Genomic DNA, 226590 nt, shown 5'->3' on the forward strand with positions numbered 1-226590 from the left:
GGCCTACACTCCATCGGTAAGCCTGTGAATCACAACCTCTCGCTCAGTTCAATAAATTAATAGGTCCTGAGCCTAGCCAAAACTGGTCCTGGCGATTCCTGGTCGCTTCAAGCCCTCCAATACGCCGAAGACTGCGAATGAACGGCTCAGTGAATGAGCGTGGCTGTGTCGCCAGCTCGTCCGCGTGGTCCTGCAAGAACTGCCGGAGGTCTGCCAGTGACCTCTTGTTGTCTCTTACGCCGGTAATGAGTTCAAGAGCCTGGCGTCTGATGCTCATAAATACCCCGTCCAATGATGCGGCCATCCCCAACGCGCGCGCCTGGGCCGTGGATTTATCGCTGGTGCGGAGCGAGCGAACAAGATGTTCACCCAAGATGGGGCGGATGTCGGACGGGATACGGATTTTCAGATACCAACCGGAGCCCCGGCGGGTCATGTAAGGCGTTGCCACGCAGTGTCGTCCCATGTGCCACGGTTATGTGCCACGCGCCAGAAAACCTGCAAAAAAAATTGTCTGAAAAATCAATGACTTAGAGTCATGGTGTCCCATAGGGGATTCGAACCCCTGTTGCCGCCGTGAGAGGGCAGTGTCCTAGGCCTCTAGACGAATGGGACGAGGCGAAGGGCTTAATAGGGTGCCCTTCGGATCTTTGCAAGCGTTATTTAGGAGGTTTTTTGTGTCAGCAGAGGGCCGAGGCTTTTCCCGCCGAACAGATGAACATGGAAATGGGGGACTTCCTGTCCGGAATTAGGCCCGGAATTGCTGATGAGGCGGAAGCCTTCTTGGGTCAGGCCTTCGTCTTCGGCAATTTTTGAAACTGCGCGCCAGAAGCCTGTGATTTCTTCTGGAGAGGCTGTTGCGCCGAAATCTGCGATGGAGACGTAAGGACCTTTGGGGATGACCAGAACATGGATCGGCGCCTGAGGGACGATATCGTGAAACGCGAGCACGAAATCATCTTCATAGACCGTGCGTGAGGGGATTTCCTTACGCAGGATGCGGGCGAAGATGTTGTTGGGATCGTATGCCATGGGCAGGCTCCTGTTTAGCCGATCTTTTCCTTGGGGCGGGCAGCTTTTTCTGCGATGCCGCTGGTGCCTTCGCGGCGCTTGAGTTCCGTCCAGACGTCTTCAGGGGAGACGCCTGCGTCCACCCACATAACGATCAAGTGGTACAGAACATCCGCGCTTTCGCCGATCAGCTCCTTGCGGTTGCCGTTGACGGCTTCAATCAGGCACTCGACCGCTTCCTCACCGAATTTCTGGGCGATTTTGTTGCGGCCGCGGGACATCAGGCGTGCGGAATGGCTGAGAGACGGGTCGGTACCGCGACGGGATTGGACCGTGTCATACAGGCGCTGGAGAATCTGTTCCTGCAGGAGGTCGGATTTCTTGTCATCCTGCTGTTTTGAGGGCTTCGGAGCCGGTTTGGTGGCGGGTTTACCCATGATCTTACTCTCCAAGCCTGACCGGCAGACCGGCCTTGTTCAGCGCGTTCTTGACTTCATCGATGCGGAACTGGCCGAAGTGGAACACACTTGCCGCCAGAAGGCCACTTGCGCCAACTTCCGCTCCCTCCACGAAATGCTGTAATTCGCCCACGCCACCCGAGGCAACGACCGGAACAGTTACTGCGTTGCAGACCGCGCGCAGCAGATCGAGGTCAAAGCCTGCACGGGTGCCGTCGCGGTCCATGCTGGTCAGCAGGATTTCGCCCGCACCCAGATCCTGCATTTTCCGCGCCCATTCCACGACATCCAGACCTGTGGGTTCGCGGCCGCCCTTGGCATAGACTTCCCAGCCACCCTGGCCATTGGAGCGCGCATCGATGGCAACGACGATGCACTGACTGCCGAAACGTTCAGAGGCCTCACGGATCAGGTCCGGGTTTTTGATGGCAGCCGAGTTGACGGCGCATTTGTCGGCACCGGCGAGCAGGAGACGGCGCATGTCTTCGCAGGTGCGGACACCACCGCCCACGGTCAGGGGCAGACAGATGGCTTCGGCCGTGCGGCGAACGACGTCGAGAATGGTGTCCCGGTTTTCAACGCTGGCAGTGATGTCCAGAAAGGTAAGTTCGTCGGCACCGGCAGCGTCGTAAAGTTTGGCCTGTTCGACCGGATCGCCTGCATCGCGCAGGGAAACGAAGTTTACCCCTTTGACGACGCGCCCGTCCTTGACGTCCAGGCAAGGGATGACGCGGAGTTTCAGCATGACCCGAGGACGTCCAGTGCGTCTTTGAGCGCGATACGGCCGTCGTAAAGCGCGCGGCCGACGATCGCGCCGGAAATGCCCGGAACGTCGCGGGCGACGTCGCGCAGGGCTTTGAGATGCTCCAGAGTCCCGACACCGCCGCTGGCGATGACTGGAATGGACAGGCGGCGTGCCATGTCTGCGGTCTGTTCGAGGTCGAGCCCGGCCAGCATGCCGTCGCGGGTGATTTCGGTGAAGATCACGGCGGCGACACCGGCATCTTCCATGCGCAGGGCCAGATCGTTGGCCTCCAGTTCCGATACCTCGGCCCAGCCTTCGGTGGCGACGCGGCCCTGCCGCGCGTCGATGCCAGCAACGATCCGGCCCGGGAAGGCACGGGCGGCCTGACGCACAAGTTCAGGGTCTTTGACGGCCACGGAACCTAGAATCACGCGTGAGACACCGGCTTCGAGCCAGCGTTCAATCGCGGCCATATCTCGGATTCCGCCGCCGAGTTGTACGGGAAGGCTGGTGGCCTTCACGATGGATTCAATCGCCGGAATATTGGTCGAACGGCCTGCAAAAGCACCGTTCAGGTCCACGACATGGATGTGACGGCATCCGGCTTCGGCGAACATGCGGGCCTGGGCACCGGGATCGTCAGAGTAATGGGTTGCATCTTCCATTTCGCCGCGCCGCAGGCGGACGCAGGCACCGTCCTTGAGGTCAATGGCAGGATAGAGCGTTAGGCCGTGTGTTGCAGTCCGGGTTTCGGGCTCGGGTGCCGCACCGGAGGCGGAACTGCCGGCGTCAGGCATGGCGATGCTGGACTGCCAGCGGGCGGCCTCGTTCTCGTTTGCCAGAAGTTTTGAGAGAAAAAGTCCGCGCACCGTCTGCCCTCCGATCCGTGCATAATAAGGATGCGTGCCCCAGTGTTCGAACTCGAATGACCGGAACAGCCCGATAGCGGCGACATGCGTTTCGCGGATGTCGCAGTTTACAACCTTGCACCCAATGGCCTTTGCGCCCTTGAGCATGGCTTCCAGAAGTGCGCGTCCCAGACCGTGCCCGCGGGCATAGGGCGCCACGAAAAAGCCGGTCAGGTTGGCGGTTGCTGCGTGGGCTTCATAGCTTGCAGGCGGGCGGACAAGCTGGCCCGCCCCGCAGATCACACCATTTTCGCGCACGATGTAGAAGCTGCGCTCCGGGACGAGCAGCAGCCCTTCGAAATAGCGCGCCAGAGCCTGCGGGCCGGGAGGCTGAAGCCAGCCGAAGCCGCCGCCGTCCAGAATACCCGCCGATGTGGCCTCGATCAGGGCGTCCAGATCTTCGGGCGACAGCGACGAGACGACCCGTTCGCAGGTGATCGTCATGAAGTCCACCGCAGGAAGTTGCCGAGGATGGTCAGGCCGACATCCTGGCTTTTTTCGACGTGGAACTGCGTGCCGCAGCGGTTTCCGCGGGCCACGATGGCCGGAACCTGCGTGCCGTATTGCGCGGTTGCGACCAGATCGCTGTCCGCGCCATCATGCAGGGCATAGGAATGAACAAAATAGCCGTGATTGCCGGGTGTGAGGCCGTCCGTCAGCAGATGTGCGCCGGGTGTGAAATCCAGCGTGTTCCAGCCCATATGGGGCAGACGCAGACCGGCACTGGCGGCTTCATCCATGCGCCGGATATTGCCAGAGATCCAGCCCAACCCCTCGGTCCGGCCATGTTCAAGGCCGTATTCGCTCATGAGCTGCATGCCGACGCAGATGCCGAGAAACGGAGTGCCATTGGAAGTTGCGGTTTCAAGCATGGCGCGCAGTTCGGGGCCAAGGCCCTGCGCGCAGTCCGCGAATGCGCCCTGACCGGGGAGGATCAGGCGGTCTGCGGTGAGGATGTCGTCTGCGTCGCGGGAAATGACGACGTCGGCTTCGATCCCCTTGCGTGTCGCGGCCTTGCGGGCTGCCTGTGCGGCCGAGGCGAGATTTCCGCCATTGTAGTCAATTACGACGACGCGCATGGAAACTCCGGAGATGTGCCGTAGGAAGGGGCGTATTGCTGCTGGTCCATCCAGCGCAGGAGCGCGATGTCCCGGCTGGGTGCGGCGATGGGCGTACCGGGAACGCGGCCATTCAGGCGCTGTTCCCACAGCCGGATCTCAGCCGTGAAGCTGGCGAGGACGGCGTGAATGGCTACGACCAGATCAAGCCGGGGCCAGAACCCTTTTAGGACATGCAGAACGATCATGGTGACGGCAGCAGCCAGAAGGGCGGAAATCCAAGCGCCATAGGTCAGCAGGCCAAACCAGCCGAAAAACAGGACGCGCCATGAAAAACCGTCCTGCACCATCACGGGGATCTGCGGGCCGGGAGCATCAAGCTTCGTGCAGGGAATATAGAGCTTCACAGCACGCCTTTGGTGGAAGGAATAGCACCGGCCGAGCGCGGATCATGTGAAACGGCAACTTTCAACGCGCGGGCAACGGCCTTGAAGCCGCTTTCGGCGATATGGTGGGCATTGGTTCCGGCCTTGCAGGTCAGATGCAGGGCGATATGGGCGGACATGGCGAAGGCGCGGAAAAACTCTTCGAACAGTTCCGTGTCCATCGTCCCGATCTTCTCCCGCGGAAAGACGACATTCCAGGCGAGATAGGGGCGGCCGGAAATATCCACCACGGCTTCGCACAAGGCTTCGTCCAACGGCACAAGCGCATGACCAAAACGTTCGATCCCACGCTTGCCTCCGATGGCCTGACGAAAGGCCTGTCCGAAAACGATGCCAACATCCTCGACAGTATGATGCCCGTCGATATGCAGGTCTCCCTTGGCTTTCAGGTCAAGGTTGAAACCGCCATGTTTGGCCAGCGCCGTCAGCATGTGATCGAAAAAGCCAATGCCGCTGTCCACGTCGGAACGGCCTTCGCCGTCGAGTGTGAGGGCAAGGGTGATGTCGGTTTCGCTGGTGGCGCGATGCAGGCTGGCGTGGCGGATGTCGTTCATGACCTCCCTGCTACACCAGCATGGCGCGGATTTCCACGCTATCTGGCTAAGATGCGTGCAAAATCCGTCCGTTTGCAGAAAGAAAAAGCCGGAGCAGGTAAAGCGCGTTCCCGGAGGAAACCGTGCGAAAGTACGTCACGTTTCCTTGAAGTGGGCCGTGTCAGGAAATTGCCCTTGGCGAGGAAGAAAGATCGGACCATATTTCCTGATTATGGCACATCATCATTCTCCCCTCGACGTCCTTCTCTCCCGCGCCTCGACGGACCATCTCGTCGAGCCTCCGCCGAAGGGGGATGATCTCCGCACCATTCTCTCTGCTGGCCTGCGGGCGCCAGATCACGGGAAAATGCGGCCCTGGCGCTATACGGTGATCAAGGGCAAGCATCGCGAGGCCTTCGCCGATCTCGTGGTGGAAGCGATGGGGCGGCAGGAGCCCGATGCGCCTGAAGCCAAGAAGACCAAGCGTCATCATCGCTTCTCCAACATGCCAATGATCATCGCACTTGGGATGCATCTTAAGCCTGAAGGAAAAATCCCGGTCATCGAACAGGAAATGGCTGTGGCCGCAGGAGCGATGAATGTTCTGAACGCGCTTCACGCATCCGGTTTCGGCGGTATGTGGGTAACGGGTCCGTTCTGTGAAGACCGTATTCTGTTAACAGCTCTGGGGCTGCCTGAGCCGCATCGTCTCGCGGGTTTCCTGTTCGTCGGAACGCCCGCGAAGCATTCCGATGAGCGCAAGCGTCCCGAAATCGACGATTACATGGCGGTCTGGAAGGGCGATGCCATCAAGTTCGCCGCAGATGCCGGCTGAACAGATGCGTTACGACGTTATCATCGCGGGTGGTGGTCCGGTCGGGTTGGCTGCTGCCATTTCGTTTGCGCGGGACGGACGTAAGGTCTGTCTTGTCGAGCGGTCATCTGCGGATGTGCTGGCTGATCCGCCTTTTGACGGGCGAGAAATCGCGCTGACACATCATGCCTCGGAATGGCTGAAAGCCGTTGGGGCATGGGATGAAATCCCGGCTGGTAGCATCTGCCCGATGTATACAGCCCGGATTGAGACCGGGAAGACTGGAAATCCGCCACTTCTGTTCGATGCGCCCGCCGATGGCCCCGATGCGCTGGGGCATATGGTGGCGAATCATCTGATCCGCCGGGCGCTTTATCGCGTGGTTTCGAGAACGCAGGGTATAGACCTCAAAGCCGGGGAAGGCATTGCCAGTTCGTGGCACGATACGCGGTCGGCAGGCGTCATTCTGGCCAATGGCGAACGTCTTGAGGCCGATCTGCTCGTGGCGGCGGATGGGCGTTTTTCACGCCTGCGGACCGAAGCCGGGATCGGGGCGATCGTTCACGATTTCCAGCGGAACATCATGGTCTGCCGGATGCGGCATCCCGAGCCGCATGCCAATACGGCGCTTCAATGGTTCGATGAAGGGCAGACGATTGCTCTGCTGCCGGTCGCAGCGGATGATCGTCCGGGGTCCTGTTCGTCGCTGGTTCTGACGCTGGAGCCAGACGAGATCGCGCGTCTCAAGGCGCTGGATGGCAAGGCTTTCAGCGAAGATATCACCGCCCGCACGCAGGGGCGTATGGGGCCAATGACGCTGGAGAGCGCGCGTTGCGTCTATCCCCTCAAGGCCGTTTACGCCCATCGCTTTCAGGCGCCGCGTTTGGCCCTGATCGGGGATGCCGCGGTGGGAATGCATCCGATTACGGCGCACGGGTTCAATCTTGGCCTCAAGGGACAGGAAGTTCTGGCCAAGGCGATTGCAGATGGTCCGGGTGATGCGGGTGATCCGTCCGTTCTGTCGCGTTTCGAACGGACGCACCGTCTGGCGACGGCGCCGCTCTTTGCGGCCACCAATGCCATTGCGACCGTCTATACCCGTGACGAAGCTCCGTTCCTGATGGCGCGTCGGGCCGGGCTGGCGGTAGCCAACCGGCTTCTGCCCTTCAAGGCAGCCGTGACAAATATGCTGATGGATCGTCAGGGCTGAGGCCTCGACGATCCATCAGTTGAAATGTGCTCGCAGCAGCGGTGTTGACGAAATGCAGAGCATAATCAGCCCGAACAGCGCCATAACCTTGATAATAAAAAAGCAGGCATGGTGGCGGGCATCCGCCCCGGTTGCCAGCATCATGAACGGGTCTGGATCAGGAAAGCCGGTTTTGCTGTTGATCTGCACGAGTTCCAGGGCCCGCTGACGGCTGGGCGCCGCCTGCGCCCGGCGGCGCGCCATTTCCGTCCCGGATATATCGGCTTTTTCGTGCAGGGCCGTAAGGTAGAGTTCCAGATCTTCGCGGCGATACGCGATTTTGCCATCCGGACCCTGCGTGTGCGCCGGCCCCGTGCCGAGAAGGGACAGCAGCTTCATTCTGCGTTCTGGTAGCGCGAGATGGGCTGCTGCTTCCGCTCTGGAAAGCGTTTTGGAGCGTACAGGCAGATGAAAGACCTGTCCGCCTGACTTTTCACCGGGAATATGTGTCGGAGACGGCATTGGTCTGAATCCTGATTTCTCTGGACGGACTGACATTATGGTCAGTCCGTTCGGAAATCGAGCATTTCCCGGAGTCCCACTCCTTATTTTTGATCAGGCTGTCGTGATGGCGATGCCTTCGGAGCGGAACCGGCGGAAGACGTCAAAGAGAATGGCGTCCTGCACGCTGCTGGCGTCGCGCGCGGAGGTGAGGGCGACACTCAGGGTCACAGTCAGGCTGTCTGCGGTAATGGCACTGACCCGGACTTTGGGGGCGGGTGTTGCGAGGACATCGTCGCGATGTGCGGCAACTTCCAGCAGCATGGATTTTGCTTTTTCCGGATGGGTCGCCACCGGAACCTGAAATGTTAGGGTCAGGGTGCCCGTCGCACCGCTCAGCGTGGCGTTTTTGACGCTTGTGGTGATGAACTGTGAGTTCGGAACGATCATGGTCGAACCATCGCTCAGCCCGATATCGGTCGCGCGGATGCTGATGCGCTTGATATCGCCCCGTGTACCAGCGATTTCGACCATGTCTCCAACGCGCACTGGCCGTTCGGCCATAAGAATAACGCCAGAGACGAAGTTCTGCACGATGGATTGCAGGCCGAAACCGATACCGACCGAGAGAGCACTGACCACCCAGGTCAGGTTCTGCACAGACACCCCGGCGATGGAGAGAATACCGAGGCCGACGAGGATCCACGAGCAATAGGTGAAAATGCTGAGGATCGACGTCCGGCTGCCGATGTCGAGGCGCGTGGTCGGGAAAAACCGGTCCCTGATCCAGCCTCGGGTCTGGCGGATGGCGTAATAGGCGACCACAGCCAGCACGATGACCAGGACGACCGTATCGAGAGAAATCTTCACGCCGTGAATGGTGTTGCCGACGAACAGCAGCCAGAGGCGGGTCGTGATATCCGTAACACTGAAGCTGCCATCTGTCTGCGCAATGGAAAACAGCAGCAGAAGCAGCAGGATATTTCCAAGCCCGGAGAGGATCACTCCGATCTGCGAGAGGCGGGGCTGGGGGAGGCCAAGCTGCATCAGGCGGAGGCTGAAGAAACTGCCTTCCGAAAACAGTCGCTCCAGAACATCGCGCCAGCACAGACCCAGAAGTGCCACGATGGCCACGCCCGTGCCCAGCGAGAGCAGCCAGCCATTGAGCGTGAAGGCGAAGGCCACATAGCCCAGCAGGATGGAAATGACCGTGACCGTCAGAAGCAGGCTGGACACACCCAGCGCAGACGGCGCAAAGCCGCGCGTATCGTTCTGGTTGCCCAGTCGGCGAAACGTATCCACAGCACACAGGCCAATGGCGATGGAGAACGCGATTTCCAGCAGGATCTGAAGCGTCTGCCCAAAAGCATCCTGAGCCTGAAACGCACGCAGCAGATCCAGAAGAAGAATGCTGATCGCTAGAATCCAGTCCACACCCCGAAGCGCCTTGCGCTCTCCGGGATTGCCCTGCGCCAGAACGCCGCTCCGTCCGAACACTGGCAGACCGGCGCCAATAATGAAGCCGCAGACAGGAACGGTCTCGCCGATGATCGCACCAATCGGGCCGCCGCCATCAGGCAGGGCTGCCGCAGCCCAGATGAACCATGTCAGGGTAGCGATCAAGGCTTCCAGCGCACCGTTCAGCGTAATGGCAATGACGCTGGCGGAGAGCGCCTCTTTCACACTGTCTTCAGTGGCGGGCCGGAAATGGGCGCCACAGCGCTTGAGCAGACGCAGGATCAAAGGAGAGCTGAGGCCGATGATTGCGAAAGTGATCGCGCAGCCGATCAGAAGGTGGAGCCAGTTCGCCAGAACGCCGCCTTCATGAAACGAAGAGTGGTTTTCGGCGCGCTCGGTCAGGAGCGTGTTCCAGAAGCGCGGAGCCAGCGGTGAAACCGTATGTTCGGACAGGGCCGCGTGCTGAAGCTGTGTGCGACGCGCGTTGATGGCCGTGTTGAGCTGCTGGGCCTGAAGATTATAGAGTCTGGCGCGGATCAGGGCCGATTTCACGGACTGCGCATTCTGTTGCATCCGCTGCCGCTGTGCCGTGACGGACGGGTCTTCATTTTCCGCCGCGCTGGTGCCGAGGATCTTCAGAAAAGATTCGGTGATGTTGTCGTAGGACTGGATCTGCGTGACGGCATCCTGCGTGTTCTGCTGGACCTTCTGGATCCGGGACGACAGGCTGTCGAGTTCGCTGTTGCCCGTATTTTCATCCTTGCGGTTCAGAACGGCGAAGACCTGCCGCAGAGTGGTGGCGCTGTCGTCGAGCTGGTGAGCGATGGTGCTGGAAACCGCAGCCCAGCCAAGGCCGGATGTGGTGGGATCGGACTGCGCGTCGTTTCCAATGCCTTTAGGCATGGCTTTGGAAGGGGCCGTGTTCGTTTGGGCTGTGGCCTGAGGCGCAGCACGTGCAGCGGGAGGAACCAGTCCTGCAAAAACCAGCGTGAAAGCGACGGACAGAACACTCAGAACACGTCCGCAAACGGCTCCAGACCGCTGTTGTTTAAGAGATGAAGAGGCGCGCGCGGCAGGCCATGTGGTCATGCGTCGGGTGTTCCGTTCAGTGTCTTGATGGGTTTTCAACGGTTTGCAGGGACAGGGGTTCGATTGCGGCGGAGAACACGGATATGAAAAAGGCATCTTTTCCCAGAGAGAAAAGATGCCCGGGAGGCGTAAAGTGCTGCGGAGGATCAGTCCTTCCAGTCCACTCCATGCGCGTCCGCAATCGACTCGAAGCCGTCGCGACGCATGGCGTCCAGAAGTTCCTGTTTCATGCGGCTCAGGATGCCGGGCCCCTGAAGCACGAAAGAGGAATAGATCTGCACCATGTCCGCGCCCATGCGGATGCGGGCAAGAATGTCCTCGCCTGTTTCAATGCCGCCGCAGGAAATCAGCGCCAGTCGGCCCTTGTTCAGTCCGGAGACGATCCGCAGCACGTCCCGCGAACGGGCCGCCAGAGGGCGCCCGGACAGGCCGCCGGTTTCGCGGGCTGCCGGATCGCGCAGGCTGCCGGGACGGGCGATGGTCGTGTTGGTCAGGATCAGGCCCTGCGCACCACCTTCGATAGCGGCCTCAAGGATCGGCTCGTAGGAGCTGTCATCCAGATCCGGCGCGAGCTTGACCAGAAGTGGCGGCCGTTCGGGGTTGCGCGTGTTGATCGCTGCCAGAAGCTCTTTCAGCATCGCCGCCGACTGAAGATCCCGCAGGCCCGGCGTATTGGGTGACGACAGATTCATCGTGATGTAGTCGGCATACGGACGCACGCGGGCTACGAGTTCCGGATAATCCCGAAGCGGGTCGGAGCCGGTCTTGTTGATGCCGATATTCACGCCCAGCGGAACGATCGGGCCGCGCGTCCGGCCATTGGGCATCGGACGGTGTAGACGGGCGAGACGTCGGCAGAAGCGGTTCACGCCACAGCCGTTGAAGCCCATCCGGTTGATGATCGCGCCATCCTCGACCAGCCGGAACAGGCGTGGGCCCGGATTGCCGGGCTGGGGGCGGGGCGTCACGGTCCCGGCCTCGATATGCCCGAAGCCCAGCTTTGCGAGCGGGCGAATGGCGCGGGCGTCCTTGTCGAACCCGGCGGCTAGGCCGATCGGATTGGGAAAGCGCAGGCCGAGCACACGGGTCGAGAGGGCCGGGACGTCTTTCGGCGCCTGACCACCGAGGCCAAGAGCGAGAGAGTGAATGGCGAGTTCATGCGCCGTTTCGGTGTCGAAGCGGTGCAGGAGAGGGGTGACGAGCGTTCCGAGATCGATCATGAATCGTTTCCATACCCTAATCCGTGCTGTGAAGCATCCACCTCACAGCTTTGGGTGATGTCTGGTGGCGTTTTATCTTGGCGGTAACGCAGGGACACGATAGACGCGAATGCATGTCCGATGCCCCTGCTTCTGAATCCTATGACGAGCCTTACCTTGAGACGTGTTGCCGCTCGACGCTGCACCGGCTTCTGCTCTGTGGCGCGACGGGCCGCCCGACCGGATTGAAAGACCAGCCCTGTCTGGAGCGGCTGCAAAGACTGGGGTTGTCCGAACTGCGCGGTGACGAGCGTTTCGTGATTACGCAGGACGGTTTGAAGCGGCATAGTGAAGAAATCGGCCCAACAGGCTGAGGTCAGGTTTTCAGAAACTCCAGAACCGCACGGTTGAACTTTTCAGTTTCGTCCAGGAAAACCATGTGAGCACTGTCTTCGAAGTCTATGCTGGTACAGTTGGGCATGTGCTGTGCGACCCAGGCGGGACCTTCGGGGTTCAGTATCGTATCTTTTCGGGCCACCATCATCAGGGCCGGAAGCGTGAGATGCGGCAAGACATCGCGCCAGTCCTGCGTGGTGTGATCGGCCATCATGGCGCTGCGGGCATGCGCGGGGCTTTGCGCCATCTCCCGAAGCAGGAAGGCCTTTTCTTCGTCTGGAAGGGGATGGCAAATGCAGTTTTCCAGATTGGCCCGGTCGAAGTCTTCCGGGGTGAGGGTTAGCTGCTGCTGTACGGCCGTCAGGCCCGCCTGATCGTAACAGTCGGCATGGCCGAGCTTCCAATCAGCAGAATAATACTGTTTCGGGGTCTGCTGGACGAATATGGCATTGCGGATGCGCTCTGATCCGAACAGTTCCAGATACGACCAGATGACCGGACAGCCGATCGACCAGCCCAGAACCGTGGCGTCCCGCAGGTCCAGCGCCACCAGCAGATCCCGCAGATCGGCGGCCAGACGGGCGATCCTGTAACCGTGTGACGGTTTTTCCGAACGTCCATGGCCGCGCAGGTCCATAGCGATGACGCGGGCCTGTTCGGAGATCGGGCCGACATTGCGATGAAAGAAGCGTCCCGAGAACGTCCAGCCGTGAATCATGACGATGGGCCGTCCGTGCCCCTGTTCCTCGTAATGGATGCGGATTCCGTCACTGGTCGTGATATGCGGCATGGTCTTCTCCGTAAAAACACTGGCCGGAAGGGGCGTGGACATTGTCGCAGGCCATAGCGCGCGGACCGTAAGGCGGGTTGCGTTCAAAGGAGCGTTTGCGCTTGCGGGGGCAGGGCGGTAAATTGGAAGGGCCATGACTGTTTCCTCATCTTCCATCACGCCTGATGCGTCTGAGAACGCTCCTCCGAACCGTGTTCTGAAACCCATTGATCTGGGGCAGGGCGTGGTGATCGAGGACCCGGTGATCCTCGCCCCGCTCTCAGGGGTGACGGATCTGCCGTTCCGCCAGCTCGCGCGCGATCTGGGAGCAGGGCTTGTCGTATCGGAAATGATCGCTTCCTGGGCGATGATCCGTGAGAACGAAAACACCATGCGTATGGCGCGGATGGCAGAGCGCGGTCCCAATGCGGTCCAGCTTGCCGGGTGTGATCCCGAAGCCATGGCGCAGGCGGCGAAGATTTCGGTCGATGGGGGGGCGAACCTCATCGACATCAATTTTGGCTGTCCGGTGAAGAAAGTGGCGATCGGGCAGATGGCTGGCTCTGCACTGATGCGCGACGAGGTTTTGGCCGGGAAGCTGCTGGAAGCCACGGCGCGGGCCGTGAATGTGCCGGTGACGCTCAAGATGCGCATGGGCTGGGACCATAACTCCCTCAATGCGCCGCGTCTGGCAAAAATCGCGGAAGAGAGCGGCATCCGGCTTGTGACCGTCCATGGTCGTACCCGGCAGATGTTCTATAACGGCACGGCGGACTGGCGTTTCGTCAAAACGGTGAAGGACGCGGTCTCGCTGCCGGTTATCGTTAATGGTGACATCAACACCATCCGCGATGCGCGTGAGGCGCTGCACCAGTCTCAGGCCGATGGTGTCATGATCGGGCGGGGTTGTTATGGCCGTCCGTGGTTCACGGCGCAGGTGGCGCAGTCCCTACGGACGGGCGAGGATGTGCCGGACCCGGATCTGGCCACGGAAAAAGAAATCGCCCTGCGTCATTACCGCATGATGCTCGATCATTTCGGCGAACGTCCGGGACTGCGGCTCGCGCGCAAACATGTCTCCTGGTATTCCGCCGGTCTGCCGGGATCTGCGACGTTCCGCTCCACGATCAATAATGTCGATAACGCCGCTGAAGCCATCGCGCTGCTCGAAGGCTTCTATGAACGTCATATCGAAGCCGGTGTCGTCCGCAACCGCGAAGCCGGACCGGCAGGCAGTCTGAGCCGCGATGGCACGCGTGAGGCGGCCTGAGATCATGCGCCCTTCATGACGGAAGTGTCCGTATCCGGTCTGGTCGAGCAAGGCTGTCATCCGGTTTTCCTTTACGGGGCCTCCCGGCTGGACCGGCAGGACGTGGCCCGCAGGCTCCACGGCCACAGTCCGCGCGCGCAGCATCCTTTCGTGGTTGCGGCCCTGACCGCCACCCCGCGCGCTCTGCGCGAGGCTGCACTGTTTGGAAGCGCCGAGGCGGGCTGGATCCAGCAGGCACAGGGCGGAACCCTTCTGCTGGACGAGATCGACTGTCTGTGTCCCACGATGCAGGACCGGTTCGTGGACTGTCTTGAGCAGACGGATCTGCGCGTCATCGCCGGAAGCCGTCACGATCCGCTCTTGCTTCTGCGGCAGGGTGGGCTGGCGGCAGGGCTGCACCAGTGGTTGTCGGCGCTGCCGTCGGCGCAGCGGATGGGGCCTGAACGCATCGGCGCGGTCTGTCGTCTGGCGGCAGGTACGGGCACGGCGCGTCCTCGCGGACTGGAGCGGGCGCTGGAGCGGCCTTTGTCTGAATATCTTGAAGGTGATCTGGAAAACGGCGCGGGCGATCTGCATGCCTGTGTGGTGGGTGAAGTCGAACGGCCACTAATTACAATGGTTCTGCGCCGGACCTGCGGCAATCAGCTTCGGGCTGCTTCCATTCTGGGAGTGAACCGCAACACCCTGCGCAAACGTATCCGCGAACTGGACATCACGATCCCGAAAGGCATCGACGAGTGAAATTTCGTTCCCTGAGGCGCCTGTTTGCAAGGCTGACGAGTGCCAACGGGGCGGTTCTTCTGACAGTTCTGGCGCTCGTACTGGCCTTTGCGACGTTCGTCGTACTGTCAGGCGGCATGTCTCTGGCGCACCGTCCGCAGGTTCAGGCAATCGTCTTCCTGCTCGATTTCATCACGCTTATGCTGATTGCGGCGGCGGCCGTGGTGCAGATCGGGCGGATGGTGGCCGAACGCAGGCTTGGCCTAGCGGGCGCGCGTCTGCATGTGCGGCTCATTACGCTGTTCGGCATCGTGGCGGTCGCCCCGACCATTGTCGTGGGGGCGGTCGCGACGCTCTTCTTCCACTATGGCGTGGAAATCTGGTTTTCCAACCGTGTGAACGATGCCCTGACGGAGGCACGATCGGTCGCGGTCGGCTATCTGCAGGAGCATAACGATAACGCCCGTACCGAAGCCTTCGCGCTCGCGAACACGTTGATCACGGTCCAGAACGACGAGCTTTTCTCTCGCGGGACCGATCTTTTTCATGACCCGGCGCGCCTTCAGGAATTTCTGGACGATGAAGTCACGGAACGCGGCCTGACGGATGCGGAAGTCTTCGATCCTCTGACTTCCAAAGTTCTGGCCGTCGGTGGCCTTCTGGGCAGCGATGCGGATATGTCCACGGCCCCGCCACTTCCTCCGAAATCGGTTGTGGAACTGGCCCGGCATGGCGAAGCCGTGATTCTTGATCGCCCGGATCAGCGCAAAGTGCGGGCCGTGGTGGCGCTGGGTGGTAATTCGGGGCTTATGCTGGTCATTACCCGTCCAGTCGATCCGGACGTGGTGGAACATATGCGCCGGACGGATACTCTGGTTGCGGATTATCAGCGGCTGATTGCCAATCGTGGCAAGACGCAGGTTCTGTTTGCAGTCATTTTCGCGCTGATGGGCCTGCTGGTTCTGGCGGTGGGAATGCTGACCGGTCTGGCGCTGGCCAACCGGATCGCCAATCCGCTGGGGCTACTCATTCTGGCGGCCCAGCGGATTTCCAAAGGGGATCTGGGCGTTCGGGTTCCGGTTCCGGAAGATGCGGGGCAGGAAAAGGACGATGAGGTGACGGGGTTGTCGCGTGCGTTCAACAGCATGACAGACCAGCTCGAAAGCCAGCGCTCCGAACTGATGCAGGCCTATGACCAGATCAACGAGCGCCGCCGCTTTACCGAAACCGTGCTTGCGGGTGTTTCGGCGGGCGTGATCGGGCTGGACCGGGCGCAGGTGATCGAACTGCCGAACCGCGCAGCCTCCAGTGTGCTCCAGCGAGACCTCCAGCCCGCCATCGGCCGGAAACTGACGGAGCGTGTGCCGGAGTTCTCCGCCTTGCTGGACGCGGCCCGCATGGCGCCAGAGCGCGTCCACACCGCTGAAATTCAGGTGGATACCGAAGGCGCGCAGCGTCCGGGTGGACCGGGCGAGGGCGCAGGTGCGGGCGCGGGGCGCACGCTTCTCGTGCGGGTCGTGGCGGAACTACGCGGTCAGGACGTCGCGGGTTATGTCGTGACCTTCGATGACATCACGGATCTCCAGTCCGCCCAGCGCAAGGCTGCGTGGGCTGATGTGGCCCGGCGCGTGGCGCATGAGATCAAGAATCCGCTGACCCCGATCCAGCTGGCGGCAGAACGCCTGAAGCGGCGTTTCCTCAAGGAAATCCACTCCGATCCCGAGACCTATACGCAGCTTGTCGATACGATCGTGCGGCAGGTCGGCGATATCGGGCGGATGGTTGACGAGTTCTCCGCCTTTGCGCGGATGCCACAGCCCGTCATGCAGCCGGAGGACTTCTCGCGGCTGTGTCGGGAGGCGCTGGTGCTCCAGCGCAATGCCCATCCCGAAATTGTGTTCGAGACCACCGGACTGCCGCCGTCAGGGCCAATTGTGCGGTGTGACCGGCGACTCATCGGTCAGGCACTGACAAACCTTTTACAGAATGCAGCCGATGCCATCAGCATGGCAGGTCGCGGAAAACCGGGAGAAAATGCTTCCGGACAGCCCGCAGGGCAGGCAGTGCAGCCAATAGGACACATTGTGGTGGGCTTGCACATTCGCGGCGGGCATGTCCTGCTAGACATAGAAGATGACGGGATCGGCCTGCCGACGGTGGAACGCCACCGGCTGACCGAACCTTATGTAACCCACAAGGCGAAGGGCACCGGCCTCGGCCTTGCGATCGTCAAGAAGATCATGGAGGACCATTCCGGGATGCTTCAGCTCACTGATCGGGAACCAGACCTTTCCCGTGGCCCGACATCCGGGCAGCGGGGAACGCGCGTCACCCTGTCCCTGCCATTGTGGGAGCAGGAGAGCCATGTCCCCGGGGAAACGGACCTTCAGACTATGAGGACAGCAGATGGAACATGAGATCCTGATCGTCGATGACGAACCGGACATCCGGTTCCTCATCGAGGGTATTCTGAACGATGAGGGCTACAGAACCCGGACAGCCGGCAACTCGGATCAGGCGCTCGAACTCTTTCGCGCGCATCGTCCGTCGCTAGCAATTCTGGACATCTGGCTTCAGGGCTCCCGACTGGATGGAATCGAACTGCTCAAGATTTTCCAGACCGAGGAACCCGGCCTGCCGACGCTCATGATCTCGGGTCACGGCACCATCGAGACGGCAGTGTCGAGCCTTAAGCTGGGTGCCTATGACTTCATCGAAAAACCGTTCCAGTCAGATCGGCTTTTGGTTGTGGTGCGTCGCGCGCTGGAAGCCGCGCGACTGCGGCGGGAAAATGCAGAGTTGCGTCTGAGGGCAGGGCCGGAAACGACTCTCTCGGGAGAGGGTGCCGTCATTTCGGCCATCCGCGCCCAGATCGAGCGTGTCGCGCCCACCAATTCCCGTGTGCTGATCAGTGGTCCGGCCGGGGCGGGCAAGGAAGTGGCAGCGCGAATGATCCATGCGCGCTCTCGCCGTGCGGAAGGCCCGTTTATCGCCCTGAACTGTGCGACGCTTGCCCCCAACCGCTTCGAAGAAGAGCTGTTTGGCCTTGAGGGCGAAGACGGCCAGCCGATGCGTCGCGGTGTGCTGGAGCGTGCCCATCGCGGAACGCTTCTGCTCGACGAAGTCGCGGATATGCCGCCTGAAACGCAGGGCAAGATCGTCCGCGCGCTTCAGGATCAGACCTTCGAGCGTCTGGGCGGTAATACGCGGGTGAAGGTGGATATTCGCGTCATCGCCACCACCAACCGCGATCTTCAGTCCGAGATCGCCGCGCACCGGTTTCGGGAAGACCTGTATTACCGGCTTGCGGTCGTGCCGCTGCGGATTCCCTCCCTGCGGGAACGGCGCGAAGACATTCCGGGTCTGGCGCGGCACTTCCTTGACCGTTGCGCCGAGTCTTCGGGCCTGCCGGTGCGAGAACTGTCGGTGGACGCGCTTGCGGCGCTGCAATCCTATGAATGGCCGGGAAATGTGCGGGAGTTGCGCAACCTGATGGAGCGGTTGCTGATCATGATGCCGGGAACGGGCAATGATCCGATCCGCGCAGACATGCTGCCCTCCACCATCAGTCAGGGTGCGCCGTCCATGACCCGCCTCAATTCGGGTGCGGATGTCATGAGCCTGCCGCTGCGTGAGGCGCGGGACCTGTTCGAGACGCAGTATCTGCAGGTGCAGCTCATGCGCTTTGGTGGCAACATCAGCCGGACGGCCAGCTTCGTCTGCATGGAACGCAGTGCGCTGCATCGCAAACTCAAGCAGCTTGGCGTGACAACCAATGAAGACCGCGCGCCCGCGTCATCCACGCCGGTGAGTGGCTGAAATGACGCGCCGGTTTTCCTTCTCTTTCCTCTGTCGACTGATAACAGCGTGACTTCAGAACATTCCTCTCCTGTCGGCCCTCGTGCCGTTCAGGAGGCCTTTCTCGATCATCTGCGCCGGACGGAAGCCTCCGTGACGGTCTTTCTGGTCAATGGCGTGAAGCTTCAGGGAATCCTGGCCCAGTCGGATGCGCAGACCCTGTTGCTGCGGCGGGATGGCCACGTGCAGCTTGTTTACAAACATGCCGTCAGCACGATCATGCCGGTCACGGCGATGAATTTTGTGGAAGAAGAACTTTGAGCGGTTTCGAGACCAAAAAACCCGCAACACGCGCCGCCGTCATTCTGCCGTGGGAAAAATCGGGGCCGCAGGAAGAAATCCGTGCGGCGGATGCGCGCCTTGAGGAAGCGGTGGGTCTGACGGCGTCGATCGGGCTGGTCGTGGTGCGTCAGGCCGCGATCCTGCTGCGCGCGCGCCGACCCGCAACCCTGCTGGGAAGCGGTCAGGTCGAGCAGCTCGCCGAGGCGGTCAAGCTCGACGACGTGGATGTGGTCGTCATCGATGCGCGCCTGTCACCCGGACAGCAGCGTAATCTTGAAAAGGCGCTGGCCTGCAAGGTTGTGGACCGGACGGGGCTGATCCTTGATATTTTTGGCGCGCGTGCCGCCACCCGTGAAGGTGTGTTGCAGGTCGAGCTGGCTCATCTGGAATATCAGCGTTCGCGCCTTGTGCGGCTCTGGACCCATCTTGAGCGTCAGCGGGGTGGCTTCGGCTTCCTTGGTGGTCCGGGTGAGACGCAGATGGAAGCCGACCGCCGGATGCTGGCCGAGCGGATCGGAAAGATCCGCAAAGAGCTGGAACAGGTGCGCCGGACACGCGGCCTGCATCGTGAATCCCGCAAGCGCGTCCCGTTCCCGGTCGTGGCCCTCGTGGGCTACACCAATGCGGGCAAGTCCACGCTGTTCAATGCCCTGACCGGAGCGTCCGTTCATGCGCAGGACCAGCTTTTCGCTACGCTGGACCCGACCATGCGCGGCATGCGTCTGCCCTCTGGGCGCAATGTGATCCTGTCCGACACTGTGGGATTCATCAGTGAACTCCCAACCGAACTGATCGCTGCCTTCCGGGCAACGCTTGAAGAAGTGGCGCAGGCGGATGTGATTCTGCATGTGCGCGATATTTCGCATCCTGACAGCGTGGCTCAGCGGGCAGACGTCCTGAACGTGCTGGACGGCATGGTGAGAGACGGGGTGCTGGATTCACACTGGTCGGACCGCACGATCGAGGTTCTGAACAAGGCCGATCTGGTGGGCGGTGTCGAGGCTGTTCCGAAGCGTGAGAATGCCGTCGCGATTTCCGCCATCACAGGCGAAGGTCTGCCAGACCTGTTCGAGGTTCTGGATCAGTATCTGACGCGCTCCATGAAATCCGTTGATGTGCGTCTGCCCATTACGGATGGCGCGGCGCTGGCATGGCTCTACCAGCATGGCGAAGTGGTTGGCCGCACAGACCGGGATGACGGGATCGATGTGCAGGTCCGTCTGTTCTCGGCGGATCTGGAGCGTTTCGAACTGCTTCATCCAGACCGGATCGTGCAGCCTGACGTCTGAGTTTTTCTACTGGGACGCCGGTGTCGCCGGAGCCGCGCTGCGCGAAGAGGCGCGGGCGGCTCTGGCGCGCTGACGGACACGGTCCAGCGGTATGGCCAGCGCATAGGTCAGACCGAGGCCGACCACATTCATCACAAGCTGTTCCCACAGATTGATGCCGAAGCTGGCGAACATCAGCCGTCCCAGTAGGTCTAGCACCGTGCTGCAGGCGAAGACTTCCAGCGAGTTCCGTCCAAGCAGGGCGAGGCTCTGGCCAATGCGGTCGGCGGAGATGCGGCGTAGCGCAGCAGAAGACTGCACCAGATAAAAGATCGCCATGATGTCCAGCAGCCGCCAGATGGCTAGCGTGGATTTGCCCGTATTGGGCGGGGCCGGAAAAATCCGCAGAAACGGGACGTGCCAGTATTCGTAGGGAAAGCACAGCACAAACGCGCCTGCGAGATAGGCCAGACACAGAGCTTTGGCCCAAGGGCGATACGGTAGATCGCCGTTGTTTTTCGAGGCCCAGACAGCCCCCAGAATCCCGAGGATATAGAGAAACTGCCAGCCGAACGGATTGAGATACCATCCACTGGGATCGAGCCAGTTGGGAATGGTGAGGTGCGGGTCCAGATTGGCGATGGCCCAGATGCCGACACTGAGCGCGACAAGCAGCCACAGGCTGCGCTTGAGAATCCAGTAAATCAGCGGAAACAGCGCCAGAAGCACCACATAAAGCGGCAGGATATTCAGGTAGCTGGGGAGCGCATCGAAGGTCAGGATACGCCACAGCCAGCTATAGCCGTGCGCGAGTTGGGGCTCGATCGTATATTCGGGCAACGGCTGATAGTGCCGCCACTGCCGAACCGTCCAGACAAACACCAGCGTCATGCCAGTCTGGTACAAGTACAGCTTCAGGCAGCGGGCTAGAATACGGTGAATGCCGGTTTTCCAGCCTTCGCGGTCGATCAGGCGCCCATAAGCCAGATAGGAGGCGTAACCCGCCAGCATGACGAAAATCTCGGCGGCATCGGCAAATCCGAAATTGCGGATGGTGATGCGATTGAGCAGATCATCCGGAACATGGTCCACCAGCATCATCAGCAGCGCGAGACCGCGCAGGGCATCCACGCGATGATCGCGGGGAATCTTTCGCGTTAAAGCTGATGGGGATGCTGGGGACGGCTCCATAATCTCTTCTTATCGTCAGAGCGTGGGCAGGGGTATGGGGGCAGATTACAGCCAGATTAAAGATTGGACGGAATTCAGGCCCAATCTGCCCCGCCCGGATTGTCTTTTACAGCGCGAGCAGGGCTTCGTTCGACTGGCTTGCCAGAATGCCATGCCGTTCGGGATGCAGCCCCATAACTTCGACGGTACGGCCGCGCGCCTGTAGTTTGCCGATAATTTTTTCCAGAACCTGAACGGACGTGATGTCCCACAGGCGGGCCTCGCTCAGATCCAGCACAACATGAGAGGCATCGGTATGGTAGTCGATCGCGTCCGAGAGGCTGTCGGCGGATGCGAAGAAAACCTGACCGGACGCGCTATATGTCAACACATCGCCGGAACGCTTTTCCGTGACCCGCAGGAGGCTTGCGGCGTGCCAGGCGAAGAATACGCCTGAGAGCATGACGCCGACCGCGACACCGGCTGCCAGATCGTGGGTCATCACGACCACAGCCACGGTGACGAGCATGGTCAGGCTGGACAGACGCGGATGGCGAGTAAGGTCGCGCAGGCTCCCCCAGGAGAACGTGCTGGCGGAAACCATGATCATGATGGCGACCAGCGCGGCCATCGGAACCTGCCCGACCCAGCGGTGCAGCAGTACCATGAGGGCCAGCAGGAACGCGCCTGCTGTGAAAGTGGACAGACGCCCGCGTCCGCCATAGCGCAGATTGCCAACGGTCTGGCCGATCATGCCACAGCCCGCGATGCCCCCAAAGGCGCCAACGAGAATGTTGGAAATCCCAAGGCCCGTGCATTCCATGCGCTGGTCGCCATGGGTATCGGTGATGTCATCCACGACGGAGGCCGTCATCATGGATTCCAGCAGGCCCACGGCGGCCATAGCCAGAGCATAAGGCAGCACCACGGACCATGTGGCCCAGTTCAGCGCGATATGCGGAAAAGTCAGACTGGGAAGACCGGTCGGGAGGTCGCCGAGATCGGAGACGGTATGAACCGGCATCGGATAAAACATCGTGATGGCAGTGAGAACCACGATGCAGATCAGCGGAGAGGGAATGGCATCGGACAGACGGGGCAGTAGATAGATAATGGCAAGGCCCAGCGCGATCAGCGCATAGGTGTGCCAGCTCACCCCCAGCATTTGTGGGACCTGCGCAGCAAAAATCATGATGGCCAGAGCGTTGACAAAGCCGGTCCGGACCTCTGCCGGGACAAAGCGCATGACGGCCTGAAGCCGCAGCATACCAAACAGGACCTGAAGCCCACCGGCAACCAGTGTGGCGAGCAGCATGGCCTGAACGCCATGGGCATGAACCAGCGGCGCGGCCACCAGAGCGACAGATCCCGCGGCGCCCGAAATCATTCCCGGACGGCCACCGAAAATGGCGATTGAAACGGAAATGACGAATGAGGCGAACAGCGAGACCGCTGGCGAAATCCCGGCGATATAGGAAAAGGCAATGACCTCGGGAATGAGGGCAAAGGTTCCGACCATTCCGGCCAGCACTTCGCGCAGAGGGTTCTGTGCCCACTGGCGACGATAGAGAGCGGGAGTCATGAAAATCCTTGAGGGCAGGGCGTGAACGGGGTGCGACGTATTCAGGCCCGGCGCGGCAATGATGCATGCAGTGTAACCCGGCTGGCCTCAGGATTGAAGAGATGGAATTGCCGGGAGAACCGACATGAGCGCGGGTGGAAGCGGCCAAAAAAAATCAGGAGTGTGAAAAAAAATGCTTTAAAGGACTGGACGAGTGCCCCAACCTTCCTCTAGAGAGTGCGTCGCTGTGTGGCGGATGTAGCTCAGTCGGTAGAGCGCCGGTTTGTGGTACCGGTTGTCGCGGGTTCGATCCCCGTCATTCGCCCCAGCATTTCTTCTGAAAATCTGAATGAACATTCATCTGGGCTTGGCAGTATCAGCCTGATGGTTGTGTCTGTGCTCCCAGCGTTCTTCCAGCGCCATGCGCTCGAAGCGTAGTTTCTGCCGGATCCAGTTCAGCATGCCCGACAGCGTCACGACGATGATTCCCATGAATGTCCAGTTGTCCAATGGCTGATGAAACAGCAGGTAGCTGAACGCGACAGCCCAGACCATCTGGCTGTATTGCGGCAGCGCGACCCGGTTCGCGGGAGCGACGGCTGTGGCCATCATCATGAATAGTTGCCCCAGAGCGGCCAGAAAACCGTATCCGAACAGAAGCGCCCAGACCCTCATCCCATGTGGCCATGAGGCATGGGTGATCATGAGAAGGCCGTCGCCGATCAGCGGTCCGAACAGGCTTGATCCGAACAGGGAAAGCCGTGCGCTTTTGTCTCCGGCCAGTCGATAAGACACGACGCTGCTGGCATTGGCGAGCGCGGCGACGATGGCGCAGACATGGCCGAGATGGAACGCCCGGGCGCCGGGACGCAGGACAATCAACACGCCCAGAAAACCGATTCCAACGGAAAGCCACGTCCAGAACGAAACCTTTTCCTTCAGGATCGTGACGGAAATGATGGTGACGAAGAACGGCATCAGAAACATCAGCGACAGCGCTTCTGGCATGGGAAGCAGCATGAAAGCCATGACGCTGGCGGCTGTTGAGACGAATGTTGAAACAGCGCGCAGAATCCACATGCCCGGCCGGTTCGTCGCGAAAATATCAGAATAGGGTTCGTCTGGCCGGCGGATGAAGGGCAGCAGCAGAAAGCCAAAAACGCCGCCTGAAAAAGCGACTTCGAAAGGATCGAGGTGCCCCGCAAGTCCTTTTGAGCAGGCATCGCTGATGGCAAAGGCGGCGTATCCGAGAAGTGCCAGCAGGATGCCTGAGGAGAAAATGTTCTGTCTCATGGATCTGTTTCTCCGCAGGCGAGGCTGTTTCCCGTGCGGAGACAAGAAGACCTGCTACTGTCGGTAGTCAATCTCTACCGCTTTCCGGACTCGTTTTTGTGCGTTGTAATCATTAATATTAAATCAATATTGGATTTGGCGAAAGTATCTGTAAAGCAAAATTGGAATAGCTCTCACCTTCATGTATGGTGCCGGTCATTCGGGTAGGCTGTATGGCCCCCATCTCCTGGATGAAAAAGCGTGAGCCCCCTTATGTCTCAGAAGATTGTTCCAGTCATTCTCTCCGGTGGATCAGGCAGCCGCCTCTGGCCAGTGTCGCGCAGCAGCTATCCCAAACAGTTCTGGCCCCTCCTGACGGAACGGACTCTGATTCAGGAAACCGCTCTGCGCGGTGTCCGTGCGGAACTCTCGGCACCGATCGTGATCTGTAATTCCGAGCATCGCTTTATCGTGGCGGAACAGTTGCGGGATGTCGGTGTCGATAATGCCCGGATCATGCTTGAACCCGTCGGCCGCAATTCCGCGCCCGCTATTGCCGCAGCAGCTTTCCTCGTGGCCGAAACCGATCCGGACGCTATTCTGTGGATCATGGCTGCGGATGCCGCGATTACCGACGAAGCTGCGCTTTATGCGTCTCTGGGACAGGCCGTCTCTGCGGCAGCCGAAGGGCGGATCGTGACATTCGGCATGAAGCCGACGCGCGTTGAAACCGGCTATGGCTATATTGAGAGCGGCGCGGCTCTTCCGGGGCTGGATGGTGTTTTCGAAGTGTCGCGCTTTGTCGAGAAGCCTGATGCCGCAACCGCAGAGGCTTTCTTCCGCGATGGCCGGTATCTGTGGAATTCCGGCATGTTCGTGACGCAGGCCAGCGTTTTCCTCTCCGAAATCAAGACGTTCGAGCCGGACATCTATGAGCATGTCGGACAGGCTGTGCAGGCCCGTCACAGCGATCTGGATTTTGACCGGCTGGATGATGCGAGCTTCCGTCAGGCTCCGGATATCTCCGTGGATTACGCCGTCGCCGAGCGTACGAAGCGTGCGGCTGTGGTGCCGGGTACGTTCGGATGGTCGGATATCGGAAGCTGGGATGCGCTCTGGGATCTGTCTCCCAAGGACGATGCGGGCAATGCCACGTTCGGAGACGTTTTCCTTGATGGTGCCAAGAACTGTTACGTTCGGTCGGACGGAATCGTTGCCACGGTCACTGGCGTTGAAGATCTGGTCGTCGTTGTGACGCAGGATGCTGTCATGGTATCGCATCGTGACCGTGCGCAGGACGTCAAGCACATGGTCAACCGTCTGAAGAAGGCTGGCCGTAAGGAAGCGGTGGCGCATAATCGCATGTATCGCCCGTGGGGCTTCTATGAGAGCCTGATTCAGGCGGACCGTTTCCAGGTCAAGCGGATCGTGGTCGAGCCGGGACAGAAACTCTCGCTGCAGAAGCACTTCCATCGTGCCGAGCACTGGGTCGTCGTTGGCGGGACGGCGCTTGTGACGCGCGATACGGACCAGATCATGGTTCGTGAGAACGAGAGCGTCTATCTGCCGCTGGGCTGTGTGCACCGTCTTGAGAATCCGGGCCGCATTCCGCTAACGCTCATCGAAGTCCAGTCCGGCCCCTATCTGGGCGAAGACGACATCGTGCGTATCGAAGACGTTTACGCCCGCAACTGAGGCAGGCCGCAAACCCTGATCTTCAACGGATCAGGGTTTGCGTTTCTCGTTGGAACGGCGTCCGAACAGGTGATGAAGCCCGTTGGCAAGCGGGATGGGCGTCACCCCCAGACGATGTTCCATCGGGCCGATATCGAAGTTTTTGTCTTCCAGAAGTCTGCGGATTTCTTCCGGGGCGATCTGGGGCAGCCTGCGGATATGGCGCGTGACATGAGACAGTGCCATGAGCATCCATCCCGGTAGGGAAATGATGGGGCGTCCGCCAAGCTCAGCAAAATACAGAACCATCCGAACAAAGGTCCGGTATGCCACAGCGGTCGGGCCTGCGATGACGATACTCTCAGGGCCTGAGACATCTCCGCTCTGAATGAGGCGGATGGCTGCAACGACGCACCGTGTTACGTCGCGCTGGTCGATGGGCTGCACAAGGGCGCGCCCTCCGCCCGGCAGCGGAATGACCGGCAGACGTTCCAGCAGCTTGGCCAGCCTTTGCACGTTGTCTTCGCCCTGAGCGCCGTAAATCATGGTCGGATGCAGCAGAATCGAAGGGCGACCATCTGCCTGAAGTGCAGCCTCACCGGTCAGAACGCCGCGTCCGTGATCGTCCGGCCAGTTTGTAAACTTGCGCGTGCTGCCCAGAGCGACGATGGGCGCTGTCGTGGCTGCGAGAATGGCGGGCAGGTGGCGCGCGTGGGCCGTATTCACGACAATTGCGGCATCTTCGAAGGCCAGCGGCAGCGTGGTGGGGTCTGTCAGATCGGCAATCCGAACGGCCTGACAGGCCTGTGCGATGTCCGGCGCCAGATTGCCCTGACTGCGGACGACAGCAATGATCTTCTGCCCTTGCGCCAGAAGAGTACGGCACAGGGCCGCTCCTGAGCGTCCGCTGGCACCGATGATGCAGACCGGGCCACTGATCGGCGATGTGTGATGTGTGATGTCTTCGGGCGTCATTGTGCAAAAGCCTTCAGATCGGGGGAAGCGAGGAACGTCAGCATTGCAGCGGGTGAAGACATGGCTGCATTGAGCGCCGTCAGGGTCATCGGCGTTGCGGAAGCGTAAGTGACCGTCAGAGTACGGCCTGCGGGATGTTCCACATAATCTGGAATCGCTGCGAGAGCCGGGTTGGCAGAAAGGCCCGCCTGCAGGATTTGTGCGGTCTGTTCGCGGATCTGCTCTGCGGTGGTGCCGTTTCCGATCTGTCGTGCTGCAAGAAGGAAACCGGCATCAAGAAGCCGATCGCCCTGCAGGGAGATCGTGACGTTCTGCAGAGCTGTGGACTGAAGCAACTGCTGTTGCGACGGATGTCTTTCTGTGAAGTCTGTCTGGATGGTGCGCGCATCGGCGGTAAGGGTCATAAAACCCGGAACTGCGAGGGTGGCGTTCGTCCGCGACGTGTGATCCGCGAGGTTTGAGACTTGCACATAATGCGCGGTCGAGCCCGCACCGTTGATGTGAAAGGGAAGTTTTTCGTCGCTCTGAAAGTGAAAGCCTTTCAGATCCTGCGTCACGGTCGCGATCTGGTTTTCCAGAGTGCCTGTCCCGTGCAGATCGTCCAGCCGGAACAGGCCAGAAGTCATGTTCAGTCTGAAATTATGGGCCGCAAAGCTCTGAGGAGGCGCCATTTGCGACGGGAGCGGGAGATGATCCCAGAGCGCTGCGACCTGTGCCGCGAGATCGACCTGTTTCAGATCGAGCCGTTCCAGACTGGCCTGACCGCTGACAAGCTGCGGATCATGACCGGGAGCCTGAAGCGTGCGTTCGTAAGCCACTGTTGCAGCATCGGTCCGCAGGGTTGTGAGCAGGGCCGGTCCGTAATTGTCCACTATCAGGCGTCGGGTGAAGAGACTGTGAACGTTCACGGGGGCGGGGGGCGAGGACTGCGCGAGATTCTGGATTGAAAGCTGTTCAATCTGCCCGTGGGCAAGGGTGACATGCGCCAGATCGATGCGGGAATGGCCCTCTGCTGCCTCCCGTGCTTTCGGCAGGATCAGTTTTCGCAGGCTGAGCGTGCTACCGTGAATGATCTGGGTCGGTGTCTGAAGAAAGGGTTCGCGGACTTCTACGCCGCGGATGGAAAGCCTGCCATCTGGCATCGGGCGGGGGTGCCCCAGCCGCATCCGGGAGGCGCGCAGGGTGATGGAGCCGTCGCGCAGAGTGATATCCGTCAGGGTGGCGCCGAGAGCGAGGATGGACGGTGTGGCGGTTCCGTAAGTGAATGTGGTTCCGGGCGGAAGGGCCGCCCGGAAGCTCGACAGACCGCGGACCAGCTCCATATGGGCTTCGTGATGAACACCGGCCAGGCCGATCACAGCCGTTACTGAAATCAGGCTCGCCGCGAGCCAGGGTTTTTTCACGTTGATGTTCCTGTCTAAACGGCCCCGCACAGGCGTCGGGCGCGAACGTTCTGTGTGGCCGCAGGATACCATTGTCGTGACATGGAGCAATGCGGACCTCGTTTTTGTTGCGGTAATGGGATACCATATTGCCAAAAATGGCTGAAAACTGCTGCGAATCACATAATTCAATGTGTGAACGGGGCTTGACGCGCGCGCCGCAGACGGCAATAAGGCCCCACCTGATCCGCCTCGTGGGGAAGGAGGGTGTCTTCGGACATCGTTTTGACCACAGGCGCCATCCACGGTGCGGCCTTTGTGGGCGCACCCCAAGCTGGAATGTCACTAATGAAGACCACACGTTCGCTGAAGCCAGCGGAGGTGACGAAGAACTGGGTGCTGATCGACGCCGAAGGGCTCGTTCTCGGCCGTCTCGCCACCATCATCGCCACCCGCCTGCGCGGAAAGCACAAGCCGCAGTTCACCCCGCACGTTGATTGCGGCGACAACATCGTCGTCATCAACGCTGAGAAGGTTGTCCTCACGGGCAACAAGGTCGGGCAGAAGCTGTTCCACTACCACACGGGTCATCCGGGTGGAATCAAGGAGCGCACCATCACGCAGCGTCTCACGGGCAAGCACCCGGGTGAAGTTGTCGAGAAGGCTGTTGAGCGTATGATCACCCGTGGTCCTCTGCAGCGCGCCCAGATGAAGCACCTGTATGTCTATGCCGGTTCCGAGCACCCGCATGACGGCCAGAAGCCCGTCAAGCTGGACGTTGCTGCGATGAACCGCAAAAACACCGTAACCCACGAGTCGTAAGGCCTGTATCATGTCCGAGACCCAAGAGCGCACCGGCACGCTGCAGGACCTTGCGAGCGTTGCTCCTGCCGTTACCTCCAACGCTGCCCCGGTTCACGAAGTCAAGCGTGACGCCCAGGGCCGTTCCTACGCAACCGGCCGTCGTAAGGACGCCGTGGCCCGCGTATGGATCAAGCCTGGCAAGGGTGACATCATCGTCAATGGCCGTCCGGTCACGACGTATTTCGCCCGCCCGGTCCTGCGTATGCTTCTCACGCAGCCGTTCCTGATTTCCGATCGCTACAACCAGTTCGACGTGTATTGCACGGTCGCTGGTGGCGGTCTGTCCGGTCAGGCTGGCGCCGTCCGTCACGGTATCTCCCGTGCGCTGACGTATTACGAGCCGAGCCTGCGCGGCATCCTGAAGGCTGCTGGCTTCCTGACGCGTGACAGCCGTATCGTCGAGCGTAAGAAGTACGGCCGTGCGAAGGCACGTCGTTCCTTCCAGTTCTCGAAGCGCTGATTTTTCAGCCTTCCCGAACGACGAAAAGCCCGATCAGAAATGGTCGGGTTTTTTTGTGCCTGATTTAGGGGGTGGCAGATATTTTAATTTCGTAAAAAAATCCAAAAAAGAAATAATCTTCCGTATCGCCAGCGTGAGCCATGTATGGCAGAGTGCGTCCGCTGTTTTAAAAGACCAGAATCTTCGGAAGTGTTTTCCCATGACGCCTTTCATCATCGAAAAGACCGAAACCCCGACCGATCCCGTGAAGCGGACGGAACTGCTGGCCAATCCGTCCTTTGGACGCGTCTTTACCGACCACATGGCCATCATCCGCTACTCCGTGGACAAGGGCTGGCATGATGCGAAAATCACGCCGCGCCGCCCCTTGAGCATCGATCCGGCCTCGACGGTTCTGCATTACGGGCAGGAGATCTTCGAGGGGATGAAGGCCTATCGGGAAAAGGACGGCCATGTCGCCACGTTCCGCCCCGAAGCCAACGCAGCGCGCTTTGCCGAATCCGCACGTCGTATGGGAATGGCGGAACTGCCGGAAGACCTGTTTGTGCAGGCTGTTGATGAACTGGTGCGCGTGGACCAAGACTGGGTGCCGTCTGGAGAGGGGCAGAGCCTCTATCTGCGGCCGTTCATGATTTCCAACGAGGTCTTCCTCGGCGTGAAGCCGGCGAACGAGTATCTGTTCATCGTCATCGCTTGTCCGGTCGGAGCCTATTTCAGCTCCGGCTGTGTATCCGTCTGGGTGTCCGAAAACTATACGCGCGCTGCGATCGGCGGCACGGGTGAAGCCAAGTGCGGCGGCAACTATGCTGGCAGCCTGATTGCCCAGGCTGAAGCCAAGGAGAAGGGTTGCGATCAGGTCCTGTTCCTTGATGCGCGTGAGCGTCGCTTCGTTGAGGAAATGGGCGGCATGAACGTGATGTTCGTTCGCAAGGACGGCAAGATCGTCACGCCGCCTCTGGGCGGGACCATCCTGCGCGGCATCACCCGCAACAGCCTGATCCAGCTTGCTGCGGATCAGGGGATTGAGGTGATTGAAGAGCCTGTCGAGATCGACGAGCTTTTTGAGGGTGCGGCTTCGGGCAAATATACGGAAGCGTTTGCCTGCGGCACGGCGGCGGTTCTCTCGCCGATCGGCAGGTTCGTCCGTCCGTCGGGCGAGGCCGTGTTTGGGGATGGAACAACGCCAGGCCCGGTCTCCCAGAAGCTCAAGAAAACCCTGACGGATGTGCAGGGCGGTCGGACGAATGACGTCCATGGCTGGATTCACCGTATTTCCTGAGCTCTGCCAGCCGGGTTCATAACGAGCCCGGCTTTTCAGTCCCGATCAATCCATCCCGCCCGGATCGCGGCTTCAAGCTGCTCGGGCGTGTCGATGTCGAAGCCGAGTTCGGGAGCGTGGAGGAAAGCCGGTGTGCTGGCGCCGTTTTTCCAGAGCCGGCGCAGGCCGGTATCGCCGCGCAGATCGGCAAGGCGTAGTTGCGTTGTAGGGCTAAGCAACACCGGAATGCCCCGGCCTTCCTCTCCATAAGCTGTGACGACATCCGTATGGTTGTTGCCCTGTCTCAGAAGGGCACGGAGATGCTCGCATGTCAGACATGGCTGATCCGTTCCAGTAATCAGCAATAGGCCCGGATCTGTCCCGAACGCCCGGTATCCGCATTGGAGCGAAGACGCCATGCCGGTTTTCCAGTCGTCATTCTGCACCAGAACACTGTCGAGACCTGCGAGAGCCTGACCTGTCTCTGTAGCCGGGCCACCTGTCACGACAACAAGACGCTCCGGTCCCGTTTCCAGCAGCAGTTCTGCGATATGGCGCACCAGTGGTACGCCATTGACCGTCAGAAGCTGCTTGGGCCGTCCGAGGCGCGTGCTGCCCCCTGCAGCCAGAAGAAGAGCGGAGTGGCGGTTCATTGAGGCTGTTTCGCGATCATCTGGGCCAGAATGGAGAGTGCGATTTCCATGGGAGCCTGTGCGCCGATTTCCAACCCGGCGGGCAGGTGCAGCCGATCAAGGGCTTCGGGAGGGACGCCCGCTGCGCTGAGAGCTTTCAGACGTCCGGAAATTTTGCGGCGACTGCCGAGAACACTGACGCAGAAAGCGTCCGATTTCAGTGCATGCGCTGTCAGCATCAGATCGGAATGGGCATCATGGGTGAGGCTGTAAACCGCCGTCCATCGGTCCAGTGGCAGCGTAGGGAGGGCAGCCTCCAGATTTCCCCGCAAATAACGGGTCGGGGGCAGTCCCGGAGGAGGCTCGGGCGGTCCGTAGGGCCGAATCAGAATGGTTTCGAGTCCCATGACAGCGGACAGGTTCAGAATTGCCAGTGTGACCGGATCTCCACCTGCCAGAACCAGCCTTAAAGGTGGCAGGTACGGGCGAAAGAAACGGCCTGCTTCCTGTTCGGTAGGGCGCACCCCGTTCCAGAACGTCATACTCCCGCTGTCGAGATCCGTGACAAGGGTGATGGGGCGGCGGTTGTCCCGTGCGGTTTTGCGGACAGCAACATGGGCTGCGAGATCAGGGATCGGGCGCACAAAAATACCGATCCGGCCGCCGCAGGTAAGCTGGATGTCCAGAACCGGACTGCCCGCGCCATAATCCAGTGTTCGAGGCTGTCCATCCTTCAGACATTCCAGCGCCTCGACGCGCACGGCTGCTTCCACGCAGCCGCCCGACACATAGCCCTGAACCTCTCCGTCCTCGCAGATCGCCATATCACTTCCCAGCGGACGCGGTGAAGAGCCTGTAATCCGCACCAGCGTTGCCAGAGCCGCCCTTTTCCCATCCGCGGCCCAGCGCTCAAGCGTGGGAAGCAGGTCGTCCGTCAGGCCATAGTCCGGCCACTGGGGAAGGGGAGAGAGCTGTGCCGCGTCCGTCATGGGGGTCCCTGATGCGCTTTGAAGGCGTCAGGGTAACGCCAAAGACGATTATGACATACCCTTTCACCCACAGACTGTTGATCCGTGGGCCATGAGGTCTATATCGGCAGGGAACGCGGCGTCGGCATTTCAGCCAGCGCAACAGACGCGCCAGCGACCGGAGCGGAAATGAGTGATCTCCTGAGCGTTACACGGGCCATGGAACTGGTGCTGGATTATGCCGGCAGCTTCGGGACCGAGACGGTGGATCTGCCGATGGCGGCCGGTCGCGTGCTTCAGCAGACGATCCATGCCGAGCGCGCCCAGCCGCCTTATGACCGTGTGATGATGGACGGCATTGCCTATCGTCACGGCAGCGGCCAGACGCTGGTCTCGCACGGGATTCAGCGCGCCGGTGCACCGGGGCAGGTCTTGCCGGACGGTCCTGTCTGTCTGGAAGTGATGACAGGTGCGGTCCTGCCGGAAGGGGCGGATACCGTCGTTCCGGTCGAACGTCTTGTTCGCGAAGGACGACTGATCCGCTTTGAAGAAGGCTATGAGCCGAGCAAGGGCCAGTTTATCCATCGCCGGGGTTCCGATTGTGCCGCTGGCACGGAACTTCTGACGCCGGGGCGTCGGCTGGATGGTCCGGCGCTGGCAGTTCTTGCGGGGAATGGGTATGCGCAGGTCAGCGTGTCGCGGATTCCTTCCATCGGGATCGTGGCGACGGGCGACGAACTCGTGGATGTAGGCGCTCCTGTGCGGGATTGGGAAATCCGCCGGTCCAATGAATTCGCCCTAACCGGCGCGCTCCTGTCGCGCGGGTTCAACTGCATTGAACGCTCCGTCGTTCCGGACGATCTCGCGGAGACGATCGTGGCGTTGCGCGAACAGCTCTCGCGGCATGATGTTCTGATCCTGAGCGGGGGCGTTTCGATGGGGGCCTTCGATCACGTCCCCAAGGCACTGTCGAAAATCGGGGTCGAGCGAGTGTTCCACAAGGTGGCGCAGCGTCCGGGCAAGCCGCTATGGTTCGGGGTTGGACCGGAAGGACAGCGCGTTTTCGGGCTGCCGGGCAACCCGGTTTCCGCTACGACCTGCGGAGTGCGTTATGTCATGCCGATGCTTCTGGCCGGGCAGGGGCTGAGCCGCCCCGAACCCTACACGGTCATGCTGGATACCGATGCCGAACGTATCCCGACACTGACGCGCTTTCTGCCCGTAAAACTCCATCACGATGCGACAGGGCAGGCGCGCGCAACGCCGTGTCCAATGCCAACATCTGGGGATTTCAGCTTTCTGGCTTCAACGGACGGGTTTGTGGAACTGTCGCGCGGGGAGGGTGTTTCGCCCCGTGGAACGGCCGTGTTGTTTCATGGCTGGTAACGCCCTGACCGACCGCTTCAGTCGTCCGCTGCATGATCTGCGGATCTCCGTGATGGATCGGTGCAATTTCCGTTGCCCGTACTGCATGCCGGAAGCGACCTATCACGAACATTTCCGCTTTCTGGAACCCAAAGAGCGTCTGAGCTTCGACGAAATCGAACGTGTGGCGCGTGTGGCTGTATCGCTCGGGGTGCGCAAACTGCGCCTGACAGGTGGGGAGCCGCTTCTGCGTCCGAAGCTGCCGGACCTCATAGCACGTCTGGCGTCCATCGAGGGTGTGGAAGATGTTGCACTGACTACGAACGGCGTTCTGCTGGAGCGGCATGTTCGGGAATTGAAAGCGGCGGGGCTGAATCGTGTGACGGTCAGTCTCGACAGTCTGGACCCGGCGGTTTTTGCGCGGATGAGCGGAGGCCGCGCGCAGCTTGAGTCGGTTCTGGAGGCCATCGATAGCGCTGCAAAAGCAGGTTTTTCAGGCGGCGTGAAACTGAACACCGTCATCCAGCGCGGCCTGAACGATACAGGCGTCGAAGCACTGGCCGAACGCTTCCGCCACAGTGGCGTCGTGCTGCGGTTCATCGAATACATGGATGTCGGAACGCGCAATCACTGGGAGCGAGCGGAAGTGGTTCCGTCGCGTGAACTGCTGGAACGGCTTGACGCCCGCTGGCCGCTCGAACCGGTCGACGCGCATTATCGCGGGGAAGTGGCACAACGATACCGCTACTGCGACGGGGGCGGAGAAGTCGGGTTTATTTCTTCCGTCACAGCGCCGTTCTGCGGAGACTGTTCCCGCGCACGCCTCTCGTCGGAGGGGCAGATTTATACCTGCCTGTTCGCGTCGGAAGGGACAGATCTGCGAACACTTTTGCGTAGCGACGAAGACGATACGGCCCTGCATGCGCTTCTGGCCAAGGTGTGGCGCCAGCGGACGGACAGGTATAGTGAGGAGCGGGCTGCGTCTGCGGATGCACCAGCACGTCGTCGCATCGAGATGAACTATATCGGCGGCTAGAAACGGTAGTCGGATCGGGAGATCGAACACGATGAAAACGCTCACCCATGTCAACGAGCACGGCGAAGATCCGCGCATGGTCGATATCAGCGGCAAGGACGTGACCGAGCGCAGCGCCCATGCGCAGGCCCGTCTGGTTTTCCCGTCCGACATGGCGCGGACGCTGTCTGACGCCGGGTTTATGACGGCCAAGGGCGCTGTTCTGACCGTGGCGCAGATTGCAGGCGTGATGGGTGTGAAATCGACCTCGCAGCTCATTCCACTGTGTCATCCGCTGGCCCTCAGTGGCTGTCGGGTAGACATCACGATCGAGGGTGACGAGGCGGTGATCGACTGTCGGGTGTCGTGCAAGGGGCGAACAGGTGTGGAAATGGAAGCCCTCACCGGCGCGTCCGTCGCTGCGCTCACGATCTACGACATGTGCAAGGCCATGTCCCACGACATGATCATTCGCGAGGTCCGGCTGATGGGCAAGGCAGGCGGCAAGCGCGACTTCCAGAGGATCGAATCGTGAAGCCACTTTACGGCCTGATCCTTGCGGGAGGGGCCAGCAAACGCATGGGGACGGACAAGGCCGCGCTCACCTATCACGGCAAGCCGCAGCTTCAAGCGGCTTTCGATGTCCTGTCGCCTCTGGTGGAAAAATGTTTCGTCTCGGTGCGTCCGGACCAGACAGAAAATCCTCTTCGGGCCGATTTCCCCCAGATCGTCGATTCAGTGGAAATCGACGGCCCTGCGGCCGGTCTGCTGTCCGCGCATCAGGCCTGTCCGGATGTCGCCTGGCTGGTTCTGGCCTGCGATCTGCCGATGCTGGATCGGGGTACGCTGGAGAATCTGATCGCAAGGTGGGAGGCCACAGACGTCGCAGTTGCCTATCGCAGCGAACATGACGGTCTGCCGGAACCGCTCTGTGCCATCTGGAAACCCGAAGCGCTCGATCGTCTGGAACAGCAGGTTATGGATGGCCGGACCTGCCCGCGCAAGCTGCTGATCAACAGTCCGACAAAGCTGCTGGAGCCTTATGCCCGTGGCGCGCTCGACAATATCAACACGCCCGAGGAACGCGAGGATGCGACCCGGCGTCTGGAACACCCGACAGGAGGGCCTATGATTCGCCTGACATTGGAATATTTCGCACAGCTCCGGGAGTTAGCCGGAACGCGCGAGCAGACGCTTGAGACTACATGCGCAACCGTCGGGCCGCTTTATGAGGAACTGCGTGAGACATACGCTTTTCCTTTCGAAGCCTCGAAGCTCCGTGTGGCGATCAATGGTGATTTCGCGCCCTGGACGCAGCCCCTCAAGGACGGAGACCACATTGTGTTCATTCCGCCGGTGACGGGAGGATGAGCCGCTTTCGGATGGCGTCTGCGCCCGTGGATCTGACCCTGCTGCGTGAAGATCTGCATCTGGCCGAAGCGGGAGGCTTCTGCACCTTTGAAGGCTGGGTCCGCAACAGGAATGACGGCCGCCCCGTGGACGGTCTGGAATATGAATCCTACGAAGCGCTGGCGCAGCTTGAGGGCGAACGGATCGTCGCAGAAGCGCTGGAGCGATTCGAGATCAGTCAGGCTGTGGCCATGCACCGGACGGGTAGTCTGAAGGTCGGTGAGGTCGCCGTCTGGATCGGTGTTTCGGCACCGCATCGCGATGCGGCGTTCCGGGCCTGCCGCTACATCATCGACGAGATCAAGCACCGTGTTCCGGTCTGGAAGAAGGAACATTATCTGGATGGGGACGCCGAATGGGTGGCGTGCCATCATTGCCAGACGGCGCCCCGTGCCTCCGAAACGGATGCTCATGACCACGATCATGGACAGTGTGGCCATCACCACCACTGAGTGGGCCTGACTGCGGAGCAGAAGCTTTCTGTTCCGCAGTGTCTTTTTGAGTTGTAATTGCAAATCATTCTCAATTAGGATGAGTCCGGTCCTGCTGATTCGGAGTTATCCCCATGACACGGCTGTCGCTTTCCCTGTCCGATCTTTGCTGCTGTGAACGGCTGGCGCTGTGGAGCATTCGCTGCCTCATCAGCCATTACCGTTTGCCAAACTGCCCTGAGACAAAAACAACCGACGGCCTGTTCCCGGTCTGCTTCCGCCCGGCGCTCGATGCTGCGGAAGGGGCCTTCTCGGACGCCGTTCATCTTCTGAATGTTGCGGGACAGCCGGGGCTCGCGGTGAACGCGCCGGGCATGCAGTCCCTGACGGTGCTGGAAGAGCGTTTCCTGCGCGGGATCGTCGCGGCCCAAAATGAAGGCCAGCGGGATGTTTTCGTGCTGCTTGCAGAAGTCTTTCCGGATCGTTTCGTACAGGGCTGTCTTGCCACGGCCCTGACGCTCCTGGCGGATTGTCTCGCCGGAGCAGGGCATTGGCTCCCCAAGACATTGTTGAAAGACGAGACGACGATTTCAGGCGGCGGAGCATTGTCGTCGATCAGCCGCTGGCGCTCCGTCAGCCCGTCGCGGATGCGCGTCCTGTGGCCGCAGGATAGCGGCCCTCTCCAGCGCGAGAGAGCGCCCGAAGCGAACCGGGTGATGCATTAATGATGTCGCTGGGCAGGCGTACTGCCCGGAATGGCGTTGCATCACGCATTCCGGGCTTTGAGGAGCTGGAACATATGACGGTCTGTCTGTTGCTGCTGCTCGCGGGCGTGGTTGGCTTTTGCTGGCTGGCCTGCGTCAATCTTGAAATTTCCGCCGACGACCTCCTGTCCGCACTGGGGTACCAGTCCGGTCTGGAAGAGACGTTCAGGGGATAGATCCTTCTCCGGCCCACGGATGGACCGGAGACAGTGCTTTCAGATGTAGTATTCGGTCAGCGGCGGAAAGCCGTTGAAACCGACGGAGCAGTACGTCGAGACATACGCGCCGGTAGCAAGAATCTCGACGCGATCGCCACATTCGAGCGAATCCGGCATCGGGATGCGGTTCTTCTCGTACATGATATCCACACCATCGCAACTCGGACCGGCCACGACACATGGCGAACGGGTGCTGTCTTCTAAATCGCGGGAGGTGCGGAACGTGTAGCGGATGGCCTCGCCTTCCGTCTCCGCCAGTCCACCAAAACGCCCGATATCGAGATAAACCCAGCGCGGATCGGTGACAGCACCGCCACGTCGGCTGACGAGAATGACCTCGCTCGATACGACCCCCGACTGTCCGACCATATAGCGGCCCGGCTCCAGCAGAATTTCCGGCGCACCATCCGGGAAATGCGTCTTGAGGGACGTATGGATCGTGTCTGCGAAATCCTGAACGGAAGGGACGTTCTCGCGGTAATGCGTCGGGAAGCCGCCACCCAGATTGAGCATCTGAAGGTCCACGCCCTGCGCGCGCAGATCATGATACAGGCCAGCCGCCTTGGCGATGGCGTGATCATAAGCCGCAACGCCGGTTTGCTGGCTGCCAACATGGAAGGACAGGCCATAAGGCTTCAGGCCGAGTTCGCACGCGCGCAGCATGAGCGTGCGGGCATTGTTCAGCGTGGTGCCGAACTTGCGGGACAGGGGCCAGTCGGCACCTTCATTTTCGACCGCCAAGCGGCAGAAAACGCGTGCGCCGGGCGCATGCTTGCCGAGTTTTTCCAGCTCTTCGATGCTGTCGAACACGAACAGGCTGATGCCCAGATCATGCGCTTCACGGATCCATTCCGGCTTCTTCAGCGTATTGCCGTAAGAGATCCGGTCCGCTGTTGCACCGGCATCGAGACACATGCGGATTTCCGCAATGGAGGCGGCGTCGAAGGAAGAGCCCAGCCCGACGAGGCGTTCGAGAATGGCCGGGGCCGGGTTGGCCTTGATGGCGTAATAGATTTTCGCTTCCCCAAGCGCATCGTGCAGGGCACGGTAATGCGCGCCTACGACGTCGAGATCGACGACGAGGCAAGGGGTTGCCGGCTGCTGCTCGGCAAGGAAGCGTGAGATTTTGGGAGTCATGACACTCAATTCCCAGAACCGGACTCGTCAGGGAACGATATCGCCCTGCGAGTGTGTTGCGAAACGGTCGAACGGACCGGCGAATAGCGGGAATCCGTAACGGGTGGATTCCTGAAGGCCAGAACGCTTGACGTCGTTGCGTAACCTCGAGTGGGCCAGTGGCACGTGCGTTGCTGCGTGAGGCGGGCATATGGGACCAAATGCCCCGTCGTGCAACCGCTAATTTTGCATTGTGATGCTTTTGCCAATATTGGTGAACTGAATCAGGGCGAATTCGGAACGCTGAAGGCATCTTCCGCGTAGGTACATGCTCATGTCGTTCGCTCCGGACTGTCATGAGCGCGACCGCTGCCCCAACAGGACACTGCCGAGGAAACCCTGCGTGAGTTTGACATCCGAATCTGCGACCCTTTCCGGCTCCCGGGTCATGCCGGAACAAGCCGTATCTTCGGAGTCGGGACAACCACCTGCTGCTAAGGATGCCGCTGATCCGAATGTCGTATCATCCCAGAACAGACTGCATCATGCCGCCTGGCGGGTCGTCGCCAAGCATCTCTTCGCCGAAGTCGGCTCCAGCCAGACTTCGCTTTCCGCTGCGGGGTGCGCGTTTTACGCCACGCTGTCGCTTTTTCCGGCCATCTCCAGTCTGATTTCCCTTTATGGACTGGCCTTTGATCTCCAGTCGGTCGAACCCCAGCTTGAAGTGCTGAGACATCTCCTGCCGCCATCGGCCTATGCCCTGATCGGTGACCGGATTCACGAACTGATTTCCCAGCCTCACTCGTCGCTGACAATCGGTCTGATCTTCTCGCTGGCGGTTGCCCTGTGGTCCGCTTCGGCCAGTACGAAGTCGATCCTCTCCGCGTTGAATATGGCCTATAATGCGCAGGAAACGCGGAGTTTTCTGAAGTTTCAGGCTGTCGCGCTATCAACCACGCTGACGGCCATCGTGGGCGCTGCGCTCACTCTGGCGCTGATGGTGGCAGCACCCGCACTCGTGGATTACCTGCCGCGCCATGTCAGTTTCCTCAGTGATCCGCCATTCCCGGTGAATTTTCTGCTGTCCTACGGTGCGCCGATGATTGTGCATACGCTTGCGCCGGTTCTAATGCTGCTGTTCGTTTTTATTGCTGTGACGCTGCTGTACCGCTTTGCGCCGTGCCGCGTGCATACAGAATGGCGCTGGATTTTTCCGGGCTCGATCCTTGCGACGATCCTGTGGGTCGCAACGTCTCTGGGCTTTTCATGGTATGTCGCGCATTTCGCCAGCTATGGCGCGACCTATGGGCCTCTCGGCGCTGTCGCAGCCATCATGATGTGGCTTTTCGTGAGCGCGTATGTCGTGCTGTTCGGAGCAGAGCTGAACGCCAGCCTTGAGGCCCGGGCCGGTAAAAGTCAGGCCGTGCCCCCGGAAGAAACAAGTCTGGCCTGAAGATCAGGCCAGACGTTCAGCGTCAGTGGTGATGGTGCGGGATACGCTGTGATGCGCTGCCCCGCGGAGAGGCAGGGGCTGTATTGGTGCCTGAAGCTTCAATCGCCTGTGCGCTGGTATCTGACGGATCGGCTTCCGCCACTTCAGGCTCGGAGCTGGACTGCGGGGAGAGAACCGCTTCCGTCATTTTCGCGATCGTCACATGCGCCGTTCCTGCGCCCAGCATGCCGATTTTCGCGGCCGCAGCGTGGGACAGATCGATGATGCGACTGTTGAAGGGGCCACGGTCATTGACCGTCACCACGACCGACCGTCCCGTATCCTGTGACGTCACGAGCAGCTTCGTCCCGATGGGGAGGGACGGGTGGGCGGCGGTCAGATCATTGGTGTTGAATGTCGCGCCGCTTGCGGTGCGCCGTCCGTGGAAATGCCGTCCGTACCAGCTTGCCATGCCATGCTGGGACCACGCATGTGCGGCCTGATGAGCCCGATTGGAGAGTGCCGCCCGAACGGAGTCTGCCCAGCTTGTTCTCGGCGTTCCATCAACGGCGGACTCGTCACTCGCATGTGCGGTGTGATGACCGGCCAGACCTGCAAGCGCTACGGCAAATGTCATGCTGCGCAGGGGGATGAAGCCTAGGGGATTGCGAAGGGCAGACAGGTTGAAGCGCACTATATCAGGTTCTTCTCCAGTGGACGGGACGGGCTCAGATTGCACCTGATAGCACAAAAATGCTGCCCTGTCGCCTTTTGGACACCCTGAAGACGGCAGCAATAGGGCAATGACGCTTTCATGACAGCTTCGAAAGTGCTATCGCGCGGCCAGATGAAACGCCCTCTGATTACCGTTCTCAACGGTCCGAATCTCAATATGCTGGGTCTTCGCCAGCCCGGAATCTATGGTCACGCCACGCTCGACGATGTCGAGCAGGTGTGCATTCAGGCTGCCGAACGGCTTGATGTTGCCATTGATTTCCGCCAGACGAACGGAGAGGGTGAGCTTGTGTCCTGGGTTCAGGAATGTCGCGGCCGTGCAGACGGAATCGTGATCAATCCCGCAGCTTATGGACACACCTCGATTGCCCTGCTCGATGCGCTTCTGGCGGTCGAGCTGCCGGTGGTTGAGGTTCATATTTCCAATATTCATCGCAGGGAGCCGTTCCGTCATCACACCTACGTCTCGCAGGCCGCCATCGGCGTGATCTGTGGCCTCGGCGTCAGGGGATATGCGCACGCGCTTCAGGCAATAACCGACATGATCGAAGACGAAGGATGAGCCGTATGCTCGTGGACAAGGATGCCATCCGGGCATTGGCCGATATTCTGACACAGACCGGCCTGACCGAAATCGAGATTTCCGAAGCGGACAGCCGTATCCGCGTGGCGCGCAACGTGAACGTGGTTCAGGCTGCTGCTCCGGTGCAGGCCGCTGCGGCACCCGCGGCCTCGGCTGTCGCCGCAGCTGTTGCGGCTCCGGCCGATCCGGCCAAGCACCCTGGCATGGTGCCAAGCCCGATGGTTGGCGTTGCCTATCTGACGCCCGATCCGTCCTCTCCGCCGTTCGCCGTCGAAGGCCAGACGGTGACTGCGGGTCAGACGATCATGCTCATCGAAGCCATGAAGACCTTCAACCAGATCAAGGCCCCTCGCGCCGGCACCCTGACGAAATTCCTTGTCGAATCCGGTCAACCGGTCGAGTTCGGCGAAGCACTGGCGATCATCGAGTAATGATTTCCAAGGTCCTCATTGCCAACCGGGGTGAGATTGCGCTGCGGATCCAGCGCGCCTGCCGCGAGATGGGCATCAAAACCGTTGCCGTGCATTCGACGGCAGACGCCGATGCGATGCATGTGCGCCTTGCGGACGAAGCCGTCTGTATCGGTCCGCCGAGCGCGCGCGACTCCTATCTGAATGTTGCCGCCATCCTTTCGGCTGCGATGATCACGGGAGCAGACGCCATTCATCCCGGTTATGGCTTCCTGTCGGAAAATGCCGAGTTTGCCGAGACCGTGGAAGAACACGGCCTCGCGTTCATCGGTCCGACCGCCGAACATATCCGCACGATGGGCGACAAGATCGCTGCCAAGACGACCATGCGCGCGCTCGGCGTGCCGCTGGTGCCGGGGTCCGATGGCGGTCTGGCCGACTTGCAGGCCGCGCGTGAAGTTGCGGACAAAGTCGGCTATCCGGTCCTCATCAAGGCTGCTGCCGGTGGCGGCGGACGCGGGATGAAGGTCGCGATGACGGCGGACGACATTGAGGAAGCCTGGTCGGTCGCCCGTGCTGAAGCCCGCGCGGCTTTTGGCAATGACGAGGTCTATCTCGAGAAGTATCTCAACCGTCCGCGTCATATCGAGCTTCAGATCCTTGGCGACGCGCATGGCAATGTCGTGCATTTCGGCGAGCGTGACTGTTCGCTCCAGCGCCGTCATCAGAAGCTGCTGGAAGAAGCCGGTTCACCGGCCCTGACAGACGCCGAACGTGAGGAAATTGGTCGTACCGCGACCGAGGCTCTTTCGCGCATGGGCTATCGCAATGCGGGCACGCTGGAGTTCCTGTATCAGGACGGTCAGTTCTGCTTTATCGAGATGAACACGCGTCTTCAGGTCGAACATCCGGTGACGGAGATGGTCTGCAACGTGGATCTCGTGCGTGAGCAAATCCGGATCGCCTCTGGTGAACCGCTTGGGTACACGCAGTCGGACATCAAGATGTCCGGGCATGCGATTGAGTGCCGCATCAATGCGGAAGATCCTGAGACCTTCATGCCGAGCCCCGGCACGATCAAGGTGTTCCATGCTCCGGGTGGGTTGGGTGTGCGGATGGACAGCGCCATTTACGCTGGCTATCGCATCCCGCCTTACTACGACAGCATGATCGCCAAGCTGATCGTGCATGCCCCCACGCGCGCCGAAGCCATTGCCCGCATGCAGCGTGCTCTGGACGAATGTGTAGTGGATGGCGTGAAAACGGTCATTCCGCTCCATCAGAAAATTCTGGCTGATCCTTCTTTCCAGAAAGGGGATTACACCATCCACTGGCTGGAAAATTTCGTCGCTGCCCAGCAGGCAGGAAAGTAAACCGGAGTCACTCATGAGTTACGCGGAAACCATTATCCTCGATATCCGGATCGGGCAGGTGCCTGTGGTGGTTTCTGTGCTCAAGGGGCGTGACGGGCTTGGCGTCTGGGTGAGCGAGATCGGTGTGCTCAACCGGGTTGTTCTGTTTCGGACAGCAGACACCTATGCTGCTCTTCTGGACGAACGGCCTGAGCTTCTGGCTGCGATCCCGCAAGACGCTATTAAGAGCGCCGATGTCACAAGCTGGCGCATCATTTCGCCCCTGCTTCCTGCCGGGGCGCACGGCGGCGTTTATGAATGGCGCTGCTACGAGATGAAGCTGGGGCAGGTTGGGGATGTGGAGGAAGCCTTTGTGGCGTCCCTCCCGCCACGGCTGGAGCTGTCCAAGCTGGTCTGCGGGATGGTTTCTCTCGAAGGGACACCACGGCTGGCTCATATCTGGCCCTACGCAGACATGAATGCGCGTATGGAGACCAGGGCTCAGGCTGTTGCGAGTGGGATCTGGCCGCCTAAGGTCGCAAGCCATCTGAACATTATGGAAAATGCGATTCTGCTTCCGGCCAAAGATTCCGCTTGGCGCTAAGACGGTACGAACAACATAGAAAAAAGCGGTGAGGCTTGAGCCTGCACCGCTTTTTTTATGCCTTAGGCCCTGCTTCGAAAAATTACTTCTTGGCAGAAGCCGGAGCAGCAGGAGCCAGTGTTTCGATCGTGCTTTCGGAAACGAATACAACCGACTCCAAAGCCTGTGTCAGCGCAGCGACAGCCTCCTGAGGGTTATGCCCTTCGGTGAAGACGGTTGCCCGATAAACCGCACCCTGCACCGGTGTAAGCGGGGCCAGCGCCATAATGAAATCTGCATCGGCTCCGACGACCTGCATGGTCTGGGCAGCCTGATCCGTATTGCCAGACTTCAACTGCGCATTTGCGGTGGCGACCGCAGCTTTCTTTTCAGGAGCCAACGTCTCGCTCACGACGAACTCACCGCCGACCGGAAGCCAGTCCGTCTGTCCGACGACAGGCTGATGGCTGGCGATAACGGGATGCTGCGGAGCAGGATGGAGATCGTTTTCGGCAGCCTGAAACTTTTTGTCAGCCTTTTCTGCAGCGGCCAGGCGCTTCTGGGCATCATAAAGTGCCGGAATGGCGGCTTCGGTCTTGCCGGTCGTCTGGAGAATGTCACGAGCCTTCAGAATATCCTGAAAGGCGCGCTGTCCGTCAGCAGAAAGATGATGGAAAGCGCGGTGAGCCTTGAATTTTTCCCAATGGGTATGAAGTGAATCAGCGCTGGCAAAGGGTGTTGCGCAAAGGATGGATGAAATCGCGGCGACGGCGGGAATGAATTTCATGATATTATCTCCGTGAATATTCTGTTCTGACCCTTAGCGGTATTTCATCAGGATAGATCAGACAAATTACCGATCATTTAATGACTGTCGGTCCATTTTGATATTTTTCAGAATCCTCTCCCGTCAGGCAGGGTTTTCTCGCTGCGCGCTGACAGGTCCTGGGGATTGTGACTAACAGATGCAATTCTCTTTATTGCGTACGGAGTTTAATTTTTAGAACTTATCGACGCCATGAAATGATTTATTGAAATAAAAATGAGAATATTGGGGTTTTCATTTGGGGAATGGCTTGCCCTGAAGGAGGGCTTTCCGTATGAACGGGGCCTCAATCACGATACCGTGCCTTGCACCGTAAAGTCGGCCTTTCCGGAGTGCATTGCAGGCATCAGCCGAGTAGCGAGTATTTCCAGATGTCTCTGAATTCCGTCGTCGAGAGTGTGACTGCCCGTATCATCGAGCGTTCGAAAATCTCCCGGCGCCGGTATCTTGCTCTGATGGAGCGCAACCGGGCCAAAGGCGTGCTCCGGCCCAGACTCGCCTGCGGAAATCTGGCTCATGCGATCGCGGCTTCCAGCCCCGACAAGCCGGAGCTGATGCGTCCCACCGGGACCAATATCGGCATCATCACGACCTATAATGACATGCTCTCGGCGCATCAGCCCTATGGGCGCTACCCTGAGCAGATCAAGCTGTTTGCCCGTGAAGTCGGGGCAACCGCTCAGGTCGCGGGTGGTGCGCCGGCCATGTGTGATGGTGTGACGCAGGGGCAGGAGGGGATGGAACTGTCCCTGTTCTCCCGCGACGTGATCGCAATGTCCACGGCGGTCGGTCTGAGTCATGGGATGTTCGAAAGCGTGGCGCTGCTCGGGATCTGCGACAAGATCGTGCCGGGGCTTCTGATGGGCGCCCTGCGTTTTGGTCACCTGCCGACCATGCTGATCCCGGCCGGTCCGATGCCATCCGGCCTTCCGAACAAGGAAAAGCAGCGCATCCGCCAGCTCTACGTTCAGGGCAAGGTCGGACAGGCCGAACTGATGGAAGCGGAAAACGCCTCCTACCACAGCGCCGGAACCTGCACATTTTATGGAACGGCCAATACGAACCAGATGATGGTCGAAATCATGGGCCTGATGATGCCGGATTCGGCGTTCATTAATCCCAACACGAAGTTGCGTCAGGCCATGACCCGTTCGGGCATTCACCGGCTAGCGGAAATCGGACTGAATGGTGAAGACGCGCGTCCTCTGGCGCATTGTGTGGATGAAAAAGCGATCGTGAACGCTGCCGTCGGACTGCTGGCGACGGGTGGGTCGACCAATCACGCTATCCATCTTCCCGCCATCGCCCGCGCTGCCGGTATTCTGATCGATTGGGAAGACATCAGCCGCCTGTCTTCCGCTGTCCCGCTAATCACCCGCGTCTATCCGAGCGGCTCGGAAGACGTGAATGCGTTCAATCGCGTGGGGGGGATGCCAACGGTCATCGCCGAACTGTCGAGCGCCGGAATGCTGCATCAGGACATTCTCACGGTCTCGCGCGGCGGCTTCTCCGACTATGCGCGTCGTGCGTCGCTTGAAGGCGACGACCTTGTTTACAGCCGCGCAAAGCCGTCCACCGACACCGACATCCTGCGTGATGTGACAACGCCGTTCCGTCCGGATGGCGGCATGCGCCTGATGACGGGCAATCTGGGACGCGCGATTTACAAGAGCAGCGCCATTGCGGCGGAACACCTGACGGTCGAAGCGCCTGCGCGGGTGTTTCAGGACCAGCATGATGTCATCACCGCCTATCAGAACGGCGAACTTGAACGTGACGTCGTCGTGGTCGTGCGTTTTCAGGGGCCGGAAGCCAATGGGATGCCGGAACTGCACAAGCTGACCCCGACGTTGGGCGTGTTGCAGGACCGAGGCTTCAAGGTGGCGCTTCTGACGGATGGTCGTATGTCGGGCGCCAGTGGCAAGGTGCCAGCCGCCATTCATGTCGGCCCTGAAGCGCAGGTCGGCGGTCCGATCGCCCGCGTTCGGGACGGCGACATGATCCGCGTCTGCGCCGTGAGCGGCCAGATCGAGGTATTGGTTGACGCCGCCGAATGGGACAGCCGCACGCCAGTCGCTCCGCCGCTCCCGGCATTGGGAACGGGTCGGGAGCTGTTCGCGCTACTGCGTTCGGTGCATGATCCGGCCGAAGCGGGCGGGTCCGCGATGCTGGCCCAGATGGATCGCGTGATCGAAGCCGTCGGCGACGATATTCACTAAGGAAGATTTCTCATGATCGATACTGCCAAACTTGATGCCGTCATGAGCCGCTGTCCGGTCATGCCGGTGCTGGTGGTCAATGACGTGGCGCAGGCCCGTCCGATGGCCGAGGCTCTGGTGGCGGGTGGCCTGTCCACGCTCGAAGTCACGCTGCGGACGCCCTGTGCGCTCGAAGTCATCGAAGAAATGTCCAAGGTGCCGGGTGCCCTCGTTGGTGCGGGGACCGTTCTGAACCCGTCCGATATGGACCGTGCCGTGAAAGCGGGCGCGCGCTTCATCGTCAGCCCGGGCCTGACCGAGGCGCTCGTCAAGGCTTCCGTCGAGCATGACGTCCCGTTCCTGCCGGGTGTCGCCAATGCGGGTGATATCATGCGCGGTCTTGATCTGGGTCTGTCGCGCTTCAAGTTCTTCCCGGCTGTGACGAATGGTGGCATTCCCGCGCTGAAGAGCCTTGCCAGTGTTTTCGGCAGCAATGTCCGTTTCTGCCCGACAGGTGGCATTACGGAAGAAAGCGCCCCGGACTGGCTGGCCCTTCCGACCGTTTCCTGTGTCGGTGGCTCCTGGGTGACGGCGGGCGCGTTCGATGCGGACAAGATCCGTCAGCGCGCAACGGCCGCGGCCCTCCTGAAGGTCTGAACGCGCGCCAATAAACGGTTCACGGGGTCAGTGTTATGCTACGGCTTCCCGTGAACGTTTTATGAACAAATGGTTTGCGGGACGGGCTGAACCAGATCATAAGGGCGCGTGACTGGACGTTCCCATTTATTGATCGGCGGCTTTGCCGTGTTGTGTGCCATGCGCTGGCATGTGCTTTCTCCTGAACCGCTCTCTGTCTGTACGGGCCTGCTGGGTAGTCTTCTGCCTGACATTGATACCGAGCGCTCCATGCTCGGGAGCCGGGTAAAGATCCTTTCCCGCTTTCTGGCGAAAGCCTTTGGCCATCGTGGTCTGACGCATTCGGGCCTGATGCTGCTCGTGGCTGCGGCCGTCCTGAACGGCCTGCTGGGCTCCGAGAGTCTTCGCGGACCATGGGGTGCCCTGCTGCTCGGGGCTGCGACGCATATCGCTGCCGACCTTCCGACGGGAGGGTGCCAGGTCCTTGCGCCCCTAAGCCGTTCGCGACTTTCGCTCTGGCCTTATGTCCGGACTGGCGGCATCGGGGAAATCATGCTTCTTGTGCCCATCCTCTGCCTTCTGGGCTGGGCAGGATTTTCCGGCAATGGCCCTGTTCCGGGCCATGTCCCTCCATCTGCGCATCACTCGCGGTTGCGCGGACATGTTTTGAAGGATATTTCATTCTCATCATGACACAGACCCGACTCCCCGTCCGCCGTGCCCTTCTCTCCGTTTCTGACAAAACGGGACTGATCGAACTGGGGTGTGCGCTCGCCGCCCACGGTGCGGAACTGCTTTCGACCGGGGGGTCCGCCAAGGCTCTTCGTGACGCCGGTCTGACAGTCAAGGATGTCTCGGACCATACCGGTTTTCCGGAAATTCTGGACGGGCGGGTCAAAACCCTCGTGCCTCAGGTCCATGGTGGCATTCTCGGTCGTCGCGATCTGGCCGACCATGTTGCGCAGATGGCAAAGCATGACATTGCTCCGATCGATCTGGTCTGTGTAAATCTCTATCCGTTCGCCGCAACCGTTGCCTCGGGTGCTGGTGACGAAGACTGCATCGAGAATATTGATATCGGTGGCCCCGCCATGATCCGCGCAGCTGCCAAAAACTTCGATCACGTCGCAATCCTAACGGATCCGCAGCAATATGCAGCGGTCATCGCATCGCTGGAGCAGGGCGGTACGGTGCTGGTCGAACGACGCAGCTACGCGGCCTCCGCCTATGCCCATACGGCGGCCTATGACAGTATGATCTCTCGCTGGTTTGCCAAACAGGCTGGCGAAATTCTGCCCCCTGTTCTGACTCTGAGCGGGACACGGGACGATCTGCTGCGTTACGGCGAAAACCCGCATCAGAAGGCGGCCTTTTATCGTGACGGCAGCCAGCGCCCCGGCGTGGCGAGTGCACGGCAGCTTCAGGGCAAGGCGCTGAGCTATAACAACATCAACGACACGGATGCAGCATTCGAAGCTGTCGCCGAGTTTGACGAACCGACTGTGGTCATCGTCAAACATGCCAATCCATGCGGCGTGGCCTCTGCCGCAACGCTGGAGCAGGCCTGGATTGCGGCTCTGCGCTGCGACCCCGTCTCGGCTTTCGGCGGTATCGTCGCCCTCAACCGGACGTTGGACGGCGCAACAGCCCAGAGAATCAGCAAGATCTTCACGGAAGTGATTGTGGCTCCCGATGCCGACGCTGATGCCGTTGAGGTCCTGGCAAAGAAAAAGAACCTGCGTCTGCTGCTCACGCAGGGCGTGCCTGATCCGACGGCCGAGGGGCTGTCGTTCCGTTCCGTCTCTGGTGGTTTTCTGGCCCAGAGCCGTGATGCAGGCCGGGTGACGCAATCCGATCTCAAGGTCGTCACCAAGCGTGCGCCGACGGAGCAGGAAATGAAGGACCTGCTGTTCGCGTTCCGCGTCGCAAAGCATGTGAAATCAAACGCCGTCATTTACGTCCGCAATGGCGCCACGGTCGGCATTGGCGCCGGGCAGATGTCACGTGTAGACAGCGCGCGCATTGCCGCGCGAAAGAGCGAAGATGCGGCAAAGGAAGCCGGAGAGCACGCTCCGCTGACAATCGGATCGGTTGCAGCTTCAGATGCGTTTTTCCCCTTCGCAGATGGTCTTGAGAGCGTCGTTGCGGCGGGTGCCGTGGCTGTCATTCAGCCGGGTGGCTCCATTCGCGATCAGGAGGTGATCGATGCGGCAGACGCAGCCGGGATCGCCATGGTATTCACCGGCATGAGGCATTTCAGACATTGAAAAAGCTCGCTTGCGCCAGCCTGGTTCTGGCTCTGTCCTTTTCTGCAGCGGAAGCTGCCCCCTGTGTCTATGACATGACGCCACTTCCGGTGACCAAGGGGACTGTCGCCAACATCACGCCCACCGGCGTGCAGCTCAGCGACGGTACGGCTGTTATCCTGCCCGCAGAATTTCTGGCGCATATTCATCTGAACCAGAAACTGGCCGTGAGAGGGCTGATCGCAACAGCAACGCATACCGTGCAGGCTCTGGCCCTGGATGGTAATCCCCCCATCTGCCCAAGCACGCCGACGATCCCAAAAGGAGCCTTTCCAGGCTCGCCAGGATACGACACGATCCATCCCTGATCGGCCTACGTTTGGATGTAGTGTCGGGTAATCGTTAAACGCTTTCTTTACGCTTCTTGTGCAATGATTCTCCGGATTGACCGATGCTGGCGGATCCGGAGGCACAAGTTCTTGTCACATGTCACGACATCCGCAGTTATGACGACCACTGGCCTCAGGCGCGTTGACGTTGCTCCTGAGGCGCAACTGGCTTCCAATGAGCGGTTTCACGATTTTCTGGAAAGCTACGTGCATCCGGAAATGCCTAAGCATTCTGAGACCCGACAGAATGCTTCAACTGTTAAACCGCAGCCTGCAAAAATAGAACCTCTTGAATCCCAAGGTCAAACTGCAAAGCAGCCTTCGAAAAGTCTGCCTACACTGGATTCCAAGGTGTCGAGAAAAGTAGTCCCACAATCGGAAGACCATACTCTTCCTACCAAGCAGATGACTGCTCCCAAAAAAGAAGCTCTTCCTGTCGAGGAAAAAGCAGTTTCAGGAAGTGGTAAAGAACAGACACAAGGCAATAAAATTCAAGGCAAAACACTTCAGTCAGTTTCGAGGGATGTTGATAGTAAGTACGCGCCTAATGAAAATCAGAAAATCACGCAAAAAAATTCAGTAAAATCTGAAGAAACTGAGGTTATTGATAATAACCTAATATCCAATCCTGATGCGACCTCTGAGAATTTTAGTGAAGCAGATTTTCCTAAAGAAAATACAAATTTATCAAACAATGATAATTTAGAATTCATTAGTGACAAATCGTCATTTGAAAAAAATGATACAAAAGAAAATATTTCTGTTAAAAACTCGGAAAAAATTACAGAAATAAAAGAAGATTTTATATCTGAAAATATTTCTCCTGTTGATTTAAAGGATGTATCTTCCGAAAAATCAGTCTCTGATGCCTTGGAGGAATTCCCATCCGAAACGGATGCAGAAAACAAAAGTGCTCCTGCCGACGAGGACGAAAAAATTTCTCGGCGAGACAATCAAAATACGCTGCTTTATCAACAAGAAAATGATGGAAAAACAACCACTCATATCGAAATGAACGTTGGTGGAAGTGAAAAAATACACGTAGAAATTGATGGATCTGATGGTAAAGAACATCGAATTCATATCAACACAGATAATTCAGAAGTCTATCAGTCTCTCAAAGACGATCATAGTAAACTGATTGCGGCTTTAACTGATAATTCGATTCCTGTTTCTGGAACGCAGTCCATAGCGAAAGCAGATATCCAGATCAGCCTTTCGGTACCATCCTTTCTTGACATGTCGTCGCGTGACGAGCGTCAAGAGGAGCGTAACCGCTCGTCTGGTAATTTACGGGGTAGTACGCCCGTATCCTCAACATCTGTCACTGAACGGCGTTTTCTCCGAGGCGTTGTCGATCTCACTGTTTGAAAATAGGATTAAAACCATGGTTACTTCAGTTGGAACAACAACTGGAACTACTTCTCTATTAAGTCAGGCAATAAGCGCTGCGAAAAGCAATGCGGCAACAAATGCCGCAACAGCCTCGAATACCACAACAAGCAGCGCAAGTAGTTCTTCGTTGTCTTCTTTGGGTGGAAACTTTAATCAGTTTCTTACGCTGCTTACGACACAATTGCAGCATCAAGACCCTAGTAATCCAACAAGTACGGACTCATTCACAGCTGAATTAGCCCAATTCGCCGGGGTGCAACAGCAGGTCGAAACCAATACAAACCTGACGAGCTTGATTTCCGCCACCCAGGATAATCAGATGGCTTCAGCTGTCAGCCTTATCGGAAAAACAACTACGGCAAGCACGTCCAGCCTGCCATTACAAAGCGGGAGCGCGTCGTTGTCATTCACAGCCCCTCAGGCTGGTGATGTGGCGATTGCGATAACTGATAGTACAGGAACCGTCGTCAAATCAGAGACAGTCGATGCCTCGGTTGGAACGAATACATGGACATGGGACGGTAAAAACAACAGTGGCACGCAGTTAAGCAATGGAGCTTATACTGTGGCTGTAGAGGGAAATTCTACGGACGGAACCACTGTTGCTCTTCCGACAACGATTACAGGAACTGTTACCGGTGTTTCAAAAGGAACTTCGGGAGTAAATATTGATATGGGAAGCGCGACGATCAACATGAGTGATCTGACCGGATTTTCAAGCACCTGATTTCGAGAGGCGGTGAGGCCGCTTGTTAGTCATGTATTAAGGTTTTTGTTCCACAATGGAGTTCATCAAAAGTAAGGTTTTTAGGGATAAGTGAGTATGTGGGCAGGACAGAGAGGTTTTTCTGACGGGAATCGCAACGATCTCGATTCTCTGAAAAACCGGAAAGAGAGCAATCAGTGAAAGCTCTTCTGGCAAACCTCAAACAGCTCGGTCTCCCACGTCTTGCTGCTCTTGGTGGTGTTGGCGTCTCAATGCTTGTCCTGCTGGGCGTTTTAGTCCTGCACGGCGTCAACGCCACGAATGGCCTTTTGTATCGAGATTTAGAACCTCATGAAGCTGGTGAAATTGTAGATCAGCTTTCAAAAGCTCACATTAAATACCGTCTTCAGGATCAGGGTAGTACAATCATGGTACCTGATGATGATGTGGCCCGTGCTAGATTGCTTCTGGCTAAAGGCGGTTTGCCGTCTGGAGGGTCCGTTGGATACGAGATCTTTGATAAGGGTAACAGCTTCACTGCAACTCAATTTGAACAAACTATCAATGAAACTCGGGCGCTAGAAGGAGAATTAGAGAGATCTATTCGCCTGATTCACGGGGTACAGAATGCAAGAGTGCACCTTGTGCTTCGTCATAGAGAGCTTTTTTCAACAGATGAGCAGAGCGCGCAAGCAAGCGTGCTTCTCTCCATGGATGGGGGGCGTAGACTCGATGAGGAAAATATCGCCGCAGTAGTCAATCTTGTCGCGGCAGCGGTTCCGGGGTTGGATGCTCATAATATTTCATTGATAGATAACCGTGGCCATGTCCTTCTTAAACAGGGAGAAGGAAGCGCGAACGGTGGCGAGTCCTTGGAAGAACAACGCCAGATAATTGAGCAACGTATCGCACATGAAGTTGAGGACTTACTGGGAGCGTCCTTGGGTCCAGGACATGTGCGTGTGGAAGCAAATATTACGATGAACAATGATCATGTTCGTGAAACGCAAGAAAATTACGATCCTGATCAGCAGGTTTTACGTTCTCAGCAAACTAAAACAGAAAAAAATATCAATACTCAAGGTTCTAGTAATACAACGGTTTCGAATAATCTTCCGAACGCAAATGCGGGTCAGCAGCAAAATGGAAGTCAAAGCAATCGACAAGAGCAAACAAATAACTATGAAATAAGTAAGACTGTTCGTACTTTAGTGCAGGACCAACCGCGTATTGCACGCATCAGCATGGCAGTGATGGTGGACGGCATTAGTCAGTCGGATGGAAAGGGTCATTCTTCTTGGCAGCCGCGTAATGAAGAAGAATTGAACCGTTTAACAGCTTTAACTAAAAGTGCCGTTGGTTTCGACCAGGCTAGAGGGGATGTGGTAACGGTCATGTCCATGAAATTTAGTAATATAGAAGCTGAAATGCGGCCCGTAAATTCGGATTGGAGTAAATTTTTCAGCCGTTCAAATCAAATGGAAGCTGTAAGATTCTCATTGTTTGCGATATGCCTTGCAATGGTTTTGTTTTTTGTTGTCCGCCCATTATTGAAGCCTGTATCTAATAATAATTCTAATAAGTTATTTAATTCATCAAATTCTGCTGAGTCAATTCAACCAATGTCTTTATCGTCTCAAAATTCAATTTATTTGTCCGATAATCAATCTGAAATACAAAAAATTCCAATGCTTGAAGTTTCTAATAAAGGAACGAATTTAATTGATGAAGATACTGTATTTGTCAATGGTGTACAGGGAAAAATTAGGGCTTCTTCCGTACAAAAAGTTATAGATCTTATAGAAACTCACCCTTCTGAAAGTATTTCTTTGGTAAGAGGATGGTTGATTCCATCTCAGGAAGGAGCATCGAGATAATGGATATGGAAAAAAATATCTCAGGTGTACAAAAAGCAGCCATCTTGATGATGGCCTTAGGTGAAGAAAATTGTTCTAAGTTGTTTGAACAAATGCATGAGGAAGAAATCAGAGAAGTTTCTTCTGCAATGGCTCAATTAGGTATTGTATCATCCAATCTCGTAGAAAAAATATGCCATGAATTTAGTCAAGGATTAGGCTCGGCTGAAGGAGTGGTTGGGGATCTTGAAAGCACAGAAAAGCTTCTTAAAAACGCACTGCCCGCCAGCAGAGCTGCCGCAATCATGGAAGAAATTCGGGGTCCTGCAGGGCGCACGATGTGGGATAAGTTGGGGAATGTATCAGAATCAGTGCTCGCAAATTATTTAAAAAATGAATATCCACAAACAGTAGCTGTTATTCTAAGCCGGATTAAATCTTCGCATGCTGCTAAAGTATTGGCACTTTTCCCTGAAGAATTTTCATTAGATATTATGATAAGAATGTTAAAAACAGAAACTGTACAAAAAAACGTAATTCAAAGTATAGAAAAAACTTTGCGATCAGAATTTATTTCTAATATTCCGAGAGGAATAAATCGTAATAGCCATGAAGTTTTAGCTGATATATTTAATAATTTTGATAGAAGACTCGAAAATAGATTTATGTCGGCTTTGGAAGAGAGAAGTCAAATTGATGCCGAACAAATTAAGAGTCTTATGTTTACCTTCGAAGAGTTGGTGAATCTTTCTGGAGAAGGTTTGATCACCTTGTTGAACCAGCTTCCTCGTGAGAGCCTGCCATTAGCACTTAAAGGAGCAAGTGATAGGTTGCGTCAAGCGTTTCTAGGAGCGATGTCTGAACGTGCAGGACGTATCCTACTGGATGAAATCGAAGATTTGGGGCCTGTGCGGGTAAAGGATGTCGATATAGCTCAAAATGAAATTCTCATTATCGCTAAAGACTTAGTTGATCGCGGAGAAATTGATCTGATAGATCAAGAAAAACCAGAAAATGAGATGATTGTTTGATGACTAGGAAAACATTGGCAGAGCAAAAAAAAATAGGAATTTTGTATTCTGAGGATTTTGAAAAAACTTCTATTGAAAAGATAATAATAAAAATACCTGAAGATTCTTCAAATATAGAAAAAGAAGAGTTATTTTCAAAATCGTGTTTAGATAAATACTATGAAGATGGCTTCCAGAATGGAATAAAAGAAGAAAAAAAGAATAATAACATAGAAAAAGATTTTATAGAATCATTATTAAACGTTTTCCATTCTATAGAAAAAGAAATTTTAGAACAAAAAAAACAAATTTCTAAAGAAATATCATTCGCGATAATATCTTGTATTGCAAATTTATTTCCTAACTTATATGAAAAATATGGAGAAAAAGATTCTGAAATAATTTTCCAAAAAATGTACCCATTTATAAATAAAAATTCTTATGTAAATTTAAGCTGTTCTAAACAATTTTTCTTTAAAATAGAAGAATTGGTACCAGAATCTTTCAAAGAAACAATAAACCTTAACATTGACGAGGCAATGAAAAATGGGGAATTCAGTATTGTTTGGGGTACGGGATCATTATCTCGGAATTCCAGTAAATATATAGAAGAAATAATTTCTGAGATATTATGTTTTAATAAGGAGCGAAAGGAAGAAAATGCTAGAGAAAGATAAAGACGATTTCGATCTCGAGAAAGAAGATTTTTTATCTTCCGATAGTTTTGAGGTTAAATTTCCTAATGATTTAGAAGCCATTTACGACGTTCCGGTTGCTGTTAGTGTAGTCTTGGGTAGAGCTGCAATGCCTATAAATAAGCTACTCAGGTTAGGACGTGGGGCTGTTGTTGAGTTGGATCGCAAAATTGGCGATCCCATAGATATACTGGTTAATAATCGTTTGATAGCAAGAGGAGAGGTTGTCATGGTCGATGAAACGCGCCTGGGAGTTACAATGACTGAAATCGTAAAGTCTGAAAAATAGTATTTATATTATTGTATTGTTGGGAGACTAAGAAGAGAAATGAATGGTATTTATAATAGTTTTTCTTCTGCCATGGAAGGAATGCTGAAGTCATTTAATTTTTCTTCGAATGGTTCATCGATCAAGAGGTTTTCCCCTGGATCTGATGTGGGGCTTGCGCTCTTAGTGGCGGCATTGCTTTCAATACTTGTCTTGCCACTTCCTACATTCATTCTGGATATCGGACTATCTCTCTCCGTTACGTTATCCATATTAATTTTGATGGTAGCCTTGTTTCTGAATAGGCCTTTAGATTTTACATCTTTTCCAACTTTATTATTGCTAACAACACTGCTGCGCCTTTCTTTGGAAGTCGCAACAACGCGTTTAATATTGAGTCACGGTTATCTGGGGGCATATGCTGCAGGTCATGTTGTTGCAGCGTTCGGTGGCTTTCTTATGGGGGGCGATGTAGTTATCGGGGCTATATTATTTTCCATACTTTTAGTTGTTAATTTTATGGTTATTACTAAAGGCTCTGGAAGAATTGCTGAAGTTGCGGCTAGGTTTTCTTTGGATTCAATGCCCGGCAAACAAATGGCTATTGACGCAGAATTATCTTCTGGGACAATTAACGATGTTATTGCTAGAAAAAAACGAAAAGAACTTGAAGAAGAAAGTGGATTTTATGGTGCAATGGATGGAGCAGCAAAGTTCGTACGTGGAGATGCGATCGCTAGCTTAATAATAACAGCAATTAATATCATTGGCGGGTTAACAATAGGTATTGTTCGTCATGGGATGTCGATCTCAGATGCGGCGACATCGTTTACAACACTAACGATAGGTGATGGGCTTGTCTCTCAGATACCAGCCCTTTTAGTCTCTACAGCTTCGGGTATTGTGGTTACAAAAGGAGGAACTGAAGGAGGGGCAGATGTTGCGTTAGTGAGGCAACTGGGAGGAAATCCTAAGCCACTTGCTTTAGCGGCCGGTTGTTCTTTGGTTTTAGGTATGATGCCCGGATTGCCAACTTTCCCGTTTTTTTTTCTAGCTGTTTTATCTGCTGCGGCAGCTTGTTTCAGGCATTATGCACCAATTTCTAATAAAGATGATGAAGGTGATTCAATCGCGGTCCCTGAAAATAATATTCCCACTGATGCGCCAATTTCGGATAGTCTTAAGGTTGACTTGTTGAGACTAGAATTAGGATTTAACTTGTTGGCCGTAGCAAATGGAGATGCTGCTCGTCTGACTGAAAAAATTAAAGTGCTACGCAGAACAATTGCTAGTGATATGGGGTTTGTACTGCCGCCGGTTCGTATTCAAGATAACTTAATTTTGCCGCCTGATTGTTATTCAATTTGTATCAAAGAAATTGAAGTGGGACGAGGGGAAGTTAGGCTTAACAAGCTTCTGGCCATGAATCCTCAGGGGGGGGAGCCTAATATTGAGGGCGAAAAAACTAGAGAACCTGCCTTTGGTCTCCCAGCATTATGGATAGATCAGAATTTGCGTGAAAATGCCATAGTACGTGGATATACCGTTGTAGATCCGGCTAGTGTTATTATTACTCATTTAACTGAGTTAGTTAAAGAAAATATGGCCGAGCTTTTGTCATACGCAGAAACACAGAAATTATTGGATGGTATGCCTAGAGACCAGCAGAAGTTGGTTGTAGATTTGATTCCGTCGCAGGTTTCTGTAGGAATTTTACAAAGAATACTACAGTCCCTTCTTGATGAGAAAGTTTCTATCAGAGATTTAACAGGGATTTTGGAGGCGGTTCAGGAGGGATATAGTTTAGGTTTCAAAACGGTTAACTCATTGGTTGCACATGTTCGCATTAGACTGGCTCGTCAAATTAGTTCTTCGATGATTAATGCTCAGGGGTGTATCCCAATTTTGACTCTTAGTCCCGAATGGGAGCTTTCTGCTTATGAAAGTTTGTCTAATTCGACTGAAGAAAAGCAAATTAATTTTTCTCCTTCTCAAATGCAAAAATTTGTTTCAGCTTTAAAGTATTCTATCGAATCTTCTTCTAGGGAAGGAGTTATTCCAGTTATATTGACTTCTCGTAATCTTCGCCTTCCGCTAAGAAGAATAGTAGAGCGCGTTCAACCTTCTATAAGTGTGTTATCTCAAGAGGAGATTTTTCCAAGAATTAAAATAATCAATATTGGATTGATATCGTAATATTTTTTACTCTATTAAATTCGAGATTTTACTGATTAGAATTGGAAGATAATGGTGGTAGGAAGTGCAATGGTTGCGAAAAAGCCTGTTGAGAGCTTGTTGTAGCTGGACGCAACGCGGCGCCAAGTCCTTGATGTGTCTAAACATGACCTCTATACGGTTGAGCCATTTTTAGTCGCGCTTGTCTTATTCGATGGCTCAGTTATGGGATTTTCGGTCCGGAATGCAGACTTGATCTCCCCCTCCTTTTTCCCTGCAAGGGTCCCTGAACCAGTCGACGTTATAGCCCATAGCCATTGGGCGTGCAGCGAATCATTCAGCCGAACAGTGGCTTCGATATAATCATTAATCTGGCCTGAGGTCATGAAGAAGATCAAAGGACGGCCTTTTGCATCGGTAATGGTGTGAAAGTTGCTGCTGATGCTGCCTTTTGTGTTCCCAGTCAGGCGGCCCCACCCTGCTCTTTACCCACAGGCTTGAAATCGTGCAGTGCGCTTTCAGATTGGTTTCGTCAATCATCATCGGTCTTTGACCGATTGAAAACCTGGGACGGCAGCCAGATGATCTCCCATCATTTGCAGAAGGATATCTGTATCATCTACCGCTTCTAGCGATTGTTAGGCGTCTTGGGTTGAACGTATTTCCAGGGAACATCACACCCGATTGGCCGTTCGGATTAACAAAGATGATCCCGCGTAGCACTCGCTAGTCATCAACGTGTGGTCTGTCGCGATGCTTGAGGGAAAGGGTCGTAGATGGTCCTTCTGGTTCTCCCCTGCCATTACAGGTCGTTTGTTTTCAGTCTTCTCACCGAGTCTCAATCAGTTTTCTAAAATCAATGCGGCCTTATCCTGAGCGTTGAATGTTTTTCTCAAGGAAGTGTGCGGTCATAATATCTCTTCCTCTGCTAGAGGGCGCAAATCTGTTAAACTGCTTATTAATACGAAAGTGTTTTTTTGCGGCATTTGGATTGATATGACGTCAATTATGAAAATTCATTTTGTTGCGTCTCCTAGTGATTCTGCCCAGCTAGCTTTAGAGCGCCTTTCACAGAAGTATGGGAATGCCCCGCTTCAGAACGCAGATTTTGTCGTTTGTCTGGGGGGGGATGGATTTATGCTTGAAGCGCTTCACAAGGTTCTGGACAGCCGGACTGCCATCTACGGTATGAACTACGGCACGGTTGGCTTTTTGATGAATGCCGCTAATGAGGTGGATCTTTTGCGTCGTTTAGAAAATGCCCAGCCCTCGGTTCTTCATCCATTGCATATGACGGCGACGACTTCCACGGGGATCGTCAGGAGCGCATTGGCGTTCAATGACGTTTTTCTTTTCAGGCAAACGAGACAAACATCGCGTATAAAAATTGAAATTGACGGTCGGGTGCGTCTTGAAGAACTGATTTGCGATGGAATTATTGTTTCCACTCCGGCGGGGTCTACAGCGTATAATCTTTCAGCTCATGGACCTATTGTTCCTTTGAGCTCCAATATTCTTCCTTTAACGCCAATATCCGCTTTTCGTCCTCGTCGCTGGAGAGGGGCACTTTTGCCCTCCAGTGCTGTGGTGAAGCTGACGCTTCTGGATACGGAGAAAAGAGCGACAGCAGCCGTAGCGGACTTTACGGAAATTCGTGATGTGGCAGAAGTTGTGGTGCGTGAAGATCGCACCCGAAAGGCCACGATCCTGTTCGACCCGGACCATGGCCTTTCGGAGCGGATCATTGCCGAACAGTTCGTGGCATAAGCTTATACGACGGGAGTGAGGAGTGTTCCGTCGGTGAAATAGGCAATCAGGTTATTCACAACCAGATTGCCCATGGCTGTTCTGGTTTCGATTGTTGCTGATGCCTGATGAGCTTGCAGAACGGTATTCGTGAGCGCGAAAAAAGCTGGGTTTATGTCAGGTTCGTTCTGAAAAACGTCCAGTCCTGCTCCAGCGATGCGCTTCTCCTTCAAGGCATTCAGAAGGGCGCTTTCGTCTACGACTGTACCCCGGGCGATATTGATCAGGAAACCGTCTTTTCCCAGCGCCGTCAGGATATCGTTATCGATCATGTTTGCGGAGCGTGCTCCTCCGGACACTGCGAGTATCAGGACATCGCACCATTCTGCCAAGCTTTTCAGGTCAGGCTCGAAGCGGTAGGGCGTGTCAGGCTTTGCATGAGAGTTGAAGTAGGCAATCTCCATATTAAAAGCTGAGATACGCTTGGCAATGGCCTGCCCTATGTGACCGAACCCTGCAATCCCGACCCGTTTTTTTGTCAGACTGCGGCTTAGGGGGAGGGGGGAATGAGGCCAGCTTCCCGCCCGGACGAAGCGGTCATTATTCACGACATCCCGCATAACGGTCATCATCAGAACGACGGCCATATCGGCCACATCTTCTGTCAGGGTATTCTGGGTTGTCGCAACGCGGATATTCCGGCGTTTTGCTTCCTGCAGGTCAATGCGATCGGTGCCTACGCCATTGACCGAAATGACTTCTAGATTGGGCAGCGCGTTCATGATTTCGGCTGGAACTCCGGAGGCGCCTCCAGTCGTGATGCCGCGGATGCTCGGAGCGAAGCTCTGCAGATCTTCGGGTGTGGTGTAGGGATGGAGTTCAAAAGATTGCTCCAGCCGCTCTCTCATAAATGGAAGAATGGGATCGATCGTCAGAATACCGGGCCTCGATGACATGAAGTTCTCCATTACTGATTTATGGGGGCGTCACTCTTTGGTGCGTCGTCCGAGAGTTGCGTTTGCGAGCGCGGCACAGGCAGCCTCAACGTCTTCCCATGTTCTGACGAAGCCTTCGTCAGGTCCATAATAGGGATCAATAACGTCCTGTCCCATGCGGGTCGGAATATGATCTAGCATGAGCGAAAGGTGCGATTTTGAAGCGCGGGGCTGCATTTTCTTAAGGACTGTCAGATGGGAGCGATCCAGAGCGATGATATGATCAAAGCGGCTGAAATCATCTACCGTGACAAGACGTGAGCGGAGTGTTGAAGCGTCCAGACCTTGTCGGGACGCGATGACGCATGCGCGTGGGTCCGGTGCTTCGCCCAGATTCCACCGTCCGGTGGCGGCAGAATCAATATCCAGTTCCAGCCCTCGTTCGCGCGCTTCCCGGCGCATGGCCAGTTCGGCCAGAGGAGATCGACAGATATTGCCTGTGCAGACAAAAAGGAAACTACTCATGCGCCTGTTAGCCAAATGAAAAATGCCATGGTGAAGATGGAGGATAACGTTCCGAAGAACAGAACGGATGCAATTTCACGTTCCAGAACATGATATCGCATGGCAAGGATAACATTGATGGATGCGCTGGGAATGGCCATCGTCAGGACACTCTCCTGAAGCGCAGGTAAGGGCAGATGCCATGCGCGGGCCAAGGCATAGATGATACCGGGAATGACAACGTTCCGGACACTGACAATGACACCGACAAGAGGACTGAACTTCACCTGGCGGGTAAAAAGAACCACACCTGAGGCAAAGAGCGCCGCACCGCCTGTCGCCCGTCCAAGAAGCTGGAGAGAGCCTTTGAGGAACTGCGGCAGGAACGCACCTGCGCTGACCAGAACAAGCGCCATCATGGGCACCCAGACCACAGGTTCGCGGCAGGAATGGATTAGATGTCCAAACAGTTCGCGGACGTCACTACGCGACTGGTTGTTATTCCCGACGCGGTGATTTGTGCCACGATCATGCCCCATCAGGATCAATGTGATCGGGAGCTGCACCAGATTCATCGCCAAAGATGCGATTGAAATTGGCACAGAACTCGCGGGACCAAAAATCTGACCCAGAACAGGAATACCAATGAAAGGAACGGACGGACCGGTGATGGTCATTGCGATCAGTGCTGCTTCTCCAAGGCGGCGTTTGAGCAGGCCGCGCAGGATGGCAAAGATCAACCCATAGCCACCAATCATGGCCAGCAGGATGAGCGCCGCGACTGGCCCTGCAGCCAGAACCTGACCGCGCGGCGTACTGAGGATGGAAACCAACAACTCCAGAGGGAGCGCATACAGCATGACCAGACGTGTCAGAACACCTGCCTGCTGGGCGTCAAAATCTTTTCGGTATGCCGCGAAATAGCCAAAGCCCAATGTCACGAGAATCGGGAGAATGGACTGAACGATCGTCAGCAGCAGGGCAGGCGAATTCGTCATAAATGACCCATAAAAACAGAAATCCGGTCGGGAAAAGATCACCTTTCGTAACGGTCACCCTCACATTCGTCTATCCCCGCTGCAGATGACAGTTGACCAAAGCCACGGAGAATGGCTTTGTGGAGTGATCTTGTCCTCTTTCTATCGGTGCCAGCTTACGTGATGCAATCCATACTCGATACGTTGTGGGGTCTGATCCTGGGCCTGCTGGGCGTTGTGGTGGCCGGCGTGGCGATCATCGAGGTCATGGCCCGTTCCGTGCTGAGCAGCCTAGGAATACAGGGACAGATCCAGACTGTTCTGCTGTTTCTGCTGCTGGGTGGGCTGATTCTCGGGGCGTTCAGAGTTTTCGGAAAACTGTTTGCCGTTCTGCTGGTCGCTGCGTTTTCCGTCTATTTCGTACATGTCGTCTTCGGCGTTCTGAGCGATGCGCTCATCCCGGTTCAGACATCGAGCGCGACGACCGATATCTGAACGCCGCCAATTGCGGACCAGTCAGTCCGCTGGCGTCTGGATGATGCGGATCAGCGTCTCCACGATTTCGGGATCGGCGAGGGTGGACAGATCGCCAAATCCTTCAGTCTCGCCACAGGCAATCTTGCGGAGCAGACGGCGAACGCTCTTTCCGGAACGGGTTTTGGGCAGATCCGGCACAACATGGATGTGCTCGGGCGCCGCATAGCGACCCACTTTTGACGTAATCGCTTTTGCAGCCCGGACATGAAGATCGTCGGGAGCGTTGTCGCGCGGGACGACGTAAACGACAATTCCCTGTCCTTTGAGATCATGCGGGATCCCGATTGCTGCACTCTCCGCGATGGTCAGTTCAGTCGCCAGTGCATCCTCGATTTCAGCAGAGCCGATCCGGTGTCCCGAGACATTGATGACGTCATCCACCCGCCCGGTAATCCAGTAGTATCCATCTTCATCACGACGCGCGCCGTCACCCGTGAAATAATATCCGGCATAGGGCTGAAGATAGGTGCGCTCGAAAAGAGCATCATCGTTCCAGATGGAGAGCGCGCGGCCGGGCCACGATCCCTTGAGGCAAAGTACGCCTTCTGTGGCTCCTTCGCGAGGCACGCCCTGTTCGTTCAGAAGAACCGGATGTACGCCGGGGAGGGGGAGCGTTGCTGAGGCAGGCTTTTCACGAACGGCCCCCGGAACGGGAGAAATCATGATGCCGCCGCTTTCCGTCTGCCACCAGGTGTCAACGAAAGCGCAGCGCCCGCCCCCGACATGATCGTTGAACCAGGACCAGGCTTCCTGACTGATAGGTTCTCCCACAGTCCCCAGAACACGCAAAGACGACAGGTCATAACGCTGCACGACCTCATCGCCTTCCCGCATGAGCGCACGGATGGCGGTTGGAGACGTGTAGAAGGTCGTCACCTTGTGATCCTGAATCACATTCCACCAGCGGCCCGGTCCGGGATACGACGGCATTCCCTCGAACAGGAGAACCGTCCCGCCGTTCAGGAGAGGGCCATAAACTCCGTAAGTGTGGCCCGTGATCCAGCCGATATCAGCCGTGCACCAGAAGATGTCTCCGTCCTGATGATCAAACACCAGTTCATGGGTGTAGGACGCCCAGACCAGATATCCACCCGTTCCGTGCACGATACCTTTGGGCTTGCCGGTACTGCCCGACGTATAAAGCAGGAAAAGCGGAGCCGAGGAGGGCATGTTCTGAGGCGCACAATCTAAGGCGGCCTTGTCCAGAAGGGGGGCAAGCCATCTGTCGCGCTCAGGCTTCATACCCACCTCGTTGTCCGTCACGCCCACCACCAAAACAGTGTTGACGACAAGGGTGTCCGGCCGGAGGTCGAGCGCCGCGTCCAGTGTGGCCTTGAACGGAATTCTTTTAGGGCCCCGCCGCCCGACATTGGCCGTGATCACCAGAACCGCCCCGCTGTCAGCCAGTCTGTCCGCGATCGCCTCTGGGGAGAAGCCGCCGAAAAGCACCACATGGATCGCGCCGATCCGCGCGCAGGCGAGCATGGCGATCAGGCCTTCGGGAACGGAAGGCAGGTGAATGGCAACCCGATCCCCCGCCTGAATGCCCTGCTGCCGCAGGACGTTCGCCATCCGGCAGATATATTCATGAAGGGTTTTATACGTAAAGGTCAGGACGCGCCCGGCGTCCTCAGCCTGCCAGATCAGGGCTTTCTGATCGCCGCGGGTTTCGAGGTGGCGGTCCAGGCAATTGACGCTTGCATTGAGCGTTCCACCGAGAAACCAGCCCTGCTGTTCGCTCTGGGCGTGCGTCGGCACGGTGTTCCAGGACAGTCTTTCGCTTTCGCGCATCCAGTAAAGCTCAGGCCCGGCAGTCGCCCGTTCCACCAGAGCGTTATAATCCGTCGGTGTCAGGCGGAATGAATGAGAGTGAGGAGAGGAGGGCATAAACCTGAAACCTTACGCACAAAAAGCAGACGCCACAGAGCAGACTGCTGTTATATATTTGGCTTGCAGGTTCTGAAACAGAGAGAATTTCTGTCTTCTTGCAGAAAAGCTCCGCAAGGGATTGGTGGTGTCCGCGAGAGGATTCGAACCTCCGGCCCCAGGATTCTTACCACTTCGGTTTTCACCGCCATGCCGCGAAGCATGTTCGTGGTCTGGACTGTCTCTTCACCACAACTGCGAAAAACACAGTCAAGGTGTTGCCCGTACAGTCTCTACACCTTCGTTCCAGCGCACCGGAACGCTTGGCTCGGGATTGGCACGATCAAGACGATCAGAGCGTTCCCCGAATTTGAGCAAATCCACCACGCGGTTTCCCCTCATGGCGCCCAATTCAAACCTTAGGAATCCTGTGCTCTATCCTGCTGAGCTACGCGGACAAACCATCTCGCTGATATCGCGGTTATGCTGTCTCTGCAACCATGCCTGTATCATATTCTAAGGAGAGAGAAATCACGGATGCTCTGCATCAGGAGAAGCCGGAGAATCCGAACTGCCACATCCGCGATGCGCAGGTAAGGAGAAAATGGCAGGGTTTGTTTAGGCTATTTAAACCTTTTGCGGGTATTCTTGGAGGCGGTGCTTCTGCTACGGCACTTGCAGTGCACTTCTTTCCTGCCAAGGGGGAGGAGGGCTGTTTTTCTGGTAGCACCAAATCCTGAGTAGGATAGAGCGTATTCGCCTCTGGCATCCTACATATATATCTCTTGAGTGAGGGGTTTTGCGGGTTTGACAGAGTTGAGAATGGCCATGATCTGCGTTGCTTGCGACGATATATTGAAGCGGTTTGATGGTTCTGTGCTTTCGGCAATGGGGCGCTGACCGTGGGGATAATGAAGATGATGGACAGTTCAGCCCGTCATGTCCGCGAAGCTGACCCAACCCTCCTGCGTCTGAAACTGATCGGGCAGATGGAGGCGAAAACTCTTACGGGAGGGAGTGTTCTTCCTGTGGGGGGCAAGACGCGGGCGCTCTTGGCCATTCTTGCTCTTGCTGACCGAAAACCTGTCCTGCGATCCCGGCTGGCGGAACTTCTGTGGAGCCAGCGCCCTGAAGACATGGCCCGTGCTTCCCTCAGGCAGGAAATACATCGTCTTCTCGACGCGTTAAGTCCGCTGGGTGTGGAGGTCATCGACGTTCAGAGGCATTCTCTTGCCCTGAAGCCTGCGTTGACGTCTGTGGACGCTGAAAGGCTTCTAACAGCCAGTCTTCGCATGATCGACAGTGTAGCCCTGCCAAGCGAACCTCTGCTCGGCGAACTGGTAGGCGTGGATCCCGCGCTTGATGAGTGGATCGGCCAGCAAAGGGAGCGCCTTACGACTCATCTTCGGCAGCTTTATGAAAGTGCTGTCCGAGAATTGACGGATCTGGATCAGGTTGAAGAAATAGCCGAACGCCTTCTGAGGTTCGATAGCCTCAACGAAGTCGCCTGGCGCGCCAGAGTACAAACGGCTCTTCATCGTGGGGATCAGGCACGGGCAGCAGTACTCGCCGAGCAGATGATCTGTATTTTTGGAAATGTCGAGGGGCATAGTTTCGCCCCAGCAACCCAGACACTGCTCAATGGTATCGGGGCTGAAAACTCCAGCAGTGAACACCTGAAGATATCGTCCCAGCCGACGCTGCTCCCGTCCGGTTCGGATGCGCTTTTTTCTGTTGCCATGCAGCGGTCAGACCCGATGCTGACATTGCCGCCGCATTATGCTTCCTCCCATTTCCCCGAAGCAGAATTACGAAAGATCTCTCTGGTTTTTCTGGCTCCCTCCTGTGCCGATGAAAATCTTGTGCAGCATGGACAGACCTTTCGGGACCAACTGGAACTCATGTTTGTGAGCATGGGAACCTTCGATATTATTTCTCCTCCCGATACTCCTCCTTCTGATTCCATCAATGCCGCGATGGCGTACCAGGCGCTCGGTGCAGACTATATCATCTCAGGCAATCTGCGGGCTGGGGCAGATGGTGCTGACAGCCGCCTCATTCTTCGTGTGCTAGATGTGCGACGGGGTGGTGTCATCATCTGGGGAACGCATTATGACTTTCCGTCATCTGCGCCCGAGCAGGCCCAAAACAGCATCATGGCCCCCGCGCAGGCCATGCAGTGGAGTATTTTCGTTGCGGAAGCTCGGCGTATTGCGGGGCGTCCGGACAACGAACTGTCTCCATTAGGAATGGCCCTAAGAGCTTTCACATTGCTTTTAAGGCACGATTTTTCGCTCTTCGACAGGATCGATTCTCTCCTGGAGCGTGCTGTAGATTGTGAAAAGGATGATGGGACGATCGCTCTTATTGACGCGATGTATTGCTATATCCGTTTTCAGAATGAATGGGGCCTGGAAGCTGATTCCATCTTTGCTCGTGGGCTGCGAAGTGTGCGTGCAGCTATTTTGCTGATGCCTGATTTACATGCGGTCGAAGTCCTGTTGGCCGCATATCTCATATATGATCCTGCCAAGCACGGTATGGCTGTATCGATTGTTCAGGATGCAATCGGGAGCATTGTTCGCAATGACAGCAATCACCAGGATTCTCCGGATGCTCTGATGGCTGGCGTCGTTATGAGTCTTTTGCGGGGAGAAACGAAATCAGCCACCCGTAGCGTGAAGATTCTTTTGGAAAACGGATGCCGTTCTCAGTTCCTTGAACTTTTGCGGCCTGTTTTCATGATGATCCTGTTATTAGGCGAAGAGTATCAGGACGTCATCTCAATGGGACGACTGATGTCTGGTCTGTATCCATCCTATCCGAGCGCTCTGGTGTACTACCTTGTTGCGTTGCTTCAGGTAGGGGGGGCAGCGGAAGAGGTCCATCAGGTCTGTCGTCATCTTCTGCGTCTGGTGCCTGACCTGACGATTTCCAGAGTTGTCAGCCGCTTTGCGTTTGCAAAACCTGCACAGCAGGCGAGACTGGCTGAGGTGCTGAGGCAGACAGGTATGGCCGCAGAATAGCAACATCTTCCTTCAGGCGCTTGGCCTTGCGACGTCGGCGCGATATGAACACTCAAGAAGTTGCCGGCTACAGGCCTCGCCAGTCTGTATCCTTGCTTGTGACCGGCCCTGGCGCGGCCCGCAGGACCACCCATGATGTCTCGCATCCAGTTGACCGTTCTTCGACCCTTCCACCGACCAGCGGCCCGCTTTGCCCTTGGATGTCTGGCTCTTACCGCGCTTTCCGCATGCGGTGGTGGACGTGATCCCAGCACCCTGACTGCTCCACGCAACCATCTTCTGGGCGTGGACCGTGGCGCTGAAGGCGGTGCTGACGAGCTTCGTGGCGGGGTCAATGCCTATCTGTGGCGCGGCGCGATCGATACGCTGTCGTTCATGCCGCTGGCGTCTGCTGATGCCGTGGGTGGCGTCATTCTGACGGACTGGTACCAGCCTTCCGCCACTCAGAATGAGCGTTTTAAAATTGCGGCCTATGTTCTGGACCGCCGCCTGCGTTCGGATGCTCTGCGGGTTTCCGTCTTCCGGCAGGTTCTTCAGGATGGGCAGTGGGAAGATACCCCTGTTTCTGCAACGACTACCTCCGATATCACCACCCGTATCCTGACGCGCGCGCGTCAGCTGCGCGCTGAAAATGGCGAGCGGGACAACTGAGCCAGATATGAACGATACCCCAGCCCCCGCATTCGATTTCCAGAACCGCGAACCCTTCTGGCAGAACGAATGGAAGCGCCGGAACACTTTTGCCGTTCCTGATGTTCCTCCGGCCGACCGCCCGAAATATTATGTGCTGGAGATGTTTCCGTATCCGTCCGGACAGCTTCATGTCGGACATGTGCGGAACTACACGCTCGGGGACGTGGTGGCGCGTTACAAGCGGGCCCGCGGATTTGCGGTCATGCATCCGATGGGCTGGGATGCCTTTGGTCTTCCGGCGGAAAATGCGGCCCGTGAGCGGAATGTTCATCCCGGCAAATGGACGATGGACAACATCGCAGCCATGCGTGGTACGCTTCAGCGCCTTGGTTTCTCGCTGGACTGGGATCGTGAGATCGCAACCTGCCTCCCCGAATATTACGGCAAACAGCAGAAACTGTTCGTCGATATGCTGGCGGCTGGGTTGGTTGAGCGCCGGGACTCTCTGGTCAACTGGGATCCGGTCGATGAGACGGTTCTTGCGAACGAGCAGGTCGTCGACGGACGCGGCTGGCGCTCGGGGGCTCTGATCGAGAAAAAGAAGCTTTCCCAGTGGTTCCTGAAGATTACGAAATTTGCCCAGCCGCTGCTGGATGATCTCAAGACGCTGGATCGCTGGCCCGAGCGCGTCCGCACGATGCAGGAGCGCTGGATCGGACGTTCCGAAGGCGCACGGGTGCGTTTTGCCCTCCATCAGCCTCCTGCAGGCTATGATACAGATCTGGACAGTATCGAAGTCTTCACGACGCGCCCTGATACGCTGTTCGGTCTCAGCTTCGTTGGGATTTCGGCGGAACATCCTCTGGCGCGCAAGGTCGCCGAGAGCAACCCACAGGCTGCTGCCTTTATTGAGGAATGCCGTCGTCTCGGAACGTCGGAAGAAGTCATCGAAGCTGCGGAAAAACGCGGTTTTGATACCGGACTGCGCGTTGCCAATCCGCTCGATCCTGAAAAGACCGCTCCTGTCTGGATCGCCAATTTCGTGCTGATGGATTACGGTACCGGCGCTGTTTTCGGGTGTCCCTGTGGCGATCAGCGCGACCTTGATTTTGCCCGTAAATACGATCTGCCGGTTCCGCAGGTCTTGCTGCCTGCGGGACAGGATGCTGAAACTTTCGTTCTGGGCAAAAAGGCCGTTTCGGGCGATGCAACCCTGTTCAATTCAGGCTTTCTGGATGGACTGGATCCCGCGACTGCCCGCACGAAGGTGATCGAGCGGCTCGAAGGTCTGGGGGCAGGAAAAGGCGTCGTGAACTGGCGCCTGCGCGACTGGGGCATCTCTCGTCAGCGCTACTGGGGCTGCCCGATACCCATCATTCACTGCGAGACCTGTGGTCCGGTTCCTGTTCCCGACGATCAGCTTCCCGTTATCCTTCCGGAAGACGTGACCTTTGACCGTCCAGGGAATCCGCTCGACCATCACCCGACCTGGAAGCATGTAAACTGCCCGCATTGCGGCACGCCCGCTGTCCGGGAAACTGACACCTTCGACACCTTCGTTGACAGTTCCTGGTATTTCGCCCGCTTCACCAGTCCCCATGCTGAGACCCCGACGGTCCCGGCTGCAGCGAATGGCTGGCTTCCCGTTGATCAGTATATCGGCGGTATCGAGCACGCGATTCTGCATCTGCTTTATGCACGGTTCTTCACCCGGGCGATGCACGAGACCGGTCATCTGGATGTGGACGAACCGTTTGCCGGTCTTTTCACGCAGGGCATGGTGACGCATGAAAGCTACCGTGACGAGAGCGGCTGGCTTTATCCCGAAGACGTCGAGCGTCGTGGTGATACGGTTGTGCGTCGGGACACGGGCGCGCCGGTGCAGATCGGCCGTTCCGAGAAAATGTCCAAATCCAAGCGTAATACGGTCTCGCCAGTCGACATCATTGAGCATTATGGTGCCGACACGGCCCGCTGGTTCGTTCTGTCCGATAGTCCGCCCGAAAGGGATATGGAGTGGACGGCCTCCGGCGTGGCAGCTTCTGCCCGCTTCGGCCAGAGGCTGCATCGGTTGGTTGCATCTGTTGCGAGCCGTGATGCTGCCGGGAGCATCCACGGTCCCGTCGGGGAAGACCTGCGTCGTGTGACCCATCGGGCCATCGTCGCTGTGGGTGAGGCGCTCGAAGCCTTTACGCCGAATGTTGCCGTGGCGCGTCTGCATGAACTGACCTCGGCACTGACCGAGGCCGAGCGTCTTGAAGGAGACGGCATCGCGGCGGCCCGCCGTGAAGCAGCGCAGGTCCTGTGTCTGCTGACAGCACCGATGATGCCGCATCTTGCGGAAGACATGATGGCGATTCTGGAGCCGGGAAGTGCACTGGTCGTGGATCGTCCATGGCCGGAAGCCGAAGAACAGTGGCTTGCCGTCCAGAGTGTGACGATTGGCGTGCAGATCCTCGGTAAGCTGCGCGGGACCATTGAGGTTCCGCCGGACGCCCCAAAGGACGATGTGCTTGCCGCCGCTAAAAACGAGCCGAACGTGGCGCGTCTGCTTGAAGGAAAGCGTCTGGTGAAGGAAATTCATGTTCCGAACCGGATCGTCAACTTCGTGGTTGCCGGGTGATGTCTGACCGTCGCGGCACTTTTCTGCTCACGGCTTGTCTTCTGCTGGGGGGGTGTGGTTTCTCACCCCTCTACGGAAAGCTGACGCCGAAAACCGACATGTCGGAAGAGTTGGCCCAGGTTTATGTGGACAACATTCCGGGGCGTTACGGCCAGTTGCTGCGTCTGGCGTTGCAGAAAAATCTGGCGGGCGCCGGGCCGGAAGATCCTCACAAATACATGCTGAAAGTCTATTCCAGCATGAATGAGGAAGCTGTCGATATCCATCAGGATAACACCTCGGGCCGAACGCGCAGTACGGGTTCGGCGCATTGGGTGCTTATAACGGTGGAGCAAAATCCGCGTATGCTGGCACAAGGTGATGCGACGACGCTGGATGGTTTCAATACGAGTTTTGAGCAGTATTTTGCTCAAACCCTGAATGATGAAACCCTTCAGGCGCGTGTTTCCGATACGCTGGCTCAGACCGTGACGCAACAACTCGCGATCTGGTTCCGCAGTCATAACATGCCCGAGAAAGCGGCTCCCGATGAACTGCCGCGCTATCTGAACACAGACCGGATGCCTGACGACAACGGGAATGCAGCGACGGATCGGACGGGCGTTGACGGCTTCCCGGCATCTGCCACCGGCCGTCTGTCCCGTAGCACGACCAGCACATCCGCCCAGTAAGTGGTGAAAATCGACGCACGGAATATCGCGCGAACACTGGATGATGCCGGCTCTTGGCGGGCTATCGTGCTTCATGGAGAGGACACCGGCCTCATTCGGGAACGCGCCGCGCAGGCGGTCAGGCGGGTTGCCGGAACGACGGATGATCCGTTTCAGGTAGCGCAGCTTGACCGGGAAACGCAGGACCGTCTTGAAGAAGAAGCCACTGCGCTCTCCCTGATCGGGGGGCGGCGTGTCGTCTGGGTACGGGACGGACAGGACAGCCTTGCTCCTCTGTTCAAGCGGGTGCTGGAGGCAGACACGGACGCTCTGGTCGTGCTCGAAGCTCCCGGGATTACAGCACGCTCAAAGCTGCGTGCTCTGGCGGAGGCCCACAAACAGGTTGCCTCCATCGCCTGCTACCCCGAAGAGGGGCGCGCTCTTTCCCAGACCGTGACGGAAGCACTGGCTCAGGCGGGTGTTACCATCGACCGCGATGCCCTTATCTGGCTTCTGGGCGTGCTGGGGTCTGACCGCAGCGGGGTGCGGGGGGAAGTTGAAAAACTTCTGCTGTATGCTGGTCCGAATGGTCGTCTTGATCTATCGTCCGTTCAGGATTGCGTTGGCGATGCCGGTGGTAATTCTCTGGAAGATGCAGCGTTTTCAGCTCTGTGCGGAAATCGCATGATGGCCGATCAGGCGCTCGAACGGGCCCTGGCTGATGGGGCAAACCCCGTCGCGGTGGCGCGTACGGTTCTGGGTGTTCTGGTGCGGCTTCAGAAAGTTGCTCAGGCTGTGCAGGACGGGCAGGGACGTGCCGAAGCCATGAAGTCCCTGAAGCCGCCTGTGTTCTTCAAACGCACCGCGGCTTTCGGTCAGGCACTGGATCGCTGGTCTCTCCCGGCGCTGGCACTGGCAGCACGGGAAACGCAGGCTTTCGAACTGGCCTGCAAGCAGAGCGCTTCGCCCGATATGGCGCTATGCAGACGCCATATCGCGTCGCTCTGTACGGTTCGAAAAGCCTGATTTAACAAGCTCGTTTGGGACATGCGCTCCTCTTCGCATGCCCCGATACGGCTTAGAAACGCGCCGAAACGTCCAGATAATAATACCCGCCATTCATGCCGAGCTGCGATGTGCTCATGTAGTACTTGGGTACGCCGAGATAGCGGTTTCCTTCAGGCACCACAGACGGGAACTTGGCGAAGATATTGTTACCCCCAATCGTGGCGCTCCATTTGGGACTGATATTGTAGGTCACGGAAGCATTCGTCGTCCATTTCGGCACATTCTGGAATTCCAGATAGTGGCTCGTGGAGTAGGCGTAGGGCCCCGTGTAATAGGTGAGCTGGGATGTCGTCTCGCCATAACGGATCTCATGGACGGAGACCGCCCATTTGTTGCGCGCGGAATGCCAGGTCCCGCCGAAGATGATCTTGCTGCGCGGATATGCGGTGGTGATGTAGGCGATATACTGCGCCGTCAGAAGCGGCGTGCCATTCGAGCTGCTGGCCTGATGGCGCAGGCGCGTGCGGTTGAGGTTGATCGCAACATCCCAATCCGCATGGCCATAACGTCCGAAATCGGTCGGATAGGTTGCTGTCAGGTCAAGTCCCTGCGTCCGGGTGTTGGCGACATTGGCAAACCAGTGCGTCGCGAGCTGACTGCCGGTCCAAGTAGAAGCTTCCGGCGGGAGTTTGAAATTATCGGCGAGGAGAGCCTTGCGGGCCTGGTCGCCATAGATCGAACCGCCCGGCATGATCCGGTCTCGCAGATCGATCTGGTACACATCTACCGTGACATGCAGCTTTTTGATCGGTTCGACGATGATGCCGCCTTCAGCACTCGTGGAGGACTCCGATTTCAATGCTGATGCGCCGTTGGACAGCGCACCGGGGGAGTTTGCTGCAATGATGCCACTGGCAGCGGTCGGCGAGACGGACAGCGCAGAATAATGCTCCTGCGCCAGCGTCGGGGCATGGAAACCGTTGCTGAACGTACCGCGGATCGCAAAGCGCGGGCTGAAATCGTAACGGGTAGAGATCTTGCCGGTCTTGGTGTTGCCGACATCCGTATAATGTTCGACGCGTCCGGCAAGATCGACCTGCCAGTGCTTCATAAGGTTGGTGGAGATGTCGAGATAGCCTGCCGCAACGTCACGAGACCATTTTCCGGCATTGGCCGGGTTGGTGCCGGGAAAGCCGTCCGAGCTGGAATAGTTATAGCTGGCCGGAGAGCCAGTTCCGATTGCATAGGCTTCATAGCGATAGGACGCACCGCCTGCGACGTTGATGGCATATGGCCAGAACGACGTACGGAACTTGCGGCTGAGGTCGACGCTGTTTGTCCATTGCGTGTTGTTATAGGACTGCGCGGCAAATGATGTCGGCGTCTCGCCCGTGGCTGTGTACAGTCCCACATTCGTGGTGCTGTCGGCGTTTACAGCATCATAATCCCGACCGAAAACCGACGACACGTCCCAGTGCCAGCCCGCCAGCGTGCCTTTCAGGCCAGCCGTCAGTTCGTAATCGTCTTCTTCCAGAGCCTCGATGGGGGAATAGCCATACGGATAGATCGCCGCGTAGCCGGGATATTTGGCGAGCGAAGAGGGCAGGCGGTAGTTCTGATAGGATTCCGCATGACGATGCGCATAGGTCGCACCGGCATAGGCCTGGATATCATCGGTGATGTCATAGCCCGCATTGATGGCGATGCTTTCACGCGTCTGTTCGGGCTGTCCCAGAAGCTGGTTGACGTCGGTGTGGGTGCGGTTGTCGTTCCCCGAGCGGAAAGTGTGGTCCTGATGGACGAAATCGCCGCCGAGATGAACAAAACCGCGATTGTTCAGGTTCAGGCCGCCATCAATGAACACGCCCTGCTGGAAACCATCGCCTTCGCTGGTGATCCCGGTGTTCGAACGCATGGTCAGACCATGGTTCTGCTTCTTGAGAATGATGTTGACCACACCCGCAATGGCGTCGGAGCCATACTGAGCGGACGCACCGTCGCGCAGGACCTCGATATGGTCGATCATGGCCATGGGGATCATGTCGATATCGACAGGCGTGGAGCCCTGCGCCGGTCCGCCATCGGCGTAGATATTGGCTGTGGTGTGGCGCCGCTTGCCATCCACGAGCACAAGCGTCTCATTGGGGTTGAGGCCACGCAGCGAAATACTATCGGTCAGTGCACCCGCATCGAAGCCACCTGTCGGAACGGTCAGGGAAGGCAGCAGCAGCGCCAGGGAGTCACGCAGCGTGGGCTGACCCGTTCCTGTTAACTGGCGGTTCGTTACAATATCGACCGGAGCGATCGAATCCCGCGCCTTTTTGCCAAACTCGCGCGTTCCCGTCACGACGACCGCTTCTGTTCCTCCCGAAACCTCGGTTTCATGCCGTGGCGTCTGGGCGGCTTTCGCCTTTCTGGCCGCAGGCGTTGTCCGCGCCTGTTTATGCGCGCCTGAAACGGAGTGAGCCGGAACTGGCTGCGGTGTTGCAGCACGGCTCTCGGCGGTCACAAGGAGGAATGTGGAGCCGAGAAGAGACGTGCCCAGAAGGGTCAGATGACGAAGGGAAAGCTGGGTCAGCACTTTTACCACGCAATAAGTTAGTATTTTATATGAGCCACAAAATTGGTTCGTATTTGCGGAAGGTCAACATAATTTTCCGGTTCCAGAAAAATTCCGATCACATTTTGCAGGGCCTGTGGCGTTCCTTACACGGATCGGGCGTTATGGAAACGGTTTGTTTTGAAAATGAATTTCGGAGAGTGTGCATGAAACGACGTCATTTCCTGCGGGCCGCTTCGGCCGCCCCAGCGTCTCTGGCGGTCACGGCAGCCCTGCCAACCTCTCAGGCACAGGCCGCCGGAAACGAGGATAACGGAACTGGCCCTTACGGCACCCTTGATGTGGTTGCCGAATTTGACGGTCCCGGTCCCTCCGGGATCGTCGTGCTTCCGAATGACCGGATTTTTGTCGGTTTTCCGCGCCATGCAGTGGATCATAAGGGCGCAACGCTTGGCGAACTGGTGGACGGAAAGGTCGTGCCATACCCCAACGCCGAGATGAGCCTTCCGGGCAATGCTCCGGCAGAGTGCCTTGTCTCCGTTCACGGCATGACCACGGATCGTGAGGGCCGCCTCTGGGTGATTGATGACGGCAAGCGCGCCGGGCATCCTCTTCAGCCCGGAGCCGCAAAGATCGTCTGTATCGACCCGACGACAAATCGTGTCGCTCACAAAATCATTCTCAAAGCGCCCGCCCTGTTGCCGGACAGTCACATGAACGACCTCCGGGTGTCACTGTCGCACGGTGCACAGGGGACGGTTTTTGTGACGGATTCGTCTTTCGGAACCAGCCCTGCTCTCGTGGTTGTCGATGTCGCCACTCAGCAGGCACGGCGGCTCCTGACCAAACATCCCGCCATTCTGCCGGAAGTCGGTTTCATGGCCATCGTGGAGGGAGAGCCACGTCGCTACATTCCCGGACATCCCCAACTGGTCTCTGGTGGCGTGGATGGGATTGCCCTGACGAAAGACGAAAAAACTCTCTATTTCGCGCCGTTAACCAGCCGTCGGCTCTACAGCCTGCCTGTGGACCTTCTGGCAGATCCGACGTCGGACGACACGGTTCTGGCGCCTGCCATCCGCGACGAAGGCGAAAAAGGGGTGGCGGACGGACTGGCGCTGGATGACCATGACCGGCTTTACACGACGAATTATGAGCATGACTGCATCCTGAGGCGCGATCAGGATGGCTCTTTCAAAATGATGCTCCGTGATCCACGTGCTTTGTCACCGGACGGAATTTTCGCAACAGCGGATCATGTTTATTGCACGTTCGGGCAGTGGAACCGTCTGGCGTCGTTCAATGACGGCAAGGATCGGCGTGTCACACCCTATCTGCTGATCCGTTTTCCGATCGAACAGAAGCAGCCTTATGATGCGGTACCAGACGGTCAGAAAATTTGAACCCAAACGCAAAACGCCCCGGTGGACAGTTCCACCGGGGCGTCTGAAAGCCTGTAAGCCGAAACTGAATGTCAGGCCGTCGTGGACGGTGCCTGACCTTCGGGTGTGTGCTGGTCGACAGCAGCCGGGAGAAGCTGTGCCAGCGCAGGCAGGATCGTTCCGGCAGGCAGGCCCGTCTTGGCGACGATCGTCTGGATCTGCTGGTCCGTCAGAAGGCTGCGCAGTTCGTCAGTGGTGATGGGCAGGTTCTCGCCATTGCCGATCCAGGAATGGATCTTGTCGGTCAGACCGGCGCTCTGGGCCTGGCTGATGAGCATGTTGAGGCCATCGCCTTTGAGGAATTCGCCGATGCTGCCGCCGAACTTGTCGCCAAGCTGGCCGCCGATCGCGCCTACAGCCTGGTTCATGAGGTTTCCGAGAAAGCCGCTCATCCGTGTTGTTCCGTTCTTTCAGACGCGGCGTTTCGGGCCGCAATTGGTGTTACGAAGTCCGTTTGCCGCTGAGTTCCTGCGGAACTTCGACGTCGATTTCGAGCATGGAGCAGCCGCTGCCACGATCAACCTTGATCTGGACCTTGTCCTGATCAACGGCGACATGGCGCGCGATGACTTCCATGATTTCCTTGTGAAGCTGGCGGATCAGATCGGACTCACCGCTCTCACCGCCTGCGCTGCGTTCATGGGCGAGCAGGATCTGGAGCCGATCCTTGGCGACGCTGCTGGACTGCTGGCGGCGCGCGAAGATGTTTGCGAGAAAACTCATGAACTCATGCGTCCCTCTTGAAAAGCCAGTCAAGGAAACCGCGCTTTTCGACGGGTACCGAGACTTCGAGCTTCTCGCCGCTCAAGCGACGGGCTGCTTCGAAATAAGCGCGGGCAGGAAGGCTTGTGGGCGCTGCCAGAGTGACAGGCGCGCCGACATTGGAGGACTTCAGCACGTCCTCGCTCTCCGGGACGATGCCGAGCAGCGGAATGGAGAGGATTTCGAGGACGTCCTCGACGCTCAGCATTTCTTTTCGTGCCGCACGAGCCGGGTCATAGCGGGTCAGAAGCAGATGCTTGTCGACCTTCTCGCCCTGTTCGGCCTTCTTGGTCTTGCTGTCGAGCAGGCCAATGATCCGGTCGGAGTCACGCACCGAGCTGACTTCGGGATTGGTCACGATCACGGCCATATCGGCATGATACATGGCAAGCTGCGCGCCACGTTCGATGCCGGCCGGGCTGTCGCAGATCACCCAGTCGAACTTCTCGCGAAGCTCATCCATCACGCGGGCGACGCCCTCGGAGGTCAGGGCGTCCTTGTCCCGGGTCTGGGAGGCCGGAAGGATCGACAGGGTTTCGCAGCGCTTGTCGCGGATCAGAGCTTGCGACAGGCGGGCATCGCCCTGCACGACGTTGATGAGATCGAAAACCACCCGGCGTTCGGCCCCCATGACCAGGTCGAGGTTCCGAAGCCCGACATCGAAATCAACCACCACCACATTCTGTCCGCTCTGAGCGAGAGCGGCGCCGAGCGCGGCGGTCGATGTCGTCTTGCCGACGCCACCCTTGCCGGAAGTGACAACCAGAACCTTGGACATGAATACTCCAGAAAAACGTCTCTTCGCTCTGCGCCTGCCCAAAACAGGCCAGCGCGGGCCGATATCTCATTCTATGAATGTTTTATGCGTCGCGGCAACCTGCGAATAGGGGTGCTTTCATGGCAGCCCGCATCACGTTATTGCCCGGATCACACGGGGAGCGGCAGAACACGGACACGGTCTTCATCCAGAGCAGCCTGTGCGGCCTGCCCCAGAAGGGCAGGGTCGATGTCTTCCGTCACGGCATAATAGCCATCGAGCGCCAGAAGTTCGGCCTGCATGCGGCTGGCGAAAATACGGCTCTGGGACTGCCCGCCCACGCCCGCAATCGCTCGCCCACGCAAGGTTCCGTAAACGTGGATTGAACCCGCAGCCACGATTTCAGCACCAGAAGACACCGATCCGAGGATGATCACGTCGCCCTGCATATGCTGAATGCTCTGACCTGAACGCACGGTCTGATCGATAATGAGCGTCCCCCCGCCCGAAACCGGCCCAGCGGCGCTGGTGGACGGGTCTTCCGGAATCTCGACTTCTCCGGCGGGGCGGCCACCGTCCAGCATTTCCGGCCAGTCCCAGTGCGCGACAGCCGGCCAGTGCCGGCTTCCTCCCTCAAGACCGATAATCCGGACACCCCGGCCCCGGATGTCGTCCAGCAGCGTCGCAAGGCCCGGCGTGTTTTGATCAAGAAGACCCAGATCCAGAATGATCGGTTTTCCGGTGAACAATCCGCCAGATCGAGCGACCTGATAGTCCAGACCGTCCAGCCAGAGGGGGAGGGGCGCCTCGGGCGACAGGACAAGCGCAAGGAAGGAACGGCCACGGGCGCGGATGCGCATCGGGGCGGTTGAAGAGGGTACGGAAACGGGATCGGGCATCGTGAAAATCGTCGGACCTGTGTCGGGCAGTCGGTGAGGCTCTTGTGAGCGGGTATCGGCTGACTTAGAAAGTGGCAATGCGTATCCTGCATCACCTTCCACTTTCTCCGCAATGCCGTCTTGTGAGGCTTGCCCTCACCGAGAAGCGACTCCCGTTCGAACCCGTCATCGAGCGGGTGTGGGAGCAGCGTGAGGAATTCCTGCATCTCAATCCCGCAGGCGAAGTGCCTGTGCTGGTTGAGGAAAATGGTCTGGCCGTGCCTGGCGGACGTGTCATCTGCGAATATCTGGAAGACGCCTATCCCGATACGCCGCTTCTGGGGCGGACTTTTGCCGACCGTGTCGAAACCCGGCGGCTCGTAGACTGGTTCGAGACCCGTTTCGCACAGGAAGTCACCCGGAACCTTCTGGGCGAGAAAGTGGACAAGCGCCAGTTCGGGCGTGGCCATCCCGACGGTAATGCGCTTCGGGCCGGGTACGCAAACATGCGCTTTCATCTCGATTATATCGGCTGGCTGGCGGAAACGCGCTCCTGGCTGGCGGGGCCTGCGCTGTCGCTGGCGGATTTCGCGGCTGCGGCGCATCTGTCGGCGCTCGATTTCATCGGCGACGTGAACTGGTCCAAGGCACCTGCCGCGAAGGACTGGTATGCCCGGGTAAAGTCCCGGCCCTGTTTCCGGGGCCTGCTCTCTGACAAGGTCAGTGGCATCACGCCGCCCGCGCATTACGCCAATCTGGATTTCTGAGAGCCGCTATGATGAATCCCGATGTGATTGTGCTCGGAGCCGGTGCAGCGGGGCTGATGGCGGCGGCTGTGGCCGGACAGAACGGTGCGCGGGTTCTGATTCTGGATCACGGACCGGAACCGGGGCGCAAGATCCTGATTTCGGGCGGCGGACGATGCAATTTCACGCATCTTGAAACCGGCCCCAACTGTTTCATCTCCCAGAACCGCCATTTCGCCCGCTCTGCGCTGGCGCGTTATACACCGCAGGATTTCCTCAAACTCGTGAACCGCTATGGCATTGCCTGGCACGAGAAGGCGCGTGGGCAGCTTTTCTGCGATGGTTCGGCCGGGCAGATCGTGGACATGCTGGTTTCTGAATGCCGGACCGCAGGCTGCGAATTTCGGATGCAGACCCGGATTCTGGATGTGCGCCGGGCAGAACACGGATTTATCGTCGTCACGGATGGCGGCGAGATCCGCACGGGTTCAGTGATCCTTGCGACGGGCGGCCTTTCCATTCCCAAGCTCGGGGCGTCCGACCTGTCGTTGCGGCTGGCGCGGAAATTCGGACTGCGCGTGGTGCCGACGGCCCCGGCGCTCGTGCCGCTGGTTCTGGCGGATGCTGATCCCGAGCTTGCAGGCGTTTCGCTGCCGATCGTGGCGCGGGTGGGTAAGAAGGGGCCGCGATTCGAGGACGGGATGGTCTTCACGCATCGCGGCGTATCAGGTCCGGCGATTTTGCAGATTTCGTCCTATCTGGAAAACGGTGATGCGGCGCAGATTGATCTGCTGCCGGGGCAGAATGCGCTTAACGTGCTGCTGAAGGTTAAAAAAGACCGTCCGAAAGCGCTCCCGCCGAGCCTGCTGGAAGCTCTGCCCCAGAGGCTGGCGCGTGCTCTGGCAGTGGGAATGGGCGATACGATGCTGGCGAACCAGCCGGACCGTGCGATCAAGGCACTGGCCGAGCGGATTTCAAGCTGGCAGCTCCGTCCCGCCGGGACGGAAGGCTATGCCAAGGCGGAAGTCATGCGCGGCGGGATCGACACGCGGGATCTGTCGTCCCAGACGCTGGAAGCCCGGGAAGTTTCCGGTCTTTACGCGATCGGAGAAGCAGTGGACGTCACGGGCTGGCTTGGCGGACACAACTTCCAATGGGCCTGGGCGAGCGGTGTTGCAGCTGGGCAGGCGGCAGCTGCCGGGCATCGCTGAGGGCGCATTGCCACAGGATTGCCATGCTGGCGTTCGATCAGGCGGAAACCGATGACGTGGCGATCCGTTTGCGCTTCTCTAAGGACCGGTTTTCACCCTAGCCGATGTAAGGACACATTTATTATGTCTCGTTCCGTTTTCCGTCATGTTCTGCGTACTGCGGCAGGTCTGTCTTTTCTGGGGCTGGGGGCGTGTGTCGGGACGGCGGCGCCGGGGCCGATTGCGCCGGGAACGCCCATCGCCGGCTATGGCTATACCTGTAAGGCCGGGATCTATACCTGCAAAATGCCGACACAGGTTCCGCTTGGCGCGCCGTGTTCGTGTCCGGGTCTGGGAGCGGCGTCGTACGGAAATATCCATCAACCGTAAGCGCCGCATTGGCCGTATTGCGTTGAACGGCTAGGACTGCGCCATGCAGGAGAATATTTCCGGAATGGCGCAGTTTTTCCCTTGGATTGTTGCGGCGGTCGCGCTGGTGGTTGCTTTGCTGGCGATCCTGCGGAGCGGTAATGGCAGCGGACGGTTCGAGCGACTTCTTGAGCGTGAGGCGCAGGGGCGCTCGCAGGACGTCGAATATCATCGGGCCCATCTGTCGGAAGTCGAACGCGTTCTGTCGAGGCGGCTGGATCAGTTCCGGCTGGAAACCAGCGAGCGGCTGAGTCTGCTGGCGCGTAATCTGGGGCAGGATCAGGCAGAAGGTCGTCTTTTGCTGTCGGATGCGCTGCGTGAAATGGCGCAGAGCCAGAACGAACAGATCGAGCGGATCCGGGCGACCGTGAATGAACAGCTTCACGGTGCTGTGGAAAAGCAGATGCAGACCAGTTTCCAGCGCGTGGTGGAGCAGTTCAGCGCCATGCAGAAGGCGCTGGGCGAGGTCACGAGTGTGACGGCGCAGATCGGCGATCTGAAGCGGCTGTTCTCCAATGTGAAAACGCGGGGCGGTTGGGGGGAGGCGCAGTGCCGGTCCATTCTGGACGATATTCTCCCCGAAGGAAGTTACGACACCAATTTCCGCCTTGGAACGGCCGGTGAGAATGTCGAATTCGCGATCAAAATGCCGGTGCGCGGTACGGAAACGCCGCCACGGCTGGCGATTGACAGCAAATTCCCGACCGAAGCCTATGAAAGGCTGTTGAACGCCTCGGATGCCGGGGATGCGCTGGCGGAACGTCAGGCGCGGCGCGAACTGGAAAACGTGATCCGGTTTGAGGCAAAGAAAATCGCGTCGAAATATATCCTTCCGCCCGTGACGGTGGAATTTGCCGTGTTGTATTTGCCGACCGACGGGCTTTATGCCGAAATTGCCCGCATGCCCGGTGTCATTGATGAAATCGGGCGGCTGCATCGCGTGATGGTGATGGGGCCGTCGCTGCTGCCGGCGATGCTCCGGACGGTGCATCTGGGCTATGTCACACTCACACTTGAAGAACGGACAGAGGCGATTGCCGGGCTTCTGGGGGCGACGCGGCAGGAAATGCTGCGGATGGATCAGGTGTTGGAAAAGCTGCATCGTAATGCCGGGACGATGGGCAATACGATCGAAGAAGCCCGTCGGCGGACACGTGTGCTCGGGAGGCGGCTGCGGGCGCTGGACGGAACGACCGACGAGATGGAAGAGGCTCTGGAAGATCCGTCCTCCCCCTGAGATCCTGCCTTTAAGACCGATTTTAATTGGATGACATCGGGGGCTGCCCCATGTGAAGATCATGACCATGACGTCTGCACATGATTCCGGAGCGCCTGAGCGCCTTTCCGAACCTTCTCCCCGGCTTCTGCTGATCGAAGACGATGACAGCATTGCGGCCGAGGTCGTGGAGGAACTCACGACGCGCGGCTATGATGTCACGCGGGCCGCGACGGGTGTCGAGGGTCTGGATCAGGCTTGTACCGGACAGTTCGATCTGATGATCGTGGACCGGATGCTTCCGGAACTGGACGGGCTGACGGTGATTGAGAGTGTGCGGGCGCAGCGCATTACCATTCCGGTCCTGGTGCTTTCGGCGCTTTCCGCTGTGGACGACCGTGTTAGCGGCCTCAAGGCGGGGGGCGATGACTATCTGACCAAGCCCTTCGCCATGGAAGAACTGGCTGCGCGTCTGGAGGCTCTGCTGAGGCGTCCGACGGATAGTCGTGTGACGGTGCTTCGCGTTGGTCCGCTTGAAATGGATCTGATCGAGCGTCGTGTGTTCCGGAACGGGCAGGAAATTGAACTACTTCCGCGGGAATTCCGCCTTCTGGAATACATGATGCGTCGCCCGGACACGGTGCTGACGCGGACGATGCTGCTGGAAGACGTGTGGAATTACCGCTTTGTTCCGCAGACAAATCTGGTGGACGTCCATATCGGAAAGCTGCGTCGCAAGATTGATCTGCCTGGCGAGCCGCCGCTCATTCACAGTATTCGCGGTGCCGGGTTCAGTCTGCGTGTCACGGGCTGAACTGCGTTTTTCCGAACTGTTCCGGGCTGATCTTTTCCGCACTGCGACGTTCCGCCTGACGCTGGCTTTTGTCGTGGCCATCATCGCTGCAATGGCATTGCAGTTCGGGCTCGTCTACGAACAGATGAATGGATATGAGCAGCAGCGCTCGACGGATCTGCTGCAGCGCGAAGCGGACCAACTCATTCAGGAAAGTCCTGCCCAGCTTGAGTACGAGGTGCGGGAGCGCAGCAAGACGGACCTGCGTGTGATCCTCAACGGGGCTGCGCTCTTTGATATGAACCGCAACCGGATTGCGGGCGACATCAAGAAATGGCCTGTCGGGCTGGAAGTTTCTCCCAGAACCCAGCGTCTTTGGGACGCGCCGCCTGGCGATACGCCCTATGAAATGCGCTATCTGGCCGTTGAGGTAGAGGGGGTGCAGGGAAACCGGGACCGTATTCTTGTTCTGGCGCGCTCTCTGCATATGGCCAACGAACTGCGCTACATCACCAAGCGTGCGGCGTTGATGTCCGTGGTGCCAATCGTTGTGTTCGCCCTAATGGCAGGAATTTTCCTGAGCCATCGGGCGCTGGGTCGCGTCAAGGATATGCATGAGGCGATCGACCGCATCATGGACGGAGACCTGCACGAACGTCTGCCGACCGGGCGCGAACGCGACGACATTGAGCGATTGGCCGTGTCGGTCAACCGGATGCTGGACCGTCTGGAGCATCTGCTCGACGAGATCCGGGACGTGGGCAACGACATTGCCCATGATCTGCGCACGCCGCTGGCGCGGGTGAAGGCCCGGTTGGAGCGGGTGTCGTCGATTACGAATGACCCCGGGGCACTTCAGGGTGCGATCGAGCGTGCCACGCTGGATCTGGAGCAATGCTTCTCCGTGATTACGGCTCTTCTTCGGATCGGCGAGATTGAGAATGGCCGCCGCCGGGCCGGGTTTGCGATGCTTGATCTGCGAGAACTGCTGGCCGGGGTGGTGGATCTGTACGAACCGATCGCCGAGACGGAAGGTATTCTGCTGGAGGTTGTGGACTCGGAGAAAGCGGTCCCGCTGTTCGGGGATATGGACCTGCTGAACGAGGTTCTGGCCAATCTTGTGGACAATGCGATCAAATTCACGCCCGCTCCCGGAACGGTCCGGCTGAGTGCGGGGCAGGGAGCAGACGGATCAAGCTGGCTGCGTGTCAGTGATACGGGAATCGGTATCGCCGAAGATGAGCGCAAGGCCGTCATGGGGCGTTTTTATCGCTCGGATAAAAGTCGCCATGTTCCGGGAAGTGGTTTGGGACTGAGTCTTGTTTCGGCGATCCTGCGGTTGCATGGAGCATCGGTGGAGATCGTGTCTGCGAGGCCCGGTCACACGCTGCCTGGAGCGGTTTTTACCATTCATTTCGCGCCTGCGACGCCTGTCTGAAAAGACACTGAATATTGCGCAACATGTCAATATTTGCCGTGTGTCTTGATATTTAAACAGAATTTTCCTTGTCGTCTGAGTCTCGATGGATATGACTCGGATCAATTTGCAAGGGGACGCCCGTTGAGAATGACCGGACCAGGAAGAGCCCCAAGGGGGTGTCTGATCGCATGAATGCTATTGTCGTTACCGCGCTGAAGCGGCCTTATACTTTCGTTGTCCTGTCGATCATGATCCTGATCTTCGGGGTTCGGGCTATCGTTTCGACGCCGACGGACGTGTTTCCTTCGATCAAGATCCCGATCGTGGCTGTCATCTGGTCCTATACGGGCCTGATGCCCGAGGACATGTCCGGGCGTATCGTCTATTATTACGAACGCTCCTTAACGGCGACCGTCAGCAATATCGAACATATCGAAAGCTCGTCCTATTATGGACGTGGCATCGTGAAGGTCTTCTTCCAGCCGGGAACCAATACGGCGGTTGCGCAGACGCAGATCACGTCGGTATCCCAGACGGTCATCAAACAGTTGCCGAATGGTTCGACCCCACCGCTGATTCTGGCAATGGATGCGTCGTCCGTTCCGGTTCTGACGTTGCAGGTCAACAATCCGACCATGTCCGGGTCGGAAATCTACAACATGGCGTCCAACCTGATCCGACCGGAACTGATTTCGGTTCCGGGAGCGGCGATCCCCAATCCCTATGGCGGTCTTGCCCCGGACATCATGGTGGATATCGACCCGATCAAGCTGCTGGCGCATCGCTTGTCCCCGGAAGACGTGGCGACGGCGCTGAACCTGCAGAATATCGTTCTTCCGGCAGGCGATCAGCGGATTGGCCAGCTTGACTGGATGGTGAAAACGAACTCGACGCCCCTTGATCTGGAGGTCTTCAACAAGATGCCGATCAAGCAGGTCGGCAATTCCGTGATCTATCTGCGCGACGTTGCGTGGGTGCATCGGGGAGGGCCGCCGCAGATCAATGCGGTCCTTGTGAAAGGCCAGCAGGCGGTGCTGATCGTCGTTCTCAAGAGCGGTGACGCCTCCACGCTTTCCGTTGTGAGCGGCATCAAGAAACTTCTGCCACAGGTCGAGGCAACGCTGCCGGCCGGAACGACGGTGAACGTCCTGACCGATGCTTCGAGCTTCGTGAAGGAATCGGTTGTGGACGTGGTGCGTGAAATGATCACGGCCGCAATCCTGACCAGCCTGACGGTTCTGCTGTTTCTCGGCTCGTGGCGCTCAACCATCATCGTGGCGACGTCCATTCCGCTGGCAATGCTGTGTTCGATCATCGGGCTGAGCATAGCGGGGCAGTCCATCAACGTTATGACGCTGGGCGGTCTGGCCCTGGCGGTTGGTATTCTCGTCGATGACGCGACAGTCATGATCGAAAATATCGATGCGCATCTCGAAACCGGGAAAGATCTTGAGGACGCCATTATTGATGCCGCCAACCAGATCGTCATCCCGACTTTCGTATCTACGACCTGTATCTGCATCGTGTGGCTGCCGCTGTTCGAACTGACTGGGATTTCAGGCTGGCTGTTCATGCCGATGGCTGAAGCCATCATTTTTGCCATGATCGCCTCCTTCATCCTGTCTCGGACGCTGGTGCCAACCATGGCGAACTGCATGCTGGCGGCTCAGGTGCGGATGCATCGTGATCCCGAATGGCACAACCGCAAGCCCGGCTTTTTCGGGCGGTTCCAGCGGGGATTTGAGGCGCGGTTCACGAGTTTCCGCGAGCATTACAAGGTCATTCTTGAAAACCTGATTGCGATCCGGGGACGCTTCGTCCTGCTGTTCCTGCTGGCGGCCGTGTCATCCATGGCGCTGATTCTCTTCATCGGTCAGGACTTCTTCCCTGAGATCAAGTCCGGAACGATGCAGATGCATATGCGTGCGCCGGTCGGTACCCGGCTTGAAGAGACAGGCAAGATCGCGGGGCTGGCTGAGCGTCGCATCCGGAGTCTGTTGCCGGGGCAGGTGGTCAATGTCGTCAATAACTGTGGCCTGCCGTTCAGTCAGTTGAATCAGGCCATGATTCCGTCTCCGACCGTGGGATCACAGGACTGCGACATCACCATCCAGCTTCGTAATTCCGAAAGCCCGATCCCCGAATACCGCCGTAAGCTTCGTAAAGGTCTGACGAACGATTTCCCAGGCACGGTGTTCACGTTCCAGCCGGGCGACCTGACGGCCAAGATACTGAATTTCGGTCTGCCATCTCCGATTGACGTGCAGATCGTGGGTCGTGATCTGAGCGGGAACTTCAAGTTCGCGACACAGATTGCCCAGAAACTGCGGCATATTCCTGGAATTGCCGATGTTTCCATTCAGGAACCGATGACGCAGCCGACCATTCTGGTGAACAACCGCCGCAGCTTCGCGCTGGGGACGGGAATTACGGAGCGGGACGTTGCACTGAATGCTCTTGTGACGCTGTCCGGTAGTGGACAGGTTGGCCAGACCTATTATCTGAACGCGCAGGGAACGTCGCAGCTCATCGATGTGCAGACGCCGGCGAATTATCTCCAGACCATGAACGATCTGGAAATCCTCCCGATCGACAAGGGCGACGGCAACCCGACCAACCAGACGCCGCAGCTTCTGGGAGGGCTGAGTGCTCTGGTCCAGACCGGGACGCCTTCAGAAGTCGCGCATTACAACATCATGCCCGTGTTCGACATCTATGCCGCGCCGGAAGACATGGATTTGGGAACGGTTTCAAGAGCCGTGAACCGGGTCGTGAATGAAGAGCGCAAGCTCCTGCCTCATGGCTCGACCATGGTGGTCCGTGGACAGGCCGTGACGATGAACGATGCGTATGTCCAGCTTGTGGGTGGTCTCGCCCTGTCGATCGTGCTGGTTTACCTGATCATTGTCGTGAATTTTCAGTCCTGGCTTGATCCGTTCGTCATCATCTCTGCGCTTCCCGGCGCTCTGGGTGGCATTGCATGGAGCCTCTTCCTGACACACACCCCGATGTCGGTTCCAGCATTGACGGGAGCGATCATGTGCATGGGAACGGCCACGGCCAATGCCATTCTCGTGGTTGCCTTTGCCCGTGAGCGGATGGAGGAGCACGGCGATGCTGTTCTTGCTGCTCTGGAGGCGGGATATGAGCGTATCCGGCCTGTCCTGATGACGGCGATGGCCATGATCATCGGTATGATCCCGATGTCCATCAGCAATTCCGACAATGCCCCGCTGGGCAAGGCAGTGATTGGCGGCCTGCTGGTCGCGACCGTTGCCACCCTGCTTTTTGTTCCCTGTGTTTTTGCCCTTATGCACTACAAGCGGCCTGCTGGGCCTGAAGGAGACCGCGCGTGAGCCATTCTACGGATCAGGGGCACGTGCCTCCGACAAACCATCCGGTCCGCACGGGTTCAGGCGCGCGCGGCAAACTCATCCTGCTGGTGGTGATCCTGCTGGCGATTGCTCTGGCGGCCTGGGGGATCGTGCAGCGGGGAACGCATTATCATGCCCTGCGCGGCGCGACCGAGGAGGCGGCTATTCCGCCCGTTACGCTGATTACGCCGCAGCCGGGACCAAAGACGCGGCAGGTCGATCTGCCAGCCAATCTTGCCGCATGGTACGAGGCGCCGATCTACGCGCAGGTCTCGGGCTATGTGAAGATGTGGTACAAGGACTATGGCGCGCATGTGAAGCGTGGGGACGTTCTGGCGGAAATCAGCACACCCAGCATCGACGCCCAGTTCGAGGCTGCCAAAGCGCATTACAACGTCATTCTGGCGCGCTATAATCTGGCCGTCATCACCACACAGCGCTGGACGGCGTTGAAAGGCACGCAGGCTGTTTCGCGTCAGGAAGTGGACGTGCAGGCCGCCAATGCTGCTGCCCAGAAAGCCGAGCTTGAGGCCGCACGTCATGACGTGGACCGTTTTCAGGCACTTGAGGACTTCAAAAAGATCGTCGCACCCTTTGACGGCATCGTGACGTCCCGTCTGGTGAATGTGGGCGATTATGTGAATGCGGGCGGTGGTAACGTCAATTCCCGCGGTGCGGCATCCGAACTGTTCTCTGTCGCCGACGTGCACCGGATGCGTGTGTTCGTCTCAGTGCCGCAGGATTTTGCGAGTGTGATTTCGCCGAAGATCGAAGCTGAACTGACGGTGCCGCAGTATCCGGGCAGCCGTTTTAAGGCGACGTTCCTCGCAACTGCCAATGCCTTCAATGCCGCGACCCGCACAGTGACGACCGAGCTGACGCTGGATAACGATGATAATTTGCTGTGGCCGAATTCCTATGCGACAGCGCATATCTCGGCTCCCGGAAACCCGAATATCCTGATTCTGCCGGAAGGCTCGATCATCTATCGGGCTGAAGGGACGCAGGTGGCAAAAGTCATCAACAATCACGCACATCTGGTCAACGTCACCGTGGGCATCAATTTCGGGACGACAGTTCAGGTGCTCAGCGGTATTACAAAAGACGACCGCGTGGTTGCCAACCCTACGGCTGATCTGCTGGAAGGGGACGAAGTCAGGATCGTCCCGACCACACCGGGATACAACACGCCAGGCAAGGCGGTGCAGGATGCGGATCAGCAGCCTGTCCGCCAGCATGACGCAAACCCCGAAGAGGCCGGATCGCGCTGATGAAACCGGAAAGTTCCCAGTCATCCCCCACCCAGACGAATGTGACAGGCCGTAATCGTTCGATCTGGCGGATCACGACAGCGCTGGCCGGCGTTCTGTCGATCGGGCTTGCGTCCTGTGATCTGTCCCCCGACTATCATCCCCAGAAATTCCTTTATCCTGAAGGATGGGAAGGGAAGGGGCTGATGGTCAACGCGCAGCCTGCGGATGGTGTCGTCCGGAGTGACTGGTGGACCATGTTCAACGATCCCATTCTCAATGGGCTTGAACAGCGTATGCTCGCCGTCAACCCCGACCTGCAGGCGGAGGCAGAGGCGTTCACGCAGGCCCGCGATGTTGCTCGTGAGACGGAAAGTCGCCTGTACCCGCAGGTGACTGGCTCCGCGCATATGAGTGACAACAAAGGCTCGATCGGGAGGCTGTACAACAATCCGGCTCGCAGCAGCAGCCTCGTCTATGAGTCCAATCAGGCTTATAGCGGCGCTGCCACGTGGGAGCCGGATTTCTGGAACTCCATTCGCAACACGACGCGGATGCAGAAAAACCTCGCTCAGGCTTCAGCCGGACAATATGCGCTGGCACGACTGAGTCTCGAAGCAGAACTGGCATCAGATTACGTCGCCCTGCGCGGCCTCGATGCCCAGAACGCGGTCTATGATGACTCCATCCGATACTTCCGTGCGGCTGTTGAAATCACGGAACTGCGTCAGGCCGGCTCGATCGGCGCGGGGCTGGACGTCTCGCGTGCAGAAACCCAGCTCTATTCGGCACAGGCCGCAAAAAGCAATCTGATTGCCCGACGCAATGTCATGGAACACGCAATCGCCGTTCTGTTGAACACGGCCCCGGCAGGATTTCACATCGCGCCCGTCAAGGACGTGAAGATGCATTTCGGGGCTGTGAAGATCAACGCGGGGCTGCCCGCATCCCTGCTGGAACGTCGCCCTGACATCGCGATTGCCGAACGCCAGATGGCGGCGTCCGCCCGGGCGATCGGTGTCTCGCGTGCTGCCTTTTATCCGCACATTACTTTCAGCGCGGAGGGCGGATTCGAGGATGGTGGCTTCGATCTGGCCAGTATTTCCCGCGCCTTCTGGAAAATTGCCGTGCAGGCGGTCGAACCGGCCTTTACGGGAGGCCTGAGGCGCGCGGCATTGCAGCGGTCCTGGTCGCAGTACCGCGGGATGGTGGACAATTACCGCTCTGTTGTTCTGGCCGCATTTCAGGACGTCGAGGACGGTCTGACGCAGACCCGGCAGTTCAAGACCGCTCAGGACCAGCAGCAGAAAGCCGTGGAAGCTGCGTTGCGGACGCAGAACATGACAATGGCGCTCTATACAGGCGGGCTGTCCAATTATCTCGATGCACTTGTGGCGCAGCAGGATGCGCTTCAGGCGCGTCTGGCGGAAGTCGAGGTGCAGACGGCGCAGGTGCAGTCTTCCGTGCGTCTGGTGCGGGCTCTGGGCGGTGGCTGGAGTGCCAGCGATCTGCCGGGTATCAAACAGATCGATCCGTTCGGTCCGCTTCAGTATAAGGATCTGCGGACTCCGAAGCCGGTCAGCGGCATCGACAACCATGCGTCTCCTCTGGACAATGATCTGCGGGGTGATCAGTCGTCGGTCAGTCTTTCACAAGGCTTGACGGGACAGCCCTAACTGGTCTAGGGGTCCGCCTCACTTCGAACGCGGGAGGAGGCGGCATGGCCGACTCCGTTGAACCGCGGTTCGGGAACGACAAACAGGGGAGTCCCGGATATGGCCAAAAAAATCGTTGGCTACATCAAGCTTCAGATCCCGGCTGGTAAAGCCAATCCTTCTCCGCCGGTTGGTCCGGCTCTGGGTCAGCGCGGCCTGAACATCATGCAGTTCTGCAAGGAGTTCAACGCCAAGACCCAGCAGCTCGAGCCCGGCATGCCGATCCCGGTAGTCATCACCGCCTATGCGGATCGCACGTTCTCCTTCGTGACGAAGACGCCGCCGAACACGTACTTCCTCCTGAAGGCCGCCAAGATTTCCAAGGGCAGCCAGACGGTCGGCAAGTCCGCTGCAGTGGGTTCCGTGACGACAACTCAGCTCCGCGAAATCGCAGCAGAGAAGTTCAAGGACATGAATGCCAACGACATTGATGGCGCCGTGCGTATGCTCGCCGGTTCTGCCAAGTCGATGGGCCTGAACGTGGTGGAGGGCTGATCCCATGGCCAAGAACAAGCGTCTGAACGCCGCGCAGGCAACTGTCGAGCGTAACAAGCCGTACGGTCTGACCGAGGCTGTGGCTCTGGTGAAGAGCAATGCCAAGGCAAAGTTCGACGAGACGATCGAAATCTCGCTGAACCTCGGCATCGACCCGCGTCACGCCGACCAGATGGTCCGTGGTCTGATCTCCCTGCCAAACGGCACGGGCAAGACCCTGCGCGTTGGCGTGTTCGCCCGAGGCCCGAAGGCTGAAGAAGCCCTCGCCGCTGGTGCGGAAGTCGTTGGTGCGGAAGATCTGGCTGAAAAGATCCAGGCTGGCGAAATCAACTTCGACCGCTGCATCGCAACGCCGGACATGATGGCTCTCGTGGGTCGTCTGGGTAAGATCCTTGGACCGCGTGGGCTGATGCCGAACCCGCGTCTCGGCACGGTGACCATGGACGTCAAGGGTGCCATCACGGCAGCCAAGTCCGGTCAGGTTGAATACCGCGCCGAAAAGGCCGGTATCATCCATGCAGGTGTTGGCAAGGCGTCTTTCGACGAAGCCAAGCTGGTTGAGAACATCAACGCTCTGGTCGATGCCGTTCAGAAGGCTCGCCCGACGGGTGCCAAGGGCACATATCTGAAGAAGGCAGCTCTGTCTTCCACGATGGGTCCGGGCGTTCGCGTTGACGTTTCGAGCTTCGAAGCCTGATTGACAGGAGGTCTTCCTTCTGGGAAAGACCTCCACGAAATGACGTCACGCTTTCGGGTGTGATGGCTGAGGGGCGGCCTGTTCGCGGGTCGTTTCCAAACCTGTCCAAGACCGCACGTGGGCCTTCTGGTCCTTAAGGATTTTTCGAAATCGCGGGCGTCAGACGGGGCGACGGTATTTCAGTGGCTCTGCTGCGATGTGCTGGGTTCGCTCACTTCTGTGGACAGGCGAGCGGAGAAGGTTCGAAAGAGCCAACTCCATGGGTAACCTGGTCCGGCGCAAGTCGGACTGACGAGGAGACAGGTTTTGGACCGTACGGAAAAACGGGCCTTTGTTGAGTTCCTCGCCGATGTGTTTGGCAGCACGTCCATGGTTGTCGTCACCCAGAACAAGGGTCTGACGGTTGCCGATGTGACGGAACTGCGTCGACGCATTCGTGCGGCAGGAGCGACATACAAGGTTGCGAAGAACCGGCTGGCCAGCCGCGCTCTGGATGGGACCCAATTCGACGGCATCGCGCCGCTGCTCAAGGGACCGACCGCGCTTGCGTGGTCCGAGGACCCGGCATCGGTGGCGAAGGTGATCGTCGAGTTCGCCAAGACGAATGACAAACTGGTGGTGCTTGGTGGCGCCTTGGGTTCCCAGACGCTTGGCGTCGACGGAGTCAAGGCCCTCGCCGAGCTGCCGTCGCTGGACGAGCTGCGTGCGAAGCTGGTGGGTATGATCAATACCCCCGCAACGCGTATCGCAGGCGTTGTCCAGGCGCCGGCTGGCCAGCTTGCTCGTGTTCTTGGTGCCTATGCCAAGGCCGGCGAAGCAGAAGCCGCCTGAGAATGATGGTCTGCGCTGCGGCGTAGGCCTGAACCTGATCAACAGTACATCTATTTAGGATAAGACCATGGCCGATCTGGCAAAGATTGTTGAAGAGCTGTCCGCTCTGACCGTTCTGGAAGCTGCAGAACTCTCCAAGCTGCTCGAAGAGAAGTGGGGCGTTTCCGCTGCTGCTCCGGTTGCAGTTGCTGCTGCTGCTGGCGGCGCTGCTGCTGCACCTGCTGAAGAGCAGACCGAATTCACGGTTGTCCTGGCTGACGCCGGCGACAAGAAGATCAACGTGATTAAGGAAGTCCGTGGCATCACGGGCCTCGGTCTGAAGGAAGCCAAGGACCTGGTCGAAGGCGCACCGAAGACCGTCAAGGAAGGCGCGTCCAAGGACGAAGCTGCCAAGATCAAGAAGGCTCTTGAAGACGCCGGTGCCAAGGTCGAAGTCAAGTAATCTACTGATTTCGGGTTGCGGCGTTCGCGTCGCAGCCACTGCCTGGCAGACAGATGGGGCGGGGATCGCATGCGGTTCCCGCCCGATTTGCCGTTGGAGCGGAAGAGGCGTATAGTGCGCGGCTCGCCACGTACTGGAAATTTCATAATGGCCGGTCGTTCCGGTCGTCCGCAATGCAGGAGCCAGTTCTCCAGCGCAGTTTACGGGCGACTCGAAGGTCTGGTGCAGAGGGCAGAAGAGATGAACGCGATCACCAAATCGTTCACGGGACGCAAAAGGATCCGCAAAAGTTTCGGGCGTATTCCCGAAATTGCGCCGATGCCCAATTTGATCGACGTGCAGCGCGCCTCCTATGAGGCATTCCTGCAGATGAACGTAAGCCCTGACAGTCGGCAGGATGCCGGCCTTCAGGAAGTCTTCCGTTCGGTGTTTCCGATCAACGATTTCGCGGGTCGCGGCCGTCTGGACTTCATGTCCTACGAATTCGAAGATCCGAAATATGATGTTGAAGAGTGCATTCAGCGTGGTCTGACCTATGCAGCGCCGCTGAAGGTCATTCTCCGTCTGACGACGTGGGACATCGACGAGGACACTGGTTCGCGCTCGATCCACGACATGAAGGAACAGCCGGTTTACATGGGCGACATGCCGCTCATGACCGATAACGGCACCTTCATCATCAATGGCACCGAGCGTGTCATTGTCTCCCAGATGCATCGTAGCCCGGGTGTGTTTTTCGATCACGATAAGGGCAAGACGCATTCTTCGGGTAAGTATCTCTTTGCCGCCCGTGTCATTCCTTATCGTGGTTCCTGGCTCGACTTCGAATTCGATGCCAAGGATCTGATCTATGTCCGTATCGACCGTAAGCGCAAACTGCCGGTCACGACGCTTCTTTATGCGCTTGAAGGTGCAAATTACCTCGCGCAGCGTGAGCAGAAGATCGTCGAAGGCGGTGATGTCGAAGGTCTCGATATCCGTGGAATGGATCAGGATGAAATCCTGTCCTATTTCTACCAGACCGTTCCTTTCACCCGTCTGGGTGGCGAGTGGGCTCGTCCGTTTGATCCCGATGCTTTCCGCGGCCTGAAGCTGCTCAGCCCGCTGGTCGATGCCGATACGGGTGAGGTGGTTGCCGAAGCCGATGCCAAGCTGACCGCGCGCATGGTTCGCAAGATCGCCGAGAAGACCCGCGTTGTGCAGGTTGGTCGTCTCGATATTCTTGGCCGTTTCCTTGCCTATGATCTCGTGAACGAGAATACAGGCGAGATTTACGGTGAAGCAGGCGAAGAGCTGACGGAAGACCGTCTGGCGGCGCTTGAAGAGATGGGCATTACGGAGCTTCCGCTCCTGTCCGTTGATGGTTCGCACGGCCCCTGGATCCGCAACACGCTGTCTGCTGACAAGAACAGCTGCCGTGATGAAGCCCTGATCGATATCTATCGTATCATGCGCCCCGGTGAGCCGCCGACCAAGGAAACGGCTGAAGCCATGTTCCGTGGACTGTTCTTCGATCAGGGCCGCTACGATCTCTCCGCGGTCGGTCGTGTGAAGATGAACATGCGTCTTGATGTCGATGCGCCCGATACCCTGCGTGTCCTGCGCAAGGAAGATATTCTGCGCACCATCAAGATCATGTGCGAGCTGAAGGATGGCCGCGGCCAGATCGACGATATCGACAACCTCGGTAACCGTCGTGTCCGCTCTGTCGGCGAATTGATGGAAAACCAGTATCGCGTCGGTCTGCTCCGCATGGAGCGTGCCATTCGCGAGCGCATGGGGTCTGTCGATATTGATACGGTCATGCCGCATGATCTTATCAACGCGAAGCCCGCTGCTGCTGCCGTGCGTGAGTTCTTCGGCTCTTCTCAGCTCAGCCAGTTCATGGATCAGACGAACCCGCTTTCCGAAGTGACGCACAAGCGTCGTCTTTCGGCGCTTGGCCCGGGCGGTCTGACCCGTGAGCGCGCAGGCTTCGAAGTCCGTGACGTTCACCCGACGCATTACGGCCGTATCTGCCCGATCGAGACGCCGGAAGGCCCGAACATTGGTCTGATCAACTCGCTGTCGACCTATGCCAAGGTGAACAAGTACGGCTTCATCGAGACGCCGTATCGTCTGGTAGAAGAAGGCGTTCTTCAGGATGGCTGGAAATATCTTTCCGCCATGGAAGAAGAGAAGCTCGTTGTCGCCCAGGCCGATGCCAAGCAGGACGATCAGGGTCGTCTGACGGACGAACTGGTTTCTGTTCGCCGCTCGGGTGACTTCCGCGTTGTCCCGCCGGAGCAGGTTACAGCGTGTGACGTTTCGCCGAAGCAGCTTGTGTCTGTTGCTGCAGCGCTCATTCCGTTCCTTGAGAACGATGACGCCAACCGTGCACTGATGGGCGCGAACATGCAGCGTCAGGCTGTGCCGCTGGTGAAGGCTGACGCCCCGCTGGTCGGTACCGGTATGGAAGCTGCAGTTGCCCACGATTCTGGCGCAACCATCGTGGCCAAGCGTCGCGGTGTGATCGACCAGATCGACGGTGCCCGTATCGTTGTTCGTGCCACGGACGAAGCAGGTGCCACGCAGGGTGTCGATATCTATCGTCTGCGCAAGTACATGCGTTCCAACCAGTCCACCTGCATCAACCAGCGCCCGCTGGTGAAGGTTGGTGATACGGTTCATGCTGGCGACATCATTGCTGACGGTCCGTCCACCGAGCTTGGTGAACTGGCGCTGGGTCGTAACGTGCTCGTCGCGTTCATGCCCTGGAATGGTTATAACTTCGAAGATTCCATTCTGATCTCCGAGCGTATTGCCCGTGATGACGTCTTCACTTCGATCCATATCGAAGAATTTGAAGTCATGGCCCGTGATACGAAGCTGGGTCAGGAAGAAATCACGCGCGACATTCCGAATGTTGGCGAGGAAGCTCTGCGCAACCTCGACGAAGCCGGTATTGTGTATGTCGGCGCCGAAGTGAATCCGGGTGATATTCTTGTCGGTAAGGTGACTCCGAAGGGTGAAAGCCCGATGACGCCTGAAGAAAAGCTTCTGCGCGCCATCTTCGGTGAAAAGGCTTCCGATGTTCGTGACACGTCCCTGAAGCTGCCGCCCGGTACGACCGGCACGATCGTTGACGTTCGTGTCTTCTCCCGCCGTGGCGTGGACAAGGACGAGCGCGCCATGGCGATCGAGCGTGCCGAGATCGAGCGTCTCACGAAGGATCGTGATGACGAACGCGGCATTCAGGAGCGCAGCTTCTATAACCGTCTCCGTGAGCGTCTGGTGGGCCAGACGGCTGGTGCCGGCTTCAAGGGCCTCCGTTCGGGCACGCCGATCACGGAAGAGGTTCTGGACGAGCATCATCGCGCGACCTGGGCCAGCATTACGGTTACGTCCGACGACGTCATGGCGGAGCTTGAAAAGCTTCGTGGTGAGTTCAAGGAAGCGACCCGCCGGATCGATGCGCGCTTCGACAGCAAGGTCGAGAAGCTGCAGCGCGGTGACGAGCTGCCGCCTGGTGTGATGAAAATGGTCAAGGTCTTCGTTGCCGTGAAGCGCAAGCTTCAGCCGGGTGACAAGATGGCCGGTCGTCACGGTAACAAGGGTGTCGTTTCCCGCGTTGTTCCCGTCGAGGACATGCCATTCCTTGAGAACGGGCAGGCCGTTGATATCGTTCTGAATCCGCTGGGTGTGCCGTCGCGCATGAACATCGGTCAGATCCTCGAAACCCATTTGGGCTGGGCCTGTGCTAATATCGGTGCAAGCATCGGCGACATGGTGGACGAGTATCAGCGTACTGGTGAGCGCAAGCAGGAGCTGCTGGATCGTCTGCGTGAGGTCTATGGCGATGTGGTCTATAATGACGACATCACGACCCTGCCGAACGAACAGCTGATCGAACTTGCGAACAATCTTCGCAAGGGTCTTCCGATCGCAACGCCGGTGTTTGATGGTGCTTCCATTCCCGACATCGAAGAGATGCTCGAGAAGGCCGGTGTCAACAAATCCGGGCAGTCGCAGCTGATTGACGGTCGTACGGGTGAGCTGTTCGAACGTCAGACGACGGTCGGCTACATCTACATGCTGAAGCTGCATCACCTTGTCGACGACAAGATCCATGCCCGTTCGATCGGTCCTTACTCGCTTGTTACGCAGCAGCCGCTGGGTGGTAAGGCGCAGTTCGGTGGTCAGCGCTTTGGTGAAATGGAAGTGTGGGCCCTTGAAGCATATGGTGCAGCCTACACGCTGCAGGAAATGCTGACGGTGAAGTCGGATGACGTATCCGGCCGTACCAAGGTCTACGAGGCAATCGTTCGCGAACAGGACGATTTCGAAGCCGGTATTCCGGAGAGCTTCAACGTTCTGATCAAGGAACTGAAGTCTCTCGGCCTGAATGTCGAACTCGAGCAGAGCGGGCTTTAATTGCCCGCTCCCTCCTTCTCGCTACGGTTCATTTTTAAAGTGTCCGCGGTACGCCGCGGAACACATTGGGGTTTCGGCGCATGAACGAACTCATGAAGATCCTGGGTCAGACCGGCCAGTCGGTGACCTTCGACCAGATCAAGATCCAGCTCGCATCCAGCGAGCAGGTGCGGTCTTGGTCTTACGGCGAAATCAAGAAGCCGGAGACCATTAACTACCGAACGTTCAAGCCCGAGCGTGACGGCCTGTTCTGTGCGCGTATCTTTGGCCCGATCAAGGATTACGAATGCCTGTGCGGCAAGTACAAGCGGATGAAGTTCCGCGGTATTGTCTGCGAAAAATGCGGCGTTGAAGTCACGCTGGCCAAGGTGCGCCGCGAGCGCATGGGCCATATTGAGCTGGCATCGCCTGTCGCGCATATCTGGTTCCTGAAGTCGCTGCCGAGCCGTATCGCGACCATGCTGGATCTGCCGCTCAAGGACGTCGAGCCGGTTCTGTATTTCGAGAAGTTCCTGATTCTCGACAAGGGCGTCTGTGAATCCGATCAGATCGACTCTTATAAGAACGGCAAGAAGCGCGACCAGTATCTGCTGGACGAAATCCGCTGCGAAGATCTGCTGGATGAATATCCCGACGCCGGTATCGACGTTGGAATCGGTGCGGAAGCCATCAAGCGCGCGCTTTCCAGCTACGACTGGGGTATTCCGAACGATCAGGAACGCGACCTGAGCCTTGCTGCAAAGGAAAAGGGCCTGCCGGATCCGTTCGACTATGACGCTGAAGTCATGGAAGGCGATTCCGAAAAGACCATGATGCGCAAGAAGCTGCGCAAGGCCACGTCGGAAGCCGCCCGCAAGAAGCTCGTCAAGCGCCTGAAGCTGGTCGAAGCTTTCGTGGAAAGCGGTTCGCGTCCGGACTGGATGATCATGGACATCGTACCGGTCATTCCGCCGGAACTGCGTCCGCTGGTGCCGCTCGATGGTGGCCGTTTCGCAACGTCCGATCTGAACGATCTGTACCGTCGCGTCATCAACCGTAACAACCGTCTGAAGCGGCTGATCGAACTGCGTGCGCCGGATATCATTGTCCGCAATGAAAAGCGCATGCTGCAGGAAGCTGTCGACGCCCTGTTCGACAACGGACGTCGTGGCCGCGCCATCACGGGTGCCAACAAGCGTCCGCTGAAGTCGCTCTCCGACATGCTGAAGGGCAAGCAGGGACGTTTCCGTCAGAACCTGCTCGGAAAGCGCGTCGATTATTCCGGTCGTTCGGTCATCGTGGTCGGTCCGGAACTGAAGCTGCATCAGTGTGGTCTTCCTAAGAAGATGGCGCTCGAACTCTTCAAGCCGTTCATTTATTCGAAGCTCGAAAAATATGGCCACGCCACCACCATCAAAGCTGCAAAGCGCATGGTGGAAAAAGAGCGTCCGGAAGTCTGGGATATCCTCGAAGAGGTGATTCGCGAGCATCCGGTCATGCTGAACCGTGCGCCGACGCTTCATCGTCTGGGTATTCAGGCGTTCGAGCCGACGCTGATCGAGGGCAAGGCCATCCAGCTTCATCCGCTGGTCTGCACTGCGTTCAATGCCGACTTCGATGGCGATCAGATGGCCGTTCACGTGCCGCTGTCGCTTGAAGCTCAGCTTGAAGCTCGCGTCCTGATGATGTCCACGAACAACATCCTCAGCCCCGCGAACGGCAAGCCGATCATCGTTCCGTCCCAGGATATCGTTCTGGGCCTGTATTACCTGAGCCTTGAAGTTCCGGAATACCGCGAAACGCCGGACGAGGCTGTCATCAAGGATGGCAAGGTCGTCACGGCTGCTCCGCCGGCCTATTCGGATGTGGCCGAGATCGAAAGCGCCATGCTTTCCGGCTCGCTCAAGCTGCATGACAAGATCCGTCTGCGTCTGGCGACGATTGACGCTGACGGCAAGTCCGTTCGTCAGACGATCGTCACGACGCCGGGTCGCGCCCTGATCGCGCAGATCCTGCCGAAGCATCAGGCCATCCCGTTCAGCCTGATCAACAAGCAGCTGACGAAGAAGAACGTGTCCGACGTGATCGACACGGTTTATCGTCACTGTGGTCAGAAGGAAGCGGTGATTTTCTGCGACCGCCTGATGGGGCTTGGTTTCCGTCACGCTGCTCGCGCCGGTATTTCCTTCGGCAAGGATGACATGATCATTCCGGATGCCAAGGCAACGCTGGTCGGCAAGACGTCGGAAGAAGTCAAGGAGTTCGAACAGCAGTATCAGGACGGTCTGATCACGGCTGGCGAGCGCTACAACAAGGTGGTCGATGCCTGGTCACGCTGCACGGACGAAGTCCAGGCTGCGATGCTCAAGGAGATCTCCAAGCAGGTCATTGGCAAGCCGACGAACTCGGTCTGGATGATGAGCCACTCCGGTGCCCGTGGGTCGCCGGCCCAGATGAAGCAGCTCGCCGGTATGCGCGGCCTGATGGTGAAGCCTTCGGGCGAGATTATCGAGCAGCCGATTATCGCGAACTTCAAAGAAGGTCTCTCGGTTCTCGATTACTTCACGTCCAGCCACGGTGCCCGTAAGGGTCTTGCGGATACGGCGCTGAAGACGGCGAACTCGGGTTACCTGACCCGTCGTCTGGTTGACGTGGCACAGGACTGCATCATCGTCGAGCCGGATTGCGGTACGGAACGCGGTCTGACGGTTCGCGCTGTCATGGATAGCGGCGAGGTTGTTTCCTCACTGTCCGAGCGTATTCTGGGCCGTACCCTGTCCAAGGATGTGCTGCACCCGGTCACGCAGGATGTCATCCTGCCGCGTAACACGCTGATTGAGGAAGCTGAAGCTGAACTCATCGAGAAGGCGGGCGTGGAGAGCGTTGATATCCGCTCTGTTCTGACCTGCGACAGCCGCGTCGGAATCTGTGGCCACTGCTACGGTCGCGATCTGGCGCGCGGTACGCCGGTCAATATCGGTGAAGCTGTCGGCGTTATCGCTGCACAGTCCATCGGTGAGCCGGGCACCCAGCTGACGATGCGTACCTTCCATATTGGTGGTGCAGCAACGCGTGGCGCCGAGCAGTCGATGGTCGAAGCGTCCCGCGATGGTATCGTGACGATCAAGAACCGGAACGTCGTCGAGAACTCGCAGAAGGTTCTGGTTGTGATGTCGCGTAACTGCGAAATCCTGCTGACCGACGAGAACGGTGTGGAGCGTGCCCGCTATCGTGTGCCTTACGGTGCGCGTCTGATGGTCTCTGAAGGTGAAGCGGTGACGCGGACCCAGAAGATGGCCGAGTGGGACCCGTACACCCTGCCGATCATCACCGAGCAGGCTGGTACGGTCGAATATCTCGACCTGATTGACAGTATCACGCTCGTCGAGCGTATGGATGAGGTCACGGGTCTGAGCTCGAAGGTCGTCGTTGACTACAAGCAGGCAGCAAAAGGTGTGGATCTGCGTCCGCGTCTGCAGCTCAAGGATGCTTCCGGAAACGTCGTCAAGCTCGCCAACGGCAACGACGCTCGCTACTTCCTCTCGCCGGACAGTATTCTGTCGGTGGAGAACGGAGCAGAGGTCAATGCCGGTGACGTGCTGGCCCGTATTCCTCGCGAGGGGTCCAAGACGCGTGACATTACAGGTGGTCTGCCGCGTGTGGCCGAACTGTTCGAAGCGCGTCGTCCGAAGGATCATGCGATCATCGCCGAAGGCGAGGGACGTATTGAATTCGGTAAGGACTACAAGTCCAAGCGCTGTGTCATCGTCAAGAACGACGATACAGGTGAGGAGACGCAGTACCTGATCCCGAAGGGTAAGCACGTTTCCGTTCAGGAAGGCGACTTCGTCCAGAAGGGCGATCCGCTGGTCGACGGTCCGCGCGTGCCGCATGACATTCTCAAGGTCATGGGTGTCGAGGCCCTGTCCGACTATCTCGTCAACGAGATCCAGGACGTCTATCGACTGCAGGGCGTGAAGATCAATGACAAGCATATCGAAGTCATTGTTCGCCAGATGCTGCAGAAGGTGGAAATCCTCGAGCCGGGTGATTCGACCTATCTGATCGGCGAGACGGTGGATCGTATCGAGTACGAAGGTGAAAACCAGCGTCTGCTTGAGAACGGGGATACACCTGCGAAGGCCATGCCGGTTCTGCAGGGCATTACAAAGGCCTCGCTGCAGACTCAGTCCTTCATCTCTGCGGCCTCCTTCCAGGAGACGACACGCGTCCTCACGGATGCTGCAACGTCGGGCAAGGTTGATACCCTCAACGGTCTCAAGGAGAACGTGATTGTCGGACGTCTGATCCCGGCAGGAACGGGCAGTGTGATGAACCGTCTGCGGGGTATCGCGGCCACTCAGGACCGTCAGCGCGTTGGTGGAACGTCGCAGGCAGCTGTCGAAGACGCAGCGGAATGAAAACGGGATCCCCGCTTTTAAAGAAGGCGGGGATCATCGCATCCCGATTCTGGAAACTTTCAGTGCAGAATCGGGCCATTTCAGCTGAACCACTTGACTTGGCGTCGAACCCTTCGTAGGTTCCGCGCCCTCGGCACATGCCTTCTCGGAAGGCTGAAAAAGCCGACGAAGTTTAAAGAATCGCATGCGGTGCCGCTAATTTCCCTTTGGGAAAAATGCCAAGGCCGCACGCTGGAGAGAGAAGGGAACAGTTCAGGCTGTTTCCTTTTCACGATGTGGAAATGGCAGGCGGTCCTACCGCATGTCGGTTGGAACAAATGTCACGACAGGAACAGCAATGTTGCTGTCTGAAATAGGACAAGGATTGGGAAGGGCGCATGCCGACCATCAACCAGTTGATCGCGAACGGCCGTGAGCCGGCCGCAAAGCGGAACAAGGTCCCCGCACTGCAGGGCTGCCCGCAGAAGCGCGGCGTTTGCACGCGTGTGTATACCGTAACGCCGAAGAAGCCGAACTCCGCTCTGCGTAAGGTCGCCAAGGTGCGTCTGACCAACGGGTATGAGGTCGTGAGCTACATTCCGGGTGAAGGTCATAACCTTCAGGAACACAGCGTTGTTCTGATCCGTGGTGGCCGCGTGAAGGATCTTCCTGGCGTCCGTTATCACATCCTGCGTGGTGTGCTTGATACACAGGGTCTCGCCAAGCGTCGTCAGCGTCGTTCGCTGTATGGCGCGAAGCGTCCGAAGTAAGAGGTATTTGGAATGAGTCGCCGTCACCGCGCTGTAAAGCGCGAGATCCTTCCCGATCCGAAGTTCGGAGACGTCGTCATTACGCGCTTCATGAATGCGCTGATGTACGATGGTAAGAAATCCACTGCCGAGGGCATCGTTTACGGTGCGCTCGAAGTCATGCGCCGTCGCGGCGGCACGACTGCAGATCCGGTGGCCATGTTCCACTCGGCTCTGGACAACGTGAAGCCTGCGGTTGAAGTCCGTTCGCGTCGCGTCGGTGGCGCAACCTATCAGGTTCCGGTTGAAGTCCGCGCCGAGCGTCGTCAGGCCCTCGCGATCCGCTGGCTGATCGACGCCTCCCGCAAGCGTGGCGAGAACACGATGCAGGAGCGTCTGTCCAACGAACTGATGGATGCGGTCAACAATCGTGGCTCCGCTGTCAAGAAGCGCGAAGACACGCACCGTATGGCTGAAGCCAACAAGGCATTCAGCCACTATCGCTGGTAATCAGAACCGGTTAAAGGGCTTCCGGCAGTGTCACGATCTTGGGATCGTACACTGACCGGTTTGAACTTTCAGTCTTACTCCCGTTCCAGGTGGAGCGGGGTTTTGGAGAAAGACGATGGCAAAGGCTAAATTTGAGCGGACGAAGCCGCACTGCAACATCGGCACCATCGGTCACGTCGATCACGGCAAGACCTCGCTGACTGCTGCAATCACCAAGGTGCTGGCAAAGTCCGGTGGCGCAACGTTCAGCGCCTACGACCAGATCGACAAGGCTCCTGAAGAGCGCGCTCGTGGCATCACCATTTCCACGGCTCACGTTGAGTATGAGACGGCCAACCGTCACTATGCTCACGTCGACTGCCCGGGCCATGCTGACTACGTGAAGAACATGATCACGGGTGCAGCCCAGATGGACGGCGCAATTCTCGTCGTTTCCGCTGCTGACGGTCCGATGCCGCAGACGCGTGAGCACATCCTGCTCGCTCGTCAGGTCGGTGTTCCGGCTCTGGTCGTGTTCCTGAACAAGGTTGACCAGGTTGATGATCCGGAGCTGCTCGAGCTCGTGGAAATGGAAGTTCGTGAACTTCTGTCTTCCTATCAGTTCCCGGGCGACGATATCCCCATCGTCAAGGGCTCCGCTCTTGTGACGCTGGAAGATGGCGACGCAGCAATCGGTGAAGATCGCGTTCTCGAACTGATGACGCAGGTTGACGCTTACATCCCGCAGCCGGAGCGTCCGGTTGACCGTCCGTTCCTGATGCCGATCGAAGACGTGTTCTCGATCTCGGGTCGTGGTACGGTTGTCACGGGTCGTGTTGAGCGCGGCGTTGTCAACGTGGGTGACGAAGTCGAAATCGTCGGCCTGAAGGACACCATCAAGACGACTGTTACGGGCGTTGAGATGTTCCGCAAGCTGCTCGATCGCGGTGAAGCCGGTGACAACATCGGTGCACTGGTTCGTGGCACGAAGCGTGAAGACGTCGAGCGTGGCCAGGTTCTGGCAAAGCCCGGCTCCATCACGCCGCACAAGAACTTCAAGGCTGAGGCTTATATCCTCACGAAGGAAGAGGGCGGTCGTCACACGCCGTTCTTCACGAACTATCGCCCGCAGTTCTATTTCCGTACGACCGACGTCACGGGCGTCGTGACGCTGCCGGAAGGCACGGAAATGGTCATGCCGGGTGATAACGTTGCCATGGACGTGGAGCTGATCGCTCCGATCGCCATGGACGAAGGCCTGCGCTTCGCGATCCGCGAAGGTGGCCGTACCGTGGGTGCCGGTGTGGTTTCTTCCATCACCGCCTAAAGTCCTGCGTTTAGCTGTTGGCTTTGACAGCCCCGGTCAGATTTTTTCTGACCGGGGTTCCCTTTCAGGGGCAATGGCAGTAGGACGACACCCGAATTTTTGAGTTGGACGAACAAGAACATGGACAACCAGAACATCCGCATTCGCCTTAAGGCGTACGATCATCGCGTGCTGGACAACAGCACCAAAGAGATCGTAAACACGGCGAAGCGTACGGGTGCGCGGGTTCGGGGTCCGATCCCGCTGCCGACGCATATCGAACGGTTCACGGTGAACCGCTCGCCACACGTGGATAAGAAAAGCCGCGAACAGTTCGAAATTCGGACTCACCGCCGGCTGCTCGACATTGTCGAGCCGACCCCGCAGACCGTGGACGCCCTCATGAAGCTCGACCTCGCCGCTGGCGTGGACGTCGAGATCAAACTCTAAGGTCCAGACGATGCGAACCGGATTGATTGCAAAGAAGCTGGGAATGACCCGGCTGTTTAAGGAAGATGGCACGCATGTGCCTGTGACGGTCCTTCACCTTGACAATGTCGAGGTTGTGGATGCCCGCACGAACGAGCGCGATGGTTATACCGCCATTCAGCTCGGACTTGGTAATGCCAAGGTGAAGAATGTCACCAAGGCGAACCGTGGCCATTTCGCCCGGACCAAGGTCGAGCCAAAGAAGCATCTGGCAGAGTTCCGCGTCTCTGAAGACGCCCTGCTGGAAGCTGGAACCAAGCTGTCCGCTGCTCACTTCGTTGTGGGACAGAAAGTTGACGTCACGGGCCAGAGCAAGGGCAAGGGTTTTGCGGGTGTTATGAAGCGTCATAACTTCGCAGGTCTCGAAGCATCCCACGGCGTCTCCATCAGCCACCGTTCCCATGGTTCTACAGGCCAGCGCCAGGATCCTGGCAAGGTCTTCAAGGGAAAGAAGATGGCAGGTCACATGGGTGACGAGCGTGTTACCACGCTGAACCTTGAGATCGCTGCCGTGGATGAAGAGCGCAACCTGATCATGGTCAGGGGTGCAATTCCTGGTGCGAAGAACGGCCTTGTGCTGATTCGCGATGCAATCAAGAAGGCTCGCCATGCTGATGCGCCGTACCCGGCAGCAACAGTGGCAGCCGCCGGTTGAGGACGAGGGGCATGGAATACGATATCAAGACCCTCGATAATGGTAGCGCAGGCTCTGTCGCGCTTCCGGAAGAGATTTTCGCGGTCACCCCGCGCTCTGACATCATGGCACGCGTCGTGCACTGGCAGCTGGCAAAGCGCCGCGCCGGTACGCACCGTACCAAGGGCATGGGTGAGATTTCTGGCACGACCAAGAAGCCTTTCCGTCAGAAGGGCACGGGTTCTGCCCGTCAGGGCTCCCTGCGTGCGCCGCAGTTTCGTACGGGTGGCGTTGTTCATGGTCCGGTCGTTCGCGATCACGGCTATGACCTTCCCAAGAAGGTCCGTCGTCTCGGCCTGATCTGCGCCCTGTCGCAGAAGGCTGCCGAGGGCAAGCTGATCGTTCTCGACGCAGCCAACGGTGTCACCAAGACCCGTGAAGCCGCAGCGAAGATCAAGGCTCTGGGCTGGACGTCCGCGCTGATCGTTGATGGCGCTGTTGACGAGCAGTTCGCTCGCGCAATCGCCAATCTGCCGAAGATCGACGTTCTGCCGACCATTGGTGCAAACGTCTATGACATCCTCAACCACGACGTGCTGGTCATCACCCGCGCCGGTCTTGAGGGTCTTAAGGAGCGTCTGGCATGACCACCAATACCGTCATGAACGCACACAAGACTGCACAGAACATGTCTCAGGAAACCCTGTATGACGTGATCCGTGCACCGCTGATCACCGAAAAGGCGACGCTTCTTTCCGAGCGGAACCAAGTGGTGTTCAAGGTCGCTCCCGGTGCGACGAAGCCTCAGATCAAGGTCGCGGTTGAGAAGCTCTTCAACGTGAAGGTGACCGGCGTGAGCACGCTGGTCCAGAAGGGCAAGGTCAAGCGCGTCAAGGGTCGTCCCGGCCGTCGCTCGGACATCAAGAAGGCGTATGTACAGCTTGCTGAAGGTCAGTCCATTGACCTTACAGCCAAGCTGGGCTGACGCGGGGTAGGATACCATGGCACTCAAGCACTTTAATCCCACGACGCCGAGCACACGCGGCACCGTGCTGATTGATCGCAGCGAGCTCTTCAAGGGCAAGCCGATCAAGCAGCTCACGGAAGGCAAAAACAAGTCCGGCGGCCGTAACAACCACGGTCGTACCACAGTTCGTTTCCGTGGCGGCGGGCACAAGCAGTCCTATCGTTATGTCGACTTCAAGCGTCGTAAGTTCGATGTGGCCGCAACGGTCGAGCGTCTCGAATACGATCCGAACCGCACGGCATTCATTGCGCTGATCAAGTATGAAGACGGCGAACTCGCCTACATCCTTGCTCCGCAGCGCGTGAAGGTTGGCGATCGCGTCATCTCCGGCGCCCACACGGACGTCAAGCCTGGCAACGCCATGCCGCTGGGTGCAATGCCGGTCGGAACGATCGTGCATAACATCGAGCTGAAGCAGGGCGCTGGCGGCAAGCTGGCCCGTTCCGCTGGCACCTATGCCCAGCTGGTCGGTAAAGACGCCGGTTACGCGCAGATCAAGCTGCAGTCCGGTGAACTGCGTCTTGTTCGTGGTGAATGCATGGCAACCGTTGGTGCCGTGTCCAACCCGGACAACATGAACCAGCACATGGGCAAGGCTGGTCGTTCCCGCTGGCTCGGACGTCGTCCGCACAACCGTGGCGTTGTCATGAACCCGGTCGACCATCCGCATGGTGGTGGTGAAGGCCGGACCTCTGGTGGCCGTCATCCGGTTACACCGTGGGGTGTTCCGACCAAGGGTTACAAGACGCGTGTTAACAAAAAGACGGATAGCCTGATCATCCGTCGCCGTAAGTCCGGCAAGTAAGAGGGGGCAAACAGAGATGGCACGTTCCGTCTGGAAGGGCCCGTTCGTTGACGGGTATCTGTTCGGCAAGGCCGAAGCGTCGCGCGCTTCGGGTCGTAATGAAGTGATCAAGATCTGGTCGCGTCGTTCGACGATCCTTCCGCAGTTCGTTGGACTTACGTTCGGCGTCTATAATGGTCACAAGTTCCTGCCAGTGCAGGTCACGGAGAACATGGTCGGTCACAAGTTCGGTGAGTTCTCGCCGACACGGACCTACACCGGTCATGGCTCTGACAAGAAGTCGAAGCGGGGCTGAAAATGAGCAAGCCAAAGCATATCCGCACGCTTGCTGACACGGAAGCGCAGGCTATTGCCCGCAACATCCGCGTCAGCCCGCAAAAGCTGAACCTGGTTGCGGCAATGATCCGCAACCAGCCGGCTGACAAGGCTATCGCCGCTCTTGCCTTCTCGCGTCGTCGTATCGCGCAGCAGGTCAAGAAGACTCTTGAGAGCGCCGTGGCCAACGCTGAGAACAACCATCAGCTCGATGTCGATCAGCTGGTGGTCAAGACTGCAGAAGTCGGCAAGTCCATTGTCATGAAGCGTTTCCACGCTCGTGGCCGTGGCCGTTCTTCTCAGATCCAGAAGTTCTTCAGCCACCTGAAGATTGTTGTTGCCGAGCGTGCGGAAGCACCGGAAGAGACGAAGCCGTCTCGCGGAACCAACAAAGAGCAGAAGGCAGCCTGATCCATGGGACATAAGGTCAATCCGATCGGGCTTCGGCTCGGCGTCAACCGTACCTGGGACAGCCGCTGGTACGCTGGTCAAGATTATGCGCGTCTGCTGCATGAAGATCTGAAGCTTCGTGCGTTCCTGCGTCGCAAGCTGTCCGGCGCAGGCGTGTCCCGCGTTGTTATCGAGCGTCCGGCAAAGAAGCCTCGCGTGACGATCTACGCTGCCCGTCCGGGCGTCGTGATCGGCAAGAAGGGCCAGGACATCGACGCGCTCCGCAAGGAACTGAGCCGTATGGCGAAGACCGATGTGGCGCTGAACATCGTCGAGATCCGCAAGCCGGAAATCGATGCCACTCTCGTTGCCGAGAACATTGCTCAGCAGCTGGAGCGTCGTGTTGCATTCCGTCGTGCCATGAAGCGCGCAATCCAATCCGCAATGCGTCTGGGTGCCCAGGGCATCCGGATCACCTGCGGTGGTCGTCTGGGTGGTGCTGAAATCGCTCGTGCCGAAAAGTATCGTGAGGGACGCGTTCCCCTGCATACGCTTCGCGCCGATATCGATTACGGTACGGCAACTGCCAAGACAACGTATGGTACCTGCGGTGTGAAGGTATGGATCTTCAAGGGTGAGATCCTGGCTCATGACCCGCTGGCACAGGATCGTCGTGCTGCGGAGCAGGCTCCCCAGCGCTAAGACTGTGAGCGAAAGCTCACAGTTCCTTTGCTGGTGCTGATTTGAGGATTTAACAACATGCTTTCCCCGAAGCGGACAAAGTTTCGTAAGGCCCATAAGGGCCGCATTCACGGTCTGGCGAAAAGCGGAACCCAGCTGAACTTCGGTGCCTTCGGCCTGAAGGCGCTGGAGCCGGAGCGGATTACCGCTCGCCAGATCGAAGCCTCCCGTCGTGCGATCACGCGCGCCATGAAGCGTGCCGGTCGCGTGTGGATTCGTATCTTTCCGGACACTCCGGTCTCGACAAAGCCTGCAGAAGTGCGTATGGGCTCCGGTAAGGGTAACCCCGAGTACTGGGCCGCACGTGTCAAGCCGGGTCGTATCCTGTTCGAGATCGAAGGCGTTCCGCCTGAGGTTGCCAAGCTGGCCCTGAGTCTGGGGGCTGCAAAGCTTCCGATCAAGACCAAGTTCGTTCAGCGTATCGGAGACGCGTAATGGCCGACACGTACAAGCCTGCCGATCTGCGCGCGAAGAGCGAAGATGAGCTGAATGCTCTTCTGCTCGACCTCAAGCGTGAACAGATCAATCATCGTTTTTCGGCTGCCACGGGGCAGTCGGAGAACACAAGCCGCGTCAAGGTCGTGCGCCGTGCGGTAGCACGTATCAAGACACTGGCTCACACATCGAAGAACCGTGCGGGCGCCAAAACGTCCGCCGCTAAGTCCTGAGAGGAGACGGACGATGCCAAGGCGCGTCCTGACGGGTCGGGTCACGAGCGACAAGATGGACAAGACGGTTACCGTTCTTGTCGATCGTCGCATCATGCACCCGCTCTACAAGAAGTTTATTCGCCGCTCCAAGAAATACGCGGCTCATGACGAAGAGAACGTCTGCCAGACGGGTGATCTGGTTCGCATTGAAGAATGCGCACCGATCTCCAAGCGCAAGACGTGGTCTGTCGTGTCGCGCAACGGCGAGGAGCTGGCTTCAGTATCCTCTTCCGTCAGCGCATAAGGGGGTAGGCACATGATTCATCCCGAGACCAACCTTGACGTCGCCGATAATTCCGGCGCACGTCGGGTGCAGTGCATCAAGGTGCTGGGCGGCTCCAAGCGGAAGACTGCCTCGGTCGGCGACGTCATTGTCGTGTCCGTCAAGGAAGCAATTCCCCGCGGCAAGGTGAAGAAGGGTGACGTCCATCAGGCCGTTATCGTTCGCACCTCCTACCCGGTTCGTCGTGCAGATGGCTCCGCCATCCGTTTCGACAAGAATGCCGCTGTTCTTCTGAACAAGCAGCAGGAGCCGATTGGTACGCGTATCTTTGGCCCGGTGGTTCGTGAGCTGCGTGCGCGCAAGTTCATGAAGATCATCTCGCTGGCTCCGGAGGTGCTGTAATGGCTGCTCGTATCAAAAAGGGTGACCAGGTTCTGGTCCTCTCCGGCAAGTCCCGTGGCGTTCGCGGCGAAGTGCTCGCTGTGATGCCGAAGGCCGAAAAGGCTGTTGTGCGCGGCGTGGCTATTGCCAAGCGTCACACGAAGCCCAACCGCGCAGGCGGAGAAGGTGGAATCATCGAGCGCGAAATGCCGATCCATCTTTCCAACCTGAAGCTGGTTGATCCGAAGAGCGGCAAGCCGACGCGCGTTGGCTTCCGCATTCTGGAAGACGGTCGCAAGGTTCGTGTTGCCAAGGCAACCGGCGAAGTGATCGAAGGCTGAGGAACGCAACAATGAGCGAACAGAAGAACGCTTTGCCGCGTCTGCACCAGCGTTACGAAGACGTGCTGAAGAAGCAGCTTCGTGAGCAGTTTGGCTATGCCAACGAACTCCAGGTTCCTAAGCTCGAGAAGATCGTGCTGAACATGGGCGTTGGTGAAGCCGCTGGTGACCAGAAGAAGCTTGATGCCGCTTTTGCGGAAATGACCGTGATTTCGGGTCAGAAGCCTGTCAAGACCCTTGCTCGCAAGGCTATTGCTGGATTCAAGATCCGCGAAGGTCTGCCCATTGGCTGTAAGGTCACGCTTCGTCGTGCCCGCATGTACGAGTTTCTTGACCGTCTGGTGACGATCGCCATGCCGCGCATCCGCGATTTCCGTGGCCTGCCGGCAAACAAGGGCTTTGATGGACACGGCAACTTTGCCATGGGCATCAAGGAACAGATCGTGTTTCCTGAGATCGAGTATGACAAGATCGATGCCGTTCGCGGTATGGACATCATTTTCGTGACCAGCGCCAAGTCTGATGCTGAAGCAAAGGCCCTGCTGAAGGCCTTTGATCTGCCGTTCAACGGCTGATCCATAATTTTTCAGACCGATCACGGTTAAAATCAGGATTCGGCCTTCCATTGGAAGGCCGCTTTCCTTTATAGACACGCTGATTGGAAAACCGTCGGGATAGGCCTGACAGGTTCCGGGAGAAAATTCGAGATGGCGAAGGTCTCAGCGGTAAACCGTAATAACCATCGCGCTGCCCTGGTGAAGCGCGACAAGGAAAAGCGGACCGCTCTCAAGAACATCATCAAGGATCGTACACTGTCGGTTGAAGACCGCTTTGATGCGACCCTTAAGCTGGCCCAGATGCCGCGCAATGGATCCGCGACCCGTGTCCGTCTGCGTTGCAAGCTTTCTGGTCGCCCCCGTGCCAACTATCGCAAGTTCGAACTGAGCCGTATTGCTCTGCGTGATCTTGCCTCCGCCGGCCAGATTCCTGGCATGGTCAAGTCGAGCTGGTAAAGGGTAGATCGAATGTCTTTGTCTGATCCACTGGGCGATATGCTGACCCGGATCCGCAATGCGCAGCGTGCCCGTCATGCTGTCTGCGTTGCGCCTGCATCCAAGCTGCGCGCAAGCGTTCTGGAAGCCCTGAAGCGTGAAGGCTACATCCGTGGCTTCGCTGCTGAAGAGCTCCGCAAGGGTGTTGCGCAGCTCCGTATCGAGCTGAAGTATGTAGAAGGCCAGCCGGTCATCAAGGAAATCCATCGCGTTTCCAAGCCCGGCCGTCGCGTCTACTCGAAGATCAAGGAACTTCCGCGCGTTTATGCCGGCCTTGGTGTGTCGATCCTGTCCACCCCGCGTGGCGTCCTGTCGGACGTCGAGGCTCGCGCTGCCAACGTTGGCGGCGAGGTCCTCTGCCGCGTCTTCTAAGGAGGGTCGCATGTCTCGCGTAGGTAAATATCCCGTCGAAGTTCCGGCTGGCGTGCAGGTTTCTGTTGCTGATGGCATCTTCAAAGCCAAGGGCAAGCTGGGCGAACTGACCGTTCCGGTTTCCCGTCATGTGGAAGTCAAGATCGAAGGTAGCAATGTTTCTGTTGCTCCGCTTGGTCGTCGTTCGCGTGAAAACTGGACCATGTGGGGAACCACCCGCGCTCTGATCGCCAATACGGTCAAGGGTGTGTCGGACGGCTTCACCAAGGGGCTTGAAATTCAGGGTACGGGTTTCCGTGCTGCTGTTCAGGGCTCGAACCTGGTGATGAACCTCGGCTTCTCGCACGATGTTGTCTATCCGATTCCGGAAGGCATCAAGATCACCACGCCGCGTCCGACCGCGATTGTCGTTGAAGGTAACGACAAGCAGCGTGTTGGTCAGGTTGCGCTCGATATCCGCAGCTTCCGCAAGCCTGAGCCTTACAAGGGCAAGGGTGTTCGGTATGAAACCGAGGTTCTGCGTCGCAAGGAAGGTAAGAAGAAGTAATGGCAACGCAGCAAGGATTGCAGGAACGCCGCCGTCAGCGGCTGCGCTTCCAGCTTCGTCGCAAGAGCGGCGGCCGGCCGCGTCTGTCGGTCTTCCGTTCCAGCAAGCACATTCACGCCCAGATCATCGACGATGCACAGGGCCGTACGCTCGCCAGCGCCTCCACGCTGGAAAAGACGCTTCGCGATGCTGGCAAGACCGGTGCCGACGTGTCTGCGGCCACGGCTATCGGTAAGCTGATTGCCGAACGCGGTGTTGCAGCCGGTGTGAAGACTGTCGTGTTCGATCGCGGCTCTTATCTGTATCATGGCCGGGTCAAAGCCCTGGCAGAGGCTGCCCGTGAGGGCGGACTCTCGTTCTAAGGAGATCACACATGGCACGTGAGCCAAGAGAAGGCGGCCGTGGTGGTCGTGAGCGCGAGCAGGGCGATGATCTGATCGACAAGCTCGTCACCATCAACCGTGTTGCCAAAGTCGTAAAGGGTGGTCGCCGTTTTGCGTTCGCTGCCCTCGTTGTTGTCGGTGACCAGAAGGGTCGCGTTGGTTACGGTGCGGGCAAGGCTCGTGAAGTTCCCGAGGCAATCCGCAAGGCAACCGAGCGTGCAAAACGCACGATGATCCGTGTGCCGATGAAGGAAGGCCGTACCCTCCATCACGACACGTTCGGTCATTACGGTGCTGGCAAGGTTGTTGTTCGTGCGGCTGAAGCTGGTACGGGTATCATCGCTGGTGGTCCGATGCGTGCAGTGTTCGAAAGCCTCGGCGTCAATGACGTTGTGGCCAAGAGCCTGGGAACGCGGAACCCGCACAACATGATCAAGGCAACGTTTGCTGCCCTCGAAAAGGCCAGCAGCCCGCGTCATGTTGCGTCCCGTCGCGGCAAGAAAGCTGCTGAACTGTTTGGCAAGCGCGAGCAGGGCCAGACGGAAGCGGAGGTGACAAATGGCTGAGAATGGCAAGACCGTTCAGGTTACGCAGATCGCTTCGGTCATCGGTCGTAAACCGGGCCAGGCTGAGACCATCATTGGTCTTGGTCTGCGTGGAATTGGTTCCACGCGCACGCTGGAGGACACTCCGGCCGTGCGTGGAATGATCCGCAAGGTTGCCCACCTCATCAAGGTGGAGGGTTGAAATGAACCTCAACGAACTGCGTGACAACGAGGGTTCTCGTTATCGCAAGAAGCGTCTTGGACGTGGTATCGGGTCCGGCAAGGGCAAGACGTCAGGCCGTGGCGTCAAGGGTCAGAAGGCTCGTGAAGGCGTCTCGCTCAATGGCTTCGAGGGTGGTCAGCTTCCGCTGTACCGTCGTATGCCGAAGCGTGGCTTCGTGAACATCTTCCGCAAGGAATATGCTCCGGTGAACCTCGGCGCGATCTCCAAGGCCATTGAAAGCGGAAAGCTGGACAAGGCTGCAACCGTCACTGAGGAGGCCCTGCGTAAGGCTGGTCTTGTCAACGGAAGCAAGCTGGCCGGTGTCCGTCTTCTGGCCCATGGTGACCTCTCGCATGGCGTGACCATCGAAGTTGCTGGCGCCTCTGCTGCTGCTCTGGCAGCAGTCGAGAAGGCTGGTGGTACCGTTAAGGTGCTCGAGACCAAGAAGGACGCCCAGGCTGAGGCCTGAGTTCTCTTCTCCCGGGCTTTGTCCGGGTTAGGGTTGGATAGTGAACAGCGTCCCGTGCTTATGTGCGGCGACGCTGTTTTCATGAAAGGACAGGTGGATGGCTTCCGCAGCAGAGCAGCTCGCCGCCAATCTCAATATGAGTTCGTTTTCCAAGGCGACCGAACTCAAGAAGCGCATCTGGTTTACTCTCGGAGCGCTGATCGTCTATCGACTTGGCACCTATATTCCGGTGCCCGGCGTCGATGCGACCGTGATGGGGCAGCTTCTTGCCCAGCATCAGGGTGGCATTCTGGGGATGTTCGACATGTTCACGGGCGGTGCGCTTGGGCGTATGACCGTGTTCGCATTGAATATCATGCCGTATATCAGCGCCTCGATCATTATTCAGCTTCTTTCCACGGCGCTTCCTTCCATGGAAGCGATGAAGAAGGAAGGTGAGGCGGGTCGTAAAAAGCTCAATCAGTACACGCGCTATCTTACTGTGTTTATCGCTCTTTTCCAGGCTTACGGCATTGCCGTCGGGCTTGAAAACATGACGGCGCATGGTGCGAATGCTGTGGTAGCTCCGGGAGCGTTCTTCATTGCCTCCTGTGTGGTGACGCTTGTCGGCGGGACGATGTTCCTGATGTGGCTGGGCGAGCAGATTACGTCCAGGGGTGTCGGGAATGGCATTTCCCTCATTATCTTTGCGGGTATCGTCGCCAATCTGCCGAATGCTCTGGCCAGTCTTTTCGAACTGGGACGGACAGGAGCGCTTTCGCCAATTTTTGTGGTGATTTTTCTGGTTCTGGCGATTGCTGTCATTGGCTTCATCGTCTTCATGGAGCAGGCACAGCGTCGCGTTGTGATTCAGTATCCCAAACGTCAGGTTGGGAACCGTATTTTCGGCGGTGACTCCACCCACATGCCGCTGAAGGTCAACACTGCTGGCGTTATTCCGCCAATTTTCGCATCATCCGTATTGCTGATTCCTGTGACCATTTCCGGTTTCATGAACGGTCATTCGATGCCGGGATGGCTCTCCATTCTGGGGCAGCAGCTTGGCCAAGGGCAGCCGCTCTACATGCTGTTCTATGCTGCGATGATCCTGTTCTTCTCCTATTTCTATGCGGCGATTACATTCAATCCCGAGGAAACGGCAGAGAACCTGCGGAAGCAGGGGGGATTCATTCCGGGGATTCGACCGGGTGCGAGCACGGCAACGTATTTTGACAAGATCCTGTCCCGTCTGACCGCGATCGGCGCTCTGTACCTGGTTGTGGTGTGTCTGTTGCCGCAGATCCTGATCAGTAAATATAATGTCCCGTTTTATTTTGGGGGCACGAGTCTGATCATTATCGTCTCGGTCACGATTGATACGGTCACGCAGATTCAGTCTCATCTGGTGGCGCATCAGTATTCGGGTCTGATCCGCAAGCAACGCAGTCGCGGAAGCCGTGGCGGAGTGCAGGGAGGCACGAGGCGTCGATGAACATCATTCTTCTTGGGCCGCCCGGAGCCGGTAAGGGAACGCAGGCCAAACGGCTTGAAACCCTCTATGGCTTCAAGCAGATTTCCACGGGCGATATGCTGCGCGCTGAAGTGGCCGCTGGTTCGGCAATTGGCAACGAAGCCAAGGCGATCATGGAGAAGGGACAGTTCGTTCCAGACCCGATTATCGTTGCCATGATTCAGAACCGTATCGCACAACCGGATTGCCAGCGTGGATTCATCCTTGATGGCTTTCCCCGGACAGAAAGTCAGGCCGAGGCGCTCGATGCGATGCTGTCTCTGCGTGATCTGACAATCGGTGCGGTCATTCTGCTGGACGTCAACGAAGACGAACTTGTGGAGCGTATCGCCAGTCGCAGAGGCGAGGACGGAACGCGGCGTCCGGACGACAACCCCGAGGTCGTCCGTGCGCGTCTTGACGTCTATCGCAAGCAAACCGCTCCGATCCTTCCTTATTATGAGAAAGCCGGGCGTCTGCTTCATGTTGACGGTATGAAAGACGTTGAAAGCGTTGGCGAAGCGATTGATGCCATCGTCACAGGCGCGGCAAAAAACTGAGTTTCAGACAGATATCACGAAAAAGTGATCTCTATTATTTGACTCAGGTGGGGTGGGCAGTCTATTGCGCGCCCTCGACATAGGTGTAGCCAAACTGTTCGTGCGTCTGCCGGAATCGGTAGGCAGCAGGTTTGGCTACAAGATCATCGACCTGGCCATGGCTGGGGATATAACAGTCTGAAGCGGCTCCGGGCCGTTTCAATGGGAGTAACAAGCGTGGCACGTATTGCCGGCGTAAACATTCCGACCAACAAGCGGGTCGTCATTGCCCTGCGTTATGTCTATGGCATCGGTCCGGCGACAGCGCAGTCCATCTGCACGAAGCTCGAAATTCCCGATGCCAAGCGCGTCAACGAGCTGTCTGACGACGAAATCGTCAAGATCCGCGAACTGATCGATTCCGAACTGCGCGTCGAAGGCGATCTTCGTCGTGAAACCGCAATGAACATCAAGCGTCTGATGGACCTCGGTTGCTACCGTGGCCTTCGTCACCGTCGTGGCCTCCCGGTCCGCGGTCAGCGTACGCACACCAATGCCCGTACCCGCAAGGGCAAGGCTGTGGCGATTGCAGGCAAGAAGAAGGTTACGCGCTAATCCGCGCCTGATTTTTTTCATCGACGTTTTGCTTAAACTTTTAGGACGACCTCTCTCATGGCGAAGGCCGCTGCTCCGCGTATCCGTAAAAAGGAACGCAAGAATATCATTTCCGGTGTTGCTCACGTGCTCTCCACGTTCAACAACACCATGATCACCATTTCTGACGCACAGGGCAACGCGATTGCTTGGTCGTCGTCGGGTGCGCAGGGCTTTAAAGGCTCCCGTAAGTCCACGCCGTATGCTGCTCAGGTCGCTGCAGAAGATGCCGGTCGCAAGGCACGCGAGCATGGCATGGAAACGCTTGAGATCGAGGTCTCCGGTCCGGGTTCGGGGCGTGAAAGCGCGCTTCGTGCTCTTCAGGCCGTAGGGTTCAACATTACGTCCATCCGCGACATGACGCCCGTGCCGCACAATGGCTGCCGTCCCCGGAAGCGTCGTCGCGTCTGAGTGATGCTGTGCTGCGTATCGCGTGCGATACGCAGCATCTGTAAGTGATTGCATCTTTTACCGCACCGATGGTGCGGGCCCAGGTGCCGCCAATCCCCTTGGCGTGCTTCGTTGTTTGAAAGGCCACGACCTTGGTTCTCCAGAAAAACTGGCAGTCCCTCATCAAGCCGGAGAAGCTTGAAGTCGAGCCCGGACCGGTTGCCTCGCGCATCGCCACTGTCGTGGCCGAGCCTTTGGAACGCGGCTTCGGCATGACGCTCGGTAATGCACTGCGTCGTATCCTCCTGTCGTCGCTGCAGGGTGCTGCCGTGACCGCCATCCAGATCGATGGCGTGCTGCATGAGTTCTCCGCCGTGCCGGGTGTGCGTGAAGACGTCACGGACATCGTCCTGAACGTCAAGCAGCTTGCTCTTCGCATGCATGGTGAAGGCCCCAAACGCATGATCCTGACGGCCACTGGCCCGGGCGAAGTGACGGCTGGCCAGATCCAGGCAGGTCATGACATCGAGATCATGAATCCCGATCTGGTGATCTGCACGCTCGATGACGGCGTGAAGCTCGGCATGGAATTCACCGTCAATATGGGCAAGGGCTATGTTGCAGCAGCAGCAAACCGTCCCGAAGATGCTCCGATTGGCCTGATTCCCATCGATGCGATTTATTCGCCAGTCCGTCGGGTTTCCTATAAGATCGAGCAGACGCGTGTCGGTCAGGTCACTGACTATGACAAGCTGCTGTTGACAGTTGAGACCAACGGTGCGGTGACACCCGAAGACAGTCTGGCTCTTGCAGCCCGGATTCTTCAGGATCAGCTGCAGCTGTTCATCAACTTTGATGAGCCGCGTCCGGTCCAGCATGAAGAGCCGCAGGATGACCTGCCGTTCAACCGCAATCTTCTCCGCAAGGTTGACGAACTCGAGCTGTCGGTGCGTAGCGCCAACTGCCTTAAGAACGACAACATTGTTTACATTGGCGATCTGGTGCAGAAGTCCGAACAGGAAATGCTCCGTACGCCTAATTTCGGGCGCAAGTCGCTCAACGAGATCAAGGAAGTTCTCACCGGTATGGGGCTGTCGCTCGGCATGAGCGTCCCAGCCTGGCCGCCCGAGAACATCGAGGATCTGGCCAAGCGTCTCGACGAGACGTTCTGAGAACTTTCAAGGTAAGGAAAACTAGCAATGCGTCATGGTGTGAGCGGGCGTAAGCTCAATGTCACCTCTTCTCACCGCGCTGCCATGTTCCGCAACATGGCCGTGGCTCTCATCAAGCACGAGCAGATCACGACGACGCTCCCGAAGGCGAAAGAACTTCGCCCGGTCGTCGAAAAGCTGATCACGCTCGGCAAGCGTGGTGATCTGCACGCCCGTCGGCAGGCCTTCGCGCAGCTGCGTGACGATGCCGTCGTGACGAAGCTGTTCTCGGCTGTCGCCGAGCGTTACAAGGGACGTGCCGGTGGCTACTCCCGCGTTCTGAAGGCTGGCGTGCGTTATGGCGACAATGCCGATATGGCCGTGATTGAACTGGTCGATCGCGATGTCGCTGCGAAGGGCCAGGACAGCGGACCGAAGCAGAACGTTGCTGCGGAGCAGGAAGCCGCCTGAGGCTCCTGTTTTTGAAGCATTAAAAAAGGCCGGGGCAGGAATGTCTCGGCCTTTTTTGATTCGTGGTTTCTTGGTCACGTAAGTGTGTGATATGTAGTCAGCACTCTTTGCAGAATCTTTCCTGTCTCTTTCAGAGGCAGTCTGAATTTCCGCTCCTTCACAAGGCGCGGGTTCTCCCTTTTGAAGAATGCTCCGTCGTTCTTTTTCATAGGGGCTGCATCATTCTGAGAAACAGGCCCGAGCACTCTCGTAGGGCCTGCCACGACGCATCGAATATGTATCCCGGCAATGAGGCCCGGATGGGTTCGTGATGCGTCCAGCGTTTGGAGAGCGTTATAATGTCTGAATCTTCCCCTCCAAAACATGGGTTGGCGGAAACCCTTGGAATACCCAGAGCCCTGTTCTGGGCGTTCGTGGGACAGCTCCTGTTCATGGTCGGTGATGGTGTGGAGGCGGGGTATCTCGATACCTACATGCTCCATCATGGCCATACGCAGGGTTTCGTGAATGAAATGTTCACGTTTTATGGCATCACCGTGATGATCGCCGCCTGGTTCTCCGGGCCTCTGTCGGATCTCATGGGACCGAAGAAAGTCATGTGGCTTGGTCTCATTCTGTGGAGCGTGCTTGAAGTCGGGTTCCTGGCTCTGGGACTTGGGCCAAACAGTGGGCCGATGATCCTGCTGTTCTATACGCTGCGAGGGTTTGCATACCCGCTGTTTGCGTATGGCTTCCTCGTCTGGATTGCTGCTGCAACGCCGACAGCCATGCTGGGCTCGGCCGCGGGCTGGTTCTGGTTTTCCTTTTCAGCAGGTCTGCCCACTCTGGGATCGCAATTCGCACGCTTTGCCATTCCGGAAATTGGCGAACTTCGCACCTTCTGGTGTTCCCTGGGGCTTGTGATTCTGGGTGGTCTTGTTGCGCTGCTGTTCACGCATGAACCGACGGGTAAGAAACGCCTTCTGCCGGACCATATTCCGACCAAGGATATTTTCTTTGGCTCCATGAGCATCATGTGGCGTGAGCCGAAGACGCTGATCGCGGGTATCGTTCGCGTGATTGATACATCTTCGGAATATGCGTTTCTCGCAATCATGCCCGCGTTTTTCGTGGATCATCTTGGCTTCTCCCTTGCCCAGTGGCTGAACCTCCTGTCGCTCATTTTCCTGAGCAACATCTTGTTCAACCTTGTCTCGGGCATGGTGGCCGATACGCTTGGACACCGGTTTGTCGTGGCCGTTTTCGGTGGGATCGGTGGTTTCGTAGCCATTCCGCTGTTTTATTATGTGCCGCTCTGGTTTCCGGGAAATTTCTGGGCCGTGGCCGCAGCAGGAATTTTCTATGGCGCGACCGTCGCGGCTTTCGTGCCGCTGTCAGGCTTAATGCCGCAGATCTGCCCACGCGAGAAAGCAGCGGCACTGTCCATCCTTGGTCTGGGCGCCGGTGCGTCCACATGGGTCGGACCGGCTGTTGTTGCTGGTTGTGAAGCGGTTTTCGGACCGGGCATGCAGTATGTGATCTGGACGTTTGCGGTGATCTATCTGCTGTCTGCCGGGATGACGATGGCTCTGACCATCTCTCCTGAAGCGCAGCGCTATAATGAAGAAGCCGCACGTCGGGGCGAAGATGCTCCGGCAGTCGGTCACTGAGTGGACGGTCTCATTCAGATCATCCCTTAAGTGTTCTGACGATGTAAAAGAAAAGGCAGTCCGATAGCGGACTGCCTTTTCTTGTGTTGGGAGGATGTCATGGCGGGAAGAAGATTTACGAACACGGATTCGGAGCGCTTGCAGCCCGGGATGATCGAGAGTTCCTGTAAAAGCGCGCTCGTAACAAAAATTTCTCGGGTAACAAAAGAAACGGAAGCACTTGTCAGTGATCTGATGGTGGATCAGCCACTCTTCTGGCTGTTGGCCGCATCTTTTATCGGGTTTTTCCTGGGAAAGCGTCTTTTAAGAAGAAATTAAACTTCCGCACGTGCGTGACGTTACGACATGACCACGAACTCTTGGGCAAGGAACTGCCGTCATGCTGCACTACGCGATTGTTTTCTTCATCATTTCCATCATCGCCGGCGTTTTCGGTTTCTCAGGCATCTCTGCCGCCACAGCAGGCATTGCCAAACTGTTTTTCATTCTCTTTCTGGTTCTTGCGGTGCTGGCCATTCTCGCAGGTGTGGCAGGACTGCACGCGCTCTGATCACCTGATACGATGCTGATATGAAGAGGGCGGGTGCCGATGGCCCCGCCCTTTTTTATGATCTTTAGTTCCCGTTCTTGTCCCTCTGGATGAAGGAAGGCAGGAACGGATTATCCGTCTGAAGCGAATTTTTGCTTGGAAGCTGTTGCGTCGTCCAGCCTCCGCCCAGATCCGTCATGAGCTTGACCTCGGCGAGAAACTGCTGCTGCCGCACGCTGAGCTGGGTTTCCTGATACTGAAGGGCGTTCTGTTCGGCGGTGATGACCGTTGTGTAGATCTGCGTTCCGGCGAGATACTCGTTCATGGACACCTGAACGGCGCTTTCGGCGGTTTTCACGGCAGCATTCTGTAAGGCAAGCTGCTGATCGAGATAGCGCAGGCCGGACATCTGGTCCTCGGTGTCCTGAAGGGCTGCGAGAACCGTCTGGCGGTAGGTGGCAACGGCATTGTCGTAATCGGCTTCTGCGCTGCGCACCGCAGCAGAACGCGCGCCGCCCTGGAAGATGGTCTCGCTCGCCGCTGCACCGAGGCTCCATGTGCGTGTAGCGGTCTGGATCAGCTGTTCAAGAGGATTGCCGCTATAGCCATAAGACGCGGAGAGCGTGACCTGTGGGAAGAACGCGCCGATCTCGTACCCGATTTCCGCATTATAGGCTTCCATATTGCGCTCTGCCTGTGCCACGTCCGGACGACGCTGAAGCAGCATGGAGGGTACGGCGACGGGTGCGGCGGGGATCGTCTCGGGGAGGGGAGAGGCTGCCAGTGTGAGTTCTGCTGGAGCCCGGCCCGTCAGCATGGCGATGGCGTGCTCGTACTGTGCGCGGGCGATATGGGCGTTTGACAGGCTGGCCTGCGTCGATTGCAGCAGGTAGCGGGCCTGAAGAACGCTGGTCGGATCCGCGACACCGGCATCAAGCTGGTTCTGGAGGATTTCCAGATTGTGGCGATAAAGATCCACGTTACGGGCATAAAGCGCAATCAGACTGTCCTGATAGCGCAGATCGAAATAATCCTGTGCGAGCTGGAGCTGATAGGACAGCCGCATGTTCGCAACGAGGGCGGCGTCAGCCTGGGTGGCGGCCACCTGCTGCTGAACCTGCCGACGGATCATGCCCCAGACGTCCACGGTCCAGCTTGCGGACGGTCCGGTGGTCCATGTGTTGGACGTGTAGGACTGGCTGGACGTGTAGGGAATGCCGTTACTGGCATTCGAGGTGCTGCCGCCCTGTGAGTTGCGGTTGAAGCTGAACTTGCCGCTCAGGGTCGGGAAAAGCTGCGCGCGGATCGAATCAATCGTTGCGGCCGCCTTGCGGTACTGCGCTTCATATTCTTTCAGGCTCTGGTTGGACGTGGCCACGCGTTCTTCAAGGTCGTTGAGAACGGGATCGTTGAAGATCGTCCACCAGTCTCCTTTGGGCATTTTCGCAAGATCGGGGGCAGCCATCTGCCAGCCCGGCGGCGGAGGCGCTTCCTTGAATTTGGCGGAGATGATGGCTTTCGGACGATGATAGTTCGGCCCGACCATGCCGCCGATACAGCCGCTCAGGAAAGGCAGGGTCGCCGCCCCCAGCAGGGCAGTGCGCAGGGTGGATTTACGGAGGGCGGGCATCAGGACTGTGTTCCCCGGGCTGAAAGATGAAAAAAAGAGGCGACGTGGGCACGCAGACGGCCCATGGCGCGCCCGAACCGGTCGAGATACAGGAAAATGACGGGCGTGCTGTAGAGCGTCAGCAACTGGCTGACGACGAGGCCGCCGAGAATGGCGATCCCCAGCGGTCGGCGGAGTTCGCAGCCATATCCGTTGCCGATGATGAGGGGCACGGCACCGAACGCAGCGGCCAGAGACGTCATGAGGATGGGACGAAAGCGCAGATGGCTGGCCTGACGGATGGCCTCTCTGGCCGACAGCCCTTCACGCTGTGCCACGAGGGCGAAGTCGATCAGCATGATGGCGTTTTTCTTGACGATGCCGATGAGCAGGATCACGCCGATCATGGCCATGAGGGAGAATTCCTCGCCGCAGATCTGAAGTGCCAGAATGGCGCCGACGCCTGCGGATGGCAGCGTTGAAAGGATCGTCAGGGGATGGATCAGGCTCTCATACAGGACGCCCAGCACGATATAGACGGCGGCGAGGGCGGCGAGGATCAGCAGAACCTCACTCCCTGCGGATTTCTGGAAAGCCGCCGCGTTGCCCGCAAACCCGCCGTGAATGTCCGAGGGGACATGCAGCTTCACCATGGCGGCCTGGACGGCATCCACGGCCGTGCCAAGCGAGACGCCGGGTGCAAGGTTGAAGGATACGGTCGTGGCGACGGACTGTCCTTCGTGGCTGACGGTCAGGGCCGTGTTGGTATTGCGCTGGCGTGAGAGGACGGACAGGGGGACCATGTTGTCCACGCTGGTGGCGACGGCTGCACCGCTTGATGCCGATTTTCCACCTGCCAGCGCGTTGGCGACCGAGTTCTGATAGGACTGCTCACTCTGCGACAGGGTCGTGACAGTCGTCGTGGCACGGGCGCGGATGTTGTTCGACGCCGTTCCGCCTGCTGCTGTTCCGCCGGATGTGCTGATCCACATCTGTTGCAGCATCGACGGGTCCTGCCAGTAGCGGGGCGCGGCTTCCATGATGACGCGGTACTGGTTGAGATTGCCGTAGATAATGGAGGCGGCGCGCTGGCCGAATGCGTCATAGAGCGTATTGGAAATGAGCTGTGGCGTGACGGAATAGCGCGCTTCCGTGTCGCGGTTGATCGCGATGTTGATCCCCTGACCGCCCTGTTCCACGTCCGATGTCACGTCCATGAGTTCCGGCAGTCTGGAAAGCGCGGTTACGATCTTGGGAGTCCATTCGAACAGGTCTTCGGCGGAGGGCCCCTCAAGCGAATACTGATAGGCGGCGTCTCCGGGCCGCGAGCCCGTCCGAACGCTGCCGGGAGCCATCAGACGGAGCTGCGCGCCGGGAATGTGGGAGAACCTGCGGGTCAGGCGCTGGATGGTGGTTGCAAGATCGTCCGTACGTTCGGATTTGGGCTTAAGTGCGATGAACATGTTGGCCGAGTTGGCCGAACGTCCACCGACACCGCCCATGACGCCCACGACATCCCGGTCGGACGCGACGCTCTTCATGGCCTTGACCACGATTTTCTGAAGCGCCTGAAATGAGATCGACTGATCGGCAACCACACGCCCCATAATCTGCCCGGTGTCTTCGGAGGGGAAGAAACCTTTGGGCATTTTCACATACAGCACACCGGCCAGCACCAGAGTGGCGGGCAGGGACATCGCGATCAGGAACTGATGCCCCAAGGCCCAGTCCAGCGATTTGCCGTAACCCGACGTGGTGGCGCTGATCATGCGTTCGAGGAAACGGCCGGTTTTCTTCCACAGGCCCGGACCGTTATCGTCCGTGTGGGTCAGGAGCTGGGCGCTGATCATGGGTGTCAGCGTCAGGGACAGGAGCAGCGAAATGCAGAGCGTGATGACCATGGTCATCGCGAACTCATGGAACAGCCGCCCCGCGATCCCGCCCATGAGCATGATTGGCGCAAACACCACGATCAGCGAGACCGTGATCGAAACGACCGTGAACGCGACTTCGGTCGTGCCTTTGATGGCGGCGTCCTGCCGGTTGTAACCCATCTCCATGTAGCGCGCGATGTTTTCCAGAACGACGATGGCGTCATCGACCACGAAGCCCGTCGAAATCGTCAGGGCCATCAGCGACATATTGTCGAGCTGGTACCCCATCAGCGCCATGGCCCCGAAGGTCCCGACGATCGAGACCGGCACCACGATGGCCGGAACCATGATGGCAGAGAGGCTGCGCAGGAACAGCAGGACGACCACGACCACGAGTACGACGGCGATGACAAGGGTCTGTTTCGTATCGTCCAGCGAGGCCCGGATTGTTTTGGAGCGGTCGATCAGGATTGAAATATTGGTATTGCCGGGCAGGGCGGACTGAAGGGCTGGCAGGCGGCCGCGGATGCCGTCGATCGTCTTGATGACGTTCGCGCCACCCTGCGAGAAGACCGTACAGATAATGGCGGCATTTCCGTTCAGATACCCCGCCTGCCGGAGATCTTCGACGCTGTTTTTGACGTCCGCCAGATCCGTCAGGCGGACCGGCTGGTTGTTGCGATAGGCGATGACCAGATCACGATATTCCTCCGCATCCGTCGCCTGATCGTTGGTGGAGAGCATCATGCGCTCGCCATTGGCATCCAGAAAACCTTTGGGCGTATGGGCATTGGCGGAGGCGAGGGCAGCGCGCAGATCTTCGAAGCCGATCCCGTAATGGAACAGGCGCAGCGGATTGATTTCAACACGCACGGCGGGAAGGGACGCGCCGCGGATTTCCACATCACCGACGCCCTGAATCTGGCTGAGCTGCGGGATGAGGATGTTGCTTGCGAAATCGTAGAGTTCCTGCGGCGTCCGGGTGCTGGACGATAGCGTCAAAGCGAGGATGGGCGGACCGTTGGAGTTCGCCTTCATATAGGTCGGGTTGCTGCGCAGACTGGTGGGCAGATCCTGTCGTGCGCCTTGCAGGGCCGCTTCCACGTCACGCGCAGCACCGTTGATGTCCCGTGACAGGTCGAACTGAAGGGTGATGCGCGTCTGGTTGACCATGGATTCCGAGGTCATTTCCGTGACGCCGGAAATCGCCCCCAGATGCCGCTCCAGAGGCCCTGCGATCGTGCTCGCGATTTCGGACGGAGAGCCTCCGGGCTGGTTCGCGGTCACCATGATGACCGGAAAGTCCACGTCCGGCAGATCGGCGACGGGCAGGGCGAAATAGCCCATAACGCCGCCGATCACGAGAGCTACCGCCAGCAGCGTCGTGCCAACGGGCCTCAGGACAAAGAGGCGAACCAGATTCACGGAGCGCCTGTATGAGGGCTTGGAGTCTGGGGCTGCGACGGTGGGCTATGGCGGCGGTGGCGCTGTATGAAGGCGCGCGTTTTCGTCCCCAGTTCATCCATGAACAGATAGATGACGGGCGTGGTGAAAAGCGTCAGAAGCTGGGACATCATCAGGCCGAAAACGATGGCCACACCCAGCGGTCGGCGCAGTTCGGAACCGACGCCCGTACCGATCAACAGGGGCAGGGCGCCGAACAGGGCGGCCAGCGTGGTCATCAGGATCGGACGGAAACGGAGCATCGCCGCCTGCTTGATGGATTCAAGCGGCGTATGGCCTTCCAGACGTTCGGCTTCGAGGGCGAAGTCGATCATCATGATGGCGTTTTTCTTCACGATGCCGATCAGCAACACGATGCCGATGATGCCCATGATGTCGAGATCCATCCCGAACAGATAGAGCCCGATCAGCGCACCGATGGCGGCGGAAGGCAGGGTGGAGAGGATCGTGATCGGGTGGATATAGCTCTCATAGAGAATACCCAGCACGATATAGACCGCGATCACGGCTGCCATGACCAGCCAGACCTCGTTGGACAGCGACGAGCGGAAGGCAGCCGCCGTACCCTGGAAGGCGGTCTGGAATTCCGGCGGCAGACCGATCTGCTTTTCCACGCGCTCGATGGCGTTGGTCGCGGCCCCCAGCGAATAGCCGCTGGCGACGTTGAACGACACGGTCGTGGCCGGGAACTGGCCGAAATGGCTGATGAGCAGTGGGGCGAGGACATGCGTCATCGTCGTCACCTGCGACAGCGGCACAAGCCCCGATGTCGGCTGGCGCGTCGGGCCGGACGTGCTGCCACCGGCCTGCGAGGAAATGCCCGGCAGGTAAAGCTGGCTCAGGGATGTCAGGTCAGTCTGGAGTTTCGGATCGGCTTCCAGAATAACGCGGTACTGGTTGGACTGCGTGTAGATCGTCGTGATCTGGCGCTGGCCGTAGCTGTCATACAGCAGATTGTCGACCGTCTGCGGCGTGATGGAGTATCGCGCGCCGGTCGGGCGGTCGAGCGAAAGCTGGGCGACCAGACCCTCGGCCTGAAGATCGGACGTGACATCCCGCAGCGACGGTTCTTTGCGCAGGGCATCCACGAATTTCGGCACCCAGGTCTTGAAGGTGTCGTAATCCGGGTTTTCCAGCATGAACTGGTACTGCGTGGCGGAAATCGAGGAATCCAGAGACAGGTCCTGAATCGGCTGGACGTAAAGCTGCGCCCCGATCACCTGATCTCCGGTGGAGGACAGGCGACGCATGATGGCTTCGAGGCTGGACGTACGCTGGTCCCGCGGTTTGAGGTTGATCAGGAAGCGGCCGACATTCAACGTCATGTTCTGACCGTCGATACCCACGAAAGACGAGATGCTGGCGACGTCGGGGTCTTTCAGGATCACGTCTCCAAGAGCGGCCTGACGGCTCTTCATCCCTTCAAAGGAGATGGCCTGCGACATCACGGAGATGCCCTGAATAACGCCGGTATCCTGTGTCGGGAAAAAGCCCTTGGGGATGGTCCAGGCCAGAATACCGGTCAGAACAATCGTGCCGAGTGTGACCAGAAGGGTCGTGACGCGGAAGCGCAGCACGACATCGAGCCAGCGTCCGTAACCTGCGATCAGGGCGTTGATGCCGCGCTCGGTGCTATTGGACAGGCGGCTCCAGACCGTGTTTTTCGTGGATGGCGCATGCGTGTCGGACAGCAGACGGGCGCACATCATCGGCACCAGCGTCAGAGCGACGACGGCGGAAATGATGATGGTGATGGAGAGCGTCATCGCGAATTCATGGAACAGACGCCCGACGACATCCTTCATGAAGAGCAGGGGGATCAGCACGGCGATCAGCGAGACCGTCAGCGAGATAATGGTGAAACCGATCTCCCCCGCGCCTTTGAGCGCAGCGGTGTAGCGGTCTTCCCCAGCCTCGACGTAACGGGCGATGTTCTCGATCACGACGATGGCGTCATCGACGACGAAGCCGGTCGCGATCGTCAGAGACATCAGCGACAGATTGTCGAGCGAGAAGCCCAGCAGATACATCGCCGCCAGGGTTCCGATCAGCGACAGCGGAACGGAAAGGCTGGGAATGATCGTCGCCGGCACATTGCGCAGGAACACGAAGATCACGCCCACCACGAGAAGCATGGCGAGCGCCAGTTCGTATTCCACGTCACTGACCGAGGCGCGAATGGTCGTGGTGCGGTCCGTCAGAGGCGTAACGTCGATGCCCGGCGGCAGGTCGAGCTTGAGCTGTGGCAGGACGCGTAGCACGTTGTCCACGACGCCAATAACGTTTGCGCCGGGCTGGCGCTGCACGTTCAGGATCAGCGCAGGCGTGCGATTGGCCCAGGCGGCAAGCTGTGCGTTCTCCGCCCCTTCAACCACCGTCGCAATGTCGCGCACGCGGATCGGGCCGTTGTTCTGATACGCGATCACCTGATTCATGAGCTGTTCGACGGACTGGATCTGACCGTCGATGCGCAGGGAGGTGGAGCGCTTGGGACCGTCGAAGGTACCGGTCGGGGAGTTGACGTTGACCGTGCTGATGATGGTGCGCAGCGTGTCGATTGCGATGCCGTAAGAGGTCAGCTTCGGAATGTTGACCTGAATCCGGTACGCCTTGCGATTGCCACCCGACAGGGTGACAAGACCGACGCCGGAAATCTGGCTGATCTTCTGTTCAAGCCGCGTGTTGACGTAATCTTCGACTTCAGGAAGCGGCAGCGTTTTTGACGTGATGCCGAGCGTCAGGACGGGAGTGTCTGCCGGGTTGACCTTCGCATAGATCGGAGGGGCGGGCAGATCGCTCGGCAGCAGGGAAGTTGCGTTGTTGATCGCGGCCTGAACTTCCTGCTCGGCCACGTCCATCGACATGTCCAGCCCGAAGCGTAGCGTGACGACCGAAGCACCACCAGAAGACTGAGACGTCATCTGGTCCAGCCCGGCCATCTGGCCGAGCTGGGTTTCCAGTGGTGCGGTGACGGATGTGCTCATCACGTCCGGCCCGGCACCCGGATAGAATGTCGAGACCGTGATCGTCGGATATTCGACCTGCGGCAGGGCTGAGACGGCCAGAAAATGATAGCCGAGCAGGCCGCTCAGCAGGATGGCGAACATCAGGAGGCTGGTGGCAACCGGGCGCTCGATGAACAGGCGGGACGGATTCACGATCTTGATGTTCCCTGTTTGACTGTTCTGGACGTCGGTCAGTGGTTGCCGGTGTCGGCGGGTGAGGACGGGTCGTTCTTCTGCTGGGGCGCATCCGAACTCTGCTGTCCGTCACGATGATGACGGTGCTGGCTGGCGCTCTTGTGCTCGGCTTCCGTCGTCTGCGCTGCTGCGGACGAGGTGTCGGGGATGGAGACCTTCTGGCCAGGGCGCAGATGGCTGACGCCATCCGTCACGATCCGATCGCCGCTGCTCAGACCCTTTTCGATGACGGCGTTCGTGCCATCGGTCGTGCCGACCGTCACGGGCACGACTTCCACGGTCATGTCAGGCTTGACGCGATAGACAAAGCGTCCGTCCGGGCCTGTCTGAAGAGCATTTGCGGGCACAAGCAGGGCGTCATGCAGCGTCGTGACCAGCAGATGCGGGTTGACGAACTGGTTCGGGAAGAGGTGCTCGTCCTCGTTCGCAAAGATACCACGCATCCGGACCGTACCGGTTGCTGTGTCGATCTGACTGTCGAGCGCCTTGACGGTGCCGGTGGCGATTTTGTGAGTGTTGTCGCTGTCCCATGCTTCGACGGATAGTTCGCCGGTCTTGTCCAGATATTTCATGACCTCCTGCAGCTGGTTCTGCGGAACCGTGAAGATCACGGAGATGGGCTGCATCATCGTCAGGATGGTAAGACCGCCGGACTGGCCAGCCGTCACATAGTTGCCGACGTCGAGCACGCGAATACCGACACGGCCCTCGACAGGCGCAATGATGTGACAGTACATCACGTTCAGTTCGGCATTGCGGACATTGGCCCGGTCGAATTCGACCTGACCTTCAAGCTGCTGCACCGTGAACTCCTGATCGCGCGCCGTCATGGCGGAGGTCGAGTTCTGTTTGATCAAGCGCTGGTAACGGGCGTTGTCCACACGGGCCTTTTCAAGCTGCGCCATATCGGCGGCCAGTGTGCCGCGATACTGGGCGAGCGTGGCCTCATAGGGGCGCGGGTCGATCAGTTCGAGTTCGTCACCCTTATGGACGTGCTGGCCTTCCTTGTAATAGACGGCCGAGATATGGCCGTTGACGCGCGGCGTGATCGTCACGTTTGTCACGGGGACGACTGTGCCGAGCTCCTGAAAGATCACGGGCATGTCGCCAGTATGGACGGTTGCGACGGCAACGGGCTGCACGCTTCCGTCGGCTGCGGCACCACGACCATGTTTGTGCGTTGCCCCATGAGGGCGGAAGATCGCGAACAGGATCAGAAGAGCAATCAGAAGAACAACGCCCCAGAGGATCCAGCGCCGACGGCGGGACCGCGCAGGAGGGGGAGAAGACTGGGCGGTGCTGTTCGTAAGGCGGTCGCTGGAGCTGGCCGTCTGCTGATCCATGGTGGTTCTGTCTTTCCGCATAGCAGAGCACAGGGCTCTCAGGCGACGATGTTATGTGTTTTCATGCTTATACGGCAGGAGGCCAGCGCCTGCCATGACGCGACCTTAAATCCTGTTCAGTTTTGGTAATGAAAATCAAAATGACCAAAAATGATACTTTTCGTTACATTTGTGGATATGAGGTTCGCCGTAGGGCTTGTCTCTTTTCGGTGCAACGATCATATCGGGTTGGAACCGGATGTCTCTGTTATGCGTTTGCATTGAGGACAGGTTAATCCGGACAGAGGAGAACAAAATGGCCGATACAACTGAAACGAAGGTCGAAGGCCTTGTGGATGAAGCCAAGGGCAAGCTCAAGGACGGTTTTGGCGGCTTGACCGGCGATGCGAAGCTTCAGGCCGAAGGCAAGTTCGATCAGCTTTCCGGCATGGCACAGCAGGAATTCGCCGATCTGTACGACGAAGGCGAAACCAAGCTCGAAGCCGCAACGGCTTTTGTGCAGGATCGTCCGCTGATCTCGCTGGTGATCGCCACGGTTGTCGGAATGATCGTTGGCGGTCTGCTGTTCGGCCGTAAAAGCGATTGAGGTCCAACAGGCGTTTCGACCATAGGGACGTCTTTGTGCTAGAAGCCTTCCGGAGTAATCCGGGAGGCTTTTTTCATGGAATGGTTTTACGACAACAACGGGCAGCAGGCCGGTCCAGTCTCCCGTGAGGAAATCCTGCGCCTCATCATGCAGCGGCAGATCAAACCTGAAACGCTCGTCTGGACACAGGAATTCGGCTCAACTTGGCGTCCGGCCAGCGCGGCGGGGCTCGTCTCTCCGCTGACGGGACTTCTGCGGATGTCTGCGGGAAGTTCGGAGCACTGGGCCTGGGCGCTTCTGGTGGGGCCGTGGCTGATCCAGCGCCTGACGTTGCTGATCCTGGACTGGCGCCAGATCCCGGACAGTGGCCGGGTAGGGCCGCTGTCCGTCGTCGGGATGATGTCGCTGCTCCTGTTCTTCATATCGTTCATGCTGGACCGCAATTCCCTTCGCGAAAGCGGAAAGACACCGCCGGGTTTCTGGTGGTGGCTGTTTCTGCCGGGATATTTCTGGAAGCGGCGCCAGATCGTCGGCCGGGGGCTGTCGCTGCTGATCGTCAGCCTGGTGCTTCTTGCGGTCAATGTGACGGAGAAAATCTATCAGTTCCCTCAGATCGAGAAGGAACTTCAGATGCAGCATGGACAGACGGCTCAGCCCGCTCCATCGGCTCCATCAGAGCCCGGTCAGGAAAACCAGCAGGAAGAGCTCTGACACCGTAGGTAAAAGAGTCTTTCCCACCACACTTGACATATTAAACTTAGAACAAACGCATTTTTGGGCTTCCCTTTCGAGTCGCCATGATTCAAAACCGATTCGGTCACCTGATTTCGCGGTGATCTGTCGGGGAGACGCTCACAAATGCCGGATTACGCCCTGGAAGCTGCCCATGGGGGGCTGGTCGTCGGGATCGACGAAGTCGGGCGTGGTCCTCTGGCCGGGCCGGTTGTGGCCTCTGCCGTGGCTTTTACGGCACCGCCGTCTGACACTCTGTTTGCCCTTCTTGATGATTCCAAGAAATTGACGGCCCGGCGCCGGATGCTCGCCTATGAGGCCCTGATGGCCGACGAACAGGCGCTAATCGGCATTGGTGCGGCATCCGTTCTGGAAATCGAGCAGATTAATATCGCCCAGGCCTGCTATCTGGCCATGCGCCGGGCGCTGTCCCGGCTCGGCCGAATGCCGGACCTTGCCCTCGTGGACGGCAAACATGCTCCGAAACTGCCCTGTCCCATCAAGATGGTGATCGGTGGCGACGGGATCAGTCTGTCCATTGCCGCAGCCTCCATTATCGCAAAGGTAACGCGCGACCGCCTGATGGCGCGTCTGGCCATGCGTCATGATGCCTATGGCTGGGAGCGCAATGCGGGATACGGCACGGCCGCGCACATGCAGGGCCTGAAACTCCGTGGGGTGACACCTCATCACAGGCGCGGGTTCGCGCCGATACGAAACATGATTGAAGCAGAGGCACACGCAGCATGAGCGGTGAATTTCCCGTCGACCAGATCCTGCGTGGAGAATGCATCGAAACGATGAAGACGCTGCCCGATGGGAGCGTGGACTGCATTTTCGCCGATCCGCCGTACAACCTCCAGTTGCGCGGTGAACTGCGCCGTCCGGACGAAACCGTTGTGGATGGTGTGGACGACGACTGGGACAAGTTCGCGGATTACGCGACCTATGACAATTTCACGCGCGAATGGCTCAGAGAAGCGCGCCGGATTTTGCACAAGGACGGCACGATCTGGGTCATTGGCTCCTATCATAATGTCTTCCGTCTAGGCGCGATTATGCAGGATCTGGGGTTCTGGATCCTCAACGACATCGTCTGGCGCAAATCCAACCCGATGCCGAATTTCCGCGGGCGGCGTTTTACGAACGCGCATGAGACGCTGATCTGGGCGGCACGTGGTCCGCAGAGCAAATATCGATTCAACTATCAGGCTATGAAGGCCCTGAACGACGATCTTCAGATGCGCTCTGACTGGTATTTGCCGCTCTGCACGGGCAATGAGCGCCTAAAGAACGAACATGGCCTGAAACTGCATCCGACACAGAAGCCGGAAAGTCTGCTGCATCGCGTTCTGGTGGCGTCGACCAATGCCAATGATGTGGTGTTGGACCCGTTCTGCGGAAGCGGTACGACCCCGGCAATGGCCAAGCGTCTGGGGCGTCATTACATCGCCATCGAACGGCACCCGGATTATGTCAAGGCAGCGCGTGAGCGTGTGGCGCGTGAAGAGCGTCTGACCTCCGAACAGCTTGCAACGACGCCCGCCCGGCGAGAAATGCCGCGTATCCCGTTCGGAAGTTTCGTGGAGACGGGCGTTCTACCCGCAGGGACGGTGCTCTACGATCGGCAGAAGCGTCTGAAAGCAACCGTGACCCCGGATGGTACGCTCGTATCGGGCAACCAGCGCGGCTCTATTCACAAGCTCGGCGCAGGTCTGACGGGCGCGCCGTCCTGCAATGGCTGGACGTTCTGGTATTTCGAGCGCGACGGTCAGTTCGTTCAGATCGACGTCCTGCGTCAGGAAAGTCAGGCGCTGCGCAACGTCGGCTGACGGAGAATCAACACTCATAAAAAAAAGCCGGAGAAAATTCTCCGGCTTTTTTTATGTCTGGATCAGGAGCGTTTAGTGCCCTGCAAAGCCGAGGAAGCCGATTGAAGGATCGGCCTTGCCGCCGCTTGCGTCGAAATGCGAGGAAGCTGCGACGGCGGCGCGTTTGGGCGTGACGGATTTCCCGCCGATCGTCAGATGACCGCTGCCGTTCTTCATCTCCACACCCTGATCGGACACGCTGTTTTCGATCTTGCCGTCCGGATTATAGGTCCGCATCGACAGCAGCAGGAACATGATGTCCTTGCGGTTCAGGTCGATGGCCATGTCCAGCGGCGTCTGGTCCAGAACATTGTGCCCACCCATATCGGCGCCGCGGTTGAGCGCTTCTTTCGCCGCGTTGAGGGAGCCACGGTTGATCGCATCGAACAGAGCGACAGTCGGGTTCACGTCGGCCCGGGCATGACCGGCATCGTCGTCGGAGGATTCTGCTCCCGGAAGAGCGGAAGGCGGCGCGGCGCGCTGGGCGGCCTTGCGGGCTTCGGCTTTCTTCTGGTTGGCCTCGGCTTCCTGTTCAGCCTCGGCGTCGTCGGCATCCTGAGCCTGGGCGTGATGCCAGGGTACGAGAATCGTCGGCGTCATTGCCAGAGCGGCAACGAGCAGCAGGCGGGGCAGGGTGGGGAGCAGTCGCATAAAACCAATATACTGTGATCGTTCGTCCTGCGCGAGTCTGCAGATGCCTCTCGGAGGTGCCGGATTGTGACATTTTTTCAATGACCTTCCCGCCACCAGCCGATTGCGAGGAAAATCAGTGCCGCAAGGAGGGCCGCCCATGCCGGAACGAGGTCCGTCGTCCGCGTCTCACCTGCGACAGCCGCCGTGGTGACGGGCAGGCCCATCCAGTCCGAGCCGCTCATGGCCGAGCCGATGGGAACCTGTTTCAGATGGGGCGTATGATCCGCAACCCACGCCACGGTTCCTCCCGATGCCTGAGCACTGGCGCCCATGATGGTCGCGGTGGCGCGCAGGTCCTGCCGCTCGATCGGGTCGTGAGAAACGGGGCTGGCGAAAGCAACCAGACCATCCTGCCGGACACTCCAGATGCCGGGTGTTGTGGCGGCCAGCGTGGCGTGCCAGACGCCATCCGTCTGTTTCAGGGTAACGGGTGTGCGCTTTCCGTCCGGCGCCGTGACGAAAGCCTCAGGCGAGACAGCCTGTCCCGCGGCGTGGCGCTCGATGTCGAGTTGACCGTTTTCGATCCGGGCCGTCAGGCGGTTTTCTTCAAGGTCCGGCTCTTTCATGAGCCAGTGTGACAGCCGCCGCAGAAGTTCGGCCTGCGGACCGCCACCGCCTTCGCCACGAGACCACAGCCAGAGCTGGTCCGACATGAGCATGGCCACGCGCCCCCGCTCAACACGGTCCAGCAGCAGAAGCGGCGCGCCATCCGGACCATGCATCAGGTCTTCGCCATGCGACTGGTCCGGCCGGAGGGCACGATACCAGGGGCCCCAGTCTTCCGTTAGGCCCGCCGTGACGGGATGGGTTTTGCCCAGAGCAGTCAGGGACGGACGGAAAGCCTGTGTGACGACCCCGTCCGTCCCGACATGGGCCGGAAGAATCTGTGCGAGGCTCGTATCCTGAAGGGTTCCCTCCTGCGTGAATTCAGGCCCAGCCGTCACCAGCAGTCCGCCGCCGTTGCGGACATAATCGGCGATATTGGTCAGGTATTCGTCTGGCAGAATGTTGCTATTGCGAAAGCCGTCCAGAATGATGAGATCGAAACTGCGGATCTTTTCCTGAAACAGTTCGCGGATGGGGAACGGAATCAGCGCCAGATCCGACAGCGGGGTGCCATCATCCGTGTTGGGGGAGCGCAGAATGGTGAAGTGGACGAGATCCACGGACGGATCGGCCTTCAGAAGCCGGCGCCAGACGCGCTCGCCCTGATTGGGAACGCCGGAGACCAGCAGCACCCGCAGCCGATCGCGCACGCCCCGGATCCGCACAACGTCGCTATTGTTTTCCGTAGACGCCTCGCCGGCCAGCGGCGAGACGGACAGGCCGACAAGCGTTTCGCCAGGATGCTGGACCGGGACCGTGATATCCTGTGGCGTGCCCGTCCGGATCGGGCGGGTTTGCGGCGGGGCATCGCCCGAGCGGATCGTGAGAACGGCGTCGGCTGCACCCGGAGCGCCCAGATCGTCCACCTGAACGCGGATTGTGGCGTTCTGTCCGACGATGGCATAGGGCGGCGTGCTCAGGATACGCAGGCGACGGTCCTGTTCTTCGCCCCGTGCCGTCAGCAGAAGATGCAGCGGCAGTTTCTGTCCGTCCGGTCCCTGAAAGCGTGCCGGGAGATGGGCCGGAACGTCATGATCCATGCCGTCCGTTACGACGATGGCACCTGCGAACCGGCCCTGCGGCAGATCCGCATGGTCCAGCGCCTCAAACAGGCGGGTGCCGTGGCCTGTGCCGCCGGGAACATCGACGCGATGCAGGGTCAGGCCCGGAAGACGGGCCGCGTCCTGCATGATCTGCCGTGCGGTCTGATCCGCGATGGTCGTGCGGGGCCCGACCTGCATCGAGGCTGAACGATCCACGACCAGCAGCGCATCCTGCGGCACCGGGCGGAGCACCGGATGAAGCGCACGCGGTCCGGACAGCCATCCCAGAAGGGCCAGAACAGCGAGAGCCCGCCAGAGCATCCCGCGCGCGCCACGAAGGGCACCGTAAATCGCGCCTGCAACACTCAGTGCGGCCAGCGTCGCCAGCAGCCAGACGGGCAGCATCGGAGAAAGGTCGAACATCATGGCGCGTCCTCCTCGTCGGCGGTGTCGGAACTGGGTGTGGCGGGTGTCGCATCCGGGCTGCCGAGGCGGCGGAGCATTTCAGGATACTGGGCCTGATCGTTCTTGTAGTTTCCGGTCAGGGCGTAGAGCACCATGTTCACGCCGAAACGATAGGCCTGCGTGCGCTGGTCTTCGCCCCCGGGAATGACGGCGAACGGATGGTTGCCCGACCCGTCCACGGCCCAGGCATGCGCCCAGTCGCCATTACCGATGATGACGGGGCTGACGTCATCATTCGCCTCGTCCCCGTTGCGCGCGACATAAACCGGCTGCCCGGCAACGCGACCGGGAAAGCCGCTGTGCAGCAGATAGAAGGTGTGGGCCAGAACGTGTTTGTCCGTCAGCTTGGCGAGTGGGGGCACGACAAGGCCATCGGTCACGCGCTGCAACGCAGCTCGGGCGGCGGCGCTGGTGCCGGAATCCGTGTCGGTGCCTGCGCCCTGTTCGTCGATCAGCAGGATCCCGCCATGTTCCATGAAGGTATTGAGCGCTTTCGTTCGTTCGGGATCGGGCTGCATATCTGGCGTGATCGGCCAGTATAGGAGCGGATAGAACGCCAGATCGTCCTTGCCCGGAACGACGCCATCGGGATGGCCGAGCGTCGCGGAACTGCGGGCGCTCGTATAGTCGGAGAGACCCTGAAGTCCTTCGCGGGAGACGGCGTCGATATCGTCATGGCCCGTAAGAACATAGGCCAGTCGCGTTTCGAGCGCGGCCTGCGGCACGGTTGCCGGAAGCGGAGGCGTTGTCTGTGCCGGAGTTTGAGCATGGGCCATCGGCAGAAGTAGCAGACCTGCAACCGCCAGGGCGCCGAGCAGACCGCGCCGCCGCAGGGACAGGATCAGATCCAGCAGCAGCAGTAGCAGACCCGCCGCCATCAGCGCGGGGCCGATCGGACGATCCGCATGCGCGCCATCAGGCAGAATCCGGGTGCCGAGCAAAGGCTCCTCTACCATCGGCGAAGCAGCGTCACCGAGATTGAGTGCGCGCGTTCCACGGGCTGGACCATAAAGCCCGGCAGGATGCGTGACGGAAACATCCGTATGCGCCAGATCCGAAGCGCGAATGGAGCGTGCAGCCTGTGGCGGCATGACGAGGCCTCCATCGCTGCCGACAATACGCCACGGTGCCAGTTCCGCCGGACCGCCGCCCGCCACGCCAGCGGAGCGTTCGATCAGACGCTCCAGCATGTCGGGAAACAGCCCCGAAAGCGGCACGTTGGACCAGTCGGGCGAGGGTGTGACATGGAACAGCACGATCTCTCCATTGCCTTCCGCGCGCGCAGTCACGAGCGGGGTGCCATCGCTCAGAGCCGCCCAGACATGATCCGTCAGCCCCGTCTCGGGCTTGGCCAGAACCTGTCGCGAAACGGTGACATCGGGCGGAATCGTCAGGTCCGAAAACGGCGAAGTTTCGGGGAACGGTGCCAGCGTCTGGGGTTTCCCCCACGACATCGGGCCACCCAACTGACGCATTCCACTCATGAGATGGACGGGGAGAAGCGCATCGGAGGTCGCGTCGGACGCGGCGGTCTGATCGGCGGCGAGACCCGGGCCTGCGAAGCGGACGAGCATTCCGCCATGCCGCACCCAGTCCAGAACGCGATGGCGCGTCTGCTCGCCCGAAAGCGCCCCATCCGTAGCAATCAGAACCGACAGGGGCGCGCCCAGCAGGGCCGTGGCATCGCCGCTATGCAGGTCCGCAATCGGTTGCAGGGCGCGATTGAGGAAGAACGCCGATCCGACAAGAGGTGTGGCGTCGCCGGGCGTCTGGAGAATACCGACCGGACGGCGGTGATCGGCCTGTCCCATCAGATGCACAGCGGCAGGGCCGGTCGCGCCTTCAAGTGTCAGACGATCGAGCTGGTTACGCAGCAGGGCGGGGAGGGAGAGCGTCTGGTCCTTGCCGGTCGTGAGGGGATAGGCCGCAAGTGTGCTGCCATTGGCGTTGACGGCATGCAGCGTCACGGTCCGGGCCGGGCAGGGCAGTGTGTCGACTTTTGCATGAAGCGCGCCGTCCTGACCTGTCGCGGCGTCAAGGCGCAGGATGTCACAGCCGTTCCAGCGCATATCCTGAACGGACCGCGCCTTCGCAAGTGCGCCACGCAGCGCGTCGTCTCCCATCGTAGCCAGACCGTCCGAGAGAATCATTACGCGCTGGTCCGACAGATCCCGGCCCCCGAGCAGCGCGGCCAGCGCCTGACGGTCCGTCGGCCAGGGCTGCGGACGTAAATGTGAGAGATGCTCGGACAGCGCATGGGGGTCATGCGTCGTGAAGGCTTCGGGAATCGCGCCGTCCGGCGCGCGCGCGGCATGCAGGAACGTGACGTCCTGACCGTTGCGGATCGCGGTTTCGCCAAGCGCAAGCGCTGCGGAAATGCGGTCGGTCCAGTGCGGAATGGCGGCCCAGCCATCGTCGAGAATGAGGGTCAGCGGTCCATTGCCGGTTTCGGTTTGATGCGGCGTCAGGACAGGGCGCGCCAGCCCGAAAATGATGAGGGCCACCGCCACCATGCGCAGAATCAGAAGCCAGAGTGGGGAACGGGCGGCGTCCTCCCGCCGGGCCGTGAGCCGGTTCAGGATGAGCAAGGACGGAAAGGACTGTTCCTGCGGCGCGGGTGGGGTTGCCCGCACCAGCCACCACAGCGCAGGCAGTGCGAGCAGACCAAGCAACAGGAACGGAGCAAGAAGGATCATCGGCCGCCTCCAAGCGCCATGTGCAACGCTAGAAGGGCCGGAAGCGGGTTCTGCGACGTATCATGCACGATGCAGTCGGCATGGAGCGACGCCGCACTCTGTTTGAGGGCCGCGAGATGCGCGTTCATCGCCTGCTCATAGGCCGGGCCGAGGCTTTCCATGGCGGGAAGAGTCAGAACACCCCCTTCGAGTCCTTCAAACCGGATTCGTCCTGTGCGTTTCAGTTCGCGTTCCGCCGGGTCGAGAATGCAGAGGAGATGGGTTCGTACCGGGCGGCTGGCGCAGGTCTTGAGAAACGTATCGATCCGGTCTTCGTCCCACAGGAAATCGCTGATCACCACCAGATCGGACCGTGGAGGAACCAGAGACATGCGGGGAAATTCTGGCTCATCCGCATCCTGACGCAGAAGGGATGCCGCCAGTCGCGGGAGAACCTGACGTCCGGCAAGGGCGCGTCCAGCCTCGATTCCGGTCAGCAGACCCGCGCGTTCGCCGCCGCGCAGAGACGCGGATGCCAGCGCCAGCGTGCAAAGCTGTGCGCGCTCTGCTTTGGTTGGCAGGGTATCGGAAGACCGCCACCGCATGGAGGGCGACGGGTCACACCACAGCATCAGCGACTGGGCGTTTTCGCGCTCGCGCTCACGGACCCAGAACGTGTCTTCAACTGGCGAGCGGGCAGACTGACGCCAGTCGATGGACGTTGCGGGCTCGCCGGCATGATAGGGCCGGAACTGCCAGAAATCCTCGCCCGGTCCTGAACGTCTGCGGCCATGAACACCGCTTTGCAGGCTGGCGGCGATCTTTTCGGCTTCAAGAACGAGTGCGGGCAGCGGCAGGCTTTCCGCCTGCGCGGTCGGAGCGCCGGAACTGGCGCCCCGGTTGCGGCGGAAGAAACTGCGCAGGGTATCGGACGGACTTTTCACGGCGATCAGAGGAGAGCCTGAGCCTGCTTGCGGATCAGGGCTTCGCTGTCCGTTCCGGCGGCACGGGCGCCAAAGCCCAGCCCGATACGATGGGACAGGACCGGGCTTGCAAGGGCGACAACGTCATCAAGGCTCGGCGCCAGACGGCCGTCCAGCAGCGCACGCGCACGGGTGGCGATCATCAGCGCCTGAGCCGCGCGAGGGCCCGGTCCGAATGACACGGCCTCCCGGACTTCCGGTGAGGCGGACGGATCTTCTGGGCGCAGCGAACGCGTCAGGCTCAGGATCGCATCCACGATCTGATCGCCAACCGGCAGACGCCGGACAAGGTTCTGGGCCGCGAGCAGACTTTCGGCATTCATCAGGGCAGAGACCGTCGGCGTCGTGGCGCCTGTCGTCTGAAGCAGCATCTGCCGTTCCGCGTCCCGGTTCGGAAAGCCGAGGCTGATCTGAAGCATGAACCGGTCGAGCTGGGCTTCGGGCAGGGGATAGGTGCCTTCCTGCTCTATCGGATTTTGGGTCGCGAGAACATGGAAGGGGCGCGGCAGGGCATAGTCCTTGCCCCCCTGTGTGACCCGACGTTCCGCCATGGCCTGCAACAGGGCGGACTGGGTGCGAGGGCTGGCGCGGTTGATTTCGTCGGCAAGCACAAGCTGGCCGAAGATCGGGCCGGGCAGGAAGCGGAAGGCGCGTCGTCCATCAGCATCCTGATCGAGAATTTCGGCGCCTGTGATGTCCGACGGCATCAGGTCGGGCGTGAACTGGATGCGCGTGGCGTCCAGACCCAGAACCTGTGAGGCCGTGTTGACCAGCAGGGTCTTGCCCAGACCGGGCGCGCCCATCAGAAGTGCATGACCACCGGACAGGATCGTGACAAGAACCTGTTCGATGACGCTGTCCTGGCCCAGAACAATGCTGCCGATGGCCTGACGGACATGATGGAGAACCGGAGCCAGACGATCGGCTTCTGCCACGTCCGCCTCGCCCCGCAGGGTGCCGGCGGAGACGCCGGAAGAATATTGCTGCTCGCTCATAATGCCAGTCTGACAGGTGTGGGGGTTTCATCAAGGCTCGATTGCACCCAAGTTGGTGTGAGAAGAGAGTTTTTATGCAGTTGGAGGGAAAATTGAGCGATCATCAGTTCCGGCAGGCGGCCCGGCCTGACGTCTTCGCGGCTCCAGATCCGCTGGTGGCACCGTCCTCCTTTCCCGACTGCTCGTCCACGGCCCCTCGAAAGCTGCCCTTTCTGATCCAGCGCGACGGGACGTGGCTGTATCGTGGCTCTGCGGTAAAGCGCAAAGCCATGCTGTGCATGTTCTCGTCCATGCTGACCCGCGATCCTGAAGGCATCTACTGGCTGAAAACGCCGATGGAACAGGGGATCATTCAGGTCGAGGACGCCCCGTTCGTGGCGGTCGAACTGGATTTTCGCGGAACTTGCGGTCGCCAGCAGAATCTCTGTTTCCGCACCAATATGGACGAACTGATCTGCATCGGCCCCGAACATCCGTTGTCCTGTGACTGGGACCGGCCTTCGGAAGAGTGTGCGGGGGTGCCTTACATCCATGTGCGGGATGGCGAAGGCGCCTTGCCAATCCAGGCACGGGTGACGCGCGCGGTTCATTATGAACTCGCGGCTCTCGCCGTTCCCGGTCATGTAAAAGGAAAGCCCTGTCTCGGTGTCTGGAGTCAGGACTGCTTTTTCCCGCTTTCGCGGCCTGCATGACACAGAGCTCTGGTCTGCTGGAGCGGCTGCCGGATCGGAAAGGTCTGGACCGGATCTGGAGTGTCCTGCCTGAGGCCCGTCTTGTTGGCGGTTCCGTTCGTGATTTGCTCGCAGACGTTCCTGTCCATGATCTGGACCTTGCGACTCCAGAGCCTCCCGAGGACGTTCAGCATCGGCTGAAAGATGTGGGAATCCGGGTGATCGCGACCGGCTTGTCCCATGGAACGGTAACAGCGGTGCTGGATGGTGTTCCGTATGAGATCACGACCCTGCGTCGTGACGAAGAAACGGATGGACGTCACGCAGTTGTGGTCTGGACGCAGGACTGGACGGAAGATGCGGCCCGGCGCGATTTCACGATCAATGCCATGTCGCTGGATCGTCATGATCGTCTCCATGACTATTTCGGAGGACAAGAGGATCTGAAGAATCGTCAGGTCCGTTTCGTGGGGGACGCATCGCGCCGGATTGCAGAAGACGCCTTGAGAGCACTGCGTTTCTTTCGGTTCGACGCGCGTTATGGAAACGGCAATCCTGACCGCGCTGCCTGTAAAGCCGTGTCAGAGCAACTCGGACTGATTGGGACGCTTTCTGCCGAAAGGGTCGCGTCTGAACTTTTGAGAATACTGTCGGGTCCGCGCCTTGCGGAAACAATCGCAGCAATGGCAGCGGTCGGCCTCTTGCCGGTGATCCTGCCGAACCCGGACCCGGTGGATTTGAATCGTTTGCTGAACTGCGGTGCTCCGGAAAATCCTTTGCTCAGGTTATTCGCCCTTTGCCATAAAAGCAGCCGGGAGTTGTCTGGACGACTGAAACTTTCCAACGCAGATGCGGCAAGAATTGAAGTTTGGGCTTCAGACAGACCGGTTTTGTCTCTGAGCATGTCTGACGATGACCTGAGACGGCTACGCGCGGAGCAGGAGCTGGATCCGCTTGTGGAGCGGAGCTGGCTACAACAGGCCCGTCTCGTGGGCGGACCTGACAGCACCTGGGATCGGTTTCGCTCCAGATTGCAGGCGCTGCCACAGCCGCAGTTCCCGTTATCGGGCAAGGATGCTCTTGCTCAGGGGATCCTGCCGGGGCCGGGAATGGGGCAGTGGCTGAAAAAAGGCCGGGACTGGTGGATGGCGCAGGGATGTCTGCCAGATCGGGCGCAGTGTCTGGCCTATCTTGCCGGATATCCGTGAGATCGCGGTTTCGTCCTTTTCGCAAGGTTTGCTACACCCCCGGACATGACGAAAACCACAGCCCTTGATACGGACAGCCGCGTCCTGATGAAACGCATCTGGCGCGAGGAAATGCGCCAGCATGTGGGACGGATCATTTCCGTCGTTGTTCTGACCGTTCTGATGGCCGCGCTGACCGCGCTTTATCCCGCCGTCATCAAGCGGGCCGTGGACATGTTTGCGGCGCATGATTCCCGGATCCTGTATCAGGTCCCGGCTCTTGTCGTGCTTGTGACCGGACTCAAGGCCGCGTCTCAGTATGGGCAGACGATTGCCGTGCAGGGGCTGGTTCTGGCGGTGATCCGGGGATTGCAGTCCCGCATGTTTGCTCATTCGCTCCAGGCAGATGTCTCGACGATTGAAAAGGACGCGCCTGCCAAATGGGCCGCCCGCTTCACGACCGACGCCATTTCGATCCGCGAGGCCATGATCCGCGTGGTCAACGCGCTCGGAGACGCCGTGACGGTGGTGGGGCTGGTGATTTCCATGATTGTGACGGACTGGGAACTGAGCCTGATCGCGCTCGTACTGTATCCGGTGGCGGCTGTCCCCATCCAGAAGTTGGGCAAAAAGGTACGCCGCGCCTCGGGCGGTATGCAGGAGCAGATTGGCGAAACGTCGGCCCTGCTGAACGAAAGTTTCGCTCTGGCCCGGCAGATCCGTATCTACCGCATGGAAGACCGGGAAAGCACGCGGGTCGATCACTCCCTCGATCTGCTGCATTCCGCATTTCTGCGTATTGCCAAAGGCCGTGCCCGTGTCGATCCGGTTCTTGAGGTTTTGGGTGGTGCAGCCGTGGCTGCCGTGCTGGGGTTCGCGGGCTGGCGGGCTGCTCAGGGCGGTGCGACGCTCGGAGATTTTACTGCGTTTATTGCAGCTCTTCTGACTGCGTCTCGGCCTATTCGGGCGCTGGGCTCGCTCAACACCGCTCTTCAGGAAGGTTTGGCAGGACTGTCGCGTGTTTTCGCGGTGATTGATGAACCTCCTGCCGTGATGGAGCGGGCCGGTGCAAAACCTTTGCCAGCTGGTAAGGGACATCTGGTGTTTGAGCAGGCTGGCTACCGTTACGAAGACGGTCGGGTCGCGTTAAGGGGTCTGACGTTTGATGTGCAGCCCGGAAAAACCGTGGCGCTTGTCGGGCCTAGCGGGGCCGGAAAATCCACGGCTCTGTCCCTGATCCCGCGTCTGCATGATGTGAGTGAAGGGAGTATTCAACTGGAAGGCGTGGATCTGCGCGATCTGACGCTCTCATCCCTTCGTGATGCCATCGCCTATGTCAGTCAGGACACAACCCTGTTTGACATGTCCCTGATCGAGAATATCTGGATCGGGCGACCGTCAGCGTCGCGGGATGAGGTTGAAAAGGCATGCGCCATGGCGGCAGTCGATTTTCTCGATAATCTGCCAGCAGGACTGGAAACGCGGGTGGGGCCGGGCGGACGTCGACTGTCGGGCGGCCAGCGTCAGCGTGTGGCACTGGCCCGCGCTCTGCTTCGCAACCCGCGGGTGCTTCTGCTTGATGAGGCGACGAGCGCGCTGGATTCCGAAAGTGAAGCGCGGGTTCAGAAAGCCTTGGCCAATCTGCGTTCGGGCCGCACGACCGTGATCGTGGCGCACCGGCTTTCAACGGTTCAGGCGGCGGATCTCATCGTCGTTATGGATCATGGTGCTGTCGCCGAAGCGGGGACACATGCGGAACTTCTCAGACAGGACGGTCTTTATGCGCGGCTGGTACGAACCCAGTCTTTGGCGGCGGCCTGAAACAGGGCCGCCAGTTCTGGGATTAATGCGACATACAGGTCTTTCTTGAAGCCCAGATCGCGTTCCAGAACGTCGTTCGGCTCAACCCATTCCCAGCAGTCGAATTCTGCTGGCTCATGAAGGTCCAGCCGAATATCGGAATCCTGTCCTTCATATCCCATCACGAACCACTTCTGGGTCTGCCCCCGGAACCGGCCACCCAGAGCCTTGCCGATCAGGGCAGATGGCAGGTCATAGGACAGCCATCCCGCGCGCTCGGCAAGAATGCGGGCGTTGCTTGTACCGATTTCTTCGCCCATCTCTCGTATGGCGGCTGTTTCGGGCGTCTCGCCCTCATCGATCCCACCTTGTGGGCACTGCCAGACGCGTCCCGGGAGATCCGTCCGGCAGGCGATGAACAGCTTGCCCTCCCGATTAAAGAGAGCAATTCCGACATTCGGACGATAGGGCAGGGTCATGCAATCGCTCATAAAGGGGCAACCGGGCTGGAAGACAGCAGATTAGCGGCCTGATCGTTTCCGATACCGCTATCGACGAAACTGGACGGTGGCACCAAAACAAAGCTGCCTAGCGCCGGGCCTTTGAGCCAGTTGGCAAGACGGTCGATCATGACGGGGGTGACAGGACCGACCATAAGCAGAATTTTTGTGGGCTTTCCGTCCTGGGGCAGTAGCGCGGCAAGGCGGCTGTCCAGAGTGGCCGCATCCGTATCGCCATCAATCCAGGCCGTCGCAGTCATGCCGCGTGTACGGCGACCATCCTGTGCAGAGCCAGCCAGATAAAGAAGCCCTTTACTGCTGATGAAACTGGCAATCGGAGCGAAATCCGGCGAGGTCGCATAACCGCCGCCCGGTTGGTCGTCTCCGTTTTCAGAGGCGTCCGTCAGCCCGTCTGCGCCTGTGGCACGGGACAGGCACCATTCCAGTTCTCGCTGGTCATCGGCGGCGGAATTGCCATATCCCAGTGCGTGTGGGCCTTCATCGACGCGTTCGGGGTGTGCGCTCTGCATCGGAAGCGTGACATAGACTTCACGATGGCTGGCATGGGCTCGCGCAATAATGTCGCCGATATTGCTCACATAAGGCGAAATCCCGACCGCAACCGGGGCTGGAATGCGCGAAAGAACGTCGTAGGTCAGCGCGTCGGAATAACCAAAACCCTGAAGCACGATTGCAATGGCGGTTTTGTCCGCTGGAACTGCGGGTGAAGGCGGTCTGACGACGGCTGCTGGACTGGCGGCGCCAGGCGACGGCACCGGCGGAAGGGCCTGCTGCATCACGGCGGTTGAGGGTGCTGCCGGTGTGGGAGGAACGGCTTTGGCGGGAATGACTGTCGGTGCCGCAATCGGCGTTGCAGGTTGCTGCACCTCAGATGGACTGACAGAACGGACTGCCTCTTGCGGCACCGGTGTGGAGACGATTGAGGAGGCGTTCTGTACAGGCGGAGCTTCCGGTCGTGCCGGAGGAGTAATTTTTGCCAAAACGACAGGTTTCTGTTGATGGAACAGAAACGCCGCCGCTCCGGCTCCTCCTGCAAGAAGGATGGCCCAGAACGCGATCAGAAGGCGTCCGATAACGGGAAGTCGTTGCCAGAGCCCTGCGCGGCTGGAGGCGGAACGGTTCTGCACGATCCGGGATGTCCTTAGTTAGTGATGTGCTTCAGGCGGTTTGGGGGCAGCAGGAGCGGCAGCTTTGACCTCGGTTGCCGGTGCTGTCGCAGGAGCAGGATTTGAAATGCCTGCCATCGCGTTGACGACCTTGATGGCTTGCTGAAGCTGGAAATCTGTCGCGGGCTTCGTCGCGTCAAATGCGGGCCAGTTGGCATCCGGCATTTTGGGAATGGATTTCGCAATCGGCGGAATATCTGTGCGTGGCGTTTCGGTTGTCCGGTTGCCGCCGATATTCGTCAGAATATGGGATAGATCCGCTTCACGATATCCGTAAGAATCGTCGTCCTTTGTTTCGGAGACGGGGATATCGGGGGTGATGCCAAGGCCCTGAATGGAACGGCCGGATGGCGTGTAGTAGCGGGCTGTTGTCAGGCGGACTGCACCCTGATCTCCGATCGGGATCAGGGTCTGGACCGAACCCTTACCGAAAGTCTTTTCGCCGAGGATAATGGCGCGGTGATGGTCCTTCAACGCGCCAGCCACGATTTCACTAGCCGAGGCCGAACCGCCATTCGTCAGAACGACGATCGGCAGGCCATTTGTGATGTCCGTGCCTTTCGCATCCCAGCGCTGGTTGTTTTCCGCATGACGACCGCGAATGGAGACGATTTCTCCGTCCTTGATGAAATCGTCCGCGACCGCGATGGCCTGATCGAGCTTGCCGCCCGGATTGGAACGCAGGTCGAGGATAATCCCAGTCAGCTTGCCGCCGGGGGTCTTGGCCGCTTCTGCCTTGAGTTTGTCGAACGCGGCATGCATGGCGCCTTCGAGATCGTCATCGAATTCGGTCAGACGGATATAGCCCGTGCTGCCATAAAGCGCCGACTTTACGATCTGGACATGGACGATTTCACGCGTCATGTCGAAGGTCAGGGTCTTGCCGGTTTTGGGGCGCACGATTGTCAGGCTAATTTTGGTACCTGGATCGCCGCGCATCTTGCGGACGGCCTGATCGAGCGTCAGGTCATCAATGCTTTTGTGGTCGACCATCGTGATGAAATCGCCCGGCTGGATGCCAGCGCGTGCGGCAGGGGTGCCGTCGATCGGGGAGACGACGCGGACATGACCGGATTCGCCCTGAACCTGCAGGCCCAGACCGCCAAACTTGCCCGAAATCTCGGTCTGCATGTCGTGGAACTGGGCTGCGGTCATGTAGGAGGAATGGGGGTCGAGATTGCCGACCATGCCATCCAACGCGTTGTTGATGAGGTCTTTGTCGGACACGGGGTGGACATATTCCGCCTTCACCACGTCCATGACGGTCCCCAGCAGCGTCAGCAGGCGGACGGTTTCCGCGCTGTTGTCATGAGAAATCTCACGGGCGAAGGCTGCGCCCGGAAAGTCGCTGGAGCCAGCAAGACGCAGGGCGCCCGGTCCGACAGCCAGTCCGGCCAGAAAGGCGGTGCCCAGCAACAGGCCACTGCGAAACTTCATGTGATCTCCATCCTCGGGCACGAAGGAACCTGCTGGCCGACGGTGCTCCGCAGGGAGACTAGGCCGGTTCAGGTTGCCAAATTACTAAGATACGATCCTACAAGGTCAGACGCGCTCGGCAAACCGGCTCAAAGGAAAGGCGCCGGGCTGACCACCTGTGCGCCGTGGCGGAGCTGGACGAACAGCATCCCTTCCGCCGCAGGCATCTGGCCGAGTGTGGCAGCTTTCCTGATGCTTTGGCCACTCGAAACAGTGAGTTGGCCCAGTCCTGACAGCACGAAACGATAGTTGCGCCCGCAATCGAGGATCAGCATTTGCCCGAAAGAGCGGAAAGGACCGGCAAATTCGACTCGGCCCGTACAGGGAGCCTGTACGGGGGCGGAAGAGAGGGCGGCATAGGTGATGCCGGTGGCCGGACCGGCTTCTGTTGCCTGCCTCCAGCGGATCGCAACATGACCCGGAACCGGGGCGTGGCCGCCGGTGCTGGAAACGCCCTGTCCGGCGGATGAGATTGACTGGGCCTGCGAGCGCGCATGGCGGGCGCGCTCGAATTCGTGCTGGCGGGCAAGGGCAGCAGCTTCTTTTTCAAGCTCGGCGCGGGCCTGTGCTTCCTGTTGCACCAGGTTGGTGATTTCTGCAGACAGATCCGCTGCGGCCTGCATGGCGTCGGCAACGGCTTTGCGGGCTTTTTGCGCGCCCTGATCTGCGACGGCTTCCTGATGCGCTGCAATCCGGGTCCGGGCGGCGGCGGTGTTGCGTTCATGCGTCTGTTGCGTCAGCAGGTCCGAAAGCTCTTTCTGGTGCTGTTCCAGATCGCTGCTGATGGCATGGAGTTCGTCTTCGCGGGACTGAAGGGTCTGGGCGCGCTGTCGGGTGAGCTGGGAAAAGCCACCGAGAATGGACAGGGCAGTGACGCTTTCAGATGCTGTTTCCGGAGATGCCAGCAAGGCGGCGTCAGGTGCGATGGACAGGCGCGCTGCGATGGGGAGCAGGGGTTGCAGGGCGGCATTCTGTTGCCAGATGTCGGCCTGAATGGCTGTCCGTTTGTTTTTCAGTTCTGAGATGTTGGCCTGGAGAGTCTGGATGCGGCTCTGGGTGCTGTCCATGGCGGACTGGGCCGTATGGGTCTGGGCGGTGTAGGCGAGCGTCCGGGCTGTGTCCTGCCTGGCTTTTGCCTCGGCCTGCGCCGATGCGATCTGTTTGGCGCGCAGGGTTGCGGCTTCTGCGGCCTGTTGTTGTTCCAGCGCGCGACGTGCGGCCTGCGCGCGGGCGAGGGCTTTCTGCCCCGCGCTCGGCGCTGTTGCCGTTGATTTGGCAGGATGGTGGTGTGCCGCATGATGCGCTGTCGCCCAGTGGGGCGACAGGAGCAGGGCAAGCGGCAGGATGTGTCGTGGATCAGGGGCTTTCAAGCAGGGAGACACCCGTCATCGCGTCAGGCTGCCTGATATTCATGAGAGCCAACATGGTCGGGGCGAGATCCGCCAGACGGCCGTCATGAATGGTTTTGCCGTCTGCATGGGCCAGAATGACGGGCACGACATTCAGGGTGTGGGACGTATGGGCACCGCCCGTTACGGGGTCCCGCATGGTTTCGCAGTTGCCGTGATCTGCTGTTACGAGCAGGGCCCCGCCTGCTTTGACAATGGCGTCATTGATACGGCCCAGCCCCTGATCGACCGTTTCGCAGGCCTTGATGGCGGCGGGCAGGGAGCCTGTGTGGCCGACCATATCCGGATTGGCGAAATTCAGGACGATCATGTCGAACTGGCCGCTCTCGATGGCGGCAACGGCTTTGTCCGTCAGTTCGGGTGCCGACATTTCGGGCTGAAGGTCATAGGTCGCGACCTTGGGTGACGGGACCAGAATGCGCTCCTCACCCTCGAACTGGACTTCACGGCCACCGTTGAGGAAATAGGTGACGTGCGGATATTTCTCCGTCTCTGCCATGCGGAGTTGTGTTTTGCCTGCTTTGGCCACCACATCTCCCAGCAGATCGTCGAGCGGCACCTTGGAGAACAGGACGCTCATGTAAGGGGCCAGATGGTCGGAGTAGCGGGACATGCCGCAGACGGACGCGAACTTTATCTTTCGTCCGCTGTCGTAGTCCGCAAAATCCGGAAGAACCAGAACGTCCAGAAGCTGGCGGATGCGGTCCGCACGGAAGTTACAGGAGAGGATGCCGTCTCCGTCCTTCATGCCAGCGTAATCGCCCAGAACGGTGGGAAGTACGAATTCATCACCTTTGTCGTTGTCGTAACTGGCCCGAAGAGCGGAGAGCGCATCCGGAGCGTGAGGCCCCTTCGCATCGCGGATGGCCGCGACGGCCAGGTCAACACGCTCCCAGCGGCGATCGCGGTCCATGGCGTAATAGCGGCCGCTGAGTGTGGCAACTTTTACGGTGTCTGGCAGGTCTGTCAGGAATTTACCGATGAACTCCTCACCAGAACGCGGCGCGGTATCACGGCCATCGCTGAAGATGTGAACAGCGACGGGAACGCCTGCTGCGCTGACGATTTTAGCCAGTGCCACGACATGATCCTGATGGGCATGGACACCACCGAGTGAGATCAGACCCATGATATGGCAGGTTCCGCCCGAGGCTTTCAGCGCCGCGATATGATCCAGAAGGACGGGGTTCTGGGCTAGAGAGCCATCCCGGGCGCTGCGGGAAATGCGGGGCAGTTCCTGCATGACGACACGGCCTGCGCCGATATTCAGATGGCCGACTTCAGAATTACCCATCTGCCCGTCCGGAAGGCCGACATCCTCGCCGGACGTTTTTAGAAACGCATGTGGACTGGTGGCCCAGAGCGTGTCGAATGTCGGGGTATTGGCGAGGCGGACTGCATTGTCGGACTCATCTTCACGCCAGCCGAAGCCGTCGAGAATGACCAGCATGACGGGGCGGGGCGTTGAGGATGCAGACATGACAGTCTCCTGAAGGGAAGGAAGGAGTGAACTTCCGTCCATCATGCCACCATTCCCCGCAAATGCGAACGCCCGCCATGAAGGCGGGCGATGCATTGTGATCGGAGGCGGGGTTCAGAGTTTGTCGATACCGCTTTTGACAGTATCCTTGGCGTCACCGACGCCCTTCTGGACCTTTCCCTTGAGGTTCTGGGCAATGCCCTCAGCCTCAAGCTTCTCATCGTTGGTCACGTGGCCGACTTCTTCCTTGATCTTGCCCGTCACCTGATTGGCAACGCCTTTGATCTTGTCTTCGATGGAACTCATGACCGGATCCTTCCGTCTTGATGTTGTGCAGATATTAACGGGTTTCAGCGTGCCGAGTTGCGTTCTGACAGTTTAAGATGCGTGACAAAATACGGCCGCGCTTTCATACATCCCCAAAGATCCATTCCAAGAAGACGTCCCTTAGAGTTTCCGGAGAACCAGCATGACCCAGAGTTGCGGCCCGACCGGGCAGAACGGCAGTGGTTGCGGCGTCGGCCTGACACCGGAGCAGCGGCGCATCCTGCACGAGCATGGCACGGAACGCCCCGGTTCCAGCCCGCTCAATGATGAAAAGCGCGCGGGAACCTATGCCTGTGCAGCCTGTGGACGCCCGCTGTTCTCCTCGGAGGCTAAATATGACAGCGGCAGCGGCTGGCCGTCATTTTTCCAGCCTCTGGCTGAAGGCGTCGAAACCACGCAGGACAGCCGCTATGGCATGGTCCGCACAGAAGTTCACTGTGCGAACTGCAAGGGTCATCTGGGGCATGTCTTTCCCGATGGGCCGCCGCCCACGGGGCTGCGTTATTGTATGAATGGTCTGGCGCTTGATTTTCGCCCGGCCGAAGGAGAAAAAGCATGAGCAAGGCGCTGCCGCCTATCGTCCTCGACCATCCGCTGGTGCGCCACAAGCTGACCCGTCTGCGTGACCACAACACATCCACGGCCGGTTTTCGTCGGCTGACGCGCGAACTCAGCCTCCTGCTGGCCTACGAAGCCACGCGGAACCTCTCGCTGGCGCCGCGTCATATCGAAGCGCCGAGCGGGCCGATGGAAGGCGAGGAACTGGACGGCAAGAAGCTGTGTTTCGTTTCCATCTTGCGGGCTGGCAATGGTCTTCTGGACGGGATGCTGGATCTGGTTCCATCCGCGCGCGTGGGGCATATCGGTCTGCGCCGGGATCATGAGACACTTGAGGTCAGCGAATACTATTTCAACATGCCGAGCGACGTTCCGGGCAGGACCTGCATCGTGCTCGACCCGATGCTCGCGACTGGGCACTCTGCTGCGGCTGCGCTGACCCGTGTGAAGGCTGCCGGGGCAACGAACCCGATCTTTGCCTGCCTGCTCGCTGTTCCGGAAGGCATTGCCCATATGGCGGAGCTGCACCCTGACGTGCAGATCGTGACCTGTTCGATCGACAGCCATCTGGATGAGCATGGCTATATCGTTCCGGGCCTTGGAGATGCGGGCGACCGTCTGTTCGGGACGCGCTGAAACAGAGGCACACGCTCTTGTGTGCTGAAATGTCAGGCGTTTTGTGGCGGGTATGGAGGCTCATCCTGAGGAGAGCTTTTCATGCCTGCCTATGCCCTGTTCGTTCGTGAAAAACTGGCCGATCCGGCTGAATTCAAGAAATATTCGGAAGTCGTGGCTGAAACCTTCAAAGGGTTTCCGGCCAAAATCCTTGCGGCCTACGGCAAGCAGGAAAAACTCGAAGGCACCGAGCCTGATGGTGTGGTGATTATCGAGTTCCCGGATGCTGCCTCGGCCCGCGCCTGGTACGAAAGCCCGGCCTACCAGAAGGCTGCGGAGCATCGCTGGAAGGCCGGGCCGTATAATGTCGTGATCGTGGACGGGGTCTGAGGATCAATCCCGCCGGACGATGTAATGCCGCGCCAGATCGGTTTCGATCTGGTGGGCATGTTCGGTATCACGGGCTTCCACCATCACCAGCAGTTCCGCCGTCTGAACGGACGGAGAGGCAAACAGGCGGTGATGGGAAACCTCGATGATGTTGCCGCCGTAATTGCCGATACGGGTGGAGATGTCCGCCAGTGTGCCCGGACGATCGGGGATCTGGAAGATCAGCCGCAGGATCCGTCCATCCCGGAGCAGGGAGCGCAGGATCGTGTTGGCGAGAATGCGCGCGTTGATGTTGCCGCCTGAAAGCGGCAGGGCGACGTGGCGTCCTTTGAACAGTTCAGGATAGGCAAGAACGGCGGCAAGGCCCGTCGCGCCTGCGCCTTCGCAGACCTGCTTGGCTTTTTCGGCCAGTGTCGTGACGGCGCTCTCGACCTGAAGCTCGCTGACAACGAGAACTTTGGAAATCCGGTTACGAAACGCGCTCAGGCAGTGATCGCCAAGTCTGGTAACGGCGATGCCTTCCGCAATGGTCGATCCGCCCAGTGTCGGGCCGTCTTCCTTGGGATAGCTGGACAGTGAGGCATAGGCCTCGACCTGTACGCCGATCACCTCAACGTCCGGGCGCAAGGCTGCCATGACGGTGGCAAACCCACCGATCAGTCCACCGCCACCGACCGGTACGACGACCGTGTCGATATCAGGGGCATCCTGCAGAAGCTCGAGCGCGGCCGTGCCTTGACCGGCGATGACGGCCGGATCATTGAACGGGTGAACGAGAACGCGCCCGTCCTGTTTCTGAAGCTCGGCGGCTGTTTCGCTGGCCTGCGCGAAATCGTCACCTGCGAGCACCACATTCGCGCCCCAGGCCTGTGTTGCCGCGACCTTGGTGGCGGGCGTGAAGCGCGGCATGACGATGGTGGCATCAATACCGAGAAGACTGGCCTGACGGGCCACACCCTGAGCGTGATTGCCTGCCGAGACGGTAATCACGCCACGGGACCGCTCTTCCGGCGTCAGGAGGGCCATTTTGTTGGCCGCTCCGCGCTCCTTGAAGGAGCCGATCGCCTGAAGGTTCTCGAGCTTGAGCGTAATCTCCGCGCCTGTCAGTTTGGACAGGGCAGGACAGGAAATCGTCGGCGTGCGGACCACCGTGGATGCGATGCGCTCATGGGCGCTTTCGATATCCGCAATGGTCACAACAGGGGCGGTGGACGTCAGGACGTCAGACATTAGCGATATGCGACCTTGAGGATTTCATAAGTCCGGTCTCCGCCGGGAGCGGGGACCGACACGGTATCACCGACATCCTTGCCGATCAGCGCCTTGGCCAGCGGTGAGGAAATCGAGATCAGGCCCTGTTTGATGTCGGCCTCATGGACGCCGACGATCTGGTACAGGGCTTCCTTATCGGTTTCTTCGTCAACCAGTTCGATGTGTGCGCCAAAGCGGACACGCGTTCCGGTCAGGGTCGAAGGATCGATAACTTCTGCGTTGGAAATGATGCTTTCCAACTCCAGAACACGACCTTCGATGAAGGACTGACGGTCACGGGCGGCGTGGTATTCGGCGTTTTCGGACAGGTCCCCATGTTCGCGGGCTTCTGCGATAGCGCGGATGACGGCCGGGCGGTCGACGCTCTTGAGGGTCCGCAGTTCGTCTTCGAGACGCTGTTGTCCCTTCGCGGTCATGGGGATCTTCTGCACTCTGAAATCCTCGAAAAAGCGTGACTGAAACTTGATAAACAGCCTGACAATATAGGATTTCGGCGAGTTTTTTGCAAGATGGCGTATTTTTATTTATCGAAAAGCGATAAAAATCTTGTTGGATCATGAGTGTATGTGCTTATCGTTTTTCGATAAGGAGAAGTCATGATGAAAACAGTTGATGCCCTTCATCGCGTTCGTCAGGTTCTGCGTTTTCTATTCGCTACTTCAGCGGTTTTGTTTTGGTGCGAACTGCTCCTGTTGGTGGGCTCTCTTGTTCTCATGCCGGTACTGTATGTGTTTTGGAACAGACAGTCCTACTCTCTGGCTCACGATGGCAATGAGATGGCTGGCCTGATCGTGGGAGTTATTATTTTTTATATTTTGAAGAGCATCTTGGGGAATTCAATCTCGATTGTTGACAATGCTCTCTCGGGGAAAATTTTTTCTCGAAATAATTCCGATATTGTTTGGATTATTTTCAGAAAAATCTTTTGTTTTTCTGGAATTGTCTTTTTCGCAGGAGTGTTTTCAAGTTTCCTAGATCCTGCCGCATACGGTTCATTTTCCTGGATTGAGCTTCTTTCGGATATTGCTGATTCCGCACTATGTCTGGGGCTGCTTTATCTCATCGCCTTACTTTTCGAGATGGGTGTTCAGCTTCAGTCCGAAATGGATGAGGTCATCTGATGCCGGTGCAGGTCAGTCTGGATGAGTTGCTGAAGGCGCGGGGGATGTCTTTGACGGAACTGTCGGAGAAAGTGGGGCTGACGCTGGCCAATCTTTCAATTCTCAAAACAGGCAAAGCAAAGGCGATCCGGTTTTCGACCCTTGAGGCTTTATGCCGGGTTCTCGACTGTCAACCGGGCGATCTTCTTCGATATTCAGGCGACTAGAAACGAAAAACCCCGCCAGAGTGCTCCGGCGGGGTTTTTCAGGGTCAGGAAAGGTTCAGAATGCGCCCTTGAAGTAGGACTGGAGCGGGGCCACGCCCAGATCGTCTTCCTTCAGGACTGCAATGGCATAGGTCGCCGCACGGGCACCTGCGATCGTGGTGTAGTGCGGGATCCCCATCGTCAGGGCGCTGCGACGGATCTCGTAGCTGTCCTGCGCGGCCTGACCGCCCTGTGAGGTGTTGATGACCATCTGCACGTCACCCGAGCGGATGGAATCCACGCAGTTCGGACGGCCCTGCATCACCTTGTTCACGCGCTTTACGGGAATGTCCGCGTCTTCCAGACGGGATGCCGTGCCGCTGGTGGCGAGGATGGTGAAGCCCATGGCGACCAGTTTGCGGGCGAGAGGCTGGACATGCGCCTTGTCGCTGTCACGGACGGACAGGAACACAGTGCCTGCAAGCGGCAGCGTCACGCCAGCGGCAAGCTGGGACTTTGCAAAGGCGCGCTCGAAGCTGGAATCCAACCCCATGACCTCACCCGTGGACCGCATTTCCGGGCCGAGGATCGTGTCGGCATTGGCGAAACGGTGGAACGGGAACACCGCTTCCTTGACGGCGACATGCGGCGAGACCGCACCGCCATCGAGCTTGAACTCGGTGAGTTTCGCACCCGCCATGACGCGCGCGCCGATCTTCGCAACCGGAACGCCCGTTGCCTTGGCAACGAAGGGTACGGTCCGCGAGGCGCGCGGGTTTACTTCGAGAACGAAGACTTCCTGATCCTTGATGGCGTACTGGACGTTCATTAGGCCGCGGATGCCTAGTTCGCGGGCCATGGCTTCGGTCTGCGAGCGCAGTTCCGTCACCAGTGCCGGGGAGAGCGTGTAGGGCGGCAGGGAGCAGGCGGAGTCACCGGAATGGATGCCGGCTTCTTCGATATGTTCCATGACGCCTGCGACATAGACGTTCTCGCCGTCGCAGATGCAGTCCACGTCCGCTTCGATGGCGTCGTTGAGATAGTGGTCGAGCAGGACCGGGCCGGTCGAGACTTCCGGACCTGCGGCGCGCAGGACTTCGTTGAGGTAGCGCTTGAGGCCCGGTTTGTCATAGACGATTTCCATCGCGCGACCGCCAAGGACGTAGGACGGGCGGGCGACGACCGGATAGCCGACCTCTTCCGCGATGGCCTCAGCTTCCGCCGGGCTACGGGCGATACCGTTGCGGGGCTGGCGCAGGCCGAGCTTGCGCAGCATGGTCTGGAAGCGTTCGCGGTCTTCGGCGCGGTCGATCGCGTCTGCGGGCGTGCCGAGCAGCGGGATGCCAGCGTCTTCAAGGGCGCGGGACAGCTTGAGCGGCGTCTGGCCGCCATACTGCACGATGCAGCCCAGCACCTTGCCGCCCTTGGCTTCGGTGCGGATCAGGGCGATCACGTCCTCGGCGGTCAGAGGCTCAAAATACAGGCGGTCCGAGGTGTCGTAGTCGGTTGAGACCGTTTCAGGGTTACAGTTGACCATGACCGTCTCGAAACCGGCTTCGCGCAGGGCGTAGGCGGCATGGACGCAGCAATAATCGAACTCGATGCCCTGACCGATACGGTTCGGGCCGCCACCGAGAATGATGATCTTGTCGCGGTTCGTCGGGCGGCTTTCGCATTCCGGCGTACCGAACCCACCTTCATAGGTCGAGTACAGATAGGGTGTGTCGGAGGCGAACTCGGCGGCGCAGGTGTCGATGCGGCGATAGACCGGCGTGACAGCCAGTTTCTCGCGCAGTTCTGCGACATCCGTGACGCTCTGGCCGGAGAGGCGGGCGAGCTGGACGTCGGAGAAGCCCTGGGCCTTGAGACGGCGCAGGTTGTAGGCGTCCGTGGGCAGGCCGTTCTTTTCGATCTCGCGCTCGGAGGTCACGATGTCTTCAAGTTGACGCAGGAACCACGGCTCGAACTTGCAGGCTGCGTTGACCTGTTCGACCGACAGTCCGGCGCGCAGGGCCTGTGCGGCCATCAGGATGCGCTCGGGACGCGGCTCGGCCAGAGCGGCGAGATAGGCGTTGTGCGAACCGTCGCCGGGAGCTTCGACCGGATCGAGGCCGGTGAGGCCCGTTTCCATCGAGCGCAGACCCTTCTGGATGGCTTCGGCGAAGGACCGGCCAACCGACATGGCTTCACCGACCGACTTCATGGACGTCGAGAGGAGCGCCGGGGAGCCGGGGAATTTCTCGAAGGTGAAGCGAGGGATCTTGGCGACGACATAGTCGATCGTCGGCTCGAAGGAGGCCGGGGTTGTTTTGGTGATGTCGTTCTTGAGTTCGTCCAGCGTGTAGCCGACGGCCAGCTTGGCGGCGATCTTGGCGATCGGGAAGCCGGTGGCCTTTGAGGCGAGTGCGGAGGAACGCGACACGCGCGGGTTCATCTCGATGACGACCAGACGGCCATCGGCGGGGTTGACGCCGAACTGCACGTTGGAACCGCCGGTCTCGACGCCGATCTTGCGCAGGCACGCGATCGAGGCGTCCCGCATGCGCTGGTATTCCTTGTCGGTCAGCGTGAGCGCGGGGGCGACGGTGATGGAGTCACCGGTATGGACGCCCATCGGGTCGATGTTTTCGATGGAGCAGATGATGATGCAGTTATCCGCGGTGTCGCGGACCACTTCCATCTCGTATTCTTTCCAGCCGAGGACGGATTCTTCGATCAGGACTTCGGTCGTGGGGGAAGCATCGAGGCCGCCTGCGACGATCTGGTCGAATTCCTCGCGGTTATAGGCGATGCCGCCGCCAGCGCCGCCCATGGTGAAGGACGGGCGGATGATGGCGGGCAGGCCGACATCGGCCAGGGCCGCGCGGGCTTCTTCGAGCGTATGGGCGATGGTGCTGCGGGGGCTTTCGATCCCGATCTCGTCCATGGCTTCACGGAATTTCTGGCGATCTTCCGCGCGGTCAATGACTTCCGCGTCCGCGCCGATCAGCTCCACATTGTGCTTTTTGAGGAAGCCGGACTTGTCGAGCGCCATGGCGGCGTTCAGGGCTGTCTGGCCGCCCATCGTCGGCAGGACGGCGTCGGGCTTTTCCTTGAGGATGATGCGCTCGACGAATTCGGGGGTGATCGGCTCGATATAGGTCGCATCCGCCAGACCGGGGTCGGTCATGATGGTGGCAGGGTTCGAGTTGATCAGGATGACCCGATAGCCTTCCTCACGCAGGGCCTTGCAGGCCTGTGCGCCGGAATAGTCGAATTCGCAGGCCTGTCCGATGACGATCGGGCCAGCGCCGATGATCAGGATGGACGAAATGTCTGTCCGTTTTGGCATGGCTCAGGCTCCTGCTTTAGCGCGACGGTCCATGACCGCGACGAAACGCTCGAAAAGATAGAAACTGTCAGACGGGCCGGGGCTCGCCTCGGGGTGGTACTGGACGGAGAAAGCATCCTTCGTGGTGGAGGCGATGCCTTCGTTGGAGCCATCGAACAGGCTCACATGCGTCACCTTTACGTCGGCGGGCAGGGACTTTTCGTCCACTGCGAAGCCATGATTCTGGCTGGTGATTTCCACACGGCCGGTCTCGACGTCTTTGACCGGCTGGTTGGCGCCGCGATGGCCGCGCTCCAGCTTGTAGGTCTTGCCGCCCAGCGCCTGTGCGAGAAGCTGGTGGCCGAGGCAGATGCCGAAGACGGGGACGTTCGCGTCCAGCACCGTGCGGATGGCGGGGACGGCATAGGTGCCAGTCGCGGCCGGATCGCCGGGGCCGTTGGAGAGGAAGACGCCTTCGGGCTTCAGTTCCAGAATCTCTTCTGCCGTGGCCGTGGCGGGCAGGACGGTGACGTCACATCCGGCGGTTACGAGGCAGCGCAGGATGTTGTCCTTGGCGCCGTAATCCATGGCGACCACGCGGCGGCGGTTTTCGGTCCGGGCCGGGCGGGTGGTTTCCCACACGCCCTGTGTCCAGACGCGCTTGGGCTGGGTCACCTCTTTGGCGAGGTCCATGCCTTCGAGGCCGGGCCACTGGCGGGCGCGGTTCAGCAGGCTGTCCGTGTCGATGCGGCCATTTTCGGGGAAGGCGAGGATGGCGGTCTGTGGGCCTTTGTCGCGCAGGGTGCGGGTGATGGCGCGGGTATCGACGCCGCTGATGCCCGCACGGTTGTGCTGCTTCAGCCATGCGGCGAGGGGCTCGTTGGAGCGCCAGCTTGCGGGGGCCGTGATGTCTTCCTTCACGACGGCACCGAGGGCGGCCATTTTCGGGGCCTCGTTGTCGTCGGCGTTCGTGCCGACATTGCCGATATGCGGGAAGGTGAAGGTCACGATCTGTCCGGCGAAGGACGGGTCTGTCAGGGTCTCCTGATAGCCGGTCATGCCGGTGGAGAAGCACAGTTCACCGACGGCGCCTTCCGTATGGGCGCCGAAGCCGCGACCCCACAGGACTGTCCCGTCTGCAAGGACAAGGGCGGCGTTGGCGCCGGGAGGGCAGGGATTGGACACGTCCGTCTCTCTTTCTTGTTCTTGCGGGGCTTGTTCTTGTGGGGTTTGAGGTGCGGTGAGATCCGCTGTCAGATCCTGAAGGGCGATTCCCGGCACGCGCAGCAGGGCTGGCCAGTGTTTGGTGGGGACCATGCGGGACTGGCGCCATTTGCGCACGGCCTCCAGCCCTACGCCGGCGAGAGCGGCGATTTCGTCCGCGCCTCCGGCTTTTTCAATGATTCTGTCGATGTCCATGGTCGCCCCGTTGCTGGCTGCCGGATGTACTCTGGAGGCTCTGAATACGGGATCGGAAACGGAATGGGAAGTTTTTTCCCACTGTGTGTTGTGCATGCCGGGAGGGGGTGGGAAGTTTTTTCCGAATGGCTCGTTTCGTGCGTTGGGAGGCTGTCGGATTGTTGCAATCCGGCTTTTGTGCGATTTTGCCGCGATTCAAGGAATGAGGGACAGTTCGCCAAGGGAGTTTCCTGCGGGCTGTCCGATGAAGGAGAACGGCGATGTCGCTTCGCAAGCAGATCATGGATGACCTCAAGACGGCGATGAAGGCCGGTCAGTCCGAGACGGTGGCGCAGATCCGCGGGATCACGGCCAAGATCAAGGATCTGGATGTCGCTGCCCGTGCTAAAAGCGCCGAGGTGACGGATACGGACATCATTTCCGCCCTGCGTTCCATGATCAAGTCCCGCACGGAATCTGCCACGATGTATCGCGAGGGTGGCCGTCCGGAACTGGCGGAAAAGGAAGAGGGCGAGATCGCCACGATCAAGTCCTACCTGCCGCCCGAACTTGATGAGTCCGCGCTGAAGGCCGGGATTGCCGAAGCGGTGCAGAAGACCGAAGCGGCTGGCATGAAGGACATGGGCAAGGTCATGGCGGCTCTGAAAGAGCGCTTCGGCGCAGATCTGGACCCGGCAAAGGCCAGTGCGTTGGTGAAGGCGCATCTTTCGGCCTGATCGATCGTTCAAAAGCCTATAATGCAGAAAGCCGCTCCTTCGGGGGCGGCTTTTTTGTTGGGACGGACGTTTGACAGCGGTGCGTCGCGGTCATCAGTCTGATGTCCGGATTTTACGAATGAGGCCAGAATGTCCGCAGGTGGTTCAACGAAGGTCGTTTTCATTGCCCTGGGGGTCAATTTCGGAATTGCCTGCGTGAAGGGGGCCGCTGCGCTGCTGACCGGTTCGGCGGCTATGTTGGCGGAGACGGTTCATTCGTTTGTCGACTGCGGCAACCAGATCCTGCTGCTGGTGGGGATGAAGCGGGCGGCGGCTCCGGCGACGAAAGAGCATCCTCTGGGGCATCACCGGGAGCTTTATTTCTGGACGCTGGTTGTGGCAGGCGCGCTGTTTGTCGGGGGTGGCGTCGCGTCCCTGCATGAAGGCTGGGAAAAGGTCTGGCACCCGACGGCGATGGAGCCTGTTCATGTTCTGGGGCATGTTCTGCCCGGCTGGTGGCTGAATGTGGCCATTCTCGGGATTTCGGGAAGCATGGAGGGCTATGGTTTTCTGGCGGCCATGAAATCCATGCCAGCGGGTAAGGGATCGCTGTGGACCATGATCCGGCGCAGTACCGATCCGGGGCTGTTTGTCGTGTTGTTTGAGGACGGGGCGGCGCTGGTCAGTCTTATGATCGCGCTGGTCTTTACCGTGCTGTCCGTTGTGACGGGGTGGCATGTGCTGGATGGTGTTGCGTCGCTGCTGATCGGGGTGGTTCTGGTGATCGTGGCGGTGCTGCTGACGAACGAGACGCGTTCTCTGTTGGTCGGGGAGAGCAATCCGGAAATTGACGCCGATGTGCGCAAGGAGGCAATGCTGCTGCCGGGCGTGGTCGGGGTGAATGAGGTCGTGACCGAAACGCGGGGGCCGGGGAGCATCATCGTGCTACTGTCGCTGGACTGGGAGGATACGCTGACGGCAGGTCAGGTCGAGCAGGGCGTGTCAGCGCTGGAGCGGATAACACGGACGCGGTATCCGTCGGTCATGCGGATGTATGTCGAGGCACAGGATCACAAGGATGGTGTGCCGGTTCCGATCTGAAACCAAAGCAGGCTGGCCTTTCTTTAACGAAAGGCCGGTGCAGGATGTTTTACTCGGGCTGTGCCGGAGCCGGTGCGGCTGGTGCAGAGTTTGCAGGTGCGCTGCTATGCATCTGGCCGGGACTGGTGGAATGTTCCACGTCATAGGCCGTGGCTTTCTGTTCGTAAGAGCCCTTGGCACCCGGATGTTCCTGATCGTACAGAGCGGCCTTGGCCCGGGCTTCCTTACGGTAACGGTGACGCACATACATGCCGGTCACGCAGCCGCCCATGGCGCCCAGAACACCATGATGATTGGCGACATGGCCGCCGACGGCACCGGCGGCACCATATTTGAGGCATCCGCCCGGTTCGGCCTGCGCTGTTGTGAGTGACGTTGCCAGCAGGCCCGTTGCAGTTGCAAGCATCAGGTACTTTTTCATGAACGCTTCCTGTTTTTCAAAGCTGCTGGAGCACCCGGCAGCAGAGAGATGACCTTAAGCATGCCTTAACCTTGTATCCTGAACAACGGGCGGTGCGATGTGACGGATATGGATTTCGGTGGAAAGTTTCCTTTAAACAGGAGCGCTGGCGCTGTATGCGCTCGGGAAACTTTTCTCCAACGCTCATGAAAGGCTCTTTCTGCCCATGGCAATTGATCCGGCCTTTCTGGATGAATTACGGAACCGGACGCCGCTTCCGTCGCTGATCGGGCGGCGCAACAAGCTGGTGAGGTCCGGGCGGAACTGGAAAACCTGCTGCCCGTTTCACGGCGAAAAAACGCCGTCCTTCTATATTTATGACGATCATTTTCATTGCTTCGGCTGCGGTGTGCATGGAGATGCGATTTCTTATGTGATGCAGAGCGAAGGGCGCAGCTTCCCTGAAGCCGTCGAACAGCTTGCCTCTGAGGCCGGGCTTGAGGTTCCGAAAGCGGACCCGCGGACCGAGGCGCGTGCGCGGGAAGCACAGTCTCTTGGGGATGTGCTGAATCTTGTGCAGGAGAGCTATCGGCGGCGTCTGTATCGTCCGGAAGGGCGGGAGGGGCTGGCCTATCTGCGTGGACGGGGCCTTACCGATCAGACGATTGAGCGGTTTGGTCTGGGGTGGTCGGGAGACGGACGGCAGCTGCTGGATGAACTGCGACCGCATGGTGTGAACGTTGAGATGCTGATCCGTGCGGGTGTGATGCGGGTCGATGAGCAGGGGGCGCCGAAGGGGGAACTGTTCTTCAACCGTGTGACGTTCCCGATCCGGGACCGGCGCGGACGGATGATGTCCTTTGGTGCGCGGACGCTGGGAGACGGGCAGCCCAAATATCTTAACGGTCCAGAGACGGCGCTGTTCTCCAAGCGGCGGACGCTGTTCAATCTCGATCTGGCGCGGGAGGGCGTGCATCGCGGGGCGGATCTCGTAGTGGTCGAGGGGTATATGGACGTGATTGCCCTCGATCAGGGCGGTTTTGGCGGGGCAGTCGCGCCTCTGGGCACGGCGATGGGCGAGGAGCAGCTTGAACTGCTGTGGCGCATGTCACCCTCGCCCATTCTGTGTCTGGATGGCGATGCGGCGGGCGCCCGGGCGGCGCTGCGGGTGTGTGAGGTCTCGCTGCCGCTGCTTTCGCCGGAACGCACGATCCGTTTCTGCCGACTGGATGCGAAGGACGATCCGGATAGCCTGATCCGCAGTCGTGGACCTCGGGCCATGAAGGAGGCGCTGGCAGGCGCGACGTCCATGGCGGAGGAACTGTTCGGGCTTCTGACGGCGGGGCTGGTCGATCCAGGGCCGGACCAGCGGGCGGCACTTCGGGAAAAGCTGGTGACGCTGTCGAAGCTGATCCCGGATCGGGCGCTGTCTTCGGAATATCGCAGTACCCTGCTGGACATGTTCTTCGAGCGTTTCAGGCGGAAGAAAACTTTCCAGCGTAAAGCCGGAGAGAGTCTGAAGCTGTCCACGCAGGCCCCTGGTGCGATGCGCGATGTGGAGTCGGGCAATGTGGAGCGGCTCAACATCATGACGACGATGCTGCTGCTGCATCCCGATATCCTTCCGGAAGTGGAACAGGCTTATGCGGGGCTTTCTCTCCCGTCGGATCTGGATCGTTTGCGTTCTGCGCTTCTGGACTGGTCCTGTCAGGAAGAGGGGCGCGATACCCTGACGGAAGAAAGTTGCATGGCGTGGCTTGAAGAGCATGGGCTGGCGGATCTGGCGGGGGCGCTGAAAAGCGGACCGCTGCCGCGCGGTGTGGGGGACGGGAAGGTCCGGGATGAGATCCTGAAGGTGGATGTCATTGAAAGCTGGTGGCATTTTTACGCCTTGGTCAATTTCCAGACTTTCGAGCGCACTCTTGAAGAAGACGTGACCAAAGCTGTTGTGAATGGTGACATGGAGTCTTTTGTGGATGAGACTGGTCAGAGTGGGTTGCGCTTTCCCAGTGCGCTCATGACCCGGCTGCGGGTGCGCGATGCTCTCAAAAGCGGAGAGAGAGTCGGAGAGTGAGCGCCCTGATGTAGTGTTGGGATCACCCAAAAAGAAACGAATACGAAACGATTTTTATTCCCGAAAGGTTGCATTCTTTGGGGCTGCAATCTTGACTTCGGGCGAAGGATCGACCACCTGCACGCTGCCGGATTGCTAACTCGCGGCGGAGTTGACGGAGAGACGAATGGCGACGAAAACAGCCTCTGGAACGGATCGGAACGCGCAGGAACAGGAGGGGGATGCCACTCTCCTTGATACGCAGTCCGCTGCCGTCAAGCGGCTGATCGCCAAAGGGCGTGAACGCGGACATATCACTTTTGATGAACTGAATGCGGTCCTGCCGCAGGACCAGATGTCTTCCGAGCAGATCGAAGACGTCATGGCGGCCCTGTCGGAAATGGGCATTCAGGTCCTTGAGAACGAGGATCAGGACGAAGCCGAAGGCGCTGCCGAAAAGGAAAGCGAAGCCGAGACCGAGGAGGCCGAAGGCCCTCAGGGCGGTAACGTCGATGCCGAGGCCGCCAGCCGCACGGATGATCCGGTCCGGATGTACCTGCGTGAGATGGGTTCGGTTGAACTGCTGTCGCGTGAAGGCGAAATCGCGATCGCCAAGCGGATCGAGGCGGGTCGCGATGAGATGATCGGCGGCCTGTGCGAGAGCCCGCTGACGATTCGCGCCATCATTTCCTGGCATGAGCGCCTCAAGGACGGCGAGATGCTCCTGCGCGACATCGTCGATCTGGAGGCCAGTCAGGGCGGTGGTCCCGATCCGGATGCGGTCGAGGGCGAAGAAGGCGATGAGGCGTCCGAAGAGGACGACAAGGCCGAGGACGAGAACGAAGAGGGCGACGGCGAGCAGCAGGAAGGCAGTGGCCTGTCCCTGTCCGCGCTGGAAGAGAAGCTGAAGCCGGAAATTCTGGCCCGTTTCGAAGCCATCGAGCCGCTGTATCACAAGCTGCGCAAGATCCAGATCAAGCGTATTGAAGCCCTGACGGGCGGCGAGGATCACTCGGACAAGTCCGAGCAGACCTATGAGAAGCTGCGTCACGAGCTGGTCAGTCTGGTTGAGCAGGTGCATCTGCACAACAACCGGATCGAGGAACTGGTCGCGCAGATCAAAATGCAGGTTCAGAAGCTGAACGGCGTTGAGGGCCGGATGATGCGTCTGGCCGAGAGCTGCAAAATTTCGCGCGATGACTTCCTCATCAAGTATCGCAGCCGCGAACTGGACCCGACCTGGCTGGACAGCATTTCCGCGCTGCCCGGCAAGGGCTGGAAAAACCTGACGACCAAGCACATGGACCAGCTGCGCAACCTGCGTGGCGAGATTGCGGCTCTGTCGCATGAAACGGGCCTGCCGGTTGGTGAATTCCGCCGCGTTTATGCGACTGTTTCCCGTGGCGAGCGTGATTCCACGCGCGCCAAGAAGGAAATGATCGAAGCGAACCTGCGTCTGGTGATCTCGATCGCCAAGAAATACACGAACCGTGGCTTGCAGTTCCTGGATCTGATTCAGGAAGGCAATATCGGTCTGATGAAGGCTGTGGACAAGTTCGAGTACCGTCGCGGCTACAAGTTCTCGACCTATGCGACCTGGTGGATCCGTCAGGCGATCACGCGTTCCATCGCGGATCAGGCCAAGACGATCCGTATTCCGGTCCACATGATCGAGACGATCAACAAGCTGGTCCGCACATCGCGTCAGATGCTGCATGAAATCGGGCGCGAGCCGGCTCCGGAAGAGCTGGCTGAGAAGCTTGGTATGCCGCTGGAGAAGGTCCGCAAGGTCCTGAAGATCGCCAAGGAGCCGATCTCGCTTGAGACGCCGATTGGCGATGAGGAAGACAGCCATCTCGGTGATTTCATCGAGGATAAGACGGCCGTTATTCCGCTGGATGCCGCGATTCAGACGAATCTGCGTGAAGCCACGACCCGCGTTCTGGCGTCTCTGACGCCGCGTGAAGAGCGCGTGTTGCGGATGCGCTTCGGCATTGGCATGAACACGGACCACACCCTTGAGGAAGTGGGCCAGCAGTTCAACGTCACGCGTGAGCGTATCCGTCAGATCGAGGCAAAGGCGCTGCGCAAGCTCAAGCATCCGAGCCGTTCGCGCAAGCTGCGCTCCTTCCTCGACGACAACTGAGCCGTCTGAGCGCGCGCGGCAATGTTGCCGGACTGGCTCAGGCCGAAAGGGGCATCCACCCGTCTTGCGGTGGATGTCACTTTTCTGGAGACGTGTTCTTCCCGACCCTCTCCGATTCTGCCTGAAGGGTTTTCCCTGTTGCGCATGACGGGGGACGAAGCTCTTCCGCTTTACCGTTTCCTGTATTCGACAGTCGGGCAGGAATACTGCTGGTGGATGCGCCGGTCGATGCCGGATGCGGAGCTGGAAGAAATCCTCCACGATCCTGCTGTCCATTTCATGGTTCTGCGTGACAATAGTGGCGAACCCGCTGGTTTCTATGAGCTGGATCTGCGGCAGGGTGGGGATGCCAATCTGGCCTATTTCGGCCTTCTGCCGCAGGCGATGGGGCGTGGGCTGGGTCGTGCGCTTCTGGATCATGCCGTTGCACGGGCGTTCGGGGCAGGGAGCTGGCGGCTGAGGGTCAATACCTGCACGCTGGACCATCCCAATGCGCTTCCGAATTATCGTCGGGCCGGATTTGCGGTCCGGTATGTCGTGTCTGAAACATGGGACGTTCCGGACGAATATGTGCCGGAAAGACTGAGGCGACTCTGAGTTAAGGCTTGCTTTTGGGGGCTGTGCGTGATTAATGCCGCCTTTCCCTGCCGGGCGATGTGGCATCGCGCCGGCTATACCCGCGCCCTGTAACATGGGCCCTGTTTCCGGCATGGGTCGGAGCCAGTTGCGGGTTGACCCAATCCGAAGGGAGTCTTCATGCCATTGTATGAAAGCGTGCTCATTGCGCGTAATGATGTGTCGCAGGCTCAGGTGGAAACCCTGGTCGAGACCATCGAAACCCTGCTCACGGACAACGGCGGTTCCATCCAGAAGCGCGAGTTCTGGGGCCTGCGTTCCCTCGCATACCGCATCAAGAAGAACCGCAAGGGCCATTACGTCCTGCTGGGCCTTGACTGCACCCCCGACACGCTGCGCGAAGTTGAGCGTCAGCTCGGCCTGAACGAAGACGTGCTGCGCGTCCTCACGCTGCGCGTTGACGAGATCGACGAGAACCCCTCTCCGGTTCTGGCTCGCAAGAGCGACGATCGTGGCGATCGCGGTAACTTCCGTGGCGGCTCCAAGCCGGCTGGTCGTTTCGAGAGCGGCCGTGGCGGTCCCCGTCGCAGCAGCGAAGACCGTGAAGAATATCGTGCACGCGGTGAGCATGACGATGCTCGCGAGACGGCTGGAGCGGAGTAAGAATTATGTCTGACACCATCACGCCTGACGCAAACGAAGTGAACCCCGCTGCCCGTCGCACGGCAGTTGGCGCACGTCGTCCGTTTTACCGTCGTCGCAAGTCCTGCCCGTTCTCCGGTGCCAATGCTCCGAAGATCGACTACAAGGACGTGCGTCTGCTGAGCCGCTTCCTTTCCGAGCGCGGCAAGATCGTGCCGAGCCGCATCACGGCCGTTTCGGCCAAGAAGCAGCGTGAGCTGGCACAGGCGATCAAGCGCGCCCGCTTCCTCGCCCTGCTCCCCTACGTTGTGAACTGAGGAGAGCATCATGTCCCAGACCGCACTGATCCTGCTGCAGCGGGTCGAGCATCTCGGCCAGATGGGCGACCTGGTGCACGTGAAGCCGGGTTATGCCCGTAACTTCCTGCTGCCCCAGGCCAAGGCCATGCGCGCCACGGTTGCCAACAAGAAGCGTTTCGAGACCGAGCGCGCTCAGCTTGAGGCTCAGAACCTCAAGAAGCGTGAAGAGGCCGAGCGTCTTGCCGAGCGCATGCACGAGCTGTCCGTTGTTGTCATCCGTCAGGCTGGCGACAGTGGCAGCCTGTATGGTTCCGTCAGCACCCGCGACATCGCAGTTGCTGCTACGGATGCCGGCCTGACGATTTCGCGTCAGCAGGTTGTTCTGGCACACCCGATCAAGCAGCTTGGTCTGACGGAAGCACGCGTTGTGCTGCATCCGGAAGTGTCCATTCCGCTGACGGTCAACGTTGCCCGTTCCGCTGAAGAAGCCGAGCGTCAGGCTCGTGGCGAAGAGATCGGCGTGCAGGAAGAGGATGAGAACATCCTTGGTGACCTGCAGGCTGAGAACGCCGCCGAAGAGGCTGCTGCTGAAGCTGCCGAGGCATCGGAAGAAGCGTAAGGCTTTTACCGCTGATCTTGGTTTTAAAGAACCCGGCCGGGAATATTCCCGAGCCGGGTTTTTTTATGTCTATTTGACTGGCAGGATACAACTAGAGGCCCGCTGAGGCTTTTTCCCGGTATTGGAATCAGGAGATCGGAATGAAGCGAATTCTGGATTTTGTCTTGCGGAAATTCATTCAGACGGGACGCCTGCGGGTCACATTCAGCGATGGTATTGTCCGGACCTATCGCGGATCAAAGCCGGGACTTGAGGCGGGTCTTCATCTTCGGACCAAGCAGGCCGAACGCGCCTTGATCGTCAATTCCGGTCTCGTTTTTGGTGAGGAATACATGGCGGGCAGCATCGTGCCCGACGGATGTACGCTTGAAACGCTGTTGACGGTGCTGATGGAGAACATCAACAGCCATGGTCATGTCTTCGAGGAAATCGAGGACCGTCTGCGGTATGTCACCCGGGCCTGGAAGACGCTGAATTCTCTCAAGACATCCCGAAGCAATGTGGCGCATCACTATGATCTGAACGGCGCGCTGTACGATCTGTTTCTTGATAAGGACCGGCAGTATTCCTGCGCGTATTTCGAGCGTGAGGACATGACGCTGGAGGAGGCGCAGATTGCCAAGAAGCGTCATATCGCGGCCAAGCTCAATCTGGATCGTCCGGGGTTGGAGGTGCTGGATATTGGTTGTGGCTGGGGCGGAATGGCCCTGACGCTGGCGAAGGATTACGGCGCACGGGTTCTGGGGATCACGCTGTCACGAGAACAGCTTGCTGTGGCGCGGCAGCGGGCTAAGGATGAGGGGCTTGACGGGCAGGTCCGGTTTGAACTGATTGATTATCGCAATCTGCACCAGCAGTTTGACCGGATTGTTTCGGTGGGCATGTTCGAGCATGTGGGGCCGCCGCAGTTCGAGGCCTTTTTCCAGAAAGTGAAGGCCTGTCTGAAGCCGGATGGCGTGGCGCTGATCCATTCGATTGGACGGATGGACGGGCCGGGAACGACCAATCCCTGGATTCAGAAATATATTTTTCCGGGCGGGTACTCGCCTGCTCTGAGCGAGACACTGGCAGCGATTGAACGGTCAGGTCTGTGGATGACGGATTGTGAGGTGCTGCGTCTGCATTATGCACGCACGCTGGCGGAATGGCGCAAGCGCTTCGATGCCAACCGTGAGAAGATCCGGGCGCTGTATGACGAGCGTTTTGTCCGGATGTTCGAGTTCTATCTGGTCGGGGCTGAGCTGTCGTTCCGGGTGCAGGGGCACATGAATTTTCAGCTTCAGCTGACCCGATCGATTGATGCAGTGCCGTTCACGCGCGATTACATGTTCGAGCGTGAACGGGAAAGCGCAGGCTAGTAAGGAGTTTTAGCGGCTGGCGAGATTGAGTTCCGCCAGCCGTGCGAATTCAGCGACCGAGAGGGTTTCGGCGCGGCGGGTCGGCTCGATTTCGGCTTTTTCCAGAAGGCGTTCGCCCCCGATGGATTTCAGCGAGGAGCGCAGCATCTTGCGGCGTTGCCCGAAGGCGGCCGCCGTAACCTGCTCCATGGCGCGGAACAAACGTGAGGAGGGTTGCTCGGCGTGTGGGATGATGACGGCCACTGCGGAATGGACCTTGGGTGGCGGTGAGAAGGCTCCGGGCGGGATGCGCAGGGCGACCGAGCATGTGGCGCACCACTGTGCCAGCACTGCGAGGCGTCCGTAAGCTGAACTGCCCGGTTCCGCACAGATCCGCTCGGCGACTTCGAGCTGGAACATCAGGGACAGCCGTTCCCACTGCGACGCCTGTCGCAGCCATCCCACAAGGAGGGGGGTGGCGACGTTATAGGGTAGATTGGCGATGATCTGGCGTGGTGCGGGGGCAAGGGTGGCCGCGTCCAGCTTCAGAGCATCTTCGCGGACGACGTGAAGACGGTTCGGATAGTAGGTCGCCAGTTCGTCAAGCAGGGGCCAGGCGCGTTCGTCGATTTCCACGACATCGACGCGGGTGGCGGGCGTGTCCAGCAAAGCGCGGGTCAGGCCGCCGGGGCCGGGTCCGATTTCGACGACGCTGCGGCCTGTGAGGTCGCCGCCGAGGGCTGCGATCCGGGCGCAGATGCCTGGATCAAGGAGGAAGTGCTGGCCGAGGGATTTCTTGGCATCCAGACCATGGATCTGGATGGTGTCGCGCAGTGAGGGAAGGGACACGTCAGTTGGTGGCCTTGGCAGCAGGACGCATCTCGATGATGGCGCGGCGCTGAAGATCACGCTGGAGCTGGCGCGACGCCTGCTCGACATGCTCGTTCATGAGCTGGTCAGCGATTTCGCTCGGGCTCTGTTGCGCCAGATTTTTCTGCTGCCGGTTGCAGACCATGAGCAGGGCAATACCGTCCATTGAGACCAGCGGACGGCTGACCTTGTTCGGCGGCAGCGATTCGAGAACGGATTTCATCTGCGGCATCAGGCGTTCCAGAATCTGAGAGCCGGGATTGCCGGGGCGCTTTTCGCCCAGAGACTTGTTGAGCGCTTCCATGGCGTCACAGCTATGGATCGTCTGAACGGCGGTCGTGGCTTTTTGCAGGGCTGCACGCTGCTGTTCGGTCGGGTTCTGCGGGTTCAGGGGCGCATCGAACGGGAAAAACGCCTGTCTCAGGTCAAGCTGGGTGCCCATCTGTTTGCCGACCACGCGCTTGGCCTGAACAGTGGCGATGACGAAGCCGCCCGCAACCTGAATGGGGTTGGAGATGGCGCCGATCGGCATCTGGCGCACGATGTTGACGACCTGCGGATCGAGGTTGTCTTCCTGCACCCAGCCCATGGAGCCGCCGTCGAGAGCAGACTGGGCCTGAGAGAACTGCGCGGCCACAATCGGGAACGGCGCGCCCTCGCGGAGCTGGGAGATGATGGTTTTGGTGAAGGCGAGTTCGGCTTCGTCATGGCGCGGGTCGGCGACGGGAACGAAGATTTCGCTCATGAAATACTGCGGGCGTCCCTGTTCCGCCTGAAGCGCCTGTTCGCGCTGGCTGATCTGGGTTGCCGTGATGCGGCCTTCTTCGCCGAGCTTTTCACGCAGAACCTGCATCCAGCCGATCTGGACGCGGATCTGGTCGATCAGGGTCGTGAGCGAGACGCCGTCTGAAGCCAGACGGTTGCGCAGGGCGTTTTTGGGCATCCCGTTGCGCTGTTCGATATTGGCGATGGCGCCTGCGATCTGATCCGGCTCCACGTTGATGTGGCGCTTGAGGATTTCCTGCGTTTTCAGGCGTTCGTCGATCAGTTGATGGATGATCTGGCCACGCATGCGCCCCATGATTTCCGGGCTGATGGGCAGGCCGGTCGAAAGCACGAACAGCTTTGCGCGGTTGTCCACATCACGCTGCGTGAGAACCTGTCCGTTGATGACGGCCAGAATCTGGTCCTCAGGAGGTTTGACCGGGGCCGCGGCCTCTTTGGTGGCAGCAGGTTTCGTGGCCGCCTTGTGGTGCGGAGCGGCCATGGCCGGGAGAGTGGCCGAGAAAGCCAGAAGGACAGCCAGGGCCGTGGATGCGGTGCAATGGGTCTTGGACATGCTCAACCGTTGATTCCGAAGGTGCCGATCGTCTTGAACGTGAAGTTGAAGAGGATGGTCTCGTTACGCTGTTCGCCGCCGATACGGGTGTATTGTTTGATATACATGATATCCAGCCCGAAACAGTCATTGGAATAGCCGATTGTGCCGCCATTGGCGACGAACTGTTTCCGGGACAGGCTGCGACGGAAGAAACCTGACGCATGGTAATTGCGCCAGTGGGTGGAGAAACCGCCTGTCACTTCGCTGGTTTTGACCAGATAAGGGGCGTTGGGGCCGTTTTGGCGGAAATCTGTTGCGTAATAATAATATGGCGTGACGGGAGCATAGACGTAGCCGCCTGTCAGGCGGAACATCGGAACGCCTGTGCTGATCAGGCCTTCGCCGTAATCGAACTGGTGGGTCCAGGGATTATAGCGACCGCGGGCCGTCACATCGACATACTGGTTCGGGCTGACACGCAGGCGGGCCACCGGGTCAGACAGGTGATGGTCGAGGCCGGAATAGGGCAGGCGGTTATGGTCGATATGCTGCTGGAAGCTTTCGCCGACGAGCATGTCGATCGCATGGCCGTTCCATGACCAGTTCTGATGGATGCCCACATTGGCGCGCAGGCCACCATCAAGGCGGTCGGTTCCGAGATAGCGGTTGAGGGAAAACAGCGTCGTGTCCGTGAACTCGTAGGACAGGCTGTCTTCATTAGGCAGGTGGCGGTTCTGCGAATTGCCGGTGTTGGGCGCGGCGATGATCTGGGCGATGGGTTCCAGGATCTGCGAGCCATGGCCTTTGGCGAAGCTGCGCAGGAACGGCCAGTTCATCCGCAGGGCGATGGTCGGCTGGACCTGTCCCACGAGATGGTTGCCGCCTGCGTTCATGTAATAGGTCGGCTGCTGGTAGGCCTGCGTGGCGTGATAGACCATCGAATCGATCCGCGCTGTCAGCAGGAACTGCTGGCCGAGTTTGTTGTGGAACGGACGATCCCACTGAATGGCGGCCTGACCACGCTGATCGTTGATGCCGTTCTTTCGGTACAGATTGAAGTCGGTCGTCTGCACACTGAGGCGACCGCCGAACATGTCCGGCTGTCCCTGAAACGCATAGGTCAGTCTCGGGAGAGCCCAAGGCAGATCGGAGTTGCGGATGACGCCCTGGTTCAGGCCCTGATAGGCCTGTCCGTCAAACCGCAGGTAGGAACCGACGCCGTAACCTTCGAGGAACAGGTTGGAGTTCAGCATTTCCTGACCGTAGCCGGGAACGCGGTAGTCGCGCATGTAATTGGCGGAACTGGCGACGTTGATGTTTGCGCCGAGCTGCCAGTTGCGGTTAAGGGCGAAATTGCCCCGACCGAACACATAACCCTGAATGCCGTATTCGTTTGAGGAACCGACATTGTTGCCGAAGGTGTTTGTGTAGCGGTTCTCGTCATGGGTGTCGTAGGCGACACCACCGGTGACGTCGATGGAACCGAAGTTGAGGCGGTTGCGGTACTGTGCGGTCAGTTCCGGGCCGGTCTTGGTGGAGACGAGGCCACGGACCGTCAGATCCTGCTGTTCGTCGATCGCCCAGAAATAGGGGAGGGTGAAATAGGTGCCGAGATAGCGGTCATGCGGGCTGATGCCCGGCATCAGGAAGCCGCTTTGACGTTTCACGGACGGATCGGTCATGGAGAAGAACGGGAAATAGAAGACTGGCAGACCGAGCATTTTAAGCCAGGCATGATCGAATTCGAGCCGCTTGTGCTGCACGTCCTGCGTCGCGTCGAAAGCCTGAAACTGCCAGAACGGCGGTAGGTCTGGGTTCTTCTCGCAGATCTTGCAGGCCGTATAGACGGCATGCGTCAGGTCGTTGAGCATCCCGTTCGTGCGGCGCATGCCGTTGCCGGCGAGTTTGGCGTTGTCTTCCATGCGGATATAGATGCCGCTACCAATGCCGTCGTGCATGCCGTGACTGAACTCGACATAATCGGCATAGGTCGTGCTGCCGTCGGGTTCCACGACCGCGACATGGCCCTTTGCCGACAGGATGCCGGTGCTGCGGTCATAGGTCACGCGGTCCGCGCGCAGGGCATGGTCGCCCTGCCAGACGCGGACATTGCCGTCCCATGTGATCAGGCCGTTCTTCGCATAGCTTTCGCTATCGGCGAGATAGGTCAGGGGATCGGTCTGGGACGTGGGCTTTCCGATGACGATGACATGGGAGTTGTCGCGCTGCATCGTGTTGGCAGACATTTTCTGCGGCGCTACGAGCGCGGTTCCAGCCATCAGTGTGGCACCGACGAACGAAGCGCGTCTGCGGGCGCGTGCTGGGAGCCACAGGGGCACCGTCATCAACCATCCTCCATGTGCAGCAAAAGCGCCACGGCGAGGCAGAGCCCCGCACCCGTTGGCGCCCATGCCGCAAGAACCGGTGGCAAGGCACCGGATTCACCAAACTGTTCGGCCACTTTCGAGATGGTGAACAGCGCAAAGCCTGCGGCAATTCCCGATCCCAGCATCCGGGCCACGCCGCCGCGTCGTGTCGGACGCATCGAGAAGCCTGCGGATACCAATGCCATGGTCCCGGCCAGAATGGGAAGGGCCAGCAGCGACTGGAAATGAAGTCTGTGCCGGATTGAGGGGAATCCCGAGCGCTCCAGAAGGCTGATGAACCCGGGAAGTGCGAAGACTGACAGCGTGTCGGGGGAGGCGAAACTTTCCTGCACGCGACCGACTGTCAGGTCGGAGGGGAGGGTCATGTCGCCGATTTTCTGGGGCAGGTGATCGGGGTGCAGCACAGAGGTGTCGTGCAGGAGCCACTGATGATCGCCCAGAGCGCCATTGGGTGATTCGACACGCAGGATCAGGCGATCCCGGTCGTCGAGGCGGAAGATGGAAACACCGGAAACGTTCAATGCGCCGTTGACGAGATGGACATCCTGCGCGTGCAGGATGGCAACGCCGTGGGGGACCAGTCCGTCATCGGACTGTCTGAGCCACAGGGCGCCTCCGTTGAGGGTCAGGGGGCCTCCGCCGGTGCGGAGATAGGTCTGATCCAGCATTTCGGCGCTGCGGAACATGCTCGACGACAGGGCGGAAATACCGGTTGTGGTCAGCAGGCCTGTCAGAATCGCGCAGGCCAGCGGGCTGGCCAGGAACTGCCAGGCGGAAATGCCTGCGGCGCGGGCGACGATGAGTTCGGACGAGCGGGTCAGGCGCGAAAAGCAGACGATTCCGCCCAGAAGGATGCCGAAGGGCAAAACGTAGATGATGTAGTACGGCACATGCAGCGCTGCGATCTTGACGACGAGGCTGGCCGGAACATTGGGCCGCGTGGCTGCGCGTCGTAGCAGGTCGATGAAATCGAACAGTGAGACCAGACCGGTCAGAGCCAGCACCATGGACAGGGTGCTGAGCATGAACTGACGGGCAATATAGATGGCAAGCGTTGTCGAGAAACCAGCGTGGTCGTCTCGGGTACTGAAGGCCTGAAACAGTGAGGTCAGCCATGAGCCCAGTCTCGGGGAGGCGATACTTCTCATCTTGAGGCCTCCGGCGAGGGTGTCATGGGAACGGGCTGCTTCACACTTCCGGTCCATTGTTCGAGGAACAGCAGGACGGCGCAAACGACTGCGGGCAGGAGAGCTTCGAGCCAGATGAGCGGGACCAGCGCAAGATGCCGTCCAGCGAGGTTCTGGAGCATGAGCGAGAGGGCCAGCAGCCCGACGACGGTGAGGATTGCCGTCAGGGGGCGGGTGATGTTGCCATGACGGGAGAAGGCACCGCGCAGCACTGTCACCAGCCCGATCATGGCAAAGGACAGAGCGGTCAGGGGAGAGGTGAGCCGTCGCCAGCCCACCACGATGTTCTTGCCGCGATCGCGTTCGGACACTTCATGAGGGTCGGGATGGAACAGTTCGTGAAGGGACATCTCGTCCGGGTCGCGGTCTTCGTGGCTGTTCCGGCGCCCCGAAGTCAGGTCGATGGTGTTGCGCCCGAAGGTCAGGACGTTCAGGCGCCCGGTATGGCGGTCGATTTCCTCGCGCGAGCCATCGTAGAGGACGACGCGGGGCTGATCGTTCACCACGACCATGGTGCCGCGCTCGGCAAGGATCGTGGTGTGGGAATCGGGGTTGCGGTCGTCTTCGACCAGAACGCCATGAAGCTGGCCGTCACTGGTCCGTCCGCGGACATAGACGGTCATGTCTCCGGAAAGGCTGGTGAAGACACCGTCCTGAAGCAGGAAGGCGGCCATGCGGTTGCGGATCTGGAATTCGTAGCGGTGAAACGCATGATAGGATACGGGCGCGAGCCACAATGTCAGGGTATAGCATAGCGCCACGGAGAAAAACGCGCAGAGCAGTCCCGGTCGGGCCAGTTCCAGCGGGGAGCGCCCGGCGGCGCGCATGACCGTCAGTTCCCGGTCTCCGACCATCCGCTGATAGGTAAACAGCACGACGAGGAAGGTCGTGATGGGAAGGATGACGGCGATGAACGTCGGGAGCATCAGCGAGGTGAGCTGGATGAACACGCGCAGGGACAGGCCGTGCTGGACCACCATCGAGACGAAATGCAGCGACTGGGTCAGCCAGATCAGAGCTGTGGCACCTCCGGTCAGCGCCAGCAGGGCGATGAGGAGCTGACGGAGGATGTAGCGGTCGAGCAGAGGCAGGATCTGCCGCCCGGAAGTACCGGAGGATGAGGCCATGGTCCTTCATCTATCCCTAGCGCGTGGCGGGAGGAAGGCGAAAAAACGAAACAGTTTTTATCGCAGGTAGGCAGCCCGGTCGATGGGCGCCCTTGTGTCCGTCAGGCTGTGGTAGAATTGGGTCCCGGCGATACCGACCAGAAGACCTGCACCCGCTGCGAAGGTAATGGCAATATAGCGCCAGGGTTTCTGCATCCGGAATGTGGCCACTTCCACCTGAAGCAGGCCCATGTCCATCTGGCAGCGCCCGAGCCGCAACTGGGCGGTGCGGGTATCGGTCTCGCTCTGGCTAAGGCGGTGTTCCAGATCCTGAACGCGCTCGCGCAGCCCTCTTTCCCGCGTTGCAGTGTCTCGCTGGGGCACAGTGCCGATGCGCGTGATGAACAGGTTTTTCAGCGCGCCGCCGGTGACGCCATCGCGGCGGGCCATCTGTCGGATGCGTTCCAGCGCTGTGGCGGCATGGCCGGGCTGTTCGTCCAGCACGAGCGCCAGAATGTCGGACAGGATCTTGATTTCCCGCGGGTCGATGTCTTTGGAATCAGGCGCACGGGCCATGTTCAGGACGGTGCCATGGTATCTGCATGGGTGTTTGTGCGGGGTTCGGCCGCGCGACGCAGGCGATCACGGATCGCGAGGCCCAGTCCGTGACGGGGGATTGTCTGGGCCGCAATGGTTTTCAGGCCGCGCCGTGTGCCTTCGGCATCCAGAAAGCGCAGTCCGGCGAAGAGGCGGGCCGCTGCTTCTTCAAGATTGCCGCTTTCGCTCAGGTTCCATGTCAGGCCCGCGCCGGGGAATGGTCGGCCGAAAGCAAGCTGGGCTTCGTCGGGCGCAATGGAGGTCACGTCCAGCCTGACGGGCAGGCTGGGGGCATAATGCGAGGCCAGTCTGCCGGGGGAGGCGGGTGCGATTTCAGCGAAATCGTCCGGATGGCGGATCGGGCCGCAGAGATCGTTCAGTTCTTCGAGCGTGACCCCGCCCGGACGCAAAAGGACCGGCACGTTCCGCGTCAGATCCAGAACCGTGCTTTCCACGCCGATCGAACAGGGGCCGGAATCCAGAACCGCGTCGATCCGGCCGTCAAGCGAGCGCAGGACGTGGAACGCATCGGAAGGACTGACGGTGCCCGAGACATTGGCAGACGGTGCAGCAACTGGTGCGCCCACTTCGCGCAGGAGCGCCAGTGCCGTCCGTCCACGGGGGACACGCAAGGCGAGCGTGGAGAGCCCGGCGGCGGCGAGGTCCGAGACGGTCGAGTCAGGAGAGCGGGGAAGCACCATTGTCAGCGGGCCGGGCCAGAAACGCTCGGCCAGCGTATGGGCGATTTCTTTCATCCTGCCGCTGAGCGACGCCTGAGCGAAGGCGCTTTCGGCATCGGGGAGATGGCTGATCAGGGGATTAAAACGCGGGCGCCCCTTGGCGGCGAAAATCCGGGCGACAGCCGTATCGGACGAGGCGATGGCCCCAAGCCCGTAAACGGTCTCGGTACCGAAGGCGACCAGCTTTCCGGCTTTCAGAAGCTCCGCCGCGCGGCGGATGCCCTCGGGTGTGGCTGTCAGGCGTTCGGTATACGGCGTGTCGCTCAAGATGCACCTCCCGTGCAGTAAAAGGACGAATTCAGTCGGCCGGGCTTGCCGTAACGCAGGGGCTCTCCGTCCGCGTCCAGAAGGGCGCCGCCTGCCGCTTCAAGAATGGCCTGCGGGGCGGCCGTATCCCATTCCATGGTGGGACCAAAGCGCGGGTAGAAATCCGCCGATCCCTCTGCGACGCGCATGAACTTGACCGACGAGGAGAGCTTGTCGATGGACGCGACTTTCCGCCCTGCCAGCCAGCGGTCCAAAAGTTCCGGGTCGCCATGATGGCTGGAGGCCAGCACGCGCAGGCCCTCGACAGACGGGGTGGCGGTCTGGATCGGGGAGTTGTGGGTGCCGTCCCAGCGATGCGCCCCCAAGCCCTGACCACCGCTATAGATCAGCCCGTAACCGGGAAGCGCCACAACGCCCAGAACCGGGCGGTCATGGCGGACGAGGCCGATATTGACCGTAAAATCCTTGCCGCCGGATGCAAAGCCCCGCGTGCCGTCCAGCGGATCGACCAGCCAGTAGGCGTCCCCCGCGCTGACCCGGATCCCGGCAGACATTTCTTCCTCACCGATTGCGGGAATGGACGGGCAGGCCGCGCGCAGGCCCGACAGGATGTGATGTTCGGAGGCGTGGTCCGCTTCCGTGACGGGGGAAGCATCGTCCTTGATATCCGTGCGAAAGCCGCGTTCGCGGATGGCGTTGATGATGTCTGAAGCTTCGGAAGCGAGCCTGAATGCCAGATCCAGCAGGGCGCGGTCATCGTTCGCGGGGACGGTAAAGGGGGAAGCGGAAGTCATTCTAGTAGACTACTCCAAGATGGCTTTTGCGTCATGTGTTGATACGGGTGGTGTCACTGCGGGCAGGTCGGCACGGGCTCCTGAGGGCCGTTCCATGTTGCGAACGGGATTTTTGTCGCGGCGCTGAGGGCGATGTCCGCATGGCAGGTCTTTCTCGGGGGAGGGCTTGTATGCCGGGGCGGTGTTTCCGATAACGGAGCTGACGATATTCATGTTCCAGACGACAGGGCCATCATGCTTTCAGTGATTTTCGATTCCATTCCTGCTTTTTCCGCGGATGCGCCCAAGGCGGTTGTGCTGCTGTGTGAGACTGCAGGTGGCGAGACGTTCTCGGCGCTGGACAAGACGACTGCGGGTGCTGTGTCACGTGCTGTTGCCCTGAAGGGGTTCAAGGGAGAGGTTGGGCAGAGCGTGGTGCTGCCCGGTCCGGCTGAAGGGCTATCGCAGATCGTTCTCGCAGGGGTGACGCCGAAGGGCGGCGCCGCTGTGGATGCTGTGGCGGTTGAGAATGCTGCGGGTCGGGCGGTGCGGCTGCTCGATGGCGTTGAAAGCGCGGTTCTGGTCGTGTCCGGGGCACTGGAGCAGTTTGCTCCGGAAGCGGCTCTGGGCGCTCGTCTGGCGTCTTATGATTTCGATCTGTATCGCAGCAAGAAGCCCGGTGCGCGACCGGTTCTGAAGACGCTGACTGTTGTAGTGTCGGACGTGGCTGCGGCTCAGGCACGCTGGACGGCTCTGGATGCGGTGTCCCAAGGTGTGATCCTGACGCGGAACCTCGTGAGCGAGCCGCCGAATATGCTTTATCCTCAAAGCTTTACGCAGCGGATTGAAGAATTGCGTGACCTTGGCCTGACGGTTGAGGTTCTTGACGAAAAAGCCATGACGGAGCTCGGGTTCGGTGCGCTTCTGGGTGTGGCGCAGGGCAGCGTACACAAGCCTCGGACGGTGATTGTTCGTCATGAGGGCGGTGGCAGCGAGGCGCCTCTGGCGTTCATCGGCAAGGGTGTCACGTTCGATAGTGGCGGCATTTCCATCAAGCCGGCGGCTGGCATGGACGAGATGAAGACCGATATGGGCGGGGCCGCGACCGTGATTGGTCTCATGAGTGCGCTGGCCCGTCGCAAGGCGCCGGTCAATGCGATCGGCGTGGTCGGCCTTGTTGAGAACATGGTGTCCGGTGGCGCGCAGCGTCCGGGCGATATCGTGCGGGCCTATGACGGTCAGACGATCGAGGTCCTCAATACCGATGCGGAAGGGCGTCTCGTTCTGGCGGATGTGCTGTCTTATACGCGCAAGCGGTTCAGCCCGAAGCTCATGGTTAATCTCGCCACGCTGACGGGTGCGATCGTGGTCAGTCTTGGGTATGAAAACGCCGGTCTGTTCAGCAACAGCGATGCGCTGGCCAAGGGGCTTTCGGAAGCCGGAGCGCAGGTGGGCGAGGGTCTGTGGCGGATGCCGATGGGCGAGGCCTATAACCGCGAAATCGATTCCGATATTGCCGATATGAAGAATATCGGCGGACGTCCGGGCAGCGCGATCCTTGCGGCTGAGTTCCTCAAGCGCTTCGTGGGCGACACGGACTGGGCGCATCTTGATATTGCTGGAACAGCCTGGAAGACCAAGGCGTCTGCCATTGCGCCAAAGGGTGCAACGGGTTTCGGTGTGCGGCTGCTGGACCGTTTTGTGAAGGCGCATGAAGCCAGCGCCTGAGGGGCGGGATCACGCTGTGGATGTCGGGTTCTATCATCTGACGCGCACGCCGCTTGAGGAAGCGCTTCCGGCCCTTCTGGGCCGGACGCTGGATGCGGGGGAGCGCGCGCTCGTGCGCTGTCCTGATGCGGCGGCGGTTATGGCGCTGGATACGGCGCTCTGGGCGTGCCGGGACCCGGTCTGGCTTCCGCATGGGAGCGCAAAGAGTGGTCATGCGGCCCGGCAGCCGATCTGGTTGACGGAAGGCGAAGACGTGCCGAACGGGGCGCGTTTCCTGTTTCGGGTTGATGGTGCGGGGGAGGATGATTTCGCGCCATTTACCCGGATTTTCGATCTGTTCGACGGTGGCAATCCGCAATCGGTGCAGCGGGCAAGAAACCGCTGGGTGGCGATGAAATCTTCAGGTCACAATCTCGTGTATTGGAAACAGGAAGAGCGGGGCTGGAAAAAGGCGGGGTAAGGTTTCAAAGTATGTCTGAAGCCATTGGTGGAAGATGCTCGATAATGGGGGCGTCTTTCATGTCACTGGAGAGGACGCCTGATTGTGCCGGACCCCACGAATTCTTCCCCTAACCCTCTGAAAACCGATCTGCGGCGCGTCGATATCAATCCGGACTTCTGGTATCCGCTGGCGTGGTCGAAGGATCTTAAACGCGGGAAGACGATCGGGCGTCGGTTCGGACGGCATCCGATTGCGCTGGTGCGGCCTGCGGAAGGTAGCGTGTTTGCGCTGGAAGACCGGTGCGCGCACCGTCAGGTTCCGCTCAGTCTGGGCAAGGTGAGCGGCGAGGCTGTTCAGTGCTGCTATCATGGCTGGGCGTATGGCCGCTCGGGGCGGTGCATTGATGTGCCCTATCTCGGTAAGGGCAAGCTTCCGAACGGTGTGAGGACCTATCCCTGCCGTGAAGCGGGCGGGATGATTTTCGTGTTTCCCGGTGATGCGGCGAAAGCGGAGAGCGTTCCTCTGCCGCCGCTGGCGCAGGTAGACAATCCGGCGTTCAAGACGCGGCATTTCAGCCCCGTCGTGAAGTGCCATTACACGTTCATGCATGAGAACCTGATGGACATGAACCATCAGTTCCTGCACCGCCGCCAGATGGGGCAGATCAAGGCGCGTTTTCTGGGGCAGGATGCGGGCGAGGGCTTTATTGAGGCGCGTTACAGTTTCGCACGTAGCGGCAACCAGCAGCCACTGGCGGAGCGGTTGATTTTCGGCAAGCATCACGATGATCCGGGCCGTGAACAGCCGGTTGAGGAAATCGTGAGTATCCGCACGACCTATCCGTATCAGAGCCTCAAAATCCACGACAAGGACGGCGACCTGATTATGGAACTGTTCAGTGTTTACGTCCCGAATAGTGCTGATGGTGCGAGTACGCAGACATTCGGTCTGCTTTCGGTGCTGCGTCCGAAAACGCCATTTCTGATTGATGTGATCTGGCCTGCGCTGGGCATTTTCACGAACCGGATTTTTGAGGAAGACCGGGAGATCATGGAACTGGAGCAGGCGGCCTGGCGGGACTTGGGGGGCGATCACAACGTCGAAGTTTTCCCGATCGTGCGAAAGTTGCGCGATCTTCTGAAGGTCGAGGGGATTGTGAGGGAACAGAGCGCGGATCCTGTCGTTGTCTGAGAACATAGGTCTTGAGGACACGGACAGGAGACGGTCATGAAAACAGTCACGCTCAGGAATGGTGTCACGGTTCCAGCGCTGGGAATGGGAACCTGGAATGTCGGCGACAGTGCCTCACGTCGCAGCAGCGAGATCGAGAGCCTGCGAAAGGGGCTGGAGGCCGGTCTGCGGGTTGTTGATACGGCCGAGATGTATGGCAACGGGCGTTCGGAAGATCTGGTGGGCGAGGCCATCGCGGATGTGCGCGAGGATGTTTATCTTGTCAGCAAGGTCGTGCCGTCCAATGCGTCTTATGACGCAGTTCACAAGGCGTGCAGGCGTTCTTTGAAGCATCTGGGGACGGACTGGCTGGATCTGTATCTGCTGCATTGGCGTGGGGGAACGCCACTTGAGGAAACGATCCAGGCCTTCGAAGATCTCAGGGACGACGGTCTGATCCGCGGCTGGGGGGTGTCGAACTTCGATGTCGATGACATGGAAGAGATCGAAAGCCTGTCCGAAAACTGTCTGGTTAATCAGGTTCTGTACAATCTGGAGCACCGGGGGACGGAGTTCGATCTTCTGGACCATGATCTGAAATCCGGGACGGTGACGATGGCTTATTCGCCGCTTGGGCAGGGTGGGGAGCTTCTGGAGCATCCGGCACTAAAAGAGGTGGCATCACGGCATGAGACGTCGCTCGGGCCTGCCGATCCGGCCCAGATTGCGCTGGCATGGGTGTTGCGTCGGCCGAATGTTCTGGCCATTCCGAAGGCGACATCTCCGGAGCATGTGGCAGGAAATCTGGCCAGTCTGGAGATCAGTCTGACGGATGCGGATCTCAAAACGCTTGACAGTGCTTTCCCTTCTCCGAAACGCAAGCTATCTCTCGCCATGATCTGACGGTCGTGATGGTTGCGGTCCGTTCTCCCTAACCTGCGGACCGCGCCCTGCCTATTTTTACGTCCCTGTTCCATACTGATTCGGTTTCCCTCTGCCTTGCGGTTCTGGTGGTGCCTGCTTGTGTGCTGGTGCTTCAGCCGGGGCGGTTCGGGCAGGCCGCAACCGTATGTCTGGCGGCTCTGGCTGCGGTATTGGCGCTTTCGCCTGCTGTTCTGGCTGTGGCGCTGGGCGTGATTGCGGCGCAGGAGCGGGATGCCTGTCCGGCGGTGTGGAGCGTTCCGGTTCTGCTGCTGAGCGTTCTGTTTCCCGCCCAGACGCCTGTTCTGCTGGGGCTGCTGCCTGCTCTATTCTGGCCTGCGCTCGTGCGGCGCAAGGACGAGGGCTGTTCCGCCGTTATGAGCATTCTGGGCGTGTCGCTGGTGTGGCATGCTCCGGGGGCGGTATCGGTGGAGCTGGTTGCGGGTCTGGGCGTGTGTGTGCTCGGGTTGATCGGATGGTCCGTTCTGGGAGCGCATCGGCCGGGAAATCTGGGGCTTTTGCGTCCCGTTCTGTTGATGGTTCTCGTGGTGGCCGCGCAGAATGAGGGGCTTGCGGTCTGTGCCCGGATTGCGCTGGAAGCCGCGCTTCTTGATCTCGCAATGCTAGTTTTGACGGCGTCACTGGGGCCTTGGTTTCCGGTGATGGCCGTATTGCGTCTGCCGTTTCCGCCTTTGCCCGGACTGGTTGTGTTGTGGCTTGGGATTCATGCGGCGCTGAGCATGGCGGCGGGTGTCGAAGGCTGGAGCGTGCTCGGCGTGATGGTGGCATTGCTGCTGGGCGTTCTGGCGCTGTCCGATCTGCTTGTCGTTGGGCGGCAGATGTCTGGAGGGCAGGCTGTCATATCCGGTGTTTCCGTATTGCTGATGGGTGCTGGAAGCCTGTTTTTGCCCGCGCTGGTGTTCGGACTGACAAGTCCTGCGCTGCATGGTGTGGGGGGGGAATGGGTCTGGCCCGTCTGGAGTATTGGTGCAGGCGATGGCTCCCATTTCCGGCTGATGGCCTTCGTGATGGTTGGAGCCCTGATCTGGATTCTTCTCGTGCGTCCCTGGCGCATTATGGGGGGGATCGTTCACGCAGCCTCCACGCTGGCTCCGGCATTGGTCACATTGCTGGCATCAGGCGATGCCCTGTTTGAAGAGGCGCCGTCTCTGGGCTGGAGCTTGCGCCGTTTTGTCGTGTCGGGGCGGGTTCGTTTGAAAGGGCTGAAGGGGGTTAAGGCGCCCGTTCTGCCCGATCTGCGTCAGGGGGCCGTGGGGCTCTGGCTTGTTCTTCTCGGGCTCGTCCTCGCGGTGCTGGGAGTGATGACGTGATGGCGCATGACGCGGGGCTGATTGCGTTGTCTGTGCTGGAAGCGCTGTTCCAACTGGGGCTACTGCTTGTTCTGGCGCCTGTGTTGGGGTGGTGTCTGGACGGTCTGCCGTTCTGGCTGGCTGGCCGCGCAGGTGGGGCTGTGCGGTTTCGTCTCTTGGGTGCGGGGCGGTTCTGGAAAGCTGTGCTTCTGAGTCCGTTGGGGGGGCGTCCGGCACTTGCGTTGACCGTGGGTGTGCTGGCGCTTGTGTGCCTGCCTGCGGTGACGACGGGATCGGTGTTGTCACCGCTCGCAGACCCGCTTGTCATGGGGCTCATGCTGTTGATGGGGCGTGGATTTCTGGGGCCGGGCGTTTTGTCGGGAGAGGCATCGCGTCTGGTTCCGGCGGTTCTGCTGCTGTGCCTGACGGAAGCACTGATCGCGCTGGCCGCTCCGGGGACAGATGGCCTTGGGGGCTTGTGTGCGATGTTGCATATCGAGCCTGAGCCGGGTCTGGAGGGTGCACTTGCGGCCTGTGCGCTGGCTTTGGGAATTGCATGCCCGCCGCTTCGTTCCGAGGATGTGACGGGCATGTTGTCGGGGGTGCGGGACCGGCAGGAGCGTGAGGCGGCGCGCAGTATTGCGGATGTGCTGAACTGTGGCTGGCTGCTGTTATTGGCTGATCTGGCATGGCCGGTGAGTGTGGGGCTCGCGCAGGGAGGCGTTCAGGGCTGGTGGCTCGGGTTGGCTGCGCTTGGCGCACGGCTGGCGCTGGCTGTGGGCGTGGCGGTCGGGCTGAGACTGATGGCGCAGGAGCGGAGCGCGCGGCTGACGGCGCTGTTTGCGGGTGTGGCGCTCCTTCTGGCTCTGGCGGGGAGGTTTGGCACATGATCGTTGGGTTCGGACTGCTTTTGCTGCTGGCGCTCGCGGGGTTGGGGAAAGACGGACGGGGACTGCCGCTTTACGGGGCGGTCTGCGCTTTTGCCGGGGCGACGGTCTGTTCGGGGCTGATGGCGTTGCTGACGTCCGTGGCGCTGATCGGGCTGAATGTTCTGGCATGGATCTGGCTGCGGCGGTTCGCGCCGGAAGCGCCGGACAAGGCGGCTGTTCTGCCGGTTGTGGGCACGCTTGTTCTGTTGCTTGCGCTTGGTTTGTCAGGGGCGGGTCTGGGGCTTGCGCCGGTTCTGGGTGCGGGCGCGGTTCTTGCCGGGTTGTGTGGGGCGGCGTGGGGAACGCCGCTGGTTCAGTTTACCGGGCTGATCCGGGCAGCGGACGGGCTGGTTGTTGTGGCGTGCGTTCTAAATTCATGGCCGCTTTTTGCCGCTGCTTTGAGTCTGTGGGGCGTTCTGGCGGCCCTTGGCGTCACGCTGCTGCCCCGTCTGGCATGGCGGCGGGTGGAGGACGTCTGATGCATCCGCTCGCACCCGTCGGCACGCTGTTTGCCGTCACTGTCTGGCCGCTTCTGGCGGCGTTCCTGCTGTTCCTGACGCCTGAAAACCGTCAGGCCGCCAGTAGCCGGACGTTCGCTGTGGCGGGGCTTGTCATCACGCCGCTGGCCGTGTGGCTGATGCCGGGGACGGACGCTCTGGCCGCGGCGTGTTCCTGCATCCTGACGGCCATTCCGCTGCTTCTCCCGCAGGCGCGGGACCGGACAGGGCGGATTTTGCCGTTTCTGGTGACGGGATGTGCGTTGCTGGCGCTGAACGTCCATTCGGCTTTTGCAGTGACGATCCTGTGTGGCGCGGGAGCAGTTCTTCTGGCGTGGCGCGAAGGGCGTGGTCCCCGGCAGGCCGCAATTGTGTGGGACATTGCGCGCAGTCGGCTCGGGGGTGTGGTTCTGGGGCTTCTGGGCGCGTCGCTTCTGCCGATGCAGCAGTCATCGCTGGGGGCGGTGCTGCTGACGGTCGGATTATGCATGGTGGCGGGTCTGGGACCGTCACCCGCGCCTGCGCCGGAGGCGGCGCTTCTGGATACGGGGCTGCGGTTTGCGGCGCTGATGCTGATGTTCCGCCTGAGTGCCTATCCGCTGGTCCATCTGCTCATGCTGATTGCGGGTTTTGGAACACTCCTCATGCTGGTGGTGTCGCGCTCGACGGGGCGGACGATCTCTCTGCCGATGCTGTCGGCGCTGGGTGCTATTGCGGCCGCGACCGGCGAAGGTCCGGCGCTCGTCCTGCTGCTTTTGTCGGCGCTGGGATTGGCCGTTCTGGATCTGCATGAGGCTGAGGGATCGGAGGCCATCGGGGCAGGAGCCGCACCGTGGCCGGTGTTCTGCGCGTTGGTCGGGATCGGGCGGTCGCTTGATGCCGCAGAGCTTGTTCTGCTGGTGTTGTGTCTGCTGCCTGCTTTGTGGTCCGTACGTCCTATGACCCTGCTGCCAGCCTTCGGACGGGGAGAGCGGGGTATCGTCGCTGTGACACAGGCCGTTCTTCTGCTGGGCGGCTTGTGTGGCCCGCTGTTTCTTGCATGGCATCCGGTGACGGGGTGGCGACCATGAGGAGCATGGGGCGGATCATCCGCAGTGGCGAGCGTGTGGCGCTGTCACATTATCATCTCGATCCTGCACAGTGGAGCGATATGCTCTGTGTTCCGGGCGCGACGTTGCCGCTGATCTCGTGCTGGGCGGATGATGCGCGCGCCTATGTTCTGTTGCTGGAGGGGGATCGCCCGATTCTGGCGAGTACGGTTGTGGAAGACCGTCGGTATCTGGCGCCGTCGTCGCGGTTTGCCGGGGCGGAATGGGGCGAGCGCGTATCGTATGATCTGTATGGCGTCGAGGCCATGGAGGCGCGTGGGAATGGTACGCCTGCGCTAGATGAAGGTGGCTGGACATCCACATGGCCGTTGTCATCCCGTCCGGGACCGGCTTCGGGTGGTCTGCGTTCGCTCGGAGGGAGCCACTTTCTGCGTCCAGAGCAGACGGGGCTGAGTGGCCCTCTGGATCTGTCTTTCGAAGTTCTGAAAGGGAAGATCCGGGCTGTGGATGTCTGTGCGGGCGGGGCACATCGGGGTGTGGTGTCCCGTCTTTTTGGGAAGACGCCGGAAGAGGCCATGTTCCTCGTGGCGCGGATGACGGCGGGTGGTTTCGTGGCGCATCCTCTGGCCTTTGCGCGTGCTGTGGCGCAGGCGCGCGGTCAGGTTCCGGGGCCGGGAGTTCGGGATGTGTGGATGATCCTGCTGGAGATCGAGCGGATGTCGCTTCATCTGTTCGACATGGCCCGGACGGCGCGGGGCTTGGATGCGGAACTGCTGGCGACGCATTGCGATCATGCGCGCGAGGCCATTGCGCAGGCCTGTTCGGAACAGGGGGTGTCGCGGCGTTTGATGGATACGGTGAACTGTGGCGGCTTTCGCGAGGGGTTGGAAATTGTCCCGCTGGCGCAGGCGGTTCACGCGGCGATGCAGCCACGTCTTGCGGCGCTGGAGGAGCTTCATCGGGTTTTTGCGTCCCGTCTGAACGGGTTTGCAGTTCTGGATGTGCGGCTGGCGGAGCGTTTTGCTGTTGGGGGTGTGACGGGGCGTGCGAGCGGTCGCAGCATGGATATGCGACGGCGGGAAGCCGGAATGCGGCTGGAGGCGCTGCGGGCGACGGGATCGAGCCGCGGCGATGCCCGGGCGCGTGATGGGCTGCGGCTTGCGGAAATCCGGGATTCGCTGAAGCTGATGGAACGGATTTTGGGCAGCATTGGTCTGGACGATGACGAACCCGCGCCGGACAGCACGGATGAGGGTATTGGCGTGGCCGAGGGGGCGCGCGGAGATGTGTGGTACTGGGTGCGGCTGAAAAACGGGCGGATCGAGAACCTGCATGTCCGTGATCCGGGTGTCTCGGTTCTGCCGGTTCTGGGGGCGATGCTGCAAGGCTGTCCCGTGGAGCGTGCGCCTGCGGCTCTGGGGTCGATCGGGCTGTCTCCGGCGGGGATTGCGTTGTGAAGGGATTACGGCGGACAGGGCCTCTGAGCCTGCTTTACGCCTTCATGGATGCGCGTCGCTGGCGGCCCTCCACAGAGGGCGCATTTCTGGGGGGTGAGCGTCCCATCGGGTTGTATGTGCTGGAGACGGGGGGATGCGAGGGCTGCTTCATGGAGATCGAGTCCCTGAAAGGCAGTGCTTTCGCTCTGGAGCAGGCGGGCTTCGTCTGTGTGAGCGATCCGGCGGATGCGGACTGGCTGCTGCTGACTGGCGCGGTGACGCGGGTCTGTGCCGAGATGGTGGACCGGGTCTGGCGGGCGATGCCGCCGGGCCGGAGTCTGATTGCGGTCGGGGCCTGTGCGGTCGATGGAGGGCCGTTTCCGGCCAGTTATGCGACGCTGGGTGGGTTGCAGGCCCTGACGCCGGTGCGGCGTGCGATTCCGGGCTGTCCACCCGCGCCGGAAGAGATCCTGCAGGCCCTTCAGGAACTGGCGCGGATCTGATCGCGATATTCTGAAACTGGAAATTGCCTGAAACAACGAAGTTTTGTCTTCGGATGGCTTGTCGTGACACGGTTTCGCGTTAAAGCAGACGGACGCACTGGATGCGTTTTCCCATGAGGTCCGGCCACCTGTCGTTCAGGTCGCCGCACAGAGCACAGGGCTTGAGATGGCTGATTATCGCCTTGGAATTGATCTTGGTGGCACGAAGATCGAAATCGCAGTTCTGAATCGTTCGGGCGATCTCGTCCTGCGGGAACGAATTGCCAATCCCGGTATTTATAACGAGGCCGTTCTGGCGATCCGGGATCTGGTGGCGGATGTGGATCATCGTCTGGGTGCGGTGCCGAGCCACCGCGTTTCGGCGGGGCAGCATACGTCCACGCTGGGTATCGGGATTCCGGGATCAATCTCGCCAGAGAGCGGGCTGATCAAGAATGCCAATGCGACCTGGCTGAACAACCAGCCTTTCGGGCACGATCTGGAAGCCGCGCTGGCCCGTCCGGTCCGGACGGAAAATGACGCCAACTGCTTTGCGCTGTCTGAAGCTGCCGATGGTGCGGCCAAGGGCATGCTGACCGTTTTCGGTGTCATCATCGGGACGGGCATGGGCGCGGGCATCGTCAATAACGGGCGCGTTCTTGAGGGGCGTCATCATATTGCTGGTGAATGGGGGCATCTGCCTCTGCCCTGGCCGACGGAAGAAGACGCGCCGCCACGCGAGTGCTTCTGTGGGAACAAGGGCTGCATGGAGCGCTACCTCTCGGGCCCGGCACTTGCCGCGGACTGGAAGGGGCCGGGGCATCGCAATACGGCCGGTATCGAAGAGGCTGCGGCCAATGGCGATCAGGCTGCGATTGCGGCACTGGGCCGTTATACCGAGCGTTTTGCCCGGGCCTGCGCCATGGTCATCAACTTCCTCGATCCGGATGTGATCGTTCTCGGTGGTGGCGTCTCCAACCTTCACACGCTCTATGAGCGCGTGCCGCCGCTTCTGGCCAAGCATGTCATTACGCCGGTCTGCACGACGCCGATCGTGAAAAATAAGCATGGTGACAGCTCTGGCGTGCGTGGCGCGGCATGGCTGTGGGACGTGACGGAATAAGTCTGTCGCGTATTGGACATGAAAAAGGCCGCCCGGAGAACCGGGCGGCCTTTTTTGTTGGGATTTCCTGCTCTCAGGCGGGTTCTTCTTCCACCGTTTCCGACATCTCTTCCGCCGCCAGTTTCAGGCGGTGGTAAGAGCGGCGGGAGAAGGGCAGGATCGCGATATAGAGCAGTCCCGCGCCTGCGAGGGCGCCCCAAGGGTCCGCGACCAGAAGGGCTGCATAAAGGCCGGTCCCGAGCATCAGGGGGAGGACATAGCGCGCCGGAACCTTGAAGTTCTTGAACGACCAGACCGGCAGGGTCGAGACCAGCAGCAGGCCGGTGACAATCAGGCAGACGGCCGAGACGAGGGGCAGGCGGGCGAATGCGGCCAGACCTTCGGCATGGAGGCGGTCGGCTTCGAGGCCGAGGAAGACCGGGAACAGGACCAGTCCGGCTCCGGCAGGAGCCGGGACGCCTGTGAAGAAGCTGTAGGAATAGTCCGGCTTGTCGTCGTCATCGAGGCTCGCGTTGAAGCGGGCCAGACGCAGAGCCATGCAGACCGTGAACAGGATGCACGGGACGAAAGAATAGCGTCCGGCATGTTCGAGCGACCACATCAATAGCACGAAGGACGGTGCGACGCCGAAGCAGACGAAGTCTGACAGACTGTCGAATTCCGCGCCGAAGCGGGTGGCGCCCTTGAGGAGGCGCGCGATGCGTCCGTCCAGTCCGTCAATGCAGGCGGCGATCAGGAGTGCTACGGCAGCGGGTTCAAACTGGTGTTCGAGAGCGAATCTCATGCCGCTGAGTCCGGCGCAGAGGCCCAGCATTGTCATGATGTTGGGGATGAGGCGGTTGAACGACGGCCCGCGCACGCGGGTGCGCGGGTTGCGGCCCATACGGCGCAGTCTGCGTCGGATGCGGCGCTTTCGGCCAGAAGCGCTCACAGAGGCGCCAACAGGCTGGGCGGGTTCGCGGGTGGGTTCAACCGTCGGAGGCGTGGTCATGTATGGCGTCTGGCTCAGAGCGTCGCCAGGACAGTTTCGCCACCAACCATGGTCTGCCCCTCCACAACCAGAGGTTCGACGCCGGGTGGCAGATAGACGTCGGTGCGCGAGCCGAAACGGATCAGGCCGAAGCGCTCGCCTGCTTCCATGCGATCGCCTTCCTCGACGAAGCACAGGATGCGGCGCGCAATCAGGCCGGCGATCTGGACAACGCCGATATTGCGGCCATCCGGCAGCGTCAGGCGCAGTTCGTTGCGTTCGTTGTGTTCCGACGCTTTGTCGAGGCTGGCATTGAGGAACTTGCCTGCGTGATAGGCGATCTTCGTCACTTCACCGGCGGCGGGCATCCGGTTGATATGGACGTTCAGCACCGAGAGGAACGTCGAGACGCGCCAGACCGGCGTGTGTCCCATTTCCAGCGCGGGCGGCGGCGTGACGAGGGCGACGGATGTGACGCGGCCATCGGCGGACGCCAGCACCAGATCGGGGCGCGGCGGTGGGGTGCGCTTGGGATCGCGGAAGAAGTACAGGCAGAACGCCGTGAAGGCGATGCCTGCATTGCCCAGCAGGCGCGTGGCGCGCCAGGGCGTGGCTCGTCCGATCAGTCCGACGAACGAACCGGCGAGGAGGAAGGGAGTCGCGGCGCGGTGCGGCGGCGACAGGACGAGCTTGAAGGACTGGATCAGCGACATGGAACGCACTCTTACGGCACACGGCGGGAGGGTCAAGAATTCGCCACAAAGAAGGCGTTTTTCGGGCAGGTTTTCTGCGTCAGGCAGGTTTGGGGACCTGTTGGGGAAGTGTGGCAGCCAGTTTGTCGTCGATCATGGGGATTCCAGCATAGGCATTTTTTCGGGCTGTGAGGAGGTGAACGCCGCCGCATGGCAGGCGCAGTCTGTGTCCGATCTGCTCCATGATCCGTCCCTGTGTGGCGGAAAGAGCGGCGGGTGGTGCCATCAGAGCCCCCGAATGATGGTCAATCCGGAACAGGGTCTGATCGAGCAGGCGGGTCAGTTGGCGGCTGCTATAGGGAATGCCGTGGCCGAAAGGGGTGGCGTCGGTATGCGCCCAGTAGCCGGAACGGTTGGGAACGATCAGGATCAGGGTGCCGTCATCGGTGAGGGTGCGCCAGATGGCCCGCAGGAAATCCGGAGCGACACGCGTGAATTCGAGACCATGCACCACGAGCACCGCGTCCATTGAAAGGTCGTCGAAAGGCAGGCGGGCGCTGTCGACGATGCAGTCTTTTGAGGAAGGGTGAAGTGTTTTCTGGGTCTGGGCGTGAAGCAGGCGCGCAGAGACTGCGAATTCGGCACTTTCGGGAAGATAGGGGGCTGTGTAGCCTATGCCGAGAATGCGTCGCCCCCGCATGGGGGGCATGATGCGTCGCAGGCGCTCGTTGAGGAGCAGGGCCGTGCGCTGTCCCTGTCGGCTTTCATAGAAAGTGGCGGCATCATCGGAACGGATGCGGGCCAGGGACGTCAGCATGCGGCTACCTCATCAGCAGGACAGTCCAAGGGGAACAGTCATGCCACTTGATATCAAGCCGATTCCGGTTCTGTCGGATAATTATGCCTGGCTGCTAACGACGCCAAAGGGGGAACGGGCCATCGTGGACCCCGGTGAGGCCGGGCCGATTCTTGATGAGATCGGGGAGGGGCGGCTGGACATGATCCTGCTGACCCACCATCACGCCGACCATACAGCTGGGACGGAGGCGCTCCGGGAACGCTATGGCGCGCAGGTTTACGGGCCGCGCCAGAATCAGGAACGGCTGCCTCGGCTGGATCATGCGGTTGAAGATGGGGACGTTGTTTCTCTGGGAAATACGCAGATTCAGGTCTGGTTCACGCCGGGCCATGCAGTTGGGCATGTGTCGTATGTCGTGGCCGAGGTTCCGGCGCTGTTCTGTGGCGACGTGCTGTTCAGTCTGGGCTGCGGGCGATTGCTGGAAGGCACGGCGCAGGAACTCTTCGACAGTCTGCATCGCTATGACAGTCTGCCGGACAGCACGCTTGTCTGTGCGGGACATGAATATACGCGCTCCAACCTTGCTTTCGCACTGCATGTCGATCCGGAGAACGCCGCTCTGAAGGCGCGGGCCGGGGAAGTCGAACGTCTTCTGGAAGCTGGACGGCCGACGCTCCCGGTGACGCTGGGTGTAGAGCGCAGGACGAATCCGTTTCTGCTTGCACCGGATGTTGCGACTTTTGCGCGGCTGCGCCGGGAAAAGGATACGTTCTAACGGCACAAAAAAAGCCCCGTTCGAAAGAGACGGGGCTTTTTTTGTGGCTTGCTAAGGCCGTTACCAGCCGAAGATGATTTTCTTGAGCAGTTCGGCGCCAAGGCCCACGACGATAACGCCGCCCGCCCAGATCGCCACGAACCAGCCCACGCGTTTCATCCAGTTCAGGAAGCCCGGTTTCTCGTCGGGCTGACCGTATTCGATACGCATGGGGCTGGTCTTTCGCCGTTAGTGGTAGTGGTGTCCGGCGGACATCTTTCCGCGGAACACATAGTACGAATAGGCGGTGTAGGAGAGGATTAGCGGCAGGAGGAACATCGTGCCGACCAACAGGAAGGTCTGGCTCTCCGGCGGAGAAGAGGCCTGCCAGATGGTGATGGTCGGTGGCACGATATAGGGCCACACATTGATGCCCAGACCGCTGAAGCACAGGAAGAACAGGCCCAGCGTTGCGATGAAGGGCAGCAGGTGCGAGCGCGGGTTGCGCAGGCCGAGGAACAGTGCCGCTGCGAGCACGACGACTGCAACCGGAACCGGCGCCACCAGAGCGAGCTGCGGCATGTCCAACCAGTGCTGCATGTAGGTGGTGTGGAGCATTGGCGTCCAGATCGAAACGAGCGCGATCGTCACCAGCATGAGGCCGCCGAGGACAAAGGAGATCCGGCGCATTGCATCATGCAGTTCGCCTTCGCAGCGCCACAGCAGCCATGTTGCGCCAAGAAGTGCGTAACCGATGACGACGGCGAGGCCGCAGAACAGGGCGAAGGGAGTAAACCAGTCGAAGCTGGACCCAACGAACACATTGTTCTCGATTTTGATCCCCTGAACGAGCGTTCCGAGAATGACGCCCTGCATGAAGGCCGCAACGATAGATCCGCCGCAGAAGGAGCTGTCCCAGAAGAACTGGCTCATGGGCGATTCCGACTTGAAGCGGAACTCGAAAGACACGCCGCGCAGGATCAGGGCCAGCAGCATGAACAGGATCGGCAGGTAAAGGGCCGGGAGGATTGTGCCGTAGGCGACGGGGAAGACGCCGTAGAGCGCCGCTCCACCGAAGATCATCCAGGTTTCGTTGCCGTCCCAGACGGGGGCGACCGTGTTGACCATGAGATTGCGATGATCGTGGTCCTTTTCCTTGAGGAAAAGGACGCCGATCCCGAGATCGAAACCATCAAGGCAGACATAGAGGAAGATGGCGGTTGCTGCGAGCAGCGCCCAGACCACCGGGAGCCAGAAGCCGGCTGTTTCTGTCATGGTTCTTACTCCGCCATGCCAGCGCCGGCTGTCGGGCCGGATGGGGGCTGATGGGAGACCTGTGTTGTACCTGCGGCACGCTGGGGCTGGTCTTCAGCGGGGCCATGTTCGCCCTGATGGGGTTCTTCGGCGAAGGTCCGCAGCAGGATGGTGATGCCGCCCATGAACACGATGAAATAGACGACGATGAAGGCAATCATCGACGTTGCGATGCTCGGCAGGGCGATCGGAGAGACGCTGTCGGCGGTCCGCATCAGGCCGTAGACGGTGAAGGGCTGACGGCCCACCTCAGTCGTGACCCAGCCACACAGCAGCGCGAGGAAGCCCGCCGGAGACATGAACAATGCGACCCGATGCAGAAGCGGCGTGTCGTACAGTTTGCCTTTCCAGCGCAGATACAGCGACCACAGACCCACCAGCACCATCAGCATGCCAAGGGCGACCATGATGCGGAAGGAGAAGAACAGCAGCGGAGAATAGGCGCGGTCTTCTTTCGGGAAGTCCTTTAGACCCGGGACCTTGCCGTCGAGACTGTGCGTCAGGATCAGCGAGCCCAGATAGGGGATGGCGATCTTGTAGCGGGTGGTCTCGTTTTCCATGTCGGGAATGCCGAACAGGATTTCCGGTGCGCGGCTTTCGGATTCCCAGTCGCCTTCAAGTGCGGCGATTTTAGCGGGCTGATATTCCAGCGTGTTCAGGCCCTGCGTATCACCGGCCAGAACCTGGATCGGGGAGACGATGGCGGCCATCCACATCGCCATCGAGAACATCAGGCGGACCTGTTCGGACGCCTGACGGCCTTCACGACGCGCCTTGAGCAGATGCCATCCGGCCACGCCTGCCACGATAAACGCCACGCACAGGAAGGCTGCGAGGCCCATATGGACGATGCGGTACGGGAAAGACGGGTTGAAGACGATCTGCCACCAATCGACGGGCAGGAAACGTCCGGTGGCTTCGTCGATGCGATAGCCGCGGGGAGTCTGCATCCAGGAGTTGGAGGACAGGATCCAGCTCATGGAAATCAGGGTACCGATCGAGACCATGCAGGTGGCTGCGAAATGCAGGCCTTTGCCGACGCGGTTGAGGCCGAACATCATGACGCCGAGGAACCCGGCTTCAAGGAAGAACGCCGTCATGACCTCATAGGCCAGCATCGGGCCAAGGATCGGACCGGCTTTCTGGGAGAAAGCCGACCAGTTCGTTCCGAACTCGTAAGACATGACGAGGCCGGAGACTACGCCCATGCCGAAGACGACGGAAAAGACCTTCAGCCAGTATTTGAAGAGGTCCAGATAGGCGCTGCGGCCTGTCTTGAGCCAGAGGCCTTCCAGAACAGCCAGGTACGCTGCAAGACCGATTGAGAACGCCGGGAACACGATGTGAAACCCGACCGTAAACGCGAACTGGAACCGCGCCAGGAATAAAGCCGAGAGGCCAAACATTTCAGTTGCCTTCTGGATAGATGGCGAGAGGCAGATTCCGTCAGAGGCAAGGCCGCTCCCTGCGGAATCTGACGCACGCAGAACGAGGATAACGAAGTTGTGATCGTTTCGTGTGTCGCCGTCTTTTGAACCCACAGAACGTGTTTGGCCAGAGAAAGTTCTGTGTTCCGATGGGTTTTTTGATGGAAATCAAGCGGAAATTTCGGCTTCAGGGGGGAGGAAATGTTCCATTGAAAAGTGCAGAAATTGCCTGTGTATCCGGGAGGATCTGGCCGTTGATGACGGGGAGTGCCACAGAAAGTGATTGTTCGTTTTGGGGCTGTGGAACGGAAGCCTTTTCCAGCGCTTTGCGGAGGGCGGCCTGAAGGTCTGGGGCGAGGTGCGACTCTATTTCAGGCCGGTCCAGAAGGCGTGCTGCAAGCTCCTGCCAGTGGATTAGGGAGAGGGTGAGTGTGCCGGTTTGGCTTGGGAGGGTGAGGGCGCCGGACAGGGTGATGTGGCTGTCTGTCGAGGCTGGGGAGGCTGAGGCGTCCTGAAGCAGGAGGCGGCCGTATGACGCCGGGTCAAGAAATGAGCGGCCTGTCGAAGACACGGATGCTGTCAGGGCGAGTGCAAGATGCGCCTGATGCAGGTTGGCGGAGGCTCCATAGAGCAGTGGAAACCCGGACAGTTCCGCCGCCTTTGCCTCTATGCCGAGCCGTGTTGCGCCGACGGGGGTTTCGGGAAAGCGGATGAGGCGTCCGGAGAGGTTTTTCGCGAAGATCTGCCTGTCAGGCCATCCGCCCGAGAGCGCCATCTGAAATTGTGGCGCTGAAAATCGCAGGTCTTCTGGGTTTCTGAAACGGATCTGAACACCCGACGTCAGAACAGTCAGGATTTTGTCATTCAGGACAAGCCGTATCGCCTGATGCCCCGTCAGAGAAAGCGGAAGTCCTGCGCGAAGCAGGGAGGCCCATGATCCTCCAAGACGAAGATGCTCTGCGGCCCAGCCTGCGTCGTAGGGCGAACCGGGCGATGCCGGATGTGTGACGTCCAGATGCTCCAGTTCCACCCATGCGCCGAACGGCCAGCCGCCTCTGCTTAACGGAGTCGCATGAACGGCCCAGCCGTTTTTGTCTGCCGTGGCGATGGCGGTGTGGGCGCTGGTCTCCAGCTGGTGGATCGTGTGATGCCAGCAGAGTGTATCGAGGAGGATCGATATTGCGAGAATGGCAATCAAGACCACAGCATATTTGCTGTAACCGACAGTAAAGAACGAACGATCCATTGAGCATCTCTTTTCGGGAGTGGCTGCGGGATTGGTCAACCCCTGTCTGTTTTATCCCCAGCCATGGAAAGTGCTTCGGGAGTGCCCGAAAATGCGTCCATAGGTCGGTTTGCCATAAAAGCCATGGCGGTTGTGCAGCAGTGAAAACCGCAGAAAACCAAAGGATATGGAGATTTTGTTAATGGTTGGATGTTGGAAGCGCGAAGTTCTTGAGAGAGCGTTGAAAGATTTCAGTTTTTTGCAGCCCGATTATGCGTTTTCCGGGTCCACAGAGTTATCCACAGGATCTCTGGGCAGGGCGTGGGTTGTGCACAGTTCGTCCCACGTGCTTTCCAGAGCCTTGGTAAAGGCCTTGCGTTCCTGTTGGGCCGCGAGAGGCTGGCCGATCACAACGTGAAGGGTGCCCGGACGTTTGAGCCAAGGGTTTCGGTCCCAGAAGAGCCCTGAATCGGTTGCGACGGGCACGACTGGCACGTTGGCCTGCCGTGCCAGAGCGATGATACCGGGCTGGATCGGATGACGTTCGCCGGGCAGCGTGCGGGTGCCTTCGGGGAAGATGATGATCTGGCGGACCGCGTCGTGAGCGGATTTTGCATCCTGCATCATGGTGCGCAGGGCTTTTGAACCGGCTTTTCGGTCGACGGAAATCATGCCGGTCAGACGCAGCATCGGGCCGACGACGGGTATGCGCGTCAGTTCCGTTTTGATGATGTAGTCAGGGCGGTCAACGAGGGTCATCCAGATGAAGCCATCGAAGAAGGACTGATGCTGCGAGGCGATCAGCAGCGGGCCGGGTGGCAGGTTCTCCTGACCTGTGATTTCGATGCGGACCGAAGAGATCCGGGTGAAGCCGAACAGAACGGCACGCGCCCAGAGTTTTGCATAAGAGAGGGCCAGATCCTGATTTTTCATCAGGCGGATCGGGATGGTCCCGAGGCCCATGAACAGGGTGATCCAAAAGAGATAGAGATTGAACAGGACGCCGCGCAGAATGCTCATCATGGTGTTCTGCACACCAGAAAATCCTGCCCGGCACAAGGGCTGTCAGGCGCCATCCAGTCCTTCACGACCATCGGGCAGGCCTGTCAGGACGCCAATTTCGGCGCCGAGTAGTTTGTTGTATTCCCGAAACATCAGGAAGAGCGTTCTCCGCGACGGCGTTTCTTGCAGGGCGAGCGGCACCACCGGATAGGCGATGAGGTCCAGATCGGGGGCTGTGCGGTGGATTTCGAGAACAGCCCGACGAATATGATAGCCGGAGGTGACGACGAGAAGGCGGTGTAAGCGGTTGTTTTTGGCCCATTCGGCCGTTTCGTGGGCGTTGCCGATCGTGCTGGTGGCCCGGCGCCCCAGAGTGATGCGTGCGGCCAAAGGTGAGGATAGGGGTTCCTGCTGAAGATGCAGGATATGTTGCAGCGTAACATGAGGCCCAACGCCCGAAATCAACAACAGATGTCCGTATCCGCCCCGCAGGAGCGTAATGGCCGTATCGACGCGCTGTTCTCCGCCAGTCAGGGCGACAATGCCATCGCAGACAGTGGCGGTGACGGGAGGGCTGCTGGCGTCTTGAACGAACCAGACGAACCCCGCCAGCCAGAGACCTCCCAGCGCCAGACATGCCCGGAAGAGGCGTGTCATGGCAGACGCCGGAGCCAGACGAGCACGACGGTCTGCGCAGTGAGCCAACCCAGACAGGCGGCGATCAGGGGCAGGGCGCCGAGTTCTTCAAGAAGCATGCGTGGCAGGACGTGCAGGGTGCTCCACCATATCGCAATTAGGACGTCCCATGTGTTTGAGGAAGAGGCGGTGGGAGGCGCTCCATGTGAAAAGGGCGTAAGCTTCTGGGCCAGCATGGTGATGACCGGGCTCAGAAGTAGAAGGCCGACGAGCCCTCCGGCGAGACTGAGCAGTGCTGCACGTCCAGCGATTCTGCTGGAGATGGTCAGATCGCCCGCACCAAGAAAATGGACAATTTCGACGGATTTGCGCTGGGCCATAACGGAACGGCGGACGGTCATGCCGACTGACAGGACTGCAATGGCCGCGATGAGGCTGACGGCCAGCCATGCACAGGCGATCAGGCTGCTGCCCAGACCGTTGAGGCGTTCACCCCAGCGGCGGTCTTCTTCCACGACGGCTTCAGGCAGGACGTTATGTACGATTGCGCCCAGATCGGGCGTGCCGGTATGGGCGACAATCAGGACGGCAGGCAGCGAGAGGCCGGGAAGGCCTGCGCTGTCAGACACCCGCCCCAGCCATGGTGCGAGAAGGGTCTGGACCTCTTTGGTGGAGAGTTCGCGGACTGCCGTGACATCGGGCGTTTTGTTCAGGGTCTGGACTAAGGTCTGGGTGCGGTCTGCAAGCTGGGGCGTGTCGGACGGAATCTCGATTGTGGTTGCGTTTCGGGCGGCACCGGACCAGCTTTCGGCAAGGGTCTGCACGCCTGCAAGTCCGGCAAGGGAGAGGCCTGCGAGCAGGGTCATGAGTGCGACGAGAAGCGGTAGGCTGCCTGAGCGCAGTCCGGGGGAGACCGGGGCACTCATGCGCGTTCTGCCCGCCGGGTGGAAATTCCGTTCTGAGTGTCTGTATTTGCGATCGTTCCATCCTGAAGGACGATGGAGGCTGCCGGAGCTTCGCGGACCAGGGCCTCGTTATGGGTGGCGACGATGACGGTCGTACCCATTTCGATCAGCTCCTGAAATGTCGTCAGAAGGCGTCTGGCCTGCGCGTCTTCCAGCGCATTGGTCGGTTCATCGGCGAGCAGGAGTTCGGGGCGGCCAATCAGGGCGCGGGCAATGGCCGTGCGCTGCTGTTCACCGCCGGACAGGGCGCCGGGGCGCTTATCGGCGAGATGGGCCACATCCAGCCATTCCAGCACGGCGAACGCCTCGCGTCTGGTGTCGCGCTCGGAAGCACCGCGCAGTCTGAGCGGGAGAGCCACATTGTCGAACACCGTCCATTCCCCGATCAGGCGATAGTCCTGAGGAACAAACCCGATTCTTCGGCGCAGGTTTCGCAGCGTTGCCCGGCTGGCGTGGCTGACGGAAACGCCGAGCAGGTCCATCTGACCGGCGGATGGGCGTGTTTCGAGTGTGAGGAGGCGCAGAAGACTCGACTTGCCAGCACCGGATGGTCCGAGCAGCCAGCGGAACTCTCCCTGCGGCACGGAAAGCGTCAGGTTTCGCAAGACCGGCTGCCCTACGCCGGGAGGCATCATCGAGACATTCAGGAGGCGGATCATGACGCTTTCATTGAAAACTGGAGTAATTTATTAACCATTTAATAACGATCATTTTGTCATAACAGACAGGTACACGGATCAGGCTAGGCCGGATCGGAGCCGGCTGTCGAAGGGATTGATTGAATGCGCATCGAATGCCCCCACTGTCATGCGGTCTTTGAAGTACCGGAGGCGATGGCAAAAGGGGTTAAGCGTCTGCGCTGCGCCAATTGTGGAGACAGTTGGGAAATGACTGCTCCTGCCGCAGCGGTGGTGCAGGAATCTGTTCCCGAAGCCGCGCCGGCTGTTTCTGAAGTTCCAGAAGAGGAAAGCGACAGCAAGCCTGATGTGGTGGACGCCACTTCGCCCGTCTCGGAAGGAACATTTCGGGCGACCGGGGCGATGGCGGGACGAAACGCTGAGCGCCGTTCGGCTGTCCTGCATTCCCGTTCGGCTGGTGACGTGCAGGCACGGGTTGAACAGGCTGGTCCATCGATGATCGGGTCTACCGGTCTCTGGGTCGCGGCCTGGGGTGCCAGCCTTGTGCTGGCGGGCTCCGGAGTTGCTGCGTTGTGGTACTGCAAAGGCGCGGGTGTATTCGGTTTCCTTCCGGGGATCGGACATTTTTCCTAAACCCCGGTTCGGGCCGCCCCCGGGGATCTTACATATTGCGGGCGGCGAGGGCAGAGAGTGTGGCGCCGATGGCGGCTACGGCCATGAGCAGGATGCCGTCGAAAATAAGGGAATCCGGCGTGATGAGGTGGCTGCCGATCTGAAGATGGGTCGGAAGGGTTCCGGCGACGTGATTCATGACGTCGCGGGCCTGTGGGTCGGCACTGGCTGCGCTGGTTGTGATCGCATTGACGATGTGCGGAAGAATATACCAGCCCAGACCAAGAATCAGCAGGAGAGGCGCCATGAGTTCGGCAATCTGCTGGGCCAGATAGAAGGCAAAATAGCAGACGGACCATACGCCCATCCGGATCATCGACGATGTTGTGAGCGATGACTCGCTCCGGCTTCTGCTACCGAGGAGACGGTCCGTGATATGGGGCGGGGGCTGCATGTCCATGAGATATGGCTTCCAGTGGTCCGGCAACGGGAGTTAGTGTTCGTCCCTGAAAGCGGACGAATGGTTCACTTCGGACTAGCTGCAAGAGATCGCCAATGCAAACTTTCCCGTGCCGTCATGCCTTTTCCTGAATTCGAGATGCCGATGGTAACGCCGAATATGCCCCGGGTCGTTCTGGTGGAGCCTGACTGCGACCATGCCCGGCAGATTGCCCGGATTCTGGTCAATGAAGGCTTTGCGCTCACCTGCGCGACCAGCGGCGAGGAAGGTTTGGGCACGATCGAGGATACGATGCCTGATCTGGTCGTGGCCTGTACCGAACTGCCGGGGATGAGCGGAGGACAGCTTGCGCGGCGGCTGCGGCTAGATGCGCTGACCCGCAACATTCCGATCCTGATGCTCACGGAAGATGCGTCGCCGGGTGTGGAGCGTGAGGGGCTCGAAAGCGGGGCTGACGCTTATATTTCCAAATCGGCTCATCCTGACCTGATGGTCCTGCGGATGCGGGCCTTGTTGCGGGAAGGGCCAGAGCTTCTTCAGGTTGACGAGGCGTCCCGGTTGCGTCGGGCCCGGATCGTGATCGTCAATTCTCCACGCGAGGAGGAAGACGAAGACGATACAACTGAGGAAGCACCCGAAACGACGCTGGGAGAGCTGCTCTGGCGTGACGGGCATACCGTGACATCCATTGAGCGTTCGGACGACCTGATCGAAGGCGGATGGCTGCGGGGGGCCGACAGTCCGGACTGTCTGGTGCTGGAACTCGGGAGCGGAGACGAGGATCTGAAATTCTGCCGTCTGCTGGATGCGCGGCGGCAGGCTGTGCTGGAGGCCGGTGGCATTCCGTTTCGGACGCTGGGGATCGTGGAGGCGTCACGGTTCAGGCGGCAGTCTTCCGGCGAGTTCTTCGAAGCCGGAATTGACGATCTGGTGCCGAGCGATATCGCGCTTGAAGCTCTTGCGATGCGAATCCGGACACTGGCCCAGCGCAGGATGGCACAGGACGAGTTCCGCCAGCAGGAAATCGAGCGTCAGCAGAATGCTCTGACACTGGAGGCCGCGCGAGCCAAGGCGGAAATGGCCGAAGCGCTCGCGCAGGCCAATATGGAGTTGGCGCGTACGAACGAGCGGCTTCTTCAGGCGCAGTCCAAGCTCGTGCAGACGGCAAAAATGGCCTCGCTGGGTGAATTGGTGGCGGGGATCGCGCACGAGATCAACAACCCGCTGGCCTTCACGATTGCCCATGCCGATACGGTGGCACGGACGTTGAAGCGGTTGCAGGGCGTCAATGCGTCTGACGAAGCAATCTCGCTGACGAAAAAAGGTATGTCGCGTCTGGACTCCATGAAGCTCGGCTTGCAGCGGATTCAAAATCTGGTGCTGAGCCTGAGGCGGTTTTCACGTCTGGATGAAAGCTCGTTCCAGAAAGTCGATGTTCCGGCCGCACTGGACACAGCGCTGGCTTTGCTGGCCCATAAACTGGGGCCGGGGATTGTGGTTCGGAAGGACCTTCAGGCACCGGCCGAACTGGTCTGTCAGCCCGCTTTTCTCAATCAGGTTGTCATGAACATCATTTCCAATGCGGCGGATGCGCTTGCGGATCTGTCCGTGGATAGTGATGTGGTGCGCGGGACGATCGTCATCGCCTCGCGTCTGGAGAACGGGCGTTATGAAATGAGTGTGAGCGATGACGGGCCAGGTTTGCCTTATGAATTGCGGACACGGATCTTTGACCCGTTTTTTACGACCAAACCTGTGGGAACAGGGACGGGGCTGGGACTGGCCATTGCCTATAGTGTCATGGAGGCGCATGACGGGACGATTGAAGTAACGGACGCCAATCTGCCGGGCGGGCATGGTATCGGAGCCTGTTTCCGGCTGAGTCTGCCCGTTCGCATGACCGAGGAGGGGCCGGTGGCGACTGGCCGCGCAGCATGACTTTCTGGAGCGCAAAAGGACCGTCGCGTCCTCTGATTCTGCTGGTGGACGATGAGGAGGAAATCCTCGTTGCCCTGACGGATCTGCTGGAAGACCAGTATGAAATCCTCTCCACGACGGACCCGCTGCGGGCGCTGGATCTGTTGCGGGAACATCGGGATGTTGCGACGATTATTTCCGACCAGCGGATGCCGGGCCTGACCGGGGATCAGTTGTTGATGCAGGCGCGGGCATTTTCGGACGCGCGCAGTATTCTGCTGACGGGATATGCAGATCTGGAGGCCGTCGTATCGGCGCTGAATCAGGGGCAGGTACAGGCTTATGTGCACAAGCCTTGGGATTCGGATGCGCTGAGATCACTGGTTGGGGAAGTCACGCAGCATTGTCTGGCGCAGCGGGCGTTGCGGACCGAGCAGGCTCTGCTGCGGGGACTGATGGAAGCGCTGCCGATTGGGCTGGTTTTTTCTGACCGCGACGGGCGGTGTATCCGCAGCAATGTGCGCGATGAATCCGAGAGCGGTGCCGAAACCGAGCAGGCCCATTTTCCGGAAAATCTGTGGCCTGACGTGGAGGCTATGCGAGAGAGCGTCCGCAGGTCTGGGCAGGAAGAACGTCTGGTTGGAGAAGTTCTTGCGGAGGAGGGCGGCAAGACGTCCATGCGCTGGCATGAACTGACGCGACTGGCGCTGGCGTGGCCAGAAGGTGTGACTTCGGAAGATGCCTGGCAGGTCAGCATGGACCGGGATGTGACGTCGCGCGTTGCCATGGAATCGCGGCTGCGACAGGCGGAAAAGCTTCAGTCTCTCGGGACGCTGGCAGGAGGAATCGCTCATGATTTCAATAATCTGCTCGCCGCGATTTCCGGGTCTCTCGAACTGCTGGAAGATATTGCCGATCTTGACGAGGCGTCTTTAACGCTGCTGCGCAATGCTGCTGACTCAGCGCAGCGTGGAGCAGTTCTGACACGACGGCTGCTTCAGTTCGGACGTCCGCGTGAGGCGCGGTTGTCCGCGGTGTCTTTGGAACAACTTTTGCCCGGTTTGACGGATCTTCTGCGTCAGAGTCTCAAGAAGCGTGGTGCGCCTGCGGTGGCGTCACCTTGTGCGCTGTGCGTTGAAGACCTCCCGCAGGATCTGCCTTTGGTGTGGTCGGATGCCGATCAGCTTGAAATGGCCCTGTTGAATCTGTGTGTGAATGCACGCGATGCCATGGCGGATGGTGGAACGGTGCGGATCAGCGCGCGGGTTGTGGATCAGAAGCGGACGGATCTGCCTGCGGAGTGTTGTCCCGATCGGGCGGTGGCGCTGGACGTCGTGGATGAAGGTGCGGGCATGACGCCGGACATTGCGGCGAGAATTTTTGATCCGTTCTTCACGACCAAGGATGTCGGGCGCGGGACGGGGCTGGGCCTGTCGAGTGTTTATGGATTTCTCAGTCGCAGTTACGGAGAGATCGTTGTCGACAGTGTCGTGGGTGAAGGAACGCGCATGACGCTGATTCTGCCTGTGGCGCGGAGAGGGCAGCAACCGGGTCGTCAGCCTGAACGTCCCGGCGGGGTTGTCGGGCGGTCGCTGAAGGTTCTGGTTCTGGATGATGAAGCGCCGGTACGGATGGTGACATCCGGTTTCCTTACACAGGACGGACATAAGGTGACGGCTGTTTCTTCGCTGGAAGAGGCGTTGAACTCTGTTGATGCGGCAGCTCCGTTTGATCTGGCGATCGTCGATATGCGGATGCCTGATCATGATGGGCTGACCTGTGCGACAGCGTTACAGAAAGCGGTGTCGGGATTGAAGGTGTTGTTTATCAGCGGACATACAGATGATATGCCAACGCCTGAAAACGGTCTGCTTCTGCCAAAGCCTTTTACGCAGGACGCCTTGCGCAGAGCCGTTGCCGAAACCATGCGTCACGGCAGCGGGAGCACGGACTGAAGCCTGTAACGGAGATTGTGACGCGTGAGTGATGCCTATCTTGTTCCCCCGGAAGACACTGCTGCTGCGGCTATTGAGGAGATCGAGGCTGAACTGAGTCTGTTTGACGACTGGATGGAGCGGTATCAGTACATCATCGAGATGGGACGCAAGCTGCCGCCATTTCCGGAAGACTGGCAGGATGATGCGCATCGTGTTCCGGGCTGTCAGAGTCAGGTCTGGCTTGAAGCGATTGAGCGGGACGGGAAGCTGTTTTTTGCTGGTGCCTCCGATGCTGCGATCGTTCAGGGGCTCGTGGCGCTGTTACTGAGGGTTTACTCAGGCCGATCCAGCGCAGAAATCCTTGGGACAAGTCCGGTATTTTTGCACGAGATGGGGCTGGTCAAAGCGCTTTCGACCAACCGTGGCAACGGGGTGGAAGCCATGGCGCAGGCGATCCAGAAGCGGGCTGCCCTTCAGGCGTAAAAAAATCCCCGTTGGCTGGAGCCTTCGGGGATGTGAAATGTTACTTCGGCGCTGTTGCGGGAGCCGTGCTGCTGGTAGGTGCAGGGCACTTGGTGAACTTGCCTTTTGCGTCCCGGCAGGGCTTCGGCTTCGGAGGGGCTTCACATTTTGTGAACTTCCCCTTTTCGTCACGACACGGCTTGGCGTGAGCCATCTGGGCCCCGAGAGCCATGACGGCAAAAGCGGCAACGGACAGGCGGCGGAATGACATGATGCTGGTCTCCAGAGGGGGGCCGGGTCGTGGACGCCGCGCCCCGGTTTGGCGGAAACCATGCAATAGGTTGCGGGCGGGACGCAAGTTTCGTCACTGCCCCTAAAATCAGCGAAATCCCTGTTGGTCTACCGGGTGGGAGGCATCCCAGTCGATGCTGCCGTGATACTGCGCTGAGATGGGCTGCCCGTCCTTCAGGGCTGGGTAGTATCTTGCGAGACCGTAATAGGCGAGTGACGCGCGTTGCAGGATGGCGGGGCCGTCGCTGGCGGTGCAGTCATGGGCGATCCCGATCTGATCGATCTGGCATGTGACGGTGATGTGGGCCCCGATGGCGGCAACATCTGCGGCTTCCGGATAATGAGGGGGGGCAGAGTGCATTTTATCGAGCAGCGGATGTGTCAGGTCGGCGGACGTGTGGAAAGTGTATGTGTACTCCCACGTGCTTTGGACGGCTTTCCCATTCTCGTAAGCGGGCAGGAATTTTGAGCTATAGGCCAGATTTTCGGCGGCGAGTGCGAAGTCCGGCTGTGATGCGGTTGTCTCGCACTCTGTGGGAAAGCCCGCAGCACTGACGGTACAGCGGATATGCGCCGTTCCATTTTGGCGTTGTTCGAGTTCCGCCGGGGGGTAGATGAGCCTGCCGTGATGATGTGGGTCGAGCATGGCACCGAGGGGGCGCTCCTCGGCATGCGCTGCCATTATCGTGCTGAGAACTGCAGCCGTTATCGCGAGTGCGGGGCGGATGGCGGGCAATGTCATGGCATGTCTCTACGTCTGCGACCGAAGTATGACCATATGTAACGAACGGTTCTCTGGCCAGTCAGATGCCATCAAAAAAGGGGAGATGCCGGATGGCACCTCCCCTTTTTCATGACCTGTATGGTCCTGTCAGATCATTTCTGATCGGGCAGGGCGTAGGCAATGATGTCGTCGCCCATGCGGGTCGGGAACGAGTTGTGTCCGCCAGCATAGGTTACGATGTACTGCTTGCCGTTGATGGCATACGTCATCGGAGTGTTCTGGGCGCCAGCCGGCAGACGATCCTGCCAGAGGACCTTGCCCGTCGTCAGGTTGTAAGCCCGGATGTAGTAATCCATGGACGACGTCAGGATACCGATGTTGCCAGCCGTGGAGAGCGGGCCACCAAGGCTCGGGACACCGATCTTGATCGGCGGGAGCGGGATCGGCAGAGAGCTTCCGTACATGGAATCCCGCAGAGTGCCGTTACGGTGCTGCCAGACGACCTTGTTGGTCTTCAGGTCAATACCGGCGACATAGCCCCAAGGCGGCGTACGGCAGGGCATCTTGATGCCGAGCGGCAGCAGCACCGGATCCAGGAACGGATGCAGGTTGACGGCATAGGGGATGCCATAGTTGTGCTGCAGGCCGGTTTCGCCACCCGTGCCCTTGGCGTTTTCGTCAGGCCAGAGCGGGTTGCCCGGTCCGCGGGGAACCAGCTGGGAGACGAACGGCAGGGAGATCGGGTTGGCAAAAGCCACCTGACGCTGCGGATCGACGGCCAGACCGCCCCATTCAAACATACCCAGATCGCCCGGGAAGATAAGCGAGCCCTGAAGCGACGGCGGCGTGAAGGGGCCTTCGTAGCGCAGGCTATGGAAATAAATGCTGCAGAACATCTGGTCGAAGATCGTGCCGCCCCAGATATCGGAGTCGTTCAGCGGATTCTTCGGACGCAGGGTCAGATGCGACATGCGCTGTGTCGGGTTCGTGTAGTCGCCAGGAGCAGCGCCGCCGGGAACCGGGGTTTCCGGAGCTGCGACAATTTCCTTACCGGTGCGACGGTCGAGGACGAAGATATCGCCGGTCTTGGTCGGGATATACATGGCCGGAACAAGTGTGCCGTCCTTTTGCGTAATATCCACGAGGCTCGGCTGGGACGGAACGTCCATGTCCCACAGGTCGTGATGAACCGTCTGGTAGAACCAGGCGAGCTTGCCCGTGTCTGCGTTCAGCGCGACGATACCCGGAGCAAAACGCTCGGAATCCTTCGTGCGATACCCGCCCCACTGGTCGGGAGTGCCCACGCCCATCGGAATGTAAACGAGGTTCAGGTTCTTGTCGTAGGACGACACGATCCAGGAGTTCGGAGAATTCGGATGGAAGACGGGATGGTTTTCATCCGGAAGCTGGTTCGGGTCGGAATTCGAGGCGTCGAAGACCCAGACGCGCTTGCCGGTATAGACGTCGAATGCCTGCGTGGCGCCCGAAGCCTGCTTGACCGAACCGTTATCGGTGATCGCACTGTTGGCGATGATCAGCTTGTCCGCAATGACCGGCGGGGACGTCGGTTCGTACTGGCCGGGCGTCGTGTAGGGCTGGTTCGGAACGCGCAGATCGATTTCGCCATTGGTGCCGAAGCCCGAGCAGGTCTTGCCGGTGTCCGCGTCGACTTCAACCAGACGGCCGTCGTTAACCGGCAGGATGATGCGCTTGGCGCAGTCCGTCGGGGCCGGGTTGCCATCGGAATCGGTCGCATTGGCCGGCGTTTCGTGGAAGCTGACGCCACGGCAGGTCAGATGCTGGAAGCCGGGATTGATCTGGAGTTTCGGATCATAAACCCATTTGACGTTGCCGGTCGCGCCGTCGATCGCAAACAGCTTCTGGTGCAGAGAGCACATGTAAAGCGTGTTGTTGAATTCGATCGGGGTGGCTTCGTTCGTTGCTTCACCCGGGTCGTTGGACGTCATCATATCATGCGTATGAATATGCCACGCGACCTTGAGGTTGCTGACGTTCGATGCATTGACCTGATTCAGCGGGGACCAGCGGTCACCGGCCTGTGTACGGCCGTAAGCGTGCCATTCGCTGGCCGGGACGTTGTCCGGGTCGACGGGGGAGGCGTTGGCGATCTGCGTCGGCAGTTCGCCGCTGATGTCGTGCGGGTCCGTGAAGAGGCTGGCGAACAGGGCCAGCACCGCAACGCCAACGGCACCTGCGAGCGGCAGAATGGTCGTGCGCGTTCCGCCGATCTGGCGGGAGACGAACGGCAGCAGCAGCCAGATGCCGAGGATGATGACGATGTCCGAACGCGGGATCAGGGCCCAGATGTCGAGACCGACAACTGTGAGTTCCCAGATGACCGTTGCGAAAACGACGACTGCAAAGAGGTACAGTGCAGCCGGATTGCGTCGGAATGAGAGGAAAGCCGTGGCAAGAAGTGCCAGGCCAAGGAGGACGTAATAGAGTGGGCCGCCGATAGCGGCGACCCAAGCGCCGCCTACGGTAAGGATCGCGCCGCAAAGCGCGAAGACCGCGGCCGTTATCAGGGCCCAGAGCCCTGGCCGGGATGATGTGCTCATGATGTTCCTGAAGATGTTGTTCTGGTGCAGCACGGTGACTTCCGGACAAAGCACATGGAAGGATATCAAGGGTCAAGATGTCAGAAGGTTCACTTTGCTCACGTCACTGTGAGGACATTCACGTCGTCGTGACTTGAGGAAAGGGACCACTTATGATTGAGCGTTCAAGAAAATAATGCGCTTGCAGAATACTTTGGCCTCCGATAAGGACACCGCTTCCGCGCACGCGTCCGGGCCACGAGTGGCATGCCCGGCCGTGCAGAGTCCCTACTGTGCGAGGGACCAATCGTTTACGGCGAGGGAGACCGAAATGCCCAAGATGAAGACCAAGTCGTCGGTCAAGAAGCGGTTCAAGATCACCGCGACCGGCAAAGTGATGTGCGGCCCGGGCAACAAGCGCCATGGCCTTATCAACCGTCCGCAGAAGATGAAGCGCACCAACCGTGGTCCCCAGACCATGACGGACATGGATGCGAAGACAATCAAGCAGTGGGCGCCCTACGGGCTCTGAGGAGATAAGGTACTATGGCACGTGTCAAGCGGGGCGTAACGTCGCACGCCCGTCACAAGAAGGTTCTCGGGCTCGCTAAGGGCTATCGCGGCCGTTCGTCCACGAACTATCGCATTGCTCTGGAGCGCGTCGAGAAGGCGCTGCGTTATGCGTATCGTGACCGTCGCAACAAGAAGCGTGATTTCCGCGCCCTGTGGATCCAGCGTATCAATGCTGCTGTCCGCGAGCATGGTCTGACCTACAGCCGCTTCATCAACGGTCTGGACAAGGCTGGCATCGAGATCGACCGTAAGGTCCTCGCCGCCATTGCTTTTGACGATAGCGCCGCTTTCGGTGAAATCGTGAAGAAGGCCCAGGCCGCTCTCGGCTGAGCTTTTCCGGCTTGACCCCTCCTTGGGGTCTGGTGACTGGCGGGCCGTCCTGTTATCAGGACGGCCCGTTTTGTTTTGTGCTGCAGGAGATGGGCGGTATGGCTGACGATCTCGATATACTCAGGAATGACACGCTGGCGGCGCTGGCTGGCGCGCAGGACCGTGCGCAGTGGGACGCGATCCGCGTCGGGACACTGGGTAAATCCGGTGCGTTGACTGGTTTGCTCAAGCAGCTAGGCAAGCTGGAACCTGAGGAGCGCAAGGAGCGCGGTCAGGCGCTGAACCGTCTGCGCGACGAACTGACGGCGGCTGTCGAGGCGCGTGGTCGCGATCTTGAGGAAGAGGCGCTTCAGGCCCGTCTGCGCTCTGAGCGTGTCGATGTGACGATGCCCGCGCCTGCGGTTGTGACGGGCACCATCCATCCCATCAGCCGCACCATTGAGGAAATGACGGCCATTTTCGGCGCGATGGGTTTTTCCGTTGCCGAAGGGCCGGATATCGAGAGCCAGTGGCACAATTTCTCGGCGCTCAACACGCCGGACCATCATCCTGCACGGACCGAGCACGACACGTTCTATCTTCCGCCGGAAACAGAAGGCATGGAGCCGCGGGTGCTGCGGACGCAGACATCCGGCGTGCAGATCCGCACGATGCTTGGCTCACAGCCGCCTATCCGTATTATTGCACCCGGCCGGACGTATCGTGCCGACCATGATGCCACGCATTCGCCGATGTTCCATCAGTGCGAAGGTCTGGTGGTGGACCGCAATATCACGCTGGGTCATCTCAAAGGCTGCCTTATCGAATTCCTGCGCGTTTATTTCGACAAGCCGAACCTGCCGGTCCGTTTCCGGGCCTCTTACTTTCCGTTCACCGAGCCTTCCATGGAAGTCGATATCGGCTGGTCGAAGGCGACGGGCGAGATCGGCGGCGGGTCTGACTGGCTTGAGGTTCTGGGTTCGGGAATGATCCATCCACGGGTTCTGGCGAATTGCGGACTGGACCCCGCTGAATGGCAGGGCTTTGCGTTTGGAATGGGAATAGAGCGTCTGGCGATGCTGAAGAATGGCATCCCTGATCTGCGCTCTTTCTATGAAAGCGACCTGCGCTGGCTGCGTCATTATGGATTTTCGGCGTTTTCGCCTGCCACGCTGACGGAGGGCGTGTGACATGAAGTTCTCTCTCTCATGGCTGCGTGAACATCTTGATTTTACGGCTTCTGTTGAAGACATCTGCGCCCGGCTGAATGTCATCGGGCTTGAGGTCGAGGGCGTTGAAAACCCTGCCGACCGTCTGGTGGGTTTCCGGACGGCCAAGATTGTTGAAGCGCATCGCCATCCTGATGCGGACCGCCTGCAGGTCTGTCGTGTGGCGGCTGGCGGTGGTTTTGAAGACGTGCAGGTCGTGTGTGGTGCGCCCAATGCGCGCGCGGGTCTGCATGTGATTTTCGCGACGCCGGGGACGTATGTTCCGGGGCTCGACATTACCATCAAGAAGGGCAAGATCCGGGGGCAGGACAGCAACGGAATGCTGTGCTCCCTGAAGGAACTGGGGCTGGGCGAGGAAAGCAACGGGATTGCCGAGCTTTCCGAAGCGGCTCCGATCGGGGAGTCCTATGCTGCCTATGCGGAACTGGATGATCCGGTTATCGAGATTGCGATTACGCCCAACCGCGGCGATGCGCTGAGCATTCGTGGCATTGCACGCGATCTGGCCGCGGGAGGCATCGGACGTCTCAAGCCTTGGCTCACGGAAGCCGTGGAAGGTGATTTTCCGTCTCCGCTGGCCTGGAAAACCGAGCATCCGGCCTGTCCGTATATCGTTGGGCGCGTTATTCGGAATGTGAAGAACGGGCCGAGCCCGGACTGGCTGCGGCGGCGTCTGGAAGCCGTTGGGGTCAAGCCGATTTCGGCTCTCGTCGATGTGACGAATTACCTCACATACGATCTTGGCCGACCGCTGCATGTCTTTGATCTTGCAAAACTTAAAGGCGATACGCTGACGGTGACGCATGCCGCGCGTGAGACCTTTACCGGGCTTGACGGACGCGAATATGTGCTCGGCACCGAGGACATGGTCATTGTCGATGAGGCCGGGGTGCAGTCGCTTGCCGGGCTGATTGGCGGCGAGAGCAGCGGTGTGGATGAGAACACGACGGATGTGTTCGTGGAATCCGCTCTGTTCGATCCGGTGCGGATTGCCCTGACCGGGCGCCGTCTGGCCATTCACACCGATGCGCGGCAGCGTTTCGAGCGTGGGATTGATCCGGCGCAGGTTCTTAACGGGCTTGAGGCCGCTACGATCATGATCCGTGATCTGTGTGGCGGTGAGGTCAGTGAGATTACCGAAGCGGGCATTCTGCCGGACTGGAAGCGGACCGCGACGCTACGTTTCGAGCGTCTGAAGACGTTGGGTGGCGTGGATCTTCCGGCCGAAGATGCTGTGCGGTCGCTTGAGCATCTTGGCTTTGAGGTGACGGAGCAGACGGCGGACGCTGCGACGTTCCTTGTGCCGTCCTGGCGGAATGATATCGCTTCAGGACAGGTTCTGGCACAGGCCCCGACGCTGGACGAGGCTGTGGCGGCGAAGGCTGCAAGCCATGTTCAGGCTATGGAAGCGGAGTGCGATCTTCTTGAAGAAGTGCTGCGTCTTTACGGGCTGGACAATGTTCCAGCGGTCGCGCTGCCTCAGGCGACGGTGGTTCCGGCTCCAGCCGTGACGTCTCTTCAGGCCCGCGCGGCTCTGTTGCGGCGGATCTGTGCAGCGCGTGGACTGACCGAGACAGTCGGCTTTTCCTTTGTGGCGCAGGATGATGCTGCACTGTTCGGAGATCTGCCGGAGACCCAGCATCTTCTGAATCCGATTGCGACGGATCTGGATCAGCTTCGCCCGACCCCGCTGGTTAATCTGGCGCGGGCGCTGTCGCGCAATCTGGCGCGTGGCCTTGGCGTTTCGGGAGAAGGCGCGCTGTTCGAAGTCGGACCGTGCTTTGATGCTGAAGGGCAGCATCTGCGTCTTGCCGGGCTGCGGGCCGGACAGACAGCGCGTGAGCCGGGTGTGGCCGCGCATGACGCAACCTTGTGGGATGCGAAGGCGGATCTGTCGGCGGCTCTTGTGGCTCTGGGCGTGCCGGAAGCTGCACTGTCCGTGACGGCGGATGCGCCGGGCTTCTATCATCCGGGTCGGTCAGGGCAGGTCCGGCAGGGGCCGAAGACGGTTCTGGGCAGCTTTGGCGAACTGCATCCGCGTGTTGCGCGGGCCTTGGGCCTGAGTGGAACCGTGGTGGCGTTTGAAGTCTATCTGGATCAGGTGCCGCAGCCGAAGATCAAACGGAAATCCGTGCCTGTCCTGTCGGCGTTGCAGCCCGTCCGGCGTGACTTTGCTTTCGTCGCGGGGCCGGATGTCGAAATACAGGCCGTTCTGAAAGCGGTGCGGATGGCAGATCGCAATCTGGTGCAGGATGTGCGTCTGTTCGATGTGTTCGAAGGCGGCAGTCTGCCGGAAGGGCATCGCTCGCTCGGTGTGGAAGTGGTCTTGCAGCCGCAGAGCGAGAGTCTTACGGATACGCAGCTTGAAGCGGTTTCCAAATCGGTGGAAGCTGCGGTTCTCAAGGCAACAGGGGCAGTACTGCGTCGATGAACTCTCTTCCAGAATCCGGATCTGACGGACAGGCCACGGCGGACCCTTCCCAAAAGACCACGCCTTTGCCCCGTTACGGGCGGGTGATCTGGATTCTGGCAGGTGAGGCCAGCGGAGACGTGATTGGCGCGCGCCTGATGCAGGCGCTTCATGCGCAGGACCCGTCGCTGGTTTTTGCTGGCGTTGGCGGGGGGCGCATGGAAGCGCTGGGGCTGCACAGCCTGTTTCCCATGAGCGATCTGGCGGTGATGGGGTTTGTCGAGGTTCTGCCTCGCCTGCGGCATCTGTCGCAGCGGCTTCTGGAGGCCGTGCAGGATATCGAACTGCGCAAACCCGATCTTGTCGTGACGATCGACAGTCCGGGTTTTGCTCTGCGACTGTTGCAGAAAATCGAGCGTTCCGGGATCAAGCGCGTTCATTATGTGGCGCCGCAGGTCTGGGCTTGGCGGGAAAGCCGGGTCAAGGAATTTCCGGGTCTGTGGGACAGGCTTCTTTGCCTGTTGCCTTTCGAGCCTGAATGGTTTGCAAAACGCGGACTTGAGGGGCGGTTTGTCGGGCATCCGGTGCTCCAGTCCGGCGTACGGCAGGGGAATGCGCAGCGGTTCAGGCTGAGGCACAATATTCCGCCCCATGCGCCGGTCGTGATCCTGATGCCGGGTAGTCGGCGTTCGGAAGCGCCCCGGCTTCTGCCTGTGTTTCGTAAGATGCTGGATCTTCTGCGGGTGCAGTATCCGGATATCTGTCCTGTGATCCCGGTTGCGCCTGTTATTGCGCCGACGATTCGTCAGTTGATCCGCAAATGGCCGATCCAACCGCATATCGTCACGGACATTCATGACAAGCATGATGCTTTTGCAGCCGCGCAGTGTGCCCTGACCAAGTCAGGGACTTCCACGCTGGAGCTTGCGATGGGCAATGTGCCGATGGCGGTGACGTATCGGGTCAACCCGGTGACGGCGACGATCGCGCGGCGTCTGATCAAAGTGCCGCATGTGGCGATGGTCAATCTGCTGGCAGGGCGGGAAGTTGTGCCGGAACTGCTTCAGGAAGACTGTACGCCAAAGAAACTGGCCGAGATGGTCTCGAAGCTGTTGAGCGATCCGCAGATGGTGGAAAAGCAGCGTATGGCGTTTGCCGATGTGCTTGAGATGCTTGCACCGCCGGTGGGAACGCCCGCAGATGCTGCCGCCGCCGAGATCATGGATCTGCTGAACGAGCCGGTTTCCCGGTCGTCCAGCATCTGAAATCCTAGCGCAGGAAGCCGACGAGGCGTTCGGCTTCCTGAACGATCGGTTCCGAAACGCTGTTTGCACGTTCGGCACCGGCACGCAGAACCGAGAGCAGATGCGCTTCGTCCTGAAGCAGGCGCTGCGTTTCGCTGGCGACCGGAGCCAGACGTTCCACCAGAAGATCCGCGAGAGCGTTCTTGAACGGGCCAAAGCCCTGACCGCTGAAACGGGCCAGAATGTCTGCCGGTGTTTCATCCGACATGGCTGCATAGATGGAGACGAGGTTCCGGGCTTCCGGACGTTCGCTCAGACCGTCCATTTCGCTGGGGAGCGGTTCGGAATCAGTTTTGGCGCGGCGGATCTTCAAGGCGATGTCATCTGCCGTGTCGGTCAGGACGATGCGGCTCTGTTCTGACGGGTCGGATTTGGACATTTTCTTGCTACCGTCGCGCAGGCTCATGACGCGGGCCGCGGCAGGCGGAATGAAGGCTTCCACTTGCGGGAAGAACTCCACGCCCATGTCATGATTGAATTTCTGGCCGATATCGTTGGTAAGTTCGATATGCTGGCGCTGGTCTTCGCCGACGGGGACGCGGGTTGCATGGAAGGCCAGAATGTCAGCGGCCATCAGGTTGGGATAGACATACAGGCCCGCCGAATGGTTCTCGCGGTTCTTGCCAGCCTTGTCCTTGAACTGGGTCATGCGGTTGAGCCAGCCGAGGCGTGAGACGCAGTTGAAAATCCAGCCGAGGCGGGCATGCGCGCTGACGGCGGACTGGTTGTATAGACGTGTGGGTTCGATTCCGGCCGCGAGCAGGCAGGCTGTTGAGCCGAGTGTCTGTTCACGCAGGGTCTGCGGGTCCCAGGGCATGGTGATGGAATGCAGGTCCACCAGACAGAAGACGCAGTCATGGTCTTTCTGCAGCGTGACCCAGTTGCGGATTGCTCCGAGATAATTGCCCAGGTGGGGAATGCCGGTTGGCTGAATGCCGGAAAATACGCGCTGCATGGGTTCTGTCTTTATTTGCTGGGAAAGGGGAAGCGAACGGCTTCAATGAACGGGTGTTTGCAGGTCCAGCCTCTGGCGTTCCTGCAGGACATCCGCCGCCGACATCGGATGAACTCGTGCCGCTGCGATATCGGCGGCGGTGAATTTGGGGGCGTCTGCGGGCATTTCCTGACTTGCGACGAATGTCAGGATGCGGGCGATTTCGTCGTTGGAAAGGCGATGGAAAGAGGGCATGGAGCTGTTGTAATGGCCGTCTCCCGCCGTGATGGGGCCGTTTAGTCCGTAAAGCAGGACATCGACAAGATAGTGATGACCGGCAGGGGACTGGGCAATCGGGCCAACGCGACCGAAGATGGGGGCGACTTCAGAAACCTGACCATGACCGCCATGATGGCAGGTGCTGCATTCATTGGCGTATTCGCGCGGGGCCTGAGCGCGATTTTCCCAAGCATGACCGACAACGAAGACCGCCACCATGAAAATGGCGAGAAACAGGGGAAGTCGGACGGCTGGGTCAATTCTGATCACAGTGTCGTTGTCGCATTTTCAGAGCCGTTTCAGCAAGTCCGGGGCTTGGCAAATCGGCTGTAATAGGGCTCATGGCGCTATCGGGAGGAGAAACCATGACCGTCAGAGGCCGTCTTGTAGTGTATATGGGGCCGATGTTTGCGGGAAAATCCGCGCATCTGATTGCCGCAGCGAGAAAGCAGACGGATATTCTGGCCCTCAAACCCGGCTTTGATACGCGCGATGGCTCAGAGCTTGTCAGCCGGGATGGATCTCATCTCGCTGCGATGTCGGTGAACACATGGCCCGAAGATGCGGACCGGTACGGCCATATCGTTCTGGATGAGGGGCAGTTCTGGGTTGCGCCGCATTATCAGGGCGATATCGTTGAAGATATCCGGGATGTTCGGTCGCGGGGCGTGGATGTGACCGTCGGGGGGCTTGATACCGATTATCGGCGCGTTCCGTTCGACGTCATGGAGCGGCTGAGGGAAGAGGCCGACGAAGTTATTGTCCTGAAGGCCCGCTGTCATGTCTGTGGCGCGCCTGCGGTATGGACCGCCAAAACCCATGACACCGGCCATCTGCTGGAGACGGGCGATCAGGAGCTTTATGAAGCGCGCTGCGAGGCGCACTGGACCCTGCCGGAACGGCCCTGAAGGCGGCTCCGGCAGAGATGACGGCTGTTACTGCTGGCCGCCGCCACCGTTGTTGACGCCCAGCAGACGGATCTTGAAGATCAAGGGGCTGTTGGGCGGGATGATGCCCATGGAGCGCTTGCCGTAGCCAAGGTTTGGCGGCAGATAGAGCATCCATTCGTCGCCGACATGCATCATGGGAAGGGCTTCAAGCCAGCCCTGCACAAGGCCGTCGAGCGGCATTTCCATGTAGGCGCCGTTGCCGTGCTGGTCGGAGCTGTCGAAAATACCGCCATCCGGAAGGCGACCCTCGTAGATGACCATGATGGTTGAGCCGTGATGCGGGCTGTCACCATCTTTCGGGCCTGACTGGAGAACCTTGTAGGCCAGGCCGTCCGGCAGGGTCTTGACGCCGGGCTGGGCATGGATTTTCGCCATGAACTGCGCCGGTGTCAGGTCGGAATCATCCACCGGCTTGGGAGCGCCCGAGCAGCCCGCGAGGGCAAAGGCGCCACACAGGGCGAAAGCGGATGTAAGACGGATCAGACTGGTCATGGTTTCCCGGGGAGTCAGTTGAGAAGTCAGAGCGTGCCGCCGCGACGGCCGATCTGACCGCCGAGCCGCAGACGCAGGGCGTTGAGCTTGATGAAGCCCTGTGCATCCTGCTGATTATAAGCACCTTCGTCGTCCTCGAAAGTCACGACGCGGGTATCGTACAGGCTGTTCGGGCTCTCACGGCCAACGCAGGTCACATTGCCCTTGTACAGACGCATGCGGACACGCCCGGTCACGGAATGCTGGCTGGTGTCGATGAGGGCCTGAAGCATCCGGCGCTCGGGCGAGAACCAGAAGCCGTTATAGATGATTTCGGCATAGCGCGGCATGATGCTGTCCTTGAGATGGGCAGCTTCGCGGTCGAGCGTGATGCTTTCGATGGAGCGGTGCGCAGCTAGCAGGATCGTGCCGCCCGGCGTTTCGTAGATGCCGCGGGACTTCATGCCGACGAAGCGGTTTTCTACGATGTCGAGACGACCGATGCCGTTGTCGCGGCCCAGTTCGTTCAGGCGGGTCAGCAGGGTTGCCGGAGTCATTTCGACGCCGTTGATGGCGACCGGGTCACCGTTGACGAAGTCGATGGCGATTTCGGTTGCGACGTCAGGAGCAGCTTCCGGCGAGATCGTGCGCTGGAAAACGATTTCTTCGGCTGCGATCGATGGGTCTTCGAGCAGCTTGCCTTCGGAAGAGGAGTGCAGAAGGTTCGCATCCACGGAGAACGGGGCTTCGCCGCGCTTGTCCTTCGTGACGGGGATCTGGTTCTCTTCAGCGAAGGCGAGGAGCTTTGTGCGGGACGTCAGATCCCACTCGCGCCACGGTGCGATGACCTTCACGTCCGGCTTGAGCGAATAATAGCCAAGTTCGAAACGGACCTGATCGTTGCCCTTGCCGGTCGCACCATGCGCCACGGCATCGGCACCGACGGCTTCGGCAATCTCAATCTGGCGTTGTGCGATCAGCGGACGGGCGATGGACGTGCCCAGCAGGTACTGGCCTTCATAGAGCGTGTTGGCCCGGAACATCGGGAACACGAAATCCTTGACGAAGGTTTCGCGCAGATCCTCGACGAAGATTTCCTTGACGCCGAACATCTCGGCCTTCTTGCGGGCCGGTTCCAGTTCTTCGCCCTGTCCGAGGTCGGCGGTGAAGGTGACGACCTCGCAGTTATAGGTTTTCTGGAGCCAGCGAAGGATAACCGAAGTGTCCAGGCCGCCAGAATAGGCGAGCACAACTTTCTTGACGTCCTGGTGGGCACTCATAACGGTGTGGTCCTTGGTGTGTTTCGTTTGAGGAGCGTTTCTAGCAGTTCAGCCGACAGAGGGAAACCGGGCGCGTGTCAGGTATCGGATACGGCTGTACGGCGCTGGCGTTCGCTTTCGGTTTTCAACTGGCCGCAGGCTGCGAGGATGTCCTGTCCACGGGCTGCGCGGATGGGAGAGGCGAACCCTGCGTCCATCACGATATTGGCGAATTTCGCGATCTGCGCGCGGCTGGACGGCTGGAAGTCCGAGCCAGGCCAGGGATTGAACGGGATCAGGTTCACCTTGGCTGGAAGGTCGCGAATCAGACGGACCAGTTCGCGGGCATCGGCTTCGCTGTCGTTCACGCCGCGGAGCATGATGTATTCGAAGGTGATGCGTCGAGCATTGGACGCAGCCGGATAGCGGCGGCAGGCGGCGATCAGGTCTTCGATCGGATATTTACGGTTGAGCGGGACGATCTGGTCGCGGAGTTCGTTCGTCACGGCATGCAGGGAGATCGCGAGGTTGATGCCAAGCTCTTCGCCACAGCGATCCATCATCGGAACGACGCCGGATGTTGAGAGCGTGATGCGGCGGCGGGAGAGGGCGATGCCTTCACCATCCATGATGATCCGCATGGCTTTTGCGACATTTTCGTAATTATAGAGCGGCTCACCCATGCCCATCAGCACGATCGTGGAGAGATAGCGTGGCATGTCCGCGCTGGGGCTGGGCCATTCGCCATAGCTGTCCCGGGCGGCCATAAACTGACCGACGATCTCGGCAGGGCCGAGGTTACGGACAAGCTTCTGGGTGCCGGTGTGGCAGAAGGTGCAGGACAGGGTGCAGCCGACCTGTGAGGAAATGCAGACAGCACCTCGGTCTTCCCGACGATCCGGAATATAGACGGTTTCGGCTTCCTGACCGTCGCGGAAGCGGAAGAGGAACTTGCGCGTCTCGTCCACGGAGGTCTGTTCGGTTGCGGTCTCGGGGCGGCTGACGACGAAATGTTCGGCGAGTTTGGCCTGCATCGGCTTGGCGATGGTGGTCATGGCCGAGAAATCGGTCGCACCCTGATGGTAAATCCAATGCCAGAGCTGCTTGGCGCGGAAGGGCTTCTCGCCGATATCCGTCATGAGCGCGGCCAGCTCTTCGCGTGACAGGCCCACCAGATCGCGTCGCCCGTCTGCGAGACGCGCCTCGGGCGGTGCGAAGAGAGCGGATTTCGCATGAATGCGCTCGCGCTCGGCGGCGTTCAGGTCGTCGGAGGCGACGGAATTGATTCGGGGGCGGATGTCGGGATGGATTACGGCTGTCATGACGGCGGAGCCATAGCACGGAGAAGACCCGCAGTTCCAAAGGAAAAGCGCGGTCTTTCCGGGAAAACCGTTTTGGAAAACTATTCGGCGGTGGGCTGTGTCGTATCGGTTTTGCGGGCTGCGATCAGGAATTCGCGGTTGCCTTCGGGGCCGGTGATGGGGCTCGCTTCGATCCCGAGGACTTCCCAGCCAGGGAGGGTGGCGAACCATTCCCGGATTTCTTCGCAGACACGTTCATGAACCGCAGGGTCGCGGACGACGCCTTTCGCACCAACCTCGCCGCGTCCCGCTTCGAACTGCGGCTTGATGAGGGCTACGGCCCAGGCATCCGGGGTCGTGAGTTCAAGGGCTGCGGGTAGGACAGTGCGCAGGCCGATGAAGCTTGCATCGCAGACGACGATTCCAGCGGGCTCGGGGATCTGTTCGACCGTCAGAGCACGGGCATTCGTTTTTTCCATGACGACGACGCGCTCGTCCGAACGGATTTTCCAGGCAAGCTGTCCGTGTCCGACATCCACGGCATAGACCTTTTCGGCACCGTGGGTCAGGAGGACGTCTGTGAAGCCTCCGGTCGAGGCGCCGACGTCAATGGCGATACGGCCTTTCGGGTCCAGCCCGAAATGTTCAATGGCGTGAATCAGCTTGAGCCCGCCGCGCGAGACCCAGGGATGGTCCTGCCCTTTGAGGGCAAGGGGGGCATCCTCGGGAAGCTGGTCGCCAGCCTTCGCGATCCGGCGGTCGCTTGTATAGACGAGGCCAGCCATGATCAGGGCCTGTGCCCGCGTCCGGCTTTCGACCAGCCCCCTGTCAACAAGGAGCTGGTCGGCGCGGCGTTTGGCCATCAGTCGCTCAGGCGGACTGCTGGGCGACGTCCACGCCCAGAGCCGTGGCTGCGACATGCACGATGTTCGGCGCGGTCAGGCCGGCTTCTTCGTACTGGGCGTCCTGCGTGTTGTGGTCGATGTAACGATCCGGCAGGGCGAGCGGGCGGAACTTCACCTTGTCCAGCAGGCCGGTCTCGGCAAGGTGCTGCACGACGAGGCTGCTGAAGCCACCAATGGCACCTTCTTCAAGCGTGATGAAGACTTCATGCTGGTTGGCCAGATCTTCGACAAGAGCCTTGTCGATCGGCTTGGCGAAACGGGCATCGGCGACCGTAACGGGCACGCCCTGTGCGGCCAGCTGATCTGCGGCGCGCAGGGATTCATGCAGGCGCGGACCAAGCGACAGGATGGCGACGCCACCGCGGGCGTTCGGAGCGCGGCGGGCTTCGCGGACGATGCGGCCCTTGCCGATTTCCAGAACTTCGCCCTTTTCCGGCAGATCAAGCCCGATACCGTTGCCGCGCGGGTAGCGGAAGGCGATCGGTCCGGCGTCATATTCACAGGCCGTCGCCGTAGCGTGCAGCAGTTCGATCTCGTCGCACGGTGCCATCACGACCATGTTCGGCAGGCAGCACAGGTAGTTCAGGTCGAACGAACCGGCATGGGTGGCGCCATCGGCACCGACCAGACCGGCGCGGTCGATGGCAAAGCGGACGGGGAGGTTCTGGAGCGCCACGTCGTGAACGACCTGATCGTAGGCGCGCTGCAGGAAGGTCGAATAGATCGCGCAGAACGGGCGCAGGCCTTCGGATGCAATACCGGCGGCGAAAGTGACGGCGTGCTGTTCGGCAATCCCCACGTCGAAGAAGCGATCCGGATAGGCCTTGGCAAACGCGCTCAGACCCGTGCCGGACGGCATTGCCGCGGTGATCGTCACGAGCTTGTCGTCGGTCTTGGCGCGGCGCATCAGTTCGCGGCTGAAGATGGAAGTGTAGCTCGGCGGACCGGCCGGAGCCTTCTTCTGCTCACCCGTGACGACGTTGAACTTGCTGACAGCGTGATACTTGTCACCGGCGGCTTCAGCGGGTTTGTAGCCGCGGCCCTTTTCGGTGATGATGTGCAGCAGGATCGGACCCTGATCGTCGGCATCGCGCAGATTGCGCAGGATCGGCACGAGCTGGCTCATGTCATGTCCGTTGACCGGGCCGACGTAATAGAAGCCGAGCTCTTCAAACAGCGTGCCACCGGTGATCAGGCCGCGGGCATATTCTTCGGCGCGCTTGGCGGTGCGCTCGATCTTGCCCGGAAGGCGCTTCGCGACCTTGCCGGCGAGATCGCGCAGGCTGAAGAACTGGCGCGAAGACATCAGGCGCGACAGGTAGTCAGACATTGAGCCGACCGGGGGTGCGATCGACATTTCGTTGTCGTTCAGCACCACGATCAGGCGGTTTGCGCCGGGGCCTGCGACTGCAGCGTTGTTCATGGCTTCATAGGCCATGCCAGCCGAAATCGAGCCGTCGCCGATCACCGCAATCACGTTACGCTCGTGATAGCTCGGGTCTTCTTCCGCGCGCAGATGGTGCGCAACGGCCATGCCGAGGCCAGCCGAGATCGACGTCGAGGAATGTGCTGCGCCGAACGGGTCGTATTCGCTTTCCGAACGACGGGTGAAGCCGGACAGGCCTTCGGGCTGGCGCAGGGTGCGGATCCGGTCGCGGCGACCGGTCAGGATCTTGTGCGGATAAGCCTGATGGCCGACGTCCCAGATGATGCGGTCGTCCGGTGTGTTGAAGACGGCGTGCAGGGCAACGGTCAGTTCGACCACGCCAAGAGAGGCGCCAAGATGGCCACCCGTGGTGGAGACGGCGTCAACGGTTTCCGAGCGCAGTTCGTCGGCAAGCTGCTTGAGCTGATCGACGGACAGGTTCCGCATGTCGGCAGGGAAGCGGACGCGATCCAGTTCGGGATAGCGGCCATAGGTAGGAATCGTAGAGGAATTCTTGCTCATGGGATCAGTTCCTGCGCTCGACGACATAATCTGCCAGTGCCCTGAGGGCGTCGGCCTGTGCACCGAAAGATGAAAGAGCCTCCCGGGCCCGGTCGCTCAGGCGACGGGCTTCGGCGCGGGCACCGTCGATGCCAAGCAGGGAGACATAGGTTGATTTGCCGCTGGCTTCGTCCTTGCCAGCGGTTTTGCCGAGTTCCTCGGCGGTAGCGGTAGAATCCAGAACGTCATCGGCGACCTGAAACGCGGTGCCCAGATCGCGGCCGTAGGCGACGATGGCGGCGCGGCGTTCATCGTCCACATCAGCCAGAATGGCGCCGGACTCGGCGGCATAGCGGATGAGGGCGCCGGTTTTCAGGGCGTGCAGACGGCGCACCTGATCCAGCGGCAGGGCGCGGCCTTCGCCACGGATATCGATGACCTGACCGCCAACCATGCCAGCCGATCCCGAAGCCTGCGCAAGGGCGAGGGCCAGATTGGCACGGACAGACGGACTGGGACTGGTTTCGGGTTCGACAAGAATTTCGAAAGCACGGGTCTGCAGGGCGTCACCTGCCAGAATCGCGATCGCTTCGTCGAACTGCTTGTGTGTGGACGGCTGACCGCGTCGCAGGTCGTCGTCGTCCATGGACGGCAGATCGTCATGGACCAGCGAATAGGCGTGCAGCAGTTCGACCGACGCGGCAACGCGCAGGGCGGCTTCACGGTCTGCGCCAAACAGTGTCGCAACTTCGACAGCCAGAAAACCGCGCAGACGCTTGCCGCCGCCGAGGGCGGCATAACGCATGGCGTCCAGAAGAACAGACTCGTCTCCCGGAACCATGGGCAGAAGGGCGTCGATTGTGCTTTCGATTTCGGCACAGGCGCGGAAAAGCGCGTCTTTCAGGGAAACAGACGGGGTAGGGGCATTCATCGGCCGGAGTCTCCGGTATCGGCAAGAGGCTCCGTGCCTGTCGTGCCGTCATCGTTCTGCACGATGGCACGCACACGCATTTCGGCCTCTCCCAGCTTCGCATCGCAATGTCTGCGCAGGGCAGCACCGCGTTCATAGGCGGAAATAGCGTCCTCGAGTTTCATCTGACCGCCTTCAAGGCCACGGACGATCCTCTCCAGTTCGGACAGGGCATCCTCAAAAGACAGGGCATCCATGGGGGAATCAATGGGTTCGGGCATGAAAAGCCTCAAGGCACACTTTGGAACAAGGTAGCGAGGGGATTACAGGCAGAAGACAGTTTTTGCCAGCCCCGCACACGGGAACGCTGGAGTTTCCTCAGGAGGGTGACGTTTCTGCACGTCGCCGGATCACGAAGGAAAGCATGCCTGCGGTTTCCGTGAACGCAATGAGCGCATGGCCGGTTTCGCGGCAATAGGACTGGAAATCCGCCACTGAGGCGCGGTCGGTGGCGAGGATGCGCAGCTTCGCGCCCGGGGCCATGTCACGCAGGGCGCGATTGGCTTTGAGGACGGGCATGGGGCAGGCCAGACCACGCAGATCGAGAAGTGTTTCTGTCGGAAGAACAGTCATAGGACGCAATTATGCGCCTATCTCCGAAGGGGGCCAAGTCGGCTTTTGGTGCGCTTGCCTGAAGGTTTCAGGTTTTCATTGATAAATCAGGTGCTTGTTTCTATATTAATGGCTTAATGCCACAAAAGCGTTCCTTCCGGGGAGCGCTTTTTTTTATTTGGGGGACGGCATGTCGGACGGGGAAGGCCAGGTAGTCAGTCTGGCTGATGGAAATGAGAGACGCGCTTATACGCTTCGGATGCTCGAAGATCGGGTTCTGCGATTGGAGACGATCGCGGGGGGGCTTTCGGATCGATATGAGGAATTGCGCACCGAGATGCGGCAGGAAATCTCGTCGCTACGGGATCAGATGAAGCTGCTGGAAACGAAGGTTGATGAGGGGAATCGCGTGGTTAACGGGAAGCTGGACCGGCTGATCGGAGGGCGGGCGGTCATTACTGGGATCATCACACTGGTCACATCCATTCTGGGGACGGGCATGGTGCATGTCGCCCTGTCCCTGACCACGAAGTGAGGAGATGCCATGAGTGGAATTGATGCAGGCCAGCTCAAGCATCTGGTAGTTGCTCCAGCACTGGCGGCGCTCGGGCTAGATGGGGACGTTGCGGTCAATCTGGTGACGGGCACGGCGCTTGCGGAAAGTCGGGGGACATATGTCCGGCAGATTGGTGGGGGCCCGGCTCTGGGTTTGTGGCAGATGGAACCCGCGACGCATGACGACTGCTGGGTCAACTTTCTGTGTTATCCGGCTGGCAGGAGGTTCGAGCGGATTCTGGAGGGGATGCTCTCGCAGGATCTGCCCCGAAGCGCGCAGCTTGTTTCCAATTTGAGATATGCCTCGGCAATGGCCCGCATCCGGTATTACCGGACGCCGGTCTCCCTGCCGTCGTCGAGCGATCCGGCCGTTCTGAGCCGTTTTCACAAGCAGTATTACAACACGGCTGCAGGGGCGGCTGACCCTGTGGCCAACATCCCGTTTTTCCGTCAGGCGGTTATGGTCTGAAGAGAGTGGGAGCGGTGTCGGGGAATGTATGCATCACGCTCCCGACACCGCGTGACTGTTTAAACCGGTTTAATATGACCGAATAGTGGCAGATGATGCCGGAAAACAGGTCGTTTCAAGTTCAGGGTGTAGAAAGTGGCAGCGTTCGCGTGGACAGGTCGCCTCTGAACGTCGTGCTGCCCGTATGGGTCAGGGACAGACC

The 226590-nt window shown here is 59.3% G+C and carries 224 protein-coding genes, 2 tRNA genes and 1 pseudogene (1 of these 227 only partly in view); 139 read left to right on the top strand and 88 right to left on the bottom strand.

What is annotated here, in order from left to right; all coding sequences use genetic code 11:
* Nucleotides 1-43: 43 nt before the first annotated feature.
* The 9 genes from JK176_RS15215 to hisB form a co-directional block, all read right to left on the bottom strand.
* Nucleotides 44-466, bottom strand: coding sequence for a DUF6538 domain-containing protein (locus tag JK176_RS15215; protein WP_408874182.1), 423 nt, complete (start codon nt 464-466; stop codon nt 44-46).
* A 73-nt stretch (nt 467-539) separates the two neighbouring features.
* Nucleotides 540-615 (bottom strand) — tRNA-Glu (locus JK176_RS05245).
* Nucleotides 616-663: 48 nt separating this feature from the next.
* On the bottom strand, nt 664-1032 hold the full coding sequence (locus tag JK176_RS05250; protein WP_211586871.1) for a histidine triad nucleotide-binding protein: 369 nt from the start codon (nt 1030-1032) through the stop codon (nt 664-666).
* A 14-nt stretch (nt 1033-1046) separates the two neighbouring features.
* Nucleotides 1047-1448 carry a phosphoribosyl-ATP diphosphatase gene (locus JK176_RS05255; protein ID WP_194262235.1) on the bottom strand — a complete coding sequence of 134 codons (402 nt, stop codon included), beginning with the start codon at nt 1446-1448 and terminating at the stop codon, nt 1047-1049.
* A 4-nt stretch (nt 1449-1452) separates the two neighbouring features.
* Nucleotides 1453-2214: an imidazole glycerol phosphate synthase subunit HisF gene (gene hisF / locus JK176_RS05260; protein WP_194262236.1), complete on the bottom strand. Its 762-nt coding sequence runs from the start codon at nt 2212-2214 to the stop codon at nt 1453-1455.
* The gene (hisA, locus tag JK176_RS05265) at nt 2208-3566 is read right to left on the bottom strand and encodes a 1-(5-phosphoribosyl)-5-[(5-phosphoribosylamino)methylideneamino]imidazole-4-carboxamide isomerase (RefSeq protein ID WP_211586872.1); all 1359 of its coding nucleotides are present in this window, start codon (nt 3564-3566) and stop codon (nt 2208-2210) included. Before hisA ends, hisF begins: the two co-directional genes overlap by 7 nt.
* On the bottom strand, nt 3563-4201 hold the full coding sequence (gene hisH, locus JK176_RS05270) for an imidazole glycerol phosphate synthase subunit HisH (protein ID WP_211575328.1): 639 nt from the start codon (nt 4199-4201) through the stop codon (nt 3563-3565). The genes hisA and hisH overlap by 4 nt, the downstream gene beginning before the upstream one ends.
* Nucleotides 4186-4587 carry a hypothetical protein gene (locus JK176_RS05275; RefSeq protein ID WP_211586874.1) on the bottom strand — a complete coding sequence of 134 codons (402 nt, stop codon included), beginning with the start codon at nt 4585-4587 and terminating at the stop codon, nt 4186-4188. Before JK176_RS05275 ends, hisH begins: the two co-directional genes overlap by 16 nt.
* Nucleotides 4584-5180, bottom strand: coding sequence for an imidazoleglycerol-phosphate dehydratase HisB (hisB, locus tag JK176_RS05280; protein WP_211586876.1), 597 nt, complete (start codon nt 5178-5180; stop codon nt 4584-4586). The genes JK176_RS05275 and hisB overlap by 4 nt, the downstream gene beginning before the upstream one ends.
* Before the next feature lie 211 nt (nt 5181-5391).
* Between hisB and JK176_RS05285 the strand changes: the two genes are divergently transcribed.
* Both JK176_RS05285 and ubiM read left to right on the top strand, forming a co-directional pair.
* The gene (locus JK176_RS05285) at nt 5392-5994 is read left to right on the top strand and encodes a nitroreductase (protein WP_194267884.1); all 603 of its coding nucleotides are present in this window, start codon (nt 5392-5394) and stop codon (nt 5992-5994) included.
* A 4-nt stretch (nt 5995-5998) separates the two neighbouring features.
* Nucleotides 5999-7183 (top strand): 5-demethoxyubiquinol-8 5-hydroxylase UbiM, encoded by a 1185-nt coding sequence (gene ubiM / locus JK176_RS05290; RefSeq protein ID WP_211586877.1) that lies wholly within the window; start codon nt 5999-6001, stop codon nt 7181-7183.
* Nucleotides 7184-7198: 15 nt separating this feature from the next.
* Here ubiM and JK176_RS05295 read toward each other — a convergent pair whose 3' ends face one another.
* From JK176_RS05295 to JK176_RS05305, 3 genes are all read right to left on the bottom strand, one after another.
* A complete protein-coding gene (locus JK176_RS05295) occupies nt 7199-7684 on the bottom strand; it encodes a hypothetical protein (protein ID WP_194262242.1) in 486 nt (161 codons plus the stop codon).
* Between the two features lie 93 nt (nt 7685-7777).
* Nucleotides 7778-10210, bottom strand: a complete 2433-nt coding sequence (locus JK176_RS05300; protein ID WP_211586879.1) for a DUF3772 domain-containing protein — start codon at nt 10208-10210, stop codon at nt 7778-7780.
* A gap of 146 nt (nt 10211-10356) precedes the next feature.
* Nucleotides 10357-11430: a quinone-dependent dihydroorotate dehydrogenase gene (locus JK176_RS05305; protein ID WP_211586881.1), complete on the bottom strand. Its 1074-nt coding sequence runs from the start codon at nt 11428-11430 to the stop codon at nt 10357-10359.
* Between the two features lie 113 nt (nt 11431-11543).
* Here JK176_RS05305 and JK176_RS05310 point away from each other — a divergent pair, with 113 nt between their 5' ends.
* Nucleotides 11544-11783, top strand: a complete 240-nt coding sequence (locus JK176_RS05310) for a hypothetical protein (RefSeq protein ID WP_211586883.1) — start codon at nt 11544-11546, stop codon at nt 11781-11783.
* Between the two features lie 2 nt (nt 11784-11785).
* Here the strand turns inward: JK176_RS05310 and JK176_RS05315 are convergent, their stop codons facing one another.
* Nucleotides 11786-12730 (bottom strand): alpha/beta fold hydrolase, encoded by a 945-nt coding sequence (locus JK176_RS05315; RefSeq protein ID WP_249194238.1) that lies wholly within the window; start codon nt 12728-12730, stop codon nt 11786-11788.
* Between JK176_RS05315 and dusB the strand changes: the two genes are divergently transcribed.
* From dusB to hflX, 6 genes are read left to right on the top strand one after another with little or no spacing between them, the layout of a single operon-like run.
* Complete coding sequence (dusB, locus tag JK176_RS05320; RefSeq protein WP_211586885.1) at nt 12729-13844, top strand: tRNA dihydrouridine synthase DusB; 1116 nt, start codon at nt 12729-12731, stop codon at nt 13842-13844. The genes JK176_RS05315 and dusB overlap by 2 nt on opposite strands.
* A gap of 15 nt (nt 13845-13859) precedes the next feature.
* Nucleotides 13860-14585 (top strand): sigma 54-interacting transcriptional regulator, encoded by a 726-nt coding sequence (locus JK176_RS05325; protein ID WP_211586890.1) that lies wholly within the window; start codon nt 13860-13862, stop codon nt 14583-14585.
* A complete protein-coding gene (locus JK176_RS05330) occupies nt 14582-16981 on the top strand; it encodes a PAS domain-containing sensor histidine kinase (protein ID WP_211586891.1) in 2400 nt (799 codons plus the stop codon). The genes JK176_RS05325 and JK176_RS05330 overlap by 4 nt, the downstream gene beginning before the upstream one ends.
* Complete coding sequence (locus JK176_RS05335; RefSeq protein WP_194267891.1) at nt 16971-18383, top strand: sigma-54 dependent transcriptional regulator; 1413 nt, start codon at nt 16971-16973, stop codon at nt 18381-18383. The genes JK176_RS05330 and JK176_RS05335 overlap by 11 nt, the downstream gene beginning before the upstream one ends.
* A 48-nt stretch (nt 18384-18431) precedes the next feature.
* A complete protein-coding gene (hfq, locus tag JK176_RS05340) occupies nt 18432-18683 on the top strand; it encodes an RNA chaperone Hfq (protein ID WP_194262250.1) in 252 nt (83 codons plus the stop codon).
* Complete coding sequence (gene hflX / locus JK176_RS05345; protein ID WP_211586892.1) at nt 18680-19993, top strand: GTPase HflX; 1314 nt, start codon at nt 18680-18682, stop codon at nt 19991-19993. Before hfq ends, hflX begins: the two co-directional genes overlap by 4 nt.
* Nucleotides 19994-19999: 6 nt before the next feature.
* Here hflX and JK176_RS05350 read toward each other — a convergent pair whose 3' ends face one another.
* Together JK176_RS05350 and JK176_RS05355 are read right to left on the bottom strand one after the other, a co-directional pair.
* Complete coding sequence (locus JK176_RS05350; protein WP_211586895.1) at nt 20000-21163, bottom strand: OpgC family protein; 1164 nt, start codon at nt 21161-21163, stop codon at nt 20000-20002.
* A gap of 106 nt (nt 21164-21269) precedes the next feature.
* On the bottom strand, nt 21270-22724 hold the full coding sequence (locus tag JK176_RS05355; protein ID WP_211586896.1) for a SulP family inorganic anion transporter: 1455 nt from the start codon (nt 22722-22724) through the stop codon (nt 21270-21272).
* A gap of 231 nt (nt 22725-22955) precedes the next feature.
* On the opposite strand from JK176_RS05355, the gene JK176_RS05360 reads away from it, so the two are divergent.
* Nucleotides 22956-23031: transfer RNA gene (locus tag JK176_RS05360), tRNA-His, on the top strand.
* A gap of 29 nt (nt 23032-23060) precedes the next feature.
* Here the strand turns inward: JK176_RS05360 and JK176_RS05365 are convergent.
* Nucleotides 23061-23996, bottom strand: a complete 936-nt coding sequence (locus tag JK176_RS05365; RefSeq protein ID WP_211586898.1) for a DMT family transporter — start codon at nt 23994-23996, stop codon at nt 23061-23063.
* A 252-nt stretch (nt 23997-24248) separates the two neighbouring features.
* Between JK176_RS05365 and JK176_RS05370 the strand changes: the two genes are divergently transcribed.
* Nucleotides 24249-25670 carry a mannose-1-phosphate guanylyltransferase/mannose-6-phosphate isomerase gene (locus tag JK176_RS05370; protein WP_211586899.1) on the top strand — a complete coding sequence of 474 codons (1422 nt, stop codon included), beginning with the start codon at nt 24249-24251 and terminating at the stop codon, nt 25668-25670.
* Nucleotides 25671-25700: 30 nt separating this feature from the next.
* Here the strand turns inward: JK176_RS05370 and JK176_RS05375 are convergent, their stop codons facing one another.
* Nucleotides 25701-26624, bottom strand: a complete 924-nt coding sequence (locus JK176_RS05375; RefSeq protein WP_211586900.1) for an SDR family oxidoreductase — start codon at nt 26622-26624, stop codon at nt 25701-25703.
* Nucleotides 26621-28027, bottom strand: coding sequence for a hypothetical protein (locus tag JK176_RS05380; protein WP_211586901.1), 1407 nt, complete (start codon nt 28025-28027; stop codon nt 26621-26623). The genes JK176_RS05375 and JK176_RS05380 overlap by 4 nt, the downstream gene beginning before the upstream one ends.
* A 327-nt stretch (nt 28028-28354) precedes the next feature.
* Between JK176_RS05380 and rplM the strand changes: the two genes are divergently transcribed.
* From rplM to JK176_RS05395, 3 genes are all read left to right on the top strand, one after another.
* Complete coding sequence (rplM, locus tag JK176_RS05385) at nt 28355-28828, top strand: 50S ribosomal protein L13 (protein WP_062028977.1); 474 nt, start codon at nt 28355-28357, stop codon at nt 28826-28828.
* Nucleotides 28829-28838: 10 nt separating this feature from the next.
* On the top strand, nt 28839-29330 hold the full coding sequence (gene rpsI / locus JK176_RS05390) for a 30S ribosomal protein S9 (protein ID WP_062028979.1): 492 nt from the start codon (nt 28839-28841) through the stop codon (nt 29328-29330).
* Nucleotides 29331-29529: 199 nt separating this feature from the next.
* Nucleotides 29530-30609, top strand: a complete 1080-nt coding sequence (locus JK176_RS05395) for a branched-chain amino acid aminotransferase (protein ID WP_211586902.1) — start codon at nt 29530-29532, stop codon at nt 30607-30609.
* A gap of 35 nt (nt 30610-30644) precedes the next feature.
* On the opposite strand, the gene JK176_RS05400 is transcribed toward JK176_RS05395, so the two are convergent.
* Both JK176_RS05400 and JK176_RS05405 read right to left on the bottom strand, forming a co-directional pair.
* Nucleotides 30645-31241, bottom strand: a complete 597-nt coding sequence (locus tag JK176_RS05400; RefSeq protein ID WP_211586904.1) for an NTP transferase domain-containing protein — start codon at nt 31239-31241, stop codon at nt 30645-30647.
* On the bottom strand, nt 31238-32209 hold the full coding sequence (locus JK176_RS05405) for an XdhC family protein (protein WP_211586905.1): 972 nt from the start codon (nt 32207-32209) through the stop codon (nt 31238-31240). Before JK176_RS05405 ends, JK176_RS05400 begins: the two co-directional genes overlap by 4 nt.
* Nucleotides 32210-32377: 168 nt before the next feature.
* On the opposite strand from JK176_RS05405, the gene JK176_RS05410 reads away from it, so the two are divergent.
* The 7 genes from JK176_RS05410 (at nt 32378) to JK176_RS05440 (ending at nt 37349) form a co-directional block, all read left to right on the top strand.
* On the top strand, nt 32378-33574 hold the full coding sequence (locus tag JK176_RS05410; RefSeq protein ID WP_211586906.1) for a molybdopterin molybdotransferase MoeA: 1197 nt from the start codon (nt 32378-32380) through the stop codon (nt 33572-33574).
* On the top strand, nt 33564-34589 hold the full coding sequence (gene moaA / locus JK176_RS05415; RefSeq protein WP_211586907.1) for a GTP 3',8-cyclase MoaA: 1026 nt from the start codon (nt 33564-33566) through the stop codon (nt 34587-34589). Before JK176_RS05410 ends, moaA begins: the two co-directional genes overlap by 11 nt.
* A gap of 31 nt (nt 34590-34620) precedes the next feature.
* Nucleotides 34621-35103 (top strand): cyclic pyranopterin monophosphate synthase MoaC, encoded by a 483-nt coding sequence (gene moaC / locus JK176_RS05420; RefSeq protein WP_211586908.1) that lies wholly within the window; start codon nt 34621-34623, stop codon nt 35101-35103.
* Nucleotides 35100-35939 carry a MoaD family protein gene (locus JK176_RS05425; protein WP_211586909.1) on the top strand — a complete coding sequence of 280 codons (840 nt, stop codon included), beginning with the start codon at nt 35100-35102 and terminating at the stop codon, nt 35937-35939. Before moaC ends, JK176_RS05425 begins: the two co-directional genes overlap by 4 nt.
* A complete protein-coding gene (locus JK176_RS05430; RefSeq protein WP_211586910.1) occupies nt 35936-36430 on the top strand; it encodes a molybdenum cofactor biosynthesis protein MoaE in 495 nt (164 codons plus the stop codon). The genes JK176_RS05425 and JK176_RS05430 overlap by 4 nt, the downstream gene beginning before the upstream one ends.
* A gap of 113 nt (nt 36431-36543) precedes the next feature.
* Nucleotides 36544-37134: a hypothetical protein gene (locus JK176_RS05435; RefSeq protein WP_206034827.1), complete on the top strand. Its 591-nt coding sequence runs from the start codon at nt 36544-36546 to the stop codon at nt 37132-37134.
* Nucleotides 37134-37349, top strand: coding sequence for a hypothetical protein (locus JK176_RS05440; protein WP_194262264.1), 216 nt, complete (start codon nt 37134-37136; stop codon nt 37347-37349). Before JK176_RS05435 ends, JK176_RS05440 begins: the two co-directional genes overlap by 1 nt.
* Nucleotides 37350-37388: 39 nt before the next feature.
* Here the strand turns inward: JK176_RS05440 and JK176_RS05445 are convergent, their stop codons facing one another.
* Complete coding sequence (locus JK176_RS05445) at nt 37389-38528, bottom strand: type III PLP-dependent enzyme (protein ID WP_283091960.1); 1140 nt, start codon at nt 38526-38528, stop codon at nt 37389-37391.
* Between the two features lie 27 nt (nt 38529-38555).
* A complete protein-coding gene (locus JK176_RS05450; RefSeq protein ID WP_194255369.1) occupies nt 38556-38693 on the bottom strand; it encodes a hypothetical protein in 138 nt (45 codons plus the stop codon).
* A gap of 217 nt (nt 38694-38910) precedes the next feature.
* Between JK176_RS05450 and JK176_RS05455 the strand changes: the two genes are divergently transcribed.
* Entirely contained in the window at nt 38911-39960 is a 1050-nt protein-coding gene (locus tag JK176_RS05455) for a YihY/virulence factor BrkB family protein (protein WP_349291905.1), read from the top strand.
* Nucleotides 39961-39982: 22 nt separating this feature from the next.
* Here the strand turns inward: JK176_RS05455 and JK176_RS05460 are convergent, their stop codons facing one another.
* On the bottom strand, nt 39983-40633 hold the full coding sequence (locus tag JK176_RS05460; protein WP_211586918.1) for a septal ring lytic transglycosylase RlpA family protein: 651 nt from the start codon (nt 40631-40633) through the stop codon (nt 39983-39985).
* A gap of 153 nt (nt 40634-40786) precedes the next feature.
* Here JK176_RS05460 and aroQ point away from each other — a divergent pair, with 153 nt between their 5' ends.
* The 4 genes from aroQ to JK176_RS05480 are packed head-to-tail and all read left to right on the top strand — an operon-like array spanning nt 40787 to nt 43623.
* The gene (gene aroQ, locus JK176_RS05465; protein ID WP_041112562.1) at nt 40787-41236 is read left to right on the top strand and encodes a type II 3-dehydroquinate dehydratase; all 450 of its coding nucleotides are present in this window, start codon (nt 40787-40789) and stop codon (nt 41234-41236) included.
* Complete coding sequence (locus JK176_RS05470) at nt 41233-41688, top strand: acetyl-CoA carboxylase biotin carboxyl carrier protein subunit (protein ID WP_211586920.1); 456 nt, start codon at nt 41233-41235, stop codon at nt 41686-41688. Before aroQ ends, JK176_RS05470 begins: the two co-directional genes overlap by 4 nt.
* Nucleotides 41688-43040, top strand: a complete 1353-nt coding sequence (gene accC, locus JK176_RS05475) for an acetyl-CoA carboxylase biotin carboxylase subunit (RefSeq protein ID WP_206034831.1) — start codon at nt 41688-41690, stop codon at nt 43038-43040. The genes JK176_RS05470 and accC overlap by 1 nt, the downstream gene beginning before the upstream one ends.
* A 13-nt stretch (nt 43041-43053) precedes the next feature.
* On the top strand, nt 43054-43623 hold the full coding sequence (locus JK176_RS05480; RefSeq protein ID WP_211586922.1) for an NIPSNAP family protein: 570 nt from the start codon (nt 43054-43056) through the stop codon (nt 43621-43623).
* An 82-nt stretch (nt 43624-43705) separates the two neighbouring features.
* Here JK176_RS05480 and JK176_RS05485 read toward each other — a convergent pair whose 3' ends face one another.
* The gene (locus JK176_RS05485; protein WP_211586924.1) at nt 43706-44389 is read right to left on the bottom strand and encodes a YfdX family protein; all 684 of its coding nucleotides are present in this window, start codon (nt 44387-44389) and stop codon (nt 43706-43708) included.
* A 410-nt stretch (nt 44390-44799) separates the two neighbouring features.
* On the opposite strand from JK176_RS05485, the gene edd reads away from it, so the two are divergent.
* The 13 genes from edd (at nt 44800) to JK176_RS05550 (ending at nt 59769) form a co-directional block, all read left to right on the top strand.
* Nucleotides 44800-46647, top strand: coding sequence for a phosphogluconate dehydratase (gene edd, locus JK176_RS05490; RefSeq protein WP_211586926.1), 1848 nt, complete (start codon nt 44800-44802; stop codon nt 46645-46647).
* Between the two features lie 12 nt (nt 46648-46659).
* Complete coding sequence (gene eda, locus JK176_RS05495) at nt 46660-47283, top strand: bifunctional 4-hydroxy-2-oxoglutarate aldolase/2-dehydro-3-deoxy-phosphogluconate aldolase (RefSeq protein WP_206034835.1); 624 nt, start codon at nt 46660-46662, stop codon at nt 47281-47283.
* Nucleotides 47284-47391: 108 nt separating this feature from the next.
* Complete coding sequence (locus tag JK176_RS05500) at nt 47392-47955, top strand: metal-dependent hydrolase (RefSeq protein ID WP_211586928.1); 564 nt, start codon at nt 47392-47394, stop codon at nt 47953-47955.
* Nucleotides 47952-49529: a bifunctional phosphoribosylaminoimidazolecarboxamide formyltransferase/IMP cyclohydrolase gene (gene purH / locus JK176_RS05505; protein ID WP_211586930.1), complete on the top strand. Its 1578-nt coding sequence runs from the start codon at nt 47952-47954 to the stop codon at nt 49527-49529. The genes JK176_RS05500 and purH overlap by 4 nt, the downstream gene beginning before the upstream one ends.
* The gene (locus JK176_RS05510; protein WP_211586932.1) at nt 49526-49876 is read left to right on the top strand and encodes a hypothetical protein; all 351 of its coding nucleotides are present in this window, start codon (nt 49526-49528) and stop codon (nt 49874-49876) included. Before purH ends, JK176_RS05510 begins: the two co-directional genes overlap by 4 nt.
* 138 nt (nt 49877-50014) lie before the next feature.
* Nucleotides 50015-51268 (top strand): flagellar hook-length control protein FliK, encoded by a 1254-nt coding sequence (locus JK176_RS05515; protein WP_211586934.1) that lies wholly within the window; start codon nt 50015-50017, stop codon nt 51266-51268.
* A 16-nt stretch (nt 51269-51284) separates the two neighbouring features.
* Nucleotides 51285-52019 (top strand): flagellar hook assembly protein FlgD, encoded by a 735-nt coding sequence (locus tag JK176_RS05520; protein WP_211586935.1) that lies wholly within the window; start codon nt 51285-51287, stop codon nt 52017-52019.
* Between the two features lie 176 nt (nt 52020-52195).
* Nucleotides 52196-53875, top strand: a complete 1680-nt coding sequence (gene fliF, locus JK176_RS05525) for a flagellar basal-body MS-ring/collar protein FliF (RefSeq protein WP_211586936.1) — start codon at nt 52196-52198, stop codon at nt 53873-53875.
* A gap of 5 nt (nt 53876-53880) precedes the next feature.
* Complete coding sequence (locus tag JK176_RS05530) at nt 53881-54885, top strand: flagellar motor switch protein FliG (protein ID WP_211587083.1); 1005 nt, start codon at nt 53881-53883, stop codon at nt 54883-54885.
* Nucleotides 54885-55541, top strand: coding sequence for a hypothetical protein (locus JK176_RS05535; RefSeq protein ID WP_211586939.1), 657 nt, complete (start codon nt 54885-54887; stop codon nt 55539-55541). The genes JK176_RS05530 and JK176_RS05535 overlap by 1 nt, the downstream gene beginning before the upstream one ends.
* Nucleotides 55525-55848, top strand: a complete 324-nt coding sequence (gene fliN / locus JK176_RS05540; protein ID WP_194262279.1) for a flagellar motor switch protein FliN — start codon at nt 55525-55527, stop codon at nt 55846-55848. Before JK176_RS05535 ends, fliN begins: the two co-directional genes overlap by 17 nt.
* Before the next feature lie 72 nt (nt 55849-55920).
* Nucleotides 55921-58023, top strand: a complete 2103-nt coding sequence (gene flhA / locus JK176_RS05545; RefSeq protein WP_408874183.1) for a flagellar biosynthesis protein FlhA — start codon at nt 55921-55923, stop codon at nt 58021-58023.
* Between the two features lie 987 nt (nt 58024-59010).
* Entirely contained in the window at nt 59011-59769 is a 759-nt protein-coding gene (locus JK176_RS05550) for an NAD kinase (RefSeq protein WP_194268021.1), read from the top strand.
* Between the two features lie 2 nt (nt 59770-59771).
* Here JK176_RS05550 and JK176_RS05555 read toward each other — a convergent pair whose 3' ends face one another.
* Genes JK176_RS05555 through JK176_RS05565 form a run of 3 tightly spaced genes read right to left on the bottom strand, consistent with a single transcriptional unit; the run spans nt 59772 to nt 62185 of the window.
* Entirely contained in the window at nt 59772-60704 is a 933-nt protein-coding gene (locus tag JK176_RS05555; protein ID WP_211586942.1) for a 2-hydroxyacid dehydrogenase, read from the bottom strand.
* A 30-nt stretch (nt 60705-60734) separates the two neighbouring features.
* Nucleotides 60735-61208: a low molecular weight protein-tyrosine-phosphatase gene (locus JK176_RS05560; RefSeq protein ID WP_194267923.1), complete on the bottom strand. Its 474-nt coding sequence runs from the start codon at nt 61206-61208 to the stop codon at nt 60735-60737.
* Nucleotides 61205-62185 (bottom strand): AEC family transporter, encoded by a 981-nt coding sequence (locus JK176_RS05565; RefSeq protein ID WP_194262283.1) that lies wholly within the window; start codon nt 62183-62185, stop codon nt 61205-61207. The genes JK176_RS05560 and JK176_RS05565 overlap by 4 nt, the downstream gene beginning before the upstream one ends.
* A gap of 162 nt (nt 62186-62347) precedes the next feature.
* Here JK176_RS05565 and JK176_RS05570 point away from each other — a divergent pair, with 162 nt between their 5' ends.
* A complete protein-coding gene (locus tag JK176_RS05570) occupies nt 62348-62659 on the top strand; it encodes a hypothetical protein (RefSeq protein ID WP_194262407.1) in 312 nt (103 codons plus the stop codon).
* A gap of 21 nt (nt 62660-62680) precedes the next feature.
* Here the strand turns inward: JK176_RS05570 and acs are convergent, their stop codons facing one another.
* Entirely contained in the window at nt 62681-64588 is a 1908-nt protein-coding gene (gene acs / locus JK176_RS05575) for an acetate--CoA ligase (RefSeq protein ID WP_211586945.1), read from the bottom strand.
* A gap of 249 nt (nt 64589-64837) precedes the next feature.
* Nucleotides 64838-64969, bottom strand: coding sequence for a hypothetical protein (locus JK176_RS15090; protein ID WP_283091961.1), 132 nt, complete (start codon nt 64967-64969; stop codon nt 64838-64840).
* Between the two features lie 890 nt (nt 64970-65859).
* Here JK176_RS15090 and JK176_RS05580 point away from each other — a divergent pair.
* The 5 genes from JK176_RS05580 (at nt 65860) to holA (ending at nt 72525) form a co-directional block, all read left to right on the top strand.
* A complete protein-coding gene (locus JK176_RS05580; RefSeq protein WP_249194242.1) occupies nt 65860-67593 on the top strand; it encodes a bacterial transcriptional activator domain-containing protein in 1734 nt (577 codons plus the stop codon).
* 132 nt (nt 67594-67725) lie between these two features.
* The gene (locus JK176_RS05585; RefSeq protein WP_235993380.1) at nt 67726-68244 is read left to right on the top strand and encodes a DUF3576 domain-containing protein; all 519 of its coding nucleotides are present in this window, start codon (nt 67726-67728) and stop codon (nt 68242-68244) included.
* Between the two features lie 7 nt (nt 68245-68251).
* Nucleotides 68252-70849, top strand: coding sequence for a leucine--tRNA ligase (gene leuS / locus JK176_RS05590; protein WP_211586947.1), 2598 nt, complete (start codon nt 68252-68254; stop codon nt 70847-70849).
* Entirely contained in the window at nt 70849-71520 is a 672-nt protein-coding gene (locus JK176_RS05595) for a hypothetical protein (RefSeq protein ID WP_194267927.1), read from the top strand. The genes leuS and JK176_RS05595 overlap by 1 nt, the downstream gene beginning before the upstream one ends.
* A 3-nt stretch (nt 71521-71523) precedes the next feature.
* Complete coding sequence (holA, locus tag JK176_RS05600; RefSeq protein ID WP_211587085.1) at nt 71524-72525, top strand: DNA polymerase III subunit delta; 1002 nt, start codon at nt 71524-71526, stop codon at nt 72523-72525.
* Between the two features lie 52 nt (nt 72526-72577).
* Here holA and JK176_RS05605 read toward each other — a convergent pair whose 3' ends face one another.
* Nucleotides 72578-75016 carry a TonB-dependent receptor plug domain-containing protein gene (locus JK176_RS05605; protein WP_408874184.1) on the bottom strand — a complete coding sequence of 813 codons (2439 nt, stop codon included), beginning with the start codon at nt 75014-75016 and terminating at the stop codon, nt 72578-72580.
* A gap of 257 nt (nt 75017-75273) precedes the next feature.
* On the opposite strand from JK176_RS05605, the gene JK176_RS05610 reads away from it, so the two are divergent.
* On the top strand, nt 75274-76470 hold the full coding sequence (locus tag JK176_RS05610; RefSeq protein ID WP_211586948.1) for an SMP-30/gluconolactonase/LRE family protein: 1197 nt from the start codon (nt 75274-75276) through the stop codon (nt 76468-76470).
* A 71-nt stretch (nt 76471-76541) separates the two neighbouring features.
* On the opposite strand, the gene JK176_RS05615 is transcribed toward JK176_RS05610, so the two are convergent.
* From JK176_RS05615 to minC, 4 genes are all read right to left on the bottom strand, one after another.
* Nucleotides 76542-76901 carry a YidB family protein gene (locus JK176_RS05615; RefSeq protein ID WP_194262289.1) on the bottom strand — a complete coding sequence of 120 codons (360 nt, stop codon included), beginning with the start codon at nt 76899-76901 and terminating at the stop codon, nt 76542-76544.
* Nucleotides 76902-76950: 49 nt separating this feature from the next.
* Nucleotides 76951-77232 carry a cell division topological specificity factor MinE gene (gene minE / locus JK176_RS05620; protein ID WP_099286930.1) on the bottom strand — a complete coding sequence of 94 codons (282 nt, stop codon included), beginning with the start codon at nt 77230-77232 and terminating at the stop codon, nt 76951-76953.
* A gap of 4 nt (nt 77233-77236) precedes the next feature.
* Nucleotides 77237-78049 (bottom strand): septum site-determining protein MinD, encoded by an 813-nt coding sequence (minD, locus tag JK176_RS05625; RefSeq protein ID WP_062027254.1) that lies wholly within the window; start codon nt 78047-78049, stop codon nt 77237-77239.
* A 149-nt stretch (nt 78050-78198) separates the two neighbouring features.
* Nucleotides 78199-78927 carry a septum site-determining protein MinC gene (gene minC / locus JK176_RS05630; RefSeq protein WP_211586949.1) on the bottom strand — a complete coding sequence of 243 codons (729 nt, stop codon included), beginning with the start codon at nt 78925-78927 and terminating at the stop codon, nt 78199-78201.
* Between the two features lie 77 nt (nt 78928-79004).
* On the opposite strand from minC, the gene JK176_RS05635 reads away from it, so the two are divergent.
* The 47 genes from JK176_RS05635 (at nt 79005) to JK176_RS05865 (ending at nt 121380) form a co-directional block, all read left to right on the top strand.
* Nucleotides 79005-79673, top strand: coding sequence for a glutathione S-transferase family protein (locus JK176_RS05635; RefSeq protein ID WP_194262291.1), 669 nt, complete (start codon nt 79005-79007; stop codon nt 79671-79673).
* Nucleotides 79674-79684: 11 nt separating this feature from the next.
* Nucleotides 79685-80863 (top strand): aminoacetone oxidase family FAD-binding enzyme, encoded by a 1179-nt coding sequence (locus tag JK176_RS05640; protein WP_211587089.1) that lies wholly within the window; start codon nt 79685-79687, stop codon nt 80861-80863.
* Between the two features lie 123 nt (nt 80864-80986).
* Nucleotides 80987-81232: a hypothetical protein gene (locus JK176_RS05645; RefSeq protein WP_099286928.1), complete on the top strand. Its 246-nt coding sequence runs from the start codon at nt 80987-80989 to the stop codon at nt 81230-81232.
* A 43-nt stretch (nt 81233-81275) separates the two neighbouring features.
* Nucleotides 81276-82508, top strand: a complete 1233-nt coding sequence (locus JK176_RS05650) for a DNA recombination protein RmuC (protein WP_211586950.1) — start codon at nt 81276-81278, stop codon at nt 82506-82508.
* 61 nt (nt 82509-82569) lie between these two features.
* On the top strand, nt 82570-83301 hold the full coding sequence (locus JK176_RS05655; RefSeq protein ID WP_407925765.1) for a response regulator transcription factor: 732 nt from the start codon (nt 82570-82572) through the stop codon (nt 83299-83301).
* Nucleotides 83302-83317: 16 nt separating this feature from the next.
* Nucleotides 83318-84718: a HAMP domain-containing sensor histidine kinase gene (locus JK176_RS05660; RefSeq protein WP_211575646.1), complete on the top strand. Its 1401-nt coding sequence runs from the start codon at nt 83318-83320 to the stop codon at nt 84716-84718.
* 170 nt (nt 84719-84888) lie between these two features.
* Nucleotides 84889-88056, top strand: coding sequence for an efflux RND transporter permease subunit (locus JK176_RS05665; protein ID WP_211587091.1), 3168 nt, complete (start codon nt 84889-84891; stop codon nt 88054-88056).
* Nucleotides 88053-89345 carry an efflux RND transporter periplasmic adaptor subunit gene (locus tag JK176_RS05670; RefSeq protein WP_194262294.1) on the top strand — a complete coding sequence of 431 codons (1293 nt, stop codon included), beginning with the start codon at nt 88053-88055 and terminating at the stop codon, nt 89343-89345. Before JK176_RS05665 ends, JK176_RS05670 begins: the two co-directional genes overlap by 4 nt.
* Nucleotides 89345-91000 (top strand): efflux transporter outer membrane subunit, encoded by a 1656-nt coding sequence (locus JK176_RS05675; RefSeq protein ID WP_249194244.1) that lies wholly within the window; start codon nt 89345-89347, stop codon nt 90998-91000. Before JK176_RS05670 ends, JK176_RS05675 begins: the two co-directional genes overlap by 1 nt.
* 99 nt (nt 91001-91099) lie before the next feature.
* Nucleotides 91100-91534, top strand: coding sequence for a 50S ribosomal protein L11 (gene rplK, locus JK176_RS05680; RefSeq protein ID WP_099286923.1), 435 nt, complete (start codon nt 91100-91102; stop codon nt 91532-91534).
* Between the two features lie 4 nt (nt 91535-91538).
* Nucleotides 91539-92231 (top strand): 50S ribosomal protein L1, encoded by a 693-nt coding sequence (gene rplA, locus JK176_RS05685; protein WP_062110027.1) that lies wholly within the window; start codon nt 91539-91541, stop codon nt 92229-92231.
* A 306-nt stretch (nt 92232-92537) separates the two neighbouring features.
* The gene (gene rplJ / locus JK176_RS05690; protein WP_099286922.1) at nt 92538-93062 is read left to right on the top strand and encodes a 50S ribosomal protein L10; all 525 of its coding nucleotides are present in this window, start codon (nt 92538-92540) and stop codon (nt 93060-93062) included.
* 67 nt (nt 93063-93129) lie between these two features.
* Nucleotides 93130-93504: a 50S ribosomal protein L7/L12 gene (gene rplL / locus JK176_RS05695; RefSeq protein ID WP_099286921.1), complete on the top strand. Its 375-nt coding sequence runs from the start codon at nt 93130-93132 to the stop codon at nt 93502-93504.
* A gap of 240 nt (nt 93505-93744) precedes the next feature.
* The gene (gene rpoB / locus JK176_RS05700) at nt 93745-97917 is read left to right on the top strand and encodes a DNA-directed RNA polymerase subunit beta (protein ID WP_099286974.1); all 4173 of its coding nucleotides are present in this window, start codon (nt 93745-93747) and stop codon (nt 97915-97917) included.
* Nucleotides 97918-97997: 80 nt separating this feature from the next.
* Complete coding sequence (gene rpoC, locus JK176_RS05705) at nt 97998-102317, top strand: DNA-directed RNA polymerase subunit beta' (protein ID WP_211586951.1); 4320 nt, start codon at nt 97998-98000, stop codon at nt 102315-102317.
* Between the two features lie 377 nt (nt 102318-102694).
* The gene (gene rpsL / locus JK176_RS05710) at nt 102695-103066 is read left to right on the top strand and encodes a 30S ribosomal protein S12 (protein WP_011251969.1); all 372 of its coding nucleotides are present in this window, start codon (nt 102695-102697) and stop codon (nt 103064-103066) included.
* A 12-nt stretch (nt 103067-103078) separates the two neighbouring features.
* Entirely contained in the window at nt 103079-103555 is a 477-nt protein-coding gene (gene rpsG / locus JK176_RS05715; RefSeq protein ID WP_011251968.1) for a 30S ribosomal protein S7, read from the top strand.
* Between the two features lie 115 nt (nt 103556-103670).
* Nucleotides 103671-104861, top strand: coding sequence for an elongation factor Tu (gene tuf, locus JK176_RS05720; protein WP_099286920.1), 1191 nt, complete (start codon nt 103671-103673; stop codon nt 104859-104861).
* A gap of 120 nt (nt 104862-104981) precedes the next feature.
* Entirely contained in the window at nt 104982-105290 is a 309-nt protein-coding gene (gene rpsJ / locus JK176_RS05725) for a 30S ribosomal protein S10 (protein ID WP_007282720.1), read from the top strand.
* Between the two features lie 10 nt (nt 105291-105300).
* On the top strand, nt 105301-105984 hold the full coding sequence (rplC, locus tag JK176_RS05730) for a 50S ribosomal protein L3 (protein ID WP_041110841.1): 684 nt from the start codon (nt 105301-105303) through the stop codon (nt 105982-105984).
* 11 nt (nt 105985-105995) lie between these two features.
* Entirely contained in the window at nt 105996-106610 is a 615-nt protein-coding gene (rplD, locus tag JK176_RS05735) for a 50S ribosomal protein L4 (protein WP_099286919.1), read from the top strand.
* Between the two features lie 41 nt (nt 106611-106651).
* Nucleotides 106652-106948, top strand: a complete 297-nt coding sequence (locus tag JK176_RS05740) for a 50S ribosomal protein L23 (protein WP_194255033.1) — start codon at nt 106652-106654, stop codon at nt 106946-106948.
* Between the two features lie 16 nt (nt 106949-106964).
* Nucleotides 106965-107795 carry a 50S ribosomal protein L2 gene (gene rplB, locus JK176_RS05745; RefSeq protein WP_099286917.1) on the top strand — a complete coding sequence of 277 codons (831 nt, stop codon included), beginning with the start codon at nt 106965-106967 and terminating at the stop codon, nt 107793-107795.
* A gap of 16 nt (nt 107796-107811) precedes the next feature.
* Nucleotides 107812-108090: a 30S ribosomal protein S19 gene (gene rpsS / locus JK176_RS05750; RefSeq protein WP_011251962.1), complete on the top strand. Its 279-nt coding sequence runs from the start codon at nt 107812-107814 to the stop codon at nt 108088-108090.
* A 2-nt stretch (nt 108091-108092) separates the two neighbouring features.
* Nucleotides 108093-108521, top strand: coding sequence for a 50S ribosomal protein L22 (gene rplV, locus JK176_RS05755; protein ID WP_062029303.1), 429 nt, complete (start codon nt 108093-108095; stop codon nt 108519-108521).
* Between the two features lie 3 nt (nt 108522-108524).
* Nucleotides 108525-109202 (top strand): 30S ribosomal protein S3, encoded by a 678-nt coding sequence (gene rpsC, locus JK176_RS05760; RefSeq protein ID WP_011251960.1) that lies wholly within the window; start codon nt 108525-108527, stop codon nt 109200-109202.
* A 57-nt stretch (nt 109203-109259) separates the two neighbouring features.
* Nucleotides 109260-109676 carry a 50S ribosomal protein L16 gene (rplP, locus tag JK176_RS05765; protein ID WP_011251959.1) on the top strand — a complete coding sequence of 139 codons (417 nt, stop codon included), beginning with the start codon at nt 109260-109262 and terminating at the stop codon, nt 109674-109676.
* Entirely contained in the window at nt 109676-109909 is a 234-nt protein-coding gene (rpmC, locus tag JK176_RS05770) for a 50S ribosomal protein L29 (RefSeq protein ID WP_062029304.1), read from the top strand. Before rplP ends, rpmC begins: the two co-directional genes overlap by 1 nt.
* A gap of 13 nt (nt 109910-109922) precedes the next feature.
* A complete protein-coding gene (gene rpsQ, locus JK176_RS05775) occupies nt 109923-110195 on the top strand; it encodes a 30S ribosomal protein S17 (RefSeq protein ID WP_211586952.1) in 273 nt (90 codons plus the stop codon).
* Between the two features lie 12 nt (nt 110196-110207).
* Nucleotides 110208-110576: a 50S ribosomal protein L14 gene (gene rplN, locus JK176_RS05780; RefSeq protein WP_011251956.1), complete on the top strand. Its 369-nt coding sequence runs from the start codon at nt 110208-110210 to the stop codon at nt 110574-110576.
* Complete coding sequence (gene rplX / locus JK176_RS05785) at nt 110576-110896, top strand: 50S ribosomal protein L24 (RefSeq protein ID WP_146859703.1); 321 nt, start codon at nt 110576-110578, stop codon at nt 110894-110896. The genes rplN and rplX overlap by 1 nt, the downstream gene beginning before the upstream one ends.
* 11 nt (nt 110897-110907) lie before the next feature.
* Entirely contained in the window at nt 110908-111471 is a 564-nt protein-coding gene (gene rplE, locus JK176_RS05790; RefSeq protein ID WP_099286916.1) for a 50S ribosomal protein L5, read from the top strand.
* Between the two features lie 132 nt (nt 111472-111603).
* The gene (gene rpsN, locus JK176_RS05795) at nt 111604-111909 is read left to right on the top strand and encodes a 30S ribosomal protein S14 (RefSeq protein ID WP_011251953.1); all 306 of its coding nucleotides are present in this window, start codon (nt 111604-111606) and stop codon (nt 111907-111909) included.
* Between the two features lie 12 nt (nt 111910-111921).
* Entirely contained in the window at nt 111922-112320 is a 399-nt protein-coding gene (rpsH, locus tag JK176_RS05800; RefSeq protein ID WP_011251952.1) for a 30S ribosomal protein S8, read from the top strand.
* 10 nt (nt 112321-112330) lie between these two features.
* Nucleotides 112331-112867 carry a 50S ribosomal protein L6 gene (gene rplF, locus JK176_RS05805; protein ID WP_062029308.1) on the top strand — a complete coding sequence of 179 codons (537 nt, stop codon included), beginning with the start codon at nt 112331-112333 and terminating at the stop codon, nt 112865-112867.
* Nucleotides 112867-113229: a 50S ribosomal protein L18 gene (gene rplR / locus JK176_RS05810; RefSeq protein ID WP_099286914.1), complete on the top strand. Its 363-nt coding sequence runs from the start codon at nt 112867-112869 to the stop codon at nt 113227-113229. Before rplF ends, rplR begins: the two co-directional genes overlap by 1 nt.
* 11 nt (nt 113230-113240) lie before the next feature.
* Nucleotides 113241-113816: a 30S ribosomal protein S5 gene (rpsE, locus tag JK176_RS05815; RefSeq protein WP_099286913.1), complete on the top strand. Its 576-nt coding sequence runs from the start codon at nt 113241-113243 to the stop codon at nt 113814-113816.
* Complete coding sequence (rpmD, locus tag JK176_RS05820; RefSeq protein WP_194262298.1) at nt 113809-113997, top strand: 50S ribosomal protein L30; 189 nt, start codon at nt 113809-113811, stop codon at nt 113995-113997. The genes rpsE and rpmD overlap by 8 nt, the downstream gene beginning before the upstream one ends.
* Nucleotide 113998: 1 nt before the next feature.
* A complete protein-coding gene (rplO, locus tag JK176_RS05825; protein WP_211586953.1) occupies nt 113999-114487 on the top strand; it encodes a 50S ribosomal protein L15 in 489 nt (162 codons plus the stop codon).
* Between the two features lie 97 nt (nt 114488-114584).
* Nucleotides 114585-115958, top strand: a complete 1374-nt coding sequence (gene secY, locus JK176_RS05830) for a preprotein translocase subunit SecY (protein WP_194267932.1) — start codon at nt 114585-114587, stop codon at nt 115956-115958.
* Nucleotides 115955-116536 carry an adenylate kinase gene (locus JK176_RS05835; protein WP_194267933.1) on the top strand — a complete coding sequence of 194 codons (582 nt, stop codon included), beginning with the start codon at nt 115955-115957 and terminating at the stop codon, nt 116534-116536. The genes secY and JK176_RS05835 overlap by 4 nt, the downstream gene beginning before the upstream one ends.
* A gap of 216 nt (nt 116537-116752) precedes the next feature.
* Nucleotides 116753-117130, top strand: coding sequence for a 30S ribosomal protein S13 (rpsM, locus tag JK176_RS05840; protein WP_099286973.1), 378 nt, complete (start codon nt 116753-116755; stop codon nt 117128-117130).
* Between the two features lie 57 nt (nt 117131-117187).
* Nucleotides 117188-117580, top strand: coding sequence for a 30S ribosomal protein S11 (rpsK, locus tag JK176_RS05845; RefSeq protein ID WP_011251943.1), 393 nt, complete (start codon nt 117188-117190; stop codon nt 117578-117580).
* Between the two features lie 131 nt (nt 117581-117711).
* Nucleotides 117712-118731, top strand: a complete 1020-nt coding sequence (locus tag JK176_RS05850; RefSeq protein ID WP_011251942.1) for a DNA-directed RNA polymerase subunit alpha — start codon at nt 117712-117714, stop codon at nt 118729-118731.
* A gap of 27 nt (nt 118732-118758) precedes the next feature.
* On the top strand, nt 118759-119181 hold the full coding sequence (gene rplQ / locus JK176_RS05855) for a 50S ribosomal protein L17 (RefSeq protein WP_099286909.1): 423 nt from the start codon (nt 118759-118761) through the stop codon (nt 119179-119181).
* A 338-nt stretch (nt 119182-119519) separates the two neighbouring features.
* The gene (locus JK176_RS05860) at nt 119520-120830 is read left to right on the top strand and encodes an MFS transporter (protein ID WP_194262302.1); all 1311 of its coding nucleotides are present in this window, start codon (nt 119520-119522) and stop codon (nt 120828-120830) included.
* Nucleotides 120831-121209: 379 nt separating this feature from the next.
* On the top strand, nt 121210-121380 hold the full coding sequence (locus JK176_RS05865) for a DUF1328 domain-containing protein (RefSeq protein ID WP_194262303.1): 171 nt from the start codon (nt 121210-121212) through the stop codon (nt 121378-121380).
* 64 nt (nt 121381-121444) lie between these two features.
* Here the strand turns inward: JK176_RS05865 and JK176_RS05870 are convergent, their stop codons facing one another.
* Genes JK176_RS05870 through JK176_RS05885 form a run of 4 tightly spaced genes read right to left on the bottom strand, consistent with a single transcriptional unit; the run spans nt 121445 to nt 130849 of the window.
* A complete protein-coding gene (locus tag JK176_RS05870) occupies nt 121445-122989 on the bottom strand; it encodes an efflux transporter outer membrane subunit (protein WP_194267935.1) in 1545 nt (514 codons plus the stop codon).
* The gene (locus JK176_RS05875) at nt 122989-126267 is read right to left on the bottom strand and encodes an efflux RND transporter permease subunit (RefSeq protein ID WP_211586955.1); all 3279 of its coding nucleotides are present in this window, start codon (nt 126265-126267) and stop codon (nt 122989-122991) included. The genes JK176_RS05870 and JK176_RS05875 overlap by 1 nt, the downstream gene beginning before the upstream one ends.
* Nucleotides 126264-129464: an efflux RND transporter permease subunit gene (locus tag JK176_RS05880; RefSeq protein WP_211586957.1), complete on the bottom strand. Its 3201-nt coding sequence runs from the start codon at nt 129462-129464 to the stop codon at nt 126264-126266. Before JK176_RS05880 ends, JK176_RS05875 begins: the two co-directional genes overlap by 4 nt.
* Before the next feature lie 38 nt (nt 129465-129502).
* The gene (locus JK176_RS05885) at nt 129503-130849 is read right to left on the bottom strand and encodes an efflux RND transporter periplasmic adaptor subunit (RefSeq protein WP_211586958.1); all 1347 of its coding nucleotides are present in this window, start codon (nt 130847-130849) and stop codon (nt 129503-129505) included.
* Nucleotides 130850-131144: 295 nt separating this feature from the next.
* Here JK176_RS05885 and JK176_RS05890 point away from each other — a divergent pair, with 295 nt between their 5' ends.
* The 4 genes from JK176_RS05890 to JK176_RS05905 all read left to right on the top strand — a co-directional run bounded on the left by JK176_RS05890 (nt 131145) and on the right by JK176_RS05905 (nt 133999).
* Nucleotides 131145-131435, top strand: coding sequence for a CsbD family protein (locus tag JK176_RS05890; protein WP_194267939.1), 291 nt, complete (start codon nt 131145-131147; stop codon nt 131433-131435).
* A gap of 75 nt (nt 131436-131510) precedes the next feature.
* On the top strand, nt 131511-132146 hold the full coding sequence (locus JK176_RS05895; RefSeq protein WP_211586959.1) for a DUF4339 domain-containing protein: 636 nt from the start codon (nt 131511-131513) through the stop codon (nt 132144-132146).
* A gap of 147 nt (nt 132147-132293) precedes the next feature.
* Nucleotides 132294-132917, top strand: coding sequence for a ribonuclease HII (locus tag JK176_RS05900; RefSeq protein WP_211586960.1), 624 nt, complete (start codon nt 132294-132296; stop codon nt 132915-132917).
* On the top strand, nt 132914-133999 hold the full coding sequence (locus JK176_RS05905; RefSeq protein WP_211563462.1) for a DNA methyltransferase: 1086 nt from the start codon (nt 132914-132916) through the stop codon (nt 133997-133999). The genes JK176_RS05900 and JK176_RS05905 overlap by 4 nt, the downstream gene beginning before the upstream one ends.
* A 72-nt stretch (nt 134000-134071) precedes the next feature.
* Here the strand turns inward: JK176_RS05905 and JK176_RS05910 are convergent, their stop codons facing one another.
* The 5 genes from JK176_RS05910 to JK176_RS05930 all read right to left on the bottom strand — a co-directional run bounded on the left by JK176_RS05910 (nt 134072) and on the right by JK176_RS05930 (nt 141498).
* Nucleotides 134072-134689: an ankyrin repeat domain-containing protein gene (locus JK176_RS05910; RefSeq protein ID WP_194267943.1), complete on the bottom strand. Its 618-nt coding sequence runs from the start codon at nt 134687-134689 to the stop codon at nt 134072-134074.
* 77 nt (nt 134690-134766) lie between these two features.
* A complete protein-coding gene (locus JK176_RS05915; RefSeq protein WP_211586961.1) occupies nt 134767-136806 on the bottom strand; it encodes a VWA domain-containing protein in 2040 nt (679 codons plus the stop codon).
* Nucleotides 136803-139541, bottom strand: coding sequence for a DUF4159 domain-containing protein (locus JK176_RS05920; protein ID WP_211586962.1), 2739 nt, complete (start codon nt 139539-139541; stop codon nt 136803-136805). The genes JK176_RS05915 and JK176_RS05920 overlap by 4 nt, the downstream gene beginning before the upstream one ends.
* Nucleotides 139538-140464: a DUF58 domain-containing protein gene (locus tag JK176_RS05925; RefSeq protein ID WP_194267946.1), complete on the bottom strand. Its 927-nt coding sequence runs from the start codon at nt 140462-140464 to the stop codon at nt 139538-139540. The genes JK176_RS05920 and JK176_RS05925 overlap by 4 nt, the downstream gene beginning before the upstream one ends.
* A 5-nt stretch (nt 140465-140469) precedes the next feature.
* Complete coding sequence (locus tag JK176_RS05930) at nt 140470-141498, bottom strand: MoxR family ATPase (RefSeq protein ID WP_211586964.1); 1029 nt, start codon at nt 141496-141498, stop codon at nt 140470-140472.
* Between the two features lie 152 nt (nt 141499-141650).
* On the opposite strand from JK176_RS05930, the gene JK176_RS05935 reads away from it, so the two are divergent.
* The 3 genes from JK176_RS05935 to JK176_RS05945 are packed head-to-tail and all read left to right on the top strand — an operon-like array spanning nt 141651 to nt 145177.
* Nucleotides 141651-142190 carry a DUF1285 domain-containing protein gene (locus JK176_RS05935; RefSeq protein ID WP_249194270.1) on the top strand — a complete coding sequence of 180 codons (540 nt, stop codon included), beginning with the start codon at nt 141651-141653 and terminating at the stop codon, nt 142188-142190.
* Nucleotides 142187-143377, top strand: a complete 1191-nt coding sequence (locus tag JK176_RS05940; protein WP_211586966.1) for a CCA tRNA nucleotidyltransferase — start codon at nt 142187-142189, stop codon at nt 143375-143377. Before JK176_RS05935 ends, JK176_RS05940 begins: the two co-directional genes overlap by 4 nt.
* A 45-nt stretch (nt 143378-143422) precedes the next feature.
* Nucleotides 143423-145177, top strand: a complete 1755-nt coding sequence (locus JK176_RS05945; RefSeq protein WP_211586968.1) for an ABC transporter ATP-binding protein — start codon at nt 143423-143425, stop codon at nt 145175-145177.
* Here the strand turns inward: JK176_RS05945 and JK176_RS05950 are convergent.
* From JK176_RS05950 to JK176_RS05975, 6 genes are all read right to left on the bottom strand, one after another.
* Entirely contained in the window at nt 145135-145647 is a 513-nt protein-coding gene (locus tag JK176_RS05950; protein ID WP_211586970.1) for an RNA pyrophosphohydrolase, read from the bottom strand. The two genes, JK176_RS05945 and JK176_RS05950, sit on opposite strands and share 43 nt — an antisense overlap.
* Nucleotides 145644-146804 carry a divergent polysaccharide deacetylase family protein gene (locus JK176_RS05955; RefSeq protein WP_211586971.1) on the bottom strand — a complete coding sequence of 387 codons (1161 nt, stop codon included), beginning with the start codon at nt 146802-146804 and terminating at the stop codon, nt 145644-145646. The genes JK176_RS05950 and JK176_RS05955 overlap by 4 nt, the downstream gene beginning before the upstream one ends.
* An 18-nt stretch (nt 146805-146822) precedes the next feature.
* On the bottom strand, nt 146823-148280 hold the full coding sequence (locus JK176_RS05960; protein ID WP_211586972.1) for a S41 family peptidase: 1458 nt from the start codon (nt 148278-148280) through the stop codon (nt 146823-146825).
* A 128-nt stretch (nt 148281-148408) separates the two neighbouring features.
* On the bottom strand, nt 148409-149689 hold the full coding sequence (locus JK176_RS05965; RefSeq protein WP_211586976.1) for a murein hydrolase activator EnvC: 1281 nt from the start codon (nt 149687-149689) through the stop codon (nt 148409-148411).
* On the bottom strand, nt 149676-151208 hold the full coding sequence (gene gpmI, locus JK176_RS05970) for a 2,3-bisphosphoglycerate-independent phosphoglycerate mutase (RefSeq protein WP_211586981.1): 1533 nt from the start codon (nt 151206-151208) through the stop codon (nt 149676-149678). Before gpmI ends, JK176_RS05965 begins: the two co-directional genes overlap by 14 nt.
* 114 nt (nt 151209-151322) lie before the next feature.
* The gene (locus tag JK176_RS05975; protein WP_062033238.1) at nt 151323-151514 is read right to left on the bottom strand and encodes a CsbD family protein; all 192 of its coding nucleotides are present in this window, start codon (nt 151512-151514) and stop codon (nt 151323-151325) included.
* A 163-nt stretch (nt 151515-151677) separates the two neighbouring features.
* Here JK176_RS05975 and msrB point away from each other — a divergent pair, with 163 nt between their 5' ends.
* The 3 genes from msrB to JK176_RS05990 all read left to right on the top strand — a co-directional run bounded on the left by msrB (nt 151678) and on the right by JK176_RS05990 (nt 153098).
* Nucleotides 151678-152094 (top strand): peptide-methionine (R)-S-oxide reductase MsrB, encoded by a 417-nt coding sequence (gene msrB, locus JK176_RS05980; RefSeq protein ID WP_211586983.1) that lies wholly within the window; start codon nt 151678-151680, stop codon nt 152092-152094.
* Nucleotides 152091-152729, top strand: coding sequence for a uracil phosphoribosyltransferase (gene upp / locus JK176_RS05985; protein ID WP_099286883.1), 639 nt, complete (start codon nt 152091-152093; stop codon nt 152727-152729). The genes msrB and upp overlap by 4 nt, the downstream gene beginning before the upstream one ends.
* 81 nt (nt 152730-152810) lie before the next feature.
* Nucleotides 152811-153098 (top strand): DUF1330 domain-containing protein, encoded by a 288-nt coding sequence (locus JK176_RS05990; protein WP_211586986.1) that lies wholly within the window; start codon nt 152811-152813, stop codon nt 153096-153098.
* Nucleotides 153099-153101: 3 nt separating this feature from the next.
* On the opposite strand, the gene JK176_RS05995 is transcribed toward JK176_RS05990, so the two are convergent.
* Complete coding sequence (locus tag JK176_RS05995) at nt 153102-154328, bottom strand: threonine ammonia-lyase (RefSeq protein WP_211586987.1); 1227 nt, start codon at nt 154326-154328, stop codon at nt 153102-153104.
* Nucleotides 154328-154801, bottom strand: a complete 474-nt coding sequence (gene greA, locus JK176_RS06000) for a transcription elongation factor GreA (protein ID WP_099286880.1) — start codon at nt 154799-154801, stop codon at nt 154328-154330. Before greA ends, JK176_RS05995 begins: the two co-directional genes overlap by 1 nt.
* Before the next feature lie 165 nt (nt 154802-154966).
* Here greA and JK176_RS06005 point away from each other — a divergent pair, with 165 nt between their 5' ends.
* Together JK176_RS06005 and JK176_RS06010 are read left to right on the top strand one after the other, a co-directional pair.
* Nucleotides 154967-155491 (top strand): hypothetical protein, encoded by a 525-nt coding sequence (locus JK176_RS06005; RefSeq protein WP_211586989.1) that lies wholly within the window; start codon nt 154967-154969, stop codon nt 155489-155491.
* Nucleotides 155491-155697, top strand: a complete 207-nt coding sequence (locus tag JK176_RS06010) for a helix-turn-helix transcriptional regulator (RefSeq protein WP_211586991.1) — start codon at nt 155491-155493, stop codon at nt 155695-155697. Before JK176_RS06005 ends, JK176_RS06010 begins: the two co-directional genes overlap by 1 nt.
* Before the next feature lie 55 nt (nt 155698-155752).
* Here the strand turns inward: JK176_RS06010 and carB are convergent, their stop codons facing one another.
* Nucleotides 155753-159007 carry a carbamoyl-phosphate synthase large subunit gene (gene carB, locus JK176_RS06015; protein WP_211586994.1) on the bottom strand — a complete coding sequence of 1085 codons (3255 nt, stop codon included), beginning with the start codon at nt 159005-159007 and terminating at the stop codon, nt 155753-155755.
* Nucleotides 159008-159010: 3 nt separating this feature from the next.
* Nucleotides 159011-160405 (bottom strand): glutamine-hydrolyzing carbamoyl-phosphate synthase small subunit, encoded by a 1395-nt coding sequence (carA, locus tag JK176_RS06020; RefSeq protein ID WP_211586995.1) that lies wholly within the window; start codon nt 160403-160405, stop codon nt 159011-159013.
* Nucleotides 160406-160665: 260 nt separating this feature from the next.
* Here carA and JK176_RS06025 point away from each other — a divergent pair, with 260 nt between their 5' ends.
* Nucleotides 160666-161121 carry a GatB/YqeY domain-containing protein gene (locus JK176_RS06025; RefSeq protein ID WP_062033210.1) on the top strand — a complete coding sequence of 152 codons (456 nt, stop codon included), beginning with the start codon at nt 160666-160668 and terminating at the stop codon, nt 161119-161121.
* 129 nt (nt 161122-161250) lie between these two features.
* Entirely contained in the window at nt 161251-162201 is a 951-nt protein-coding gene (locus tag JK176_RS06030; protein ID WP_211586997.1) for a cation diffusion facilitator family transporter, read from the top strand.
* A 49-nt stretch (nt 162202-162250) separates the two neighbouring features.
* On the opposite strand, the gene JK176_RS06035 is transcribed toward JK176_RS06030, so the two are convergent.
* Nucleotides 162251-162622 (bottom strand): hypothetical protein, encoded by a 372-nt coding sequence (locus JK176_RS06035; protein WP_211586999.1) that lies wholly within the window; start codon nt 162620-162622, stop codon nt 162251-162253.
* A 205-nt stretch (nt 162623-162827) separates the two neighbouring features.
* Between JK176_RS06035 and dnaG the strand changes: the two genes are divergently transcribed.
* From dnaG to JK176_RS06070, 7 genes are all read left to right on the top strand, one after another.
* Complete coding sequence (dnaG, locus tag JK176_RS06040; RefSeq protein WP_211587001.1) at nt 162828-164675, top strand: DNA primase; 1848 nt, start codon at nt 162828-162830, stop codon at nt 164673-164675.
* A 166-nt stretch (nt 164676-164841) separates the two neighbouring features.
* Nucleotides 164842-166800, top strand: coding sequence for an RNA polymerase sigma factor RpoD (gene rpoD / locus JK176_RS06045; protein ID WP_206034425.1), 1959 nt, complete (start codon nt 164842-164844; stop codon nt 166798-166800).
* Between the two features lie 21 nt (nt 166801-166821).
* On the top strand, nt 166822-167397 hold the full coding sequence (locus tag JK176_RS06050; RefSeq protein ID WP_211587002.1) for a GNAT family N-acetyltransferase: 576 nt from the start codon (nt 166822-166824) through the stop codon (nt 167395-167397).
* A 159-nt stretch (nt 167398-167556) separates the two neighbouring features.
* Nucleotides 167557-168039 (top strand): 30S ribosomal protein S6, encoded by a 483-nt coding sequence (rpsF, locus tag JK176_RS06055; RefSeq protein ID WP_194262338.1) that lies wholly within the window; start codon nt 167557-167559, stop codon nt 168037-168039.
* A 5-nt stretch (nt 168040-168044) separates the two neighbouring features.
* Entirely contained in the window at nt 168045-168335 is a 291-nt protein-coding gene (gene rpsR / locus JK176_RS06060) for a 30S ribosomal protein S18 (protein WP_099286871.1), read from the top strand.
* A 10-nt stretch (nt 168336-168345) separates the two neighbouring features.
* Entirely contained in the window at nt 168346-168936 is a 591-nt protein-coding gene (gene rplI, locus JK176_RS06065) for a 50S ribosomal protein L9 (RefSeq protein WP_099286870.1), read from the top strand.
* 140 nt (nt 168937-169076) lie between these two features.
* Nucleotides 169077-170294, top strand: coding sequence for a cyclopropane-fatty-acyl-phospholipid synthase family protein (locus JK176_RS06070; protein ID WP_211587003.1), 1218 nt, complete (start codon nt 169077-169079; stop codon nt 170292-170294).
* A gap of 9 nt (nt 170295-170303) precedes the next feature.
* On the opposite strand, the gene rsmA is transcribed toward JK176_RS06070, so the two are convergent.
* From rsmA to JK176_RS06110, 8 genes are read right to left on the bottom strand one after another with little or no spacing between them, the layout of a single operon-like run.
* Complete coding sequence (gene rsmA, locus JK176_RS06075) at nt 170304-171122, bottom strand: 16S rRNA (adenine(1518)-N(6)/adenine(1519)-N(6))-dimethyltransferase RsmA (RefSeq protein ID WP_211587004.1); 819 nt, start codon at nt 171120-171122, stop codon at nt 170304-170306.
* A gap of 1 nt (nt 171123) precedes the next feature.
* Nucleotides 171124-172482 carry a peptidylprolyl isomerase gene (locus JK176_RS06080; RefSeq protein WP_194262342.1) on the bottom strand — a complete coding sequence of 453 codons (1359 nt, stop codon included), beginning with the start codon at nt 172480-172482 and terminating at the stop codon, nt 171124-171126.
* Between the two features lie 2 nt (nt 172483-172484).
* On the bottom strand, nt 172485-174809 hold the full coding sequence (locus tag JK176_RS06085; RefSeq protein WP_408869892.1) for an LPS-assembly protein LptD: 2325 nt from the start codon (nt 174807-174809) through the stop codon (nt 172485-172487).
* Nucleotides 174809-175999 (bottom strand): LPS export ABC transporter permease LptG, encoded by a 1191-nt coding sequence (gene lptG, locus JK176_RS06090; RefSeq protein WP_194267968.1) that lies wholly within the window; start codon nt 175997-175999, stop codon nt 174809-174811. Before lptG ends, JK176_RS06085 begins: the two co-directional genes overlap by 1 nt.
* Nucleotides 175996-177165, bottom strand: coding sequence for an LPS export ABC transporter permease LptF (gene lptF / locus JK176_RS06095; protein WP_194254875.1), 1170 nt, complete (start codon nt 177163-177165; stop codon nt 175996-175998). Before lptF ends, lptG begins: the two co-directional genes overlap by 4 nt.
* A 57-nt stretch (nt 177166-177222) precedes the next feature.
* Complete coding sequence (locus tag JK176_RS06100) at nt 177223-177720, bottom strand: hypothetical protein (protein WP_211587005.1); 498 nt, start codon at nt 177718-177720, stop codon at nt 177223-177225.
* 2 nt (nt 177721-177722) lie between these two features.
* Nucleotides 177723-178748, bottom strand: a complete 1026-nt coding sequence (locus tag JK176_RS06105; RefSeq protein WP_211587006.1) for an L-threonylcarbamoyladenylate synthase — start codon at nt 178746-178748, stop codon at nt 177723-177725.
* Entirely contained in the window at nt 178745-179542 is a 798-nt protein-coding gene (locus tag JK176_RS06110; protein ID WP_211587008.1) for a 3'(2'),5'-bisphosphate nucleotidase CysQ, read from the bottom strand. The genes JK176_RS06105 and JK176_RS06110 overlap by 4 nt, the downstream gene beginning before the upstream one ends.
* A gap of 234 nt (nt 179543-179776) precedes the next feature.
* On the opposite strand from JK176_RS06110, the gene JK176_RS06115 reads away from it, so the two are divergent.
* The 11 genes from JK176_RS06115 (at nt 179777) to JK176_RS06165 (ending at nt 190608) form a co-directional block, all read left to right on the top strand.
* Nucleotides 179777-181249: a leucyl aminopeptidase gene (locus JK176_RS06115; protein ID WP_211587010.1), complete on the top strand. Its 1473-nt coding sequence runs from the start codon at nt 179777-179779 to the stop codon at nt 181247-181249.
* Nucleotides 181233-181709, top strand: a complete 477-nt coding sequence (locus JK176_RS06120; RefSeq protein ID WP_249194246.1) for a DNA polymerase III subunit chi — start codon at nt 181233-181235, stop codon at nt 181707-181709. Before JK176_RS06115 ends, JK176_RS06120 begins: the two co-directional genes overlap by 17 nt.
* An 84-nt stretch (nt 181710-181793) precedes the next feature.
* Nucleotides 181794-182882 (top strand): aromatic ring-hydroxylating dioxygenase subunit alpha, encoded by a 1089-nt coding sequence (locus tag JK176_RS06125; RefSeq protein ID WP_211587012.1) that lies wholly within the window; start codon nt 181794-181796, stop codon nt 182880-182882.
* 36 nt (nt 182883-182918) lie between these two features.
* On the top strand, nt 182919-183764 hold the full coding sequence (locus JK176_RS06130; RefSeq protein WP_211587015.1) for an aldo/keto reductase: 846 nt from the start codon (nt 182919-182921) through the stop codon (nt 183762-183764).
* Nucleotides 183765-183871: 107 nt separating this feature from the next.
* A complete protein-coding gene (locus JK176_RS06135) occupies nt 183872-185113 on the top strand; it encodes a hypothetical protein (RefSeq protein WP_349291907.1) in 1242 nt (413 codons plus the stop codon).
* Nucleotides 185113-185982, top strand: coding sequence for a hypothetical protein (locus tag JK176_RS06140; protein ID WP_211587097.1), 870 nt, complete (start codon nt 185113-185115; stop codon nt 185980-185982). The genes JK176_RS06135 and JK176_RS06140 overlap by 1 nt, the downstream gene beginning before the upstream one ends.
* Nucleotides 185979-186500 carry a hypothetical protein gene (locus JK176_RS06145; RefSeq protein ID WP_099286855.1) on the top strand — a complete coding sequence of 174 codons (522 nt, stop codon included), beginning with the start codon at nt 185979-185981 and terminating at the stop codon, nt 186498-186500. The genes JK176_RS06140 and JK176_RS06145 overlap by 4 nt, the downstream gene beginning before the upstream one ends.
* Nucleotides 186500-187588, top strand: a complete 1089-nt coding sequence (locus JK176_RS06150; RefSeq protein WP_211587016.1) for a hypothetical protein — start codon at nt 186500-186502, stop codon at nt 187586-187588. Before JK176_RS06145 ends, JK176_RS06150 begins: the two co-directional genes overlap by 1 nt.
* Complete coding sequence (locus JK176_RS06155) at nt 187558-189024, top strand: hypothetical protein (RefSeq protein WP_249194247.1); 1467 nt, start codon at nt 187558-187560, stop codon at nt 189022-189024. The genes JK176_RS06150 and JK176_RS06155 overlap by 31 nt, the downstream gene beginning before the upstream one ends.
* Entirely contained in the window at nt 189021-189506 is a 486-nt protein-coding gene (locus JK176_RS06160; protein ID WP_211587017.1) for a hypothetical protein, read from the top strand. The genes JK176_RS06155 and JK176_RS06160 overlap by 4 nt, the downstream gene beginning before the upstream one ends.
* A 166-nt stretch (nt 189507-189672) precedes the next feature.
* Nucleotides 189673-190608, top strand: a complete 936-nt coding sequence (locus tag JK176_RS06165; protein WP_099286853.1) for an ROK family protein — start codon at nt 189673-189675, stop codon at nt 190606-190608.
* Between the two features lie 73 nt (nt 190609-190681).
* On the opposite strand, the gene JK176_RS06170 is transcribed toward JK176_RS06165, so the two are convergent.
* The 3 genes from JK176_RS06170 to JK176_RS06180 all read right to left on the bottom strand — a co-directional run bounded on the left by JK176_RS06170 (nt 190682) and on the right by JK176_RS06180 (nt 193087).
* Entirely contained in the window at nt 190682-191599 is a 918-nt protein-coding gene (locus JK176_RS06170; protein ID WP_194262357.1) for a phosphatidylcholine/phosphatidylserine synthase, read from the bottom strand.
* 14 nt (nt 191600-191613) lie between these two features.
* Complete coding sequence (locus JK176_RS06175; RefSeq protein WP_211587099.1) at nt 191614-192291, bottom strand: phosphatidylserine decarboxylase; 678 nt, start codon at nt 192289-192291, stop codon at nt 191614-191616.
* A gap of 79 nt (nt 192292-192370) precedes the next feature.
* Nucleotides 192371-193087, bottom strand: coding sequence for a methyltransferase domain-containing protein (locus JK176_RS06180; protein WP_211587019.1), 717 nt, complete (start codon nt 193085-193087; stop codon nt 192371-192373).
* 40 nt (nt 193088-193127) lie between these two features.
* On the opposite strand from JK176_RS06180, the gene gloB reads away from it, so the two are divergent.
* A complete protein-coding gene (gene gloB, locus JK176_RS06185) occupies nt 193128-193844 on the top strand; it encodes a hydroxyacylglutathione hydrolase (RefSeq protein ID WP_211587023.1) in 717 nt (238 codons plus the stop codon).
* A gap of 60 nt (nt 193845-193904) precedes the next feature.
* On the opposite strand, the gene JK176_RS06190 is transcribed toward gloB, so the two are convergent.
* From JK176_RS06190 to JK176_RS06225, 8 genes are all read right to left on the bottom strand, one after another.
* Nucleotides 193905-194054: a DUF2474 domain-containing protein gene (locus JK176_RS06190; protein ID WP_194262360.1), complete on the bottom strand. Its 150-nt coding sequence runs from the start codon at nt 194052-194054 to the stop codon at nt 193905-193907.
* Nucleotides 194055-194072: 18 nt separating this feature from the next.
* Complete coding sequence (gene cydB / locus JK176_RS06195) at nt 194073-195098, bottom strand: cytochrome d ubiquinol oxidase subunit II (protein ID WP_211587024.1); 1026 nt, start codon at nt 195096-195098, stop codon at nt 194073-194075.
* Between the two features lie 5 nt (nt 195099-195103).
* Nucleotides 195104-196543: a cytochrome ubiquinol oxidase subunit I gene (locus JK176_RS06200; protein ID WP_211587025.1), complete on the bottom strand. Its 1440-nt coding sequence runs from the start codon at nt 196541-196543 to the stop codon at nt 195104-195106.
* Nucleotides 196544-196751: 208 nt separating this feature from the next.
* On the bottom strand, nt 196752-197810 hold the full coding sequence (locus tag JK176_RS06205; protein WP_211587026.1) for a DUF2125 domain-containing protein: 1059 nt from the start codon (nt 197808-197810) through the stop codon (nt 196752-196754).
* A gap of 249 nt (nt 197811-198059) precedes the next feature.
* Nucleotides 198060-198809: a lysophospholipid acyltransferase family protein gene (locus JK176_RS06210; protein WP_211587100.1), complete on the bottom strand. Its 750-nt coding sequence runs from the start codon at nt 198807-198809 to the stop codon at nt 198060-198062.
* Nucleotides 198810-198854: 45 nt separating this feature from the next.
* A complete protein-coding gene (locus tag JK176_RS06215) occupies nt 198855-199448 on the bottom strand; it encodes a YdcF family protein (protein WP_211587028.1) in 594 nt (197 codons plus the stop codon).
* A complete protein-coding gene (locus JK176_RS06220; protein WP_211587030.1) occupies nt 199445-200353 on the bottom strand; it encodes an ABC transporter permease in 909 nt (302 codons plus the stop codon). Before JK176_RS06220 ends, JK176_RS06215 begins: the two co-directional genes overlap by 4 nt.
* Nucleotides 200350-201051, bottom strand: coding sequence for a cell division ATP-binding protein FtsE (locus JK176_RS06225; RefSeq protein ID WP_211587031.1), 702 nt, complete (start codon nt 201049-201051; stop codon nt 200350-200352). The genes JK176_RS06220 and JK176_RS06225 overlap by 4 nt, the downstream gene beginning before the upstream one ends.
* Before the next feature lie 123 nt (nt 201052-201174).
* On the opposite strand from JK176_RS06225, the pseudogene JK176_RS15095 reads away from it, so the two are divergent.
* Nucleotides 201175-201267: pseudogene (locus JK176_RS15095) on the top strand (zinc-ribbon domain-containing protein); the annotation flags it as partial.
* Nucleotides 201268-201279: 12 nt separating this feature from the next.
* Entirely contained in the window at nt 201280-201663 is a 384-nt protein-coding gene (locus tag JK176_RS06230) for a hypothetical protein (RefSeq protein WP_249194281.1), read from the top strand.
* 28 nt (nt 201664-201691) lie between these two features.
* On the opposite strand, the gene JK176_RS06235 is transcribed toward JK176_RS06230, so the two are convergent.
* Nucleotides 201692-202102 carry a hypothetical protein gene (locus tag JK176_RS06235; protein WP_211587033.1) on the bottom strand — a complete coding sequence of 137 codons (411 nt, stop codon included), beginning with the start codon at nt 202100-202102 and terminating at the stop codon, nt 201692-201694.
* 138 nt (nt 202103-202240) lie between these two features.
* On the opposite strand from JK176_RS06235, the gene JK176_RS06240 reads away from it, so the two are divergent.
* From JK176_RS06240 to JK176_RS06250, 3 genes are read left to right on the top strand one after another with little or no spacing between them, the layout of a single operon-like run.
* Nucleotides 202241-204040, top strand: coding sequence for an ATP-binding protein (locus tag JK176_RS06240; protein WP_408874185.1), 1800 nt, complete (start codon nt 202241-202243; stop codon nt 204038-204040).
* A complete protein-coding gene (locus JK176_RS06245) occupies nt 204037-205974 on the top strand; it encodes a response regulator (RefSeq protein ID WP_211587037.1) in 1938 nt (645 codons plus the stop codon). Before JK176_RS06240 ends, JK176_RS06245 begins: the two co-directional genes overlap by 4 nt.
* A gap of 24 nt (nt 205975-205998) precedes the next feature.
* Complete coding sequence (locus JK176_RS06250) at nt 205999-206439, top strand: SufE family protein (protein WP_211587039.1); 441 nt, start codon at nt 205999-206001, stop codon at nt 206437-206439.
* A 40-nt stretch (nt 206440-206479) separates the two neighbouring features.
* Here the strand turns inward: JK176_RS06250 and JK176_RS06255 are convergent, their stop codons facing one another.
* The 3 genes from JK176_RS06255 to JK176_RS06265 form a co-directional block, all read right to left on the bottom strand.
* Nucleotides 206480-206689, bottom strand: coding sequence for a hypothetical protein (locus tag JK176_RS06255; protein WP_211587041.1), 210 nt, complete (start codon nt 206687-206689; stop codon nt 206480-206482).
* Nucleotides 206690-206797: 108 nt separating this feature from the next.
* Complete coding sequence (locus JK176_RS06260) at nt 206798-207451, bottom strand: energy transducer TonB (RefSeq protein ID WP_249194251.1); 654 nt, start codon at nt 207449-207451, stop codon at nt 206798-206800.
* A gap of 134 nt (nt 207452-207585) precedes the next feature.
* Nucleotides 207586-210012: a glucose/quinate/shikimate family membrane-bound PQQ-dependent dehydrogenase gene (locus tag JK176_RS06265; protein WP_211587043.1), complete on the bottom strand. Its 2427-nt coding sequence runs from the start codon at nt 210010-210012 to the stop codon at nt 207586-207588.
* Nucleotides 210013-210322: 310 nt separating this feature from the next.
* Here JK176_RS06265 and rpmI point away from each other — a divergent pair, with 310 nt between their 5' ends.
* From rpmI to lpxB, 5 genes are all read left to right on the top strand, one after another.
* Nucleotides 210323-210523 (top strand): 50S ribosomal protein L35, encoded by a 201-nt coding sequence (gene rpmI, locus JK176_RS06270; RefSeq protein WP_046901279.1) that lies wholly within the window; start codon nt 210323-210325, stop codon nt 210521-210523.
* 14 nt (nt 210524-210537) lie between these two features.
* Nucleotides 210538-210894, top strand: a complete 357-nt coding sequence (gene rplT / locus JK176_RS06275) for a 50S ribosomal protein L20 (protein WP_062033041.1) — start codon at nt 210538-210540, stop codon at nt 210892-210894.
* Nucleotides 210895-210992: 98 nt separating this feature from the next.
* Complete coding sequence (pheS, locus tag JK176_RS06280) at nt 210993-212063, top strand: phenylalanine--tRNA ligase subunit alpha (RefSeq protein ID WP_211587048.1); 1071 nt, start codon at nt 210993-210995, stop codon at nt 212061-212063.
* A gap of 1 nt (nt 212064) precedes the next feature.
* Complete coding sequence (gene pheT, locus JK176_RS06285) at nt 212065-214533, top strand: phenylalanine--tRNA ligase subunit beta (RefSeq protein ID WP_211587050.1); 2469 nt, start codon at nt 212065-212067, stop codon at nt 214531-214533.
* Nucleotides 214530-215777, top strand: coding sequence for a lipid-A-disaccharide synthase (gene lpxB, locus JK176_RS06290; RefSeq protein ID WP_211587052.1), 1248 nt, complete (start codon nt 214530-214532; stop codon nt 215775-215777). The genes pheT and lpxB overlap by 4 nt, the downstream gene beginning before the upstream one ends.
* A gap of 4 nt (nt 215778-215781) precedes the next feature.
* On the opposite strand, the gene trpS is transcribed toward lpxB, so the two are convergent.
* On the bottom strand, nt 215782-216771 hold the full coding sequence (gene trpS / locus JK176_RS06295) for a tryptophan--tRNA ligase (RefSeq protein WP_086648774.1): 990 nt from the start codon (nt 216769-216771) through the stop codon (nt 215782-215784).
* A 42-nt stretch (nt 216772-216813) separates the two neighbouring features.
* Complete coding sequence (locus tag JK176_RS06300; protein WP_349291909.1) at nt 216814-217299, bottom strand: c-type cytochrome; 486 nt, start codon at nt 217297-217299, stop codon at nt 216814-216816.
* A gap of 95 nt (nt 217300-217394) precedes the next feature.
* Between JK176_RS06300 and JK176_RS06305 the strand changes: the two genes are divergently transcribed.
* Nucleotides 217395-217937, top strand: a complete 543-nt coding sequence (locus tag JK176_RS06305; protein WP_211587054.1) for a thymidine kinase — start codon at nt 217395-217397, stop codon at nt 217935-217937.
* A gap of 27 nt (nt 217938-217964) precedes the next feature.
* Here the strand turns inward: JK176_RS06305 and JK176_RS06310 are convergent, their stop codons facing one another.
* From JK176_RS06310 to JK176_RS06345, 8 genes are all read right to left on the bottom strand, one after another.
* Nucleotides 217965-218471, bottom strand: a complete 507-nt coding sequence (locus tag JK176_RS06310) for an FKBP-type peptidyl-prolyl cis-trans isomerase (protein ID WP_099286833.1) — start codon at nt 218469-218471, stop codon at nt 217965-217967.
* A 26-nt stretch (nt 218472-218497) separates the two neighbouring features.
* A complete protein-coding gene (locus JK176_RS06315; protein ID WP_211587058.1) occupies nt 218498-219730 on the bottom strand; it encodes an argininosuccinate synthase in 1233 nt (410 codons plus the stop codon).
* A 77-nt stretch (nt 219731-219807) separates the two neighbouring features.
* Nucleotides 219808-221031, bottom strand: a complete 1224-nt coding sequence (gene rlmN, locus JK176_RS06320; protein ID WP_211587059.1) for a 23S rRNA (adenine(2503)-C(2))-methyltransferase RlmN — start codon at nt 221029-221031, stop codon at nt 219808-219810.
* Between the two features lie 80 nt (nt 221032-221111).
* Nucleotides 221112-221873, bottom strand: coding sequence for a TlyA family RNA methyltransferase (locus tag JK176_RS06325; protein ID WP_211587060.1), 762 nt, complete (start codon nt 221871-221873; stop codon nt 221112-221114).
* Nucleotides 221874-221880: 7 nt separating this feature from the next.
* Complete coding sequence (gene dxs / locus JK176_RS06330; protein WP_194268001.1) at nt 221881-223863, bottom strand: 1-deoxy-D-xylulose-5-phosphate synthase; 1983 nt, start codon at nt 223861-223863, stop codon at nt 221881-221883.
* A gap of 4 nt (nt 223864-223867) precedes the next feature.
* A complete protein-coding gene (locus tag JK176_RS06335) occupies nt 223868-224773 on the bottom strand; it encodes a polyprenyl synthetase family protein (RefSeq protein WP_211587061.1) in 906 nt (301 codons plus the stop codon).
* Nucleotides 224770-225033: an exodeoxyribonuclease VII small subunit gene (locus JK176_RS06340; protein ID WP_211587063.1), complete on the bottom strand. Its 264-nt coding sequence runs from the start codon at nt 225031-225033 to the stop codon at nt 224770-224772. Before JK176_RS06340 ends, JK176_RS06335 begins: the two co-directional genes overlap by 4 nt.
* A 97-nt stretch (nt 225034-225130) precedes the next feature.
* Nucleotides 225131-225385: a sulfurtransferase TusA family protein gene (locus JK176_RS06345; RefSeq protein ID WP_194262381.1), complete on the bottom strand. Its 255-nt coding sequence runs from the start codon at nt 225383-225385 to the stop codon at nt 225131-225133.
* A gap of 169 nt (nt 225386-225554) precedes the next feature.
* Here JK176_RS06345 and JK176_RS06350 point away from each other — a divergent pair, with 169 nt between their 5' ends.
* Complete coding sequence (locus JK176_RS06350) at nt 225555-225899, top strand: hypothetical protein (RefSeq protein WP_099286825.1); 345 nt, start codon at nt 225555-225557, stop codon at nt 225897-225899.
* A 9-nt stretch (nt 225900-225908) separates the two neighbouring features.
* A complete protein-coding gene (locus JK176_RS06355; RefSeq protein WP_099286824.1) occupies nt 225909-226388 on the top strand; it encodes a hypothetical protein in 480 nt (159 codons plus the stop codon).
* 121 nt (nt 226389-226509) lie between these two features.
* Here the strand turns inward: JK176_RS06355 and JK176_RS06360 are convergent, their stop codons facing one another.
* On the bottom strand, nt 226510-226590 hold the end of the coding sequence (locus tag JK176_RS06360; protein WP_211587064.1) for a hypothetical protein. It continues 702 nt past the right edge of the window; 81 of the gene's 783 nt are visible here — the last part of the coding sequence; its start codon lies off the right edge, out of view; it ends in the stop codon at nt 226510-226512.

This window comes from Gluconobacter sp. Dm-73, from assembly GCF_018256215.1.
Lineage (GTDB): Bacteria > Pseudomonadota > Alphaproteobacteria > Acetobacterales > Acetobacteraceae > Gluconobacter > Gluconobacter cadivus.

Bases quoted from the DNA above. Each gene is read 5' to 3' on its own strand.
- JK176_RS15215 (WP_408874182.1), bottom strand. From the start codon at position 466: ATGGGACGACACTGCGTGGCAACGCCTTACATGACCCGCCGGGGCTCC.
- JK176_RS05250 (WP_211586871.1), bottom strand. From the start codon at position 1,032: ATGGCATACGATCCCAACAACATCTTCGCCCGCATCCTGCGTAAGGAA.
- JK176_RS05255 (WP_194262235.1), bottom strand. From the start codon at position 1,448: ATGGGTAAACCCGCCACCAAACCGGCTCCGAAGCCCTCAAAACAGCAG.
- hisF (WP_194262236.1), bottom strand. From the start codon at position 2,214: ATGCTGAAACTCCGCGTCATCCCTTGCCTGGACGTCAAGGACGGGCGC.
- hisA (WP_211586872.1), bottom strand. From the start codon at position 3,566: ATGACGATCACCTGCGAACGGGTCGTCTCGTCGCTGTCGCCCGAAGAT.
- hisH (WP_211575328.1), bottom strand. From the start codon at position 4,201: ATGCGCGTCGTCGTAATTGACTACAATGGCGGAAATCTCGCCTCGGCC.
- hisB (WP_211586876.1), bottom strand. From the start codon at position 5,180: ATGAACGACATCCGCCACGCCAGCCTGCATCGCGCCACCAGCGAAACC.
- JK176_RS05285 (WP_194267884.1), top strand. From the start codon at position 5,392: ATGGCACATCATCATTCTCCCCTCGACGTCCTTCTCTCCCGCGCCTCG.
- ubiM (WP_211586877.1), top strand. From the start codon at position 5,999: ATGCGTTACGACGTTATCATCGCGGGTGGTGGTCCGGTCGGGTTGGCT.
- JK176_RS05295 (WP_194262242.1), bottom strand. From the start codon at position 7,684: ATGCCGTCTCCGACACATATTCCCGGTGAAAAGTCAGGCGGACAGGTC.
- JK176_RS05300 (WP_211586879.1), bottom strand. From the start codon at position 10,210: ATGACCACATGGCCTGCCGCGCGCGCCTCTTCATCTCTTAAACAACAG.
- JK176_RS05305 (WP_211586881.1), bottom strand. From the start codon at position 11,430: ATGATCGATCTCGGAACGCTCGTCACCCCTCTCCTGCACCGCTTCGAC.
- JK176_RS05310 (WP_211586883.1), top strand. From the start codon at position 11,544: ATGTCCGATGCCCCTGCTTCTGAATCCTATGACGAGCCTTACCTTGAG.
- dusB (WP_211586885.1), top strand. From the start codon at position 12,729: ATGACTGTTTCCTCATCTTCCATCACGCCTGATGCGTCTGAGAACGCT.
- JK176_RS05315 (WP_249194238.1), bottom strand. From the start codon at position 12,730: ATGGCCCTTCCAATTTACCGCCCTGCCCCCGCAAGCGCAAACGCTCCT.
- JK176_RS05325 (WP_211586890.1), top strand. From the start codon at position 13,860: ATGACGGAAGTGTCCGTATCCGGTCTGGTCGAGCAAGGCTGTCATCCG.
- JK176_RS05335 (WP_194267891.1), top strand. From the start codon at position 16,971: ATGGAACATGAGATCCTGATCGTCGATGACGAACCGGACATCCGGTTC.
- JK176_RS05350 (WP_211586895.1), bottom strand. From the start codon at position 21,163: ATGGAGCCGTCCCCAGCATCCCCATCAGCTTTAACGCGAAAGATTCCC.
- JK176_RS05355 (WP_211586896.1), bottom strand. From the start codon at position 22,724: ATGACTCCCGCTCTCTATCGTCGCCAGTGGGCACAGAACCCTCTGCGC.
- JK176_RS05365 (WP_211586898.1), bottom strand. From the start codon at position 23,996: ATGAGACAGAACATTTTCTCCTCAGGCATCCTGCTGGCACTTCTCGGA.
- JK176_RS05370 (WP_211586899.1), top strand. From the start codon at position 24,249: ATGTCTCAGAAGATTGTTCCAGTCATTCTCTCCGGTGGATCAGGCAGC.
- JK176_RS05375 (WP_211586900.1), bottom strand. From the start codon at position 26,624: ATGACGCCCGAAGACATCACACATCACACATCGCCGATCAGTGGCCCG.
- rplM (WP_062028977.1), top strand. From the start codon at position 28,355: ATGAAGACCACACGTTCGCTGAAGCCAGCGGAGGTGACGAAGAACTGG.
- rpsI (WP_062028979.1), top strand. From the start codon at position 28,839: ATGTCCGAGACCCAAGAGCGCACCGGCACGCTGCAGGACCTTGCGAGC.
- JK176_RS05395 (WP_211586902.1), top strand. From the start codon at position 29,530: ATGACGCCTTTCATCATCGAAAAGACCGAAACCCCGACCGATCCCGTG.
- JK176_RS05400 (WP_211586904.1), bottom strand. From the start codon at position 31,241: ATGAACCGCCACTCCGCTCTTCTTCTGGCTGCAGGGGGCAGCACGCGC.
- JK176_RS05405 (WP_211586905.1), bottom strand. From the start codon at position 32,209: ATGACGGACGCGGCACAGCTCTCTCCCCTTCCCCAGTGGCCGGACTAT.
- JK176_RS05410 (WP_211586906.1), top strand. From the start codon at position 32,378: ATGAGTGATCTCCTGAGCGTTACACGGGCCATGGAACTGGTGCTGGAT.
- moaA (WP_211586907.1), top strand. From the start codon at position 33,564: ATGGCTGGTAACGCCCTGACCGACCGCTTCAGTCGTCCGCTGCATGAT.
- moaC (WP_211586908.1), top strand. From the start codon at position 34,621: ATGAAAACGCTCACCCATGTCAACGAGCACGGCGAAGATCCGCGCATG.
- JK176_RS05430 (WP_211586910.1), top strand. From the start codon at position 35,936: ATGAGCCGCTTTCGGATGGCGTCTGCGCCCGTGGATCTGACCCTGCTG.
- JK176_RS05435 (WP_206034827.1), top strand. From the start codon at position 36,544: ATGACACGGCTGTCGCTTTCCCTGTCCGATCTTTGCTGCTGTGAACGG.
- JK176_RS05440 (WP_194262264.1), top strand. From the start codon at position 37,134: ATGATGTCGCTGGGCAGGCGTACTGCCCGGAATGGCGTTGCATCACGC.
- JK176_RS05445 (WP_283091960.1), bottom strand. From the start codon at position 38,528: ATGACTCCCAAAATCTCACGCTTCCTTGCCGAGCAGCAGCCGGCAACC.
- aroQ (WP_041112562.1), top strand. From the start codon at position 40,787: ATGAAACGCCCTCTGATTACCGTTCTCAACGGTCCGAATCTCAATATG.
- JK176_RS05470 (WP_211586920.1), top strand. From the start codon at position 41,233: ATGAGCCGTATGCTCGTGGACAAGGATGCCATCCGGGCATTGGCCGAT.
- accC (WP_206034831.1), top strand. From the start codon at position 41,688: ATGATTTCCAAGGTCCTCATTGCCAACCGGGGTGAGATTGCGCTGCGG.
- JK176_RS05480 (WP_211586922.1), top strand. From the start codon at position 43,054: ATGAGTTACGCGGAAACCATTATCCTCGATATCCGGATCGGGCAGGTG.
- JK176_RS05485 (WP_211586924.1), bottom strand. From the start codon at position 44,389: ATGAAATTCATTCCCGCCGTCGCCGCGATTTCATCCATCCTTTGCGCA.
- edd (WP_211586926.1), top strand. From the start codon at position 44,800: ATGTCTCTGAATTCCGTCGTCGAGAGTGTGACTGCCCGTATCATCGAG.
- eda (WP_206034835.1), top strand. From the start codon at position 46,660: ATGATCGATACTGCCAAACTTGATGCCGTCATGAGCCGCTGTCCGGTC.
- purH (WP_211586930.1), top strand. From the start codon at position 47,952: ATGACACAGACCCGACTCCCCGTCCGCCGTGCCCTTCTCTCCGTTTCT.
- JK176_RS05515 (WP_211586934.1), top strand. From the start codon at position 50,015: ATGACGACCACTGGCCTCAGGCGCGTTGACGTTGCTCCTGAGGCGCAA.
- JK176_RS05520 (WP_211586935.1), top strand. From the start codon at position 51,285: ATGGTTACTTCAGTTGGAACAACAACTGGAACTACTTCTCTATTAAGT.
- JK176_RS05530 (WP_211587083.1), top strand. From the start codon at position 53,881: ATGGAAAAAAATATCTCAGGTGTACAAAAAGCAGCCATCTTGATGATG.
- JK176_RS05535 (WP_211586939.1), top strand. From the start codon at position 54,885: ATGACTAGGAAAACATTGGCAGAGCAAAAAAAAATAGGAATTTTGTAT.
- fliN (WP_194262279.1), top strand. From the start codon at position 55,525: ATGCTAGAGAAAGATAAAGACGATTTCGATCTCGAGAAAGAAGATTTT.
- flhA (WP_408874183.1), top strand. From the start codon at position 55,921: ATGGAAGGAATGCTGAAGTCATTTAATTTTTCTTCGAATGGTTCATCG.
- JK176_RS05550 (WP_194268021.1), top strand. From the start codon at position 59,011: ATGAAAATTCATTTTGTTGCGTCTCCTAGTGATTCTGCCCAGCTAGCT.
- JK176_RS05555 (WP_211586942.1), bottom strand. From the start codon at position 60,704: ATGTCATCGAGGCCCGGTATTCTGACGATCGATCCCATTCTTCCATTT.
- JK176_RS05560 (WP_194267923.1), bottom strand. From the start codon at position 61,208: ATGAGTAGTTTCCTTTTTGTCTGCACAGGCAATATCTGTCGATCTCCT.
- JK176_RS05565 (WP_194262283.1), bottom strand. From the start codon at position 62,185: ATGACGAATTCGCCTGCCCTGCTGCTGACGATCGTTCAGTCCATTCTC.
- JK176_RS05570 (WP_194262407.1), top strand. From the start codon at position 62,348: ATGCAATCCATACTCGATACGTTGTGGGGTCTGATCCTGGGCCTGCTG.
- acs (WP_211586945.1), bottom strand. From the start codon at position 64,588: ATGCCCTCCTCTCCTCACTCTCATTCATTCCGCCTGACACCGACGGAT.
- JK176_RS15090 (WP_283091961.1), bottom strand. From the start codon at position 64,969: ATGAGGGGAAACCGCGTGGTGGATTTGCTCAAATTCGGGGAACGCTCT.
- JK176_RS05580 (WP_249194242.1), top strand. From the start codon at position 65,860: ATGATCGACAGTGTAGCCCTGCCAAGCGAACCTCTGCTCGGCGAACTG.
- JK176_RS05585 (WP_235993380.1), top strand. From the start codon at position 67,726: ATGATGTCTCGCATCCAGTTGACCGTTCTTCGACCCTTCCACCGACCA.
- leuS (WP_211586947.1), top strand. From the start codon at position 68,252: ATGAACGATACCCCAGCCCCCGCATTCGATTTCCAGAACCGCGAACCC.
- JK176_RS05595 (WP_194267927.1), top strand. From the start codon at position 70,849: ATGTCTGACCGTCGCGGCACTTTTCTGCTCACGGCTTGTCTTCTGCTG.
- JK176_RS05610 (WP_211586948.1), top strand. From the start codon at position 75,274: ATGAAACGACGTCATTTCCTGCGGGCCGCTTCGGCCGCCCCAGCGTCT.
- JK176_RS05615 (WP_194262289.1), bottom strand. From the start codon at position 76,901: ATGAGCGGCTTTCTCGGAAACCTCATGAACCAGGCTGTAGGCGCGATC.
- minE (WP_099286930.1), bottom strand. From the start codon at position 77,232: ATGAGTTTTCTCGCAAACATCTTCGCGCGCCGCCAGCAGTCCAGCAGC.
- minD (WP_062027254.1), bottom strand. From the start codon at position 78,049: ATGTCCAAGGTTCTGGTTGTCACTTCCGGCAAGGGTGGCGTCGGCAAG.
- minC (WP_211586949.1), bottom strand. From the start codon at position 78,927: ATGCCCGATCCCGTTTCCGTACCCTCTTCAACCGCCCCGATGCGCATC.
- JK176_RS05635 (WP_194262291.1), top strand. From the start codon at position 79,005: ATGCGTATCCTGCATCACCTTCCACTTTCTCCGCAATGCCGTCTTGTG.
- JK176_RS05640 (WP_211587089.1), top strand. From the start codon at position 79,685: ATGAATCCCGATGTGATTGTGCTCGGAGCCGGTGCAGCGGGGCTGATG.
- JK176_RS05645 (WP_099286928.1), top strand. From the start codon at position 80,987: ATGTCTCGTTCCGTTTTCCGTCATGTTCTGCGTACTGCGGCAGGTCTG.
- JK176_RS05650 (WP_211586950.1), top strand. From the start codon at position 81,276: ATGCAGGAGAATATTTCCGGAATGGCGCAGTTTTTCCCTTGGATTGTT.
- JK176_RS05655 (WP_407925765.1), top strand. From the start codon at position 82,570: ATGACCATGACGTCTGCACATGATTCCGGAGCGCCTGAGCGCCTTTCC.
- JK176_RS05665 (WP_211587091.1), top strand. From the start codon at position 84,889: ATGAATGCTATTGTCGTTACCGCGCTGAAGCGGCCTTATACTTTCGTT.
- JK176_RS05675 (WP_249194244.1), top strand. From the start codon at position 89,345: ATGAAACCGGAAAGTTCCCAGTCATCCCCCACCCAGACGAATGTGACA.
- rplK (WP_099286923.1), top strand. From the start codon at position 91,100: ATGGCCAAAAAAATCGTTGGCTACATCAAGCTTCAGATCCCGGCTGGT.
- rplA (WP_062110027.1), top strand. From the start codon at position 91,539: ATGGCCAAGAACAAGCGTCTGAACGCCGCGCAGGCAACTGTCGAGCGT.
- rplL (WP_099286921.1), top strand. From the start codon at position 93,130: ATGGCCGATCTGGCAAAGATTGTTGAAGAGCTGTCCGCTCTGACCGTT.
- rpoB (WP_099286974.1), top strand. From the start codon at position 93,745: ATGAACGCGATCACCAAATCGTTCACGGGACGCAAAAGGATCCGCAAA.
- rpoC (WP_211586951.1), top strand. From the start codon at position 97,998: ATGAACGAACTCATGAAGATCCTGGGTCAGACCGGCCAGTCGGTGACC.
- rpsL (WP_011251969.1), top strand. From the start codon at position 102,695: ATGCCGACCATCAACCAGTTGATCGCGAACGGCCGTGAGCCGGCCGCA.
- rpsG (WP_011251968.1), top strand. From the start codon at position 103,079: ATGAGTCGCCGTCACCGCGCTGTAAAGCGCGAGATCCTTCCCGATCCG.
- tuf (WP_099286920.1), top strand. From the start codon at position 103,671: ATGGCAAAGGCTAAATTTGAGCGGACGAAGCCGCACTGCAACATCGGC.
- rpsJ (WP_007282720.1), top strand. From the start codon at position 104,982: ATGGACAACCAGAACATCCGCATTCGCCTTAAGGCGTACGATCATCGC.
- rplC (WP_041110841.1), top strand. From the start codon at position 105,301: ATGCGAACCGGATTGATTGCAAAGAAGCTGGGAATGACCCGGCTGTTT.
- rplD (WP_099286919.1), top strand. From the start codon at position 105,996: ATGGAATACGATATCAAGACCCTCGATAATGGTAGCGCAGGCTCTGTC.
- JK176_RS05740 (WP_194255033.1), top strand. From the start codon at position 106,652: ATGTCTCAGGAAACCCTGTATGACGTGATCCGTGCACCGCTGATCACC.
- rplB (WP_099286917.1), top strand. From the start codon at position 106,965: ATGGCACTCAAGCACTTTAATCCCACGACGCCGAGCACACGCGGCACC.
- rpsS (WP_011251962.1), top strand. From the start codon at position 107,812: ATGGCACGTTCCGTCTGGAAGGGCCCGTTCGTTGACGGGTATCTGTTC.
- rplV (WP_062029303.1), top strand. From the start codon at position 108,093: ATGAGCAAGCCAAAGCATATCCGCACGCTTGCTGACACGGAAGCGCAG.
- rpsC (WP_011251960.1), top strand. From the start codon at position 108,525: ATGGGACATAAGGTCAATCCGATCGGGCTTCGGCTCGGCGTCAACCGT.
- rplP (WP_011251959.1), top strand. From the start codon at position 109,260: ATGCTTTCCCCGAAGCGGACAAAGTTTCGTAAGGCCCATAAGGGCCGC.
- rpmC (WP_062029304.1), top strand. From the start codon at position 109,676: ATGGCCGACACGTACAAGCCTGCCGATCTGCGCGCGAAGAGCGAAGAT.
- rpsQ (WP_211586952.1), top strand. From the start codon at position 109,923: ATGCCAAGGCGCGTCCTGACGGGTCGGGTCACGAGCGACAAGATGGAC.
- rplN (WP_011251956.1), top strand. From the start codon at position 110,208: ATGATTCATCCCGAGACCAACCTTGACGTCGCCGATAATTCCGGCGCA.
- rplX (WP_146859703.1), top strand. From the start codon at position 110,576: ATGGCTGCTCGTATCAAAAAGGGTGACCAGGTTCTGGTCCTCTCCGGC.
- rplE (WP_099286916.1), top strand. From the start codon at position 110,908: ATGAGCGAACAGAAGAACGCTTTGCCGCGTCTGCACCAGCGTTACGAA.
- rpsN (WP_011251953.1), top strand. From the start codon at position 111,604: ATGGCGAAGGTCTCAGCGGTAAACCGTAATAACCATCGCGCTGCCCTG.
- rpsH (WP_011251952.1), top strand. From the start codon at position 111,922: ATGTCTTTGTCTGATCCACTGGGCGATATGCTGACCCGGATCCGCAAT.
- rplF (WP_062029308.1), top strand. From the start codon at position 112,331: ATGTCTCGCGTAGGTAAATATCCCGTCGAAGTTCCGGCTGGCGTGCAG.
- rplR (WP_099286914.1), top strand. From the start codon at position 112,867: ATGGCAACGCAGCAAGGATTGCAGGAACGCCGCCGTCAGCGGCTGCGC.
- rpsE (WP_099286913.1), top strand. From the start codon at position 113,241: ATGGCACGTGAGCCAAGAGAAGGCGGCCGTGGTGGTCGTGAGCGCGAG.
- rpmD (WP_194262298.1), top strand. From the start codon at position 113,809: ATGGCTGAGAATGGCAAGACCGTTCAGGTTACGCAGATCGCTTCGGTC.
- rplO (WP_211586953.1), top strand. From the start codon at position 113,999: ATGAACCTCAACGAACTGCGTGACAACGAGGGTTCTCGTTATCGCAAG.
- secY (WP_194267932.1), top strand. From the start codon at position 114,585: ATGGCTTCCGCAGCAGAGCAGCTCGCCGCCAATCTCAATATGAGTTCG.
- JK176_RS05835 (WP_194267933.1), top strand. From the start codon at position 115,955: ATGAACATCATTCTTCTTGGGCCGCCCGGAGCCGGTAAGGGAACGCAG.
- rpsK (WP_011251943.1), top strand. From the start codon at position 117,188: ATGGCGAAGGCCGCTGCTCCGCGTATCCGTAAAAAGGAACGCAAGAAT.
- rplQ (WP_099286909.1), top strand. From the start codon at position 118,759: ATGCGTCATGGTGTGAGCGGGCGTAAGCTCAATGTCACCTCTTCTCAC.
- JK176_RS05860 (WP_194262302.1), top strand. From the start codon at position 119,520: ATGTCTGAATCTTCCCCTCCAAAACATGGGTTGGCGGAAACCCTTGGA.
- JK176_RS05865 (WP_194262303.1), top strand. From the start codon at position 121,210: ATGCTGCACTACGCGATTGTTTTCTTCATCATTTCCATCATCGCCGGC.
- JK176_RS05870 (WP_194267935.1), bottom strand. From the start codon at position 122,989: ATGCCCGCCCTCCGTAAATCCACCCTGCGCACTGCCCTGCTGGGGGCG.
- JK176_RS05885 (WP_211586958.1), bottom strand. From the start codon at position 130,849: ATGGATCAGCAGACGGCCAGCTCCAGCGACCGCCTTACGAACAGCACC.
- JK176_RS05890 (WP_194267939.1), top strand. From the start codon at position 131,145: ATGGCCGATACAACTGAAACGAAGGTCGAAGGCCTTGTGGATGAAGCC.
- JK176_RS05895 (WP_211586959.1), top strand. From the start codon at position 131,511: ATGGAATGGTTTTACGACAACAACGGGCAGCAGGCCGGTCCAGTCTCC.
- JK176_RS05900 (WP_211586960.1), top strand. From the start codon at position 132,294: ATGCCGGATTACGCCCTGGAAGCTGCCCATGGGGGGCTGGTCGTCGGG.
- JK176_RS05905 (WP_211563462.1), top strand. From the start codon at position 132,914: ATGAGCGGTGAATTTCCCGTCGACCAGATCCTGCGTGGAGAATGCATC.
- JK176_RS05910 (WP_194267943.1), bottom strand. From the start codon at position 134,689: ATGCGACTGCTCCCCACCCTGCCCCGCCTGCTGCTCGTTGCCGCTCTG.
- JK176_RS05915 (WP_211586961.1), bottom strand. From the start codon at position 136,806: ATGATGTTCGACCTTTCTCCGATGCTGCCCGTCTGGCTGCTGGCGACG.
- JK176_RS05920 (WP_211586962.1), bottom strand. From the start codon at position 139,541: ATGATCCTTCTTGCTCCGTTCCTGTTGCTTGGTCTGCTCGCACTGCCT.
- JK176_RS05930 (WP_211586964.1), bottom strand. From the start codon at position 141,498: ATGAGCGAGCAGCAATATTCTTCCGGCGTCTCCGCCGGCACCCTGCGG.
- JK176_RS05940 (WP_211586966.1), top strand. From the start codon at position 142,187: ATGACACAGAGCTCTGGTCTGCTGGAGCGGCTGCCGGATCGGAAAGGT.
- JK176_RS05945 (WP_211586968.1), top strand. From the start codon at position 143,423: ATGACGAAAACCACAGCCCTTGATACGGACAGCCGCGTCCTGATGAAA.
- JK176_RS05950 (WP_211586970.1), bottom strand. From the start codon at position 145,647: ATGAGCGATTGCATGACCCTGCCCTATCGTCCGAATGTCGGAATTGCT.
- JK176_RS05960 (WP_211586972.1), bottom strand. From the start codon at position 148,280: ATGAAGTTTCGCAGTGGCCTGTTGCTGGGCACCGCCTTTCTGGCCGGA.
- gpmI (WP_211586981.1), bottom strand. From the start codon at position 151,208: ATGTCTGCATCCTCAACGCCCCGCCCCGTCATGCTGGTCATTCTCGAC.
- JK176_RS05975 (WP_062033238.1), bottom strand. From the start codon at position 151,514: ATGAGTTCCATCGAAGACAAGATCAAAGGCGTTGCCAATCAGGTGACG.
- msrB (WP_211586983.1), top strand. From the start codon at position 151,678: ATGACCCAGAGTTGCGGCCCGACCGGGCAGAACGGCAGTGGTTGCGGC.
- upp (WP_099286883.1), top strand. From the start codon at position 152,091: ATGAGCAAGGCGCTGCCGCCTATCGTCCTCGACCATCCGCTGGTGCGC.
- JK176_RS05990 (WP_211586986.1), top strand. From the start codon at position 152,811: ATGCCTGCCTATGCCCTGTTCGTTCGTGAAAAACTGGCCGATCCGGCT.
- JK176_RS05995 (WP_211586987.1), bottom strand. From the start codon at position 154,328: ATGTCTGACGTCCTGACGTCCACCGCCCCTGTTGTGACCATTGCGGAT.
- JK176_RS06005 (WP_211586989.1), top strand. From the start codon at position 154,967: ATGATGAAAACAGTTGATGCCCTTCATCGCGTTCGTCAGGTTCTGCGT.
- JK176_RS06010 (WP_211586991.1), top strand. From the start codon at position 155,491: ATGCCGGTGCAGGTCAGTCTGGATGAGTTGCTGAAGGCGCGGGGGATG.
- carB (WP_211586994.1), bottom strand. From the start codon at position 159,007: ATGCCAAAACGGACAGACATTTCGTCCATCCTGATCATCGGCGCTGGC.
- carA (WP_211586995.1), bottom strand. From the start codon at position 160,405: ATGGACATCGACAGAATCATTGAAAAAGCCGGAGGCGCGGACGAAATC.
- JK176_RS06025 (WP_062033210.1), top strand. From the start codon at position 160,666: ATGTCGCTTCGCAAGCAGATCATGGATGACCTCAAGACGGCGATGAAG.
- JK176_RS06030 (WP_211586997.1), top strand. From the start codon at position 161,251: ATGTCCGCAGGTGGTTCAACGAAGGTCGTTTTCATTGCCCTGGGGGTC.
- JK176_RS06035 (WP_211586999.1), bottom strand. From the start codon at position 162,622: ATGAAAAAGTACCTGATGCTTGCAACTGCAACGGGCCTGCTGGCAACG.
- dnaG (WP_211587001.1), top strand. From the start codon at position 162,828: ATGGCAATTGATCCGGCCTTTCTGGATGAATTACGGAACCGGACGCCG.
- rpoD (WP_206034425.1), top strand. From the start codon at position 164,842: ATGGCGACGAAAACAGCCTCTGGAACGGATCGGAACGCGCAGGAACAG.
- JK176_RS06050 (WP_211587002.1), top strand. From the start codon at position 166,822: ATGTTGCCGGACTGGCTCAGGCCGAAAGGGGCATCCACCCGTCTTGCG.
- rpsF (WP_194262338.1), top strand. From the start codon at position 167,557: ATGCCATTGTATGAAAGCGTGCTCATTGCGCGTAATGATGTGTCGCAG.
- rpsR (WP_099286871.1), top strand. From the start codon at position 168,045: ATGTCTGACACCATCACGCCTGACGCAAACGAAGTGAACCCCGCTGCC.
- rplI (WP_099286870.1), top strand. From the start codon at position 168,346: ATGTCCCAGACCGCACTGATCCTGCTGCAGCGGGTCGAGCATCTCGGC.
- JK176_RS06070 (WP_211587003.1), top strand. From the start codon at position 169,077: ATGAAGCGAATTCTGGATTTTGTCTTGCGGAAATTCATTCAGACGGGA.
- JK176_RS06080 (WP_194262342.1), bottom strand. From the start codon at position 172,482: ATGTCCAAGACCCATTGCACCGCATCCACGGCCCTGGCTGTCCTTCTG.
- JK176_RS06085 (WP_408869892.1), bottom strand. From the start codon at position 174,809: ATGACGGTGCCCCTGTGGCTCCCAGCACGCGCCCGCAGACGCGCTTCG.
- lptG (WP_194267968.1), bottom strand. From the start codon at position 175,999: ATGAGAAGTATCGCCTCCCCGAGACTGGGCTCATGGCTGACCTCACTG.
- lptF (WP_194254875.1), bottom strand. From the start codon at position 177,165: ATGGCCTCATCCTCCGGTACTTCCGGGCGGCAGATCCTGCCTCTGCTC.
- JK176_RS06100 (WP_211587005.1), bottom strand. From the start codon at position 177,720: ATGGCCCGTGCGCCTGATTCCAAAGACATCGACCCGCGGGAAATCAAG.
- JK176_RS06110 (WP_211587008.1), bottom strand. From the start codon at position 179,542: ATGACTTCCGCTTCCCCCTTTACCGTCCCCGCGAACGATGACCGCGCC.
- JK176_RS06115 (WP_211587010.1), top strand. From the start codon at position 179,777: ATGCTTTCAGTGATTTTCGATTCCATTCCTGCTTTTTCCGCGGATGCG.
- JK176_RS06120 (WP_249194246.1), top strand. From the start codon at position 181,233: ATGAAGCCAGCGCCTGAGGGGCGGGATCACGCTGTGGATGTCGGGTTC.
- JK176_RS06130 (WP_211587015.1), top strand. From the start codon at position 182,919: ATGAAAACAGTCACGCTCAGGAATGGTGTCACGGTTCCAGCGCTGGGA.
- JK176_RS06140 (WP_211587097.1), top strand. From the start codon at position 185,113: ATGGCGCATGACGCGGGGCTGATTGCGTTGTCTGTGCTGGAAGCGCTG.
- JK176_RS06145 (WP_099286855.1), top strand. From the start codon at position 185,979: ATGATCGTTGGGTTCGGACTGCTTTTGCTGCTGGCGCTCGCGGGGTTG.
- JK176_RS06150 (WP_211587016.1), top strand. From the start codon at position 186,500: ATGCATCCGCTCGCACCCGTCGGCACGCTGTTTGCCGTCACTGTCTGG.
- JK176_RS06155 (WP_249194247.1), top strand. From the start codon at position 187,558: ATGGCATCCGGTGACGGGGTGGCGACCATGAGGAGCATGGGGCGGATC.
- JK176_RS06165 (WP_099286853.1), top strand. From the start codon at position 189,673: ATGGCTGATTATCGCCTTGGAATTGATCTTGGTGGCACGAAGATCGAA.
- JK176_RS06170 (WP_194262357.1), bottom strand. From the start codon at position 191,599: ATGACCACGCCTCCGACGGTTGAACCCACCCGCGAACCCGCCCAGCCT.
- JK176_RS06175 (WP_211587099.1), bottom strand. From the start codon at position 192,291: ATGTCGCTGATCCAGTCCTTCAAGCTCGTCCTGTCGCCGCCGCACCGC.
- JK176_RS06180 (WP_211587019.1), bottom strand. From the start codon at position 193,087: ATGCTGACGTCCCTGGCCCGCATCCGTTCCGATGATGCCGCCACTTTC.
- gloB (WP_211587023.1), top strand. From the start codon at position 193,128: ATGCCACTTGATATCAAGCCGATTCCGGTTCTGTCGGATAATTATGCC.
- JK176_RS06190 (WP_194262360.1), bottom strand. From the start codon at position 194,054: ATGCGTATCGAATACGGTCAGCCCGACGAGAAACCGGGCTTCCTGAAC.
- cydB (WP_211587024.1), bottom strand. From the start codon at position 195,098: ATGACAGAAACAGCCGGCTTCTGGCTCCCGGTGGTCTGGGCGCTGCTC.
- JK176_RS06200 (WP_211587025.1), bottom strand. From the start codon at position 196,543: ATGTTTGGCCTCTCGGCTTTATTCCTGGCGCGGTTCCAGTTCGCGTTT.
- JK176_RS06205 (WP_211587026.1), bottom strand. From the start codon at position 197,810: ATGGATCGTTCGTTCTTTACTGTCGGTTACAGCAAATATGCTGTGGTC.
- JK176_RS06210 (WP_211587100.1), bottom strand. From the start codon at position 198,809: ATGAGCATTCTGCGCGGCGTCCTGTTCAATCTCTATCTCTTTTGGATC.
- JK176_RS06215 (WP_211587028.1), bottom strand. From the start codon at position 199,448: ATGACACGCCTCTTCCGGGCATGTCTGGCGCTGGGAGGTCTCTGGCTG.
- JK176_RS06220 (WP_211587030.1), bottom strand. From the start codon at position 200,353: ATGAGTGCCCCGGTCTCCCCCGGACTGCGCTCAGGCAGCCTACCGCTT.
- JK176_RS06225 (WP_211587031.1), bottom strand. From the start codon at position 201,051: ATGATCCGCCTCCTGAATGTCTCGATGATGCCTCCCGGCGTAGGGCAG.
- JK176_RS06230 (WP_249194281.1), top strand. From the start codon at position 201,280: ATGACTGCTCCTGCCGCAGCGGTGGTGCAGGAATCTGTTCCCGAAGCC.
- JK176_RS06235 (WP_211587033.1), bottom strand. From the start codon at position 202,102: ATGGACATGCAGCCCCCGCCCCATATCACGGACCGTCTCCTCGGTAGC.
- JK176_RS06240 (WP_408874185.1), top strand. From the start codon at position 202,241: ATGCCGATGGTAACGCCGAATATGCCCCGGGTCGTTCTGGTGGAGCCT.
- JK176_RS06245 (WP_211587037.1), top strand. From the start codon at position 204,037: ATGACTTTCTGGAGCGCAAAAGGACCGTCGCGTCCTCTGATTCTGCTG.
- JK176_RS06255 (WP_211587041.1), bottom strand. From the start codon at position 206,689: ATGTCATTCCGCCGCCTGTCCGTTGCCGCTTTTGCCGTCATGGCTCTC.
- JK176_RS06260 (WP_249194251.1), bottom strand. From the start codon at position 207,451: ATGACATTGCCCGCCATCCGCCCCGCACTCGCGATAACGGCTGCAGTT.
- JK176_RS06265 (WP_211587043.1), bottom strand. From the start codon at position 210,012: ATGAGCACATCATCCCGGCCAGGGCTCTGGGCCCTGATAACGGCCGCG.
- rpmI (WP_046901279.1), top strand. From the start codon at position 210,323: ATGCCCAAGATGAAGACCAAGTCGTCGGTCAAGAAGCGGTTCAAGATC.
- rplT (WP_062033041.1), top strand. From the start codon at position 210,538: ATGGCACGTGTCAAGCGGGGCGTAACGTCGCACGCCCGTCACAAGAAG.
- pheS (WP_211587048.1), top strand. From the start codon at position 210,993: ATGGCTGACGATCTCGATATACTCAGGAATGACACGCTGGCGGCGCTG.
- pheT (WP_211587050.1), top strand. From the start codon at position 212,065: ATGAAGTTCTCTCTCTCATGGCTGCGTGAACATCTTGATTTTACGGCT.
- lpxB (WP_211587052.1), top strand. From the start codon at position 214,530: ATGAACTCTCTTCCAGAATCCGGATCTGACGGACAGGCCACGGCGGAC.
- trpS (WP_086648774.1), bottom strand. From the start codon at position 216,771: ATGCAGCGCGTATTTTCCGGCATTCAGCCAACCGGCATTCCCCACCTG.
- JK176_RS06305 (WP_211587054.1), top strand. From the start codon at position 217,395: ATGACCGTCAGAGGCCGTCTTGTAGTGTATATGGGGCCGATGTTTGCG.
- JK176_RS06310 (WP_099286833.1), bottom strand. From the start codon at position 218,471: ATGACCAGTCTGATCCGTCTTACATCCGCTTTCGCCCTGTGTGGCGCC.
- JK176_RS06315 (WP_211587058.1), bottom strand. From the start codon at position 219,730: ATGAGTGCCCACCAGGACGTCAAGAAAGTTGTGCTCGCCTATTCTGGC.
- rlmN (WP_211587059.1), bottom strand. From the start codon at position 221,031: ATGACAGCCGTAATCCATCCCGACATCCGCCCCCGAATCAATTCCGTC.
- JK176_RS06325 (WP_211587060.1), bottom strand. From the start codon at position 221,873: ATGGCCAAACGCCGCGCCGACCAGCTCCTTGTTGACAGGGGGCTGGTC.
- dxs (WP_194268001.1), bottom strand. From the start codon at position 223,863: ATGAGCAAGAATTCCTCTACGATTCCTACCTATGGCCGCTATCCCGAA.
- JK176_RS06335 (WP_211587061.1), bottom strand. From the start codon at position 224,773: ATGAATGCCCCTACCCCGTCTGTTTCCCTGAAAGACGCGCTTTTCCGC.
- JK176_RS06340 (WP_211587063.1), bottom strand. From the start codon at position 225,033: ATGCCCGAACCCATTGATTCCCCCATGGATGCCCTGTCTTTTGAGGAT.
- JK176_RS06345 (WP_194262381.1), bottom strand. From the start codon at position 225,385: ATGACTGTTCTTCCGACAGAAACACTTCTCGATCTGCGTGGTCTGGCC.
- JK176_RS06350 (WP_099286825.1), top strand. From the start codon at position 225,555: ATGTCGGACGGGGAAGGCCAGGTAGTCAGTCTGGCTGATGGAAATGAG.
- JK176_RS06355 (WP_099286824.1), top strand. From the start codon at position 225,909: ATGAGTGGAATTGATGCAGGCCAGCTCAAGCATCTGGTAGTTGCTCCA.